We start from the raw sequence: 230,686 nt of genomic DNA on the forward strand, positions 1-230,686 counted from the left end.
CGCCCACAACGGCCACCCCGGCACGCGCGACGCGAACGCCATCGCGGCCGTGCCGATCGAGATCATCAGCGCGCACGCGAGCGCGAGCGGCAGCCACGCGATCAGCCCGACGAACTCACCGGTCCACCGCAGCAGCGGCACCAGGAACCCGAGCCCGAACAGCAGCCCGTACCCGAACCCGGCCCGCGCACGCCTGTCGTAGATCACGTACGCGAGCAACGCGAACCCGACCGGCGCCAGGAACCACAGCGGCCGCGGCGGAAAGCTCAGGTAGACCAGCACGCCGCCGGCGACGGCGAGTGCCATGCGCAACAGCACCGGAGTGCTCACTTTTCGCCTGCGCGCGGGCGATTCCGGCGATTCCGGCGCGATGGGGGGTGCGACCACCCGATCAGACTACGAGGCTCAGGAGTACGCAGGACGTATGACCTACGTCGTCGACCAGGGCTACGGGCTCTGCTGGTCATCAAGATCCGGTCCGGGTGTGAGCCGGCGAAAAAACGCGTCGGCTCACACCCGGAGGAACGAACCCTCGTTGAGCGAAACGGCCGATGGCTGGTTCGACACCGGTGACATGGGCTGTTCGACTCCGACGGTCACCTCGACCTCAACGACTGCGGCAATGGCGTCATCGTCGCTGGTAGAACGTCCGGCAACGTCTGCTCACGCCTGCTTGACGACTTCCTGATCACGCTTCCCGGTGTCCGGCAGGCGGCGGCGGTCGCCCAGCCGGACGCGGCACTCGGCGAGGTCGTCCACCTTTTCCTGATCACCGAAGGACCGGATGTCGATGTCGACAGGATTCGCGGTTCGGTCGTTGCCGAACTGGGTGAGCTTCACCAGCCCAGAGGGGTCACGATCGTGCCTCGACAGCCCTTGACCAAGGTGGGAAAGGTCGACAAGCGCAAGCTTCGTGCCCAGTTTCGGTAAGGTTCTGGCTAAATCAGGAGGTGACGGATGCCCCGTCCAAGCGTGGAAGCCGAACGCAAGGCGCAGATCCTCGCGTCCACCTGCAAGGTGATCGCGGCAGAGGGCTTCCGCCACCTCCGGGTGTCCGACGTGGCCAAGGACGCCGGCGTGTCCGGTGGCACGGTCCACTACTACTTCGAGACCAAGCGCGAACTCACCGACGCGGCGTTCGAACACTGCTTCGAGCTCTCGGTGCGCCGCCGCCGCTGGATCCTCGAGTCCGACGAGCCGCCGCTGTCGCGCCTGCGCATGGTGGTCGAGTCGTACCTGCCCGAGGGCGCCGAGACCGTCGAGGCGTGGAAGGTCTGGGCGGAGCTCTGGGTCGAGGCGATCCGCAGCCCCGATCTCCAGGAGCTCAACGAGCGCTTCTACGGCGAGTGGCGCGACATCGTGGCGAGCATCTTCCGCGACGGCCAGGCCTCCGGCGACATCCACTCGTCCGGCGACCCGCTCGAGCTCGCGAACATGATGGTCAGCATGCTCGACGGCCTCGCGCTTCAGGTGCTCGCGGGCTCGAAGGCCATGACGGTCGACGCCATGCGCACCACGTGCCTGAGGTTCGTCGACCAGCTCTCCACCGCGTCCGTCGGATAGCTCAGCCCGCTCGTCACCACGCACAGCACGAGCAACAGCGCTACCGGCGTGCGCGTGAAACCGAGGAACAGCAACCCTTTCGGCACCGGCACGGTCTCCGCGAACCGCTGCGCCTCACTGAGCAACAGCCCGGCGAACATCAGGAACACCACCGCCAGCGGAAGCGTGCGCCCGATGACGCCCACGGCGACCAAGCTGCCCGCTGACACCACCACAACCGCGGCCGTGAACCGCCAGTGGTGCGGCGAGTGCGACGGCCCCTTGCCACCGCGCGCCATCAACCAGTCCCCGAACAACACCGCCACCACGCACAACACCAGCACCCGCATGGCCGTCAGCGCGTTCTGCCCGTCGTACGCCATCGGCACGTAGGCGATCCCCAGGGTCACCAACGGGGTCACCGCCAGCCCCCGTGCCACCCGCATCACCGCGGGCCGTTGCTCCGCGCTCGGCCTCATCGCCGCTCTGGCCCTGATCTGGTCGGCGTCACCCAGCTTGCACTTCGCGGCGTCGGCGTCCTCCAGTTCCCAGACCACCCACACCAGCCCGAGCAACACCACCAGCCCCAGAACCGTGGCGTACCCGGTCAGCTGCCGCGGCCCGTAGATCCACCCAACGCCCCCGACCAACACACAAAGCCCAAGCCGGATCAGCGCCCCGAGCTCCGGCCGCGCACTGCGCCAGGTCTTCTGCGGCCACGACGTCAGCACGAGCCGCCGCATCACGAACCACACACTCGCGCCCATCGCGACCGCCGCGACGACCATCGCCAGCCCCACCCCGGGCTGCGCGAGCGACCGCGTGTCCCCGAACAACATCAACGCCGAGGCGAGCAGCACCACCGTCGCCTGAACCCTGAGGCGCCCCAACGCCCACAGGTGCTGACGGACCCAGCGATCCCGGTTCCGCCAGGCCGCCTCGACGACCACCGCCACGAGGAACCCGAGCGCGATCAGACCAGCGGGGTTGCCCGCGAGATGCCCCACGGCGAGAACCGTGATCGGCACCGCCCGCGGATACGGACTCCCGGCCAGCGTCAGGCTGCGCAACGGCGACGGCGGCCCATTTCGCTCTTTGGCGCGCAACCACTGCCAGGCATGCCACAGCAGCGGCGCGTAGACCGCGATGAACACCGTGTCGATCAGGAAGTCAACGCGCATCTCGGCTCCCCCAACGTTCGGGACAACCGTGCTGTCGCAGGTCACAGCCCTGGAGTTACGTGATGTAGCTCATCCGGGTGAAATCAGGGTTCATCCCCGATGCAACAGATGGACGAAAGTGGGCATTCTAGGTATATGACCACGACAGTTGCTTTGAGCAGGCCCAGGACCAACCGGATGATCGCGGGTGTCTGCGCGGGGCTCGCCCAGCGCTGGGGAATGAAGGCGGGCACCGTACGCCTGCTGTTCCTGCTGTCCTGCCTTCTGCCCGGACCGCAGTTCGTCGTCTACATCGTGCTTTGGGTGATCATGCCCGACCGCGGTTACTGATCGACCGCAGGAACGCCGTCCACGCTGCCGGGCTCACCGGCAGGTGGGTGGCGGGAGCTTTCGAGTCCCGGATGCCAATTCCGCGGCCGACCGCCACACAGTCCTGACCATTGGGTGTGTAGCTGCTCGTCCGCCACTCGACCATCCGGGTCGCCTCCTCAGGTCAGCATGCTGGTGATCAGCTCCCGTGATTCTTCCTCACCCAGCGCGATCCGATCAAACGCCTTGATGATCTTCCCGTAGAGGTTGAGCGAGACCTTGTCGTCAAGAAACAGGTTGGAGTTCAGGCTTTCCACGTAGACGATGGGCTCGAGTTTCTCGAACGCCATCATCGTGAAGGCGCCATCTCCACCGGGATGGGCGCCGGCCGCGACCGGAACGATCCGGATGGTGATGTACGGCCGCACCGACATCCGCAGAATGTCGTGCAGCTGCTCCTTCCAGACCTCGTGTCCACCGACCGGCAGCCGAAGGGCTTGTTCGTGCACGTAGAAAACGAACGAGCAGCCCCTGCCGACTATGTTTCGCCTGTCCTCTCTCGCCGCAGCGATCTGGCTGACGTCGGTCTGCGCGATGTCGGGATAGGCAGCGATCACTGCGAGCACGTAGGCGCGAATCTGCAGCAGGCCCGGCACGAACATCGGGCTCCAGATCGTGATCCCGGTAGCGAGCTGCTCGTGCTGCATCAGCGTGCGCACCTGTCCCCGCACGCCGTCTTGCCACTGAAGCCAGCCACGTTCCTTCGATTGCAGGAACAGCTTCCTCAGATGCGCGTACTCCTTAGGCGCCGCACCGCACAAGCCAAGCAGGAACGTGAACTCCTCAAGGCTCGTCCCGCCTTTGCCGTTGACGAGATCCGACAACTTGGCATGCTCCCAGCCGACCTGCCGAGCGAGCTGCGCCTCCAGCAACCCGGTTCGCTGAATCACCGCTCGCAGGCTTTCTCCGAACTCGCGACCCAGCACAGTGGACACTCTCTTTGGCATGTCAGGGAAACTAGCGCCGCGACTCCCCTCGACTCCAAACTCTCGGGTCCAAATTGACCTGAAAGAAGCAGGTGTAGAAGGGTTCTACGACTTCACCGGTTCTCCTCCACGGGTATCCCGGCCAGCTCCTCCGACAGGCCCGTGAACGACTCCGGCTCCACCCGCAACACCCCGCTGAACGGCTGCGTCATCCCCACGCACAACACGCACACGAACGCCAGCACGGCCGCCGTCAGGCTCATCTGCAGCACATGCCGCCTGCGTGCCGTGAACCCGATCAACAACGGGAACACGATCATCCCCACGGCCCCGGCGATCGTGCCGGTCAACATCAGCACACCGGTGTTGTCCAGGCCGCCGGCCGAGTCGAGCCGGTCGCGCCGCAGGTCGGTGATCTCCCGCATCCGTTCCAGCGACCGCTCCCGCGCGCTCTTCACCTGGTCCGGTGAGGCGGGCAGCGACAGGATCTCGGAGTGCAGCGAGTTGAGCGTCTCGGTCGTCGTGTCGTCCGACTCGCCCACGGCCAGCCGCGGCCATTCCTTGTCCGCCACCAGTTTCGGGTACTCGGTGAGCAGCGAGCGGATGTGGTCGCGTTGCGGTTGCGGCATCACGGCGGTCTGCCAGTAGACGTCGGCCACGGCGGCGGCCTCGCGGGAGGCGTTGTCCTCCGCGGCGCCGCTCTCCTCCCAGACGATCACCACGTAGAACGCCAGCGCGATGATGAACAGGCCGCTGATCACCGCGCCCAGGAAGCCTCGCGAGTCCGCGTCCCGGTCGTCGGCCTGCTCGTGGGCACGGGAGCGCCCGAACAGGATGCAGGCGACGGCGGTCACGACCACCGACGCGAGAACGATGACTAGCGCGGTCCACATTTGTCCATCTCCCCACAGCGGACACCGTTTGACCACCAACACCACGCTTCCCGGCACTGTTGTGCGCCCGTCAAGAGCAACGAGGCGTTGATCAAGCACACAGCAGGTCCACATCGGATCGCGCGGACACAACCCGTTGACACGAATAGGAGAACCGAAGCGAGCAACCTTTGACGGAGAGTGAGGACGGCGTGATCAACGGGCGGTGACAACCACCGGGAAGCATGCCAACCTGTGCCCCGACCCGACCGGAAGGCGTGGCATGCGTGTACCGATCCTCATCGCCGTCGTGCTGCTGATCCCACTGCTCACGCCGGGGCCGGTCGCCGCGGCCGAGGTGTGGCGCACCCAGTTCGACGAGGCGGTGTACGGAGACGTCACGGTCGTCGGCAACTCCGTCCTGACCTGCCCGACGCCCGAGCAGGCCGGGCCCCATCCGAAACATCCGCCGCAGTCCTGTGTGGACGCGCTGAACCGCAAGGGGCACGGGCCTTCCGCGCTGAACAACACCCATCGCATGTCGTGGACCGACGTCGACGACGACCCGGCGACGGTCAACTCCTCCAGCGCCCAGCTCACCATCCCGGCCGGCGCGGCCGTCGCCTACGCCAAGCTCGGCTGGGCGGGCAGCGCGAGCTGCCGTGACGCGGTCAAACCGCCGGGCACACCACAGGACCCGGTCACCTTCAACGGCGCCAAAGTCGCCCCTGACCGGTTCGTCATCGACGCGCCGGACGGCCTCTCCCACACCGACAACGCCTTCTACAGCGCCGAAGCCGACGTCACCCGCGCGCTGGCGAGCGGCACCGTGACGGTCGGCAACGTCTGGGCGCCACAAGGGTTCGACTGCTTCGGCGGCTGGTCACTGACGGTCGTGTGGAAGTTCGCGAGCGCCACCGCGACGGCACCCGCGAAGCGCCATGTCGCGGTGCACGGCGGACACGTCCGCCTTCCCACCAAGAAGCCCGTGCTGAGCACGCCGATCGCGCCGACGCACCCCGCTGGCGGGGTCATCCGTCTGGGCGTCACCGCGTACGAGGGCGACTGGGCCACGGACGGCGACCAGATGCTGGTCAACGGCACATCTATCGGCGGGCGCAACGCGTTCGTGTCGTCCGCACAGGGTGCCGCGTATCCCAACAACATGAGCGTCGACGCGCGCACGGTGACCATCAGCGAGGACGCCCTCAAGCCCGGCACCAAGAGCGCCGAACTCAGCTTCAAGAGAGCGGACGACGCGTTCCTCGTCCAGAGCATCGCGTGGTCGTTCCCGCTCCCCGAACTCACGCTGACGGTCGCCCCGGAGAAGCCCGCCGCGCACCCCAAGGACACCGTCACCCAGACCGCGACGATCACCAACGTCGGTGACGCCCCCGCCGCCGACGTGACCGTGTGCGGCCAGCAGATCGGCTCGATCGCCCCACGCGCCACCGAGACGCGCACCTGCTCGTCCACGGCGGCCGACGACGACTACGCCGCGACCGTCGCGGTGAGCGGAACCAGCCTCGCGGGCGATCCACTCGCGACGCAGAAGGCGTCGACCGTCGACGTGCTGCATCCGGCGTTGCGCGCGACGACCACGTCCGACGAGATGACCGCGCTCCCCGGCCAGGCCGTCAAGTTCACGACGACGGTCACGAACACCGGCGACACACCGCTCTACGGTCTCGCTGCCCGCTCGACCCAGGGGTGTGGCCCCATGCAGGGGCAACTCGACCCCGGCGCGACGTCCACGGTGGACTGCACGGCCCCCGCCGGCGACGAGAGCGGCGCGCTGACCTCCACCGTCACGGCGGCCGACAAGATCGGCGGCAAGGTCGAGGCGTCGGCGTCCGTGCAGGTCAAGGTGATCTACCCGCGGCTGACGATCAGCGCGGCCTGGTCGAAGGACCGCGCGTTGGACGGCGAGACCGTCACGGTCACCGTCACGGTCGGCAACCCTTCGGACCTGCCAATCGCCGACGTCCGCGTCGAGGGTGAGCCCGCCTCGTGCCGACGGGAGTTCCCGGTGCTGCAACCCCGCGAACGCGTCACCTACACCTGCCTGGCCACCGCCCCGATGAACTCTCGGTTGACGGTGTCCGGCGCGGGCGACGGTGGGGCCATCAGCGAAAGCGCGGTCGTGCGGATCGAGTCGCTGAGCGCCCCGCTGCCACCCGCACCGGAGCCGCGCGTGTCGGCGCCTGACGAACCAGCGCCTCCGCGCCCGGTCGCGCACGTCGAACAGGTGTCGAAACCGGCGGTCGGTGGTGTGGCGGTGGTAATCGGGATGATCGGCATGGTGGTGGTCGCGAGTGCGTTCTCCGGGTTGGGGCGCCGTTGAAAACTGGGAGAATTCGCATTCACGGCACTGACACGGGCGTTTTGCTTCGGAGCGGAATGCGGTAGAAGGGCCTTATGGAGATCACCGCCTTCCTAGCCCGCAAGCTGGCCCGCCGGTTCCGGACGTACGACTCCGACGGCGACGGGTTCATCGAGCGCGCAGACTTCACACAGGCGGGCGAGCGCACCACCAAAGCATTCGGCTTGGCTCACGACGACCCGAAAGCGTTGCGGTTCCACGACATGCTGATCGCGCTGTGGGAGCAGCTCTCGGCGGTCGCCGACCAGGACCGCGACGGGCGGATCAGCGTCGAGGAGTACAAGAAGGCGTTCGCGAACGGGTTGCTGGAGACGCCGGAGTCGTTCGACGAGGGTTATGTTCCTTTCCTCGACGCGCTGATGGCGATCGCGGACGAGGACGGTGACGGCAAACTCACTCTCGAAGAGCACGTGGCGTGGACCGGAGCGTTGATGAACCTCTCGGAGGCGAACGCGCGCGGAATTCACGACCTCCTGTCCGACGAGGACGGACTGCTGTCCACTCAGGCCTTGCTGGAGGCGATCCGGGAGTTCTACTTCTCCGAGGATCCCGCCGAGGCCGGCAACTGGCTGCTCGGGTCGTTGGACTGACGTGCTCCTGAAAACCCTGCAGGAGTACGCGGCCCGTGCCCAGCCCGCCGCGCACGTCGAAGAGGCAGGCGGCTGGTGGCTGCGGCACTCCCCCGGCGACGCCTGGTGGGTGAGCGCGGTCCTGCCGCACGACCGCGAGGACCGGGTGGCGCTCGCGGAGGAGTTCTGCGCCGAACACGGGGACGGGGTGCGGTTCCAGATCACGCCGGGCGTGTGCGCGGACGACCTCGACGTGAGACTGGAGGACAGGGGTTACACGAGGGGTCATGACATGTCCCTGCAGATCGCCTCGACCGCCGAGGTGCTGCGCCAGGCCGACGCCGACGCCGGCGAGGTGACGCCCAGACCCACCGACGAGTGGCTGGCGGCGTGGCAGAAGGTGACCAAGCGGGACGTCAGCGCCGAACGCGACCTGCTCAGCCGCGTCGAGCATCCCAGCGCGTACGCGTACGCCGAGGTGGACGGCCAGGTGGTGGCCATAGGACGCGCGGTGGCCGAGGAGGGGTGGGCCGGGGTGTTCGGCATGGCGACACTCCCGCACGCACGCGGTCAGGGCGCCGCACGGTCCGTGCTGGCCGCACTGGCCTCGTGGGCGGCCGCGCGGGAGGCCAACCACCTGTACCTGCAGATGGAGAAGGCGAACACCACGGCGTTCCGGCTGTACGAACGGACGGGGTTCCGCGAGGTGTGCACCTATCACTACCGGATTCGTGCATAACCAATCAGGAATCAAGAAGGCAGAGCCGAGGTGCGCGAGTTAGTTTTGCGCCATGACCAGGACAGCTCCGACGGCGCATGATGCCGACACCCACGACCTGATCCGCGTGCAGGGCGCGCGGGTCAACAACCTGCGCGACGTCGACGTCGAGATCCCGAAGCGCCGGCTGACGGTCTTCACCGGTGTCTCCGGGTCCGGCAAGAGCTCGCTGGTGTTCGGCACCATCGCCGCGGAGTCGCAGCGACTGATCAACGAGACCTACAGCGCGTTCATCCAGGGCTTCATGCCGACGCTGCCGCGACCCGAGGTGTACCTGCTGGAGGGCATCACCACGGCGATCCTGGTCGACCAGCAGCGGATGGGCGCCGACCCGCGCTCCACCGTCGGCACCGCGACCGACGTGAACGCGATGCTGCGCATCCTGTTCAGCCGCCTCGGCGCGCCGCACATCGGCGGCCCGCAGGCGTTCTCGTTCAACGTCGCCTCGATCTCCGGCGCGGGGGCCGTGACGATCGAGAAGGGCGGCCAGAAGGTCAAGGAGCGCCGCGAGTTCTCCATCACCGGCGGCATGTGCCCGCGCTGCGAGGGCCGCGGGCAGATCTCCGACATCGACCTGACCGAGGTCTACGACGAGTCGAAGTCGATCCTCGAAGGCGCCATCAAGGTGCCCGGCTACAACGTCGACAACCAGTGGACCGTGCAGACGTTCGCGCAGTCCGGTTTCATCGACCCGGCCAAGCCGATTCGCAAGTACACCAAGAAGGAGCTGCACGACTTCCTGTACCGGGACCCGATCAAGATCAAGGTCAACGGCATCAACCTGACCTACGAGGGCCTGATCCCGAAGCTGCAGAAGTCCATGCTGTCCAAGGACCGCGAGGCGCTTCAGCCGCACATCCGCGCGTTCGTGGACCGCGCGGCGACGTTCGGCACCTGCCCGGACTGCTCTGGTACCCGCCTGACCGAGGCTGCGCGGTCGTCCAAGATCAAGGGCGTCTCGATCGCGGACCTGTGCGACATGCAGATCACCGACCTCGCGGACTGGATCCGCGGTGTGAAGGACAAGTCCGTCGCTCCGCTGGTGGACAAGCTCGCGCACACGCTGGACTCGTTCGTGGAGATCGGCCTCGGCTACCTGTCGCTGAACCGGCCCGCGGGCACGCTGTCCGGTGGTGAGGCGCAGCGCGTCAAGATGATCCGGCACCTCGGGTCGGCGCTGACCGACGTGACGTACGTGTTCGACGAGCCGACGATCGGGCTGCACCCGCACGACATCGAGCGGATGAACAACCTGCTGCTTCGCTTGCGGGACAAGGGCAACACCGTTCTCGTCGTGGAGCACAAGCCCGAGACGATCGCGATCGCCGACCACATCGTCGACCTCGGTCCCGGCGCCGGGCGGGGCGGCGGCACGATCTGCTTCGAGGGGTCCCTGGAGGAGTTGCGCAAGAGCGACACCGTGACCGGCCGCCACCTCGACGACCGCGCGTCGCTGAAGCCCGAGGTGCGGGAGAGGACCAGCGTCCTGGAGATCCGCGGCGCGTCCACGAACAACCTGCGCGACGTCGACGTCGACATCCCCCTCGGGGTGCTGACCGTGGTCACCGGCGTGGCGGGCTCGGGCAAGAGCTCGTTGATCCACCGGTCGATGCCCAGGGACTCCGGTGCGATCGTCGTCGACCAGACCCCGATCAAGGGCTCGCGGCGCTCCAACCCCGCGACCTACACCGGCCTGCTGGAGCCGATCCGCAAGGCGTTCGCCAAGGCCAACGGCGTGAAGCCGGCGCTGTTCAGCGCGAACTCCGAGGGTGCCTGCCCGAACTGCAACGGCGCCGGCGTGGTGTTCACCGACCTCGGCATCATGGCGACGATCGAGTCCCCCTGCGACGTCTGCGAGGGCAAGCGGTTCGACCAGGCCGTGCTGGAGTTCAAGCTCGGTGGCCGTGACATCTCCGAGGTTCTCGCGATGCCCGTCGCCGAGGCCGTGGAGTTCTTCGGCTCCGGTGAGGCTCGCACGCCCGCCGCGCACGCGATTCTCGAGCGTCTGAACGACGTGGGCCTCGGCTACCTGTCCCTGGGCCAGCCGCTGACGACCCTGTCCGGCGGCGAGCGCCAGCGCCTGAAGCTGGCCACGCACATGGGGGACAAGGGCGGCATCTACGTCCTGGACGAGCCCACGACCGGCCTGCACCTCGCCGACGTCGAACAGCTCCTCGCGCTGCTGGACCGCCTGGTCGAGGCGGGCAAGTCGGTGATCGTGATCGAGCACCACCAGGCCGTGATGGCGCACGCCGACTGGATCATCGATCTCGGCCCCGGCGCCGGTCACGACGGCGGCAAGGTGGTGTTCGAGGGCACGCCCGCCGACCTCGTGGCCGGCCGCTCCACGCTGACCGGCGAGCACCTGGCGGATTACGTTGGTGCCCCGGCGCGTCGAAAGAAGCGTTAAGCGGGTACCAAGGGGGCATGCACATCACCACGTTCCTGGACCGCAAGCTCAGTCGCAGGTTCGAGACCTACGACAGCGACCAGGACGGGTACGTCAACCGGGCGGACTTCGAGCTGGCGGCGTCACGGACGAGCGCCGCGTTCGGCCTGACCTCGGACGACCGGCGGGCGAGGCGGTTCCAGGAGCACCTGCTGGGTGTCTGGGACCACCTCTCCGCCATGACGGACACCAACGACGACGGCCGGATCAGCGTGGACGAGTACAAGGCGGCGTTCGCGAAGGGCCTGCTGGAGCGGCCGGAGGCGTTCGACGACGTCTACGTGCCGTACCTCGACGCGCTGATGGCCGTCGCCGACCACGACGGCGACGGCCACCTCGGCGTGGACGAGTACATGCGCTGGACGACGGCGTGGATCAACCTGCCCGAGGCCGACGCACGCGAGGTCCACGCGCGGCTCGATCACGACGGTGACGGTCTGATCGGGACGGAGGACCTGCTGGCGGCGATCCGGGCGTACTACTTCTCCGAGGACCTGGACGGGCCGGGAGCGTGGCTCCTGGGGCCGCTCGACTAGTCAGCGGTCTCGGCGACGCTCTTGATAGAAGCGGCCTCGGTCTCGACGTACCGCCTGGTCAGCCCCTTCGTGAACAGCCAGCCGAGCCCGGACAGCGGCCCGGACACGCTCAGTGCGAGGGTGAGCCGGGTCCCGTCCGGGTGCGGCTCGACGACGTGCGAGGCGACACCGAGGACGCCGGGCGACTTCGACTCCCAGGTGTAGGACGTCCCGTCGGTCAGTTCGGTCACCGTCCAGACCGCCTCAGGCAGCTTCGGTTGCCTGAGGCGGGCGCTGGAGCCGACGGCGAGCGGGCCGTCGTCGAGGCGTTCCACTGAGTCGACCGTCGGGATCCGTTCCGGCCAGCGCTCGACGTCGACGAGCACGTCCCAGACGCGCTCCGGCGGGGCCGCGATCGTGATGGTGTGCTCCAGGCCAGGCATCCGCCGAGTCTACGACTGCCGGAACCGTTGCTCGATCTCCTTCACCGCGGCGGCGGCGAGTTCTGCGGCAGCCGCGCGTGGTGAGGGCTTGTCGACGATCTTCGCGACGAGCCGGCGCATGTTCGTGCCGATCTTCGCGAACGCCGACTCGGCCGTGGCGTCGATGTCGCCGAACAGGGTCCACCACCACCAGGAGTTCGTGGCGGAGTTCGCGACGACGTCCGGGATGACCAGCGCGTCGATCTTCGCCTCGGCCTCCGCCGTCACCGGCATGTTGGCGGCTTCGACGATCAGCTTGGCTTTGACGGCGTGCGCGTTGTCCTGGTTGATCGCGTAGCTGGTGGCCGCCGGGACCAGGACGTCCGCCTCGACGTCGAGCCACCTGTCGCGGTCCAGCTCTCGATCTTCGGGGCGCAGTTCGGTCCGGTCGATGGCGCCGTGCGAGTCCCGGGACAGCAAAAGGGTTTCCACATCGAGCCCATCAGGGTTTGCTATGACACCGTGGACGTCCGCGAGCCCGACGATCTTGACGCCGGCCTTGGCGAGGTAGCGGGCCGTGGCGCCGCCCATCGAGCCGAAGCCCTGTACGAACGCGGTGGGGTTGCGCAGGTCGAGATGCTCGATCCCCGCCAGCGCCGCCTCGGCGACGCCGTAGCCGCCGACCAGTTCGTCCAGGCTGACGCCGTCGACGGTGACCGCGAAGGCGGCCGCGAGGCGTTTCCTGGCCTTCTGCTCGTCGTCCAGCAGCGGGTAGACCGCCTGGATGGACGACTGGAGGCCGATCTTCTCGATCGCCGCGTCGATGGCCGACTGCCTCAGCCCGAGGTCCTCCCCCATCGTCCAGAAGCGTTCGATGTAGGGCGACATGGCGTACAGGTACGCCGTGAGGACTTCCTGCGCTCGCGGGTCGTAGGGGTCGAAGTCGATGCCGCCCTTCGCGCCGCCGAGCGGGACGTAGCGCGCGCCGGGGTCGTAGTTGAGGGCCTCCTTGGCGGTCATCCCCTCGGCCAGCCCGCGGACCTCGTCGAGCGTGCAGCCCGCGCGCATGCGCAGACCCCCGCTGCTGACCCCGCGCACCAGCCGGTCGATGACGAGGTAGCCGCGCGCTCCCGTCGCCGGGTCGGCCCAGGTGACCTGGAGAAGACTCATCGAACACACCCCCTTGACTTCAGCGTATGACCGCGGTCACATGAGCCCGAATAACTGACTGATTAATCAGTTAACCATCTGGAGGGTCCTGTGAGCGAGGTACAGCCTCTCAGCGGCAACTGGCTGGGCGAACGCACCCACCTGCGCAAGTCGCTGCGCCGGGTGGACGTGACGTTCTACCTGCTCTGCACCCTCGTCGGCCTGGACACGATCGGCAGCGTCGCCGCCAACGGGCCCCAGGGCCTCGTCTGGATGGTGATCCTGGCGGTGGTGTTCTTCGTGCCGTACGGGTTCCTGACCACCGAGCTCGGCACGGCGTTCCCCGTCGAGGGCGGCCCCTACGTGTGGACCAAGCTCGCGTTCGGACGTCTCGCGGCCGGGGTGAACCAGGTCCTCTACTGGCTGTCCAACCCGCTGTGGATGGGTGGCACGCTGGCGATCATCGCCGTGACGACGTTCGAGACGTTCTTCCTGCCGTTGGGCATGGTGGGCAAGCACATCGCGGGCCTGGCGTTCATCTGGACCGGTGTCCTCGCCGTCGCGGCATCGTTGCGGATCGGCAAGTGGGTGCCCATCGCGGGCGCGTTCGCGCGGATCGTGCTGCTGGGGTTCTTCATGGTCTCGGTCGTCGTCTACGCGGTGAAGAACGGCGTACAACCGTTGTCCGGCGGCGATTTCGTGCCGACCTGGACGGGTTTCGTGGCGCTGGTGCCGGTGCTGATCTTCAACTACGTCGGCTTCGAGCTCCCGTCGACCGCCACCGAGGAGATGACCGATCCGCAGCGCACCGTGCCGTTCGCGATCCTGCGTGCGGGCATGGCGGCGTTTCTTCTTTACGGAGGGCCGATTCTCGGGATTCTGCTGGTGGTGCCGGCCTCACGGATCCAGGGCCTGGGCGGGTTCATCGATGCCGCCAAACAGGTGCTGACCGTCTACGGCGGATCGGTGGCTGCGGACGGAACCGTCACGTTGACCGGTGCGGGCGCGGTGCTGGGAAGCGTTTGCGCGGCGGGTTTGATCATCGGCGTGCTGACTTCCGGTGTCTCGTGGGCGATCGGTGCGCATCGGGCGCAGGCCGTGGCGTGTGCGGACGGCGCCGGGCCCGCCTATCTGGGCCGGTTGTCCCCTCGTCATGGCACTCCGGTGCGCGTGAACGTCCTGTCCGGACTGCTGGCCTCCGTCGTTCTGGTGACGGCACTGAACTTGTCCGGCGGCGACTCCGAGAAGTACTTCACCGCCGGGCTGGCGCTGGTGATCTCGACGACGTTCATCAGCTACCTGCTGACGTTCCCGTCGATGCTGGTGCTGCGCCGCCGGATGCCGGACGTCGAACGCCCGTTCCGCGCGCCTTTCGCCGTGCTGACAACGATTCTGACGACCGGCCTGGTCGCGTTCACCGTCGTCGTGCTGATCTGGCCGCCGGAACTGCCCTCGGCGTTCGAAGGCGAGCGGACGCAGTACACGTTGTCGCAGGTCGTCCCGCTGCTGATCGTGCTCGGCATCGGCTTCTTGTTCTACGCGCTGGGCTCCCCGACCCGCGCTCGCGACGTCACCTCTGCATCTGCATGAGGAACTCCGCGTTGCTCTGGGTCTTGCGCAACCCTTCGAGCAGCACGTCGATGTCGCGTTCGGACATGGCACGGCGCATCGTGTCCGTGATGGCGAGCTCCTGCGGCCCGACCAGCAGTTCCGCCTTGCGGGTGCTGGACTGGTTGAGGTCGATCGCCGGGTAGATCCGCTTCTGCGCGGCCTTGCGGTCGAGCTTCAGCTCGGCGTTGCCGGTGCTCTTGAGCTCCTCGAAGATCGCCGTGTCGGCCAGCGAGCCGGTCTCGACGAGCGAGGTGGCGAAGATCGTGAGGCTGCCACCGTCCTCGATGTTGCGCGCGGCACCGAGGAACTGCTTCGGCGGCGTCAGCGCCCTGGCGTCGATGCCACCGCTGAGAATGCGCCCGCCGTTGGGCTGCGCGAGGTTGTAGGCACGCCCGAGTCGCGTCAGCGAGTCGAGCAGGATCACGACGTCCTGTCCGTCCTCGACGAGCCGCTTGGCCCGCTCGACCGCGAGTTCCGCGACGCGGATGTGCTCGTTCGGGTGCTCGTCGAAGGTCGACGTGAACATCTCGCCCGGAATCGTCTTGCGCATGTCGGTGACCTCTTCCGGCCGTTCGCCGACGAGCGCCACGATCAGGTGGACGTCCGGGTAGTTCTTGGCGATCGCCGCGGCGATCTGTTGCAGGACAATGGTCTTGCCGGCCTTGGGCGGCGCGACGATCAACGCCCGCTGCCCCTTGCCGATCGGCATGACCAGGTCGATCGTGCGGCTGGTGAGCTCGTTGGGGTCGTGCTCCAACCGCAGCCGCTCGTTGGGATAGAGCGGCGTGAGGTCCTCGAACCGTGGCCGCTTGTGCGGCTTGCGCCCGTTGACCGTGTCCACGCTGATGAGCTTGTCGTTCTCGGTCTCACCGCTGATCTGGTCGCCGCGCCGCAGGTCGTGCTGCCGCACGAGACTCTGCGGAACCTGCGGCCCGTCAACGAGAAACGCCTTGTGGTTACGTACGTCGAGTACACCGATGTGCATCGGGTCTGTCCTTTCAGGAGGGTTGGTGAAGACGCGCTTCATCGACTCCGCGCACGGGGTGCGACGGGAGGAGAGCGCTGCAGATGCCGTTGATCCGACTGCATCTGATGTGTGGGTCCGCCAGCGTGAGAAGCCGGGGGTGTCGGCTGCGGCGTTGTGATCGTCCAGCAGCTGGTCGGAGCTTACGTGCGCTTACCTGCGCACTGCCGGTTACAAACGGACTGTAGCAGAGAACGTCAACCGTCCGCTTGTTATTCCGCGCACTTCTTCTTGACCAACGCAATGGCGTCCGCGCGCATGACCTCGCTCCACCGCGCCAAGCATCTGGCCGCACGCAGTCTGATCTGCCACGGAGCGTCGGCGTCGAAGGCGATGTCCTTGGCCACCACCGCGCACCTGTCCCGAAGATCTCTGCGTCTTTCCACCACGCTTCGCGCGCACCACAGCCGGATGCGGGGTGACAGCGCAGGGTCAGCCGCCAGCGCAAGCAACTCGTCCAGGGCTTCCTGCGACGGCGCCCAGCTGATCGACCGCAGCACGTAGATCCGGCCCAGCACCGTCGGTGCCACGAGCTTCCGCTGAATAGCAAGCACCTCGTCCTGGCTGGTACGCAGATAGTTGCGGAGCCAGTTCGCCGCGTTCGACCGAACCCGAACCGGAAGTCCTGCCTCCGCGAGCATCGCTCGCGTGAGCAACTCGGCCTCCGTACGCCCGCGTGCGCCGAGCTTGCCCAGATCCTCCGCCGCCTGCATTCGCCGGGAGGGCCTCACCGCCGGATCTGTGGCGATCTGTCGGTAGAGATCGGCCGCAGACGACCGATCAGACGCCGTGAGTTCGACCAATTTGTTCGCCGCTCGCCACCGTTGGACCAGCAATCCAGCCTGATCATCTCGCAATGCTCGCAGCTCGTCGAACTGCCCGACGTACGCCAGCACGTCGACCCTGTCGCGCCAGGACAGGTGCGGCTGCCGAAGCAACATATCCCGAACCGTTGGATTCGCCGCCATGTTGGGAAGGCGAAGCACTGTGGCCAGTCGCTCGCGCAATGGACGAGCTTCGTCGAGCACGCGATCGAGAACAGGCTGCCATTCGCCAAGCTTGGCCGCAATGGCCAGCGCCTCAGGCGAACCATCCGCTAGTAACATGCCGACGGCCTCCGGCACGTGCTTCTCAGACAACCGGCCGAGTTCTTTCGCGGCGTCCCTGCGTTCCTCTCGGCTACTCGTCGGGCAGGCAAGAATTTCGCGGACCGCCTCCTCGCTCTCCAAGATGAACGACCTGTCACCCCAGGAGTCAGGGGCCGGCAGGCGATCAGCCAATCGTGCTGACCGGTCAACCAGCAACACGCGTTCCATGCCAGTGCGATGAGGACGAGGAAGGAGCGCCGCCAGTCGGACGCGCGATGTGTCGTTCAACGCGGGATCGCGGCACAGACCGACGATGATCTGCACCATCCTCGGTGACACAGGATCATCGAAGCTGGCCAACTGGAGTGCAGCTGACGCCCGTTCCCAAACATGGAGTCGCGGTGATTCAGCAAGTCGCCACAAGAACGAGATGACGGAGGAGGTCGCCGAACGGTCAAGTCTCATCAGTTCCACGGCCATGGCGCATCGGATCCTTACCGGCTGGGCCAGATCGTCCATCACTGATCGATGGAAGGCGACCGCGTCGGCCATGAACGCCGGATCCGCAGCTGCCAAGAAGCTGTAGGATCTGCTCCGCAAATCAAGACCGAGGTACGCGTCGTCCGCCTGGGCGCGAAGCTCTGGGATTCCCTCACGTCCGAGCAGCGCGGCCGCCGCTGCCTTGGCCTGGCAACTCGCGCTCGGATCGCCAGACATCGCGCGCAGCCGTTCACGGATGTCCGCTCCCGCTCGTGTCGCCTTCGACGCGTAGTTCTGCCACATCACGAACGACATCTCCGCAACACCTCGCTCATGCAAGGTGAGTGCGACCGGCAAGAACTTCTCGTCCAGGTCGGACAGCATCAGCGCACTTTCCATCCGCCGCCAGAAGGGCGCAGACTCATCAGCCACAACGGCGCGGAGCACCTCGTCTGGGGCTCGATGGCCGAGGTATACCAGCGACTGCACTGCTGACCACACGCGAGCGGAACTCGTGCGCTCGTTGCGCAGTACTCCGTGCAACGCCTCCGCTAGCACCAAGCGCACTCCGGGCCCAGATTCCGCGAACAGCAGGGTTGCAGTGTTCATGCTGAGGGGAAGACCGGCCTCGACGAGCTCACTCAACAGCCCTGCGGCCCTCCGGTGATACGCCCGCCCCAACCGATTCACTCCACGAGCCGCCGACAAACGAGGACGTGCAGAGCGCCTCTCGTCACGCGCCACCATCGTCAACAGATCTGCGGCCAAAGCGCGATCAGCCGCGCCGAACGAACTGAACGTCCGGCCCAGAACAAGCGGTGCATCTACGCAATCACGCACATGCTCCGTCAATGCGAGGAGGGCAGACTTTGCCTCACGGCACAGGTCGGGCCCGAATGAGACCAGCTCACGCCAAGCGCTCACCAGCACCGAGGGATTGTTGTCTGCCTTGATGATCGCCAACAGGTGCTGAGCGACTTCTGGGTGACGCTCAGGGGCGAACTGAACAAGGTCCGATGCGACCGAACAACGACTGTCAGGATCCGCGTCGGGGTCCGCCAGCAACGCCCACATCAAGTCCAGAGAACGGCTCCGATGCGGTTCCCCGATGTCAGCCAATCGTCGAAGCGCCTGCTGATATTCATAACCCTTCGGCAACATGTGGTCGAGCGCGCTCTCGAACTGAGCGGCGGCTTCCCCGTGAAAAGCAGGTCCGAGGTCCGCGAGGTTCATCGCGGCGAGGTTGGAGTGGTTCCAGTTCGACGTGGGGTCTGCGAGCGTCTCCCGTAGGACCGCGACGGCACGGTCTCGATGCCCCAGATGAGCGAGTTCGGGTGCGCTGATCAGCTTGTCGACCCGCGACACCATCGGATCGTCCTGTTCGGACAGGAGGTAGTCGGCAGCGGCAACGCGGTGCTGTGGCCCTAGAAGAGCGAGCATGCTCGCGACACCGGAGCGGAGCCCGCCCGGAAATGTGGTGCTGGCGAGGCGCGCTGTCAGCGCCTCTGCGGCCTGCTCCCTCCGGCCGAGCGACGCAAGACCGATAGTCGCGTCGTACCATCCAGCCGAACTGTGCGAGTGATCCATGAGCACGGACAGGAAGGTCTCGGCACACTGGTCTTGGAATTCGGGATCAATCTCCAGCAAGCCGGTTGCCGCCTCCACCACGTCCCGCAGCGGTGTGTCTACGTCGGACATCAGTCGCTCCAGCGCCGAGACGGCCAAGGCACGGCTGTCCTGGCCGAAAGCAGACAGGACGACCGCAGCACTGCGATGATCAGCACCCGAGGCGTCCTCGTCCTCCAGCACTGAGCGCAAGCCTCGTTCTGCGACTTCCCTCTCTCTGCTTCCACTGTGTGCCAATGCTTCTGCGGCGACAAGTCGGCCATCAACACCGGCAGACATGTCGTCGACCGCAGCTCGCAGCAATGCGATTGCAGCATCCGTGTACGCGCAACGCAATCGCACACCTAGGGCGACAGCAGCTTCGAGTCGTGACTCCCACGGCGCAACAGGATCACCCATCAGTTGCGCCAGCCACTCAGCCAGACCGGTGTGGCGGGTGGCACGGCTGGTCTCTCGCAGGATCAGTCGTGCCGGATACCGGGTAGTCATCGCCCACGCCCGCGCGGTCACCAGGAACTTCTCCACCACAGGCGTGCTCGCTGGCAGATGGTGAGCGAGCAGGCGAGCGGCGAGGAGGTGCTCTTCCGACCCGCCAGTGTGCAGCCAGCGCAGCGTTCGGTCAGCCTCGCCGTCGTTCAGGTGCGAGTGGTGCAATAGGACGGATCTGGCGAACGTGCCGCTGTCCTCCTGGTAGCCCTCGTGCAGGAGTTCCGCGAAAGAGTCGTGTCGCGGCGTGAACTCAGACGGCAGTTCCCGCGCCTTCGAGGTGGCGGCTACGTGCTCGGCGAAGCTCTGGTGGAGGAACGCGATGTCGTTGCCTCGTTTGACGAACGGTCCCACGTTCAGCAGGTATCGGAGGAGGTCGTCGATCCGCGGAACACCGTTGCAACTCCCCCAGTCCTGCGCGGCAGCTGTCAGCGAGGACTCACTGGTCAACCGGGTGCGGCCGAGGTGCTCGACGAGTGCCACGCGATGGTGTTCGAAGACTTCGACGGTGGGGCGGGACGACAGGATGAAGTTGAGGTAGCTCTCGTACAGCTCGTACTGGTTGCCAGGCAGAGGGCGGTCGCGGTACTGCTCGAAAACGATCGCGGCGATGGTGGCCAGCAGTGGTACTTCAACGAGTTCGGCCAGATGAGCCTCGTGGATCTGCTGCAGGAACCGGTCTGCGTGGTCCTCCCCGATCTCCTCGAACCAGTTGTGCGCGAAGCGGCGTAGGGCTTCCTGGTCAAACGGCTGCAACTCGTAATGCGCGGCTCCGGCCCGCTGCAGGGCGGCCAGCGCACCGCCTTCGGTTGGTCTGGTCGTGAGGAGCACGCGGTGGATGCCACGGGTTGCCCAAGCGGACAGCGTGTGCACGAGCGTTGCTCGCAACGCGCTGTCGGTCACCTCGTCGAGCGCGTCCACCAGCAGCAACCAGCGACAGCCCGCCACCCGGTCAGCGAACAGCGCCGGGTCGAGCGGGCCGTTCAGGTAGCGGCCGTGTTCGACGAACGCGCTATCCGCCAGTGCCTGGGTAAAAGCGCTGCCGAGGTGCTGAGCGAGGGTGCGGGCGGTGACTCGGAGCGGGATCACCGGCTCGGCAAGCGGCGCGTCGTCGGGCGCCCGCCGCGTCCATTCAGCGGCGATGTCGGCCGAGAGCCGAAGGGTCAGCGTCGACTTTCCCTGTCCCGGACCGCCCAGAACGAGCACGTGCCGGTCGGCATCGAGCGCGGCGCGCAGCAGTTTCGAAGGTGGCCGGACGGCGACGCGCACCGACGGCGTCGCGGGGATCTCGACCAGCCTGCCGTGCTCGTCCAGCATCGGCGCGGACCTCGCTTGGGAGGTGGTGCTGTCCTCTACCCCACCGCCCAGGCCCTGACGCACGTAGATTGTGCCCAGGGCCGGAGTTCGGGCCCCGGGAAGCTGGTACGGCAGCAGATCTGCGGTCTGCTGCTGCGCCCACAGCAGGTGCTCGATCTCAGTGGGAAGGCCGACGGCATCCGCCCAGCTCGCAGGCGGTGCGCACGGCAGATTGTCGGTCGGCGACGAACCGTTCAGATAGACATTGCCGTGGACGGTGTGGGCTTGGAACGCGATGCCGTGGACGTCGCCCGTCGAGTTGCTGGTGAGGTCCTCGTCCGCCACCGAGGGATGGTCCCACGACATCGGGGGCCTTGAGTGGACAAATCAAGGACGTCAGGCGCCCGCCAGGCTTCGATCATGGGTCTGGGCGCCCCGTCTTAGCGTCGATGGCGGGGAGGCCGTAGCCGAGGGTGCCGAAGCCGGTGGGTACGGGAAGCTTGCAGGCGTCGACGGGCGGTGGGCCACCAGGACCGGGACCACTCGCTGACCTAGTCGATCAGGTCGAGCACGACCTCCAAGAGGGCTAGGCGGGGACGGCCGGAGGTCATGTGCGCGAAGGCTTGTGGGACGACCGAGCCGCTCGTGGTGAGGCAGAAGCCTTGGCTGGTGGTGACGTGGGCGTAGCCTGCGCCCTGCTCATAGCGGGGGACGTGCTTGGCATCGTGTTCGGCCAGGGCGCGATAGATGCCGAGATGTGTGCCGGACACCAGGTTGGTGCCGTCCGCTTGTTATTCCGCGCACTTCTTCCACGAGAGCCGGAACGTCGTGCTCACGCTCGAGTCGGTCGAGTCCATGGTCATGAAGCTGCCGCTCCCCTTGCCGGTGAGCTTCAGCTCGGTCTCGACGGTCAACGGCTTGCGATCCTTGCACGGCCCGTGCGCGACCCCGCTCGGCGTGTCGGTGACCTGCCAGTTGTCACTCATCGGCGCCTGATACGTACGACTGGTGTGCCGCGTCGGAAGGCCGGGAAACCAGTAGTCGTTGCGCACGACACCCTTCGCCTTGTCGGTGAGGTGTGCGAACCCGCGGTAGTCCGTCGCCGCGATGCCGTAGGTGTATCCGGCGGCGTGGTTGAGTCTGAGGGCGATCGTGCAGCTCCTCTTGGCCTCGTTGCCGTTGCCCTGCACCAGGAAATCGCTGTAGGTGACCGTGAACGCCTCGTTGTCCTGGGACATGGCGACGTTCGTCGTTGCTGCCGGGCAACCGGACCCGCCCACGCTGACCACGTCGATCGTCACCGGGCCGGGTGGCGGCACGAGAACTGCCAGCAGTGCCAGCACGACCAGCATCGAGGCCTCCTCACGTCGCTGCGAAGAACCTATCGAGGCCCGCAATCCGGCGAACGGCGCAGAGGCTCACGCACCTGCCAGGTCTCCGATCACGTGGATCACCGTCGGGCGGTCCGCGCTGAGCGCCTTGCGCAGCGCGGTGGCGAACCTGTCCTCGTCGTCCACGGTGAGGCCGTGGCAGTTGAGGCCCTTGGCCACCTTGACGAAGTCGACGCCCGGCAGGTTCACGCCGTGCACGGGTTCGCTGCGATCCACCATCTCGCGGCGGATCTCGCCGTAGCCGCCGTTGTCGGCGATGATCACGGGCAGCGGCAGGCGTTCCTGGGCGGCGGTGGCCAGTTCGGGGAGGGTGAACATGATGCCGCCGTCGCCGTGCAGGGCGACCACCTGGCGGTTCGGGGCGCCCATCTTGGCGCCGATGGCCGCGGGGAGGCCGTAGCCGAGGGTGCCGAAACCCGTGGGGTACAGGAAGCTTGCCGGGCCTTCGAGCGGCAGGTTGGACAAAGTGCCGTAGTAGCAGACCATTGCGCTGTCGCCGGCGATGATGGCGCCGGGGGCCAGGACCTCCTTCAGCGCTTCTACCAGCGGAAGCCAAGGTGCGCCTTGAGTTCGGGCGTGTTTGGTGAAGAGCCTGTGCCAGCGCTCGGCTCGTTTCGCGGCCTCCGGGCCGGGGTTTCCCTTGCCCAGGCGTTGGTTCAGGGCCGTGACGGTGGCCTCGGCGTCGCCGACCAGACGGTAGTCCGGGAGGGCGTTGGTGATCATCTGAGCCGGGTCGACGTCGATGCGGATGAGGTCGCCGGGGAACTTGAGCGGGCCGTTCCACAGGTCGGTGGAGGCCAGTTCGGTACCGATGGCCAGAACCGCGTCGCACTCGGCGACGAACTCCGCCACCGCCTTGTGGTGCAGGCCCGCGCCGATGGAGAGCGGGTGACGTTCGGAGAAGACGCCCTTGCCGTTGGCGGTGGCCACGACCGGGGCGCCCAGGCGTTCGGCGAGGGTCGTGATCTGCTCTGCCGCGCCCTTCGCTCCGCCGCCGATGATCATGCCTGGTCTCGTGGCCGTGGTGAGGCGGCCGGCGGCTGCGGCGATGGTGACGGCATCGGCCGGCGGGTGTGCCACCAGGACGGGGGCCACCTCGCTGACGTTGTCCAGTGCGTCGATCAGGTCGAGCGGGATCTCCAGGTGGGCCGGGCGGGGGCGGCCGGAGGTCATGTGCGCGAAGGCCTGTGCGACGGCGAGCGGAATTTCGGCGACGCTCTGCACGCGGTTCGAGTAGCCGATCACGGCTTCCATCGCGACGCTCTGGTGCCGCACCTCGTGCAGCGTGCCGTTGCCGCGACCGGGGTGGCGCAGGGGCATGCCCGGGGAGATGAGCAGGACCGGTACGGAGTCCGAGTACGACTGGGTGACCGCGGTCATGGCGTTGAGGACGGCCGGGCCGCTGGTGGTGAGGCAGATGCCTGGTTTGCCGGTGACGCGGGCGTAGCCATCGGCCGCGAAGCCGGCGCCCTGCTCGTGGCGCGGCGTGACGTGCTTGACGTCGTGTTCGGCCAGGGCACGGTAGATGCCGAGGTTGTGGGTGCCGGGGATGCCGAACACCAGGTCGGCGCCGTGCGCTTTGAGGGCGCGCACCAGTGCGTCACCCCCGGTGAGGCGAGGTGGGGTCATGCGCATGCCACGCGTTGTCCGCTCGTGTCGTTCACTGTGTCCCCTGAAGGGATGATCAGCGCGTCGACGGCCAGCACGCCGTCCGGCCCCACGCGCACGGGGTTCAGCTCGATCTCGGCGAGGTCAGGTCTGGCCGCGAGCGTCTCGGAGATCTTCGCGATCACCTCGGCCAACGCTGCCACGTCGACCGGCGGCGCGCCACGGGCGCCTGACAGAAGCGGGGCAGAGACGAGGCGCGCCAGCATGTCCCGCGCTGTGGCGGGAGTCACGGGCGCGAGCTCGATCGCGGTGTCCCTGAACAACTCTGCGTGGATGCCGCCCGCGCCGACGAGGATCACTGGGCCGAACGAGTGGTCTCGCTTCGCGCCGATGATCAGCTCGACGACGTGCTCGCGCGTGTCCATCTCTTCGAGGACGTACGTGCCGGGCCCGAGCCGTGCCCTCATCTCGTCGAACGCCGCCGCGGGGTCGGTGACGTTGATCTTCACGCCGCCGTGCTCGCTCTTGTGGGCCAGCCAGTCGGCCTTGAGCGCGAACGGGCCTTGGAGGCACGTCGCCCTCACGTCGGCCGCTGACGTGACGGCGTGCGCCCTGGGGAACCGGACGAAGCCGAGCAGGTCGCGGGCCGCCAGGTAGCCCGGCTCGAACGGGGCGGGCGGAGCTGCCGAGTGGCCCGGCTCGAACGGGGCGGGCGGAGCTGCCGAGTGGCCCAGGGCGGAAGGCATGACCGGGGCCGTCAGGACCTCTGGCAGGCTCACGCAGGCGTCCCCTCCAGGGGGTCCCCCAGATTCAATTCTTCCAGCCGACACCGACAGTTCTGGAGCGTGCGGCGCGCGAGTGGACCGTTGATCAAGGGCGCCGAGCCGTGCCGCGTCACCGAGTGCGGCCACCGCGCGCTCGATCGTGTGCTGCACAGGCACACCACCTGCTCGCAACGTGCGTACCGCGGCGGAGTCCTCGCGCATGCTGTGCACGACCACGGGCACGCCGGTTTCCCTTGCCAGCGAACAGATCTGGAGAGCGATGGTCACCTCCGCGACCTCCAGGGAAGGCGTGTCCTCTCCGTAGCTGCCGAAGTAGCCGGACAACACGACCGTGTCGACTTCGCCTCCGCGCACCAGCACCTCGACCGCGCGGGAGTAGTTCGCGAGGTCCTGCTCCCCCGCTCCGGCCAGGTCGATCGGGTTGCGTTTCGACGCCCCCACCGGCAGTCCGTCGACAGCGGACAACGTGGGCACCGTCAGCCCGGCCGCCGCCGCGAGGTCCGCCGCGATCGCGCCCTGCCCGCCCGAGTCGGAGATGACCCCGACCCTGCCTCCACGGGGCACCCCGGACGTCAGCACGGCCGCCAGGTCGACCAGAGCCGCGGGCGTCGCCACCCGGACCGCTCCCGCGAGTCGACAAGCCGCGTCCACGACGTCCAAAGAGGACGTCAGCGCACCCGTGTGCGTGAGAGCGGCTTCCTGAGCGGCGACGGAAGATCCGACGGTCAGCAGCACCACGGGTTTGCCGGCCGCGCGCAGTTCCGACATGGCCGCCACGATCCCGGGGCCGAAGCTCTCCAGGTAGACCCCCACGACGGTGGTCAGGTCGTGGGGAACCAGGTCCAGCAACGCTTCCGTCGCCGTCACGTCCGCCTGGTTGCCGACCGAGACGAACCGTGAGATTCCGATGTCCGACGACGCCGCGAGCCCGGCGATCTCCAGCCCGACCTGTCCGCTCTGCGACACCACGCCCAGCGAACCTGCCTGGAACCGGCCCCACGCGAGGTGCAGCGACGTCGCCGCGTCGAACACGCCCAGGCAGTTCGGGCCGAGCAACCGCGCGCCCGCGTCACGGATCCGGCGGATGACGCGATCGTCGATTCCCGAGGTGATGCCGACGAAACCACGTACGCCGACCGCCAGCGCCTCGTCCACCACGGCCGGCACGTGTGCCGCGGGTACGGCGAGCACGACCAGTTCGGGGGCCTCGGCCAGTTCCGAGAGCGAGCGGACGGTGGGTTGCCCCAGAACAGCGCCACCACCATGGTTCACGAGGTGCACGGCGCGGCGGTCGTGGCCGACGAGGGCGCCGCGAGCGAGCCAGTGACCCCACTTGGCGGGGTCGTCGCTCGCACCCACGACGGCGACGGACGCGGGATCGGAGAAGATCATCTGGCACCGAGGCCGCGGGAGATGATCAGGCGCTGGATGTCCGAGGTGCCTTCCTCGATCTCCTCGAGTTTGGCGTCGCGCATCCAGCGCTCGACGGGGTACTCGCGGGAGTATCCGTAGCCTCCCAACGTCTGCACGGCCGCGTGCGTGCACCACATGGCGTTCTCCGACCCGACCAGCTTCGCCATCGCCGACTCCTGCGCCACCGCGTGCCCCTCGTCGTACAACGTTGCCGCGCGCACCGTCAGCAGGTGCGAGGTGTCGACGCGGGTGGCCATGTCCGCGAGCCGGAACGCCACCGCCTGGTGCCGCATGATCGGCACCCCGAACTGCTCGCGCTCGGCCGCATAGGCGGACGCGAAGTCCAGCGCGGCACGAGCGAGTCCCGTCGTGGCCGCGCCGATGAGGATGCGCGACGCGTCGAACGTCCGCATCAGGCCGACGAACGCCTGCCCTTCCTCACCGAGGCGGTTCTCCACGGGCACGCGCACGTCGTCGAGGAACACCTCGGCGTTGACGATCGCGCGCTGCCCCATCTTCTGGAACGGCGGCCCGACCGTCAGCCCCGGCGTGTCGCGCGGCACGACGAAGGCCGTGACACCACGCGACCTCAGCGTCGGATCCACCGTCGCGAAGATCACGAACATCTCGGCGTACGGAGCGTTGGAGATCCAGGTCTTCTGTCCTTTGAGGACGTACACGTCGCCCTCGCGCCGTGCGGAGGTCTGGATGCTCGCCGCGTCCGACCCGCTGCCGGGCTCGGTCACGGCGACGGCGGTGAGCGGCGGCCTCTCGGTCCCGAGTGGACCGAGGAACCGCTCCTGCTGCTCAGGCGTGCCGAGGTGCTCGATCGGCGCGCTGAAGAAGCCGTTGGACGTGATCAGGTTGCCGATGCCGATGTCGCCGTGGCACAGCTCCTGCTGGATCAGCACCTGGGTCAGCAGGTCGGTGACGCCGCCGCCGCCGAACTTCTCGGGGAGCATGAACGAGGTCAGCCCGAGCGCGGACGCCTTCTCCCACACGTCGAGCGGCGACTCGGTGTCGGCCTCGTCGACGGCACGCCCGCGTGGACGGATCTCCTTGGCCGCGAACTCCCTGGCCAGTTCTACGAACTGCTCCTGTTCGGCCGTGAGCCGCAGGCCGTCGCGGACGGTCCGCCCCATCTCGCACCCCTAAGTTGACTGACGAATCAGTTATTCACGATCCATCGGGCAGCCTAGCTCTGTCAAGGCGGGTCAGCAGGGTCGCGAACGGGTGACTACCAGGGCATACAGGCAACGATGGGACTGCCACGCTGACGTACGGTGAGCGCCGCGGAGGCACTGATCACCTGCATGGAGCAGCACAAGATCCAGTGGCGCGCTTTCGCTCGCAGGGCCGCGCCGAGCCACACTGAGAACGGTGACCATTGTGGAACGTCACCGTCTCAGAAACCTTTGCGCGCCCAGGAGAGTGCCCCGGTCAGGCGCTCAGAGCAGCACCGACGATCTCCAGGGCCTCCTGCCGTGACAGGCCCAGTTCCACCGACATCGCCGCGTACTGGGCCGCCGCCGCCCGGACGCGCTCGCGATTGCTGTCGCCGTTCGCGCTGACCACGGTGCCGGCGCGGCCCCGTGTCTCCACGAGGCCGGCTTCCTCCAGTTCACGGTAGGCGCGAGCCACCGTGTTCACGGCCAGGCCCAGGTCTTTCGCCAGGGCACGCACCGTTGGCAGCTTCGCACCCACCGGCAGTTCTCGGTTCGAGATGGCGTGCGCGTAGTGCACGCGCACCTGCTCGTAGGGAGGTGTCTCCCCCTGGTGGTCGATCTTCACTGCGCCCCATCCTCCCCGCATGTAGCTACTTCTGTATTGACCAACGGGAGAAGGAGGCTGAGGTTGCGGTCGATTCAGCGCAGATTGTTCTTCTCGGCTCCCATCTGCACGTAGAGCTTGCGCCAGCCCTGGTCGGCGTCGGTGGCGGATTTGCCGTCGCAGTACGGCTTTGCGCCGTTCGACGTGTAGTAGCGGAGGAGAGATAACGAGACGACGGTGTCCCAGTTGCCCTCGTCGAAGTACTCCTCCCCCGGCGTCTGCTCCTGGTGCTTCATGCAGGAGACGTCGGACTGCCGTTCGTCGTCGAACTGCGCGGTGGGGGTGCTTTCGGTGCTGCACGCGGCCAGGCCGAGGGCCAGGGCGGCCAGCACGATGAGCTTCTTCATGATCCTTCTCCTTGACTAACCGGCCAGCGCACGCGTGGCCAGACCGACTCCGACGAGCATCACCAGCGCCGCGGTGCCCAGCGGCGTGAAGTCCGTGAACCTGCGGAAGCGGGCCAGTCGCGGCCCGAAGCGGTCCCGCAGCGAGACCAGGAGCAGACCGGCGGCGGTGAGCATCGCCGCCATGCCCAGGCCGTAGGCGAGCACCAGCACCACGCCGAACCACGTGCGGCCGAGCGCGATGGCGCCCAGCAGCACCACCAGAGCCGACGGGGACGGCACCAACCCGCCCGCGACCCCCATTCCGACGAGCCCCGCCCGGCGGTGCCCATGCCCATGGCCATGGCCGTGTCCGTGCCCATGTCCATGTCCATGCCCGTGGTCGTGCCGCTTACGACCACGGGACAGCACCGCCGAGCGGAGCAGCACCCCTCCGATCACCGCGACCAGCAGACCGCTCGCCACGCCGAGCCAGCGCAACACCGACTCGCCCGCGATCGCGCTGGACGCACTGATCAGCAGCCCCAGCACCAGGACACCCGCCGTGTGGGTGATGGTGACGGTGGCGCCGACGAGGAGTGCGTCGCGGCGGGTTCCCCTCGAACCCGCCAGGTAGGCGGCCATCACGGTCTTGCCGTGGCCGGGCAGCGCCGCATGCGACGCGCCCAGCACCAGAGACAGCAGGACCGCACCGATTCCGACCACCGGGGTGAGATCACCCACCAGTCCGACGGCCGCCTTCGTGGCTTCACCCAGAACCCCAGGTGGGGTGACGACTGACCCCTCACCTGGTTGTGCGAGGAACCGCACCGCCCGCACGTCCAGCGGCGACGACAGCAGGTCCTCCGGGTACGTGCGCAGTTCGTTGCTGATCGTCTCGGCCGGCGCGCCGGACACCGCGACGTCCACGCCGACGACGGTGATCTCGCGCCAGCCGGGCTTGTCCTTGAGGTACGAGTCGCTGAACGTCACCTCGACCTCGCCCCGCGACGGCAGCAACGCGGTGTACTCGCACGTCAGGCGCATCGTGGGCAGGCCGGCCTCACCGGGCGGGCGCACGACGTCGGCGTCGCGCACCTCGAACCGCAGTTCCTGCTCGTCGGCCATCGCGTTCAACGACTTCGCGCGTTCCGTGCAGCGTTTGCGAGCATCGACGAACTCGCGGTCCTGCAAGGTCGGGATCTCCGCACTGTCCACAACGGACCGAAGCTCGATCCGGTCCGCGAACACCCGCAGCCCGTCGTAGTGGTTCACGCTGAGATTGCTCAGCGGGTGCGCCTGCGCGACCCCGCCCATCAGCAGCATCCCGAACAGCACCAACAGGAACACTCTCATCGCAGGCTCCCCAAAATCGCCTCGCGGTGCCGCAGCACGTCGGGGTCGCGCCAGCCCAGCGCGACCGCCTTGTCCGAGTACGGCAACGCCTCCGCGGACCGCTTGTTGACGTGCAGAGCCCACGCCATCGCGTCCGCCGTGAAGACGCTCTGCCGCTTGGCCCACTCCTTCTCCGCGAACCGCAACGCCTCGGCGGGGTCGCCGTGATCAGCGGAGATCAAAGCCGCCGTCAGGTCGTCACCGCCCAACGCGCGCAACTGCCGCAACGCGAGGTCGTACTGCGCCCGCGCCTCGGCAGGCTTGCCCGCCTTGTCCAGGGCTTCGCCGTACCTCACCAGGTGTTCCGGTGACGGCACCTTCGACGCCAGCTCTCGAGTGGTCTCGAGAGACTCGTCGGTCCGCCCTTCCAGCTTGTCCAGATGGAGCCGGCAGAACGCGACCTCGTCCGGCGAGGAAGCCGACTCCAGGGCCCGTTCCAGCGCCCCGCGCGCCTCGTCGAGACGGCCGCGCAACTCGAAGTGGTAGGCCGCCCGGGTGAACGACGCGACCCCTGGCCTGAGGTCCAGCATGCGTTGCAGTGCAACGGATTCTCCCTCGGAGTCACCGAGCTGGGTCAAAGCGTCGACCAGCACTCCCTGCGCGGCGGCGGAGTCCGGCAACACCGACACAGCGCGCCGGCCCCAGTCGCGGGCGGCAACGAAGTCGTGCCGGGCGTTGGCGAGCGCGCCACGTCCGATGAACGCCTCACCGTTGCCTTCCGGCTTGAGCCGCAACGACTCGGTCAGCGCCTTCTCGGCACGGGGGTGGTGCTGGGGGTCGAAGGTGACTCGGGCGAGCTCCACGTGCGTGGCCCCGAGCTGGGCCCAGGCAGCGGCGTCCTGCGGAGTTCGGCGGAGCTTGGCCTGCAACGACTCGGCGTTGCGCTGCAAAGAAGAGGTCTGCGTGGCGGCGGGTGCCGCCGCCTGCGGGGGAGCGCAGGCGGCGACAGCCAAAAGGGCAGCCAGCAGCGGAAGTGTTTTCCACATTGAGGGCACCCTCGTTCAGCGGGAGTTGACCGCCTGGTTGCTGGGCAGTCCGACGTACGGGAACCGATCTCCGAAGCGAACGTCGTTGCCGTTCACCCGGTCACCCTTCGCGAGCGCCGGCACGAGCTTGCCGGTCAGCGCCGCGCCGACCACCGCCTGGATCTCGATGTCCACGACGTCGTCGGTGAGCCTGCGCCCGTTCGGGAACCCCTGCAGGTCCCCGCCGAGCACGCCGAGCCGGTTGGGGTTGCGCGTCACCGGCGTGGACATGTTGAGCCGCAACATCTCCGAAGGCTGGAACTTCTTCGGGTTCACGTCGGCGTTGTTCAGCTGCGAGTTGAGATCGACCTTGATCGGGCCGCCCGCCTTCGTGGTGATCCCGGTCAGGAAGATCTCCACCAGGTCGGAGCGCGGCGTCTTCGGCGCGGGGATGCCGTAGATCGCCTGGATCAGCCGGGCCAGCTCCGGGTCGTTCACCCGGTCCAGCAACGCCTGGACCTTCGCGTCCCCCACGGGTTCGAGCCCGTTGAACGCGTCCTTCAGCGGCGCGGACGACACCACCTCGTTCACCAGCGGGTTGCCGAGCCTCGACACCTGCACGAAGTTGCCCTGCGGGGTCGCCTTGCCGGGGTCGAGCTTCAACGTGCGGCGCTCGGTGTCGCTCCACACGCCGATCACCGGGTTGCGCTTCGGGTCGCCCTTCAGCGCGAGCATCGTCTTGGGCACCTGGATGGCGATGGTGTTGACGTTGTAGCCCATCAGGGTGTCCTGGTTGACCTCTTTCAGGTTCCCGCCGTACAGCAGGTCGAACACCCGCAGGTCCAGGAAGAACGAGTCCTCGGACGGTCCGATGTAGACCTGGCCGCCACCGGGGATCTTCGCCGTCGCCTGGTCCCTGATCGCGCCGAAGTTCGGGAACGACGCCGGTCCGGTGTTCGACGGCGCCGCACGGCCGTCCTTCACGAGCTGGGTCGACTTGCCCTGCTCGATGAGCTCCAGGTTGTAGTTCTGGCGGAACAACAGGTTGTCGTCGTTGATCGACGTGACCGGCCCGTTGTTGTAGAGGAAGGTGTTCGCCTTGCCCCGCCGGTCGTCCGTGTTGAACGTGACCCGGAACGTCTTGTCCGGCACCGCGTCGCCGTCCGCGTCGACGTTGATGTCGTAGCGGGCGTCGGTGGCCCACGGGTAGAAGTTGGGGCCACCGTTGGGTTCCTGCAACCCGAACCAGTTCGCGATGAGCGTCACCGTGTCGGGCTTGTCGGGACTGGTGAAGGCGTACACGTCGGTGTTGTCGACCGCCGGGTCCGCCGCGATCAGTGGTGCCTCGCGGTGACTGGAGGCCTGTGCCGCCGGAATCGCCGCCGCCACCGCGACCACGGCCGCGGCGATCGCACCCCGGCGTAATCGTTGTTTGTTGCTACTTGGCATTGTCCTGCTCCCTTCCCACGGCGGGGATTCGGAGCAGGACGCCATCCGGTTCGGACTAAATTTTGGAGTTATTCAGCGGCTTTCGGCGCGACGACCGTGCCGCGGGCCCGCGTTACGACGATCGGCTCAACGAGTACGTCGGCTGCCGAAGGTCCGCGTTCGGGCGCCGAACGGCACACCACACGTGCCTCGAACTCGATCTCACGCGACCGCTTCCCGATGCGCACCAACGTCGCCGAGGCCTCGACGACGTCGCCGGCCTGGATCGGCGCCGCGAACTCGACGGAGCTGTACCCCGCGAACAGCCCCTCGTCGGAGTCCGTGTGGATGAGCAACTCGGTGGCGACGTCACCGAACATGCCGAGCCCGTAGGCGCCGTCGACCAGGTTGCCGCCGTAGTGCGCATGCGAGTGCGGCACGTAACGGCGGTGCGTCACCGAGAAACCCTCGACCAAAGCTCCGCTCACGCGGCGACCCCCTTCTTCTCCTGCATCGCGTGCACCAGATAGCTCGCGACCTCACCCGGCGTGGTACCCCGGGAGAAAACCCGATCAACCCCCAGCTCGCCCGCCATCAACGGGTCGAACCGCGGACCGCCGGCCACCAGCAACGGCCGCCGGTCCCCCATCGCCTCGCGGAACGCCGCCGACATCTCCTGCGTGTTCAGGATGTGCGCGTCCCGCTGGGTCACGACCTGGGAGATCAGCACGGCGTCGGCCTTCTCGGTGCGGGCGGACCGCACCAGTTCGGGCACCGAGACCTGGGCACCGAGGTTCACGACCTTCAGCTCCCGGTAGTACTCCAGGCCCTTCTCGCCCGCGAAGCCCTTGATGTTGAGGATCGCGTCGATGCCGACCGTGTGCGCGTCCGTGCCAATGCACCCGCCCACGACGACCAGCTTGCGCCGCAACACCTTCTTCAAGGCCGAGTTCACCTCGGCCGGCGACAGCAGCGGGTACTCGCGCTCGACGACCCTGACCTCGTCCAGGTCCACCAGGTGCTTCACCGAGCCGTAGACGACGAAGAACGTGAAGTCGTCGCCGATGGGGTTCGAGTGGACCACCATCGCGGGATCCATGCCCATCTTGTTCGCGAGCTGCAACGCCGCGCCGTCCGCCTTGGGGCCGAAGGGGATCGGCAGCGTGAACGACGTCTGGATCATGCCGTCACCGGTGGTGTCACCGTACGGCCGCACGTACCTCTTCGCGTCGGTCACTGCGCTGCCTCCAGCATCTCCGAAGCCGGGTTGAAGTACTCGGGGGCCTTCTCGACCACGCCGTCCGCGCCCTTGCCCTTGTCCGCGGGCCGCTTCATCAGGCCGAACGTGCCGTCCGCGATCGCGTTGAGCAGGCCGTCGTCGACGATGCGCTCCAGCAGGTCGACGGCCTCGCCGAGCACCTGGTGCGCGCGCTTGACGATCAGACCGTCCGGGGAGGGCCGGAAGTCCTCGGCGAGGCTGCCCGCCGCGTTCAGCACGTACCGGACGTTCTTCAGAGCCAGGTCGCGGTCCGACAGGAACGGCGTCACCACGGCTTCGGTCATCATGCCGACGAGCAGAATGGACTGTCCTGTCAGGACACCCGCGAGGTTGAAGAACCCGTCCAGCAGATAGCCGTCGAAGACGTCGCCGGTCATGTGCTTGGTCGGCGGCATCCACTTCAACGGCGCGTCCGGGAACAGTTCGCGGGCCAGCAGGGCGTGCGCGAGCTCGAGCCGGAACGAGTCGGGCACCTTCGGGTTGATCTCGAAGGCGTGGCCGAGGCCCAGCAGGTGGTCGGGCAGTCCCGCCTCGTGGGCGAAGTGCTCGTTGAGGAGCTGGGAGACCGTGACGGTGTGCGCGGCGTCGACGGCGTCCGCGGTGGTGAGGTAGTTGTCCTCGCCGGTGTTGATGATGATGCCGGCGCGCGCGTGCACCTGGCGGGAGAAGCGCTGGTCGACGAACGTGCGGATCGGGTTGATGTCGCGGAACAGGATGCCGTACATCGAGTCGTTCAACATCATGTCAAGGCGCTGAAGTCCTGCCAGGACAGCGATCTCCGGCATGCACAGGCCGGACGCGTAGTTGGTCAGCCGCACGTACCGGCCGACCTCCTTCGACACGTCGTCGAGGGCCGCGCGCATGATCCGGAAGTTCTCCTGCGTGGCGTACGTGCCCGCGAAACCGTGGTGCGTGGCGCCTTCCGGGACGTAGTCGAGCAGGCTTTGCCCCGTCGAGCGGATCACCGCGATGATGTCGGCGCCCGCGCGGGCCGCGTTCTGGGCCTGAATCACGTCCTCGTCGATGTCACCGGTCGCGACGATCAGGTAGATCCACGGACGCTGCGCGGGATCACCCCACTTGGTGATCAGCTTGTCGCGCTGGGCCCGGTTGCGGTCGACCGCCCTGAGCCCCTTCGACACCGCGGACGTGGACGCCTTGCGCGCCGCCGTCAGGTCCTTGCCGGTGGGGATCCTGAACTGGATCTGACCGGCCGCCGTGGCCTCGGCGAGTTCGGTGAGAGTCCCGAGGTTGTGTTCGCGCAGCGCGTGGAACGCCGGCAGCACCACGCCGTGCTCCAGCCCGCACTGCTCGCGGACCGTGTCGATCACGCGGTTGACCCACGGGACGTCACCGGCGCGGTGCGTGGAGTCCGCGCCGGTGATGCCTGCCAGGCGAAGTGTGGCGCGCTCGACGGCGACGGTGGTGTGCGCCTTCGCGAGGGACACCACCGGTTCGGCCGCCCGCGCCGCGAGCTTGCGGGCGGTGGCGACCACCTTCGGGTCGAGGTCGAGCAACGCCATGAGTCACTTCCTCTCGTAAATCGTCCGGCCGTTCAGGACGGTCCGCACGCAGACGGGCGCGGGACCGGTGAGATCAGGCAGTCCGGGCACGCCCGAACGCGGGTCGGTCGACCAGCGCTGCACCCGTGCGTCCGAACCGGCCACCACGAGGTCGCCGGTCTCCCACACCGCGTACGTCGCGGGCGCGCCGGGCTGAAGGGTGCCGGTCAGGCCGTCCATCACGCCTGCCGCACGCCAGCCGCCACGGGTGTGGGCGGTGAAGGCGGCACGCGGGGAGATGCCGTGGCCCTCGGTCTTGTGGTGGACGGCGGCTTTCACCGCAGCCCACGGGTCGATGGCGGTCACCGGGGTGTCCGAGCCGAGCGCGAGCGCGACGCCCGCGGCCGCGAGACGGGAAAAGGGGTTCAGCCCCACTCCGCGCTCGTCACCGAGTCGCTGGACGTACATCCCAGTCGGGCCGCCCCATTCGGCGTCGAACAGCGGCTGGACGGAGGCGATGACGCCCCACCCGGCCAGCTGCTGGGCCTGCTCGGCCGACACCATCTCGACGTGTTCGAGGCGGTGGCGGGCGGAGGCGAGGGCCGGGGTGCCGAGTGCCTTCTCCGCGAGGGCGAAGCCTTCGATGACGGCGGCCATGCCCGCGTCGCCGATGACGTGGAACCCCGCCTGCACCCCCAGTTCGGTGCACTTGATCAGGTGGTCGGCGATCTGGCGTCCGTCCAGGTAGAGCGCTCCGGACGTGGCGGCGTCGGCGTAGGGCTCGGTCAACGCCGCGGTGCGGGAGCCGATCGCACCGTCGACGAAGTGGTCGCCGGCGAGTCCGCGCACGGGAACGCCCGGCAGCTCGTGGGCACCCCAGTAGGCCACCACCTCGGGGCCCTCGGTGTGCGCGAGGAGCTCGCGCAGGTCGTCCTCGCCGGAGATGTCCGGGCCGGCGCACTCGTGCACGGACGCGATGCCTTTCGACGCCGCGTGACGCAGGAAGGTCAGTTGGGCGGCTTCGCGCTGTTCGGGCGTGATGGCGGCTTTCGCCGCGCCTCGCACAAGGTGGTGTGCGGCGCGCGAGAGATGGCCGTCCGCAGAGAAGCCATCGGCGGTGCGGGCCTCGTCGGTGATCAGGTCCGAGGAGACCAACGCCGAGTGCACGTCGATGCGCGACAGGTACACCGTCTTGCCCTGGGCGGCCTCGTCGATCTCGGCGCGCGTCGGCGGGCGGTTCTCCGGCCAGCGCGTCTCGTCCCACCCGTGCCCCCACACGAGGGGGCCCTCGGCGGCGCGCACCTTCTCCAGCAGTTCGTCCACGGAGGACGACTTCGTCAGGTCGAGGCCGGTCAGGAGCAGGCCGGCGGACGTGGCGTGCACGTGCGCGTCGACGAACGCGGGCGCGACAAAGGCACCGTCGAGCTCGATGACCTCGGCGTCCGGATGCAGCGCGTGCCCGACCGAGTCCTGTCCGATCCACACGACGACACCGTCCGTGACGGCCATCGCCGTCGCATCCGGTGCGTAGATGCGGCCGCCGACCAAAAGTTGCGTACTCACGTCACGCAGTCTGCCGTTGCTCGAACAGGGCCCGCACACCCGCCCGCGTCCGGACCAGGTCCAACGCGAACTGGGCGTGACCAGGCACATATCCGTTGCCGACGATCATCTCCACGTCCGCCGCCAGCCCCTCCGCACCGAGGGCCGCCGCGCTGAACGAGGTCGCCATCGAGAAGAAGATCACCGTGCCGCCGTCCGCGGTCGCGAGGATGGCACCGTGCTCGCACCCCGGCACGTCCACACACACGACCGTGACGTCGACCTGCTTGCCCACGGCCTCGGCCACCGCCACCGGATTGCGCGCGTCCGCGATCACGACCTCGTCCGCGAGGCCCGACTCACGCACCTGCGCGGCTTCACGCTCAGTCGGCACCAACGCGACGAGGCGCGACGCACCGGCCTGACGTGCGGCCGCGAGAGAGAGCGACCCGGACTTGCCGCCACCGCCGAGCACCAGCACCGACCCACCGGGATGCTTGCGCACCACACGGTCAGTCAGCGCCGGTGCACCGCACACGTCGAGCACGGACAGCGCCAGCTCGTTCGGCATGTCGTCCGGCAGCACGGCCGCGATGGACCGTCCGAACAGCACCGCGGTCCCCCGGCACGGCACCTGCTCGTCCTCGCCGTCCCAGTCCTGCAGCCCGTCGTTGATCCGCAGCGGCGTCAGCGTGAGGCTGACCAGCGTCGCGATCCGGTCGCCGGCCTTGAGCCCGAGCGGCGACTCCGGCCCCACCTCGAGGACGGTGCCGAGCAACATGCCGCCCGACCCGGTGACGGGGTTCTGCATCTTGCCGCGCTCGCCGACGATGTCGAGCACGGCCTGCCGGACCGCCGCACCACTGCCGTGCTGCTCCCTGAGCTGCCGGAACGACGCCGCGTCCAGGTTGAGCCGCTCGACCGCGACGATCACCTCGTCGGGGGCGGGCACGGGTTCCGCGTCCAGCCGCCACGCCTGCTGGGGCAGGACGCCGGCAGGCTCCAGGACGCGGTGCAGTCCGTACGCGCTCACGCGAAAATCCTTCGGTCGACGACGCTGTCTCGAAGATATCTTCACGTGAAGTGTAAAGATTGCGCAAGCATCACCTGACGATTCGGGTGATTACACCGTTGCCGAACTCGACGCTCTGGAAGCGGTCGAACGTGGTCATCGACATCGGGGCGTCAAGGTCGAGCACCAACGTGTGGGTGTGCGGGTCGGACGAATCGTCGGTATGGACGACGCGGGCTCGCCGGGTCTCGTCCCGCAGTGTCACCTCCCCGACGTCCACCGAGGCGTCTTTGCTCATCACCAGCACTTCCAGTTGGGTGTAGTGGCCGATGGGGGTGTTCGGCACCAGCGGCTTCACCTTGTTCAGCAGCTCCAGTGCACCTTCCCAGTCGTCCGCACGGAGGATCTCGGGAAAGCCCGCAAGCTCGGGCGGTGTGCTGCCCACGACAACGGCTGTGCGCACACCTACCTTGCGGGCGATGCTCACCTGATGGCCAAGTGACTGCGACTTGACTTCCGACTCTGCGTAGAAGACACAGTCCGCCCGGAGTGGCGCTGTCACCAGCCGGACCACAAGGTCGGTCACGTCGCGGTGGAGGTAGAGGTGGTCGTTCCAGATGTAGGTGTATGCCGCGCCATCGGCGACACCTTCGAGTTCTGCGCAGATCTTCCGGGGCAGGCTGTAGTCGGTGCCGAGACCGGCGATCACGAGGCACCACGACGACGTGGCCAACTCGATGTTCGACCGCAGTTCGGAGAGACCGCGGCGCAACCCGATCTGGTCGCCGACCGCGAGGGCGGGCAGCAACGCGGCGGCTGAGCCGGCATCGCGGGTGGCCCGCAGGTACGTGCTACCGCGGTGCACGACGTGTTCGGCGAGGGCCGCCATGTCAGAGCGATTGCCGGAGTACTCCACGATCGCTTGTCGCACGATCGGATGCACGGTGACGGCGCGCGTCCCCAGGTCGATCAGGGAGTTCGTGTAGAGCACGGCCAGCGTCCGATCGAGGCTGTCTCGACTGTCGCCGATCAGCGCGAACATCAGGTCGCGTGGGATCTCGGTGGGTCTGAGGAGTCCGAGCACTCCGATGGCCTGCCTCACCCATGGTTCACCGGAGGCGGCCGCGTCCAGTGCTCGGGTGATGCCCAGCCCATGGGTCACCGGGTTCGAAGAGTCCCTGACCAGATCGGTGAGGCGGGACACGCTGGTCTTGGTGTCCCTCAAGTACGACGAGGCGGCCGCGAGAGCGGCGGGCAGGTGCCCGACCGCTGCGGCAAGTTCAGCCGCGCCGACGAAGGATCCGAGCTGTCGCAGCGACTCTTCCGGCGAGAACACGCCGATCTCCACGACGTCGGCCAGGTTCGCCCAGCCGCGGTGCACAGAGGTCACCAGAATCTGGGCGTTGCCCAGTCCGCGCAGCAACTCGGCCGACTCCTCCGGGTCGTTCGCGCCATCGAAGACGAGCAGGCACCGCCCGAACGTCGCGACGCGACTCGACACCTGATCGGCAGGCACGTCCAGGGCTCTGGCGAGTGCGGCCAGATCGGTCTCGAACTGACCGGCCCTGATCCACCAGATCACTTCGTAGCGGCTCGCGTTGGCCTCGGCGTACTGCTGAGCGAGCACCGTCTTTCCACTGCCTGGCATGCCTACCAGCGCGCACAGCCCGGTGAACGCCGGGCGGAAGGACTGGTCGATCCGGCCGATGAGGGCGGGCCGCTCGACCAAGTTGGGTTTGAGAAGCGGGACATTGTTGATGATCGAGCCTCGGCCGGGATAAAGGTGGACGTCCCCATGGATGTCCCTGGCCTGCACAAGGTTTCTGGCTGTGCCCGTGATCTCATTCGTCACCGTGGTCGTCGAACGCAACGCGTTCGAGAGCACATTTCGCGCCTCCGCCTCATCCAGCCCAGCCACCTTCACGACGCGACGGCCGTCCAGCACTTCGGGCAGATCGCAGTCCTCGACCACGACCCCGACGAACTGCGTTCCGCTCGCAATCGCGGCCGCCCACTGCCGCTGAGCGTCCACGGAGGCGACCGAGGCGGACGAGATGACGGCGAGCGTGTGGTCGAACTCCTTCAGTTCGATGCCGGCCGCCGTCTCCAGAGTCGCGGTGAGCGCCTTGCGTCCCAGATCCACCATCTGATCGAGGAGCCACTGACCCCACCGCAGGTCCTCCGACAGGTGCATGACAAGCGCTGAATTACGTGGTGCCGTGACACGGCGCGGCTCGACCGGCTCTGCCGAAACCACGGTGTCCACAAAGGACAGGTACCTGACCAGTTGGACGCGTTGGAAGGAGTCCGCGTCCGACATTCTGTGCCTCAACAGCTCTCCGAGAGCCGGATAGCTCTCGGAGTACTGCTTGACCTGTTCGACGAAGACCAGGTCTTTCTCGTCCTGCAGCGTGTCGGGCTGCCGGTACGCCACCTCCAGCCGCGCGAGCAGAGAGTGGTCATTCACCGCCGCGCGGTACACCCGCCGGAACTGAGCTTGGATCACCACCAGCTTGGCCAGCAGTGAGGGCACCGGGTCAATGCCCGCCGCAAGCCCCTTGACCAGTGTGAAAGCCTGCACGCTCCGCTTGATCCGCCGCGGGTTGTAAGGGCTCGTACCACGCAGGATCGGCAGGCAATCCCGGACGTCATCGTCTTCGGAGATGCTTTGGATGTAGGACTCGACCATGCTCTCTGCCGGCGGCGGCAGCGAATACGGCAGTTGTACGACCTTCTCGAAGTAGGTTTCGCCGACGTCTCCCGCAGCAGGCAGGTCCTTGTACTTCACCCTGATCGCGTGCTCGATGATCTCCCGGTCGACCGCCAGCAGGAACACGCAGCCGGGTTCGTCGAGAAACAGCTTGATGGTCTCGATGATCTGCAGCGTCTGCTCCGGCAGGCAGCGGTCCAGGTCATCGATGATCACGACCAGTGGCTTCTTGTGGTACATCACCTCGAGGAGGCCCTGGAACTCGGCGTTGAAGTCGTCCAGCAACGCCGTTTGATCCCGGTGTGCGCGGCGCCGCCGAAAAGCCGTCAGATCGGCACCGAGCCTGATGTCGAAAACCTTCATCAACGCGTCAGGTTTGCTGCCCAGCGCGGCCACCACGCCGATCAGCACGCGTGCCCAGGTCTCGCCCAACACCGGGTTGCCCGCGAGCGAACCCGCCAAAGGATTGCCTGCCACCGGCACCAGACTCAGCGCCATCAGCACCAGCAACGCCACCATGGTGACGCGGAATCCGAGCACGAACAGCTTGCGGAGGAGCTCCCACGAACCGCTTTTGACGTCGATCGAGCGCCACCAGATCCGCAGACCTACATCGAAGCGCCGATACCACCGCACTGATTTCCGCGCGTCAGTGAGGATCCTCTCGATCAACGCCGCCCAGAGGTTCTCCTCTCGCACGTACTTCCAGGCGTTGAACCAGATCGGGTGCACACCGTTCGTCCGCAGCTCTCGCTCGACCAACTTGAGGAACGTCGTCTTCCCACTCCCCCACTCCCCGTAGACGCCGATGGTCCACGGGGTCGTGAAACGGTCCGTGGCCGCAACGCTCCTGGCGAGCGGTATCGCGAACCGGTTGAAGCCGAGTTCGTCCTTGTCTGCGGGCATGTCGGGCACGGGCATGTTCGTTTGTCGCCCAACGGGCGTGTTTCGCTACGTGACCAAACGGAACCAACGGCAGTCGTACGGTGCGAGATCGACCTTGGCACCGATCTTCGCGGGCTTCACGGCACCGCCGGTGAACAGGTCCGTGAGCACCCCTTCGGCGGGAACCCGCACGGTGACCTCCTGGTCCGTGAAGTTGTGCACGGCGATCACCGAGCCGCCGTCGCAGTCCGCGCGGTGCGCGAACACCGTCGGGTCGCCGACGTCGAGCACCTTCACCTCGCCCCACGCCAGCTCCGGGCACTCCCGGTAGCGCTCGACCAGGAGCCGCATCCACGTCAGCAACGAGTCGGGGTCGTGGCGCTGCTTCCCCGCGGCCTCCCAGTCCATCGGCACGCGCACCGCCAGCCTGCCCTCGAGCGACAGGTCCTCCTCCAGCCCGATCTCCTCGCCGTAGAACAGCACCGGCGTCCCCGGCAGCGTGAAGAGCAGGCTGTAGACCAGGCGGATGCGGCGCTGGTCGCCGTCGAGCATGCCGGGCAGCCGCCGGCGCAGACCGCGTCCGTAGAGCTGCATCTTCGGGTCGGGACCGAAGGCGTCGAAGACCTCCTGGCGTTCGTCCATCGGCAGCTTGTCCAGCGTCAGTTCGTCGTGGTTGCGGACGAACGTCGCCCAGTGGCCGTCGCGCGGTGGTTGCGGCCGTTCCTGCAGGGCCTTGGCCAGCGGGCCGGTCGACTTCCGCGCCAGCGCCAGGTACATCGCCTGCATGCCGACGAAGTCGAAGCACATGGTCAGCTCGTCGCCGACGCCCTGGCCGTAGAAGGCCATCGTGTCCTTGTACGGCAGGTTGACCTCGCCGAGCAGGACGGCCTCGCCGTTGCGGCGGTTGAGGAACGCCCGCAGGTCGGTCAGGTAGTCGTGCGGGTCGGGCAGCGAGACGGCGTCGATCGGGTCGTTGTGCTCCAGCAGGAACGGGACGGCGTCCACGCGGAAGCCGCTCAGGCCCAGTTCCATCCAGAAGCCCATGATCCGGGCGATCTCGTCGCGCACCTCGGGGTTGGAGACGTTGAGGTCGGGCTGGTGCTTGTAGAAGCGGTGCAGGTAGTACTTCCCGACCTCCTCCGAGTACTCCCAGAGGCTGTTCTCCTTGTCGGGGAACGTGACTCCCTGCGGTCCGTCGGCCTGGGGCTCGTCGGCCCACACGTACCAGTCGCGTTTTGAAGGGTCGTGGAACCACGGGTGCTCATCGGACGTGTGGTTCACAACGAGGTCGGCGATCACGCGCATTCCTCGGTCTCGTGCGGCGCGCACGAACTCCACGAAGTCGCCCAGCGAACCCAGGCGCGAGTCGACGCCGTAGAAGTCGGTGATGTCGTAGCCGTCGTCGCGTTCGGGGGTCGGATAGAACGGCATCAGCCACACACACGTGACGCCCAAGGCGTGGAGGTGGTCGATGCGTTCGGTGGCGCCGCGGAAGCCGTCACCGGAGAACGTCTCCACGTCCAGGCAGTACAGAACGGCGTTCTTCCACCAGACGTCGGACGTGCGGATCACGCGGTCACCTCCGGCAACACGTGCTCGCCGAACGCGTCGACGAACGGGATCAGGTCCTGGCCGACGTGGTGCAGGTAGATCTCCTCGAACCCCAGCGAGGCGTACTCGTGCAGCCGCTTGGCGTGCCACGCCAGGTCCGCGGACACGTTGACGACCTCGGCCACCTGCGCCGGCGTGACGTGCTCGGCGACGACGTCGAAGTGCTCGGCGAGTTCGAGGTCCCAGCACACAGGTGGGCGGAACACGTTGCTGCGCCACTGTTCGTGCGCGATCGCGAGAGCGGTGTCGTCGTCATCGGCCCAGCTCAGGTGCACCTGAAGGTGGAGCTTGCCCTTGCCGCCGGCGTCCCGGTAGGCGTCCGCGACCTCGCGCAGCCGCTCCGGGGAGGCGTTGACGGTGATCAGCCCGTCGGCCCAGTCAGCGCACCAGCGGGCGGTCGCCGGGCTCACGGCGGCGCCGATCAGCAGCGGCACCTCGTCCGGCAACGTCCACAGCCGGGCACGGTCGACCGTGACCAGGCCGTCGTGGCTGACCTCCTCGCCGGACAGCAGCGCCCGGATCACGTCGACGCACTCGCGCAGCCGCGCCGTGCGGACGTCCTTGCGGGGCCAGCCGTCGCCGGTGATGTGCTCGTTGCTGGCCTCGCCGGTGCCGAGCGCGGCCCAGAACCGGCCGGGGTTCATCGCGGCGAGGGTGCCGATCGCCTGGGCGGTGATCGCCGGGTGGTAGCGCTGCCCTGGGGCCGTGACCACGCCGAACGGGAGGTCGGTGGCCTGTAGTGCCGCGCCGAGCCAGGACCAGGCGTACCCGGACTGGCCCTGGCGCGCGCTCCAGGGCGAGAAGTGGTCTGAGCACATGGCCGCGCCGAACCCCGCCTCCTCGGCCCTGCGCACGGCGATGAGGAGGTCAGAGGGGTGTATCTGCTCGTGGGACGCGTGGATGCCGTAGACCGTCATGGGCCTGAGGTACCCAGCGAAGAAGTTCTGGAAAAGCTTTGAACCGATCCTGAACGGGGTCCGTGTTGAGTGCAGCACCCTCACCGCGGAGGAGGAACGGCGATGTTCAACGAGACCCGGGTCGGCACGGCGACCGTCGTTGAGTTCGTTCGGCCGGACGGCTCGGTCGAACCGATGAACGTCGACCTCCAATACCGCTCAGACGATCCGCACGCCGTGACCATGCGTTTTCACGCACGGGACCAGGAGTCGGTCTGGCTCGTCGGCCGCGAACTCCTCGCCGACGGGATCCTGTCGCCCGCCGGTCTCGGGGACGTGCGGCTGCGGCCGGGCGACGGGGACGTGCTCTTCCTGGAGCTGTTCACCGAGGACTCGCACGCGGTGTTCCAGCTGTCGGCGACCGAGTTGCAGCGGTTCCTGGACTCCACCTACGCGGCGGTGCCGGCCGGGCGTGAGGTCCTCGACTTCGAACTGCTGGTGAAGGACCTCCTCGGCTGACGTTCCGGCGCGTTCCGCGACGTTCCGGAACAGCCGTTTCTCCCCACCTGCTCGGGCAGGGTTCCGCCCGGTCCCGGAAGTCGCCGGGACCGCGGAACGTAAGGGGAGATGGATGCGGACCACCCTCCGCCGGGGGTTCCCGGCACTCGCGGCGCTGTTCGGAGCGCTCGCGCTGGTTCTCGGCCTGTCCGGCACGGCGTCGGCGGCCTCGGCCGAGTTCTACGCGCCCAGCATTCCGTGGAGCACGTCGACGAGCCCCAGCCAGCCGTGGACGAACTCGACGAACATCTGCTTCGGTGGCGGTCACTGCGGCGGTTCGGGCAGCAACGTCATCGTCCGGACGCCCTCGGCGTACATCAGCTCGGTGCACGTGAACGTGCACGACAACGTCAGCAACAAGCACCAGGGCACGGTCTTCGTGTTCGTCGACAACGTGCTCGTGGGCTCCGCCGACGTCCTCGCCGCCGGCAGCATTCACGCCTTCCCGGTCAACCGGGCCGGCTCGACGATCAAGGTGACGGCGGCGCCGCACCCGTCGGCGTGGTCCGACGAGGTCGTCCTGCTGGGCATGCTGGTTCTCTAGGGCGAACTCTGACCGAGGACGTCCCGTGCCTCCAGGAGGAACGGGGCGGCCTCGGTCGTTCTGCCCTGGTCCAGGTGCAGGTTGCCGAGTTGGAGCAGGGTCCGGCGTAGTGCGGTTTTCTCGTCGATCGACCGGTGCAGGGCCAGGGCCTTGTACGTGATCGCGAGCGCTTCGTCGTGGCGACCCAGGCCTGCGTAGCTGATGCCCAGGCTCGCCATCACGGCGCCGCGGCCCGCGTGGTCCTCGACCTCCGCGTACTGGTCACGCGCCCGTTCAAGCAGGTCAAGGGCCTTGGCGAAGCGTCGGGCGTGGTTGTGGGCGGCGCCCAGTTGAGCGAGGGCCTGGACCTGGATCACGTGGTCGCCCTCCCGTTCCGCTGCCGCCAGGAGGGCTTCGAACACCTCCACGCAGCCGTGCTCGACGTGGGCGGCGTGCGGCCACATCGTCCGGAACGCACGCAGCAGGTCCTCAGGCGCCTTGGTGAGGTTCTTCAACAGTTGCACCACGTCTTCCCACGGCAAGACGTCGAGCACGAACCGTTGCGCGCCGTACTTCACGACCAGGTCGTTCATGGCGTCTCTGCTCGTCACGACGACCGCGGACCTGCCCGCACCCGGTAGCAGCGGCAGGACCTGAGCGGCGTCACGGGCGTTGTCCAGCACCACCAGCACGCGCCTCCGCGCCAACGTGGTGCGCAGCAACGAGACGCGTTCGTCCGGTTCGTCGGGCAGGTTCACGTCCAGGCCGCGCAGGAGTGCCGCAGCCGGTCGTTCCGCGTCCTGAAGTTCGAGGTACAGCACGCCGTCGGGGAACCGGTCGGCCACCCGGTGCGCCCATCGGACGGCGAGCGCGGTCTTGCCGATGCCCGCCGGTCCCGACACCACGACGATCGAACCGCTGATCGCCGCCAGCACGTCCTCCCGGCCGACGAAGCCGTGCACGTCCGGCGGGAGCTGCATGGGCGCCGTGGTCCTGGGCCTGCGCCGGGTCTCCTCGACGCGATCGCGGGCGGTGGCGAGCGCGGCCTGTTCCTTCGCGGTCGCACCCAGGATCCCGATCAGCACGTCGAACCGGTCCGTCGGCGGGAGTGTGACGCCGCTGAGGTACTCGGACACCCTGCCGACCGCGTAGCCCGACTTCGCCGCGATCTCGCGGACCGTGAGCTCCTTGTCGTTCTGCGACCTCGCGTGTCTTCGGCGCAGCGCACGCAGCAGCACCGCGAGTTGCTCGGTCGTCGTCACGTCCTCGACGCCGTCCATCATCTAGAGACGCAGCCCCAGCACGAGCTTGTCCGCGGAGTCGACCACGCGGAAGCCGATGTGCTCCCAGAAGCCGATCGCGTGTGTGTTGTGGTGCCGCACGTGCACATGGACGCCCTTCTCCAGACGTTCGAGCACGCTGCGAACGAGCGTGCCACCGAACCCCTTGCCCTTCGCGCGGGGCAACAGGTTCGCGTGCATGTGCGCCGGATAGTCCCGGATCATCATCAGGTCGGCTCGGGCCGGCTGGTGGATCTGCTCCACGATCCGGTTCGCGTTCGGCCTCAGCGGATAGCGAACGCGCAGGTCAGGCCACCAGTCGCGGTCGCAGCGATCCTCGAAGGCCTCCGTGTCGGACGCCGCGAGCGCATACCCGCAGACCCCTTCGTCGTCCTCGGCCACGAACACCAGGTCGGGCTCGAACGCCACGTACGGGCCGACGTAAGCGTGGCCCATCAGGCGCGGATCGTCGAACAGATGACGCGCGCCCTGGCCACCGTTGCCGGTGTCGAGGCAGATGTCGTACAGCGCGTCCAGGTCCGACGGCCGGTACGCGCGGATCACCTGAGCTCGCGCCGTTCGGTGATGACGACCGGGTCGGTGTCGACGTCGATCACTTCGCCCTCGACGACCTGACCGGCGCCGAAGCGGCGTTCGTGCTCGAACTTGAGCGCCGCCGCCTCCGCCTTGCGCGCGATCCGCCGGCTCACGAGCCTCCGCGTGGGCGGGAAGAGCAGGAACAACGCGGCCACGTCGCTGATGAAGCCCGGCACCATGATCAACGCGCCGGCGGCCGCGATCAGCACGCCGTCCGCCATCTCCTGGTGCGGCTGCTGACGCTTGAACACCGACTCGGAGAACGCCGCCATCGTCTGCGCGCCCTGGCGGCGCACCAGCGACAGTCCGACGAGGGTGCCGACAAGAAGCAGGGCGATCATCCACAGCCCGCCGATGGCGTTGCCGACGGCGACCATGACCGCGATCTCGGCGAACATCCCGAGCAGCAGCAGCGCGAAAAGGGGCATGCCTGGTCAACGCACGACAGCCGTCAAATGCTCCCGACCAGCGCTCCACCAGGTCTTGATCTGAAATATTTACGGCAGCCTAGCGGTATGACAGGATATCTTTACGCGACCTCGACGCTGAGGAGTACGGATGACTGCGCTGCACGACGCCACCACGGCGCTGGAGCGGCTGGACCGCCAGCCGTACACGTACGTCCGCCGAGAGCTGGTCGAACCCGACTGGCGACGCTTCCCCGGCTGGTCGCACGTGACCGAGGCGCAATGGCGCGACGCCCAGTGGCAGCGGGTGAACTGCGTCAAGAACGTGAAGCAGCTCCGCAAGGTCGCGGGCGATCTGCTGACCGACAAGTTCTACGACGACCTGTCCGCGGACATGGGCGCGTTCGCGACGATGTCGATGTTGATCCCGCCGCAGATGTTCAACACGATGGCGGTCGACGCCGACCTGTCTCCGGACGCCTTCACCGAGGCGTTCCTGAACGACCCGGTCCGCCGCTACATGCTGCCGGTCGCCTCCGACCGCGACCCCAACTGGCCGTCACACCCGCACTCGCAGCGCGACTCGCTGCACGAGGCGGAGATGTGGGTCGTCGAAGGCCTCACCCACCGCTACCCCACCAAGGTCCTGGCCGAGATGGTCTCGACCTGCCCGCAGTACTGCGGCCACTGCACCCGCATGGACCTGGTCGGCAACTCCACGCCGTTGATCGACAAGCACAAGCTGTCCCTGAAGCCGGTGGACCGCCAGGACCAGATGATCGAGTACCTGAAGAAGACCCCGGGCGTCCGCGACGTCGTGGTCTCCGGCGGCGACGTGGCGAACGTGCCGTGGCCGCAACTCGAGTCGTTCCTCATGCGCCTGCTGGACATCGAAACGGTCCGCGACGTCCGCCTGGCCACCAAAGCGCTGGCCGGCCTGCCCCAGCACTGGCTCCAGCCACGCGTCGTCGAGGGCCTGGAACGCGTCGCACGCACGGCGTCCCGGCGCGGCGTGAACCTCGCGATCCACACGCACGTGAACCACGCACAGTCCGTGACGCCTCTCGTCGCCGAGGCCGCCCGCACCGCGCTCGAGGTGGGCGTGCGCGATGTCCGCAACCAGGGCGTGCTGATGAAGGGCGTCAACGCCACCTCGGACGATCTGCTGGACCTTTGCTTTGCGCTGCAAGGGGAAGCGAACATCCTGCCGTACTACTTCTACATGTGCGACATGATCCCCAACGCCGAGCACTGGCGGGTGTCGGTGTGGGAGGCGCAGGAGCTGCAGCACGCGATCATGGGCTACCTGCCTGGGTACGCGACGCCTCGCATCGTGTGCGACGTGCCGTACGTGGGCAAGCGGTGGGTGCACCAGCTGGCCGAATATGACCGTGAGCTCGGGATCTCCTACTGGACCAAGAACTACCGCACCGGGATCGAGCTTGAGGACCCGGAGGCGCTCGACCGCCGCTACCCCTACTACGACCCGATCTCCACGCTGGGCGAGGCCGGCCAGAAGTGGTGGACCGACCAGACCTGACGGGTCACGATGGGGCCGTTCTCGGAGCAACTTCCGAGGGCGGCCCCATCGGCGTATTTTGCCTGTTCAGACCCATCGCGACTCGTTGAGTCTCGACGAGAAGGGGCCCAGAAGGGGCCCAGTAAGTCCAAAGTAGACAGTGCTTTACATCCATAGTAGACAGACCTTGTCAACCATTGGTCTAGGGCCAACGCAACGGCTCGTCCTGCGCCCAAAGACGGGGTCATCACCCCTGCTATGACCGGCCCCGTCCGCCGGAGAGGCCAGCCCGGTGTCAGCCACATGGGCCGAGAGGAAGCTCGGACAAAGGCGTGGGTCGCACCGGCTACGTCGGGTCGTCACATTGACGACTCCACGCCCGCAAGTGGACGACCACTCTCGCTGTAATGAGTCAGACGAGGCTGGTCTCAGAACTCCACGCGCGGCCGTTCGCTGATGTCACGGCTGAGCAGAGCCCGGACATCCGCTTCCGGGAGGCCGGACTGCCTGATGAACTCGGCGAACGAGACCCCGGCCGTCTCCATTACTTCGATGGCGCGTTGCAGCAGGACCGGAGCTTCCGGGGCCCCCAGAGGACCTGGCTCCACCTTCCGCCACCCTCGTACCGACAAGGCTTTCCAAGCCTGCGCGTAGGTGTGATCACCCATAACGCCGAGCGTTTTCGCCCTGACCAGGAGAGCGGCCAGCGACACGTGCCATTTGGCTTTTAGACGAAGTAACGTCGGCCAGTCAAGGCGAGCTGGCAACTCATGCGCTATGTCTTCAGCCGGCATGAGAAAAGCGGCGGCAAAGTCGTTAGCCTCTGACTCAGTCGCTTTATCACCTATCTGACCGCTGCTGCCATGCAGAACCAGATGACCTAGTTCATGGGCTGCGTCGAACCGTGAACGATCGCGTAGACCCTTGTCCGCCCCGAGTGCCACTACTGGCCGGTCCGGGAAAGCGACGCAGAAAGCGTCGACTTTTTCGATGCTGACGCGGAATCGGGCGACGACCACGCCGTTCTGCTCCAGCAACCTCACCACGTCCGGAACCGGGCCCCGCGGCACGTTCCAGTAGCTGCGCAGCCGCGCCGCGGCCTGCACGACATCGGCACTGCTGAAAGGCTGATCTTCCGTCGCGGGAAAGCTCGGCACATTGAGCTCCGGCAACCGGACGTACTTCTCGAGTTCGAGCGTCAACTCCCGCGCGAGATGAACGTGAGCCAGCGCTTGCTGACGGTCCTTGGGAGAGGTGGATCTGAGACTGCGGAAGTACCCGTTGATCTCTTCCTGCGCCGGAGGGCGAGCCGGAGCCGCGAAGAAGGCCGGGGGCACCCGCAGCACAACCGCGAGCCGCTGCATGGTCGACGACGCAGGTTTCGTGTGACCGTTCTCGAACTGACTGATCGAGGCCGACGTGACCGAACCGGCCTCCTTGGCCAGCTGTACCTGACTCAGCCCCCGGAGTTCGCGTGCGAGCCGCAGCCTCGCCCTGTCGAACAGGGCCGCGATGTCACCCGAGTCCAGTTGCCGGTCGCTCACATTTGGTCTCCGCGTCAGTGCGCCCTAGTGGGGCGGACGTGCCAGATCTTGATCACTCCGCCGCATCTTAGGCACACCTTGGCTACTGACGAGTCGGTCTGCCGCCGACACGCCCGATGAGGTGCGCCACATCTTCCGAATCAACACATGTGTACGCTACCGGAATTACGGAAGATCGTGTTCGAAACTGAGGTGGACACCCCCACCTGGCGGATGGAGTCGAGGTTGAAGGTTCAGGAGTGCGTGCTGTCGGACGAGGTGGTCGATGCCGACTCGACCGAGGGCGAGTTGTGGGACGCCATCGTGACGCCGGCGAGCGTCAAGGAGCGGCTCCGCAACCAGACCCTGCTGTCGTTGCTGGTCCGCCCTTCGCTCCCGTTCACAGTGACCGCCCTGCACGGGCTGTGCACGCTGTACGGCCCGCCCGGCACCGGCAAGACGACCCTCGCGCGCGGCCTTCCGGCGCAGGTCGCCCGCTACGTTCCAGGACGCAAGGCCCGAAGGATCGAGATCAACCCGCACGGCCTCATGAGCGCGGAGCACGGACAGTCACAGCAGCGGGTCAGCGAACTCCTCGGCGAGTACGTGCCCGGCCTCGCCGAGGACGGCATGCCGACCGTGGTGATCCTGGACGAGGTCGAGTCGATGGCGGTCGCCCGATCCGCGGCATCGCTGTCGGCCAACCCGGCCGACGTCCACCGCGCCACCGATGCCGTGCTCACGGCACTGGATCACAACGCCGTCGCGCACCCGCACCTGTTCTTCGTCGCCACCAGCAACTTCACCTCGGCGCTCGACGACGCGTTCCTCTCGCGGTCCGACGCGGCGATCCTCGTCCCACTGCCCGAGCCGGAGGCGCTGCGGGAAATCCTCGCCGGGACGCTGCTCGCCCTCGTGGACGCCTATCCACGCCTCGGAGAACTGGCGGCCTCCCCCGCAATCGGCCGCATCGCCGAAGCCGCTCGGGGGCTGGACGGCCGACGCGCTCGCAAAGCGGTCTTCGAGGCCATGGCCCAACGGCTGGAAACCGTCCTCGACCCCGAGAGCCTCACCGAACACGACCTGTCACTCGCGGTCCGCAACGCGGTCGCGGAAACCACCAAGTAGGAGGTGGCCAATGCGCCGGACTAGGGAAATCGCGGCAGCTCCGGTACGCAGCGCCAGCGCCACCTGGACCGTGATCACGGACCTCGTGACGGACACCGTTGCGCAGTCCTCGGAACTGTTGCGCGAAGAAGCCTCGCAGGCGATGGCCGCTGCCGAGCAGATCGGCCGCAAGCTCATCGCGGGAGGACACCTGCGGCGGCACCCGGTCACGCTGGTCGCGGGCAAGGTGCACTGCGAGATCACGACAGTGTCGGACACGGCGGCATTGACCCTGCAGGAGAACCTCAACCCCGTTCCGGGTGCGGCAGGTGCCGGCAGCTTCATGATCTACCTGCCCTCGCCGAGCCCACTGCAGGAACAGGTGAAGGCGGCGGCCAACACCCACGCCCGGCTGTCTGACGAGGCCCCGCCGACCGCGGAAACCAAGTCCGCGAGCACCGGACCTCTGATCGATCGCGAAGCCCTGCGACGGGCGGTGCAGCAGCGATGACCTCCGCCCACACCTACAGCCACACCCGCACGCACACCGCGACCCACCTGACCGACGTCATTCTCGGCACGATCTCGGACATCCTCGCGGACCTCGGGATCAGCACCGCCAGCCTGGAGCGCGACTGGGTGATCACCGAGAACGCCATCAAGGCGTGGGTCGTCGAAGAGTCCCTCGCCTCCGTCGTGGTCGAGTGCCACCGGCCGTCAGGCGCGGTGAAACCGGTGATCGAGTTCCCGGTGTCCTACCGCGCCTCCGGGGACGGCGACGGCGAGTTCACCGCCTCCCGAGCACGTCTGGCCCGGTTCCTGGCCAAGATCGACCGCGTTCCGGCAGGCACCACCTTCCAGCTCTTCTGCACCTTCCAAAGGCCCCGCACACCCCAACCGGGCTGGGGTACCGGAGCACTCGCCGGCACCGAGGGGCTGCGCAGTATCGCGTTCGGCACCCTCGGCGCGGCACCGCACGCCTCAGCCGGCATGCGTTACCTCTCCAACTGAGACCAGGACACGGACATGGGATACGTCGACGACGCCTTCGCCAACCTCAAGCACAACCTCGAGATCACCCCGACCGAGCAGGAGCAGGCGGCCTCCCGCCACGTGTCCATCCGCGACTTCGTCAGGTCGCATTGGGACCTCGCCGACGACTTCCTGACCGGCAGCTACCGCCGCGACACGAAGACGAAGAAGCTCAAGGACATCGACATCTTCGTCGTCCTGGACGCAGACGGCGCACAGGCCGGCTACCGAAACCAAAGCCCCAACCAGGTCATCGACGCCCTGGAGAAGCTCCTGCGGGAAAAGTGGGACGCCGCAACGCAGGACGGGATGGCGGTCGTGATCCCCTACGGCCCCAACGACGAGGTCATGTCGGTCGACGTGGTTCCCGCCTTCAAGCGCAAGGACGGTGGCTACTTCATTCCGGACCCCTCCGCCGGGAGCTGGATCGCGACCAACCCCAAGGTCCACCACGAGCTCAGCATTGCCAAGAACGCCGACTGCGACGGCAAGTACGTACCGTTGGTGAAGATGATCAAGGGCATCAACCGCGAGCTCGGCGAGCCGGTGTCGCCCTCGTTCTTGCTCGAGGTCATGGCCATGTCCCTCGTGAAGACGCCGTTCGGCAGGTATCAGGACGAGATCGTGCTTTTCCTGGCCACCGCCGCGGAACGCATCCACGACGAGTGGCCGGATCCGGCCGGGCTGGGCGGCGACGTCAACGGCGTCATGACCACCAGCCAGAAGATCGCCGCGGCCACTGCGCTCGACGGGGCTCGCGCCCTCGCCGAACAAGCGGTCGATCTGGAGGACGACGGTGAGGAACGCGCCGCCTACAACGAGTGGAAGAAGCTGTTCGGGAACAGGATGACCAGGCCGTGAACTTCACCACCAACGCCGGGGGTTTCCGGGGCGTGCCGCCGCGCGCGATCCACGAGCGTCAGCTCGACGACGACATGGTGCTCGTGCAGCGAGCGGCGGCGGCAAGCCACGTTGTAGGACAACGCCTCGAAGCCACCCGAGTCAATGCGCCGATCATCATCGCCCTCGGTGGCGTCCTGGTCACCCTGATCGGTCACGGCCGGGCGATCATGTCCGTCGTCGGGGTGGCCTCGTTCCTCTTGTCCGCGTTGTGGCTCAAAAGCAAAGCCGCGCGCACAGCCAAGGAGGGCGCGATTCTCCAGGAGATGTTCGACACCGCACTGTTCGATCTGCCGTGGCGGTCCACTGTGGCCAGTGACCGCATCCCCGAGCAGGACGTTCGTCTACTCGCACGCAAACTCCCGGTTGGTGGCGAGAAGGACGGCCGTATCACCGGTGGCTGGTACGACCCCACCGCCGGGGTCCATCATCCCTACGACGTCTTCATTTCACAGGAACAGAACCTTGCCTGGGACGCGCGGCTACGTCGGCGCTACAGCCGTTTTGTGGCCGGGGTGTCGGCCGCCTGGATCGTCCTCGGTGTGGTCATCTGTCTCATCGTCCCGAACGTCACCCTCTTGGACACGCTGCTCAGCTTCTTCGTCCCCTCGCTCGCCGCGTTTCAGATCGCGTACGAGATCTGGTCCGGACAGCGCAAGGTAGCCGACGAACGCGAACACCTGGGAAAGGTCGTTCTCGCCGAATTGCGCAACGCGCGCCCCGGCCCCATCCCCGAGGACGAGTGGCACCGCCTGCGCGGCGTTGCCCGCGACGTGCAGGACGGCGTGTTCCGCACACGCCTCGAACCCACCCGAGTACCCGAGTGGTTCTACAAGCGCTTTCGTGACGACGACGAGCGGGACTTCGGCGACACAGCCGAAGGCCACCGTGTCCGACTCGCTGAACATACGACTCCACCTACATAGCACGTAGGGCTGGCGCCCCTAGCGACGCCCACGTCCGACCGCCCCGCCGATCGCCAGTCCGAGGTTGTGCGCCCGCAAGGTGAATCCGACACCCCGTCCCACCGGAGCCAAGGATTTCTCGTCAGGTCGTATGGACCGAGCTCTGGTTGGGCCCGCATCGAGATCATGCAGCTGGGTGGTTTCCGTTGTCGGACGGCGGAAACGGCTCACGACACGCGCAAAAATTGGCGGACGCGAGAGAGGCAGAGGCGTAGCGTTGCCTCCGCTGTTCGGGGCAGCATCGTCGATACCGCATCAGGGAGAACACATCGATGCACCTGTTGTCTGCCCGCGTCGCCACCTTCAAGAGCGCCACGGACTCAACCGAGTTCACGCTGAACGGCGACGTCACCGCTCTTGTTGGTAAGAACGAGTCCGGCAAGACCGCCGTGCTCGAGGCCTTGTACCGCCTCAACCCGTTGTCGAGCGGACACATCACCACGTTCGAGGACCTGCGGGACTACCCTCGGCGCTACCGGTCGCGCGACAAGGACAAGATCGCCACGACCCAGCCCGTCAAGATGACCTTCCAGCTCGACGCGGACGATGTCACGGCAGTCACCAAGGTTCTCGGGCCTGAAGCGCTGACTAGTGACCAAATCACCTTGTACCGCAAGTACAATGACCCCAAGCTGTACCGCATCGCCTTCTTCGACGAACTGGCGGCGGCACGCCACCTAGTCGCCAAAGCGGGCCTCGATCCCAGTCCCTACGCGGCGGCGACCACCATCACGGAACTTGTTGACGCTCTTCGCGCGGACACCGCTGCCGAGGCAGCCGTGACCGTGGCCGATAACCTCGGCGGTCGAACGCTCGAGGAGGAGGCTTGGGGCCTGATCGAAGCACGAATGCCCCAGTTCCAGTACTTCGACGAGTACAACGTGCTGCCGGGCAGCGTCTCGATCAACCGGCTGCAGCAAGTCCCCGAACGCGACCTGCGTCCCGAGGAACGCACTGCGCTCTCACTCCTGCGTCTCGCCGGGGTGGACACCGCCGAGTTCACTGAGGAGTCCTACGAGAGCCGTAAGGCCGCCCTCGAGGCCGCAGCCAATGAGCTTACCGACCAGCTGCTCGAGTACTGGACCCAGAACCCGGACCTGACCGTCGAGCTCGACATCGAGTTCAGGCCAAACCCGCAGAACCCACCGCACCGCGAGCCGTGGCTGCACGTCCGGATCAAGAACCAGCGGCATCGCGTGACCCTGCCGGTCGAAGGGCGGTCGAAGGGCTTCCTGTGGTTCTTCTCGTTCCTCGCGGCCTTCTCCGAGTTCGGCTCGGGCACGGCGCGCAGGATCATCCTGCTCGACGAGCCGGGACTGAATCTCCACGCGAAGGCTCAGGACGACCTGCTGCGCTACATCGAAGACCGGCTGGCGCCCCACCACCAGGTCATCTATACCACCCACTCCTTGTTCATGATCCAAAAGAACAAGCTCGATCGGTGCCGCACCGTCGAGGATGCCGGCGATGAGGGCACGAAGGTGAGTGACAACGTGTGGGCTGCCCGGGCCGACACGGTCTTCCCCCTGCTCGGCGCCATCGGTGTTGACATGACGCAGACGCTCGTCATTAGCCCGCACCAACTGCTCGTCGAGGGCCCGTCAGACGTTGTGTACCTGACCGTGATGAGCGAGGTCGTCCGGCAAGCCGGAGGCACACCCCTCGCCCCGCAGTGGACGATCACGCCCGTCGGCGGGCTCGACAAGGTGCCGGCTTTCGTGTCCCTGCTGGGCGGCAGCAACCTGAACGTGGCTGTGCTGATGGACGTCGCGGCCAACGGCAACCAGCGCATCGCCCAGCTGGCGTCCAAGGGCCTCATTGACACGAAGCGACTGGTCCACCTGACCGAGGTGACCGGCACCGGCGAAGCCGACATCGAGGACCTCTTCGAGGTCGACTGGTACCTGAAGCTGCTGAAGGAGTCCGGGGTGGGCACCTTCACGCCGTCCCAGCTCAGCGGTGGCGGGCGAATCGTCAAGCAGGTGGAGGCCGTCCTCGGTCACCGCTACGACCACTACCAACCGGCAAACCACCTCATACGCTCGCCCGGCACGCTTCCCGACGAGGTTGACGAGCCCTCCCGCCTGAGCTTCCAGGCGCTGTTCGTCCGGCTCAACGGGCTTCTGTAGTGGCCTGCAGGACCGCGCACGAAACGCGAATCCACCGCGTACGCCGATCAGCACCGCCTTGTCCCCGGCACCAGCAGGCCTGCGTGCAGGTAATCCGACCACCAGATGCACGGCCAGGTTCGCTGGTACCTCGTTGTCGATGGCGATCAAGAACTTCTTGAACTCGATCGCGCGGTGTCGCGCGTGCAGCCGGCCGATGACCTTGCCGGTGGTGATGTCCGGCGCGGCACACAGACTCGAAGTGCCGTGCCGGGTGTAGTCGTATGCGGCGTGCCGGGCAGGATCGAGGCGGTGCGGTTCAGTGCCTGGATCTGACTCTTCTCGTCCACGCACAACACCACCGCCCGCTCCGGCGGGGCGAGGTAGAGCCCGACCACGTCCTTGACCTTGTCCACGAACAACGGATCCCTGGACAACTTCCACGCCTCACGGCGATGCGGCTGCAGACCGAACGCGTTCCAGATCCGTGTCACCGCGGTCTGGGTCAACCCGGACTCCGCGGCCATCGACCGCGTCGACCAGTGCGTCGCGTTCGCCGGCGTCGACTCCAGCGTCGCGGTGATCGCCGCGACGACCTGGTCATCGGAGATCGTGCGCGGACGCTCCGGACGCGCCTCGTCGAGCACCCGTCCAGCCGGCCGGCCACGAACCGCGAACGCCAATTCGCCACCGTTGCCCGCTGGATCCCAGCTCCGCGGCGATCTCACTGTTCGAGCGGCCTTTAGCGCACCGCAACACGATCCGCGCCCGCAACGCCAACGCCTGCGCCGTCTTCCGACGCCGCGTCCAGCCCCGCAACACGCCCGCCTCGTCCTCAAACAGCGTCAACTCGGGCAGCCTCGGGTTCGGCATGCCACCGAACCCTACGCCTGCACACGAACTAACGACTCAGGACACTGGACGATCGGGACGCGCACCCTGCCAATACCTTGTGCCGCAACACCAACGACTCGAAGACGAAGAGCAGCAGTCGTGACGCCGCGATCACGAGCGGGCTCTCAAGACGTTGACGCACAAACACAACAGCTCACCGACAAGTGCGGGGTCCTGGGATTCCACAAGGTCGTGGGGTCCCGTGCGTTCCTGACGCGCCGGCGCCGGAACCTCGCTCACACCCCGAGAACGGCCCTCGCCAGCGCCGTGCCCTCGACCCGAGCGGCGATCTTCGCGAACGCGGTGTCCCGCGAGGTCGACGTGTCGTCGGCGAACGGGGAGAAGCCGCAGTCGTCGCACGTGCCGAGCCGGTCGGCGGGGATGAACTCGGCCGCCTCCAGCACGCGGTCACGCACCTCCTCCGGGGTCTCCACGCGGGGGTCGATGGGGTCGATCACGCCGACGAACACCTGCGCGCCGGCGGGCGCGTGCTCGCGGATGATCTGCAGGACCCGCCGCCGGTCCGGTTCGCTGGCTAGTTGGAGGTAGAAGCGGCCCGCGTGCAGGCCGAACAGGTCGGGCAGCAGTTCGGCGTAGTCGACGTCGAGGCTGTGGGTCGAGTCCTGGTCGCCGCCGGGGCAGGTGTGGACGCCGATGCGCTCGCGCTCCTGTGCGGAGAATCGGTCCAGCACCTGGTTGTTGAGGTCGACGAACGACCGCAGCAAGCCGCGGCTCGGGTCGAGCTTGAGCGACAGCCTGCCCTCGGTGAAGTCGAGCTGCACCGAGGCCGCGCCCGCGTCGAGGCACCGGCGGATGTCCGCCTCGCTCTGGTCCACGAGATCGGCGATGAACTGCTCGCGCGGGTAGTCCGCCAGCCCGTCCGAGGGGTACAGCAGGCTCAGCGCGGACGGCGCGATCACGGCCTGCTTGACCGGCAGGGCGGTGTGCCTGCCCGCTTCCTGGAAATACTTCTCGGCGAACGACGCGTACCGGAACGGTCCGCCCGTCAGCACCGGCAACTGGCGGGAATGCCCATCGGCGAACGGAATGACGGCGCCATCGGAACCGAGTGATGTGGCCCCGTCGAGCGGATAGGTGGCGAAACTCGACTTGGTCTGTTCGCCGTCGGTGACAACGGGCGAGCCGGTGTGCTCGAACCGGGTGAGGGTGTCGGCGAGCGCCCTTTCGGTCACCGCGTCCAGTTCCGCCTGGCCGAGCCGGCCGGCGGCGAACTCGGACAACGCCCCGATGAGCTCGGCGGGACGGGGAATGCTTCCGATCGGCTCGGTTGGAATAGTCAAGACTCCCCCTGAGAGAACGACGCGCCGGGCAATTCGGAAATTTCGACCGAAGTTAGCAGCGCGATCATGGAAAAGCATCGGTGCGCGATGGTGTCCACTCGGGTGGAGGAGCAAACTGCCGGTCGGTGACTACTGCCAGCCACCGGCGGAGGCGACTTTCGCGGTGATGGCGACCACCGCCAGCGCGAGCGTTCCGGCCGTCACCCGCAGCGCGATCCTGCCCGGCCGTGACCGCGGCACGCAGAAGGTCAGCCAGGACACGGCGGTCAGTGCGGCGGTGAAAGCGCCGGGCAGGTCGGCCGGTACGCGGAGCAGTCCGGTCACGGTGGAGGCGGCCACGAGCCACGGCGCGACCACTGCCACCCGAACGAGGAGGTGCGGTGCTCGCCACCAGATGACGAACGGCACGATGTCCGCGGCGAGCAGGAGCACGGTCGCCTGCGGCGGCAGCCCGAACGCGGGAACGACCAGCATGGCCACCAGGAACGCCGTGGTGGACGCTCCGGTCACCAGGAGCGCGTCCGCCCGGCGCGGCGGTGGCGTGGTGATCCGCATCAGCGCGAAGCCCGCCACCGCCGGAACCGAGAAGTAGAGCATCAGGTAGAGCAACACCGGCCCGGCGAGCACGGGCACCGTCGAGCCGTGGTCGTGCATCTCAGGCCGGGCCGGCCGCGCAGGTGCAGCGCATCTCGGCCCGGTCCTCCCGCGAGGGACGCAGGTGGAAGTAGACGGCGACCACCATCGGGACGAACACGATCAGGTTGTAGAACAGGTGCAGCTCGACGCGCGGCAGCACCAGTTGCAGGATGCTGACCGGCTGCGGGTACCCGAGCAGGTTACGGCCGGTGATCGCCTGCAGGAGCAGGAGCAGATGCTCGAAGTGGTGCCAGAACTGGATCCACAACGCGATTTTCCACCATTTCTTCGCCCGCCCGGCGAATCCGGGCGCCAGTGCGAAGAAGCCCACGAGCATGATGACGGCGTAGCCGTAGTGCATCCATTCCGACGTCACCAGCCACGGGATCCAGAGACCGAGCACACCACCGGCCTGCGGGCGTGGCCAGCCGAGCACGAATACCTGTATCGCCTGCACGATGTGTTCCGCCCAGTGCGCGAGCACCACGAACATGAAGAGGTTGAGCGCGAGCCGATGCCAGCGTTCGTTGAGTGAACCAGGCGCAGACCACGCCCCGGCATGAGTAGTCATGTGTCAGCTCCGTCCGGGAAGCCAAGAGTGGGCCGGACGTTACCGACAGGGCGGAACTCGCCCCTTCTCCCAGATTGCGCGGATCAGTTCAGCCCCAGCATGAGAATGCAGCGGCGCACCGACTCGGCTTTGCCCTTGATGCGCACGTCTCCGGTCGCGATCGCCTCGAACGGCGACAACATCCGGGCACCGACCCTCACGAACGTGTCGGCGTCGCATTCGACGGTCAGGTCGGGCCGCTCGGCATGACCGCGGCCGAACGCGACGGCGCCGCCGCTCACCTCGATCACGAACGGTTCGTCGCCGACCTGGAACTCGTAGACCTCGTCGACGTCCGGGATCGCGGACTCGACGATCATCGACTGGACCGCGAGGAAACCCCACTCCGCCCTGACCGCACCGGAACGGTCCTCCTCGCGGAGGAAACCCAGCCCCCAGTTCGCCATCGCCAGCACCGGCTCGCGAAGCTCCTCGCCGAGGTCCGTCAGGTGGTACTGCCGCGCCCGTCCGTCGCCCTCCACGGACGACTGCTCGATGACGCCGTGCTCCGCCAGCGTGCGCAGGCGGTCCGACAGGAGGTTCGGCCCGGCGCCGGGCAGGTTGTCGGCCAGCTCGGTGAAGCGGGCGGGGCCGATCAGGAGCTCGCGCAGCACCAGCAGCGTCCAGCGCTCGCCGATGACGTTCAGCGCGGCGGCAAGCCCGCAGAACTGGCCGTAGTCACGTTTCGCCGAAGCCATCCCACCGCCCAACTCGCTATCAATTCTAACACCGAGTTGAACGGTCCACAGCGGACCCGCCGTTCAGGTCATCATGCCGCGCAACACGAACGGCAGCGCCTCCGTCTGGAAGTCGACGTCCGCGCACACCTCCCGCAACGTGCCCTCCAGCACGACGAGCGACAGGATCGGGAACACGAAAGCCGGATCCGCGGCGAGCCCGTGCTCGCGCTGGAGCGCGAAGAGCCGGACGGTGAACGGCACCAGGTCGAAGTCCGCGACCGAGTCGCGCGTCGCGGACTCGACGAGCCGGATCATCTCGGTGCGGAACCCCTCGGGGTCCGACCGCGCGGTGGCGGTGGCCGTGGCCAGCACGACGTCCGCGCAGGCGGCGCCGTCGCCACGGGTCATCCGGTAGAAGAAGCCGACGAACGCCCGTCGGCCTGGCTCGCTCATCCGGCGGCAGAAGCCCGCGTCGACGATCACCGCCGAGCCGTCCGGCATCGGGTACAGGTTGCCGGGATGCAGGTCGCAGTGGACGAGTCCGTCCAGGAAGATCATCTGATAGACGGCGCGCAGTGCGGTGAGCGTCGCGACGCGCTTCGCCTCCGAGGACACCGTCCCGTCACGCAACCCCGGCAGGTGCTCCATGACGAGCACACCCGGCCCGCAGTACTCCTCGATCACCTCCGGCACCCGGACGCCGGGCACGGCGACGAGGTTCGCGCCCAGTTCCCGAAGCGCCGCGGCCTCGGCGTCGAAGTCGAGCTGCTGGCGCACCGCGTCCGCGACCTCGCCGACGACGTCCACCACGGGCATCCCGCCCAGCAGCCGCAACGACTCCGCGAGCCGCGCCACCGAGCCGAGCAGCGCGAGATCGCGCGCGACGACCCGGCCGATGCCCGGCCGGCGGACCTTGATCGCGACGTGGCGGCCGTCCCGCAGCTCGCCCCGGTAGACGCACGCGATGCTGCCGGCCGCAGCGGGCGTCACGCCGACGAGGTCGGCGCGCAACCGGGAGGGAAACCGCTGCCGTGCCTCGGAAACCGGCACCGAGGGCAGGTCGTCGTACACGCGGGCCAGCGCACGGCACACCTCCAGCGGCACGACGTCCACCCGTGTGCCGAGCAGCTGCGCCACCTTGAGGAACGTCGGCCCGAGACGTACGACGGCGTCCGTCAGCAGGTCCGCCCGCCTGCGCGAGAACACCGCCCGGACACCGGTGCCCGCCAACACCACCAGGACCTCGAAGGCCCTCAGGACGACCGCCGCGCGCACAGGATCAGTCCGTCGGAACGTCGATCTCGTGCGTGACGTGGCTGCCGCACACGCTCGTCGACGCCAGCGCGAGCCGTGGCTTCGCGGAGCCGGCCTCGGTGGCGTACAGGCCGCCCTCCAGTTCCGTCACGTCGTAGAACGTCGTCGGCGTGCGGGACAGGAAGGTGTTGCCCACAGGCGGGAACGTGGTGATCGCCTTGGCCTCCATGACCAGCGGGTCGAGGTTCAGGTACAGGTGCCCGCGCAGGCTGATGATCAGGTACTGCTCGAAGACGACGTCCGCTGGCAGCAGCGCCTCCGCTCCCCCCGGACGCAGCCCGGTGAGGATCCCGAGGTTGGGGCGGGCGGGGTTCTGCTGGATCAGCAGCCCCGTCTCGTTGGAGTGAAAGTGCGTCATCAGCCGGGTGACGGCGATCTGCGGCCGTCCGTCGGGCAGGACGGTGAACTCCTGGGCGCTGCGCACCGCGCTCAGGCCCTTGACGTCCGCGCAGTCCAGCGTCTCGCCGTCGGAGAAGAGCACGGTGAGCTGACCTCGGATGCTGAGTCCCACGTGGTGCTGGCTGTTCGGCACGACCAGCGGATCGGAGCGGTCGGGCGCGGCGTCGACGGTCATGGTGTGCTCCTGGAGTTCTGCGCCGTGAAGGCGATCGGGAGCGTCAGCACGCCGCGGAACATCGTGCTGCGCTGGTACTGGAGTTCTTCGGGGTTCCTCGTCAGGGCCCAGCCGGGCAACCTCACCAGGGCGCGGAACACCGCGGCGAGCTCGAGCCGCGCGAGCACCGCGCCGACGCAGTGCCGCATCCCGCTGCCGAACGACAGCGGATGCACCCCGGTCCTGGTGACGTCGAACCGATCCGGTTCGGCGAACCGCTCCGGGTCCCGGTTCGCGGCGCCCATGAGCGCGACCACGAGCTCGCCGCGCCGCAACGTTCTTCCTCGTAGTTCAAGGTCGTCCACGAGCTGCCGGCTGTTGGACTGGACGGACGAGTCGAAGCGCAGCATCTCCTCCACCGCGTCCGGAATCAGGTCCGGCAGTGCGCGCAACAGGCTGAGCTGGGCGGGATGCCGCGCCAGCGCCAGCACCCCGTTGCCGATCTGGTTGGTCACGGTCTCGTGTCCCGCGAAGATCAGCGTGACCACCATGGCGATCACCTCCTCGCGGCTGGCGGAGCCGTCCGCGCACAGGATGCCGAGCAGGTCGCCGGAACTCCGGCTCACCCGGATCAGGTCCGTCAGGTAGTCGGTCAGCTCGGTCATCGCGGCCTGGCCGTCGGCGATCTCTCCCTGCCCGGCCGCGAGGTCGAGGGTGGGTCCGATGCGCAACGACCACGCGCGGATGAGGTCCCTGTCCTTCGCGGGAAGACCGAGCACGGCCGAGATCACGCCCAGTGCCAACGGATACGCGACGTCGTTGATGACGTCGAGCTCCCCCGCGGACGGGTCGACCAGCTCGTCGACGAGCCGGTCGATCCGCGGCACCAGTGACCGGAGCGCGCGGGGCGCGAACGCGGGCATGATGAGCGACCGCAACCGGCTGTGGTCCGGTTCGTCCTGGAAAAGCAGCGTCCTGCTCAGGATGCCGCTCAGCGGACCAGGCCCGACGAGCTGTGACCAGAAGTCCCGGATTCCTTGCCGCACAAGGCGGTCCTCACCGAGAACAGCTCGCACGTCGTCGTAGCGCGACACGAACCAGATGCCGTTCACGCCGCGGTGGACGGGGTCGTTCCGCAGCAGCCAGTGGTAGTAGGGGTACGGATCGCGCTGGACCTCGGGGGCCGAGGGATCGAAGCACGCGACCGGGATCGGATGTCCAGCGAGCTGGGTCATCGCGAACTCCTCTGTCCGGAGGACGCAAGATTACTTATTTTTCATATACTGAGTCAACGAGAGGGCGTTCTCATGGCCAGCTCTTTCCTTGTCTCACTTCAATCAGCGATAGTGATCTTGCGGAACGGAGACCCCGATGTCGCTTCAACGCGGCGCGCTGGCGTGGTTCGAGATCCACGTTCGTGACGTCACCAGAGCAGCGGAGTTCTACGGCACGGTTTTCGGGTGGACGTTCGACCCGCTCGGCGACGCCGACGACAGCCTCGACGGCTACCTCGTCATCAAGACGGCGGACGGTGAGAGCGGCAACGGCGGCATCGCCCGCACGGCCACGCCGGACGAGGCCGTCGGCCGTGAGTCGAGCGTGTTGTACCTGCACGTGGACGACATCCCGAAGACCGTCGAGGTGGCGCTCACGGCCGGCGCCACGCTGCACCGCCCGCTCATGAACATCGGTGGCGCACACGGGTTGTGCGCCGTCATCCGCGATCCGGACGGCAACCACGTGGGCCTCTGGTCGTCGTGACGCGCACGAGAACGAGGGGGTTCTCCGCCGGGTGACCACACCGGCGGGGAACCCCCTCTGGCACGGCGGTCGCTGCCAGGCCCTGGGCGAGGGGGGAACGAGAGCCCGGGCCGGCGTCAGCCGCCGGTGGTGTTGAGCAGCACCGAGACCGTGTCCGCGAGCGAGTCCGCGGTCGCGAAGTCGGCCTTGCCGTCGCCGTTGAAGTCGGTGACCACGATCGCGGGCGCGCCGGCGCCGACCTTGATGCTGACGGGGGCGGCGAACCCGCCCTTGCCGTCACCGTGCAGCAGGCTCACGTCGTCGGAGTCGAAGTTGGGGGCGACGATGTCGGCGAAACCATCGCCGTTGAAGTCGCCGACACCCGTGTCGGACGGGTGCTCACCCGAGCCGAGCACGACCGGGCCGCCGAAGCCGCCCTTGCCGTCGCCGAACAGCACGGCGATCTGGTCCACCTCGTAGAGGGCGCTGACGACGTCGAGCGCGCCGTCGCTGTTGAAGTCGGCGAGCGCGGCACCGGCCGAGGTGTCGCCCGCCGGGAAGGCGGTGGGCGGGCCGAACCGGCCGCCACCGTCGCCCTTGAGCACGGTGACGTCGCCGGAGTTGTAGTTCGACACCGCGAGGTCGAGCTTCCCGTTGCCGTCGAGGTCCGCGACCGACAGTCGCAGCGCGCCGTCTCCCGCCGGGTGGTGGGCCGGTGCGGCGAACGCGCCCTTGCCGTCGCCGAGCATCACGGTCACGTCGTCGCCGTTGAGGTTGGGCGTCACGACGTCGGGGAAGCTGTCGCCGTTGAGGTCCCGTGCCACGGCACGGGCCGGTCCGTCGCCCGCCGGGAAGGTGGCCGGCTGAGCGAACTTGCCGGCGCCGTCGCCGAGGTACAGCGACAGGTCGTCGGACCCGAGGTTCGCGGCGACGAGGTCCTCGTGGCCGTCGGAGTTGAAGTCGCCGGCCGCGAGACCGTTCGGGGTGCGCCCGGCGGGCAGGATCAGCGGCGGCGCGTAGCCGCCCTTGCCGTCGGCGATCAGCACGGCCACGTCGTTGGAGTTGTAGTTGGGCGTCGCCAGGTCCAGGGCGCCGTCGCCGTTGAGGTCGGCCGCCAGGATGTCGGCCGAGGCGTCGCCCGCCTTGAACGCCACAGCCGCCGCGAACGACGCCTGCGGGGCGGGCAGCGGCACCGGGGACGGGGTGCCGGCGGGCGGCACGGTCGCCGTCGGCCGCGCGCCGGACGACGCCGTGCCCGGCGGCGAGTTCGGTTCGGACTTCGTGGTGCAACCGGCGACCAGCAGCACCGCCACCAGAGATCCGGCCACTTTTCGGGAAACGCGCATTGCGGCGCCCATGTGCTTCTCCTCGCACTCGATCGGCTGCGCTTTCCAGTGTCGGCCGCAGCGTCGCCACCAGGCTTTTCATCGCTTGCCCAATCACAGAGTGCGCGAGATGCACATTCAGCACACTGGAAGAAGAAAGAGTTCGCGGGGCGCCGTAGAACGGGTCGTACACCTGCCTGGAAACGGGGAGAGATGAGCGAAATCGAATCATTCGGACGAAAGCTCGGCGATTTTACGCACGGCCTGCTCGCGGGCCGGGACGGAGAAGGCGGCGTGACGAACGAACTCCGCAACGAAGAGACGCTGCGCGCGCTCTACCAGAAGTTCAACGACAACGACCTCGACGCGGCGAGCGCGCTGCTCACCGACGACTACGAGGGCATCGACGTGCCGTCGGGCGAGGTCGTGCGCGGCCCGGCCGGCTGGAAGCGGCGGCAGACGGCGAACCGGATCCCGCTGCCCGACGCGCGGACGACGATCCAGTCCCTGGTGGTCAAGGGGGACTTCGCGGTCGCGGAGGTGGTCAACGAGGGCACGCACACGGCGCCGTTCCCGTTGCCCGGTGGCGGAGAGCACCCGCCGACGGGCAACCGGATCCGCGGACTGAGCTGCGAGCTCTACGAGTTCCGCGACGGCAGGATCGCCAAAGGCACGCTCTACTACGACTTCCTGACCGTGGCGACCCAGCTCGGCCTGAAGTTCTGACCACAGCACACCGCGCGCACGGAACGAATCCGTGCGCGCGGAGGGCTGGAACCGTCAGCGGGCGACGGCCTTGCGGTAACGACTGGTCGCGAACGGCATGAACACCACGAGCATCACCACGATCCACAGGAACGACGCCAGGATCGAGTTCTGCAACGGCCACGCCGCGCCGGGCGGGAAGTCCGGGTTGGTGTTGCCGAACAGCTCCCGGACCGCCTGGGTGACCGCGGAGACCGGGTTCCACTCGGCGATCACCCGCAGCACCGCGGGGAAGCCCTCCGGGCTGACGTAGGTGTTGGCGATGAAGCACAGCGGCATGATGATCATGAAGCTGGCGTTCGTCACCACCTCCGGCGCCCGCACCGACAGTCCGACGACGGCCAGGACCCACGACAGCGCGTACGCGAACAACAGCAGCAGCACGAATCCCGCCGCCGCCTCGCCCACCGAGCTGTCGATGCGCCAGCCCACGAGCAGTCCCGTCGCGACCATCACGACGATCGACAGCACGTTGTTCGCGAGATCGCTGATCGTCCGTCCGATGAGGACGGAGTACGGCGAGATCGGCAGCGACCGGAACCGGTCGACGATGCCCTTCTGGATGTCCTCGGCCAACCCCGAGCCGGTGATCACCGAGTTGAACACCACCGTCTGCACGAACACGCCGACGAGCAGGAACTCGGTGTACGACACGCCCGGCACCTGGATGGCGCTGCCGAAGATGTAGGCGAACAGCAACGTCGACATGATCGGCATGATCAGCGACGACATCATCAGGTCCGGCACGCGCAGCGTCCTGGTGAGGTTGCGCTTCGCCAGCACCACGCCGTCACCGACGGCGAGTCCCACCGCACTCATCGAACAGGCTCCTCGTTCTTCGTCTCCTCGGCCTTCACGCCTTCACCGTTCTGCGCGGCCTTGTCCGTCCGATGCCCCGTGAGGGCGAGGAAGACGTCGTCCAGCGTGGGCCTGCGCACCGAGGCGTCGATCACCTCGATGCCGGCCATGTCGAGCCTGCGCACGCCTTCGACCAGCACTCCCCCGGCGGCCGCGATCGGCACGACCACGCGGCGGTCCTCCTGCGTGGCAACGGGTTCACCGTGCCCGATCGGCGCCAGCACGGCGCGGGCGTGATCGAGGTCGGCCGCGTCGCGCAGCGCCACCTCGAGCCGGTGGCCACCGACCTGGTCCTTGAGCTCGTCGGCCGTGCCGTTCGCGATCAGCTTGCCGTGGTCGATCACCGCGATGCGGTGGGCCAGCCGGTCGGCCTCCTCCAGGTACTGCGTCGTGAGCAGCAGCGTGCTGCCCGACGCGACCAGTTCGCCGATGGCCTCCCACGTCGCCTCACGACTGCGGATGTCGAGGCCTGTCGTCGGTTCGTCGAGGATGAGCACCTTCGGCTTGCGCACCAGCGCGCCCGCGAGGTCGAGACGCCGGCGCATGCCTCCGGAGTACTCCTTGAGCCGCCTGCCCGCGGACTCTGTGAGGTCGAACTGCTCGAGCAGCTCCTCAGCGCGCGCCTTCGCACCCTTCTTGCCCAGGTGGTAGAGCCGGCCGATCAGCTCCAGGTTCTCGTACCCCGTCAGCAGCTCGTCGACCGCGGCGTACTGCCCGGACAGGCCGATCACCTCGCGCACCGCACGCGGATTGGCCACCACGTCGATCCCGGCGACCTCGACGTGGCCGCTGTCGGGCTGGATGAGAGTGGCGAAAACCCTGACCGCCGTGGTCTTGCCCGCTCCGTTCGGGCCCAGCAGGCCCATCACCGTTCCCTCGGCGACCTCCAGGTCGAAGCCGTCCAGCGCCGTCACCGACGCGTACTTCTTCACGACTTCCCGAGCCACGATCGCTGCGGTCATCATCGCCTCTCCGCCGGGCTCGAATGCCGGCACACCCCTCCGGGAACCGCGCGCCACGCTGGGCGGCATATGACTAAACATCATACAATCGGTATGACTGTTTGTCACACAATCAGCACACTCCGGACATGACGGGCAACGGGTGGAGACGACATGGACCTCGTGCAAGGCATCGGCGGTGTCTTCTTTCGCGCGAAGGACCCACGGGCCCAGGCCCGGTGGTACCGCGACAACCTCGGCATCCCGATCAGCCCCGGCGACGGCGAGCAGACCGGCGAGGAGCGGATGTGGGACCAGCAGGCCGGGCCGACGGTGTGGGGCCCGTTCCCGCAGGACACCGAGTACTTCCACAACCCCGCCCAGCAGGTGATGGTCAACTTCCGCGTCGCCGACCTGGACGCCCTGCTCGCCAGGCTTCGGTCCACCGGCACGCCGATCAGGGACGAGATCGAGGAGTACGACTACGGGCGGTTCGCCTGGGCCTGCGACCCGGAGGGGAACTGGTTCGAGCTGTGGGAACCGCGGAAGGGCTAGCTCCGGGTCGTGTTCCGGAGCACCACGACGTTGTCGGCGTGGGAGTTCGCCACCGCCAGGTCCGCCCGTCCATCACGGTCCAGGTCGCCCGCGACGACCTTGATGGGGCCGTCCGCGACGGGCACCGTCAGCGCGGAGGAGAACCCGCCGCGGCCGTCGCCCGCGAAGACCGAGGCGTTGTCGGACTCGAAGTTCGCGGACGCCAGGTCGGCGTCGCCGTCGCCGTCGAGGTCTGCGGCCGCGATCCCGGTCGGGCCGTCGCCCGCCGGCATCACGAGCGGCGCCGCGAACCCGCCCCTGCCGTCACCGAGGAGCACGGAGACCGTGTCGCCCTCGTAGTCGGGCGTGGCGAGATCGGCGTTGCCGTCGGCGTTGAAGTCGGCCGTGACGATCCCGTGTGGACCGTTGCCCGCCTTGGCGGAGACCACGGGGGCGAACGTGCCGTCGCCGTTGCCGAGCAGGATTCCGGCGTCGTCCGAATGATGGTTGCCGGAAGCCAGATCCGTTCGCCCGTCGCCGTTGAAGTCGGCGGCGGTGATGTCGGCCGGGCCGTTTCCGGCGGGCAGGTGCACCGGTGCGGCGAACCCACCGCTGCCGTCGGCGAGCATGACGCTCACGTTGTCGCCGTCGTAGTTGGCGGTCGCGAGGTCCACGCTTCCGTTGCCGTCGAGGTCCGCGGCGACCACACCGGACGGACCGTCTCCCGCGGCGTGGACGGTCGGCGCGGTGAACCCGCCCTTGCCGTCGCCGCGCTGCACGGTGACGGTCTCGTCGCTGACGTTGATCGTGACCACGTCCGCGTTGCCGTCCGCGTCGACGTCGGCGGTGACGTTGCGCAGGGCCGCCGGTCCGGCCGGGATCGTCACGACCTCGCGGAAACCCGCCCTGCCGTCACCGAAGAGCACGGACCCGTCGCCCGGTCCGAGGTTCGCCGTGACGAGGTCCAGCGCGCCGTCGCGGTCGAAGTCCGCGGCCGAGATCGCCCGCGGGTTGTCGCCGACCGGGCTGCTCGCCGAGATCGCGAACGACAGCGCGGGTCCCGCCGGAACAGTGGACGGGGGCGGCTGGCCCGATTTGTCGCTTCCGCCCGTGCAGGCGACGGTGAGAGCCGCGGTGAACACGATCACAGCCGCGGAGCTGCTCCTGGCGTGCCGGACCGTGGTGGGTTGTGCCATCGGGATTCTCCTTGCGGTGGCGTACCTTTTCGCTCACCACGATTGATAGCCCGCGACCGGCGGGTGTCGCTTATCCCGTCTTGCCAAACCCACGCGGCACCGCGGTCCGCTTAGGACACACGACGGGGTGGCAGACTGTCGTGGAGCCGTTCACCGCACGTCAGCACGCAGGAGACACCGTGGCGCAGGAAGAAGTGCCCAGCCAGGACCCGGCGCTGCCCGCGACGGCGTACGCAGTGCTCGGCCTGCTGTCGTTCGGTCAGGAGGTGACCGGATACGACCTGCGCAAGTGGGCGATGAACATGCGCTACTTCTACTGGAGCCCCGCGCAGAGCCAGATCTACCTGGAGCTGCGCAGGTTGCTGCAGCACGGGCTCGTCGAGGTGCACCTGGAAGAGCAGAAGAGCCGCCCGGACAAGCGGTTGTACCGGATCACCGACGCCGGCCTGAAGGTCTTCCGCGACTGGCTGGACCACGCCCCCGTCGGACCTCCGCTGCTCAAGCACTCCGTCGCGCTGCGCCTGTTCTTCGGCCACCAGACCAACCACGGCAGGCTGCGCGAGGTCCTCACCGAGTACCGCGACTGGGCCGTGGAGCAGACGAACGGGCTCACCCTGCTCAGGACCGACCTGGACCAGGCGCTGCCCTACCCCGCGCTGGTCGCCACCTGGGGCTCCGCCTACTTCGCCGCCGAGATCACCGCGATCGACACCGTGCTGGCCGACCTCGACCGCATGGAGACCGGGCAGCGGGAGCAGGACTGACGGGGTGAGCGGTGCGGCGGGGAAGAGTGCCGGACCGGGCGACCGGTGATGCTGCCCGGCGACGAGCCGGGCAGCACCACTAGCGTTTCTGCTCGATGCGCCGGGGCTCGTCGCCGTCGTCGAGCCGTTCGGCGAACTGGGCGCGCAGCTGAGTGACGATGACAGCCGACTCGCGACGCACCCGGTCCACCTCCCAGCGCGCCTGCTGACGCACCCGTTCGATCTCCATGCGGTGGTCCTCTACGAGACGCCGGCGCTCCTCGTGGGCCTCGTCGAGGGTCTGCTGCCAGCGGCCCAGCAACTGGTCCCGCTCGGCCGCCACCGCCGCCCTCGCCTGGTCCACCAGGTTGTCGGCGGCCCGCTGCCGCACCTGTTCCTCCGCACGTTGCTGCTCGGCGTGCCGCAGTTCTTCCTTGGCTCTTTCGTGCCTGATCATCCGCCGTGCCCCGACGAAGCTCAGAAACGCGGTGACGACCGCCGCTATGGGCCCACCCAGCTGCAGAAAATCCATTGCACGCCATTCTCCGGCCAGTGAAGAAACATTGCTGTTTCTCAGTATCGTGATTCGGCGGAGGAGCGTCTCTTCCCGGTTGCGAGATCAGCCGGTGAGCCCCAGCGGCCGGAGAACACGATGTCGGACAACGACATTCGCGCGGCCGGACGGGCGCGGCCGGGCCGCGCCCACCTCAGCCCGACCACCGTGACGAGGTCGTACGTGTCCGGCACGGCGAGTGCGTCGCGCACCGCCGCACGGTCGAACCCTCCGTACTGCCGCACCTGCAGGCCCTCGGCCCGGGCTCTGGCGGTCAGTCCTCCGACCGCCAGGCCGAGCTCGTACTCGGTGCCGCGCATCCGCTTGCCGGTCTCGTCGGTGGTCCGGACGGCAGCCAGGACCAACGCGACGGCGTTGTGCGCCTTGACGCGGTTGTCCTCGGCGAGGGCCTCGGACAGCGTCCGGAAGGTCGGATCCGCGCACCTGCCCAGAACGAACCGCCACGGCTGCCGGTTCCAGGCCGACTCCGACGAACGGGCCGCGTCGAACAGCCGCACGCACGTCTCGACCGGGATGGCGGGGCCGAACGCGCCCGGCATCAGGTCACCTCGGCGCGCGATGCCCTGCGGTGCGACGCAACGCACCCGATGAGGGCGACGAGCGCGACGCCGTGGTGCACCCACCCGGATTCCGCCAGCCACGGCAACGCCACGCCGAGCAGTCCTCGCGCGTGCGCCTCGGGTATGTGCAGCAGGTAGGTCTGCGCGAGTCGCAACAGGAGTTCGGCCCAGTAGACGAACACGACCACCGTGACGATCGTCAGCACCGGGCGGGTGTTCAGCCGCGTCGACATCCTGCCCTCACCATCCGACGGCCGGGTACCAGATGAGCCCGGCCCGCCCGAGGGACCGCAGGTCCCAGTACAGCAGGGTGAACGTGCCGAACACGAGGAACGCGACCGCGGTGATCCGCTCGGTGCGGCCGGGCCTCGCCGCCAGCCAGCGCTGCACGCGGCCGCCGGTGGCGTGTGCCAGCACCAGGAACACGACGGCGGCGATCACCAGGTTTCCCAGTGACTGCAGGACGAACGCGGACATCCCGTAGAACACGTTCCCGCTCTCCGCCGCGTGCCGGAACATGATCCGGAACAGCGGGAACGGCCGGCCGATGAGCAGCGCGCCGATCAGCACGCCCATCACGACGAGCGGCACCGCGGGGTGACGCTGCCGGATGCGGGCGAACGGGTCGGGCACCAGCCGCAGCGCGGCGAGGCCGAGGTAGATGAACGCGACGCCGATGAGGCCGAACACGATCATCGACTGGACCTGGCGCGGGCTGAGCACACCGGCCACGCTCGCCGTGGTCGCGAACTGCGGCATGGAGGTACCCACGATCGCGACCAGCGCGCCGTAGACGGCGGAGATGCCCACCGCTCCCACGCAGATCCACCACAGCGCGCGCAGCGAGTCCCGCCAGCGCGGCTTCGTCGCCCCGCGGTCACCGACGAGTGGCGTCACGACTCCGAACACCGCGATGTTGCACGCGGTGAAGGAGCCGGCCAGCCCGGTGACGAACGCGAAGGCGATGCCCGCCAGCGCACCGTCCAGAGGCGTGGCCTTCGCGTCGTGACCGAGCATCGAGTTCGCGACGCTGTCGCCGATGACCCGGTCTACGAACGGCGCCGACCAGATCACCGTGAGCACGAACCCGGCGAGCGCGCTGAGCACCACCAGCCGTCCGCGTTTCGGGATCGCCGGACTCTGCGCGTGGAGGAAGGTCGGTTGCATGCTCTCTCCTGTCGAGGAGGGGCAGGGCCGTCAGGCCCGTTCCCGGGATCCGGTCTTGAGAAGGCCTGACATGACCGCCCTGGTGAGCACGGGGATCGACTCGGCCTGGAAGTCGACCTCTTCGTCGAGCTCGTTGATCCGGCCCTCCAGCACGAGCAGGGCCAGCAACGGGAAGATGAACTCGGGCGCCGCGAACAGCCCGTTGACGCGCTGCAGGTCGAACAGGCGCGTGGCGAACCGGACCAGGCTGAAGTCACGGGCCGCGCGGCCGCTCGACTCCTCGATCAACGCGATGGTCCCCCGGCGGAACGCGGCGACGTCGGCCCACTCGGCGACGCCCTCCGCGCTCTCCTGGAGGATCTCCGCGCAGTGCGGGCCGTCGCCGCGAGCCATGTGCATGAAGAACTCGGCGAAGAGCCTGCGCACCCTGGGTTCCAACCGCACCACGAACCCCGCGTCGAGCAGGACGATCCGGCCGTCGCGCCCCAGGTAGAGGTTGCCGGGGTGCATGTCGCAGTGGACCAGGCCGTCGAGGAAGAGCATGCGGTAGACGCAGAACAGCACCCGCCGGGCGAGCTCAGCGCGTCGTGCGGCGGGCGTGGTCTCGGTGGCGAGTGGGGCGAGCCCGTCGACGAACTCCATCACCAGCACGCCTTCCGCGCCGCACGAGGGCAGCGGACGGGGGATGTGCAGGTAGTCCACGTCGGCCAGCAACGTGCGCAGTTCGGCAAGGGCACCGGCCTCCGCGTCGAAGTCCGCCTGCGCCGCGACCGCCGCGCCGATCTGGCGCAGTACCGCGACTGCGGGCAGGCCGCGGAACCACGGCAGCCGCTGCATCAGCGAGGCCCCCGCGCGCATGATCGCGAAGTCCTGTTCGATCAGCTCGCGCACACGGGGCCTGCGCACCTTGACCGCCACGGGAAGTCCGTCCAGCTCCGCCCGGTAGACGCACGCGATGCTGCCGCTGCGCACGGAATTCCAGTCGAACGCGAAAGGAGGGTCACCGCCGTACGCCGAGCGCAGCACTTTCCTGGCTTTGCGGAACGACATGGGCGGCACCCGGTCGTGCAGGTCCGCCAGTGCCTCGCACCAACCGGCCGGGAGCACGTCGCGCCGGGTGCTCAGCAACTGCGCGCCCTTCACGAAGGCCGGCCCCAGCGCGACCACCAGCCGGCGGGCGCGGCGACGCAGCACCGCACCCGCCTCCGCTCTGCTCGCGCACGCCCGCACCGCGATCACCGGGAAGGCGAAAGCCGCGTGCCACAAACAGATCGAGACCACGGTGATCGCCCGCAGGACGACCTGAACGCTCTGGAACATGCTTACGGTTATAGGACCCCAGGACATGACAACACTTGTCCCAGCTTGCGCGGATCGCCATTGCGTTAGCCTGCAAGGAGATTCATCGACCGGAGGTGCGCCCCGTGGACGTGACCACCCTCGCCATGACCGTCGAGCTCGAAGTCGACGCCCCCGCCACCGAGGTGTTCGACGCGGTGGCCGATCCGACCCGTGTGCCCGAGTGGAGTCCGGAATGCGTCCACGTCGCGTGGATCGACGGCGCCAGCGGTGCCGAACCGGGCGCGCGGTTCCACGCGCGCAACCGGGCCGGCGAGTGGGAGTGGGACGTGACCTGCGAGGTGGTCGAGGTCAGCAGGCCGGAGAGCTTCTCGTGGGTCGTCGTCGGGTTCGCGGGAGATCCGTCGCTGCCCTCCTCCACCTGGCACTACCGGCTCGCCGAACGTCCGGGTGGCGGAACCGTGATCACGCAGACGTTCCGCCACGGACCGGGCGGCAGCCACCTCGTGAACGCGATGGAGGCGCAGCCGGAGCACGCGGGCGCGCTCTACGAGTTCCGGCGCAACGTGTTGCTGCACAACGTGACCACGACGATGCGGACGATGGCCTCCTCGCTCGGCTGGCTTCCCGCGGACTGAGCGTCATCGGTGCCGCCACTGCGGCGCCTGCCAGCGGTCGCCGATCTCCACCATGCGCTGCAGGTTGATCAGCAGGTTCTGCCAGCCGAGCTGGTAGCCGTCGGACGGCCGTCCGTCGACGAAACCGCTGTGGCGCAGGCTGATCCTCGTCCCTTCCGCGGGCTCCTCGTCCAGCTCCCAGCTCACGAGGGTGTCCGGCCAGCCGTCGTTGTGCCAGGTGTAGGCGAGCCGGTGCGGTGCCTCGATTCCGACCACCGTCATCGGGCCGTGGTCCCAGCCGAACTCGTAACGCCCGCCCTCCCACGGTTCCACGACCGACTCCGACGGCAGCCACTTGTCGATCATGGCCGGATCGAGCAGCACGGAGAACACGTCCTCGGGGCTCGTGTCGACCACGATCGTCGCGAAAGCGGTCTCCTCACAGGGAACCGTGTAGTCGGGACGTGGCGCGAGGGTCCGTCCCTCGGTGAAGTTGGCGAGGTTGCCGACCGCGATCCCCCAGAAGTCGTTCATGCTCGCCCGGTCGAACCCCCAGAACGGCACCGGCTCGTGCCGCACCGACACCGTCGTGTCGCCGCCGGCGGTCTCGCGCACCGACATCTCGACCGCGGTGCTCATCCCCTCCATCTCCCAGTCGAAGCGCAGCCTGCCTCCCGGCTCGGCCGACACGTTCGTCTGCCGCGGCACGTCGCCGAACGGTGTGTGCCTCCCCCAGAACTCGAACCTGCCGTCGTCAAGCCGGACGTCGACGTGCTCGGCGAACCACGTGCTCAGGGACAGCTCGGTCGTCATCGCCCGGTACACCGCGGGCGCGGGGGCGAACACCATCGCCTTCACGAACACCTTGTCTGCCATCGCAGGCACCTCCCGTTGTCAGTTCCATGCTGCGTCGGCGGACGGTGCCTTCTCGACCGCCTCGGTGGATGCGGCAACCTGCGAGAAGGACGACGCGCGTCACCGGCGGTAGACCAGAAGGTGAAAACCGTGCGGCAGACGGGAATCCCGCCATGACAACACCTCAGACCAACGCGCACACCGCGCGGACGATGTACCGGCGCTTCACCGAGAACGACGTGGAGGGCGTGGTCCGGCTCCTCGACGAGGACTACGAGCTCGTCGACATGGCGACCGGTGAGTCGATCCGCGGGCACGACGGGTTCCGCGACTGGATGCGCCGCAGCCGCGCCGGGCTGCCGGACGCCGTGGCCGAGGTCATGGCGCTGCACCAGGACGGCGACGTCGTGGTCGCGGAGGTGCGCAACCACGGCACGCACACGGGCACGCTCACCATGCCGGACGGCACGGTGTACCCCGCCACCGGACGCCGCCTCGACGTCCGCGGCTGCGAGGTGCTGCGGTTCCGTGCCGGTCGGATCGTCACCTGCACGGTGTACTACGACGCACTGAGCATGGCCCACCAGCTGGGCTTCTGACGTAACCGTTGCGCGGCAAGGGGTCCCATGGGACAAAAAGTTTTGTATTGACAGTCAGAATTGTTCGTGCGACCTTGGGTGCAGTGCCGGACACCGCCCCAGGGGGAGCGCCATGACCATCGCGATCGCCACACATTCCTTGCGCGTCACCACCCGCGTCACCGAAGTCACCTCTCGCTGGCTCTCGCGGCACAGCGTCGGGTTGCTGCGCCTGAGCCTGGGTCTCGTGTTCCTCGGCTTCGGCGCGCTGAAGTTCTTCCCCGGGATCAGCCCGGCGGAGCACATCGCGGGGACGACAGTGGAGATGCTCACGTTCGGCCTGGTGCCGGGTCGTGGAGCGGTGGTGCTCGTGGCGCTGATGGAGACCTTCATCGGACTGTCGCTCATCACCGGCAGGCTGCGCAGGACCGGGCTCGCCGTGCTCGGCGTGGCGTTGACGGGCATCCTCTCGCCCCTGGTCCTGATGCCCGGCCAGCTCTTCGAGCACGACACGTTCACACCCAACCTGACCGGCCAGTACGTGTTGAAGGACATCGTGCTGGTGGCCGCCGCGCTCGTCGTGGCCGGCAAGGCGCTCACCCCTCGCAGCGCAGGCTGAGCCCGACGGCAGGGAGCCGCCGTCCTCCCCCCGGACGGCGGCTCCCGTGTTTCCGCAGCCAGGTTCGTATATAAAGGCGAAGTTGTCCGATCACCGGTGGGGAGCCGCACGTGAACGAGATCGAAGTCATCCGCGACGCGGGCACGGCACGCATCGCCCTCGACCCGATCCGCCTGCGGCTGCTGGCCGAACTGGCCACACCGGAGTCGGCCACCACCCTCGAACCCCTGCTCGGCATCCCGCGCCAGAAGATCAACTACCACCTGCGGACGCTCGAGGAGCACGGCCTGATCCAGCTGGTCTCCGAACGCCGGGTCCGCAACACCACCGAGCGCTTCCTGCAGGCGTCCAGCTCGTACGTGATCTCCCCCGACGTCTTCGAGCAGGTCCAGCCCGATCCCCGGCACAGCGAGGACCACCGCTCGCTCGGCTGGCTGCTGGCCGTGACCGCGCAGCTGATGCGCGACCTGGGCGAGCTGCTGATCGGCTCGCGCCGCGCGGGCAGGAAGGTGGCGACGTTCGCACTGGACGGCGAGATCCGCTTCGCCTCGGCGGCCGCGCGCACGCAGTTCGCCACCGAGCTCTCGGCCGCGGTGACGACGCTGGCGGCCAAGTACCACGACGAGAACGCGCCCGGCGGTCGTCCGCACCGCATGGTCGTGGCCGTGCACCCGAGCGTCCGCCCGGCGCGGCGGCGCACCCTGCCGTCCGACTGACCGCTCCCGGTCAGGCGAACCGGTCGTCCAGCCACCGTTGCCAGCACACGGACACGTCCGCGCGCAGCGGCGGACTCCCGTACCGGTACTGGTACACGCTGACGCCGCACAGCTCGACGCCCTCGGCGCTGAACCGGTGCAACCCGCGATCCGACCGAACGCCGAGGTGCCTGCCGGGGTTGAGGAAGTCGACCACGCCCTCGACCGGTTCGGTTCCCGGCGCCGCGACCACGACCCGGTCCCCCACCACGACACCCGCGGGCACGCGCAGCGCGGCGAGCAACCGGTCCCACTCCCCGCCGGACGCCGACCGCGTCATGGCCATCGCGAGCGACGCCGGCAGGCCCGCGAAACACCGCTGCGACACGATCAGGTTGTGCAGGAAGAGGTCCCAGCCCGCGTCCAGCGCGTCGTACTCCTGGTCCCACCTCTCGCCGTCGAGAAAACCGTTCTGCACCAACCGGAACGCGGTGTGGCCGCCCTCGGCGGCCGCGAGCACGAACTCGTAGCAGTACACGGGGTCCTCCGGCGCGCCGAACCCTCCGTACACGAGCCGCTGGGGCGGTTCGGCGTCCAGCACGACACCCTCCCGCACGCCGGCGGGCCCGAAGTCCGTGCGCACCAGGCCACCCGGTGTCGGATCGATCGCGTGCGGCACGTACCAGGTGGCGAAGCCCGGACCGCTCGAGATCGCCTGCCACACCTGCTCCAGCGGCGCCTCGACCTCGACCTCCTTGACGATCCGCCGAGCCATGCAGCCTCCCTAGTATGACTAATAGTCATACTAGCCTGAGTAGGCGGCCAGAGCGGATGCCAGCTCGGCGGGCACCTCCACAGGTGCCACACCGTCTGCCGTCCGCCGCATGCACGCGACGGTCTGCCCGCCTCGCGCGACCACGGCCCCGCCGCGCCGGAACTCGAAGCTCATCACGATCCTGTTGCCCGCGGCGCTGGACAGCGACATCAGAACGTCGATCTCCTCCAGCGCGAAGCACTCCGCGAAGTAGTCCATCCGGCAGGACACGGTGACCATCGCCAGCTCCCCCGCGGTGAGCCGCCGCAGCACACCGGGCGCGTGGTCGGCCAGGAAGTGCTCGCGGCAATGTCCCTGCCAGCGCAGGTAGTGCGCGAAGTAGACGTTGCCCACGAGGTTCGTCTCGTCCAGCGTCACCACGTGCCGGTGGACGTAGTGCTCAGGCATCGTCTCGCTCCTCACCGAACGCCAGCGCCACCGTCACGGGCCCGATGTCCGTCACCTTCCGGGCAACGACGACCCGGTTCCCGCGCGAGACCCCGGACAGGAGTCCGTCCTCGGTGACCTCGTCGAACACCACGGGACCGGACGCGTCCAGACGGGCGAGGGCCTGCGCCGCCGCGGTTGCGGGATCCTCGTCTCCCATAGACCAGTGCAGGGCGGCCGAACGATCGGCGACGAGCAGGTCGCCGGCGCTCCACAACTCGATCCGGTGCGCCCAGCCGCACTCGACCAGCCGGCGGCTCAGCCAGGGGCCGACCTGGTCCCACGGCAGCGGTCCGGTGAAGTCGTTCTCCCCCACCACCTTCAGCCGCAACCCGGTCCACCGCGCGACCGGCAGGCCGTCCGGCTGCACGAGGTCGACGTCGAACAGGAACTCGTCCGCCGAATGCCACGTCTCGACCGCGTGGACCAGAAGCATGCCCGCCGGCCTGCGCCAGACGTCGAGCTCCTGCACCTGAACCGGCAGCGCGCGCTTGTGCGGCACGCACGGGAGCAACGCGTGGATGGTGGCGTCGTGCGCGGCGGGATCACCGAGCAGCAGGCGGGACCCGTGGTACTCGGCGAACCACGTGTCATCCCGCGCGTGCACCCAGGCCGTGACGGCGAACGCGGAGAGCGCGTCGTACCGCACCACCCGCCGAAACCGTCCACTGTGGAACAACACGGACCCGTAGGCGTGGTGGGGAGGACCGGCGGGCACGGCGTCGACCGCGGCCCGCCGCGCAGGCGGTGGCGCCGACGGCACGAGGCTCGCGCTGAGGTGGTCGGCGCCGAAGCGGTCGCCGTCCTGACGCACGGACAGGTCGACCTGCCGGTCGTGCCGCGCCAGCGCCGCCACGCGGATCACCCGGTCGGACCGCTCGCCCACGGTCACCGGCCGGTGCAGCCGGAGATCGCGGAACGTCCACGAGCCGCGTGGCCCGGTCGTGAGCGCGGCGGTCTGGGCCATCGCCTCGGCGCCGATCACCGCGGGCAGCACCAGCACTCCGGACACCCGGTGGTCGGAGAGGTAGGGATCGGTTCCCGTGTTGAGCGTCGCCTCGGCGATCGTCTCCACTCCGGGCACCCAGCTCCGCAGCTCCTCCGCGAACCGCAGCCCTGCGGGCGACGGGTGGTGTTCCGGCTCGACCCGCAGCGTCGCCGACCGCGGGAAGCGGCCGGTGACGAGCAGGGTGACCGGTGCGCTCGGGTCCGTGAGCGCGTCGAGCATCGCCGTCACGCCCCGCTCCGGTTCGATGAGCGCGAGTCCGAGCCTGCTCAGCTGCGTGGTGACGCGCATCCGGTCGGCCATGCCGACGTCGGACCACGCCGACCACTCGAGCAGATGCGTGCGGCAACGGGGGTTGCGCCGCGCCCACTGCTCCAGCTCCACGCGCATCCAGTCGTTCGCCACGCAGTACTCGGACTGACCGGCGAGACCCTGCCGGCCGATGATCGACCCGAAGGCGACCACCAGTCGCAACTCCTCCTCCGGCACGACCTCCTCGACGGCCGAGAGCAGTTCCCGCAGACCGTGCACCTTCGGCGCGACCGTGGCGGCGAGGCCCTCCTCGCTCACCTCGGCGAGCCGGCGCGGCTGGTTGACCCCCGCGCCGTGCAGGAGGCCGCGCACCGGGCCGAACCGGGCGGCCTCGCGCACCGCCGCCCGCACGGCCGCCGGGTCGGTCAGGTCGCAGCTCAGGTAGTCGGCGCCGAGCACCGCCACCTCCGCGGCCACGTCCGGGTCGTCGGCGGGCCGCCTGCCCAGCACGACGAGCTGCGCGCCGGACTGCCCGGCGAGCGCGGCGGCACAGCGCGCGGTGATCCCGGTGGCCCCGCCGCTCACCAGGCACACGTCTCCCGGCCCGAGCGGCAACGCCGCCGATCCGGGCGACCCGATGTGCGGCCGTGTCACCAGCCGTTCGACCACTCCCTCGCGGACGCGGAGTTCCGCGTACCCGGAGGCCGGCGTGACGGAGGCCGCCGCGGCCACGGCCGACGCGTTCTCGCCGGGTGACCCGTCCAGCACCGTCACGGCGCAGCCGGGGAGCTCGGCCGAGACGGCCCTGCCCACCGCCGCCGCGGCCGCGTGTCCGGTGTGCGTCAGGAGCAGGCGGCGCGGCGCGCTCCCGGCGATCTCGCGCAGCAGCCGCGCGATCTCCCCGGTGCCGGCGGTGCCGGGGAGGTCCACCACCAGCTCCGTCGGGTCGTGGGCGGCGGAACGCTCCGGCGAGGGCCCGAGCGGCACCCAGTGGTGACTGAACAGCCCGACCCACGGGCGCACCCCGCTGAGCTCGGCCTGGCCGTCCGGTCCGTCCTCGGGCAGTTCCTCCAGCCGCCGCACCAGCCCGCCCACGGTGACGCCGTCGAGCGACTCGTCCAGCACGAGCCGCCTGCCGTGCCGTGCCGCGATCTCGCTGACCAGGCGCACGACCTGCAGCGAGTTGACGTGCAGGTCGGACAGCAACATCGTGTCGTCGGTGATCGCCGAGACCGGCAGCTCCAGCTCGTCGGCCAGGTACTCGCGCACGGCGGTGAGCAGGTCCCCGCCGGGCGCGGCCGGTGCGGCCGCCACCACCTCCGCGACCTCGACCGGCGTCGTCACCGACGGCCGCAACCCGTTCTTGGGCAACGACTCGCACGGGTTGGCCAGGAACTCGAGCGGGGTGTCCAGATCGACCAGGCGATGCGCGCGGTCACCGAACCACGCCTGCGGCCTGGCGGTCGCGGAGGCGAAGAGGGCCGCCGAGGCGAACGCGGTGCGCCGCGCGGAGCCGCCGCAGTCGAGGCTCACCGCGGGAACTCCCACCGGTGCCGCCAGCGTGGCGAGCATCGTGCCGGGACCGGCCTCCACCAGCAGGTCGCACCGCGCCGCGAGCTCGCGAACGGCCTCCAGGAACCGCACCGGCTCGGTCAGCTGCTCGACCAGCAACGCCGCGATGTCGTCCAACGGGCCGAGCCGCGCGCCGGTCACCGTGGAGAAGACCGGTTTGTCCGGCGCGACCATCGGCACCTCGCCCAGGTACTCGCGCCACGGCCCGGTCACCGCGGACATGGCAGAGCTGTGGAAACCGTGTGACACCGACAACTTCGCCACGTGGACGCCTGCCGCCGCCGCTCGCACGGCCACGACGTCGAGCGCCCCGGCAGGCCCCGCGAGCACCACGGCCCGCGGTCCGTTCTCGGCCGCCAGCACGGCCTCCGTGCTCTCGGCGAGGTCGAGCGCCACCTCCGCCGGTGCCGCGACCGAGATCATCCCGGTGCCGCGGGCACCGTGCTCCGCCATCAACCGGCCACGGTGCGCGGCCAGGTCGAGGACCTGCTCCTCGGTCAGCGCACCGGCCCAGGCCAGCGCGGTCAGCTCACCGAGGCTGTGCCCTAGCGCCGCGACCGGGTGACACCCGAGGTGCCGGAGCCACGCCAGGCCGGCGAGGGACTGCCACACCACGGCCGGCTGGGCGATCGCTGTGTCCGTGGCGCCGTCCACCAGACCGTCCGGAGTGGACGGTGGGTGCGGCAGCAGCGCGCCGGGCAGACCGAGCGCGGCGCGCACGGGCGCGGCCTGTCCTGGCAGCAGGAGGCCGACCCGGACACCGGAACCGCGCCCGATCACGACTCCCGCGGGTTCGTCGAGCAGCAGGTTCGTGTCCCATCCCGGTAGCCGCTTGCACGCGGCCGTGGCGGCCGCGGCGAGCCCGGCGGGATCTGCTGCCACGAGGACGCAGCGCACGGCGGCACGCGGGTCGTGCCGCGAGGTCAGCGTCGCTGCGAGATCGTGCAGTTCGGCCTCGCTCATGGCCGCGCACCGTTCGCTCAGCGTGCTGAGCCGGCCGTCGAGCTCGGCGAGGTCGTTCGCCGTGACGAGGAACGGTTCCCATTCAGGCAGCGGCGCCGACCAGCGGCGCGCCGAGTCCGGCAGGGTCGCGACGGGCTCCGGTGCCGCGGGCACGAGCCTGCGCGGCACCCTCCTCGTCATCGCGGTGCGCACCCCCGCGTCGAGCACGACGTGCGTGTTGATGCCGCCGAACCCCGCCGAGGACACGCCCGCGATCGGGTTGCGGTGCGTCCACGGCTCCGGCTCGTCCGGCAACCGCAGACCGGCCGCCGGTTCGGCGAGCAGGGCGTGCGGTTCACGCACCCCGGTCATCGGCGGGATCACGCGGTGCGACACGGCGAGCGCCGCCTTGATCAGACCCGCGACGCCCGCCGCGGCCTTGGTGTGGCCGATGTTGGCCTTGACGCTGCCCAGCGCGGCGACGGGCGAGCTCGAACCCCGCACCGCCAGCAACGCCTCGAGCTCGACCTGGTCGCCCACCGCGGTGCCCGTGCCGTGGCCCTCGATCAGCCCGGCCGCCGCGGGGAGAAGACCTGCCCGCGCGTAGGCCCGGCGCAACGCCCTCATCTGCCCGCCGACGGCCGGCCGGGTGACGCCACCGGCGCCGTCGGAGGACATGCCCCAGCCGACGAGGTGCGCGTAGATCCGCAGTCCCCGTGTCTCAGCCTCCTCGGCCCGCATCAGCGCCACGATCCCGCAGCCCTCACCCGGCAGGAACCCGGTGGGGTTCGCGTCGTAGACCCGCATCTCACCGGCGGACAGAGCGCCCACCCGCGCGAACCCGATCAGCTCGAACGGGTCCAGCGAGAGGTCGACGCCGCCCGCGAGCGCGAACGAGAGCTCGCCGCGCGCCAGCGCCTCGCACGCGGTGATCACCGCGAGCAGGCTCGACGAGCACGCGCCGTCGACGGTGTAACCGGCCCCGTGGAAGTCGAAGTGGTTGCACACCCGGCCGGCGATCGTGTTGCTGAGCCCGCCCGCGAGCATCTCGTCGTCGGGCACGGGGAACGGTTCCTTCAGCACGCGTTCGGCGGTGGCGAGGACCCTGGCGGCGGTGTCGCCCGCGACCCCGGACTCCTCCAGCGCCGCACCGACGACGTGCCGCAGCGACGGCCAGCGCAGCCGCAGCAACGACGCGCGGCTGAACTCGCCTGTCAGCGAGTTCCCGATGAACACCCCGGCACGGTCGCGGTCGACGCCCTCGCCACCGGGAACACCGGCGTCGTCGAGAGCAGCACGTGCGGTGTCGAGAGCGAGCCAGTGCGTCGGGTCCACCGCGCGGTACAGCGCTCCGGGAACGCGGAACCCCGCCCGGTCGAACGACCAGTTGCGCAGCACGGCGGCCCTGCGCGCGACGGTCTTGTCCACATCGGACGGTTCGCCGCCGTAGTCGGCCAGGTCCAGCCGCTGCGGCGGAATGGCGCGGAACGCGCGCCGCCGGCCGAGGACCGTCTGCCACAGCTCCTCGGGGGACGAGGCGTCCGGGTACCGGCAGGCCATGCCGACGACGGCGATCCTGGGGGTGCTCACCGCCCATCAACGCCCGCGAGCGAGGCCCTTCCCGTCGCGCGTTCCGCCGACGCCGAGCGCAGCTCTGCCGTCAGCAGCACGGCGCCACGCAGGATGCAGACGATCACCAGTGCGAAGAAGAAGCCGAACACCACTCCGTTGAGCACGAGCACGCCGTAGGTGAACGCCGTGGCCAGGCCGAACAGCACCTGGTTCCGCCTGCTCCGCGGAGTGCTGCCGGGGTCGGTGATCATGTAGTTGGTGAAGATCACGAAGGCCAGCCCGGTCATCGGCAGCAGCGCGGCCAGCAGGGCGTGGTCGAAGACCGCCCACCGCAGCACGGCCTGCGCGGCGAAACCTCCGACCCAGCCCAGGATCAGGGGCAGCTTGCCGGTCAGCTTGGCGTTGATCATCGTGCCCGCGCCGAGGATGGCCAGCGGCAGGATCCAGTCGATGGCACCGGTGGGCTCGTTGGTGAAGTGGTAGGGCGGTGCGATGCCCACCCACGGGAACAGCACCAGCGTGAGCGCGATGCCCGCGTTGGAGGGGTTGAGGAAATGCCGTTTCCGCCCGCGCACGCGCAGCCGCAACACGTACTTGGTGCTGATGCCGGCGGTCACCGCGAAGATGTAGGGCCACAGCGACGTGTTGCCGTACAACAGCATCGCCACGGCGAGGCCGCCGATGTGGCTGGGCAGCAGGAAGTTGAGCATCTTGAGCCAGCCGCCCGCGTAGCCCGGCGTGCGGCCGTGGGCGCGCGCGTCCAGCGTCTCGAGCAGCAGGTCGACGGCGTATGCCACGAGCACCGTCGTGATCGGCGTGATCGGCGACTGCTCGAAACCGAGGACCAGGTGACCGATGACGTTGAACGCCGTGATCGACATGGCGAAGCGGCGCAACGCCATGAGCCGCTTGTCCGGCGGCCGGGCCGCGAGCCGGTGGCTCGGCGACGGTCGGGTGGTGTCAGCGGGCGTCGTTGTCATCGGGAGGTCACCGTCCGGGGAGTGGGCTGCAGGGTGGGAAGTGAAGGGCGGCGGCAGGCGCGGCGCGGACGGAAAGTCGCGCCGCGCCTGCCGCCGGGTGGGGCGTCGCGGGATCAGATGGTCACCGTGGTGCCGTCGAACCGGGTGACCGAGAAGCGGTGCCTCTCGTTGAACCACGACTTCTGTTCACGAAGCAGCTCGATCGCCAGACTCTCGCCCAGCTTCGCCGACTGGACGAAGTCGGACCGCCAGTGAACCCCCGCCATGTTGCGGCCGACTCCGACGTTGGCGGCGAGCTTGTTCAGCTCTCCGCCCACGGTCAGCCGGTCCGCGTCCGTGCCGGTGTACGGCACCAGTTCCGTGCCGCTGTCGTTGGCCTGAACCGGGTTCGGCATGATCGCCGTCTCCTCGTGCCAGGCCTTCAGGATCGTCGCGCAGGCCCCGGAGGCGGTGGCGTGCCCGGCGGCGTAGGACGGGTGGGTCGGCGAACCCTCGGGGAACGCCTGGGGCAGCAGGTAGGAACCGAACTTGCTGAACACCCGGTCCACCGCGTCGGAGTCGAGCACCTCGCGGTCGAGGAACTCGTACTCCCGCCTGCCCGTGATCCGGTTGTGCACCCTGGAACAGAACGCCTCCGGGCGCAGCCGCCGGTGCACGTACCACTTCTGGAACCACGCCGCGCGCAGCGCCCGGTTCGCCACCTCGGTCACCAGCGACAGCAGGTGCGGGATGCCGAACGTGCTGAACCCGAGCTGTGTCTTCGAGTCCACGTAGGGGTTTCCCGCGTCCGTCGGCGTGCCCGCGTAGTGCATGATCAGCGCGGCGTTGATGAACGCCTGCGCCGGCGTGGGGCCCGCGTCGTAGTGCACCCAGTGCGCCAGGTCCCTCGGCGTGGCGAGGTACCGGCGGTTCGCCTGGTCGCGCTCGGACGCCGCCAGCGACCGGTTCCAGCCGTTCTGCAACCGCACGTACGTCTCGAACGTCGTGGCGTAGTCCCGGTTGGGCGCCACGGTGTCCTGGCGCTGTTCAGTCCGGTAGGTGCCGAACTGGACGGGCTGGTAGAAGAACTGGGAGATGAAGGGACCCGCGTGGTCCCCCGGCGTGTCGCCGCGGAACACGAAGTCCGGGTCCACCCGGCCGTCGCGCTTGGCCGCGCGGTAGTCCGACATCCTGCTCAGGTCGTCGGCCGCGGCCGCGACCAGCCGGTCGTCCGCGAACCTGGTGAACGGGACGTCCCTGCACAGTGCCATCCAGTACAGCTCGACCGCCTCGGCGGACAGTTCGGGCGAGTCCATCCGCGGCGCGGGTGGAATCGTCATCGCGTTGCTCGGCGGGCCGACGGCGTCGACCGCGAGCCCAGCCTGGGGGTTCGTCAGCGGCCGCCCCTCGGCCAGGGGGATGCGCTCGATCTGATCCGGGTCCTCGCTCGTGATCGCCCGGAGGTACTGCCGGTAGACAGCAGGGTCGACCTCGCCGAACTCGTTGTGCGACAACCCCTTGCTGTAGCTGCCGAGGTAGTTCGGGTAGAGGTTCTCGTCGCCGTTGCTCACGTGCATGACCGGCAGGGCGTCCACGTCGGATCTGGTTGACCGATCGACAGGTGGGCTCATCTTCTCGTCCTATCTGGCCGTTCGCCGCAAACGGTCCTAGTCGCGTGGAGCAGTGCCGCCGCCGTCGGTCTGGCCGTCGACGACGACCCGGCCCAGGCCGTTCTCGATCACGACGCGGGCGCCGGGGATGACGCGGCCGTTGTCGTCGATCGGCTGGCCGCCCAGGTTCACGCGGAAGCGCGGGCCGGCCTCGGACATGTGCCAGTGGCGCCACTTCCAGCCGTCGGCCGTCTTCACCGCGAGCGCGCTGGAGTACAGCGGCTGGTGCTCCTTGTGGTCGGCGCGCGTGATGATCACGTCGCCCTCTTCGTTGACCAGGCCGAGCGTCGGCGTCGCGATCGCCTGCGTCGCGAAGATCGTCTTGATCTGGCTGTCGGTGCTCGTGGGGAACAGCGTCGTCAGGTACGTCCGCATGTTCTCCCGGCCCGTGATCTTCAACGGGCGACCGTTCACCGCCACCAGTTCGTACGTCGTGAACTCGTCCGCGATGGTGTTGAGAATGTAGTCGATGTCGCCTCGCGAATAGGCCACCTGCAGGTCGGCCAGGAATCCGCGAATCTCGAGTTCGGCGTTGGCGTCCGACTCGAAAACTTCACCTTCACCCGAACCACCGGAGGAACCGAGGAGGCCTCGCGCGAATTCGCTCAGCTGCCTGCCGAAATCCTGGATCTCAGTCACAATCAACTCTCCGATCAATAGTGTCGCCAGCCGACCGACCGTAGCGACGGACTGCTCTTCCTCGGTGTCCGTTGTAGTCACCCGCAGACCGCGGCGACTTCTCCTCTGTTGCTCTGAAGTCATTCCAGCAGCCTCGGCACGCAAGTCCATCTTCTGCCTTGCTGGATTTCGCCGGGTTTCCCCGCAAGGGATGAGAAGGAGTCCGGGCTGATCAAACTTACTGTCCCAGTAGTCGGTCGGCGCGCATTCGACAATCGGGGAGAGACGATGGAAGAACACGTGAGCGGATACCTGCCACCCATGCGTTCTCGTGGACCCGAGTTCCGGTTGCGCCGCCTGACCCACGACCCCGCGGGTGCCGGCGACGGCGCGATCTCCCCCGATGGCGCCCGCTTCGTGGCCTCGTCGCGGCGCGCGGGATCGCTGAACCTGTGGTTCTACGAGCTCGCGACCGACCAGTGGCACCAGGGCACGCGCGGCGCCGGCGACGACATCGAGGCGCAGTGGTCCCCGGACTCCAGCTGTCTCGCCTTCACCTCGTCGCGGGGCGGCCACAAGGCGGTCTGGCTGTACCGGGCCCGCGACGGCCGGATCAGCCAGCTCACCTATGCCGACCACGAGGAGGAGTACCCGCAGTGGTCCCCCGACGGCACGCAGATCGCGTACGCCGGCGGCCCGTGGGGACACCGGCACTTCTACGTCGTCCCCGCGAAGGGAGGCAGGCCCCGCGCGGTCACCAGGACTCCCGGCCGCGCGGGCGCCTGCTCCTACCTGCCGGACGGGCTCGCGCTCGTCTGCCACTCCTACGACACCGGAGCCGGCGCCATCTCCGTGTTGCCGCTCAACGGTTCCCCGCCGATCGAGGTCACCGACGGCAGCGCGTGGGACTACAAGCCGTCCGTGTCGAGCGCCCACCCCGTCGTGGCGTTCTCCCGCAGCTTCGAAGGTCGTTCGGTGATCTGGGTGCAACGGCTCGACGGCACCGGCACCGGCCGGGCGCTCGTCACGGAGGCGGCCGACGACCGGTGGCCCAACTGGACCGCCGACGGCCAGAACCTGTTCTTCCACCGCCTCGTCGACCGCGGTGTCGGCATCTGGGTGCTGGACCGCCGCACCGGTGGCGTGCGCCAGATCGTCGGCGCCGACGAGCAGCCCCGGTACGGATCGCTGAGCCCGGACGGCACCCGGCTCGTGTACGCGGCCGAGGACTCCGGGCGTTCGGTGGTGAAGATCCGCGACCTCGCCGGCGGACCGCCACGGCTGCTCCCGCTCGGCGAGGCGGCCTTCCCGGCCTGGTCTCCGGACGGCCGCTCGATCGCCTACCTGTCCCGGCACGCGGCGCGGCCGCGGTGGGAGATCGCGAGCTACGACTTCGCCGAGGGCGTCAGTCGCGTGTGGACACGGGGAATGGACTGGCTCAAAGGGATGCACGGTCCGCTCGACTGGTCTCCGGACGGCACGAGGCTCGTCTTCAAGTCCGACACCGAGCCGTTCGAGGCCGACCTGTGCGTGCTGGACGTGCGCACGGGCGAGGTGCACAAGCTGACCGAGGACCCGTGGTGGGACGAGGCTCCGTCGTGGACGCCGGACGGGCGCGGCGTGGTGTTCATGTCGACCCGGGGTGGCGACTGGACGTGGGGCTTCTACCGCAAGGACCTGGCCACCGGCGAGATCACGACCCTCGCGGGGCCTGACTACGTCGAGCGCAACAACCCGCACCTGCTGCCCGACGGCACCCTGCTGTGTTCGCTCGTGGCCTCAGGAGCCGAGGAGCTGCACGAGCAACAGCCCGACGGCCTGGGCCGCGTGCTCTCCGCCGCCGGTCCCTCGGTCCGCTACCCGGTGCCGTCGCGGGACGGCTCGCTGGTGGTGTTCGCCCGCACGTACCGCACGGTCGAGTACTGGCTCGCCGAGAACGTGTGGGCTCCCGGCTCACCGATCGCCGGCCTGGCAGGCGACTTCGACCGTCCACTTGAGACCGGACCCGGTCCCGCGCCCTGGAGCATGGGACCGGTGCGCAGCCCGGTCGACACCCGGCGCAGATGACGCATGTGAAGCCCATCCGGTCGGGTGGCCCGCATCCTGTCCCGCTCACACGCACGAGGAGATCTCGCATGTCCAGCAACTCCACCGACCCCGGCAGGCTCTCCGCCTCTCTGCCGGCCCAGAACAAGATCTACGACACCGCCGCGGGCGCGCTGTGGCACCTCGCGGTGTACGGACCGGTGCACGAGGGCCGGGAGTTCACCAACATGGCGGGCGCCGCGCTGCTCGACAGCATCGGTACCGAGTTCGGTCTCGGTGCCGGGCACAGCGTGCTGGAGCTCTGTTCCGGCACCGGTGAGGTGTGCCGCTACCTGGCCGGCCGCTTCGACTGCCAGATCACCGGAATCGAGCTGAACCCGTCCCAGCTGGACCATGCCAGGCTCAAGCACCGGCAGCTGCCGACCAGTGTGCAGAAGCGGGTCCGCTACCTGCGCGGTGACGTCAACACGTGGATGCCCGACCGGGCCTACGACCTCGTCGTCGCCGTCGACTCGCTGGCGTTGATGAACGACCCGGGCGACGCGCTCGCGGTCGCGCACGCGGCGCTGCGTCCCGGTGGCCACCTGGTCTTCGCCGACATCCTCACCGGTCGTGAGCTGAGCGACCGGGTGCGCGGCACGGCCTGGGAGTACGACGGCATCCGCCCGTTGCCGCAGCCCTCCGACACCACGGAGTTGCTGAGCCACCTGGGTTTCGTCGACATCGAGCACACCGACATCTCGGCGGCGGCCGTCGACTGCTTCCGGATCATCTCCGGCGCGCTCACGGTGCGGCAGCGCGCGATCCAGGACGTCTGCACGGCCGAGGAGTACCAGCACTGGTGCGAGTCGACGGAGTTCTACCTCGACAGCTTCGTCCGCCGGGAACTGTCCTACGGGCGGTTCACGGCTCGTCGCCCGGCGCAGGACGACTCGTGATCGCGTTCCTGCGCCGCGAACCCGTTCTGCTGCAGGCCGCGTTCCTGGCACTCGTCAACCTCGTGGTCGCGTTCGGGCTCGTCGAGCTCACCGCCGAACAGACCGGCGCGCTGGTCGGGGTCCTCGCCGCACTGCTCGGGCTGTGGGCGCGGCGGCTGGTCACACCGGTCTCGAAACTCGAGGAGGAGCCGTGAGCACACGGGTGCTGCCACCGTTGCCGTCCGGGCTGGTCGACTTCGAGAGCCGCGGTTTCCGCACCGCGAACGCGGCGGCGAGAGCGTTGCTGGAACGCCGCGCCGGCGCGTTCCTCACCGGCTACAACACCCTGCGGCGGCACGGCGTCGACGAGCTCCCGTTCCACCTCGACCCGCTGCCGCTCGACGACCAGGGGTTCGCCTACGAGGGCGCCGCGTTCGCCGCCACCTCACACGACCTGTTGCTGGGCCGCAGGAGGAACTCGACCCTGGACGACCTGTTCGCCCTGGCCGGCGACCGCTATCCGCACCTGATGCACGTCGGCGCCGGCTGGGTCGGTCTGGTCGCTCCGCCGTCGGCGGTGCTCCGCCGCGCGAAGCTCGATCCGTTGCTGCGCTGGCTCACCCTGGACGGCGCGGGCTTCTCCAGGGCCTTCCTGCGGGGCAGGAGGTGGAACGACCGGTTCCGCCGCGCGGCCTGGTCCTCCGCACCCTCGCACACCGTGATGCACCAGGGGGTCGGCCGGGCCATGTGGTTCATGGAATGCGCCGACCCCGCGGCGATCCGAAGGCGGATCGCGACGTTCCCGCCAGAGGCGCACGCCGAGCTCTGGTCGGGTGTCGGGCTGGCCGTCTGCTACGCGGGCGGCGCCGACCACGCCGCGCTGGACGACCTCACGTCGCTGATCGGGCCGAACCGGGTGGCCCTCGCCCAGGGAGCGGCCTTCGCGGCGGGGGCCAGGGGCGCCGCGGGGCACGTGCCCGAGCACACCGCCACCGGGGTGCGCGAGCTGGCCGGGGTGCCGGTCGACGAGGCCGTCGAGTGGACGGTGGCCGCGGCGCACGTGGTGTCCGCGGGCGAGCTCGACATCGCGGCGTACCGCCACTGGCAGCACCTCATCCGCGAACGAGCGGCCCGGCACGTCTGACCAACTCACCTCGGAGACAACGCCATGACTTCACCAACTGTCCCCAAATCACGAGCCGCCGGTCTGCTGCCGGCGGTGGTCGCGGCCGTGCTGATCGTCGCCACCGGTCTCGCCACGGCCCGGCCGGGGCTCTCGGACACCGAGGCGGCGAGCCTCGCCTCCCGGTACGGGTTCACCGTCAAGGCCCTGAACCAGGCCCCGCCGGGGGCGCGCGGCCTGCGCGAGGTCGGCCCGGACGTCGAGCACATCCGATCGTGGATCTCCGCCGTCGGCGCCGCGGTCGCGGTGACGGACCACGACGGAAACGGCCGGTCCGACGACGTCTGCCTGGTCGACCCGCGCGACGACTCGGTGCGGCTCTTCCCCGCGCCGGGCACCGGTGCGCGGTTCGCACCGCGGGTCCTCGTCCCCGAACGCGACTACGACGCCACGATGGCGCCCATGGGCTGTGTGCCGGTCGACCTGGACGTGGACGGGGACACCGACTACGTCGTCCACTACTGGGGCCGCTCCCCCGTGCAGTTCCTCAACACCGGCAACGGCTTCCGCGTCGTGGAGCTGGTCGAACCCCGGCAGGTCTGGAACTCCACGACGCTCAACGTCGGCGACGTCGACGGTGACGGGAACCTGGACCTGCTGGTCGCGAACTACTTCCCGGACAACGCCAAGGTGCTCGACCCGAAGGCGGGCCCGGACAAGCGCATGCAGATGCAGGACAGCATGGCGCGTGCGCTCAACGGCGGCACGAACCGGCTGCTGCTGTCCCGGCCGCGGGGGGCGGACCAGGCGCCCGAGTGGACGGACGCGAGTGCGGCCCTGCCGCCGGAGGCCGCACAGGCGTGGACGCTGGCGATCGGCCTGCAGGACCTCACCGGCGACCACCTGCCGGAGATCTACCAGGCCGAGGACTTCGGCCCCGACCACCTGATGGTCAACCTGTCGACGCCGGGGAACGTGCGACTACGCACGGTGAAGGGCACGCGCGACCTCACCTCTCCCAAGTCGACGGTTCTCGGCCACGACTCGTTCAAGGGCATGGGCGTCACCTTCACCTATCCGGACGGCGCCGAGATGCCGACGATGGTGGTCAGCAACATCACCGCGGAATGGGGTCTGCAGGAGAGCAACTTCGCGTTCACGCCCACCGGCCCCGGGACGGACCTGCTTTCCGGTGACGTTCCGTTCATCGACCGCAGCGAAGAGCTCGGACTCGCCCGCAGCGGCTGGGGATGGGACATCAAAGCCGCCGACTTCGACGGCGACGGAACCGACGAGATCATGCAGGCGACCGGGTTCCTGAAAGGGGAAAAATGGCATTGGGCATTGCTGCAGGAATTGGCTCTCGGAAATGACCAGCTGCTCCAGTACCCGGCCGCGTGGCCACGCTTCGGACCCGAATCGAATCTCTCCGGGGATGACCACAACCCTTTTTGGGCCCGAACGGCGTCCGGGCGCTACGCCGACATGGCGAAACATCTTCATCTTGACGAGTCCGGCAACTCCCGCGGGATAGCGATCGGCGACGTGAACGCGGACGGCAGGCCGGACGCCCTAGTCGCCAATCAGTGGCAGGACTCCCGGCTGCTGCTCAACACGTCCACCTCAGAACCCCGCCAGACCGTGTTGAGCCTGCGCCGGCCCGGCGCGGGGACTTCGACCACCGCGGCGATTGGCGCGCAGGTCGTCGCACAGGCCGACAACCGGCCGACACAACGCGCTCAGCTTTATCCCGCGAATGGGCACACAGGTGTCTCGTCCACCGAGCTCTTCTTTGCAACGGGCGCGAACGAACACGCCGAATACACGATCCACTGGCGGACTCCGGCAGGGCCGCGAACCGGGCGGATCGTGCTCCCTCCCGGCAGTCATTCCGTATTGCTCGGTGACGACGGAAAGATCACCGCAGTGTAGTCAATTCAAGTGGCAACACCCAAAGGGTCCAACGAAACTGCCCAGTGCGTCACTCCGACGGCGCATCTGGGCTTTTTCGTTGCTACGTTGTGTCAGGTCGATCATTCCACAATCGCCCGAAAAGACCAGGCGGCCGGTGCACGACATATCATTCCAGGTGAGGGCGAACCACGATCGCGCAATTGATCAAGCATGAAGCCGTACCGACCGAACGGGCGAGCAGACCTTACTTCTCGATCACCACAATCCCGACAAATAGCAAGATCGCGACTACCCTCCGCGCGGTCACAGACGGTTAGCTCAGGTTGACAAAAAAAGAAGAGGGCCAACCGTCCTCCGGTATCTGTTCCGTCCCGTTCACATAGCCGAGACTCTCGCTCCGCTGCCGGTGCTCCTGACCCAGCAGCCCCAACGCGCAGGACAGGTACCGCACATTCGCCGCGGGTGGGGCCACCCGCGTCGGGGGTTTAGTTCGGGGCTCTGACCAAGGGGTAGGAGACTCACCTTGAAAGGCCATTCATCAATCCAATGGCGAACAGAGGCAAACTGCCTCAAGTGCGACAAGATCGGGCTGTGCTCCACCGTCGGCCGATGTCTGGCCGAGAGCACCGGAGCCGCCAGGATAACGTCGGTCGCCAAAGCGGTCGACTACATGATCGAGCACCTGCCGGAACCAATTCAGCTCAGCGACGTGGCACGTGCGGGCACATTGAGCCCATTTCACTTCCACCGGGTCTTCCGAGATGTCACCACCACGACGCCGGCCCGGTTCCTGACCTCACTCCGAATGGCCGAGGCTCGGCGCCTGCTGCTGGTCACGCAGAAGACCGTGACCGACGTGTGCACCTCGATCGGCTATTCCAGCCTCGGGACCTTCATCAGCCAGTTCGGCAAGCTGACCGGGTTGTCGCCACGCCGGTTCCGGTGTGTGATCGAGCAGATCGGGCACATTCCCGTCGAGGAGCTCGTCGAGGCAGGCCCGGAGCTGGCGGCGGCCTCCGGGCCGATCGGCGCCGTGACCGGCCTGCACGGTGAGCCCTGCAACGCGTTGCTCGGACTCTTCCGGCTGAACCGGCCGCAGGAGCTGCCGACGTTGTTCCACGCCATCGCGACGAACCGGCTGGTCGCCCTTCCCCCGGTCGCGGACGGTGACTACGAGCCGATCGCCGTCGCGGTCGGCCCGGACGCGACCGTGCGCGACGTGCTGGCCACCCCCATCGGCGCGCTCGGCCGGATCGGGTTCGGCTACTCACCCGTGACCGTCACCGGCGGCCGGTGCCGGCACCCGTTCCAGGTCGCGTTGCGCAGGCAACGCCGCTTCGACCCGCCCGTCGAGGTCACCCGGCCGCTGCTGTCTCTCGCGCGCCGGCGCGTTCTGCGCATCTCCCACTCCACCCCGGCCATCGGGTGACCTGACCCCGGTGCCGGACCCGCAAGCCAAAAGCGGGGTGAGCGGCCGAAACCGCTCACCCCGCTTCGCCGTGCTGGGTCAGGAGTGCATCCAGCCGGTGCGGGTGCAGAACTGCACACCCGGCTCGTCCGCGATGTTGTCCTGGTTGGTGTCGACCTCGGCCTCGTGCGTCGAGTAGATGTCGAGGGAGTTGACGTCGATCTTGCCGTCGCCGTCCCAGTCGACCAGCTTGCCCTTGAACGTGCCCGTGATGTAGGCGTTGGCCAGCGGGCCGGTCGGGGTGTCGAGCGTGCCCAGGATGCTGTTGCCCGGGAACAGGATCTCCTCGAGCGAGCTGCCGCGCATCGTCTCGAAGTTGATGTAGCCCCACGTCTGGACCGCACCGCGGACGTAGCGGATCGCGGGCTTGCCCTTGATCTCCATCAGCGGGTCGGTGGTCCACTCGCCGGAACGCTTGGCGGAGACCATCTCGTTGCGGTGGCCGAGCGAGTCGTTGTCCGCCTGGCCGGACATGAAGATCGGCCGCAGGCCACGCGACTCGAAGAAGAAGCTGCCCCGGCCCGCGCTGGCGTGGTTGGTCACGCCGCGGAACAGGAAGTTCTCCACGTGCGGCGTGCCGTCGTCGTGCAGGCCCGCCAGGTTCTTGCTGATCACCAGCTGCTGGTCACGCGTCGCGGAGTTCGGGCAGGCGTGCGCCTGGCCGTAGCTGCGCGCGAGGCCCTGGGGCGCCAGGGAGATCTTGCCCCAGTGCCGGCCGGTGTCGTCGAGCCGCACGTAGACGTCGACGTCGATGTTGAGCAGGATCGTCTCGTCGAACGTGCGGTCCGGGTCCTGCTTCCACGAACGGCTGTCGAACGCGGGCAGGCCCGTGGTGAGCTCCGACGCGAACAGGCGAGCCCACTCGCCGACGTCGGCGTCGTCGTCGTTGACGAAGCCCTGCAGCGCCTTGAGCGCCCTGGGGCCGCCAATCTTCTCCAGCGCCCACAGCGCGTTCCAGCGGACCTCGCGCACGCTGTCGGTCTTCACCGCTTCGGTGAGCAGGTCGACGGCGCCCGGCAGCCCGCGATCCACGTACTGGAACAGCGACTGCTCCCGGATCATCGGGTCCCGGTGGTTCAGCGCCTCCTGCGCGACCTGGTCGTCCGTGCGGACGTCGAGCCGGATCGCGGTCCGCTTGAGGAACTCCCCGAAATCACTGTTGAGACGTGCGGGGTCACCCTGGAGGTAGTGATCCCAGACAGGAGCCTGTGCTTCTACACCGCTTACCTGTCCCAGATCGACAGACTCAAGTGCCATGCCGGTCATCCTTTCCGAACCGATCAGCAACATTGGCTCTAACCGTGGACGCAAGTAAGCCCTGACCAGCTAGAAGAGCGCACTGGCCAGCTACTTGACGATCCATTTCCGCTTCGGATAACCACGTTGAGGACATTAATCCCGGGTGAGCGGATGAATTCCGGGCTGCTCTTCAACGCTGTCTCCACTAAAGCCGGGTTCACGGCCGCAGTCAACGCGGTACGCCAATCGAGCAATCGAGCGTAAAAACACCGAAGAATTCCTATGAGAGCTCTCTCGCGCCGTCCGGTCGCCGTCGGGTGACACCTGCTCCGTCCAGCAGTTCGAGCAGCGGCACGGCGGTGCGGCGGGTCGTGTTCCAGGCCTGGCGCGCCTGACTGACGGTGAAGGGTTCTCCCAGCCCTCGCACCACCTCGGCAGCCAGCCGATCCGCGCCCGGCAGCACCACCACGCCGGGCGCGAGCAGGAGCAGCCGGCCCGCTCGGACCGCGCTGGCCAGTTCCGCCGCCCGCAGGCCCGCCTGCGCGAGGTCGTGCGCTTCGGGAGCGCGGAAGGGGTTCCGCCGCAACGACTCCGCGATCGCCGCGACTCCCTTCTCGACCGCGTCCGGCAGCGCGGCACGTCCCACCACCACACCGTCCTCAACGGACAGACCGGCGGCGCGCACGAGCTCGCGGGTGACCTCAGCCGACGGCACCGAGAACCGATCGGCGAGCACCGGCAACGGCATCCCCCGCACCAGCGGCCGTTCCGCGCACCAGCCGGCCACCTCGCCCGGTGCCCGGCCGACGAGCGACTCCCACGTGGCAGGGTCCACGTGCCAGCCTCCGGCGACCGGCCGTCCGGTGGCGGGCAGACCGGCGGAGCGGAAGTCACCGTCGCGCAGGAACCGCCTGCGGCGCAGCAGATCCACCGCCAGCCCGGGCAGGTCGACCCGTGTCTCGCCGCGGCCGGCCACGTCCGCACGCGGGAGCGCTGCCGCCACACCGGCCGCACGCGGGAGCGCTGCCGCCACACCGTCCGCAGGCGGGAGCGCTGCCGCCACACCGTCCGCACGCGGGAGCGCTGCCGCCACACCGTCCGCACGCGGGAGCGCTGCCGCCACACCGTCCGCACGCGGGAGCGCTGCCGCCACACCGTCCGCGAGCCCGGCCAGGGCCACCAGTTCCGCGCCCCTGCGCGCCCCCGCACCCCGCCGCGTCAGCTCCGCGGGCCACACGTCGGCGACTACCGCCCCCACCGGCGGACCGGCACCTCCCGGATCGCGGAGCAACAGCCGGTCACCGGGCCGCACCGGCACTTCACACGCGGTCCGGAGCCTCGCCGCTCCTGGTCCCAGCGCGCGCACCCGCACGGACACGGCCGCGGTGCCGAAGTGCAGCATCAGCTCCTGAGCGCGCGGCGGACCGCCACGCCACAGGACGTCGAACTCGTCCACCGGACGCCATGCTTGCGGCGGCGCGAGCAGCGCGTCGCCACGGCGCACGTCCACACGGCCGCCCGCCAGGTTCACCGCCACCCTGCGCACCGGGCGCGCGACGACCACCGGTCGCTCGCACACCTGCAGGCCTCGCACGCGGAGCAGCAGGCCCGTGCGCGCACATCGGAGCCGGTCACCGAGGCGCACCGAACCACCCGCCAGGGTGGCGGTGACGACGGTGCCCGCACCGGTCACCGTGAACGAGCGGTCCACCCAGAGCCGCACGTCCGCGCTGTCGTCCGCCGCCCCGTCCTGGCCCGCCACCAACGCGTCCAGGCCCGCACGCAACTCCGGCAGGCCCGCGCCGGTCAACGCGCTCACCGCGAACACGGGGATGCCGGACAGGGAGGTGCCCGCGAGCGCGCGGCGGGCCTCGGCGGCGGCCGGGCGCGGGTCCGCGCGATCGGACTTGGTGATCACCAGCACGCCGCGGCCGGTGCCCAGCGCGTCGAGCGCCGCGAGGTGCTCGGCCGACTGAGCGGACCAGCCCTCGTCCGCGGCCACGGCGAACAGCACCGCCGGCGCGGGCGCGGCTCCCGCCAGCATCGTGGCCACCAGCCTGCGGTGCCCGGGAACGTCCACGAAGGACACTTCCGCGCCGCCGGGCAGCCGCGTCCACACGAAGCCGAGACCGACGCTCATGCCGCGGGCCCGCTCCTGCGCCCAGCGGTCCGGTTCCCTCTCCGTCAAAGCCCTGACCAGCGCGGACTTGCCGTGGTCGACGTGCCCGGCGGTCACGATCACCGGCACGGCGGGTCGCCTGCCGCGAGAACCGCGCGAGCCAGCGCGTCGTCGTCGGCCGGATCGACGGTGCGCAGGTCGAGCAGGCAGCGTCCGCCCTCGACCCGTCCTACGACCCGCTCGGCGCGCAGCGCCGCGGCGAACCGTTCCGGCAGAGCGACGGCGAAACTGGGCAACCGCACTCCCGGCGCCGCGCCACCGCCCACCACCGAGGTGGTCGCGACCACCTCGGCACCGTCCACGGCCGAAGCGAGCGCATGAGCTCTGCGCTGCATCGAGGCGGCATCCGCCGACAGCATCACCGCGACCGGGGACTCCGGCCCGCGCAGCGTCGCCTCCAGCGCGGCCAGCACCAGCTTCCCCGCCCGCAGCGCCCGCGCCGCCGGATGCCTGCGCAACGAGGTCACGATGTCCCGGTCGCCCAGCAGCAGCCCGCCCTGAGGTCCACCCAGCAGCTTGTCCGCGCTCGCGGTCACCAGCGCCGCCCCGCAACGCAGTGCCGTCGTCGCGTCCGGCTCGTCGGGCAGCCGTGGATCGGGCGCGAGCAGCCCTGAGCCGATGTCCACGACCACGGGGACCCCGCAGCCGGCCAGTTCCGCCACGCTCGCGGCCGACGTGAAGCCTTCGACGCGGAAGTTCGACGGATGCACCTTCAGCACGAACCCGGTGTCCGGTCCGATCGCGGCGGCGTAGTCGCGCGCGGTCGTCCGGTTGGTGGTGCCGACCTCGCGCAGCCGCGCTCCCCCGGCGGTCAGCAGTTCGGGGATGCGGAACCCGTCGCCGATCTCGACCAGCTCACCCCTGCTGATCACGATCTCGCGTCCCGGTGCCAGTGCCAAGGCGCACAACAACAATGCGGCGGCGTTGTTGTTCACGACGTGTGCCGCCCCGGCGTCCGGCACGGCGTCGCACAGGGCCACGAGGGCTCCCCGGCCACGTGGGGCACGGTGTCCTGTGACGAGGTCGAACTCGACGTCCGTCCACCCGGCGGCGGCCGCGAGCGCCGCACGGGCGGCGGCGGACAGCGGCGCGCGTCCGAGGTTGGTGTGGATCAACACTCCCGTGGCGTTCAGCACCGGGCGCGCGGCGAGTCCGGCGAGCGAGGCCATCGCCGCCTGGGACACCTCGGCGGAACTCAGCCGGCCTCCACGGGCCTCCTCCTGTGCCGCGTGGATCGCCGACTTGACCGCCGCACGGCCGTGCACCGCCACGGCCTCGCGCAACGGCGAGGAGGCGAGCAGCGCACCCGTGCTCGGGATGGTCCGCCGCGCCATGCAGCCTCCACCGTCGTCTGTGGCGGAGGCGGACGGGAATCGAACCCGCCGGCGGCAGGTCCTGCCGCCCGTCGGTGTTGAAGACCGAGCCGGCCACCAGACCGGATACGCCTCCCTGCGCGTTCCAGGATCGGCAAGCCAGCGGAACATCGACTTCTCCTGGCTTGCCAAGGTCGGGTCATGACCACTCCCAGACTGACCGAGACCGCCGCCGGCGGCGGTTGTGCGTGCAAGATCCCTCCCGGCGAGCTGGAAGACCTCCTCGCCAAGGCCGTCCCCGCGTTCCCCGGTCTGCTGGTGGGCACCGGGGACGACGCGGCGGCGATCCGGATCGACGGCGAGCGCGCCGTTCTGTCCACTGTGGACTTCTTCCCGCCCGTCGTCGACGACGCCCGCGACTGGGGCCGCATCGCCGCCGCCAACGCCCTGTCGGACGTCTACGCCATGGGCGGTGAGCCGGTGCTCGCGGTGAACCTACTGTGCTGGCCGCGCGCGAAGCTGCCGATGGAGCTCGCCGCCGAGGTCCTGGGCGGCGGGGCGGAGATCGCGGCGCAGGCGCGGTGCCCGGTCGCGGGAGGCCACAGCATCGACGACGCCGAACCCAAGTACGGCATGGCCGTCACGGGCATCGCCCACCCGGATCGCCTGCTGCTCAACAGTTCCGGCGTGCCGGGCACGCCGCTGTCGCTGACCAAGCCGCTGGGGATCGGCGTCCTCAACACCCGGCACAAGGCGACAGGCGAGGTGTTCGCCAACGCCGTGGCCGCGATGGTGACCTTGAACGCCATCGCGTCACGGGCCGCGGTGGCCGCCGGCATCCGCTGCGGCACTGACGTCACCGGCTTCGGCCTGCTCGGCCACACCCTCGAACTGGCCAGGGCCAGCGGCCTGACCGCGGTGATCGACAGCACCGCGGTGCCGCTGCTCGACGGTGCGGCCGAGGCGGTGCGCGACGGCTTCGTCAGCGGTGGCACCCGGCGCAACCTGGAGTGGGTTCGCCCGCACACCGACCTCGGCGGCGTGGACGAGGCCACCGCGGTGCTGCTCGCCGACGCACAGACGTCCGGGGGCCTGCTGCTGGCCGGCGAGATCCCCGGAGCACCGGTCGTCGGCGAACTGGTCCCCCGCCGCGAGCACCTCGTCGTGGTGCGCTGATCTGTCCGTTTCGCCCGTTCCTCCAATCGTGTGACCCCATTTGACAAATGGAATTGTCAATTGAACGATGGGTCCATGGGCGGTGGCATCAACTACCTCGGCGAGCCGGACGCGGTGGCGGTCGTACTGGCCCCACTGCGCAGGAAACTGCTGGCCAGGTTGCGTGAGCCGGCGTCGGCGACCCAGCTCGCGGCGGCGCTCGGCCTGCCGCGGCAGAAGGTGAACTACCACCTGCGGGCACTGGAGACCGCGGGCCTGGTCGAGCTGGTCGAGGAGCGCCAGCGCCGCGGGTGCGTGGAGCGCATCATGCGGGCCAGGCCGGGCGCGATCGTCGTGGATCCGACGGTGGTGAGCCACGACGAGGACTCCCCGGAGCAGCTCAGCCTGATCCAGGACCAGTACGCGGCCGAGCACCTCATCGACGTCGCCGCCGCGACCGTCCGCGACCTCGCGCGGATGCAGGTCAAGGCGGACGAGACGGGCAAGCGCCTGCTCACCTTCACCGCCGAGACCGACGTGCGGTTCGCGAGTCCCGCGGACGTGCACAGCTTCACCGACGAGCTGACCGAGGCGCTGCGCGAGATCGCGGCCCGGTACGACACGCGGGACGGCCGCCCCTACCGGGTCGTGGTCGGCGGTCACCCGACCCCCAAGCCGATTGACAAGTCGAACGAACAGGGAGAGAACCGATGAGTGACGTCCAGGCCACCGACACCCCGCGGCTGGAGATCCGGGTTGCGACCACGGTCGACGCCGCCTGGCGGGCACTGCGGGACAAGGACGTGATCAGGCAGTGGCACGCGTGGCAGTCCGGTGAGCTCGAGGCCGAGCTCGACTCGATCTACTTCACCGACGTCGTCGAGGACGCCGAGAACCACACGCTCGTCCCCAACGGGGGCGACCGGTTCGAGATCCGCGAGGACGGCGACGGCGTGCGCATCACGCTGGTCCGCGCCCCGCTGAGCGGCGACGCCGAGTGGGACGCGTACTACGACGACGTCACCGAGGGCTGGACCTCGTTCCTGCACCAGCTGCGGTTCGCCCTGGAGCGCAAGCCGGGCGAGCAGCGGCGCACGCTGTTCCTCGGCAACCGCCACACGTACTCCGGCACCGTCATCGAGCGCCTCGAACTGGACTCCGCGGGTGAGCCGGGCAGCCGCTACACCGCCACCCTCGCCGGCGAGGCGGTCGAGGGCGAGGTGTGGTTCCGCTCGGAGCACCAGCTCGGCGTCACGGTCGACTCCTGGGGCGAGGGCCTGCTGATCATCGCGGGCACCGGCCCCTCCTCGACCGACCCTGCCGGGACGTCGATGGCACTGCTGAGCACCTACGGCCTGGCCGACGACGTGTACTCCCTGCTCGACAAGCGGTGGTCCCAGTGGTGGGCCGAGAACACGGGCAAGTGAGCGAGGAGGGTTCTCATGGCTGACAAGCGCAACCGGGCCGGCACGATCGTGGGCCTCGACCTGACCGTCACCGACGCGCCCGGCGTCCGGGACTTCTACGCCGACGTCGTCGGCTGGAAGCCTGAGCCGCTGAGCATGGGCACGCACGACGACTACATGATGCTGGCGCCGGACGGCACTCCTGTCGCGGGCGTCTGCCGCAAGGCGGGCGGCAACGCCGACCTGCCTCCACAGTGGATCACCTACGTCGCGGTCGACGACCTGTCCGCCAGTCTGGAGAAGGTGACCGCGCGGGGCGGTGAGGTCGTGCGCGCACCGGGCGGCGTGGGGCCGGGTGCCTTCGCGCTGATCAAGGATCCGGCCGGGGCGACGCTCGCGCTCATGCAGAACCCCTACCCAGACGGGGATGACGGCCAGTAGGGCTCGGCGGGTGGTGGCGGACACCGTCACCACCCGCCCCGTTCGGCGAGCTCGCGCACCAGCGCCGCGCTGAGCGAGTCGTCGGCGTCGAGGTTGGCGGCGATCACCTCGCACAGCATCTCGTCGGTGCCGCCGCCGATCCGGGTGAGCCGCACGTCGCGGTACATCCGCGCCAGCGGGAAGTCCTCCGTGTACCCGCGGCCGCCGAACGCCTGCATGGCCGCGTCGACAGCGTCGGCGCAGTCCCTGGCGGCGACCAGTTTCGCGGCCGCCACAGCGGAATGCGACACCTCGTTCCCGTGCACCGGCGTCATCGCGGTGTCGAGCAGCGCGGCGACCGCCGACACGCGAGCCCAGTGCCAGGCCATGCGGTGCCGCAGGGCCTGGTGGTCGAACAGACGTGCCGAGAAGGCGGTGCGGTCACGCATGTGCGCCAGGGCCAGCGTCATGGCCGCCCGTGCGGTGGCGACCAGGCCGGCCGCGGCCGCCAGCCGTTCGAAGTCGAGCACGCGCAACAGCTGCACCAGCCCGGCACGGGGGTTGCCGAGCACGGCGGTGCCGGACACGGTCACGTCGAGGTCGAGCACGGCGGTGTCCGCGGACCGGACCCCCAGCGTCGGCACGAACCGGGTGGGCGTCACACCGGCGAGCGGCACCACGAACAGTCCGAACGACCGCGCGCCGTCCGTTCTGGCCAGCACCAGCACGTGCGTCGCCCGGCCGGCGTTGGTGATGAGGCACTTGGTGCCGTTCAACCGCCACCGATCGCCCTCGCGCCGGGCGGACGTCGTCACCGCGGGCACGTCGGACCCGGCACCGGGCTCCGTGACCGCCGCACACCCGATGACCGACCCGTCGAGCGCGCCTTCGATGATCTCCGCCTGCCCACCGGCGCGGTGCAGGGCGTGCAGGAAGACCTCGCTGTGCAACGACACCGCGAGCGCGGCGCCTCCGTTGTGCGCGGCCAGTTCCTCCACCAGCACGCGCGCCAGAGGTAGCCCTGCCACGGGACCGAGCGCCCACCGTTCACGGAAGGCACCGGCCGCCGCGAGGCTGCGGAACAGCTCACGCGGCAGGTGCCCGTCCTCCTCCCAGGACGGCATGCAGGGCACGAACCCGACGATCGCCCGGCGGACCCGCGCGCGGTAGTCGTCCACGTTCATCCCGCCTCCCGCAACACTTCCAGGTCGGCGCACACCTCGGCCGCGATGCCGGCCACGTCCCGCAGCGCGGTGCGCACGACGTGCCAGCGGCCAGGTACCGCCATCGACAGCAGGTGCCCGCGCACCGCGCTCTGGTAGGTGACGAACGCCGCTTCGGGGGTGGAGGTCTCCGCGTTCTGCGGCCCCAGCTCGCCGGGGTTCACGTCGGCCATCCGGCGCGCGGCCGCGGTCGCCACCGGGGTGTCGAGCAGGAACACGCGGTCCGGCCGCCGCACCGGCGCGAACAGCGGCAGGATCTGCTCCGGCCGGTCGAAGTCCCCGCCGGCCCGCACACCACCCGCGGCGATGCGGGCGACGAACTTGTGGAACCAGCCGTCCGCGACGACGACGTGTCCCCGTTCCAGCGCGGGGGTGATCACACACCGGTCGACGAGCGCGTAGTAGCTCGCCCTGATCAGCACCCAGTGCGGGTCGCCGAGCCGGAAGTACGGACCGCGCAACGACATCTGCTGCAACGCGCGCAGCCCGTGCAGGTACTCGGCGACGAACGGGTCGTCCGGTTCGGCGGCGTTGTGCCTGACGAGCCGGACCGTGTGCCCCCTTTGGCCAAGCCGGGCGGCCACGGCCACGGCGGTGCTGGACTTCCCGGCACCGTCGATTCCCTCCAGCGCGACGAACACCCGCTCACCCACCGCCGCGCCGGTGCGGCTGGGCCCCACCGGACGTGAGGAGGTCGCGGGCCTCCTCGATCGGGAAGTCGGCGTCGAGGTACGCGCCGAGCCGGATCCAGTCGTGCCCGATCCGCAGCGTGGCCTCCCAGGCGGCGGCCGAGTCGAACGAGGCCGGGAACACCTCGGCCCGGACGAGATCGCGCACCCCGCCGACGAGCTTGTCCAGACGCTCCGCCCACAACGTCCAGTCGTCCCCCGCGAGCGCGCGTTCGACCGCCGCGGCCTGCGCGGCCAGCTCCACCGGCACCGCGGTCAGCGCGCTCAGCCAGCCGACGATCGCCGCGTCGGGCGGCAGCGGACTCATCCCACACGCACTCAGCAACGCCCGGCAGGCGTGGTGCAGCAACCGCAGCCCGCTCGTCCGCGCCACCTCCCGCTGCCCGCCGTCGAGCGCCCCGGACAGGTCCTCCCGCGCGTTCTCGATCATGATGTTGGACCACACCTGCGCCATCCCCGCCGCCGCGAACCGCCTGGCAGGCAACGGAACCAGCGAGACGTGCCCGTCAGCGGCACCCCCGGCGAGGCCCAGCACCGGCATCCGGGTGGACGGCGGCGGCGTGACCGGCTCGGCAGGCGCCCACGGCTGCGCCGAGGCGATCGGTCCGCCGTCCCGCCAGTGCAGCTCGACCAGCCCGATCCGGTGGAACTCGGCCAGCGCGCTCGCGGCCGCCCCGGGATCGTCCGCCCTCCTGATCACCTCGGCGACCGGCCGTCCCGGTGCGATCGAACGCCAGGCCCGCCCGGCAGGCGCGGCCAGCACGAAGACGTCGGCGCGGCCTCGCACCACGTGCAGCCGGTCGCCGATCGGCCAGGTGGTGACCCCTGCTCGCAGGCCGAGCAGCACCTGGTCCGCATCGGCTGGGCAGCCGTGGACCCCGAAGTCCGCGACCAGTTCGGCGTGCGCCGCGATCGCCGGTTCGATCCCGCCGACGGAGTCGTGTCCTTTTCGCAGCACGGCGAGGCGGTCCCGCAACCGCGCCGCCTCCCCGTCACCCCCGGCGGCCAGCCGGTCGAACTGCCGGTCGAGCCACTTGGGCTCCAGATAGGTCTCCCCGCGGGCGGCCACCCACGACTTCGCCGCGTTCCGCGCCGCGATTCCGGCCCACGCCACGGCCTCGTGTTCCTCCCCCAGCACGTGCGACGCGACCGCGTGCCGCATGGCCTGCCTGCTGTGGTGCGCGTACCAGTCCGCGACGACCTCGGGCAGCGACAGGGGCCACTCCCGCGCCCGCCGCACGACGTCCTCTCCACGCAGCACCACGGCACCGCGTAGCCGCTGGCACCGGTCGAGCAACGCCGCGGGCAGCGCGCCGATCCCGGCGGCCACGTGCGCGCACGCCTCGTCGGCCTGCGCGCGGACCTGGCGCAACGAGCGGGTGCGCACCTCGACGCGGCGGCCTCGCACGAACACGATCGTGGGCATCGTCGGGTGGTCGTGGTCGTCGTCGGCCAGCAGCAGGAAGTCGATGTCGGAGGCGGAGTTGCCGAACCCCTCGGCGATCGAGCCCTCCAGCACCGCTCCGCACCCCGGTGGCGCGTCCACCAGGTCCAGCGTCTCGTCGAGCAACGAGGTCAGCTCCGCGCGGCCGATGATCACGCTTCCTCCGGCCCTGCCAGCACCCGGATGGTCCCGGTCGCGCCGTCGACGTCGAGGTGCATGCCGTCGCGCACGCGGGTCGTCAGGCCGGGCACCTGCACCACGGTGGGCACGCCCAGCTCACGGGCGACGATGGCGACGTGGGTCAGCGGGCTGCCGCGTTCGACGAGCAGGCCCGACGCGGACGGCAGCCACGCCACCCAGCCGGGATCGGTGCGGTAGGTGACGAGGATGTCGCCCTGAGCCTCGGACGGCAGGTCGACCACCCGCGCGCGGCCCCGCACCCGGCCGGGTGCCGCGGGCACGCCGGTGAGCTCCGCCCCTGCCGCCGCCGCGGTACCGCCCGGAACGGCGCGCGCCCACGCCACCCGGTTCGCCTTGGTGCCGAGCGCGCCGCGGGTGGTGAAGCGGGACGGCGCGGTCAGCAGGCGGTCCGACTCGGCGATCGCCTTGCGCGAGCGGACCAGTGCCCGCAGGTCGACGTCCACAGTGGACGCGTCGAAGCAGCCGCCGATCTCCTCCAGGTAGAGCCAGAAGACGTCCTCAGGTGAGTCGAGCAGGCCCAGCGAGGCGAACCGGCGGCCGATCGCGCGCACCATCACCTTCGCCGTCCCGAACGCGCGGGTGCGGCAGAAACGGATGCGTTCGCGCAGTTCCAACGCCCTGCGCACCTTGCCGCGGACCCGTTCGTACACCTGGCGTCTCGCGGGAGACAAGGACCCGAGTACGCCGTCGGCGTCGGCCCGTCCCGACATGCTCTCCACCGACGCGACGGCAGCGCGCAGCATCGGGAAGAACGTCGACGGGTCGTCACGCAGGCTCGGCGCCTCGAGTTTCAGCTCGTCCAGGCTGCGGTCGCCGTAGCGCGTCACGTAGTCGTCCACTTCGGACACGAACGCGGCGTGCCCGCCGTCCAGCAACGCCGCTCTGGCCTGCTGGGGCTCGGACTCGGTGATGATGCGGCGCAGTTCGTCGTCGGCCCGCACCACATTCGCGAGCTCGGCGATGCGGTGGGCGGGCCCGGCCGACTCGACCGAGTTCGCCGGCCCGGCCACGGCCCACGTGAACCAGAGCGGTGCGTCGGGCAGCCACCGCCGGTTGAGCATCTGCAACGTCCCGAAGGACAGCCCGATGACGGCGTCGAGCACCGCGACCCTGCCCCAGCGCGCGACCAGGGTGCGTTCGAGCGCCTGGTAGCGGCGGTAGACCTGGTCTGCGGTCAGCGCGTCGTAGTCCGTGGCACCGAACTCCTCGTAGGTGCGGTAGAAGTCCGCGATGAACCGCTCGCCGGTGCGTTCGATCAGGGCGAACCGGCTCGCGAACCGCAGGCGTGACCGCGCGGTCACGCGGATCTCCTCCGCCCGCGAGCTGAACGTGAACGGGTGCAGCCCGTCGGCCAGCTCGGGATCGAGCGACTCCTCCACCCCGAGGGTGAGCTCGAGGCTGCGGCGGCCCAGCCGGTACAGCGGCGCGAGGCGCACCAGCCGGTACCAGTTCAGCAGGTTGTAGTAGACGCGCCCGTGGAAGTAGCCCAGCAGCGCGGGCAGCCACTCCTGCGCCTGGCTCAGCTGCGCGTCGGGCACCTTCAGCTCGCGGCAGTACTCCTCGTAGACGCGTTGGTACACCCGGCGCGCGAAGCTGTACGTGAGCGGCGAGGTCATGCCGCGAAAGCTCTCGATGATGTTGGAGTTGTCCCAGACGTGCAGCTCGCCGGGCTCGTCGAGGCCGGCGGTGATCGGCCGGCTCTGCAACACCCACAGCGTGCCGTCCGCCATCGCCCACTCCACGTCCTGCGGGGCGCCGCGGACCTTCTCGATCCGCCCGGCCAGCTCACCGAGCGCGCGCAGCTCGGCGTCGGTCACCGCGAGCTCTTCCCTCACCGCGGCAGGGGTCTCGGTCACCCGGCACCCACCAGAGGCGTCCGGGTCGTACCGCTCCCGCTTCTCCCCCACCGTGACCTGAAGGACGCGGCCGGACGCGTCGAGCACGACGGTGTCGGCGTCCACCGCGCCGCCGACCAGCCCTTCCCCGAGCCCGAACACCGCGCTGACCACACGTTCGGTCCGCTCGCCCGACATCGGGTTCGCGGTGAACAGCACGCCGCTCTTCTCCGCCGCCACCAGCCGCTGGACGATCACCGCCATCCCGGCGCCGGCCGGCGGCAGGCCGTGCGCGAGCCGGTACGCGAGCGCGCGTGCCGAGTACGCACCCGCCCAGCAGCGCCGCACGTGGTCGGCGATCGCGTCGATCCCCTCGACGTTCAGGAACGTGTCGAACTGACCGGCGAAGGAGAACCGCGGGCCGTCCTCGTCCAGTCCGGACGACCGCACCGCGACCGGGCCCTTCCCGACGTCGTGCACGGCGGCCGTGATCTCGGCCAGCACCTCGGGTGCCAGCGGCGTCTCCAGGATCGCGCTCGCCACGGCCTCGGCGGCGGCTTCCGCGCGGTCCGCGGTGAGGTCGCGCAGTTCGGCGTCGATCCGTTCGGTCAGACCGGTCGCGGTCAGGTGTGCGCGCAGGACGTCCGCACCGATCACGCGCCACGGTGGCACCTCGAACCCGGCGTCGGCCAGTTCGCGCAGACCCCGTGCCTTGGCACCGGCCACGTCGGTTTCCCTTGTCACGACAGTCATCCCCACACTCCCCACGCCGCGCACAAGATCAGGACCGTCACGTCGACGGCGAGCACGAAGGTCAGCCCGGACCACCAGGCCGGCCCACGGCGATCCGCCCTCCACCACGAGCGCGTCGCGACCGCACAGGCCACGGCGATCAGCGCCACGACCACCGGAACCGCCCACGGCACCGCGCCGACCGCCGAGATCACTGCCGCCGCCACGACCGCGACCGCCGAAAGCCCTGCCGCGGCGACGAGCCGCGCGCCCAGGCCGAGGCCGAACGGCCGGTAGTCCGGCTCATCGAGTTTCCGGGTGAACTTCCAGTACTCGTAAGCACTCCAGAGCACCACCGCCGCCCCCACCGCCACAGTCGGGGGTGCCCCTGCCGTCACGCCGCCGTATCCCAGCACCAGGAGCGGTGCCACCTCGTAGGCGACGAAGAGCATCACCGGATGTGTGATGCCGTGACGGGGCAGGAGCGGAGCGATGAGGGCGGCGGCGCATGCCCCGCCCGCGAGGGCGAGGGCGAGGAGGTCGTGGAGGTTGAACAGCACCACGGCACCGGCCACGGCGACCATGCCGGTCCGCAGTCCCGCCGGGGTGCCGTCGGTGCCGTCGTCCAGGTCGTCGACCAGGCGCAGGAAGAGGAACAGCAGCACGAACGTCAGCCCGCCGAGCACCAGCGGAACCACGCCGAGCCGGGCTCCCGAGCACAGCGCGACCACCGAGGCGTAGGTCAGCAGCGCGGCGAGCCCGTGCGTCCGCGGCGGGAACCGGAGGCGCACGTACCGGGTCGCAGCGATCACCGCGTTCTCCCGGCGAGCCGGAGCACCTCGCCGATACCGGATTCCGGGCGGCCGAGATAGCCCACCCGCACGCAGTGGTCCAGCAACGTGCGCAGGTACTCCACCCCGGTCGCCGTCGGCCGCCACGGCGCCAGCCGCGCCGCGTTCGTGTCGTCGAACCTCGCGCGCCGGCGGAAGAAGCTCTCGTACATCGCGATGATCCGCCGGTAGTACACGCGTTCGTCCGGCGGGAGCGCGCCCGCGTCGAACGACGACGGCGACACGTAGTGCGGCACCTGGAACATCGGGTACTCCGCCAGCGCGTTGCTCACGTCGAGCAACGTGTGCGGGGACGCGCCGACGGCGTGGAACGTGCGCCCCTCCGCCTCGGGGAAGCGGTTCACCACCTGGCAGATCAACGCCGCAACGTAGTCCACCGGCACGAGGTCGAGCAGCGCGTCGTAGAAGCCGGGCACCGACCGGACCCGCCCCTGCGTGAAGAGCTTGAGGACCACGTACATGTTCTTGAAGTCCCGGATCTCGCCGGACGTCTGCGTGCCGACGATCATGCTCGGCCGCACGACCGCGGCGGGCAGCCCGTTCGCGGCGGCCGCCCTCACCTCCTGCTCGGCGAGGAACTTGCTGCGCTCGTACCCGGTGCCGAACCGTTGCCCCACATCGAGTTCGTCTTCGAGGACCCGGCCGGTGCGCTCCCCGCAGACGTACGCCGTGCTCACGTGCACGAGGGGCACCGAACGCTCCGCGGCGAGCCGGACGACGTTGCGCGTGCCGTCCACGTTGAGAGACTCGTAGGTCTCCCAACGCCGGCCGAAGTCGGTGGTGGCGGCGGCGTGCACGACGCGGTCGAGACCGCCGGCGAGGTCCTCGTAGCGTTCGGTGGTCAGGCCGAGCATCGGCTTGGTCACGTCACCGGCCACACAGGACACGAGTCCCGGCCCGGACCGTCCGATCGGGACCGTGCGCACGACTCGCCCGTCGTTGCGCACGATCTCCGACCGCGTGTGCACCAGCGCGAGGACCGTGTGCCCCTCGTTCGCCAGCCTCACCGCGACCTCGGCACCGACCAACCCGGCCGCACCGGTCACGAGGACGCGCAACCCGCTCACGCCGCCGTCCCCGTGACGCGTTCGGTGACCAGGTCGACGAGCTCTCGCACCGTGGACACGTTGAGCGCCTCGTCGACGTCGACGGCGGCGAGCTCGAACCGTTCCTCGATGACGATCGCCAGTTCGAGCAGCCGCAACGAGTCGAACCCGAGATCCGTGGCGATTCGCGCCTCGTCGGACAGCTCCTCCGCGTCCCCGTACGACATGTGCCGCAGGATTCCGTGCACGGCCTCGCGCACTGCCTCGTTGTTCATCGGTGCCTCCGGGCGCACGTCGGGTCAGCGCTTGAGCTCGGCCCGCATGGTCCACTTCCCGGTCATCAGCGTGTTCTTCGACGTGAGCGTGATCGGGAACCCGTACTTGTGGACGAGGTCGGTGTCACGGCCCGAGACGAGGATCGAGTTCGCGGCCTGTTCCTTCGCGCGGAACTGCATGTCGTAGACGAACTGGATCTCGCCCTTCGTACCGGTGTAGTAGCCGACCGGCGTGTGGAAGTTCTGCACCGGCTCCGACGAGATGTCCTCGACGACGGCGACCCGCTCGTGGTCCACTCTGGACCCGGTGTACTTGTTGTGCACTAACAACATTCCGTTGGCCATGGGTGTGATGCTTCTGGTGGCCTGGACGTGCCGCGCGGGCGCGCCGAGCCGCTGGACGGCGTTCGTCAGCGCGGGCTGGTTGGTACCCCACCACAGCGGCTGCGTCGTGCCCCACGGCTGCTCGACGCCGTCGCGGTGGGAGATCTCCACGGTCGCCATGGTGATCATGGTCGGCTTCGCGCGGCCGCCGTTGACCGAGATGCCGGCGCACGAGTAGTCGCCCATGTAGACGTTCACCTTGCCCGGTGTGCCCTCGGCTTCGCGGACCTTGTACCGCGATGGCACGAGCTCACGGGCCTGGTCCACGGTGATCTGGGCGATCTCGCCGAACTCCAGGCAGTCGCCCTCGGAGGTCACGACGACCGACGGGTTGCCGGCGTGCGCGGACGCCGGCACCAGCGTCGCCGCCAGAGCCAGCAGGACGGACGAGACGGCGAGCGATGACTTCTTCATGGCTTTCTCCTTGTCGGGGAGGAAAAGAACGCGTGCGTCATCGACGCGCGACCGGACGGGCGCGCGGAAGTGGTTGCCGTGCTGCGGGGTCAGCTGTCGGCGGAACGCCTGGCGACGAAGAGCATGTAGCGGGGAACGAGCGACTCGGCGCAGCCCTTGAACGCCTTCACGAACCCGTCGAAGACGGCGTCGCCGTGGTCGGCGCGCAGCTCTTTCTCGGTGTCGTAAAGGGATTGCAGCAACAACGCGTACGTGCGGTGCGTGTTCTCGGTGATGTCGAGGAACTCGACCAGCTCGAACCCGGTCGACCGCAGCAGCGCGGGGTAGTCGTCGAGGCGCGGGATCGGCCCGAGGCTGGCGACGCCCAGGAACGCGTCCACGGCCTCCTTGCGAGCACCGCCCAAGGGCACGTTCTCGAAGAAGTCGGTGGCCACGAGCGTGGCGCCGGGCTTCAGGACCGCGGCGACGTTGCGGAACGCCTTCTCCCGGTCCGGCATGTGCACGAGCGACTCGATCGCCCAGGCGGCGTCGAACTCCGCGGCGCCGAACGGCAGGGGGTCCATCGCGTCCGCGTGCAGGAACTTCACCTGCTCGGCCGCACCGGCCCCTTCCGCCGCCTCGTTGGCGCGCTTGACCTGTGAGGGGTCGTCGGAGATGCCGACGACCCCGCAGCCGATCCGCTCGGCCACACGCCGCGCCGGCTTGCCGAGCCCGCACCCCACGTCGAGCAGCCGCTGTCCCGCCGCGATCCGCGTGCGTTCGATCACGAAGTCGGTGAGCTGGTCCGTCGCCACCTCGACCGCGTTGGTGTCCTCCGGCCCCGACCAGTACCCGACGTGGAGGTTCTCGTCCCACACGTCCGTGCGCATGTCCTCGTCGGCCTTGTAGTCGTACTTCGCCTCGGCGGCCTGGTCGTCGGTAGTCGACATCGGCGCTGCTCGCTTTCCTCGTGAGGTCCGTCAGCGGTGGAAGGTGACCGGAAGGCTCCGCAGGCAGAAGATTCCGGGAGCGTCGTAGAACTTCAGCTCGTCGAGCACCGGGGTGATCTCCGCGGTGCGCCGGGAGAGCACTCGCAGCGCGGCGGTCGTCTCCACCCGAGCGAGCCCTGCGCCGAGGCAGTAGTGGATCCCCATGCCGAAACCGAGGTGCCTGCCGGTCGTGCGGCCGAGCCGGAACTCGTCGGGGTCGGCGAACTGGCGTTCGTCGCGGTTGCCGGAAACGAGCCACACCCGCACCAACTGGTCGGCGGGGATGACCGCGTCGCCGATCTCCACGTCCGTCGTCGTGAAGCGGTAGACCTCGGTGAACGGGCTGCGGTGGCGCAGCACCTCCTCCATCACCGGCGCGGGGTCCACGGTGCCCGCCCGCCAGGCCGCCATCACGTCGGGGTTCTCCCCCAGTGACAGCACGGTGTTGCCCAGCAACGCGGTCGTCGTGATGTGCCCCGCCGTCAGCAGCAGCACGGCGAAGTTGCGGATCTCCCTGTCGCTCAGGCGTTCGCCCTCGATCTCGGCCAGTGCGAGCGCCGTCATCAGGTCGTCGGCGGGCTCGCGCCTGCGCAGGCGGGCGTGGTCGAGCATGTAGGCGTTCAGCTCGTCCAAAGTGGACTGCATGGACTCCATGTACTCGCCGTTGAACGGGTCGTCGTGCTCGACCGCGTAGAACTCGTCCGCGCACCGCACGAGGAAGTCCCGATCGGACGCGGGCAGTCCCAGCAACTCGCCGATGACGATCACCGGTAGCTCGTAGGCGAGGTCGCCCACGAGGTCGAACCGTCCGCTCCGGTCGGCCAGCACCCGGTCGAGCAGGTCGTCGACGATCCCCTCGATCCGCGGGCCCAGCTGTTCCACCAGCCGCGGCGTGAACGCGTGCGACACGAGCCCGCGCAACCTGCCGTGCCGCGGCGGGTCGATCGAGACCATGCTCCCCTCGGCGTTCTCCGACAGCTCCGGCGGCAACGAGCGGGACGGGTCGGAACAGAACGTGTCCGTGTCCCGCAGCGCCCGGACGATGTCGTTGTAGCGGAACAGACTCCACGTGCCGTTCGACTCGTCGAACCAGGCCGGCTGGTCGTCGCGCATCCCTCTGAGCCAGGCGAGAACCGCGGTCCCGCCGTCGGCAAAGGTCAGCCGCGGGGTGCCGCTGTCCCGTGGTGTCCGCTGCGCCGAAACGTCCGACAACTCCGTCATGCTCGCCCCTCACCTCGAGCAGCACACCCGAAGGTGTATGACTAATCGTCATACTAAGCACGCGGGTCAAAGCAAGGCAAGGAAGCCGAAGCGACGATCGGTACCCGAACCAGGCAGACGTGCCGGCGCCGGTGATCGCGGAGAGCTCAGCGCCGGCGATGCGGTGGCCATCGGCCTGGAGGAAGACCTGTCCGGCCGGAGCGGTTTCGACGAGCACCAACTTCAGGACGTCCGTCTACGCGCTGCCGACATCCCGCACGAGCTCGCCGCGGCCTGGGCGATGAGCGTGCCGACCGTCCTGCTTCACCACGTCGGTGAGTGGCTGAAGGGCAGAAAGAAAAGACCGCCGACCGGCAGCCTCCAGGGTGCGATCGTCCGCCACGAGCAGAGCCGAACGGACGATCTCCACCCCCACATGGAATTCCACGCAACAGCGTAAAACTCCTTCACACCGATCGGCGGTCTTCGCAGATGCGCAAGGCGTGGTAATACTCCGTACCCGCGTGGCGACATAGGGGGTTGGAACGAGAGGCGGTGAGCGCCAGGCGATGCGGCGAGACAGCGGGCAGCCACCGGCGATCAACCCGTTCCTCGTGCCGGGCTGGGAGGAGGCGCCGCTGCGTCCGCTCTGCCCGTGGCGGTACGAGGCGCATGACGAGCTGTACGTCGACGTCAACCACACGCTCGCGGCGTTCCAGGAGTACACGCGCCGGATGGCCGCGGCGGAGAACCTCCGCGACGACGGCAGGCTCGTGCTCGTCACCGGTGAGTCCGGGTGCGGGAAGACCGCGTTGATCAACCGGTGCGCGCGGTGGACGCGGGACCGGCTCACCGAACGCGGTCTGCGCGGCGTCGTCGTCGATCTCACGAGGGACGGGTCGCGGCAGTCGGTCGAGGAGCGGATGAGTCTCGTCGCCGCACGGCTGCTGGACGAGCTGGCGCACAGCGCGCTGCTCGCCCCGGAGGCTCTCGCGAGCCTGGACTCGGTGCGCCCCAGCCGGTTGTACGCGGGCCTCGGCAACGCGCTGCCCGACGACGTGGTGCTGGTCGTGTTGCTGCCGCCGGCGGACGACGTCGTCCAGGAGGTCGTGGCGTACGCCGGGCTGGCGCGGCGCAGGCTGCTGTTCTTCGCGGAGTCCTCCTACCTCGGGCACGCGCAGGTGCTGAAGGTGCGGGGCTCCTCGCCGGTGCCACCGATCACGCTGGCCGTGGGGCCGCTCAACCAGGGTGACGTGCGCCGGTTCATCGAGGACCGGCTGACCAGGCACCACGAACGGGGGCACTACCCGCGCATCAGCACCGAGACGATGGACAAGGCCGCCGGGCCGCTGCGGTCGATCGCGATGCTGCAGCGGATTCTCTCGGAGGTGTACGAAGAACGCGGCAAGCAGGACAGCGGTTACACCGATGACGACTGGGTCACCTACGAGGACATCACCCGGCTGTTCTACGAGAAGTTCTTCGACGACCTCAGGATCCGCCGATGACCGTGAACCCGTTCAGCTCCATGGCGGTCACCCACGTGCCCGAGGTCGAGGGGCCGAGCGTCGACACCGACCCGATCCGCGTGGCGAAGGCGCATCTGGACGACTATCTCACCACTCCCCACACCGGCAACGTGATCGTGGTCGTCGGCGACTACGGCACCGGCAAGTCCCGCCTCGCCGCCGAACTGCTCCTGCACGTGAACGCGCGTTGCCGGCGCATCTACCTCGAGGCGACGCCGAACGGGCTCGTCGGGCTGTACCGCACGTTCACCGACGCGCTGCGGCAGGAGGACGTGCTCGAACCGGTCAACGAGGTGTACGCGGAGATCATCGCCGACGAGCTGCACACCACCGGGATCCTGTCGCCGCAACAGGTCCAGCTCCTTCGTGAAGGCGCACTCGACCCGCAGTACGCGGTCCGGAACGTGTCACTGCCGCTGTCCAGCCTGCAGGGGCGGACGGAAACGCGACTGGCCGACATCACGCGGCATCCCATGCTCAGCAAGGCAATGGCGTTGTTGCTGCGGGAGGACGACGGCGAGAACCGGCTCAAGAACGCGGTGTGGAGCTGGCTGCGCGGCGGGCCGCCGGACCAGATGCTGGTGGAACGCACCATCGACCAGCGGCTCGACACCGACGGTGCCGCGCTGGCGGTGATGAGCGCTTTCGTCCGGCTTTACGCGCGTGGTGACCGCCAGTTCCTGATGGTGATCGACGAGCTGCACAAGGTCGTGACCGCGGGTCCGGACGACGCGGGTATGACGGCCTTCAAGTCGTTGCTGCAGCAGTTCGACGCCGCCGGCGCGTTCCTCGTGCTGGCCGGGCTGCCGGAGCTCGAGACCGAGCTGCGGCCGGACGTGCGGCAACGGATCACGCACCGGATCAGGATGTCCGGCTTCGGCACGGATCAGGTGTGCGAGTACATCGAGCAGACGCTCGGCGACTCGCGGGACAACCCGTTCTCGCGGGAGGTCGTCAGCTACCTCGTCGGGCTGGCGGACGGCGTGCCCCGCAAGGTGATCCAGCTGTGCAGCGAGCTGTACCGCAGGTGGTCCACCGAGGGCACGCAGATCACCGACGAGCTGGTCAGAGAGGCCGCCAGGAGCGTCGGGCTGTCCAGCGTGAACGATGTGGAGGCGGCAACGGCCCGGGTGCTCGACGCCGAAGGTCTCACCTACCTGCAACGCCAGTTCGTCGGGCAGTCCGTGGACACACGTGTCGACTTCTGGGTGACGTTCCCGACCGGCACGGCGAGGTGCGCGATCGTGCTGACGGACTCGGTGCTCAACTCCCGCGACGCCGAGCGGCTGACCTCGAAGGTGCTGGCGCTGCGCAAGATCGAGCTCGACTGCCGGGTCCTGCTCGTGGTGAACGGCGCGCTGACACCGGAGCCGGGCGACCGGCTCGCCGGCGTGCTGAGCCGCCCTCCCCTGGTCTACCAGCGGCTGGCGTACGGCGACCACCTGACCGCGTTGCTGCGCGCCATCCGCGACGAGGTCCGCACGGAGGCCAGGTACGAGCCGATCGAGAAGATCCATCAGGCGCTGGAGCAGATCACCCGGCAGCAGGCCAGCATCCACGGTTTCGTCGAACGGCTCGCGGAGCGGCTGGACCAGGTCCGGTCCACCTCGGACGACCGCATGGAGACGATCGCGGCCAGGTTGGAGGAGATCGCCGGCGAACTGCGGCTGGTGCGCGACGGCGGGCAGGCCGCGGGTGAGCTGCCCGTCCGCTTGCCCCCGCGCGTCGACCAGGAGTTCACCAGGGCGATCGACCGGCTGACCGAGGTGTTGGACATCAGCGCCGTCCTGGCCGAGGAGTTCGCCGGTGGCCGGCCGGCCACCCTGCTGCTGTACCTGCGAAAGGGACTCGAACCAGTCGCCGTCGCGATCCTGCTGCACGAGATCGTGGTGCGGTTCCGCGCCGAAGTCGGTGCCTGGTACCAGGAAGCCTCGGCGATCTCCCCGATTCCCGCAGGCGCCTACGACCGGCTGAACGAGATCTGCCACGCGTTCGACCGGGTCACCGAGCAGGTGCCGATCGCCAAGCTGGAGGAGCTGGCCGACGGCAGCAAGCCGGATCTGGTGCGGACCTTCTACAACCTCCCCCTCAACGTCCGCCACGCGTTTCGCTGATCACTCGCGCCCATTCGCCCTCCCGGTCCGGTGGCGCCGGACAGGCTCCGCCGAGTGCGAATCCCGGTGGCCACGCCCGCGTCACGTCGCCCGGCAGATCGGCCCGCGCGGTGATCTCGTCGAACCGCAGATCGGTGCACCGGACGCCGTCGAACGTCACCTCGCCCGCGAAGCACGCGGCGGTGAACCGCACCTGCTGAGCGAAGCCCGCACCGTCGAACGAGGCCATCCGCAGGAAGACCGCGCGCTGGAAGCGGGTGCCGCCGCGGAACACCGCGCCGTCGAAGGAAACGTCACCACCGAACTCCGCGCCGGCGAACACGGCCTGGCCGGTCACCACGGCCCGGTCGAACCTGGTGCGGCCACGCAGCCGTGCCCCGTCGAACCGGGCGGAGCGCCGGAACTCCACCTGCTGCCAAGAGGATTCCCCGGTCACGGTGAGCTCGTCGCACAACGCCTCGCCCTCGATCACCGCGCCGTCGCACGACAGCCGCGCGAACTCCGCGTGCCGCAACGACATCGTGCCGCTCAGCCGACACCCTCCGAAACTGCCGCGCCGGACCTTGCAGCCACTCAGGTCCAGTTCGGACAGCTGGGCGCCGCTCAGGTCGAGATCCGTGTTCTCCCAGAAGGAATCCCCGGCGTCCGGCCGCAGGTGTGCGACGAGGATCGTCTGCGCTCGCGTCCGCACCTGCGCTTCCTGCTGGTCGTCGTCCCCCGGCAACCGCATCTGCAGGTAGGCGCACAGGACGTTCACGATCGTCTGCCGTTGACCGGGAACGTTCTGCGCGAGCCGTTCCAGCGCGAACATGCCGCCCATCCGGACCGGGGCCTTCTCCGAACCCAGCTGTTCCACGGCCTTGCCGTACAGCTCGGTCACGAGCCGTTCCACCGCGTCGGCGCGCGTGTTCGCCGCGGTCTGCTCGTTCAGCGAGTGCGCCTTCTCCGCCTGGACCTGGTCGTGCGCCTTCTGCTGCACCGAGATCTCGGCCGAGCGCTGCCGGCGGGCGGCCAGCCACAGCGCACCGGCTCCCCCTGCGCCAACGACGATCGTGCCCGCCGTCCTGATCGCGTCGAGCTTGTTGCGCTCTGCGTCGGAACCACCGCCGTACGCCCAGATCAGCAGCATGGCGAGGCCGACGCCGAGCACCACCAGGGCGAGGCCCGCCAGCGTGATGGCGCGGTGGGACAGCGCCTGGTGCTGCGGCCGCTCAGCCATAGCGCAGGACCTGGGTCGCGAGGTCTGCCGTGCCCTCGTCTCCGTGGATCACACTGCTTTGGTCCAACGTGATGCTGACGAGATAACGCCCGGCGCCCAGGCGGTAGTAGTAGATGGCACCCTGCTCGACGTCGAGGACGAGCCGGAGCAGCCGGCCGCCCGGAATCGGGGAGAGCAGGCGGTTCAACCTGGTCACCGATTCGGGCAGCTGACGAGCCAGCGCGACGTAGAACCGGCGCCGCAGGTCGACGTGGATCTGGGTGAAGAACGAGCTCAGCTCCGGCTCGCCGAGCGAGTCCGCCGTCACCGCCACCTCACCGTCCACGAAGTAGGTCACGAAGTGGAGGTACTTGTGCCGCAAGGCCTCCGCAGCCAGCTCGGCCACCCGGTCCGCTCCGGGAGCACCCGGCCTGCGCACGGTCACCTTCGGGTCGGTCACCTCGCCGATGATCGGCACGAAGTCCTGGAGCGTCTCGAACCCTCCTGGGTTCTGCGAGCTCAACCGAGTCTGGGCCCGGAGCTCGACCGCCAGCATCGACAGGAGCGCGTCCGCCTGCCGCACCCGCGGTGTCCTCGGCAGGACTTCGGCGTCCATCGGTGCGCGGACGATCCCGACGAGCTGGTCACCTGGCTGCGCGGTCACACAGATCACGGCGCCCTCGGCCGTCTGGGCGACCAGCCGGATCAACGAACCGGTGCGCGCCTCGTGCACCGTGCGATCGAGGACGGTGAACTGGAACGACAACCGGCGACCGAGTGTGACCAGGTCGTCGTGCCGCCACTGGTGTGCCGCATCCGGCCGGTCGACCGAGAAGTTGTGCATCCCCAGGCTGTAGTGCGTCAGGTGCCCGATCGCGTCGTCGCGGGCGATGGCGTCCCGGCACAGCTCGATCGTGTCAGCGAAGGCGTCGCCGACGTGGCCCGCCGTGCTGACGACGACCGGATCCTCGCTGTCCACGCGGCACCGTCCTCAGGTCTGCGGTACGTCTACGTCGATAGGCGCCCAGTCGCCGTTCCGCAGGTTCGCTCCTGTGACGAGCGTGTACGGATGCTCCTTGCCGAGGTAGTCGTCGCACGCCTCATGAACTTCGGCCACGAGCGTTCTGGCGTGGTCGTGTTCACCTCTGGCGTACAGGATCGCGGCATGGTTGTACTTGGCGGCCTGCGTCCACGGGTGCATCTCGGTGAGGTGAGCGGTGAACTCGTTGCGGGCCAGCTGGATCAGCTCGCCGGCGGCGTCGAGGTCGCCCATGTCCAGCAGGGTGCGGGCGAGGGCCATCCGGCACATCGCTACGAACGGGTGGTGTTCGTCGAGTCCGACGTCCTGGGTGAAGCCGGTCAGGCAGGCGGTGGTGTGCGCGGCGGCGGCCTCGAGGTCGCCGAGCCTGCGCAGGTCGTGGCCGAGGCTCAGCCGGCACCCCAGCGTCCACGGGTGTTTCGCACCGAACTGGTCGACGTAGTCGCGCAGGGTCCTCTGGTTGCGGTCGGCCGCGGCGGGCGCCCGCTCGCTGTGGCGTTCGGTGATCGCCTGGTTCCACCGGATCCGCAGCCCCAGCGGGTTCGTCTCCGGCCGGAGCGCCTGCACGTGCTCGCGCGCGGTGCGCAGGGCCTCGAGCGACTCCGTGAAGCGGCCGAGCTCGCGCAGATAGGTGCCGATGCTGCACATGGACCACCAGGTCTGCATGTCGTTCTGCCCGAACAGCCTGGTCCGGCGCTGGTAGTTGTCGCGCTCCACGGCGAGCGCGGCCGCCGCGTCACCGGACAGGTAGTGGGAGAGCGCGAGGTTGTTCGCGGCGATGCGGGTGTGCGGGTGATCGTCGCCGAGTGACTGCCGGAACCCCTCCCAGGTCACCTGGTCCTCGATCAGCGCGTCCGCGAAGCTGCCGAGGCCGCGCAGGTCGGCGGCGAGGCCGCGAGCGGTGATCAGCGTCTGGGGGTGGTTGCGCGGCAGCAACCTGCGCTGGTGACCGAGAACAGCGGTGTCGAGCTCCTTCGCGGAGTGGTTGTCGCCGAGCATCCGGTGCAGGTTCGCCGCCTGTCCGCGCAACCTCAGCAGCAGCCCGTCGTCGTCACCGAACTCGGCCGACCAGCGCTCGATGAGCCGCTCGGACAACGCGAGCGCCACCCGCCACCGGCCGGAACCTCCGTCGAGGTACGCGTGCCGCACCTGGCTGACCAGCCAGCGGCGCACCGGTTCCGCGCTCGACTCCAGCGCACCGGAGAAGCTGACGTGCTTCTGCAGTTCCGCGTAGCGCCGCACCCCTGAGGTGTAGTCGTTGTCCACATCGGACGGTGCGTACGCGGCGAGTGCGGCGAGCAGTTGTTCGCGCCGCACGGAACGGACTTGCGGTGGCATGAGCTCACGCACCACCGACTGCACCACGCGATGCATGCGCACCAACGGGCGGCGGCCCCAGTCCACCTCGAGCAGCCCGGACCGCGCACCCGCCCACAGCAGCAGGTCCAGCTCGTCGGCACCGCCCTGCAGCAGTGCGGCGTCCTCACCGGAAGCCGCCACCAGCGCGTGCCAGACCGCGCTGGCTCGCAACATCCTGATGTCCGCACCCTCCGGCGACAGGAACGCGCACATCTCGGCCAGGAGCACGGTCACCCTGCCGAGCGGCGTGGTCCGCGCGGTCTCCGTCAGCAGGTCGACGACCTGCGCGTCGACCACCGCGTCATCCTGTCCGGTCAGCCTGCCGAGCAGCTCGGCCACGACCATCGACAGCTCCGCCGAGGTGCCGGCGGCCTGCGTCATCTGGCTGAGCCACGCCGCGACCAGCTCGACGGCGAGCGGCTGGTGGCGCACCGCGTCGGCGACCGCCTGGGCGTCCACACCGGACAGTCCGGGGGCGTGTCTGGCCAGCAGCAGCGTGCTTTCCGCCGTCGAGAGCTCGGTGAGCGGCAGCTCCTCACCGGTCAGCGGGTGTGGGCGCGTGGTGGTGACGAGGACGTGCCCCGCGCCGACCGCGGGCGCCAGGTCGTCGACGATCTCGGGATCGTCGGCGTTGTCGTAGACGATCAGCCACCGGTTGGCCGGGTCGGTTGCGAGAGCGCTCAGGACGTCGCCGCCGCGCACGCCGACGACCTCGCGCACGCGTGCGCTCAGCTCGCCCATGGCGTCCGACAGGGCCTGCCGGTCGTGTGCGGCCACCCAGTGGACGAGGTCGTAGTCGTGTGCGAACCGGTGCGCGTACTCGCAGGCGAACTCGCTCTTGCCGATGCCGGGTGGCCCCGTCACCTGCACCTGGGCGCTGCGGCCCGGTGCCAGCCGGTCGCGGAGGCGCTCCAGTTCGCGCTCACGTCCGACGAAGTCCTGGTTGCGAGGTGGCAGCACGCGCACGCGCGGGTTGCTGCCGGGAAAACGACTGCCTTCCGCACCAGCCGGATCGATCGACTCGACGAGACCGAAGTGCGCGAAGAGGCGCTGTCTCGCACGCTCCTTCGTCGTGTCCGCCAGCGACACGGTGGTGGCGACCACCTCCGTGTCGTCCTGGGCACTCGCCACGAGCAGCCTGATGACCTCGACCTCGGCGCCGCGCTCGGTGACGTGCCCGACGAGCCGGTCCAGTACCGAACGCAGGTCCTGTCCCAGGCCGTCTTCCGTTTCCACGAACGCGATCTGCACGGTGCCGGCACCGAGGTCAACGTCCGATGCCTCCCCCAGCACGGGCATGCCGGCGGCCGTGACCTGGTCGCGGATCCAATCAGCCCAGGGGCGGCCCCTCGTGTCGTGCAAGAGCAACAGAGGCGGTAGGTCGGTACCTGCTTCCAGGCCGTACAGGCGGCGATAGCGGGAGATGATGAGTTGTGACAACGCAGGAGTGACCTCGACCGCGCCGTCCGTCACCGCCGCCGCGAGTTGGCCGTAAGCAGTCAGCAGTCGCGACCCAGGATCCGGTTGTTCCACGAGCACAGCGAGCAACGGGTCGAACGCGTCGTACGGCCGGTACGGGATCTCGACCGCGCCGCGTGCCACCAGCCTGCTCCGCTGGTTCTCCAGCAGCGACGCGAACGCCGCGCGGATCGCGCCCAGTGCCCGTTCCGCCCTGGACAGGTACTGCTCGTCGAACATCGTGGCCACGGGGATGAAGTCGATCTGTCTGCGCGCCCGCCGGCTCACCGCGGCGCCCAGTTCGGCCGCCTTGCGGATCGCTCCCTCCCGCGGGGTGAAGCACAACGCCACGGCGTCGCACAACTCCGCCACCACCTCGGGCACCACCGCACGGCGCACGGAGGTCGAGGCGTCCACAAAGATCTCGTCGTAGTCGGTGCCCAGCAACAGGTCCCGAAGCTCAGCCGGGGAGCTGCCATCCGGCGGGGACGTCGTCGTACCGACCGTCAGCACGTCGATGACACCGGTGGAGTCAGGCAGCGCGAACCGTGCGACGTCCGGATCCGGTGCCTGGCCGAGGTTCGCCGCCACTGCGGCCGCGAGACCCGCGCCGAGCACGTCGTCCAGCGCCAGGTGGTCCACCAGGAAGGGAGCGAGGTACTCGGACGTGCGCGGAGGTTCCGTCAGCCAGTCCACGACCAGCACCCGCCTGCCGGAACCGGCGAGCACGACAGCGAGGTTCGCGAGCGTGCTCGTCTGCCCGGCACCGGCGCCAGGAGAGAGAAAGGCGACGACAGAGCGCATCACGTCTCCCCCGCGAGTGCCTGTGGTGGCAGGAAGGGGTGCTCACGCTACTTGGTGATCCAGCGGGGTGGATCTGCTGAACAGGTGAAAGCAACGGCTACAAACGGTTCTGGAACGACGCGTACTGCCCCGGCGTCGACGGGTCCTCGGCGAGCGCGCGCCGCAGCGAGTTCCTGAGCACCGACTCCGGCAGCGCGTCGACCTGCTCCGGGGTGAGCCCCGAGACGTCGATGAGCTCGGACGTGAGTTCAGGATCATCAGCCACGTCGTGCTCCTCGCCCGGCCGGTCGGTTCAGCGGTGCCGCGCAATCATAGTCAGGGCATGCAGGCGGATGACTCCGAATCCCTCTACCGGTGGACATACCGTGCGCGGCGAACGTGTCACCATCCCCGGAGCCGACCGGACTGGAGTACTGATGGAACAACCGCTGCGCCAGTTCGTGGTGAAGATCCACAGCCGGTGCAACCTCGCCTGCGACTACTGCTACGTCTACGAGATGGCCGACCAGCGGTGGCGCTCCAGGCCGATCCGGATGTCCGCCGAGGTATTCGAGCGGACCGCGTTCCGCATCGGGGAACACGTTCGCACGCACGCACTGCCGAGCGTGGACGTCGTGCTGCACGGCGGTGAGCCGCTCCTCGCCGGCATCTCGGCGGTCCGCGACTTCGTGACGTCCGTCCGCGTCGCGACCGGCGGTGTCGCCCAGTTCTCCCTGCAGACCAACGGCCTGCTGTTGTCGACCGGGGTGCTGGAGGTGCTGGCGGAACTGGGAGTACGGGTGGGCGTCAGCATCGACGGCACGGCGGCTGATCACGACCGGCACCGCGTGCACCGGTCCGGTGCCGGCAGTCATGCGGCGGTGGCCCGCGCGCTGGAAACCTTGGCGCAGAGCCGGTTCCGGCCGATCTACGGCGGGCTCTTGTGCACGATCGACCTCGCCAGTGATCCGGTCGCGACCTACGAGGCGCTGATCGCCTTCGCCCCGCCGGTCATCGACTTCCTTCTGCCGCACGGGAACTGGACCTCGCCTCCGCCGGGTGTCGGTTCCTATGCCGACTGGTTGATCGCGGTGTTCGACCGCTGGTACCGCGCGCCCGCGCCGGAGACGTCGGTGCGGATGTTCAGCGAGATCGTGAACGTGCTGCTGGGCGGCAGGTCCGCAGTGGAGGGCATCGGTTCGAGTCCGACGTTGATGGTGGTCGTGGAGACGGACGGCGCCATCGAAGGCCCTGACCAGCTCGCGTCCACGTTCCACGGCGCGGCCGTGACGGGCCTGCACGTGTCGCACGCGTCGTTCGACGAGGCGGCGAAGCTGCTCGTCCCGGACGTGCTCCCGTTGCCCTGCCACGACTGCGAGGTGCGCGCCGTGTGCGGTGGTGGGCTGCCGGCGCACCGCTACCGCGCCGACGCCGGGTTCGGGCACCGCACCGTCTACTGCGCCGACATGTTCCGGCTGATCCAGCACGTCCGGCAGCGCCTGCACGCCGACATCGCCGCCGTCACCAGGAAGCCCTGATGACACATCGCATCTCCAGGTCGCTCTTCCTCGAACTGGCGAGAGGAGGAGGCGGCCCCGAGGCGATCAGGCTGCTGTCGTCGGCCCGCCGCAGCCGAACGCTGATGATGATCTCGCTGATCGCCCGGCACGCGGCGCCGGACGTCCGCGCGGCGTACGAGGCCTGGAAAGCCGTGTCCGCGACCGACGCGGCGGACCTCGTCCTGAGACACCCGATGACGGGAGCAGCCATCAGCGGGGCGAGTCGGGCACCGGAAACCGCGTCACCTTCGCTGTTCGCCGGAATGGCCGTGGCGACAGCCATGCGAGCAGGTGCCGACGTGCAGGTCGACGCACCGTGCACCGAACTGTTCCTCCCCACCGTGGGACGTGCCCGCGGCGGTACGACCTATTCCGTCTCAGGAGGACTGTTGCAGGTGGACGGTCGTCCGCACGTGCCGTCCCCGCCGATCCGGTTGGCCATGGGACAGCTGGAGGTCGAGCTGGACTCCGGCGTGGACGTGCCGCGCTGGCAGGAGGTGCTGGCTGCGGGCTGGGACGAGCTGAGCCACCACCACCCCCAGGTCGCACGGGAGTGCGCGGCCGCCATCACCATGCTGTCGGCCATTCCTTCGCCCGTCCACGACATGGCCAGCGCAACCGCCGCAGACGCCTTCGGCTGCATTTACCTCTCGTTGCCACCAGATCCGCGAACGGCGGCATTGGCGCTGACCCACGAACTACAGCACGGCAAGCTCTCGGTGCTGATCGATCTGTTCCCGCTCACGGCCGCGGACTCGGGCGAGCTGTACTACGCCCCCTGGCGGCCCGACCCCCGCCCGCTGGCCGGTCTGCTCCACGGCATCTACGCCCACATGGGAGTGGCGGCCTTCTGGCGCCGGTACCGCGACGACCAGGCCGAGCAGGAACACGCCCGCTGGCGCACCGCCACCCGTCAGGCCGCAGCCACCGCTCTGGCCTCCGGCAAACTCACCGAACTCGGCACCACCTTCGTCAACGAGATCGTCGAGGTCCTGGACAGCTGGACCGAAACCGTGTCGCCTGCGGCTCAGGCGGTTGCCGAGGCCGCACTGACCCACCACCGAACCCAATGGGAAATCACGAACTCCCGGTAACTGGTCTCAAGGTTCACCCAGGGCGCACATCGGCGAACCCGGAAGGCCACTGGCAGAGGGCGACGAAGAGCGAGAAACCCATTTCCCACTGGCCGGTCGCTACAACGAGGACGCGCCGCACTCCAGTCCGTCCGGGGCGACAGTGGACCAGGGGCCTGACCGGAGCCGCAGTTCCCGAACGTCACGCGCCTCAGGCATAGTGATCGAACTCGCTTTCCAGCACGCCTTCCCCACGGGTCAACGAGGGCAGTCGTCGTTGCAGCTCATGCACTCGCGCCGCCGGAACGTGTCCTTCCAGGACAGTCGCGGTCGTCGTCAGCGGAACGCCGCCGGCCTTGCCCAGCGCGGCGAGCACCGCGGTGAGCACGTCCGCCGGAATCTCCAGACGGAAGCGGTGCATCGGTTCGCACGTCACAGTTCCCGCTCCGCGCAACGCTTCCCGAAGCACGATCGGTGCGAGGCCGCGGAAGTCGCCCGCCACGCTCACCGGTGAGCAGTAACCGGAGTGCGTCATCGTGACCGTGCAGTCGTGAATCCGGTCAGCGCGCAACGTTTCACGCACGGCGTCCTCGGTGGCCCTGAAGAACGCGAGCGGCAACGAGCCCAGCTCCACCTCCAGCCGGAACTCCTCCGGCCCAGGTTCCACCCGGAACCCGATGCCGGCCGCGTACGGGCTCTCACCGAGGAACCGCACCGCCTCGCCCACGCCTCGGAGACGTTCCACGCGCACTGTTCGCGTTTCGCGGAACGTGACGGCGACGCCGTACTCCAGGGCGAGCGTCGCCTCGAGGACCTCCTTCTGCACTTCGCCGTACAACGAGACCACGATGTCGTCGCCGTCGAGCCGCAGGTCGATCAACGGATCCTGCTCGGCGAGTTGCTTCAGCGCGGCGTGCAGAGTCACACGATCGTGCGATTCCACCACGGTTTCCAGCGTCGGTGGCGCGAAGTGGCGGACGCGGTCGTGACGAGCGACGCCGATCGTGTCGCCGATGCGGACGTCGAGGCCCCAGAGCTTCGCGATCTGCCCTGCCCTGGCGGTGGCGCGACGCGGCGCCGAGCCGCCCTCGAACACCGCGATCGCGGTGACCTTTCCTTCGCAGTCACCGATTTTCACCCGCTCACGCACGCGCACAGTCCCCGAGAACAGCCGCACCAACGCGACCTTCTCCCCCGCCCTGCCACGTTCGACCTTGAACACCGTGCCGGACAGCGGACCGTCGACCACGTCGGTCACCGGCAACAACGACGTGACGCCGGCGAGCAGCTCGCGCACCCCGTCCCCGGTGATCGCAGACCCGAAGTAGATCGGCGCCCCGGTCGCCAGCTTCTCGACCACGTCGCGCGCCACTCGCGGCCCGTCGGCGCCACGACGGTCCATCTTGTTCACGAACACGACAGTCGGGATCTCCAGGCGCCGCAACGTGCGCATGAGCACGCGGGTCTGCGCCTGCACGCCCTCCACCGCGGACACCACCAGAACGGCGCCGTCGAGCACGCCGAGCACCCGCTCCACCTCGGCGATGAAGTCCGGGTGGCCCGGTGTGTCGATCAGGTTGACCACGACGTCACCGACGACGAACGACGCGACGGCGGACTTGATCGTGATGCCGCGCTGCCGTTCGAGCGCGAGCGAGTCGGTCTGCGTGTTCCCCGCGTCCACGCTACCGAGTGCGTCGATGACACCGGCGGTGTGCAGCAACCGCTCGGTGAGGCTGGTCTTACCAGCGTCGACGTGAGCCAGAATCCCCAAGTTCAAGGTGCGCGACAAGCGTCATGTCCTCTAGATAGGCAACGAATACCTTCTGGGTGAACACGAACGCCACGCGCATGTGCCTCTCCTTGTCCGGATGACTGGTCACGCGCAGTCGATCAGGCGGCTGCCCTCAGCGCAACCGAGATTGTCATTTGAGGGGGATGCGCACCCGCACGGCGTGAAGGCCGGCGAGAGGCCAGGCCACGATCAGGTCGAGCAGGTCGTCGTGCGGGCGGTTCAGCGTGAACTCCCCGAGGCAGGAGAAGGACTGGTCGCCTCCGGAAGCGGAGCCGTCACTCGACCGGATCCAGAACGCCTCGTGCCCTTGGACGACTGCCACGGAGGCGCCAGGGCCTCGTGCCCGGATCTGGGCCGGGTCGTCCAGCGCGCCTGGGATCGGTCGCGGAGAGTGGAACACCTGGGCGTTGATCGCGTCCGCGGAATCGCCCTTGGCAATGCTGAGCAGTTCCATGGACAGCACCGAGTTCGTGGCGGTCAGTCGAGTGAGCACGACGGCCGCGCTGTGATCGCGGCGGTGCAGTACTCGGGGTGCCGCGACGTTCACGCCTGTTTCGATGGCTGGTGAGTCGTGGCCGCCGTCGGCATGATGGGTCAATCCGTCCGGCACGGCATGAACGGCTAGTGGTGCCTGCCAAATCGACGCTGTGACTCGCTCGACGGTGGCCCGGTCAGGTAGCGGCATGGTGATGACTGTTTCCGGGAAGCCGATCTCCGGCCATGCGAGCACGAGCGACATCTGGTCGAAGGTCGGTGGAAACCGGAACACGGCACGACAGGTGGGGCCGGACGTGCCGAGGAAGTGGTCACCGCTGCTCCCCGAGTAGGACCTGGCGAACTCCCAGTGCGCGTGGCCGGCGTGATCGAGCCAGCCGACGCGCAGGTCGATGCCCTCGTCGTGAGCCGGCAGCAACCGGCGGGACGCGACCGCGGGCTTGCCCGGGAACCCGTCGCGGATGTCCCGCTGCCGTTCGGTCGCACTACGACGATCCAGTGGACGACGTGTCAGCAGTTCGATCTCCAGAGCCGCGAGCCCGGACATCGCACGCACGACCCCCACAGTGAGTTCCGGTCGAGACACCAGCAAGCCGCCCGAATGTGCCACAGCCCCAAGGGTTTCAGTCGTGTCCACCGCTTCACCATCCCACGCCGGCCACACGTGCTGCCGGTCAGTCGCCAGATCGGCCGACGCCGGACCAGGCCGTGATGTCGGACGGCCGGACAAGTGCGCGAACTGTGATGAGCAGCCCGGTCGGTGGTCTGCGACTACATCCACCTTCCGCGCACGTTCTGGAGGTAGCAGTGAAGCTCTAGCTCACGTCAGGCGGCGTCACGAACCCGAGCATCCACTCGGCGTTCGTGCAGCTTCTCGGCAAGCCGATCTCCGAGTGCCACGCCCTCTGCGTCCAGACAGCCCAGTGGGGGAACCCGATGAGCGGTCCGGCCGTCGCCGTGCTGACCGGCCTGGCGTTCCTCGGACCTTTCTTCGGCTGGCCCCTGGGCCTGCCTCCCGAACGCGGGACCGCCGTCCAACTCGGTCTGGTCCTCGCAGCGGGATGCCTGGTCCTCACCAAGCTGAACACCGCGCGGCGGGACGTGCGGGCCGCTCTGCCGGACGTCAGCCGACCCACCTGACGCCGCGCCCGCAGTCCCCACAGCGTTCGACTCGATTCGACAGGCCAGCTTGACCCTCGACAACCCGGACAGCAGTCTGGGAGCGCTCCCAGAATCGTCGACGAGGACGTGATGCGCATGGCAACGCGCCGGCTTCTCCTGGTGGCCGCGCTCGTCGCGGCCGGACTACCGGCCGCGGCGACCACGGCGTCCGGTGCGCCCGACGCCACCGTCGTGGTCAACGCGAGAGCGGGGCTGGCCACCGTGCCGGACACCGCACTCGGCGTGAACCACGCGATCTGGGACAGCCAGCTCGGGACGAACGCGGTGGCCGACCTGCTCGGTGACGCGGGCGTGCGGATGATGCGCTACCCCGGCGGTTCGTACGGCGACATCTACCACTGGAAGGACCACACGGCCCCCGGCGGATACGTGGCACCGAACACCGGCTTCGACACGTTCATGGCCGGTGTGCGCCGGGCACAGGCGCAGCCGATCATCATCGCCAACTACGGGACCGGCACGCCGCAAGAGGCTGCCGACTGGGTGCGCTACGCCAACGTCACCAAGGGGTACGGCGCCAAGTACTGGGAGATCGGCAACGAGCTCTACGGCAACGGCCACTACGGCTCCGCGTGGGAGGCGGACGACCACCCCGACAAGAGTCCCGCCGGATACGCCAGGGAAACCGTGGCCTACGCACAGGCGATGAAGGCGGTCGACCCGACCATCAAGATCGGCGCCGTGCTCACCACGCCGGCGAACTGGCCGGACGCGATCGTCGCCGCCGGGGACGCCGCGAGCTGGAACCAGACGGTGCTCTCGATCGCGGGCCCGTACGTGGACTTCGTCGTCGTGCACTGGTATCCCAGCGGATCCACGGCGGCGGAGACCATGGCGAGCGCGGACCAGGTCGCCGACATGACGTACCTGCTGCGCCGGCAGATCGCTCGCCACGCCGGACCGGACGCGGACCGCATCGGGATCGCCATGACCGAGCTGAACACCACGTACGGCCGCAACACCCAGCCGGGCGCGCTGTTCGCGGCCGAGGCCTACACCTCGTTGCTGGAGAACGGCGTGTTCACCGTCGACTGGTGGAACACCCACAACGGACCCGGCAAAGCGTCCACTGTGGCCGGTCAGCCGGACTACGACGACTTCGGTCTGCTCTCCAGCGGAACCTGCCTGGAGGACGGCGCGTGCGAGCCGCCGTTGAACACTCCGTTCGCGCCGTACCACGCGCTGAAGATGCTCAGTCTCTTCGCCCGCCCCGGTGATCAGCTCGTCCGCGCGGGTTCCGGCGACCCGTCGGTCCGAGCGCACGCGGCACGCCGGCCGAACGGTGATCTCGCGGTGTTGTTGCTCAACTCCGACCCGGACAACGCTCGCACGGTCGCCATCGACTACGCCGGCTACCCGCCTTCCGCTGCCGCGCCGACGGTCCACACGTTCACCAACGGTGCGACCGAGATCTCGACCTCGGCCGACGGCAACGCGTTCAGCCGGACGCTGCCGCCGTTCTCGCTCACGACGCTCGTGCTGCACCCGTCCGCCCCGGCCCAGCTTCCCTCCGCGCCAGGACAGCCGGCCTCGGTCCAGGTCACCGACCGGACCGCGACGATCACCTGGCCGCCGGTTCCCGGCGTCGTGAAGTACGAGGTCCACCGTCAGCTCGGCACGACCGGTGAGCAGTGGGGCGAGACGTCCGGTACCTCGTTCACCGCCGACAACCTCAACCCCGGCAACAGGTACACGGTCAACGTGCTGGCGCGCACCGCCGCGGGTGCCGTGTCCTGGGCCTCTCCCCCGCTCACCATCACCACCGGCAGTCCCGCGCAGAGCACCTGCACGGTGCGACTGTCCACAGTGACCGACTGGAGCAGCGGGTACGTCGGCGGCATCGACATCACCAACACCGGCACCCACCCGCTTTCCGACTGGACGCTGACGTTCGACTGGCCCACGGGGCGCCAGCAGGTGGGTTCGGGCTGGAACGCGACGTGGACCCAGATCGGGAACTCGGTCGCCGTCACGGGATCCACCCGCATCGAACCGAACGCGACCGTCGGTGTCGGGTACGTCGGCAACTACACCGGGCCGAACATCCCGCCGGCGGCGTTCAGGCTGAACGGAACGCTCTGCCGCACGGCGGCATGAACCTCTTGCTCGAAGGAGAGCGGATGAAGCGGCGGAACAAGGTTCTGGGCGCGCTGCTCGCGGCTGTGACGGCCGCGAGCGCGATGGTCGCCATCGGCACGACCGGCCAGGTCACGGCAGTGGCGGCGGGCGGCACGGGCACCGGGTACCTGCACACCAGCGGGAGCAGGATCCTGGACAGCACCGGTGCGACGGTCCGGCTGACCGGCATCAACTGGTTCGGGATGGAGACCGACAACAAGACCTTCCACGGCCTGTGGGCCGGCGTGACGTGGCGCCGGCAGCTCGACCACATGGCGCAGCTGGGCTACAACACCCTGCGCGTCCCGTTCTCCAACGACTCGCTGAAACCCGACGCCAGGGCCACCGGCATCAACGACTACACCAATCCCGACCTGGTGGGGCTGTCACCGTTGCAGATCCTCGACAAGGTGATCGACCACGTGGGCCAGAAGGGGATGCGCGTCATCCTCGACCGGCACCGGCCGACCAGCGCCGGCCAGAGCGCCCTCTGGTACACGGCGGGCGTCCCCGAGAGCACCTGGATCAACGACTGGAAGATGCTCGCCCAGCGCTACGCGGGCAACACCACGGTCATCGGCGCCGACCTGCACAACGAGCCCCACGCCGAGGGCACCAACCCGGCCGCGACCGGTTCGTGCTGGGGCTGCGGCGACACCGCGCGCGACTGGCGGCTGGCCGCCGAACGCGCGGGCAACGCGATCCTGGGCGTGCAGCCGAACTGGCTGATCTTCGTCGAGGGCGTGAGCTGCCCGAGCGGCGGGCTGTCGAACGTGTGGGACGGCGACCCGACCAACGACGAGGACTGCGGCTGGTGGGGCGGCAACCTGTCGAAGGCGGGCCAGTTCCCGGTGCGCCTGTCCGTGCCCGGCCGGTTGGTGTACTCCCCGCACGAGTACGCCACGTCGGTCTACAACCAGCCGTGGTTCAGCGCTCCGGACTACCCGCGGAACATGCCCGCGATCTGGGACAGGTACTGGGGCTACCTGTACAAGCAGAACATCGCGCCGCTGATGATGGGCGAGTTCGGCACCACGCTGGCCAACCCGGTCGACAAGGTGTGGCTGGAGAACCTGATGGCCTACACCGGGACCGGCGTCAACGGCATCTCGTTCACCTACTGGTCGTGGAACCCCAACTCCGGTGACACCGGCGGCATCGTCGGCGACGACTGGACCACGGTGAACCAGGCGAAGCAGAGCATCCTCCAGCCCTACCTCATCCCGCCAGCGGGCGGAGGCCCCGGCCCGACGACGACCACCACTGGTGGCGGAGGCACGGGCGCGTGCAGGTCGGCTTGGAAGCTGGACAGCTCCTGGCAGGGCGGCTTCCAGGGCGCGCTGACCGTCACCAACACGGGGACGAGCGCCGCCAATCCGTGGACCGTCGCCTTCACGCTGCCCAGTGGCGTCAGCATCTCCAACGGCTGGAACGGCACCTTCAGCCAGACCGGTGCCACGGTCACCGTGACCGCGCCGTCGCACAGCCCGTCTCTGGGTGCGGGAGCGATGGTGTCGCTCGGTTTCACCGCCAACGGCACGGCAAGCGCTCCCTCGGCCGTCACGCTCAACCAGGCGGCCTGCACCACCTGACAGCCTCGGCCGCGGTGCTGTGCGGGCACCGCGGCCGAGGTGTTCCACTTTGCTCGTTGAGCACGACCAGGCCGGAATCCGCGCTGTCTCCCGACTCGCTGACCGCGGAACGCTCCGCGCGCACGTCTCCGGCACCTTCCCCCTCGCCGAAGGTGCCCAGGCTCACGCCCTGGGAGACCGGCCACACCACAGGCAAACTGGTCATCATCGTGGGCTGACCCTGTCCCTGCGCTGGTGATCTCCGACAGGCTCGCCGTCTCCTGCGCGGTGGTCAGCGCGGGGAACTCGGCTGCCGGGTCGTCCGACCACAGCCACCAGCCTCGGCGACGGGCGCGGGGCCGCCCCGGTGGGCTTCCTCCGCAACGCGTGGTCGCGCCGGTCGGCCGGTGCGGTGGGTGTGGAACTGGGCTGATCCGAGATCGTCTCGGCGCTCCAGCCTCCGGCCCGCCCGATGGGTGAGTGCCGGAATTGCTCGTGCGCCTGAGGCGGCGCCAACGACATCGCGGTACTCGTTCGCAACGTGTCATTCACACAGCCCGGCGCCCGCATACGCGCAGGTCGACAAGGGGCGCGCGATGATCGAACGTTGTCCGGAGAAGCGGGTACTGTTTGAGGAAAGTGCCCTGGACCCCGGCATGGCGGCATCCGACTGAGGGGCACTTCATGGCGCACATCGATCAGCGTTCCGCTGACGCGCCGGCCGCGGGGATCCGCGCGCTCGTGACCACGTACGCGGCGGGAGTTCACCCGGTCAGTCCTGTTGGGACGGACACGTGACCGCTGTGTCTGCGAAGTTCTGGCAGGGGAACCCTTTTCTCATCAAGGAGATGTCGTCATGACGCCCGTACTCCTACGTGTGTCGACCGGTCCACCCCCACGCGCGGCTGTCGTCCAGCCAGATGTGGAAGTCGCAACCACGTGCGCGGCCCTGCCCGGTGTTGTCGTGCTCGCGGTGCGCGGCGAGGTCGACTCGTGCACGAGCCCGCTGCTGCGTGATCGTCTCCTCGATCACGTGCGGCCCACCTGCCGGCAACTGGTCGTGGATCTCACCGCGGTGACTTTCCTCGCTGCCGCCGGTCTCACCGTCCTGGTCGCTGTCAGGGAAGCGGCGACGGCGGCGGGCGTCAGGCTGTTTCTGGTCGCCGACACACCCGCGGTGCTGCGGCCACTGATGATCACAGGGCTGGACGGCGTGTTCGACGTCTGTCCCGACATCGAACACGTCCGGCTGCGCCTCGGGGCCGTCGCCGAACAGGTCCTCGGTGGATCGCGTGATGATCCCGGCGTCCTGCCGATGCCGCGCGCGGAGCCCAGCACGCCCTGCCTGGCATGACCCGACTGGCGGTGGAAGACGCCACCACCGCCCACCAGCAGCCGAAGCCGGAACGCTACGGCGACACCTGTTCGTGGTGCTGCGCTCGGCCGACTGCCGCACGGTGCGGCACAACGACATCGAGGACCTCGCCGACAACACAGCCCTGGTCACTCAGGCGCGGAACGAGCAGATCAAGCGGACTTCCTCATGGGCCGCGATCCTGTTCGCTCCCACGCTGATCGGCACGATCTACGGGATGCACTTCCGCCACCTGCCCGAGTTGGACCGGGTGTGGGGATTCCCGTTCGCGCTGCTGCTCATGGCGCTGGTCCGCACCGGCCCGTACCTGGTCTTCCGGCGCTGCGGCACGGTGGTTCCAGATGTCGCGCAGGACGACCTGGACGACGCCGGCGATCGGGATGGCGAGCAGTGCGCCGAGTATTCCGGCGAGTTCGGTCGCCAGCAGCAAGGCGACGAGGACGGTCAGCGGGTTGAGTTTGACCGTCCTGGAGAAGATCACCGGTTGCAGCAGGTGGTTTTCCAGCTGCTGGTAGACGATGAAGAAGATGACCACGGTGATGGCCGCGGGCAGCGAGTGGATGAGCGCGGCGACGCCGGCGACCACCGCGCCGAGAGTGGCGCCGATCAGTGGGATCAGGTCGGCGATCGCGACGAAGACCGCGATCAGCTCGGCGAAGGGCACTCCGAAGATCTTCAGCACGACGTAGGTGAGTACGCCGCAGATCGCGCTGATGAGCAGGTTGCCGGAGATGTAGCCGGTGATGGTCTTCGCGCACTCGCGGCCGACCCGGTGGATGCGCTGCGCGCGCTGCGGCGGGAACAGCGCGAGGGTCCCGCCGATCACTTTGGGGCCTTGCAGCACCGCGAGGTAGGACAGGACGAAGATGGAGATCGTGGCGACGATTCCGGTGACCGCGCCGCGGAGCAGGTTCAGGGCCGGGGTGCCGAGGCCGGTGGCGAACTGCCGGATGCGTTCCTCGTTGTCGCGGGCGAACTCGAGCGCGTTGGTGCGTTCCAGCAAGACGCCGACCGGGCCTCTGCCGCCGCGTGCGTCCGCGATCATGTCCGGCAACCGTGCCGCCAGCTGTGTGCCCTGTTCGGCCAGCGGTATGGCGAAGAGTGTGAGCACGCCGCCGAATGCCAGGAACACCACGAGGAACACGACCAACGTCGCCAGCGAGCGGCGGCACCATCTGACGTGCTCCTGCAGCCAGTTGACCGCCGGGTAGAGCGCGACGGCGAAGACGCCGGCGATGAGCATCCACACGAGAACTCGTTGGACGTGCATGACGAACACGACGGCAACGACCGTGGCGAGGGTCAGCCCGATGGTCGCGAGAATGGTTCGCACGGGAACCTTGTAGGTGCGCTGGCCTGACATCGTGCCGTCACTCCCGTCCCGGTCTTCAGATGACCGTTGTCGGGGAACGCCGAGGACGGCGCCGGTTCGGTTTCCGGTGCGCGAAGTGCTCTCGGCACCACCGAACCTACCCCTGTGGGCGGTGCCGCGCCTTTCTGCGGATGTGCTGCGGAGTCATCTCCCGATCAGCCTGCGCCCCACCGCTTTCGACGCGGCGTCGGCCAGCAGGACGGCGGGAATGGCGGCGAGTGCGAGCAGCCAGCCCAGCGGGGACGGCGCGTGGCCGCCCAGCAGGTCCGGCAGTGGTGGCAGGAACAGGAAGATGCCCAGCACGGCGAGCTCGAACGCCACGGCGTAGCCGAGCAGGCGGTTGCCGCGCACTCCGGTCTTGGTCACGGGCCGGGAGACGCTGCGGCAGGCGTAGGCGTTCGCGAGCTGTCCCAGCACTATGGCCGTGAACGCGGTGCCGGAGGCGACGGCCAGCAGGGCCGTGTCCGGTGTCTGGCCGAACCGCCAGCCGCCGAGGTGCAGCACGATCAGGAACGCGGCCATCGACATCACGGCCTCGGCCGGGCCGAGCACGCCGAAAGCTCTGCGCACCACGGTTTTGTCGATGAGCGAGCCGGTGCGCAGTTTGCCGCGCATGGTGTGTTCGTTGGGGCGCTCGGCGCCGAGCGCGAGCGCGGGAAGCAGGTCCGTGCCGATGTCGAGGGCGAGGACCTGGAGGACGCTGATCGCGAGCGGGATGGATCCGCCGGAGAGCGCCCAGATGACGAACGGCGTCAGCTCGGCGACGTTGTCGGTGAGGTGGTAGGTGAGGAAGCGGCGGATGTTCGCGAACGTGGCCCGTCCGAGCTCGATCGCGGCGACGATCGTGCCGAAGTGGTCGTCGAGCAGTACGAGGTCCGCGGCCTCCCGTGCGACGTCGGTGCCGGACGCGCCCATCGCGATGCCGATGTCCGCCGCCCGCAGTGCGGGGCCGTCGTTGACGCCGTCGCCGGTCATCGCGACGACGTGTCCTCTGTGCTGCAACGCGACGGCGATGCGCAGCTTGTCCTCGGGCGTCACGCGGGCGATCACGACGCCGTCGTGGTCGAGCAGCCTTCCGAGTTCGTCGCGATCGGCAGGGAGCTGATCACCTTGCAGCACAAGCTGATCGGGCCCGAGCAGACCGACCTGCTCGGCGATCGCGCGCGCCGTGACGGGGTGGTCGCCGGTGATCATCGCAAGCTTGATGCCCGCGGTCCGGCACGACGCGATCGCTCCGGCGACGTCGTGGCGGGGCGGGTCGTGCAGTCCCACCAGACCGAGCAGTTCAAGATCCCGTTCGGCGTGCTGCCAGCCGCTTTCATCACCGGCCCGCGCCGGTCTGCGTGCCACGGCCAGCACCCGCAGCCCGTCCTTCGCGAGTGCCGCGATCGCCTCGGCGGCACCGGATCGCGCCGCGCACAGCGGCAGGATCGAGTCAGGCGCTCCGGTGACGTGCACGCCGTCCGCGTCCACAACGGATGATCGACGACGACGCGGGTCGAACGGGTAGCGGATCGAGTCCGCCGAGGGACCGTCGACATCGAGCCGGGCCGCCAGGACGTGCAGTGCGACCTCCATCGGGTCGCCGACCGGCTGCCAGCGATCCTCGCTTCTGCGCACGTGTGCCTTCGGGGAACAGAGTTTCGCGCTGACCGCGAGTGCGCGGACCTGGTCGACCGCGGCCGGGGGCCCGTCGACCGTGCCCACCGGGTCGTAGCCGTCGCCGTGCACCGCCACCTCGCCGGCAGGTGTCCACACCTTCACGACCGACATCTCGTTGCGGGTCAGGGTTCCTGTCTTGTCCGTGCAGATGAACGTGGTCGCGCCGAGCGTTTCCACCGCGTCCAGCCGGCGCACGAGCGCGTGCTGGGAGGCCATGTTCTGTGCCGCACGCGCGAGGGACAACGTCACCGTCGGCAGCAACCCCTCCGGGACGAGCGCCACCGTGACGCCGACCGCGAACAGAAAGCCCTGTGTCGCGGGAAGTCCGAGCAACAGCGCGACACCGAAGAACAGCACGCCGACGGCGAGCGCGGTCAGTGCGACCACCATGACCACTTTGTGCAGTTGCAGCGCCAGCGGACTGGGCGGCGGCTTGGCCTCCTGCGTCAGTGCGGCGATGCCGGCCAGCTTCGTGTGCGGGCCGGTGGCGTTGACCAGCACCGCGGCCTCGCCCTCGGCGACGTGGGTCCCGGCGTGCACCAGTTCGCCCGCGACGGGATGCACCGGCACGCTTTCGCCGGTCAGCATCGACTCGTCGACGGCGAACCCGGCCGCGGTCAGCACCTCGCCGTCGGCACACACCCGGTCACCGGCCTCGAGCAGCAGCTCGTCACCGACCACCAGCTCCGAGGCGTCCACGACCTGCGGCGCGCCGTCGCGGCGCACGGTCGCGCGTGCGGGCATCAGGTCCCGCAGCCGTTGCGCCGCACGGTCGGCCCGGTACTCCTGGGCGAACGCGAAGACACCGTTGAGCACAACGACAATGGCGATCGCGACGGAGAGCACGGGCATGCCCGCGATGTACGCGAGCGCCGTCGCCGCCCACAGCATCAGGGCGAAGAAGTGGATCAGCTGCTCCAGCAGTAGCAGCAGCGGATGCCGTCCTTTGGTCTTCGGCAACGTGTTGGCCCCGTCGTCGTGCAGCCGCCTCGCCGCCTCCGCAGAGGTCAAACCCGTCATCGCGACAGTCATTCATCCATCACAGGCGCTGGTCCCGGTACCGCACAGGGCGTGACGTCCCTGCCGAGCCGGGACCAATGCCCGCGTCCGTCCCCGGTTCCCGCTGCGAACACTGGGGTCCGACACACAGGGAGAGCCGGTGAGCGCACACGAGCTGGAGCCACGACAGGCTGTCGAGCGAGCGAGCAGCAACGACGTGATGGAGCTCGTCTGCGACTCGACAGGCACGTCGATGCAGGTGGCCGCTGTCCTGGTGCTCGAGACTCCGTCACCTGCCGACATCGGCGCTGTGCGGGAGGCGATCGCGGCTCGCATCACGGCGGTGCCCCGGCTCCGGCAGCGACTGGTGCGGACCCCGTTCGGACACGGCCGGCCGGTGTGGATCGACGACCCTTCCTTCGCCATCGCCAGTCACGTGAGCTCGGCCGGCTGCCCGGCACCAGGCGACGAGCAGGCGCTGCTCGACGTCGTCGCCGACATCGTCACCAGGCGACTACCGCCGAGCAGGCCGCTCTGGTCGGCCACCCTGGTCACCGGCATCGCGGAAGGCCGCTGTGCTCTCGTGGTCGTGTTCCACCACGTCCTCGCGGACGGGATCGGCGGGCTCGCGGTTCTCACCCACCTGGTCGACGGCGTCCCGATCGCGCCCCACCGGGGGTTTCCGCGCAGAGCGCCGCGACGCCTGGATCTGTTCATCGATGTGTTGCGTTCCCGTGCCCGAGCCGTCCGCCGGCTGCCGGCCGGGGCAGGGCGACTCCGGGCCGCTGTGGCCGAGCTCGGCGTCGGCGGCGGTGCACACCCGCCGGACTGCTCGCTCAACCGTCCTACCGGCAGGAGCCGGGCCCTCGCGGTGGCACGCGCGGACCTCGGCGCCGTCCGCGCCACTGCCCACGCGCAGGGTGGCACGGTCAACGACGTCGTGGTCACCGCGGTGGCCGGTGCCCTCGGGACAGTGCTGGCCGGCCGTGGTGAGGCCGTCGATCGGCTGGTGATCTCCGTACCGGTGTCGGCACGACGTCACGCCACCACGGCCGAGCTGGGCAATCAGGTCGGGGTCATCCCGGTCGAGGTCCCCACAGGCGGCGACCCGATCCAACGGCTCGCCGACGTCGCGCGGATCACCCGGCAACGCAAGACCAGAGCGCCCGGTTCGTCCGCGGCACTGATCACGCCGGTGTTCCGGGCCTTGGCGCAGTTCGGCGCGTACGAGTGGTTCGTCAACCGGCAGCGGCTGGTCAACACCTTCGTCAGCGACCTGCACGGTCCAGAGCAGCGCCTGTCGTTCCTCGGTGCGCCGGTCGTCGACGTGATCCCGGTGTCAGGGATCTCCGGCAACGTCAGCGTCGCCTTCACGGCGCTGTCCTACGCGGGGACGCTGAACATCACCGCCATCGCCGACCCGAACCGTTGTCCCGACCTGCGACTGCTCGCCGAGCAGTTGCGGCGGGAGCTCCGGGTGCTGAGCGGCATCGCCGATGTGTCTCCCCCGCCACATAACATCTGACCTGCGAGAACCCGTTGGCCGTATCGCTTGCGAGGCGTTCGGCGTAGGTTTGCGTTGTAGCCGGGAAGCCTCCCGGCTTCATCGGGTGTTGTCTCGTTGGCCCGGACCCCGCTGACGCGCGCGCAAACGTCGACGGGACGTGAACGCCATGTCGCACACCTTCGCCACCGCGGGTGCGGACGACCCGCCCCGGGACGATTTCCGATTGCCGTTCGCCGATCTGCCCCGCCTGGAGCTGGAGAAACTGCTCGGCGAGGTGTCCGCACGGGCGCAGGACGTGCTCGTGACTCAGGGTCGGCTACGACACCTGTTGCACGCTCACGCGGTCGTCGCCAGCGAACTGAGCCTGCAGGCGGTCCTGCAGCACATCGTGACCGCGGCACAGGATCTGGTCGAGGCCCGCTACGCCGCCTTGGGCGTGATCGGCGACCACGGCGTGCTCGACGAGTTCGTCCACGTCGGCATGGACGGGAACGCGGTCGAGCGGATCGGAGAACTGCCGCACGGCCACGGGATCCTGGGCCTGCTGGTCACCGACCCGGTCCCGGTGCGACTGGCAGACCTGACCACGCATCCGGCCGCCGCGGGATTCCCGCCGCATCACCCCGACATGGACAGCTTCCTCGGTGTGCCGATCCGGATCCGTGGCCGTGTCTTCGGCAACCTCTACCTCACCGGCAGCGCCAACGGACAGTTCAGCAGCGAGGACGAACAGCTCGCGGTCGCGCTGGCCGCGACCGCCGGCGTCGCGATCGACAACGCCCGTCTCTACCAGGAGTCCGAACAACGCCACCGATGGCTGACCGCCTCAGCCGAGGTGACCCGCCTGCTGTTCGCCCAGCAGGACGGGCATCCGCTCGACATGGTGCCGAAGGCCGCACAGCAGGCCGCGGACGCCGACTTCGCGATCCTGGCGCTGCTCACCACGTCGGCACAGTTGAAGATCCAGGCGACCAGCGGAGTTCTGACCGACCAGATGCTCGCGGGCATGGACACCAGTGCGGCCGAGCAGGTCGCCTGCACCGGCGTGCCCACCGTGGTCGCGCCCCCCGCCCCTGCCGACGCGCCGGCCCGGATCGGATCGGTCATCGTGGTGCCGTTGCCGGCGGGTGACCGGACCACGGGAACTCTCAGCGTGGGCAGGCTGAGCGGACGACGGTCGTTCACCGACTCGGACATGCACCACCTCGCCGACTTCGGTGGCCACGCGGCAGTCGCGATGGAACTCGACCGCGCCCACTCCGATCAGCAGATCCAGCGCATCAGCGACGACCACGACCGGATCGGCCTGGCCCTCAACAACCACGTGATCCAACGACTGTTCGCGGTCAGCCTCGGGCTGCAAGGGCTCCTCGCGGCGAACAAGACCCCCACGTTCCAGAGTCGCGTCAACGGGTACATCGACGTACTCGACACCACGATCAGCCACATCCGCACCGACGTCTACGACGTCGACGTCACGCCCGGCCATCACACGCGCAGCCTGCAGAACCAGGTCCTCACCGCCGTCGACGACCACACGACCTCGGCCGGCTTCCCGGCGACGGTCACCTTCAAAGGACAACTCGGCCGCGCCATCCCCGGCACGCTCGCCGACGACGTGGTCGCCGCGGTCAGGGACGCGCTCACGACGATCGCCGGCCACACCGACACCACCCGCGCCGAACTCCGCGTCGACATCGCCGGCGACCTGATCACCGTCGAATGCGTCGACGGCCACACCCAGAGCAGCACCTGGAGCGCCCGCATCCCTTCTGACGGCCTGCTCGTGCCCAGAGGGGAACGCTGACCGCGTCCGGCCCCTGGCGAGCAGGCTGGACGCAGTCACCCCGAGGTCTATCGCGAGGCGGGCACCGGTTCGCCGTTCACCTGTGGTTCCGCCGGCGACGGCGCTCCTGTCTGCCGCGGGACATCGGCCAGTGGAGCGGCCGCAGCCGTCTCCCGCGCGAGGAAGGAGCCGAGTTCGCCGATGGTGCTCATCAGCGGCGCGGGGAACACGACCGTGGTGTTCTTGTCCACGCCCAGTTCGACCAGTGTCTGAAGGTTGCGCAGCTGCAACGCCAGCGGGTGGGCCATCATCGTGTCCGACGCGTCGCCCAGCGCCGCTGCGGCCAGCGATTCGCCCTCGGCGTTGATGATCTTCGCGCGCTTCTCCCGCTCGGCCTCGGCCTGCCTGGCCATCGCGCGCTTCATGCTGTCGGGCAGCTGGATGTCCTTCAGCTCCACCAACGTCACCTCGACGCCCCATTCGACCGTGGTGATGTCGAGGATCTTGCGGATGTCGACGTTGATCTGGTCGGTCTCCGACAAGGTCTGGTCGAGGGTGTGCTGACCGACCACCTTCCGCAGGGTCGTCTGGGCGATCTGGTCGATCGCGGAGTAGACGTTCTCGATCGCGACCACCGACTTCACCGATTCCACGACCCTGAAGTACGCCACCGCCGAGACGTCGACGCTGACGTTGTCCCTGGTGATGATCCCCTGCGACTGAATCGGCAGCGTGACGATCCGCAACGACACCCGGCGCATGACGTCCACCACCGGGATGATCAGCCGCAGACCCGGCATCCGCACGTCGCGCACCTTGCCGAGGCGGAACAACACGCCCTGTTCGTACTGCTTGACCACCCTCACCGACATGCCCAGCAACAGCAGGACCGCTGCTGCGATGACTGCGACGACCAACCCGCTCATGATGACGCTCCGTCCGATTTCGGCTGAGATCGGCTACCGCCACGTCGACCTCGCCCTTCCCCACGATGCGCCTGCGGCGGCACCGGCACGGCTGCCGAAGGTCCCGCCTGAAACGCCGATCGACCCAGCTGTCGTCGTGACCTCGGTCCTTCGCCGTGGGTCAGTGCCCCGCGTGCACGACGCGCTCGCCGACGAACTCGACGTCGGTGACGCCCGCGACGGCGCGCGCGAGCACTTCCGCCACGTGCTGCTCGAACGTGTCACCCGTCTTGTCCACAATGGACACCTTGCCGCCACTGACGTCGACCGCCCACCGGAGGGCGCCGCCGACCATGTCCAGACGATGACGGATCTCCGCTTCGATGATCCAGTCCGCGCGGCTGATCGAGCGGAGCATGTCCCGGCGGGTGACGACGCCGGCGAGGTGCCGCTCGTGCACCACCAGCACGCTGCGCACACCGTGCTCGAGCATCAGGTCCGCGACCTCGGCCAGGTCCGTGTTCGGTGTGACAGTCACCGGCTTCGTCAGCATGACCTGCGCCACCACCTCGGCAGCCGCCTGCCTGGCCTGGGCCGGTTCACCGTGCACGAGCGACCTCGGGTCCTGCGGCAGCCGGTTCCGCAGCAACTCGGCCTCGCCGACGACGCCGACCAGCTCGCCCAGGTCGTCGACCACCGGCAGCGCGGTGAAACCGCGCTCCGCCAGCAGCCGTGCGGCTTCCCGTGCCGGCATGTCCGGTTTCACCGTGACGACGTTCGTCGTCATCACGTCTCTGGTTCTCATCCTGTGTGTCTCCTTCAGCCGACAGTCTCGGTCTCGCGGGCGTGCGGAGTCTTCAGGTCGTCGTCGGGCGTGTTCGCCGGGCCTGGCTCGTCGCCGCCCGCGTCGAAGCGGAACGGCGGGTAGTCGTCGGTCATCAGTGCGGCATAGGCGGCGACGCGCAGTGCCCAGCGATTCATGCCGAGCGTGAAGTCGAAGAGCCCCAACGGATAGCTGCCGGTGAACAGCAGCGCGACGCCTGCGATGAGGACCGTCAGACCGATGAGCCCGCCGCCGGAGTAGCGGCCCGCCTCGTTCATGGCGTAACTGCCGCCGCCGGCGAACACGCCGACGATCAGGTAGTGCGGAATCGCGAGCAGCCACCACTTCACCAGGACCAGACCACGCGAAAGGTGCTCCGGGTAGGCGATGTCGAGGGTCGCCGGGTAGTCCGGCTCGGCGCCGAGGCTGAACGGCGGATAGCGGTCCGTGGCCAGCGCGCCGTAGGAGTAGCAGGTGACGCGCCACGTCCAGCGCAGCACGCCGACGTTGAAATCGAACAACGCTCGCGGATAGCGCTCGGTGAACAGGATCGCGAAGAACGCGATCACGCTCACCACCACGAACCCCAGCCACAGGAACGCGAGCACCAGGTAGTGCGGGATCGCGAGCAACCACTTCACCAGCCACAGCCAGCGACTCAGGCCGGAGTCCAGCCGCGCGTGCACGTGCACTGGATATCCGTTGGTAGCGGTAGTCATCATTGCCTCCTGACACCAACACTCACGCGCGGGAGCAGGTGCCGTCAGTACCTGGCGACCCTGCCCCGGTGAGCACAAGTGCCCTGTCGACGAGCCGGCGGTCGGGATCGGCCAAGGAGATCGCCGCGCTTCGTCCGGGAGAACACCGCTGTCCGCGTTTCGAGTTCGGTCCGGACGGCCGGGTCGCCAGGGTGTCCCCCTGTTCGAACCGGCCCGAGACCCGGCGTTCAGGCGCCCGCGCCGCCGTCGACCGGCACGATCGCGCCGTTCACCATCGACGCCCGGTCGCTCAGCAGCCAGGCCGCCACCTCGGCGACCTCGTGCGGTTCGGCCATCCTGCCGACGGGGCTCGTCGCGTTGAGGTGCGCGATGACGCCGGGGGTGGCCGCCTCCCACTGGTCGATCATCGCCGTCGCGGTGCCGCCGGGGGTGATGCCGTTGACCCGGATGCCCTCCTTGGCCCACGTCACGGCGGCGCTTTCGGTGAGGCTGTTGAGCGCGCGCTTCATGGCGCCGTAGGCGGGCAGGACGGGGTTCGCGCGGCGGCTGCCGATGCTGGAGGTGTTCACGATCGCGCCTCCGCCGTTGCGCCGCATGAGAGCCGCCTCGGCGGTCATGGCGGTCCAGTGGCCGCGGAAGTTCACGGCGAACTGCTCGTCGATCTCGTCGTCGCTGGTCGTGTCCAGCGGGCCGGGCTGCTGGACGATGGCGCCGTTGTTGAAGGCGCCGTCAAGTCGTCCGTGCAGCTTCTCGACCTGGTCGACTGCCGAACGGATGTCCGCGCGGTCGGCGAGGTCCATCGTGATCGCGTCGGCGGTGCCGCCGTCGGCGCGGATCTCGGTGACTACGCGGGTCAGGGCGTCGGTACCGCGGGCGGCCAGCACGACGGCCGCGCCCTCTCGGGTGAAGAGCCTGGCCGCGGCCTCGCCGATGCCTCGGCTGGCGCCGGTGATGAGCACGACCTTGCCGGTGAGAAGTCCGGTGTTGTTGTTCATGACACCAGCGTCGGCCCCGGCCGGAGCCGGAGACAGGCACAGGCTGTACCAGGCTGAGTCACCACCCTGCGCGGATACTCGAGGTATGGACAAGCAGCAGCTCGGCGCGTTCCTGCGGAGCCGGCGCGAGCGTCTCCGGCCGGAGGACGTCGGCCTGCCCACGGGGCCGCGGCGCCGGACTTCCGGTCTGCGTCGCGAAGAAGTGGCGGTCCTCGCGCACATCTCGACCGAGTACTACGTCCGTCTCGAACAGGGCAGGGCGCCGCGTCCGTCGGCCGAGGTGCTCGCCGGGCTGGCAGGTGCGCTGCGGCTCACGGACGCCGAGTCCGACCACCTCCACGTCCTCGCGGGCACGGCACCGAGTCGTACCGGACGGCATCGGCGGGACGTCCGGCCGAGCATCCTCGCGCTGCTCGACCGGCTCCCGCAGACGGCCGGGTTCGTCACGTCGGCGGCGTTCGAGGTGCTGGCGTGCAACGACCTCACGGCCGCGTTGATGGAGGACTTCCGCGTACTCGCCCCGCGGGACCGCAACCTGGCGCGCCGCGCGTTCCTCGGGCCGCAGACGCTGTACGGGGTCTCGGACGCCACCGAGTTCCGGCATCACGTCGTCATGCAGCTCCGGGCGACCCTCGCGCGGTATCCGGCCGATCCCGTGGTGTCCGGGCTGGTGGAGGAACTGCGCGAGGGCAGTCCGGAGTTCGCCCGGCTGTGGGAGCGGCATGACGTGCAGGCGGCGACGGTGCTCACGAAGACGTTCCGGCACCCGCTCGTCGGGGAGATCACCGTCGACTGCGACTCGCTCGCGCTCACGGACCGCGACCAGAACCTGGTGCTCTACAGCGCGCCGCCCGGATCTCGCGACGCCGAGGCACTGGCGTTGCTGAACGTGCTGGGAGGACAGGAGTTCACGCGCTCGAGCTCCTGACCGCTACGCGACGACGACCTCGACTCCCGCCGCCCGCAAGCGGTCCAGTTCCTCGGCGGGCGCGGAGGAGTCGGTGATCAGCACGTGCACGTCGGAGATGGCGGCGATGCGGGAGAAGGCGCGCTTGCCGACCTTCGACCCGTCCGCGAGGACCACCACCCTGTCGGCGGTGCGCAGCAGGCAGTTGTCGGTCTGCGCCTCGACCTCGTCGTGGGTCGCGATGCCGGTGCGGGCGTCGATGCCGTCGACGCCGAGGAAGACCAGGTCAAGGCTGATGCCGGCGAGAGCGCGGTCGGCGAGCGGGCCCACCAGTTCGTAGCTCTCCGGGCGCACGCCGCCGCCGGTGACCACCAGGTCGATCAGGGGACGCGGGCACAGGTCCGACGCGATGTTGAGCGCGTTCGTCACGACCTTCAACGGCCTGCTGACCGCGAGCAGACGCGCGAGTTCGGTGGTCGTCGTGCCGCCGTTGAGGCCGACGGAGTGGACGGACTCGGTCACGAACCGCGCGGCCGCCTCGGCGATCTGGCGCTTCTCCTCGCGACGGCCCACCCGGTAGCGCAGCGGCAGCTCGTAGATGACCTCGACCGCGACCGCACCGCCGTGGGTGCGTTTGAGGAGCTTCTGCTCTTCCAACGACTGGAGGTCCCGGCGGATCGAGGCGACGGACGTGTCCAGGTCCTCCGCGAGCCCGGTCACGCTCACCGAGCCCGCCTCCGCGAGCTTGCCCAGGATCGCAGCAAGACGCTGCTCTTGACGCATCCGATCACTATAACGCATGAATCATGCTCGATTTGGCGTCTATTACGGCCTATTCACGCACTTTGCGTGCTCGTTATCTCCGCGTTCCGCGCGAGCCCCACTGCTTCGGCCAGGGAGGGCTGTGTGGCGACTCCCCCTGCCCCGCGCGTCGACAACGCACCGGCGGCGGCGCCGAGTGCCATGGCGGCACGGAGATCCCGCTCGTGCAACCATCCGGCGAGGAAGCCCGCGTCGAACGAGTCACCGGCGCCGACCGTGTCCACCGGCGCCACAGCGGGCAGACGCGCGGTGATCCGTTCTTCCCCTTGCAGAGCAACACACCCGTCCGCGCCCGCCTTGACGACCGGCACCGGACCGGCGGCCGCGAGCACCGGCAGCGGGTCCACAGCACCGGTCAGCGCCACCGCCTCGGCCTGGTTGGGCAGCACGAAGGTGCACTGCCCCAGCAGATCCGGGTGCAACGCCCACTCGCCCGACGGGTCGTCGTTCGTGTCGAGCGAGGTGGTGGCCCCGGAACCGCGAGCCGTCCGGAACACCTCGGGCAGACCGGCGGCGAGGCGGGGTTGCAGGAAGTACGACGCCGAGTGCACGTGCCGGGCAGCGACCTCGGGGACGTGCTCGGGACCGAACGCCGCCAGACATCCTTGCGCCGTCAGGATCGCCCGGTCCCCGCCCGCCCGGTTGAGGCAGACGGTCAACGCCGTCGGCAGGTCCGGGTGGCGCACGCACCCGCTGATGTCGACGCCCGCGGACTTCAGCTCGTCCAGCACGAAGTCGCCCGCCGCGTCCCGGCCGACCATCGCCGCGAGACCGACGGTCAGCCCCAGCCGGGCGGCACCGTGCGCGACGATGGCCGCCGACCCTCCGAGCGCGAGAACCCCTTGCTCCACCAGGGTTTCCGCCTGGCCGTACGCGGGAGTGCCTGGGGCGCCGAAGACCAGCACGTCCGGGTTCGCGTCACCTACTACCAGCAGGTCCAGCATCACGCGCCTCGCAGAGCAGCAGGCAGCAGGTCGCCGTGCGCGGCAGTCATCGCCGCGACGAGGTCGCTGATCTGGTCGACGGTGAGGGCCGCGGCGGTCGCCGGGTCGCACATCGCGGCGTGCCGGACGTGGTCCGGATCGCCTTCGACGGCTGCGGCCACGGTCAGGTCGACCACGTTGAGAAAGCTCCGGTTCACGGCGGCCAGCTGGCGGGGCAGGTCGCCGACGCGGTGCGGGTGCACGCCGAGCCGGTCGAGGGTGGCGGGCACCTCCACGGCGGCACCCTGCGGCAGGTTCGAGATCAGGCCGTGGTTCGCGACGTTCACCTGGATCGTGCGCTGACGTCCGGTGACCAGGCTGTGGATCACCTGCGGCGCGTACTCGACGGCGTCGTCGGCCAGCGGAGGCAACGACTCCCCTGCAGCCAGCGCGTCCCGGGTCTTCTCATACGTGGCAACGTTCTCGGCGCTGATCGTCGCGTAGTCGCGGACCGGGATCCGCAGTCGCTCCACTTCGGACTGGTGCCGCAGGTACCACGGCACGTACTCGGAGGAGTGCTCGCTGGTCTCGGTCGGGTAGTAGCCGAGCCTGCGGTACAGGTCGACGCGCACCCGGCGGGCCAGCTCCGGATCGGCGGCGATGGCGGCGTCGAGCGCCGGGTAGAGGTCGCGGCCCTGGTGCTGCCACCGCAGGATCCACGCCTGGTGGTTCACGCCCGCGGACAGGAAGTCGACCTCCTCGTGCGGAACGCCGACCAGTGCGCTCAGGTCGTGGATCGTCCAGTACACCGAGTGGCACAGGCCGACCGCCTTCAGCCGTGGGGCGACGGTCGCGAGGTACTGGATGTTCATCGCCATCGGGTTGGTGTAGTTCAGCAACCACGCGTCCGGGCACACCGCGAGCATGTCGGCGGCGAGCCCGTCCAGGAACGGGAAGGTGCGCAGCCCGCGGAAGATCCCGCCGATGCCGAGCGTGTCCCCGATGGTCTGCCGCAGGCCGAACGACTCCGGCACGTCGAAGTCCCGCAACGTCGCCGCGTGGCCGCCGATCGCGACCATGTTGACGACGACGTCCGCGCCCTCCACCGCCTCGCGGCGCGACAGCGAGGTGCGGATGTGCGCTCCGCCGGCCAGCCGCGCCAGTGACGCCGCCACCTCCAGCCGTTCCGGATCGATGTCGTGCAACGAGATCGTGCATCCGGCGAGCTCCGGGAACGTCAGGACGTCGCGGAGGAGCTGGCGGGTGAACTCGACGGAACCCGCGCCCACGAACGCGATGGTGAACATTGATCAGCCTTCCAGTACCCGGATGAGCCGAGCGACCTCGGCGGACATGGCCTCACGACCGGCGCCGAGGTAGCGCCGGGGGTCGACGAGCGTCGGGTGGTCGTCGAGCACGGTCCGCACGCTCGCGGTGAAGTGCTTGTTGAGCTGCGTGGCGATGTTGATCTTCCACATCCCGGACCGCACGGCGGCCGCGAGGCTCTCGTCGGCGACACCGGACGACCCGTGCAGCACCAGCGGCACCGGCACGGTCTTGTGCAGCAACGCGATCAGCTCGAAGTCGAGCTCGGCGTCGCGGGTCAGCATCGCGTGCGACGAGCCGACCGCGACGGCGAGGAAGTCGACGCCCGTCGCCGCCACGTACGCGGCGGCGTCGTCCGGGTCGGTGCGCACGCCCGGTGCGTGCACCCCGTCCTTCCCTCCGATCTCACCGAGTTCGGCCTCGACGCCGACGCCGGCCTCGTGACATCGGCGCACGACTTCGGCGGTGCGGGCGACGTTCTCGTCGTGCGGGCACGCGGAGGCGTCGAACATCACCGACCCGAACCCGATCCGCACGGCCTCGCGCACGAGTTCTTCCGACGTCGCGTGGTCGAGGTGCACCGCGATCGGGGTGGACGCGGAGGCGGCGACGGAGAGCGCGGCGGCACCGATCGGACGCAGGGATCCGTGGTAGCGCACGGCGTTCTCGCTGATCTGCAGCACGACGGAGGCGCCTGTCTCCTGTGCCGCGGCGGCGATCGCCTCGGCGTGCTCGACCTGGATCACGTTGAACGCGGGCACCGGTGCGGGCCCGCCGATCATCTCTCGGAGCTGGACCAACGGCATGTTCTAGTCCTCGTGAACTTCTCTGGGCGTGATGTCCGCCCTGTGCTGGTCGTAGAAGGCGCGGTCGAAGTCGCCGGCGAGCGGGGCACGCACCGCCGCCGCCGACAACGCGACCGCTTCGGCGAGGCGCTTCGGCCACGGCAGGTGCCACGCGGCGACCAGCGCGGCGACGGCGGCGTCACCGGCGCCGGTCGGGTTGCCGGTGATCACCTCGGGCGGAGCCGCCGTCCACACGCCCTCAGAGGTGTACGCGGTCATGCCCCGTGCGCCATCGGACACGAGTGCGGCGGCCGCGCCGAGAGCGAGTGGATCGTCCATTTCGGACGCAGCCGTGAGCTCGCCGCGGTTCGGGGTGATGACGGCGGGTCCGGCGGAGGCTCCTGCCGCCAGCGCGGACCCGTCCGCGTCCAGCACCACCGGCGCGGACGTCGTGCGCACGAGTGTCGCGTAGGCGTCGACAGGCAGTCCTCTCGGCAGTGAGCCCGACAGCACCACGACGTCGGCGACTGCGGCGAGTTCCCGGTAGTGGCCGAGGAACTCCGCCCATTCCCCGGACGTGACCTCCGGGCCGGGTTCGGCGAAGAGCGTCGCCTGCCCCGACTCGGCGACGACGGTGACCGTGCGCCGGGTCTCCCCCTCGATCGGGAACATCGCCTGTGGCACACCGGAAAGCACCAGGTCGTCGCGCAGCGCGATACCCGCGCCGCCACCCGCCAGCCCGGTGGCGAGCACCGGCACACCGAGCGCGTGCAGCACTCGTGCCACGTTGACGCCCTTGCCGCCCGCGCGAACGGCGGCGTCGGTGACGCGGTGGGTGGCGCCCGGCCGCAGCGCGCCGACCCGATAGGTGACGTCGAGTGCCGCGTTGAGCGTGACGGTCAGCGCCCTCATGGCGTGCCGTCGAGGATCACCGACCGGGTCAGGTTGCGCGGGGTGTCGGGGTGCAGTCCCCGCAGCAGCGCCACCTCCACGGCGAGCCGGTGCACCGCGACGAGCTCGGCGAGCGGGTCGCGGTCGCGGGCGATCCACCGGCCGCCGGCCCCGGCGACGTCGAGTTCGAGGCCCTCCGGTGCCGTGCCGAACACCCAGACCAGCGAGCCCTCGTCGGTGATCGCGATCGGCCCGTGCCGGTACTCGGCGGCCGGGTAGGACTCGGCCCAGCTCAGCGATGCCTCGCGCATCTTCAGCGCGGCCTCGGCGGCCAGTCCGGTGGTCCAGGGCGCACCACCGAGGAACGTGAACTGGTTGCGTTCCACCAGGTCCGGGGTCAGCGGGTCGGCGAGGGCCTGTTCCGCGTCGAGGACCGCGCGGTCCAGTCGTTCGCCGAGGTGGGCGCGCAGCAGCACGAGCGCGGTCGTCGCGAACCGCGTCTGGACGACGGAGCGTTCGTCGGCGAACTCCAGCGCGACCACCTGGTCGGCCAGTTCGGTCACCGGGGTGCCGGGGGTGCCGACGATGGCCGTCGTGGGCACCCGCAGCCGCCGCAGCACGTCGATCACCTCGGTCGTCGTGCCGGAGCGGCTCAGTGCCACGACGCGGTCGTAGTCGCGGCTGAACGGGAACTCCGAGGCGGCGAACGCGTCCGTCTCGCCCAGTCCCTCGTCCTCCCGCAGCCGGGCGTAGGCCTGGGCCATGAAGAACGACGTGCCGCAGCCGACCACCGCGACGCGTTCGCCCCGTGCGGGCAGGGCGGCGACGACGGCGGGGTCGGTGGCCAGTGCGATCGCCCGCCGCCAGCAGGCGGGTTGGGACGCGATCTCGGCGGTGGTGTGCAGCTGCGCGGCGGAACTGGTGTGCATGGCGGATTCCTTTGGTTGTTCAGTCACTTGATGCCCGCTGCGGCCACCGACCGCACGAAGAACCGCTGGGCGAAGAAGAAGACGAGCAGGACGGGCAGCTGGCTCAGCACCGTGCCGGCCATGAGCTTCGGCCAGTTGGTGGTGTGCGCGCCCTGGAAGCTCTGCAGTCCCAGTTGGACGGTCATGACCTCCGGGCTCTGCACCGCGATGAGCGGCCACAGGAAGTCGTTCCAGGTCTGCAGGAACGTGAGCACGGCGAGGGTCGCGAGGGTGGGTCGCATCAGCGGCAGCAGCACCTGGAGCAACGTCCGCAGCCTGCTCGCGCCGTCGATCCGCGCGGCCTCCTCCAGTTCCCTGGGCAGGGTCGTGAAGAACTGCCGCATCAGGAACACCCCGAACGCGGTGGCCAGGTTGGGCGCGATCAGCGCGCCGAGGGTGTCGATGAGTCCCAGTGACCGCATCATGATCAGCAGCGGCAGCATGACGATCTGGAACGGCACCATCAGCGTCGCGAGCATGAGGACGAACGCGACCTTGTTGCCGAAGAACGGGATGCGCGCGAACGCGTAGCCCGCCAGCGAGCAGAGCAGCAGGTTGCCGGCCACGCAGACGACGGACACGACGAAGCTGTTGACCAGCCACGATCCCAGCGGCGCGTCCCGCATCGCCGCGAGGTAGTTCTCCCACTCGATCCCGCTCGGCAGGCCGGGCGGGAAGCGCCGCGACTCCGCCTGGGTGGACACCGACACCAGCAGCATCCACGCCAGCGGCGTCACCATGACGACGGAGAGCGGAAAGAGGATCAGGTGCAGCGCGCTCGGCCTTCTCATCGGACCTCGTAGTGCGACGTGCGGCGGTTGAACCGCAGCTGGGCCAGGGTGAACACGCCGATGATCAGGAACACCGCGCAGCCGATCGCCGCCGCGTACCCGCCGTCGAAGCTCACGAACGCCTCGTTGTAGAGGTGGTAGACGAGCACGGTGGTCGCGCGCAGCGGCCCGCCCTTGGTCGTCACGTAGACCGCGTCGAAGAGCTGCAGGCCGTTGATCGTGAGCCACACCAGGAGAAAGCCCGTGGCGGGGGCCACCAGCGGCAGTTCGACGTGCCAGAACGACCGGGCCCGCCCGCAGCCGTCCAGGGCGGACGCCTCGATCAGGTCCTTCGGCACGTTCTGGAGCGCCGCCAGGTAGATGATGACCGCGAACCCGAGCCAGCCCCACACCGTCATCGCCACCACGGCGAACAGCGCCTGACCGGGATCGGAGAAGAACCCCTGCTTCGGCAGGCCCACCGCGTCCAGCGCGGCGTTGACCAGGCCGAACTGCGGGTTCGCCAGCCAGCTGAACATGATGCCGGTCGCGACCGTCGAGGTCACCAGCGGCACGGACACGGCGAGCCGGTAGAACACGACGCCGCGGATCTTCTGGTTGAGCATCACCGCGATCGGCAACGCGAACACGAGCGTGATCGGCACGAACAGCACGACGTAGACGAGCGTGCGCCGGGCCGCGTCCCAGAACAGCGGGTCGGCGACGAGCTTGGCGTAGTTGTCGCCGCCCGCGAACGTTCCCGGTGAGGTGAGATCGGTGTGCTGGAAGGACAGCACGAACGACCACATCACCGGGACGAGACCGAACACCCCGATCAGGATCACGGCGGGTGCGGCGAACCCCCAGCCGGCGGTGTGGTCGGCGAGCCTGCGCCGGTCGAGCGTCATGAGCCCGCCAGCACCTGGTCGACCTCGGTCCGCGCCTGGTCGAGCGCGGCCTGGGGTTCGGCCTGGCCGAGCAGGACCGACTGCACGGCGGTGCCGAGGACCTGCGAGATCTTCGGGTACTGCGGGATGTTGGGCCGCGACTTCGTCACGTTCTTCGCGAGGTTGTCGACGAACACCTTAGTGCCGGGGTACTTCGCCTCGAACTCGGCGTAGCCGGCGAGGTCCACTTCGGACTGGCGGATCGGCAGGTGGCCGGTCTCCATGGCGAACTCCAGGTGGACCTCCGCCGAGAGCAGCCACTTCAGGAACGGCAACGCGTTGGTGCGGCCGTTCTCACCGAACACGACGAACGTGTCCGGTCCCGCGATCGTCGCGTGGGTGACCTTGCCGGGCAGGATCTGCACGCCGTAGGAGACGTCCTCGTTGATGGAGCCGAGGTCCCACGGACCCGTCCACAGCATGCCGATGCGGCCGGAGTTGAAGAGGTTGAGGTACTGCTGATCGCCCGCGTCCAGGTACACCGACTTGTCCGTGACGGCCATGTCGCGCAACAACTGCATGGCCTGCCGGCCGGCGTCGGAGGAGAACGCGGCCTTCCTGCCGTCCGGGGAGAGCAGGTCGCCGCCTGCCTGCCAGAGCAGGGCGAGGAACCGCCAGACCGTGTCCTCGGTGCCGTCGTTGACGTACGCCCAGCCGAACTTGCCGTCGGAGGTGAGCTTCTGCGCGGCGGAGCGGAAGTCGTCCCACGTCCAGGACTCGGTCGGGTGCGCGATCTTGGCTTCGTCGAACAGCTTCTTGTTGTAGACGAGCGAGAGGTTGTCGACGAGCGCGGGGACGCCGTAGATCTTCCCGTCCACCGTCGCGGCCTCCCGGCCCGCCGGGAACAGGTCGTCCCAGCGGAACTCCGTGTCCCCGCGCAGCGCGTCGGTCAGGTCCTGCGTCTGCGGGCGGCCGGTGAGCCCGGTGATCGAGGAGCCGTACTGGTAGGCGACCTCCGGCGGGTTGCCGGACGCGAAGGACGCCAGCGTCTTCTGCAGCGCGTTGTCGTTGCCACCGTTGAACACCAGCTCGACCTGCCGGTCGGGATGCGTGGTGTTCCAGCGCGCCGCGAGCTTGTCGAACGCGGAGGCCTCCTTGTCGGTGTAGCCGTGCCACACCTTCACCTTGCCGTTCCCGCCGGAGCCCGTTCCGCAGGCGGCCGTCATGACGAGCGCGGCACCCATCGTGAGCACCGTGCGGCGACTGAGCCCTCTGCCGTCCGCCATGTCGACTCCCTCGCTTCGTGGATGCGGCTGTGTTGGTCGCGAACACTAAGCGCGAATCGCTCAAACAAGCAAGAGTGGTGACCGATTGAGATTGCTTACTAGCCCGTTGCGCCGGATCTCGCTAGAGTCGCTCACACTCAATCACCACTTGTGAGCGATCAAGGAGTTTGGCGCCTATGACCTCCCCTGCCCGCGCCCTCACCGGAACCGCGTTAGCAGCAGTCGCACTGGCTGCCTGCGTGGCCGGACCCCTGACCTCGTCCAGCCAGGCGGCCGCGGTCCAGCTGCCCCCTGCCGGCGCGGTCCTCGACTACCAGCTCGGCGCCGCGTACACGCCGCCCCAGGGCGTGAACCTCGTGACCCGCGACAGCACGGCCACACCCGCGCCCGGCATCTACAACATCTGCTACGTCAACGGTTTCCAGACGCAGCCCGCGGACCGCAACGTCTGGCTGAACCAGCGCGGTCACCTGATCCTCAAGGACTCGTCGGGCAAGCCGATCATCGACCCGAACTGGCCGGACGAGTTCCTGCTCGACACGTCGACGTCGGCCAAGCGCACCGAGCTCGCCGGAATCATCGGCGGCACCATCGACCAGTGCGCGACCAAGGGCTTCAAGGCCGTCGAGGTGGACAACCTCGACTCCTACCTGCGCTCCAAGGGCAAGCTGAGCGTGAACAACAACCTCGCCTACGCGAAGTTGCTCGCCGACCGGTCACACAGCCGCAACCTCGCCATCGGCCAGAAGAACTCTGCCGAGCAGGCGGCGCGTGGACGTTCCGAGGTCGGCTTCGACTTCGCGGTCTCCGAGGAATGCCACCGCTGGGAAGAGTGCGCGTCCTACTCCGACGTGTACGGCTCGCACGTGATGGACATCGAGTACACCGACGACCTGCGCGGCACGTTCGAGGACGTGTGCAACGACCCGGACACTCCAGCCACCACGACGTTGCGTGACCGCTACCTCGTCGGGCCCGGCCAGTCGGACTACGCGTTCGACCACTGCTGACGGGACCGGGGTGGCGGTGCGCGCCGCCACCCCGGAGCTCACCCGGTCAGCACTTCACCCAGTGGTTCGGCGCGGTCTGCCGGATCGTGCTGGTGGTGAAGGTGTTCCACAGCCCCAGAGGCTGGTTGGAGCCCAGCGCGTAGGTCTGGCCCAGACTGACGTAGGCGCGACCGGCGACGGTGTGGGCGTAGTTGCTCGCGGTGACGCACTGCGAGGTCGGCGGCGTGATGGTCGTCGTCGTGGTCGTCGTGGTGGTGGTCGTGGGCGGTGGCCCGGTGGTGCTCAACGCCTTGACCATGTTCACCACGGCGGTCATCTGCGGGCCGGTCTTGAGCGCGTACTGGGCCGACTGGTAGCCCCACCAGTCCCAGCACCCGCGCGGGTTCCCGGTCATCGTGGTGGCCTGCGGGTAGAGCACGATCATGTTGTTGGTGTCGGCGTACTCGTTGAGATAAGCCTTGTCCATCAACGCGTTGCCGATCAGGCCGTAGTACTGGTAGCAGCCGTGCAGCGTCACCATGAGCTTGCAGGGGCCGGTGTCGCACGCCCTTGGCACGTAAGCGAATCCCTCGCGTCCCATGCTGATCGACGCCGCGTTGCCGCCGGGCGCGTACGCGTTCTGGTCGAACTGGACGAGCTTGCCGGACAACGTCGAGGCGGCCGCGTTCACCGGACCGGACAGGTGTCCCAGCATCTCCTTGACCGGGTCGGTCGTCCCGCACTTGTTGATGTAAGGCGAAGTCGTGACGCCGCAGGCGTTCGGGCCGATCGGGCTGACCCACGCGTGCCCGGCCGCGGTGGTGTTGTTGTAGGCGACTCGCGCGCCGAAGTCGCGGTAGTAGGTGGCCAGATCGTCGTTCACCACGCGGTCGACCGTGTCGTCGGCGCTGCCGTGGAACAGCCACACCGGGTCGCCGGAGAGGTTCCCCGGAGGATCGACCGTGCCCGCCGACGCGCGGGTGCGGGTCAGCTGTTCCAGTTCGGCGGGCGTCTTGCGCGGCTGGAAGGTGTCCATGCACGCGAGAAGCGCGGTGTTCACGTTGTTCTGCGCGCAGTCGTAGGCGCCGGCGGAGAAGATGCCCGCGCCCTGGAACACGCTGGAATACGCGACGTGCAGCTGGTTGGCCAGGTAGCCGCCGGACGACACGCCGCTGACGTAGATGGCGGTGATGTCGTACTTGGTGAGGCTGCCGGACTGCGGTGGCGGGACCGCCGCGAGCGAGATCGACAGGGAAGCCGCGGCCAGGCCGGTGGCCGCCGCCAGTGCCACGAGAGCGTTCCTCAATCGCATGTGTTCGCCTCCGTCATTGCAGGCAGGACATGGGTTTGAGGTTAAGAGCCGATAAATGGACGGCACCACGTGTGACGTCGCCACCTCGCGGAGCGGTCAGACGTCGAACGGCACCATTGACAGCAGGGCCTGTGTCGAAGTCGGGCCCGACTTCGACACAGGCCCTAAGTTTGGCCGTATGCGGACGTTCAGCCAGGTCGACGTGTTCACCGACGAGTTCATGAAGGGCAACGCGCTCGCGGTCGTGCACGACGCGGAGGGCCTGTCCACGGAGGAGATGGCGGCGTTCGCGAACTGGACGAACCTCGCGGAGACCACGTTCCTCCTCCCGCCAGAGGATCCCGCCGCCGACTACCGGGTGCGCATCTTCACGGTGAGCCGCGAGCTGCCGTTCGCGGGCCATCCGACGCTCGGATCCGCGCATGCGTGGCTGGCCGCCGGGAACACCCCGCGCGACCCGGATCGGCTGGTGCAGGAGTGCGGTGCCGGGCTGGTGGAGGTGCGCCGCGACGGTGCGCGGCTGGCGTTCGCCGCTCCCCCGCTCCTGCGCGGCGGTCCGGTAGGCGAGCACGACGCGCTGGCGGCGGCGCTGGCGATCACGCCGGACGAGATCGTGGACGCGCAGTGGGCCGACAACGGGCCGGGCTGGGTCGCGGTGCTGCTGCGCTCCGCCGAGGCCGTGCTGGCGGTGCGGCCCGACTACCAGCGGTTCGGTGCTTTCACGGACATCGGCGTGGTCGGGCCGCACCCCGGCGGGGGTGAGGTCGCGTTCGAGGTGCGGGCGTTCGTCGACGAGGACGGCAAGTTCGCGGAGGATCCGGTGACGGGCAGCCTCAACGCGTCGATCGCGCAGTGGCTGATTCCGGCGGGAATCGCGCCGGAGCGGTACGTCGCGGCCCAGGGCACCGCTCTCGGACGACGTGGGCGAATCCACCTCTCGCAGGCCGGCGGCCAGATCTGGGTCGGCGGGAACACGGTGGTCGGCGTCACCGGACAGGTGGCGTTGTGATCGTCCTTTGAGGACGCCATACCCACTCCGGGGGCGTGTCAAACGTTGTTCTTGATCGGCTTCGGATGAGACCATTGCGTCGTGGTCACGGTTTCCAACTGGTTGCGTTCGCCGTGCCCCGCGCTCGTCGTCGACGCCGTCGGTGCGGTGCACGGCATGAACGACGCTGCCAGGTCGCTCTTCCCCGAACAGGTCGTACCGCCTCAGTGGCGGCACGGCGAGTCCGTGCACGTCGCGGAACGCAGCTATGCCGCGCACCGGGTCGACAACGAGGACGGCTCGGTCACCTGGTGGTTGCTCGACGAGACGGACCTGCTGCTGGAACGGGAGCGGGCCGCGCTGCTGGCACGGATGTCCGGTGCCCTGATGACGTCGCTCAACCCCGAGCGGTGCATGACCGTCGTCGCCGAGCTAGCCGCCGCGCACCTCGCGGACGAGGCGCTGGTGATCGCTCCCCAGTCCGACCACGGCCATCCCGTCACGCGGTGCCTGCGCGGCGAGACGCCGACGTACGAGCTCCAGCACGTCGACGTCGAGGAGGTCGTCGGGCTCAGCGAGGCGCTGCGCGGCTTCCCGCCGGTGCCGTCGCGCTGGATCGACCCGGCCGCGGCGCCGGGCTGGCTGGCCCAGGACGTCGTCTCGATCGTCGTCACTCCCCTGCCTGGCCACGGCGTGCCGGCGGGTGCGTTGATCCTCATCCGGCGGGACAAGCGGTTCACCGAGGACGAGGAGGCGTTCGCGCGGCTGTTCGCCTCGCGGGCGGGAGTGGCCATCTCGGCCGCGAGCCTGTTCACCCAGCAGGCCGTGATCACCGATCGGCTGACCCACGACCTGCTGCCGCCTGCGCTGCGCCGCTACGAGCACGTCGAACTGGCCGGGCGCTACCGGGCGTCGGGCGACACCGAACGCGTCGGCGGCGACTTCTACGACGTGCACGAACTGCCTGACGACGAACTGTTCGTCGTGCTCGGCGACGTGTGCGGCAAGGGACTCGACGCGGCGGCGCAGACCGGCAAGGTCCGCACGGCCCTGCACGCGCTCCTGCAGGTCGTGACCGACCACGACAAGATGCTGCAGGCCCTCAACCAGGCGCTGCTCACCACGGACAAGTCCCGCTTCATCACGACGGTCGTCGGCACCGTGCGGCCCGTCGACGACGGTCTGCACGTAACGCTGACCTCAGGCGGGCACCTGCCGCCGTTGATCGTGCGGGCGAACGGCGCGGTCGAGGCGGCCAGGACCAAGGGCACGCTCGTCGGCATCCTGCCGCGGATCATGACGACCACCGACGAGGTGCTGCTCGCGCCCGGTGACTCGTGCCTGCTCTACACCGACGGCATCACCGAGGCCCACGGCGGCCCGCTGGGCGACGAGGAGTTCGGCGAGGACCGCCTGCGCCGCGCTCTCACGGACTGCGGCGGGATGCCGGCCGAGGCGCTCGTCGAACACGTGCACATGCTCGCCGCGCAATGGGTCGGTAGCGGCGTGCACGACGACATGGCGGTTCTCGCGATCACCGCGCCGCGCAGGAGGTCCTCGTGAAAGCGGTCGAAGCCCTGTGGGAGGCCGCGCTCGACGGGAACGAGTACCGCGCGACCGACGTGGTGCTCGAGGCGGCCGGTGAACACGGCCACGAGGCCGTGCTGCTCGACGTGGTCGGCGCGGTGCAGCAGCGGGTCGGCCGGGAGTGGGCCGCGAACCGGATCAGCGTGGCGCAGGAGCACGCGATCACCGCGATCAACGACCGCGCGGTCACCGCGTTGTCGATCACCAGGCCACGCCGGGAAGCGGTGCACGGGCGCGTGACGGTGGCGTGCGTGGACGGCGAATGGCACGCGTTGCCCGCACGGTTGCTGGCGGAAGTGTTGTCGTTGCGCGGTTTCGCCGTCGACTACCTGGGCGCGCAGGTGCCGGCACCGCACCTCATCACGTACCTGCACCGCACCAGCCCGGACGTGGTGGCGCTGTCCAGTTCGATCGCCACCCGGCTGCCGGTGGCGCACGCCACGATGACGGCCTGCCAGGCGACGGGCGTGCCGGTGATGGTGGGCGGCGCCGCGTTCGGCGTGGACGGTGTGTACGCGCGGCGGTTCGGCGCGAACGCGTGGGCCGCCGACGCCCGGGCCGCCGCGGACATGCTGCTGTCCCAAACGATTCAGCCGCCGAGCGCGCCACACCAGCCCGTCGACGACCTGCCGCACCTCGCGGACCAGGAGTACACGCTGGTGACCCGCAGCGCGCGCGACCTCGTGCGGTCCGTGTACCGCGGGCTCGAGGAACGCGTGCCCGCCATGCGGTCCTACAGCGACGAGCAGCGGCAGCACACGGCCGAGGATCTGGCGCACATCGTGGAGTACCTCGCGACCGCGCTGTACGTGGACGACGACTCGTTGTTCCGCGACTTCCTCTCCTGGACCGGCGAGGTGCTCAACGCCCGCGGGGTGCCGGCGCAGGTGCTGGAACCCGCCCTGGACCTACTCTCAGTACAACTTCGGGACTTTCCGCGCGCCCAGCGGATGCTCGCCGCACCTGATCGGTCACTGCCCGTGTAAGTCCTTTGTGGACGGACAGCGCACACGCGGTGTGCCCGCCCGATCGCACAACGTTTTCCCTGGTACCAGTGTGCACACTGGTCTTGTGTCGCATAGATTCGAAATGTTTTCATCTCGACCATGGACATGGGGACGCTCACTCCGATCGCTGCCTACGTCGTCGCGGTCCTCGGCTCGGTGCTCGGTCTCCTGTCCGCTGAGCGCGCGCGAAACGCGAACAGGACGACACGGAACTGGTGGATCGCCGTGGCGGCCGTGTCGATCGGCGGGCTCGGCATCTGGGGCATGCACTTCACCGCGATGCTCGGCACGTGGATGGGGGCGAACGTCTCCTACGACATCCCGATCACGTTGCTGAGCATGGTGGTCGCCATCGTGGTGGTCGCCGCCGGCCTGTTCCTGGTGCGGCGCTACGGCGTGAACGGCGACACGCGCTTCTGGCCGCTCGCCGCCGGCGGTCTCGTCACCGGACTCGGCGTCGCCGCGATGCACTACACCGGCATGGCCGCGATCGTGATCAACGCCGACGTCTCCTACAACATCGGCCTGGTGGCGGTCTCCATCGTGATCGCCGTGGTCGCCTCGACCGTCGCGCTGTGGTTCACCCGGAAGGTCAGTGGCTTCGCCGCCGTCATCGGGGCCGCGCTGGTGATGGGCGTGGCCGTCACGGGCATGCACTACACCGGCATGTACGCGATGAGCATGGCGCACGACCACAGCGCGTCGGTCGTCATCGGCAACTCGCAGGAGCTGATCACGTCGTTGATCATCGGCGGCGCCGGCGTCAGCGTCATCATCATCTTCCTGCTCGCCCTCACGTCCGATGACGACGAAGGCAGCGAGGAGGCCGAGCTGCTCGCCCGCGTCATGCGACGGACCAGCGAACGCTGACCTACCTGAGGTGCACGAGCACCATTCCGTCGTTGCCGGGAGCGACCTCGACCCGCCGGTAGAGCTTCTTGACGTGCGGCTGCTTCAGCATCGCGAGTACACGGGCCTTGAGCTTGCCCGACCCCTTGCCCGTGATGATCTCGACCAGCGGCACCTGCTGCCCGGCCGCGCGGAACAACGCGGCGCGCACGGCCTGGGCGATGTCCTGGTCGCTGCGGAAGATCGGGTGCAGGTCGACGGTCAGCTTGTCCGGCACGCCGCTCATTCTGCCCGAGCGAGGACGTCGGGGGTGGCGGTGCGGTCCCACGGCACCAGACCCGCCAAAGCGCCGCCCGCGGTGACGACGCAGGCGACCACCACCGCGGCGGACAACGACAGCGTTTGCGCGAGCAGAGGTCCGGCCAGCGCGCCGATCAACGTCGCCAACGCTTCCGCTGACAGGAAGACAGCGCTGATCCTGCCGAGCGCCTCGTTCGGCACCACCCGCTGCAACGCCGTCTGCGGGGTCACGAGGGTCATCGAGCCGAACATTCCGATCGCAACGGCGGCGGGCAAGGCAACGACCAACGACGTCGAGTTGAAGAGCACGAAGAACGCCACGGCGGTCGCCAGCTGGCTGGCCGCGAGCAGGTAACGGGGCTGAACCCGGTCGACCAGCCTGCGGATGGCCACGGCACCGAGGAGGAACCCGACGCCGAGCGCGGACACGACGAGCCCGATCTGTTCGGTGCCACCCAGTTCCTGGATCCCGAACGGCACGAGCAGCGCGCTCAGCGAGGCGTTGGCCGCCAGGAAGATCGCGGTCAACGGCAACAGGGCCACCGCGATCGGCAAGCTCCGCAGCACTTTCCACCCACCTGCGAGATCGACCGGTGCCCGCTTCCCCGCCGAACCCTGGCGGCGGGTCGTCAGCGCGATGGCGGCCGCCGAGACGAGGTAGCTCGCGACGTCGATCCAGATGAGTGCCTGGAAGCTCGTGAGCGTCATGATCGCGGCGCCCAGCGGCGGTGCGACGAGGCGGACCGTGCCGTCGGTGAACGCGTTGAGCGAGTTCGCGCTGCTCAGTCCGCTGCCCGTGCCGACGACGACCGGGATGTGGGCCTGCGCGGCGGGCCGGAACAGCACGGCGCCGGTGCTCTCGGCGATCAACGCGGCGTAGACCAGCCAGAGCGAGTGCCCGGCCGTGGCGAACAACATAAGCGTGACCGCGAAAGCGCGGAACAGGTCGGCAGCGATCATCACCCGCCTGCGGTCCCACCGGTCGGTCAGCACGCCCGCGATCGGGCCGAGCAGCAACGGCGGCAGGTACTCGGCGACGAGCGTGAGGCCGGTCGCGAGCAGCGAACCGGTGAGCGCGTAGACGTGCGCCGGGATCGCGATCACCAGCAGCCACGAGCCCAGCAGGCTCACCGTTCGACCGGTCCACAGCAGCCGGAAATCTCTGATCTTGAATGCTTCGAGCACCGCCACCCCCAGGTAGTAGTCTTGACAGAATAAGATCGCCACTCAAAGTGTTCTGTCAAGATAGGAGCGGTCGTGCCGAACGAGCCCATCGGGCCGAGGCTGCGCGCACTGCGGCAGGCCTCGGGCCGCACCGTCGCCTCGGTCGCCGCCGACGCCGGGCTGTCCGTGCCCTACATCGCGAACCTGGAGAACGGCAGGGGAAACCCGACGACGAACGTGCTGAGCAGGCTCGCCTCCGCGCTCGGCACCGACCTGTCGATCGAGTTCGGCTCAGGCGCTCCGGCACCGAGCGGTCCGGCACCGCAGAGCGTGGTGAAGCTGAGCAGGAGCCGGCGTTTCCGGGCAACGGTCGCCGCTCTCGCCGAGAAGTCCGGTCAGGACCCGCAGGACGTGACCGCGCGGTTGATCAGCGCGTGCGCCCTGCTCACCGAGGCGCTCGGGCACGAGGCGAGCGAGCACGACTGGTGGCGGGTGCTCGACGCGCTGGTTCTCATCGCGGAGCATCCGGCGTGATCACTGGCTGCTGATGCTCGCGACCAGGTTGATCGTCGTGGCCAGCACACCGGTGCCGAACAGGTACGACAGCAAGGCGTGCTTCAGGGCCGTGCGGCGCATCTCGCGGCCGGACAGGCTCGTGTCGGACACCTGGAACGTCATGCCGATGCTGAACGCGACGTACGCGAAGTCGCCGTAGTCCGGCGGTTCGGGCTGGTTGAAGTCGATGCCGCCGTCCGCGCCGTAGTAGTAGAGACGGGCATAGCGCAGCGTCAACTTCTCGCCCCTGAAAGGGCCGAGCTTTCGCCCGATTCCTTCAAGCCGAGTCGCGTTCCTCGTCCACCACTGGTTGTGGTGTGCGGGCCGCATCTACCGACAACTGCTCAGGCAGGCATCGGTAAGGGCACGTTGACAAGTACCCACGCGCGCCGTGCCCGATCACGGATGTTCACAGCGGCGACGACGTCGGCGGGTCCAGCAAGACCGCACCGGCGACACGAAAACCGGTCCCTGGTGGGACGGTTGGAGCGGGACGTGTGCTTGCACCTCGGGCACATTTGCGAGGTGTAGCGGGCGTCCACCAGCAGTACCGGCACACCGGCCCGGCGTGCTTTGTAGGTGATGTGTTGTTCGAGCTGGTGGAATGGCCAGGAGGACTGAGTGGCTCGCTGGTGCCGGTGGAGCCGTACCCGGTCGCGGATGCCGTGGAGTTCCTCCAGGGCGATGCCGCGGCCGGTGCGTTCGGCAACAGCCACGATGTCTTTGGCGATCTTGTGGTTGATGTGTGTCGCGTGCCGCGCTTCCCTGCGAGCCCGGCGCTTCACCCGGCGCGTGGCGGACTTGGTGCGCCTGGCCTGCAACTCGGCACGTTTGCGGACGTGCCAGCGGCGGTACCTCCGCAGGCGGCGGCCCTGGAAGTTGTCCAGGTCCGAGGTGGTGGCCAGGTTGGTGATACCCCGGTCGACACCGATCCAGTCGACAGGCTCGAACACCTCCGGCTCAGGCACCTCGCAGGTGGCGACCAGAAACCACATGCCGTCACAGAACAGCAGGTCCGACTCGCCCTGACGGTGAGCACGCAGTGTCGTCAACTGGTCCGGCGAGCAGACGAACCGGAGGTCCTTCACCCTGCCCACGGTCGTCCAGATGCTGACCGTCCGCGCGTCCAGCTGCCACGAAAGGCAGCGGTCGTCGAACGGCTGCGCCGCCCACCGGCGAAACGAGATCGGCTTCGACTGGGCCTTGACGCGGCGCTGGCACTTCTCTCCGCCGAGGTTTCCAGCCCTGATCGCGGCCCGCAGGGTGGCGTAGGCATCGACGACTTTCTTCACCACCCGCACCGCGGGCTGCGCCGACAGACCGAACCGATCCTTGACGTCGTGGTAGCAGAGCTTCTGCAACTCGTTACGGGACTTCACGTTCCGCTCGAACGCCACGCTCGACGCGTACTCCGCAGCCTCGTTGCAGGCATGCAGGGTCGCCGCCAGCGCCGTCGCCTGGACGGGCGTCGGCAGCAGCTTCACCCGCACCGCCAGCTTCACACAGACGATCCTATCGAACGTGTGTTCGGTCGACGTCGGCGCATCGACTTCCCCCGGCCGTGAACGGCCGGGCTTCCGCCGACAAACCATTAGGTGAAGATCGTGTGCACGACAGCCCATGACAGCACCACGGACAGCACGCCGAGCCCGACGTGCAGCAGTTCGGACGCGCCGCTGGTGTGTGCCGCACGGGCCAGCACGAAGCCCACGGACACGAGGCTCGCCAACGCGGCCACGAGCAGCAGCACCTCGGCGACGCGGCGGGTCGGGTCGTTGCGGACGGCGTGCCGGGCGGTCTCCTCGGCGTCCATCGGCCAGATGACCATCCACGCCCGCACGAGGTACACGAGGGTCGCGACGTCCCAGCCGACCAGCAGGCCGAACTCGCCGTGACCGGTGACCGTGACGACGAGGCCGCTGACGAGGCCCGCGGCGATGGCGACCACGATCTTGGTGCGGTCCAGCACGAAACCGTCCGGCATCGGGCGGTACGGCAGGTCAGCCATGCAACGCCGCGTCCAGGTCGAGGTAGAGCTCCAGCGTCTGGTTCAGCGTGGTGGCTTTGAGCGCCCGCAGCACGCTTCCCCTGGGCGACACCAGGCGCAACGGGATGCCGCTGTCTTCGCCGCGCAGGTGGAACTCGACGAGCACGGAGAGACCGACGGACGCGAAGAACTCGACGTCGCTGAGGTCCAGCACGACGGGAAGCCCGGCGCCGAACGCCTCGGACAGCTTGTCGCGCAACAGGTCCGCGGTGTACGAGTCGACCTCGCCCTCGGCACGCAGCACGACGGCGTTCGAGCGCTGCTCCGACTCGACCTTCAACAGTGCCTCGTCCATCTCACGCCTCCCAGGCTTGCGTCAGCGCGCGTCCGAACAGCTCGACGGGCTGGGCGCCGGACACGGCCAGACGCTCACCGACGACCACGAACGGCACGCCGGAGACGCCGATGTCGCGAGCGCGCTGCTCGTCGGCGCGCACCTCGTCGGCATAGGCGGCGGGGTCTTCGAGAACGGTCTTGACGTCGGCGGCGTCGAGCCCGGCCTCGGTGGCGATCTCCGTCAGCGACTCGGGCGTGAACAGCGAACGCGCCTGCGCGAAGTTGGCGCGCAGCACGGCGTCGAGGACTTCGTGCTGAATGCCCTTCTCCCCCGCCAGGTGCAGCAGCCGGTGCACGTCGAACGTGTTGCCGACCTCGCGGTCGAGCCGGTAGCCGAGGCCCTCGTCACGCGCGAGCTGGGCGACGGACTCCTCCATCTCGGCGGCGCGCGGGCCGAACTTGGCGGCGAGCATGTCCTGCACGGACTCGACGCCGCTCTTGGTGGGATCCAGCTCGAACGCGCGGTGCACCACGGTGATCTCCGCACGGTGCTCGAAACCGGCCAGCGCCTTCTCGAAGCGCGCCTTGCCGATGTAGCACCACGGACAAATGACGTCAGCCCAGAACTCGACCTGCATCGTTCGATCATGTCATGCCACGCCCGCGCCGTCCGTTCAGAAACGATAATCGTTGTCATGTAGGCTGCGGACCATGGCAGCACGGGTCGTATTGGTAGCCGGGTTCACCCACCACGACGTGGCCGACGAACTCTGGCGGGCGTCACCGGAGTCGTCGCTGGTCAGGCACGATCTGAGCAGCCTGGCCGAGGGGGTGGTGCGGCGGTGGGCGGACGGCCGTCTCACCGTCCTGGAGCTCGCGCACGGGTGCGTCTCGTGCACCTTGCGGCTGGACCTCGTTCCGTTGCTCGAAGGGCTGGACGGGCGCGTGATCGTGCAGCTGGACCCGATGCTCGAACCGGAGGCCGTCTGCTTCGCGCTGAGCGGGACCGAGGTGGAGATCGAGGCCGTGGTGACGGTGATCGACACCGCCACCTGGCTCGACGACGCGACCGGCGCCGACTCGCTCGCCGACCGGGGCATGCGCGCGGCCGAGGGTGACGAGCGGATGGTCGCGCAGGTCGTGGTCGGGCAGGCGGAGTTCGCGGACGCCCTGGTGCTGACCGGTCCGGGCGACCCGGTGCTCGCCGCCGTGCTCGACCGGCTCTCCCCCGGCGCGCCGCGTCAGCAGCTGTCCGAGCTCGACGTCGTCGCGTTGCTCGCCGCGGTTCCCGTCGACGCGCGGCGCGGCGAGATCGACGACGGCTTCGGGTCGCTGCTGTACGGGCTGCACTCGCTGGAACCGGCGCACGGCGTGTCCGTCGTCCACTTCACCGACCGGCGCCCCTTCCACCCCATGCGGCTGCACGACTGCATCGACGTGCTGCTCGACGGCGTGGTGCGGGTGCGCGGCCGGGTGTGGGTGGCGAGCCAGCCCGACGCGGCGCTGTGGCTGGAGTCCGCTGGCGGCGGGTTGCGCGTGGGCAACCTGGGGCCCTGGGAAGGCGATCGCGACCAGGAGCTCGTCGTGATCACCCGGTCCGCCGACGCGGACGAGATCGCCGCGGCACTGCGGTCGGCCCTGGTCACCGACGAGGAGCTCGCCCTGGTCACCGAGCTCGACTTCGCCGACCCGTTCTCCGACTGGCACGAGGAGCTGGAACTCTGATGCGCACCCCCGTGACGGTGCTGTCCGGTTTTCTGGGCGCCGGCAAGACGACGCTGCTCAACCACGTGCTCACCAACCGCGAGGGCAGGCGGGTGGCGGTGATCGTGAACGACATGAGCGAGGTCAACATCGACGCGGCGCTGGTCGACCGCACGGTCGAACGCCTCGTCGAACTCACGAACGGCTGCATCTGCTGCACGTTGCGGGAGGACCTGCTCGACAGCGTCGGCGAACTGGCGCGCTCGGGCCGGTTCGACACGATCCTGGTCGAGTCGACGGGCGTCTCCGAGCCGATGCCGGTGGCGGCGACGTTCGACTGGACGTTCGAGGACGGCACGAGCCTGTCCGATCACGCGCGGCTCGACACGATGGTGTCGCTGGTGGACGCGGAGGGTTTCCTGCGCGGACTGGCCGCCGGTGAGGTCTCGGACCTGCTGGTGGACCAGGTGGAGTTCGCGAACGTGCTGGTGGTGAACAAGATCGACCTCGTCACGTCCGATCAGCTGGCGACGCTCGACGCCGTTCTGCGACGCCTGAACCCGTCTGCCCGCCTGCTGCACACGCGCGATGGCGTCGTGGAGCTGGCCGACGTGCTCGACACCGGCCGGTACGACCCGATCACCGCCGCGCAGGCACCGGGCTGGGCCCAGGAGCTGGCCGGCGGGCACACCCCGGAGACCGAGGAGTACGGAATCAGGTCGGTCACCTACCGCGCGTCACGGCCGTTCCACCCCGCCCGGCTCGTGGAGGCGCTGGCGGACTGGGAAGGTGTGTTGCGCAGCAAGGGTTTCTGCTACATCGCGTCTCGGCCGGACGTGCTGGCCGTCTGGTCGCAGGCCGGCCCCAACCTGGTCATCGAACCCGGTCAGCTGCTCGACTCGCCCGACGCCCGCCAGGAGCTGGTGTTCATCGGGGTGGATCTCGACGTGACGGAGCCGGCTCAGCGACTGGATCCCGCGCTGCTCACCGACTCCGAGCTCGCGGCCGGGCCGGAGGTGTGGCGGACGTTCTCGGATCCGTTGCCGGAGTGGGACTTCAGCGACCTGCACGACCACGCGACGACGACCAGCGTGACCAACGCGAACGCCGGGTAGGTCCAGCCGACCAGCGACAGCCAGCCGGGCCGGCTGATCGTCCAGATCGTCGGCTGCCGGTCCAGCTGGAACGCGATCACGTCCAGGAACATCACCGGAACCCACAGCGCCAGCAGGGTGTTGCGCACCCACGGCGCGATCTTCTTGTGCACCAGCCAGATCAGCAGCGGCGCCACCCACACCCAGTGGTGGTCCCAGGAGATCGGCGAGAGCAGCAACCCCAGGAACTGCACCGACAGCACGCCGATCAGCGCGTCGCTCGCCCGGACCGCCGCCCTCAGCGCGAACAACGCGATCACGGTCGACACCAGGGCGGCGATGATCCACGGCCAGGACATGCCGACGTCGTAACCGAGGCTGCGGGACAACGCCCCGCGCAACGACTGGTTGTGCGCGGTGGCGATCGGCCCGACCCGGTCCGGATCGCCGAACAGCACGAACCAGTACTGCCTGGCCTGCTCGAAGTTCACCAGGAACCCGAGGCCGACGCTCGCCGCGAACGCCGCCACCGACCACAACGCGGCCTTCCACCGGCGGGTGGCGAGGAAGTACAGGCCGGAGATCGCGGGCACGAGCTTCACCCCGGCGGTCAGGCCGATCCCCGCTCCCGCGACGCGCGAGTCGCGGGCCACCAGCGCGGCCAGCACGACCGCGGCCAGCAGCAGGTTGATCTGGCCGAACTCGAAGGTGTGGAAGATCGGCATCATCCACAGCAGCACGGCGGTCCACAGGATCGCCCGCTGCCGCCACATCCGGGCGTCGACCGTCCACGACTGTCCCGCGACGAGCCGCAGCGCCACGCGCACCAGCCAGTACAGGCACAGCACGGTCAGCAGGCGGAAGCTCCACTGCGCGGCGCCCCAGAACAGCCACGTCATCGGCAGGAACACCAGCGCCCCGAACGGCGGATAGGTGAACGGCAGCGGGAAGTCGGGCGGCGAGTGCGGCGAGACCACCTGGTTCAGGTCGCCTTCGAGCACGTGCGGGGCCAGCGACCAGTACACGTACAGGTCGATCGACTCGTTGCCGAAGCCGGTGACGATGATCCACGTGCGTGCGAGCATCGAGATCGCCAGCAGCCACGGGGCGACGGCGAGCAGCCGCCGTTCCAGCTTCGCGAGGGGCTTAGGTCGCAACACGTTCTGCCTTCGGGATCGGGTCGAGCAGCTTCGGCGTCAACGCCAGGGTGAGCAGTGCGAGCGCCGGGTAGATCCAGCCGAGCGCCGCGAGTGGCCAGGGTCTCGGGATCTCCCAGATGGACGGCTGCAGGTTGATCAGAATCGTGATGACGTCCGAGGCCACCGCGACCACCCACACGCCGGCGAGCAGCAGGTTCCGTCGCCCGTGCACGAGCCAGAGAACCAGCGGGATCACCCACAACCAGTGGTGGCTCCACGAGATCGGCGAGACCAACAGCCCGAAGAGCTGCACGATGATCACGGCCGCCAGGGTGTCCCCGGCCTTCACCGCGGCCCGCAACGCGAACCAGGTGAGCGCGACGGACACCGCCACCGCGAGCAGCCACGGCCAGGACATCTCGACGTCGTAGCCGAGCGAACGCGACAACGCGCCGCGCAACGACTGGTTGATCACCGAGCCCACCGGCCCGACCCGGTTCGCCGCGCCGAGCAGTTCGAACCAGTAGCGCCACGAGTCCGAGGCGGACACCAGGAAGCCCAGCGCGACGGTGACCACGAAGCCCGCCACCGACCACAGCGCGGCCTTCCACCGGCGCGTGACCAGGAAGTACAGCCCCGAGATCGCCGGCGTCAGCTTCATCCCGGCGGCGACACCGACGCCGAGTCCCGCGACGGCCTGCCGGGCCGCGACCATCGCCGCGAACGTCCCGGCGATCAGGACGAGGTTGATCTGTCCGAAGTCGAGGGTCTTGCGCACCGGCTCGAACCACAGCGCGATCGCCGTCCACAACAGAGCGCGGCGCTGCCACGTCCCGTCGAACGGCTGCACGGCCTTGTCCGCCAGCAGCTTCAACGCCGTCCGCACCAGCCACCACAGGCAGACCAGCGACAGCACCTGCCAGACGACCTTCGCGGCGATCCACGGCAACGCCGACAGCGGCAGGAACACCATCGCCGCGAAGGGCGGATACGTGAACGGCAGCGGGAAGTCCGCCGTGAACGGCATGTCGATCGAGTAGAGCTCGTCGGTGAGCACGTTCGGAGCGAGGCTCCAGTAGACCTTGAGGTCGATCATCCCCCAGTTCGCCGTCGCGGCGTAGATGCCCAACGACAGGCACAACACCAACGGCGCGAACCTCAGCACACGCTGCTCACTCACCGGTTCCTCCAGCCACCGGGGCCGGTTGACGCACGGGGTGCAACAGCGCCCGCCCGACCCACATCCCTGCCACAACAGTGGCAGCCAGGTACGGCCACCACACCCAGGGGTTCATGGAGTCGTACGTCCAGCGCGCGACGATCGTGCCGTCCGGCAGGGTGACCAGCACCATCCACACCGAAACGCCCGCCAGCACGGCGATCCAGCGGTCCTTCCACGCGAACGCCGCTCCTAACGCGAGCGCCCACGTGAAGTACCACGGCAGCACCGAAGGCGCGAGCAGTGACGCGGCGAGCAACGCGATCGTGGCGCGTCTCACCGCTTCCACACCGCCCTCCCGCGCCAGCCACCACTGCCGCACGAGCACTCCGGCGAGCACGACCACGCCGGCCGCGCGGAAGAAGCTGAGGAAGCCGAGGTGCGTGAAGCCCGGCACGTAACGGCCGATCGAGAAGTAGAGAAGCTCCGCCGCGGCGCACGGCAACGACATCCACGTGAGCAACGGCCCTTGCGACCGCAACACGCTGATCCAGCCGAGGTCGACGCCCGCGACCACCGTCGCCGCCGCGAAGACCACGACGAACACCGCTCCCCCTGCGGCGGCCGCGGTCAGAAAGCGTTGCCGTGCCGTGCCTTCCAGCCGTGCCGCCCACACCCAGACGAGGAACGGCGCGACGAGCAGCGCGGTCGCCTTCACCGCCGTCGCCAACGCGATCAGCGCGAACCCTCTCCAATGCCTGCGGTCCAGCACCATCAACACGCCCGCCGCCATCAACCCGACCATCAGCACGTCGTTGTGCGCGCCACCGATGCCCAGCGCCACCACCAGCGGGTTTGCGACCGTCAGCCACAACGCCGTCGAGGGCCGTCCACCCAGGTGCCTCGTGAGACCGGGGATCGCCCACGCCAGCAACACCAGCCCGCCGAGCACGGCGACGCGCATGACGATCGCGCCGAGGATGACGTTGTCGCCGGTCAGCCACACAGTTCCCTTGCCCAGCAGCAGGAACAGCGGCCCGTACGGCGACGGCGTCTCCTGCCACAGCCCCGCGACGTTGCCCCGCAACGGCAGGTCGAGCACGGCGGCGCCACGCGAGTAGGGGTCGAAGCCGCGCAGCGCCACCGCACCCTGCGCCAGGTAGCTGTAGACGTCACGGCTGTAGAGCGGCGGCGCGATGATCAGCGGCGCGGTCCACGCGGCAGCCGTCACCGCCACCGTCCGGCCGCCCACCTCACGTGCGAGCACCAGCCGGCCGAGCCGGACCCAGGACAGCACCATGAGCGCCAGGCCCGCGAACAGGACGATGAACGCGAGGTCGTGGCCGTGGCCGTACCTCATCGCGTTCAGGACCGTCCCGCTCAGCAACGGGTCCCTGCGGACGATCGCGCCGGCTCCCAGCCCACCGATGGCGAGCATGACGGCACCGAACACACCGGGCCACAGCACGTTGCGCGGAACTCGCCGGAACAGCTCCGCAACAGCGGTCACAGCCGAATCCACCCTCTTGACGTCTCTTGACCAGAGGTAACCGCAAGGGCGGAGCGGGAGCCAGGAGGAAGTGGCGGAAGATCAGGTTCTTCGGGTGGTTCTTCTAGCCTGTGTGCGTGTCCATCACGACGTGGGCTCCGAGTTCACCGAGCAGTCTGATCAGGTCGGGGCCGAGGCAGACCGAGTCCTGCCCCTCCTTCGGCGACCAGGAGACGAACAGGTCCACGTCACATCTGGCCGCGACCTGGACCAGCGCTTCCCGGTGCTCGGCGAGCACCGCCTCGACGGCCTTCAGCCGGTCGTCCAGGTGCATGTCTCCCTCGCCGGGTTCGACGCACCAGAGCCTGTCGCTCCGCTCAGCACCGTCGATCTGCAGGGCGGCGCCGATCTCCGCGACGGTCATCTCACCCGCCCACACCCGGAGCGTGGCTCTGGACCAGGGTTCTTCTTCCACGGGCTGAATCCTCGCAGCCCACGCAACTCAGATCCGGTGTGGAACGTCACTTGATCATGGGCTGGAAGACGCGGTCGCGCGGTCGCACCGGCGAACGTGTCGCCTGCCTGACAGCCAGTGCTCCCAGCGCCACAACGGTCAGCCACACGTAGGTGTCGAACTCGTGCAGCCTCGTCACGAACACCAGGAACACGGAGGTGAAGGCGAGCCAGTTGCCGCGCAGGCCCAGGTACACCAGCACCGGCACGCACCACACCCAGTGGTGCAGCCAGGAGACCGGCGAGGCCAGCAGCCCGGCGGCCGCGATGACGAACAGTGCGACGAGGTCGTCGCGGGTCCGCCGGGCCACGAAGACCGCGGTGGCCACCACGGCGGCGGCGAGCACCACCCACAGCAGTGTCTCCACGCCGGACGCGAGGCCGAAACCGCGCAACAGACCACGGATCGACTGGTTCGTGGACAACGACATGTCGCCGATGCGGTCGGGGTTCAGCAGCGAGTGCAGCCAGTACTGGAGCGAATCCGCCGGCGCGATCAGGAATCCCGCGACGACCAGTCCGGCGAACGTGACCATCGACGTGATCGCGGCGCGCCAGTCGCGCCTGACGATGAAGTACAGCACGAAGATCGCGGGCGTCAGCTTGATCGCGGCGGCGACGCCGATCAGCACGCCACGCCGGCGCCTGCCGGTCACCAGCAGGACGTCGATCACGACCAGCGCCAGCAGGAACAGGTTGATCTGGCCGTAGCCGTAGGTCATCCACACCGGGTCCAGCGCCAGCGCGCCGATCGCGGCCGGCGGGCCGACCGTCCACCTGAGATCAGGACGGACCTTGCCCGCCACCGCCACGCACACCGCGGTCAGCGCGACGAACCCGGCCGCGACCACCAGCAGGTTGTGCCACCCGCCCGGCACGAAGCTCAGGCCGCTGAACAACGCCGCCGCGATCGGCGGGTAGGTGAAGGGCAGCTGGGGGTCGAGCGGCGGGCCGGTGAACCCGACGTACAGCGGCCTGCCGTCGAGCCAGGCCAGGCCGCCGAGCCGGTACACGTCGAGGTCGATCGGGTAGTGACCGGACCAGGTGAACAGCAGCCACGCCAGAGCGGCCGGCCAGAGCGCAGCCGAGAGCCGCACTGGGTACGCGATGGACACACCTCGAAGCTAATTTCGGCCGGAACCGCTCACCTTGCTGAACAACCGGCAGAAGTTCCGGCAGAAATGAGGTTCGGAAGCAGCGTTACCCCGGTGTCAGACGTCTACCGGTCAGCACCATGCGCTGAAGACGTCTGGGGGTAGCGCAGTGAGCACGACCGCGTTCGGGGACTTTCTCCGCTTTTATCGATCGCGTGTTCCGTTGACGCAGGAAGAGCTGTCAGAACGCACAGGCCTGAGCACGCGCGCGATCAGCGACATGGAACGCGGCCGCACGCTCAGTCCGCAGTTCCGCACCGTGCAGCTGCTGGTGGGCGGGCTCGGTCTCAGGGGCGAGGAGGCGGCGGAGTTCACCGCGCTCGCCCGCGTCAGCCGGGTGGCCGGAGCTGAGGAACGCCCGGACGCGCCGTTCGCCGTGACGTCCTGCTCGCTGCCACCGGTGCTGATCGAGCTCACCGGCAGGGAGAGCGAGAAGAAGCTCCTGGACGGGTTCGCCGCGGACGCCTCGTCGTCGTCACGGCTGCAGATCGCCGTCGTGCACGGCGCGCCCGGCGCGGGCAAGACCGCGCTGGCCGTCGACGCGGGACACCGGCTGGGCGCGCGGTTCGCCGACGGCTGCGTGTTCCTCGACCTGCGCGGCACCGACGCCGAGCCGCTGACCCCGGACAAGGCCGCGCACCGGCTGCTGCGCTCGTTCGGAGTGGACGAGCGCCAGATCCCCGCCGACCCGGACGACAAGCTGTCGCTGTACCGCTCGCAGCTGCGCGACCGGACGGTGTTGCTGGTGCTGGACAACGCGGAGAACGAGGCGCAGGTGCGGCCGTTGCTCGCGTCCAGTCCCGGCACGCTGGTGCTGCTGACCAGCCGCCGGACCATGACCGGCCTCGACGCCCGGCACCGGCTCCCGCTGGAGTTGTTGCCGCTGAACCGTTCCGTCGAACTGCTGCGCGCCGTGACGGGCCCGGACCGGCTCGATGCCGAACCGGACGCGGCCGAGCGGGTCGCCGAGCTGTGCGGGGGCCTGCCGCTGGCGTTGCTCATCGCGGGGAACCGGCTGACGAGCAGACCACAGTGGACGATCGGCCACCTCGCCGAGCAGCTGGAGGACGAACGGCGCCGCCTGTCCGTGCTGCGGGCGGGCGACCTGCAGGTGCGGGCGGCGTTCGAGATCTCCTACCACCAGCTCAGTTCCGCCGCCGCCACCCTGTTCCGCAGGCTGGCCCTGGTCACGAGCCCCGAGGTGAGCGTGGCCCTGGCCGCCGTTCTGGTCGACGACGCCGAGGAGTCGTTGGAGGAACTGGCCGACGCGAGCCTGCTCGGCATCAGCGAGACGCCCGGCCGGTACACGCGCCACGACCTGCTGCACGTCTTCGCCGCCGAACGGCTCGAACTCGACGACGACCCGGCCGCCGTGCTGAAGGCGCGCACACGTTTGCGGCACTGGCTCCTCGACACCGCCACCGGTGCGGCCCTCTTCTTCGACCACGACATGCCCGCCGAGCGTGCGGGTCCGGTGCACGACAAGGAGTCCGCGGCCCGGTGGCTCGAACTGGAACTGGAGAACTGGCGCGGGGCACTGCGATCGGCGGTGGCGGAAGGCGAGCACGACCGCGTTCTCGCGCTGGCACAGGCGATGCACTGGTACTCGGACATGCACGGCGTCGGCGAACTGTGGCGTGAGGTCTTCTCCGCCGGCGCTCACGCGGCCCGGCGACTGGGCAACGCCAAAGGCGCCGCCGAGCAGCTGAACTACCTGTCGTGGGCGCTGTACGCGTTGTGCGGGCGGCCTCACGAGGCCCTCGCCGTGCACGAGGAGGCGGCGGCGGAGCCGATCGACGACACCCTCACCGAGGCGTGGAACTGCTACTACGGCTCGGCGATCAGGCGACGGCTGGGCGAACTGGAGAAGGCGGTGTCGCTGGGCCGCCGGTCCGTCGAGGAGTTCCAGCGGGCCGGCTACCTGATCGGCGAGAACCTCGCGCTCTCCCTGCTCGGCCTGATGCTGCACACCGCCGGCGATCTCGGCGAGGCCGCCGAGGTGCAACAACTCAGCGTGGACCAGCACCGCAAGGCCGGCGGTGACGACGAGCTGCTCTCGATGCTGCTCATCCGCCTGGCGACGACCCTGGCGGCCGCGGGCCAGGTGATCGCCGCGATGGACCTGCTCGACGAGGCGGAGTCGTTGTTCCACAGGCACTCCAACACCGCGGGAACGGCTCGGGTGCAACACGGTCGCGGCGTGGTGCTGATGGACGCGGGACGGTTCGGCGAGGCGCGGGAGCAACTGCTGGCGGCGCTGGGCGAGGCGAGGCTCTCCGATCACCGGGTCGAGATCATGGCCAGGCTCGCCGAACTCGCCGACGCCGCGGGTGATTCGGCGCAGGCCCGCGAGTACCGGGTGCGGGCGCTCGCCGAGTGCGACCGCTACGACACCCCGGCGGTCCGTGTCACGGCGGCGAAACTGGTGGCAGCGCTGAAATAACGGAACCGGTGCCGATCCCGCCCTGGGGCAGGATCGGCACCGTCAGGTCAGCAGGCCGAGGCCACCGGTTCGTTCGAGCCGGTGTCGACGAAACCGTCGCTGATCCACTTGCCGTCCTCGAGCCGGTTCCACAGATCCGTGCGGCCCCAGACCCCCTCGACGGCCTCGCCGCGGCTGGTGCACGCGATGGACACCACCGCGCCGTCCGCGACCGTGCCCGCGACCGAGTAGCTCAGGCCGGGGCCGGAACGCAGGTTCACCGTGGTGTTCGGACCCGCGTCGACCGTGCCGGTGGGCAGTGTCGTGCCGCCACCGCCGTAGTTCGTGATCCGGCCGCCGACGGACACCCGCGTGCTGCCGCGCTGCGCGTAGCCGCCGTACGCCTGCGAACCCTCGTAGAAGGTCCAGCCGCCGATCGTCATCCCGTTGACGCTCACGTGGGTGTTGCCGCGCAGCAACGAGAAGTGCACGTGTGCCCCGGTACTCGAACCACCGCACGGCAGCTCGTTGCCGATGTTGCCGAGATACGTGCCGGTGCGCACGGCGCTGCCGTCGGCGAGCGTCGTCAGGTTGTACATGTGGTAGTAGGTGGTGCTGTAACCGTTGTCGTGCACGACCTTCACCAATGCGCTGCGACCCACAACGCAGCTCTTGTAGACACGGCCGTTGCCCGCGGACAAGACGCGGCCGTCACCGCCGTTGAAGTCGATGGAGCTGAACGGCCGGCTGTTGCCGCTGTTGCCGTGCGGGCCGCCGCCCATCCACCACGCCACGTTCACCGGCCACGGCAGGCCGAGTCCGGTGGGAGCGAGCGCCTGGTTGCTCTGGTTGGCCGCGAACGTCCGCTTCTCGCCGTCACTGAGCACGCCGGACGGCGCCTGTGCGGCCAGAGCGGCGAACCCGGCGGTGCCGTCGAGCTCGACCCGCCACGTGGACCGTTCCTTGCGTGCCAGGAACAACGCCATGTGCGGCGCCCCGTGCTCCTGACCGTGAGCCATGGGAATGGTGGTGCTGCCGAACACCCACGCACCAGACGTGCGAGTCGGCTCGAACAGCGGTTCACGCAACGTCTGCGTGTCCCACTGCCTCTTCACCGCGTCGCCGTGCTGCTGGAGCATGGTGGCGCGCACGGTCGCGGCGAGGTCGGGTGCGGCGGCCGTCGCGGACGGCGCGGCCAGCACCGCGGCACCGGCCGCGAGTGCGGAGAACAGCGCGGCGAATCGCCGCGCGGACAACGGACGGGACATGTGCCCTCCAGGGGGAAATCGGCACAGGGCAGGGATTCGGCGGCTCTTGCAGGGGCCGCCGCGCCGATGACATACCGGTGGGCCGATGCGGTCAAGGACACCTCCGGCAGAGGACCCACCACTGTGGAACGCCCTCCAAAACTGTGGAGGGATACCTACGTTTGTCGGTCATATCGGGCGCGATCGGCCTTCTAAACTGTTTTCTCCACAGTCGAGGGGGTGTGCGGTGGCCGTTCCTCCCGACGTCGGCGACGAGGTCGACGTGTTGCTGCGCGCCGGTCCGTTCCACGCCGCGTTGCGGGCCGCCGTCGAGCGCAGCGGCCTCACCCTGGAACGCCTGCGCGACCGTCTCGACCGCCGGGGCATCCACGTCAGCCTGTCCACGCTGAGCTACTGGCGACTGGGCCGCAGCCGTCCTGAACGCGCCGACTCGCTGCGCGCGGTGCAGGCCATCGAGACCATCCTCGGCCTGCCCAGGCACTCCCTCGAAGCCCTGCTCGGGCCGCCGCGCCCTCGTGGCCGATGGGCGTCGAAGCAGCAGCAGACCCGTGACTACGGGCGGATGCTGGAACCCGCGCAGTCGCTGGCGGAAATCGTGCAGGCGCTGGTCGGCCCGTCCGACGGCGACCTGCGCCTGTGGTCGCAGGACGACGCGGCCACAGTGGACGAGCACGGCGTGCTTCGCACGATCCACACCAGACAGGTGCTGCGTGCGGTCGCCGGCCACCCCGACCGCTACCTGGCCGTGTACTGCGCGGACGCCGGCACGCCACCGGACGCGTTGGGCGTGGAGGCCGTGCGCGACTGCCGGTTGGGACGCGTGCGGCGGCATCCCGGAGCGCCGGTGATCGCCGTGGAGCTGCTGTTCGACCAAAGCCTGCGCGCGGGCCAGACGCACCTGCTGGAGTACCGCTTCACCATCGCGGAGAACGGCGCGCGGTCACACGACTACCGGCGCGCGTTCCGTTACCCCGTGGGCACGTACGTGGCGAGCGTGCAGTTCACCGAACCGCGCCTCCCGGTCCGCTGCTACGCCCTCGCACAGCCCGGCGTGGACGCGACGCAGGTGCACGGCGACGAACTCGCGCTCACGCCGGGGCGGGTGCTGCACCTGACGGCGAAGGACGTGCGGCCGGGCGTGCTCGGCATGGGCTGGGACTGGTCCTAGACCGCAGGCCGGGCCGGCAACGCCACGCCGCAGACGACCGCCCACAGCAGCACCGGGAATGCCGCGATGCGTTCCCACATACCGAACAGCGCCGGACCGCCGACCTGGGCCACCAACAGCGCGAGGGCCACCGCCGCCACGATCGCGCCACCGGCTCCGATGCGGCCCAGAAGGCGCCACCGGGCGGTGCGCGCCAGGGCGAGGCCGGTCAGCAGCATCGCGACCTCACCGACCGGGATGGCGACGACCGCGCCGGCGATGTGCAGCGCACGCCGGGTGTCCTCGGGGTTCAGGCCGACGACGGCCAGGGCAAGACCGGTGACGACGAGGAGCAGAAGACCGGCGCGGGCCGTCCGCACGTCCGGGAACAGCGGCCGGACCAGCAGAGCTCCCGCGGCCAGGCACAGACCCGCGAGCGTCCAGGACACACCGGAGACGACGTGCCAGGGCGAACACACCCAGCGGCCGACCTCGGCCGACTGGAAGCAGGTGGCCGCGCCCAGGTCGCTGATCGCGTTGCGCAGCCAGCTGTACGGGACCTCCCACCGCGACTCCACCACGAACAGCAGCACGAAGTACTGCGCGACCAGCACCCACAGCACCGCGCCCAGCCGGGTTCGCCCGTCCACGTCGATCACCCTGGGGACCTTAGGTCATCCGGCGCGTCGACCTGAGCTACCGCGAGTGCTCACCGGCGAAAGCGAGAACCGCGTCCGCGAAGGCACCTGCCGGTCGTCGATGATCTCGGGAACGAGGTTCTCGTCGAGGCTGGAGGTGCGTGCCGGTGACGGCCGTCCGAAGTGGAGCGAACTCCGTCTCCCTGCCCCAGCGGTCGGCGAGATAGGCGGGCAGCAGCCCGCGCACGAGCGTTATCCGGTGGGGCCGATGAGGTTGTCCACCAGATATGCCAACGCCTCGGGGTCGCCGACGATCTCCGGCAGAGCGTCGGGCGTTGCGCGTCGCAGCTGTATCCAGCCGACGTAGGCGGAGTACGCGACGAGGGCCTGTCGCCGGGCGCGCGTCGCAGGCAGCCCGAGTTCCGCGTAGGCCTCGGTCAGGAACGCGACCCTGCGTTCGGTGACCCGCCGCAGGATCGGCGCGACCACCGGGTCGTCGGCATGTGCCACCAGGGCGGGTTCCAGTCCGCTCACCGGATCCTCGGTGATCGCGATTCGGAAGAGCTCGCGCAGTTTGTCCCGCGGGTCGGCGATGGACGCCACCTGATCGATCACCGCGATGGTGCCCTGCTGCTCCCACCACTGCAGGGCGTCGCGCAGCAGCGCCGTGCGATCGGTGAAGTGCCAGTAGAAGCTGCCTCGCGTCACGCCGAGCTGCTGGGCGAGCGGCACCACGGCCACCGCGCTCACGCCGCCTTGGGCCAGGGCGCCGAGCGCCGCGGTGAGCCAGTCCTGCTTCGACAACCGAGCCACGTCCATACAGTACTGTACGGTTGACCATACAGAGGTGTACGGAACACTGGAGGCGCGCGATGACGGCGTTGGGTTTGGGCACGGCTGTGGTGTTGACGCTGGTCGGCGCCCTGCACGTGGTGTGGATGTTCTCGCCGTGGCCTCTGCGCACCCGCGAGGAGTTCGCCAGCCGAGTGGTGGGCGTTCCCGTGGAGAAGCTGCCGACGGGGCCGGCGACCGGTGCGGTCGCGGTACTGCTCGCGGTGGCCGCCTACATCGTCGCGGGCCGCGCGGGCGTGGTGCCGGTGCCCGGCCCCGGCTGGCTGGCGACCGTGGGGACGGCCGGCGTGGCCGCGGTGTTCCTGCTGCGCGGCGCGGGCGGCCTGGTGGTGTCGTCACGGCAGGACACCGAATTCGCCCGGCTCGACCGGCGGATCTACTCGCCGCTGTGCCTTGTTCTGGCGGCATGCTGCGCAACAGTCGCCGCGCTGGGATGAACCTTTCCCGCGCCGCTGTCGCGACCAGGGGCAGATGCCCACTCCCGTCACCGGAATAGCATCACCGCCACCCTCGACCTACGCATTACTTGATTTCCTCGCTGGCGACGTCGTTCTCTGCGCTATCGCCTTCCAAAGCGTTCTTCGACGTGGAGGCACGCATCAAGAGCGGAATGGCCGCCAGGCCCACCAGAAGCGTTCCGGCGCCGGCAAGCTGCAATGCGTGCCCGCCACCGACCGCGGAGCTCAGCGGCCCGCCCAACCCTGTACCCACGATATGCGCGCTGTTGAGCATCGCACCGGAAGACGCGAACGCCCGCCCACGCATGTGCGCCGGCACGTGCGCGTGAACCAAGTTGCGGATCGCCAGTCCCTGCACCGTGTTGCAGACTCCGGTCAGAAGGAAGCTCGCGAAAGCAAGAGCATATGAGTCGAACGACCCCGCAACGACGAGCGCCACTCCCATCGCCACGCTTGCACTGACCAGCGCGGTCGTCTGCTTCGCGATCGGGACGCGCGGCGCGATGAATGCGGCGGCGATGGTCATTCCAGCCAGATGGGCGGCGACGAGCACGCCGTACCCGAGGTCGCCGGACTTCAATTGGTCTTGGCTGAAGTAGACTCTCGCAACCGTCAGCACGGCCGTGAAAACGATCGCGGTGGCGAGCGTCGGTACCGCCACCCGAAGAACAGCGTTCTTGCGAATGAGGCCACTGCCCTGTCGCACCTGTTCGCGCCATTTCATCTTCGCCTGCGACGGGTCCGGGTGCCGACGGATCTTCAGCGTTCCGATGACCACGGCCATCACCAGAAACGAGAAGGCGTCACACAGCAGAACGGCCCGCTCCCCCACGAATGCGATCAGCACGCCGGCGAGCGCGGGGCCACCGATCGTGCCAGTGGTGCGAAACAGTTCCAGCCGCGCGTAGCCAGTCGGCACCTTGTCCTCACCGACCACGGCGGGAACCAGCAAGGCCAACGCCGGCGACACCAGTGCCAACCCGATCCCGATCAGCGCGACCAGCAGAAGCGTCATCCCGAAGCCGTCGACGAAGGCCAGCGCCGCGACAAGCACCGCTTGCACGCTCAAAACGACGGATATCAGCCTGGTGCTCTCGAACCGGTCCACCACTGCCCCGGCCACCGGCGCCAGCAACACCATCGGCAACACCCCTGCGATGACCAGCGCAGAGATCGCTCCACCCGATCTGCCTTCTCCGTAGAAGCGCAGTGTGAGGACGACGAGAAGCATCTCGTCGCCCATCGCCGACAAGCCGTATCCAGAGGCGATCAACGCCAGAGTCGTACGAGAGCTCATATTGGCCACGATCAGACATCGTGGCAGACGCCGAGCAATTCCACGCCACTGGACTTGGCCTGCTCGCGCGGACGCGGGACCATACCAATTCGCAGATCATCGCGCTACGGCCGACCGAGTGCCGCAACGCAATTGACGTCTCCATAAATCCGTGGCAGGGTCGTCTGTGTCAAGAGCTGGGGGAGCACCTTGATCTGTCTAATTGCTTGCCATGGGCCCGCCAGCTTCCGTTGCACGGATGAGGGGGTCTTGAATGACTGTCACCCTTGACTCGCAGAATGTCGTCCGCGAACTCATTCTCTGGGGCGAAGAAGCTCCTGGGCGCCGGGGCGACCGCACCGTCGTCGCCGAGTCTCACTGCGACTTCACGCTGGCGACCGACGACGCGGTCGAACGCTGCATCGCTGCACTTCAGGCGTCCGACGAGAAGCTCGCCCAGAACCCGGGCACGATGTACAACTGGCAGCGCACCTGGCTCCAGCGGCACGAGAACGGGGGCGGCACGGTCAGTTTCGGCGTCGCCTGGTACGACGAGCAGTACTTCGACGACAAGAAGACCGTCTTCATGGAGCGGATGCATGACGCGATCTTCAAGAAGATCGGCATCTCCGCCGACTCGGTGCAGGTCTCGCATTGGCGAGCTGTTCCGTAACTCGCCACACCGGTGAAGATGTGAGCTGCGATCGGTACGTGACCTGTCAGGTCACGTACCGATCGTGCTTTATAGAGCACAATTCTTGCGTTCATATCGCTCGCGATGAGAACTCCACGCCAGCCGCATCGAGGGTGTGCAACTGCAACCCGAATTCGCGAACAACTGAGCGACTGAAGGGCCCGGCGCGAGCTCGGCCACTACCCCGATCGCTGGGCGATGCGGTCGGCCGCGTGGTGGAGGTTCTGCCCGCGGTAGAGCTCGATGGCCTCCCGCCAGCACTGCTTCGCCTGATCGACCTCGCCGAGTTCGCGATGCGTGTCGCCCAGCGCGGCGAGGGTTCCGGCCTGCCGATAGGTGTTGTCGAGCCCTCGCCACAGCGCCAAGGCCCGCTCGTAGTGGTGCAGGGCCTGGCGGTGGTCACCGGTGTTGCCCGTGATCGCGCCGAGACTGTCGAGGGTGTCCGCCTGGCCGTACAAGTCGTTGTGCCGCAAGCACAACGCCAGCGCGGACTCGCAGAGGGCGCGAGCCCGGACGTGGTGGCCGAGCCTGGTGTACGCGGCGCCCATCATGCTCAGGACGCGGACCTCCCACTGCGTGTTCCCGCTGCGCCGGTACAGGTTCCTCGCCTCGGTGAGGTGGGCCAGCACGCCGTGGTCGTCCTTCTTCCACGTCAGCGCCAGCGCGAGCACGACGTGCGCGCCTGCCTGGCCGAGCGTGTCGCCGACCTGGCCGGACAGCGCCAGTGATTGTCTCAAGTGGAGCAACGCCTCCTCGTCCCTGCCCAGCGGCGCGTACACCAGGCCGAGTCGCCGGTGGGCGCGGGCCTGCACGGCGAGGTCGCCCAGCCGTTCGGCGGCGACGAGGCCCACCTGCCAGGAGGCGATGTTGTCGTGCAGGTGCCCTCGGCGGTAGTGGAAGTTGTCCAAGGACCAGGCGAGTTGCCACACCACCGTGTCCCAGCCCGCGTCCTCGGCCGCGGTCCGCGCCGCCAGGACGTTGCGGTGGTTGGCGTCGAACCACGCCATCGCGGCCGCGCTGTCCAGCATCGGGTGCGGGACGCAGTCGGCCGCCTCGACGGCGATCGGCGGGTGTTGCCGGTCGAGCAACCTGCTGCCGTTGTGCGCGGTGTGCAGGTAGTAGTCGACGACCCGACGCAGTGCCTTGTGCCGCAACGGTTCCGGTTCGTCCGTCACCGCTACGGCGTGTGCGTGCTGACGGACGAGGTCGTGGAAGCGGTAACGACCGGGCGCGGGCTCCTGGAGCAGGTGGTCGTCGACGAGGCCTTCCAGCAGTCGTTCGGCTTCGGGGAGGTCGACGGCCGCGAGCGCGGCGGCGGCGTAGGCGTCGAAGTCCGGGCCGGGGTGGATGCCGAGCAGCCGGAACAGGCGTCGCTGCGGCGCGTGGAGGTGCTCGTAGGACAGGGCGAACGCGGCGGCGACACTGCGGTCCCCCGCCTCGAACTCGGTGAGCGGGGAATGGGCCTGGCGCAACCGCTTCGCGAGGTAGCCCACTGTCCACGCGGGACGGGCGCGCAGCCGTGCGGCGGCGATGCGGATCGCCAGCGGCAAATGGCCGCACAACGCGACGACCTCGTGCACCGAGCCCTCGGTGCGGTCACCCGCGACGCTGACGAACAGGGCGACGGCGTCCGCCTCCGGCAGCACGTCCAGCGACACGACCTGGGTGGCGTCGAGGTCGACCAGGCGGCGACGGCTCGTGATCAACGTGAGGCTGCGGGACGTGCCGGGCAGCAGCGGACGCACCTGCGCGGCGTCGGCGGCGTTGTCCAGCACGACGAGCACCGAGCGGGTGGCCAGTTCGGCACGCCACAGCGCCGCCCGCGCGTCCGGATCCTGCGGAATGCGGTCGGGTGGCACGCCCAGTGCCCGCAACAGCGAGTCCAGCGCCGTCATCGCCGTGACGGGCCGATGGCTGGACGCGTGGCCGTGCAGGTCGATGAACAGCCGGTCGCGGTAGTGCTCCGCGAACCGATGTGCCGCGTGGACGACCAGCGTCGTCTTGCCGACCCCGGCCATGCCGTCGATCGCCTGGATCACCACGGCATGGCGGCCCGCGGCACGAGCGGTCGCCAGCGTGGCGAGTTCGGCATCGCGGCCGGCGAAGTCCGCGATGTCGCCGGGGAGGTCGTCACGGGCCGGTTCGCTCGGCTCGGCGGCGGGCACGCCGAACAGCCGCGCGTCGTTGTCCAGCACCTGCTGGTGGATCTCGGACAGTCGCGGTGAGGGCTCGAGACCGAACCGCTCGATGAGCGCGGTGCGGGCGCGCAGGTACGCGTCGAGGGCCTCGGCCTGCCTGCCCGCCCGGTACAACGCGGTCATCAGCTGCCCCCACAGGCGTTCCCGGCCGGGGTGCTGGCCGGTCAGCGCGGTGAGCTCCTCGACCAGCGTCACCCCCGCGCCGGTCGCGAGGTCGGCGTCGACGCGGTCCTCGACGGCGCCGAGTCGCAGGCCTTCCAGTCGTGCGGCCTCGGCGCGCAGCACCGGCGTCACGCTGAACTCGCCGTACGCCTCACCCCGCCACAGCCTCAACGCCAGCGTCAGCCGTTCGGCGGCGTCCGCCGGCCGGCCCGCGGCCAGGGCGTCCCGTCCCGTCTCGACGAGCCGTTCGAACCGGCGGGCGTCGACGACGTGTGGTTCGAGGCGCAGCACGTATCCCGCCGGGTGCGTGACGATCAGCTGGTCGACGGCGAGCGCGCGACGCAACCTCGATACGTAGCTGCGCACGGTGCGATGGGCGTCAGGCGGCGATTCCGGTCCCCACAACGCTTCCACCATCGTGCCGACGGTCGTCACCCTGCCCGCGTTCGCCGTCAGCAACGCGAGCAGCGTCCGAATCCGCGGACCACCCAGGTCGAGTACCTCGTCGTGCACGCGCACCTCGAACGGCCCCAGCACCTGGAACTGCGGCTGCGGTGCGACGGAGTCCGCTCCCACTCAAGACAAGGAGGTGGTCGCACCGGCCGGGATACCGTCGTGGACGAGGCAGACCACCGGCATCCGTCGCGAGGGGAAAATACTGCCCATCAACCAGAAATCCGTCAGGCACGGGGCAAACGGTCGTATCCGCCGTCGTAGTGGACCAGCGGCGGCTTCGCGGGCGACAGTCCGCCGACGAACGGCCGGCAAAAAAGATCCGGGGAGGTTTTCGTTATCGGCGGGCACGCAGGGCATCTCCTGGTCAGAAGCCCCCTGCACCCGAAAGGACCTTCAATGCCCCACGTCCTCACTTCACGACTGCGGCGGCGCGTGTGGATCGCCGCTCTCGCCGTGGCGGGCGTCGCGGCGTCCGCGGTGACCGCGAACGCGATGTTCTTCACCCCGCCCGCGCAGCCCGTGGCGAGCCCGACTTCGACGACCACGGCCGTCACCACGTCACCTCAGGTCGCGGGCACCACGACGCCGTCCCGCACGCCCACGCAGACGGCCGAGACGACGAAGGCCGCCGTGGTCGCTCCGGTGAAGCCGCAGGAGCCGATCCCGCCGAACGCGGTGCGCGTCGCGGAGTTCGTCGCCGAGTGCCCGTTCACGCACCGGCTCCCGGACGACCCGATCGTCCTGCCGAACCTGCCCGGTGCCTCGCACCTGCACAGCTTCTTCGGCAACACCTCGACCAACGGCAACTCCGACGTCACGAGCCTCGGCAAGGCCGCCAGCACGTGCAGTCCGAAGGTCGACCTCTCGTCGTACTGGGTGCCGACGCTGCTGGTCGACGGCCAGCCCGTCGAGCCGACCGGCACGACGTTCTACTACCTCGGCGAGGGCGTGCGCGACGACGTGACCGCGCGCATCCAGCCGTTGCCGTACGGCCTGCGCATCGTCGCGGGCAACGCCAAGGCCACCGCTCCGGACAACACGACGATGTCGCGCTGGTCGTGCCTGCACGCCGGGCACGTCGGGGCGTCCAAGGACTTCGTGAACTGCCCGGCCGGCACGATGATCGAGTCCTATTTGGACTTCCCGCAGTGCTGGAACGGCAAGGACCTCGACTCCGCGGACCACAAGAGCCACATGTCCTACCCGGTCGCCGGCGACTGCCCGGCCACGCACCCCGTGCCGGTGCCGAAGCTGCGCCAGGTCCTGCGCTACCCGGTGAGCGGCGACCCGGCTCGGTTCAAGCTGTCGTCCGGTCCGGGGTTCACGATGCACGGCGACTTCTTCAACGTCTGGCCCGAGGCCGAGATGGCGCAGCGCGTGCGCGACTGCATCAACCGGATCGTCAAGTGCGGACCGGACGGCCGCCCCTAGTGCGGGTCCTCCTCCTCATCGCGGCGGTGCTGTTGGCGACGGGCTGTGGCACGGCGGCGGGCCACACCCCGCCGCCCTCCGCGCCGACCGACCTCACCGCCACCGACCTGGCGTTCCTGGATCTGGTGATTCCCCAGAACGAGTCCGCGCTCGCCGTGCTCACCCTGACGGCGAACCGGCCCGGCTCCGCGCTGCGCCCGATGGCCGCTCAGGTGGAGGACCGCTACCGGGCCGAACTGGCGCAGGTCCGGGAGTTGCTGGCCCGGACCGGCCGGCAGGAGAGCGACCAGCACGACGGCCACGACATGCCCGGCATGATCACGGCCGCTGAACTGACCGCCGTCGGGTTCGCCGAGGGAACCGCCTTCGACCAGCAGTTGAAGGCGTTGCTGCGGACCCAGTTCGAGGAGGCGCGCACCGTCGCCCGCGCGGAACTGTCGTCGGGCACGAGCAAGCCGGTCCTGGAACTGGGTGCTCGGGTCGACAGCACGCGAGCGGAGTTCCTGGCGCTTCTGGGAGACGCCCCGCGGTCCCCGTGACCTGGATTTGATCTGCTGAACGCCCCGGCCGTGAACTCGGTCGGGGCGTTCTGCTGATAACAGGGCGAAGACCCTTCGCTCGAAAGGCCACCATGACAGCAACCGACGCGGAGCTCATCGAGGCGTCGCTGCGCGTGACGGAGAAGTTCGCGGTCATCTTCGACCGGCACGCACCGCACATCCAGCGCTATCTCGCCCGGCGCCTCGGTCAGCAGGTCGCCGACGACCTGCTCGCCGAGACGTTCCTCGTGGCGTTCTCGAAACGGCAGCGCTACGACTCCTCCCGCCCGGACGCCCGGCCGTGGTTGTACGGCATCGCCACCAACCTGGTCGGGCAGCACCGGCGCGAGGAGGTGCGCCGGTACCGGATGCCCTCGGCCGTGCCGGACGTGGACGACCACGCCGACCGGGTGGCGGCGGACGTCACCGCGCAGGCCATGCGGTCGATGCTCACCGGCGCGCTGGGGGCGTTGTCCGTCGAGGACAGGGACGTGCTGCTGCTGGTCGCGTGGGAACAGCTCAGCTATCTCGAAGTCGCCGACGCGCTGGCGATTCCGGTGGGCACGGTGCGGTCCAGGCTGAACCGCGCGCGCCGCAAGGTCCGGGAAGCGCTGGGAACCGACAACCACACCGAGGTCGAGGAGTTGCTCAACAATGGATGACCTTCAGCTCGTCCGGGAACTGGACGAGACCCCGCTCAAGTCCGCCGACCAGCTGGCGGCGGCCCGTGCCCAGCTCGTGGCGGGCATGAAAGCGCCCAGGCGCGGTCGTGCCGGGATCATCGCCGTCGCCACGCTCTCCGTGGCGGCAGCGGCCGTCGGCGTCACGATGGTGCTGCCGTCCGGCTCCCCGGACCCGGCCCGCCAGGACACCGCGGTGCAGTTGCTGAACCACGCCGCCGCGGCGGCCCGTTCGAAGCCCGACGTCGTGCCGCGGCCTGACCAGTTCTACTACGTGCGCACCGGCGAGCGGGAGGACTGGCGCTCCGTCGACGGCACCCATGACGGCCAGATCATCCCCGTCAAGGACGCCCCGCCGATCCCCATGCCCGGCTGCGTCGACGGCCGCAGGAAGGTGCTCGACAAGTACGACCAGCCGACGGGCGGGACCGAGGAGTGCACGCCGGGCCGCGCGTACCGGGACGACCTGCCCACTACGGCCGACGACATGCTGAAGTTCCTCCAGGGCGACGACAAGGACCGTCCGGTCAACTCGTACGGCAAGGACGTGCTGGCCATGGTCGGCGACGCGTACCTGCCGGGCCCGCAGCGGGCCGCGTTGTTCGAGGCGGCGACCCGCGTGCCGGGGCTGACGGTCGTGGAGAACGTCTCGTCCGGCCGTCCCGGGATCGGGATCAGCTGGCCGGTGCCGGAGGGATCGTTGCCGTCGGCCCAGCCGGTGGTTCTGGTGTTCGACAAGGACACCTACGAGTACCTCGGCACGAAGAACAGGCCGCAGGACGCGTCCGGGTTCGTCGACCAGGTGGGTGATCGCGTCTGACCCTGGCCTACAACGGGCTCAGCAGTTGCCGGATGCGGGCGGCGTCCTCGGCTCGATGTTGTGCCAGGCACAGGTCGAGGGCCTGCCGCCACGCCGCTTCAGCCCTGTCGTGGTGACCGAGCGCGCGATGGGTGTGGCCGATGCGTTCCAGCGTCGCGACCTCGTGGTGGTCGTACCCGAGGTCGCGAAGCAGGCCCAGCGCCAGTCCGTAGAGGTCGAGCGCCTCGGCGTGGTGGCCGGTGTGGTGGGCGATGTAGCCGAGACTGTCCAATGTGGTCGCTTCCAGCTCACGCTCGCGGTGGCGGCGAGCCATGACCAGGGCGGCCTCGCAGTGGGTGCGGGCCTGCTCGTAGAGCCCCAGCCTGGCCTGGTGCCAGCCCACCTGGGTGTATCCCCAGGCCTCCCAGACCGTCATGCCGAGGTCCTGGAACAGGCGCAGCGCGGGGGTCGCGTGCTCCAGCGCTCGCCGGTCGTCCTCCAGGTCCTCCCAGATGGAGGCCATGAGGTGATGGGCGTGGGCCTGGCCGGGGACGTCGCCCACCTGTTCGCTGATCCGGAGCGCGTCGCCGAGGTGCCGCAGGGCTTCGGACTGGAGTCCCAGTCCGCTGCACGCGTCGCCGAGGAGTCTTCTGGTCTGGGCCTGGGCGATCCTGTCGCCGGTGTGGTCCGCGGCGGCCACACCGGCCCGCCACACGGCGACGGCGTCGTGGTAGTTGCCCCTTCTTCGGAAGAACGTGTTCAAGGTCCAGCCCAGGTGCCACACCTGGTCGTGCAGGCCCTGCCCGGCGGCGAGTTCCTGCACGGCCAGGAGGTTCGTGAACTCGGCGGTCAACCAGTCCGTGGCCGCCGTCTCGTCCTCGAACCCGAGCGGGACGCAACCCGGTGCGGGCACCCCGATCGCGAGCGGCTCGCGCAACGGGTCCAGCACTCGCTCGGCGGCGAACGCGGTGTGCACGTAGAAGTCGACCACTCGGCGCACCGCGGCGGGGTCGTGGTGGGCGCGTTCGCCCGCGTACAACCGGACGAGGTCGTGCATCCGATAGCGGCCAGGGGCGTGCTGACCGACCAGGTTCGCCTGCTCCAGTTCACGCAGACGGGCACGAACGCGGGCGGCGGGCAGCGCGGTGAGGCTCGCGGCGGCGGGCAGGGCGATGTCCGTGCCGGGAGCGAGACCGAGGGCGGCGAACACGGTGGCCGCTTCGGCGGGTAAAGCGTTGTAGGACCAGGAGAACACGGCGCGGAGGCTCACCAGGTCCTCGCCGGCGTCCAGGGCGTCCAGCAGGTCGTTCTGCTCGCGCAGTTCGTCCACCAGCGCGGACAGAGGGAAGGCGGGGTGCGTGCCGGCACGCGCGGCCACGATGCTGATGGCCAGCGGCAGGCCCGCGCAGCAGGTCAGGAGTTCTTCTGTCACTTCGGGTTCGGCGGCGAGCCGGTCCTCGCCCAGGTGTGTCGCCAGCAGCCGGTGTGCTTCGTCGTCGTTCAGCCGCTCCAGGTTCAGCGCACGCGCGCCGTGCGCGGCGACAAGTCCGTTGAGCTGACGGCGGCTGGTGACCAGGACGCAGGCCGGGCCGCCGGGCAGCAGCGGTACCACCTGCGCGCTGTCGGCCGCGTTGTCCAGGAACACCAGCATCTTCCTGCCCGCGACCAGGCTGCGGTACAGCCCGGCCTGCGCGTCCACGTCGACGGGAACGGCGGACGGGGCGACACCGAGAGCGTCGAGGAAGCCGCGAATCGCGGTCGCCGCGGACATCGGCTGCCCGCCGGGATCGAAGCCTCGCAGGTTGACGTACAGCTGGCCGTCGGGGAACCGGTCGAGGTGCCGGTGCGCCCACTGCGCTGCCAGCCAGGTCTTGCCCATGCCGCCGAGCCCGCCGACGGCCGAGATCACCACGGCGTCGTCGTCGCCGAGAGCGGTGTCGAGATCAGCGAGTTCACGGCTTCGACCGGTGAACAGGCGTGGCCGGGCCGGAAGCTGTTGCGGCACCACGGTTGCGTGCGGCCTGACCACCGCCGTCAGCGCGGGATCGGTGGCGAGGATCCGCTCGTGCAACTGCCGCAACGGCGGGCTGGGATCGGTGCCGAGCTCGTCGGCCAACCGCTTGCGCACCTCCTGGTAGTGCTCGAGTGCGTCGGCGGGGCGACCGCAGTTGTACAGCGCGAACATGAGCTGGCCGGCCAGACGTTCGTCCAACGGGTTGCCCGCCGCCCACGCCGCCAGGTCGGGCAGCAGCGCCGCGTGCAGACCGAGACGGAGCTGGATGTCGACGAGCTCGAGCCGGACGGCGTGCCGGTGCTGGATCAGCGTGGCACGCAGGGAGTCGAGCCAGGCGGTGTCCAATCCCGCGAACGGTTCTCCTCCCCACAACTTCAGCGCCTCCTCGAGCAGAGCGGCGGCCCGGCCGTCGTCGCCGGCGGCACGACCGTCTTCGACGAGACGGCGAAACCGGTGCAGGTCAACGTCTTCCGGGTCCACGGCGAGCTGGTAGCCGGTCGACCTGCGGGTGATCGTCACCCCCGCGGGCGTCAACACACCGCGCAACATGGTCATGCTGTGCTGAACGGCCGCGCGCGGTTTGCGGGGAAGGGGCCGATCGCTCCAGACCCGGTCCACCAACTGGTCGACCGACACCACCTGGTTCGCCTCGACCAGAAGTACTGCCAGCACAGAACGAAGTTGCGCGTAGCCGATCGCGATCGGACTACCGTGAACCTGCGCCTCGACGTCACCGAGCAGCCGGAACCGCACAGTCATCCGGCGTGCCCTCCCCGAGCCCCCAGCACCATGTTCCATGCATACCGGGGAATCGGGGAGGAAGTCACGTCACGGCCAGATCTGCCACCACTGGTCGTTGTAGCCGAGGATGCAGTTGTAGCTCACGGCGTTTCCACCGTTCTGCCCCTGGTTCGACGGAACGGCAAGGCAACGGCCGCTCTTGTAGTTGCGCAGCCGGTAGTGGACGTTGTCCGGCATGAGCTCGGGCAACCACCACTGGTCGTAGTAGCCGTCAACGCAGTCGTACTGCACGACCTTCGCCCCGTTGCTGGGGTTGGCCGCCGCGACGCAACGACCGGTGTTCTGGTTGCGGAGCCGGTAGTACCCCGGCGCGGCCGCGATGGGTTCGAAGAGCCAGTACTGGTCGGTGAACGACGAGTAGCAGTCGTAGTGGATCAGCGGCTTGCCGTTGCGGTTGTCCGCCGAGTTCACCGCGAGACACTTGCGGTGGTAGTTGTTGATCAGGTTCTGGTAAGTGCCCGGATTGATGCCCTGCACCGCCGGTTGCTGCTGCTCCACCGCAACCGCCGCGGCCGGCGTCAGGAACAGCGCCGCCGCCGCGGTCATCGCGAGCGCCAACGCCTTCCGTAACCCGATTCTCATCCGTCCTCCAAGAGGCAAGGGCTGTGTGACGGGCACAGCCTTGCCACCGGTGCACGGGCAGTTCGTTGGCAGCGCATGAGCGCGCTGGTCAGGCCGCGTGACTAGAGCAGGTCGTCCCAGAACGCGATGGGCTTGGGACGACGCCACGGCCGTTGCGGATCGCGGATGTAGAACTCCGCGGCGACGTAGTCGAGGAGGTCGAACCCGTAGTAGATGATGTCGGTCTGGTGCATGGACAGCACGGGGTTGCCGAACGTGCCACGTCCAGCAGGCAGGCAACGATGCGAGAACACGGGAATCATCCGCGGCACGGTCGCGAGGTGTTCCTTCGCGCACTCGATCGCCTCACCGTCGTCAGACGGTCGCACACCCCAGCTCTCGTGCCAGAAGTCGTTCTCCTCCACGTCGAACAGGACGCCCTCGACCGCCCGGTCGCACCGCCCGCGCAGGGTGCCGAGAGACTCCGAGCGCCAGTTCGGCCAGGAACCTCCGGTCGGCAGCACCTCGGCGAGCAGTGCGCGGTGGTCGTCGGCGAACTCGAACCCGAGGCCCTCCTCCACCGCCGCGAACTCCGCGTCGGTCAGACCGCGCTTCAACGCGACGCCGTCGCGCACGCCGGGCCTGATCAGGTGCCGTCTGAGGAAGTCCGCCGCGGCCGCACCCAGCGCCGCCCCGTTGTCGAAGTTCACGACGCGATGATCACACCGGTGCGGGCGGCACGCAGCACGCCCCAGTCGTAGAGCGCCTGAAGAGCGGGTCCCAGACTCCGGCCCTCCTCGGTGAGCGAGTACTCGACGTGCGGAAGCCGCTCGACCCGCGCCACCAGACCCGCGTCCTGCAGCTCGCGGAGCCGTTGGACGAACATCTTCTCGCTGATGCCGATCACCTTGCGACGCAGTTCGCCGTAGTGGTGCGGGCCTTCCTTGAGGTGGGCGAGGATGACCGCGCGCCACTTGCCGCCGATGACGTCGAGGGCCAGTTCGACAGGACAGTGGTACATGGGCGCTCCTCACCAAAAGGTGCGTACTTGCCGGGCTTCTCGCCTGATGCTGGAGTGGTGCGGTGATCAACGAACAGTCAACACCTTCTCTCTACACCTGGGCCGGTGGTTCAGCGGCGTTGCTGAAGCTGACCGAGGCGTTCTACCGCCGCGTCGCCGACGACGCGGTGCTCGCGCCCGTGTTCGCCGGGATGGATCCCGGCCATGCCCGTTACGTGGCTCTGTGGCTGGGTGAGGTGTTCGGCGGGCCCGCCGCCTACACCGCCGAGCGGGGCGGCTACGAGTTCATGCTGGCCAAGCACCTCGGGCGGGCCATCACCGAGGAGCAACGCCGGCGCTGGCTGAACCTGATCATGGACGCGGCGGACGAGGTGGCGCTGCCGGACGACCCCGAGTTCCGGGCCGCCTTCGTGTCCTATCTGGAGTGGGGCACGCGGCTGGCGGTGCAGAACTCCGCGCCGGACGCCAAGCCGTTTCACGGGGCACCCGTGCCGAAGTGGGGCTGGGGCGAGGCGCCGCCGTACGTCGAGAAGTGATTCTTCGGCCGACGCACCTACGACCTGTTCGCCGGCTCGTGGGGGTCGCTGGCCCCTGATCTGGACGTGGCGCCGAGGCGTTCGCGATCGCCCGCGGTCGCCGAGCTCGAAGGCCCGGACGTGGCGCTGGCGGGCAACACCGCCGAGATCGCCTACCTGACCCGGCGCCGCGACCAGCTGCTCACGTGATGCGGCGCAGGACGTCCGCGACCCGTTGCGCACCAAGGCGATACCCGGACCTCGCGTGCAACGTCCCCGCTTCCTCCGCCCGGCGCCGCGCGTCGTCCACCCGGCCCAGCGCGAGATCGACCTCGGCGAGCACGCGCAGGCTCTCCCCCTCGATCAGCCGGTGCCCGGTGCCACGGCTGATCTCCAGCGCCTCCTGCGCCGACGCGCGGGCGGAGTCGTGCTCCTCGTGCCGCAAGTGCAGTGCCGCCAACGAGATCAGGGCGTCACATCGTCCGCGCTGATGGGACGTGGCCACCGCCAGATCCAGCGCGGTGCGCAGTTCGGTCCGCGCGGCGTCGTCGTAGCCGAGCAGGAGGTGGGTGCTGCCGAGCACGTGCCACGCGCTGATCTGCGTGCGCCGCATGCCCAGGCGCGTCGCGATCTCCAGCGCCTCCCGTGCCGTGTCGAGGGCGAGGTCGTACTTCTCCAGGTCGCGGTAGGCGCCGGAGAGGTTCGCGAGGTTGCCGGCTTCCTCCGCCGGTTCGGCGAACTCGCGGCACAACGCCAGACCGGCCTCGTAGTGCTCGATCGCCCGCTCCAGCCGGCCGAGTGCCTGGCAGGAACGGCCCGCGTGCGTCTCGCCGAGCAGCACGCCGTAACGGACTCCCTTGTCCCGCGAGACGGCGATCGTCTCGGTGTGCAGTTCGTAGGCGCTGTCCAGCTCGCCCAGTTCCCAGTACGCGTCGCCGAGGACCAGGGCGCCGTCGGTCGGCCGGCCGTCCTGCCGCCACAGCTCGCGCGCCCGCCGGTAGTAGTCGGCGCAGTCGCGCGGCCGTCCCATCGAGATCGACGTCCTGCCCAACGCGCAGAGCACGACGCGGTAGAACTCCTTGTGCCCCAGCTCTTCGGCAGCGGTGAGGGCTTTGCCCAGGAAGATCAGCGACTGTTCGTAGTCGCAGCCGCACCACTGCGCGTCGCCGATGATCCGCAGCGCGTGCGCCTCGGCGAGGAGGTCGCCGCTGCGCCGGGCGGCCTCCAGGACCGCCGTGCCGGTGCCGAGCCAGACCACCTCCATGCGGTGACGCTCGAACTGCGGGTGCAGCGCGATCAGCAGTTGCACCGCGAGCCGGGTGTGGCCTGCTTTCGCGGCGGCGTGCGTGGTGGCGACGAGGTTCTCGGTCTCCACGTCGATCCACGTGTTCGCGATGATGTCGTCGATGAACGTGGTGTGGCGGTAGTCCTCGGCCAGCACGTGCCGGTACGTGCGCGGGTCGACCCGTTCACCGGCGTTCAGCAACGTCAGCGCGAAGTGGCCCCAGAGGCGTTCGGTCGCGGCTTCTCGTTCGGTGTCGACGAGGTGGGCGGCGTGCAGGCGCAGCAGGTCGTGGAACGTGTACCGGCCTGGCCGGTGTTCGTCGACCAGGTGTGCGGCGGTGAGCAGGCGCAGGCAGCGCTCGGTCTCGGCCGGGTCCAGCGCGGTCAGCGCCGCGATGGCGTCCGCGGTCAGGTCGCGGCCCGGCATGTGGCCCATCAGCCGGAACACGCGGCGCGCGGCGGGTTCGAGCGCCTGGTACGACAGGTCGAACGCCGCGCCGACCGCGGTGTCGGGGTCGCCGGGCGCCGCCAGCGAGGCGAGCCGGTCGCCGGAGCGCAACGCGGCCACGTACCCGCCGATCGTCCGGCCGCCGAGCAGGTGGGCGGCGGCGATGCGCAACGCCAGGGGCAACCCCGCGCACAACCCCACCAGGTCCGTGACGGCGTCGGGCTCGGCCGCGATCCGTTGCTCCCCCAGCACGTGGACGAGCAGGGACCGCGCCGCGTCCGGGCTGAGCTGCTCCAGCTGGATCCGCCGCGCCCCGTCGCGCGCGACCAGGCCGTCGAGGCGGTACCTGCTGGTGACGAGGACCAGACAGCCCGGCGAACCCGGCAGCAGCGGCCGGACCTGGCGGGCGTCGACCGCGTCGTCCAGCACGACCAGCACGCGCCGGTCGGCGAGCAGCGTCCGGTAGGTGGCGGCGGCGGTCTCGGCATCGGCGGGGACCTTGGCTCGTTCCAGCCCGAGGCCGACCAGCAGGTGGGTCAGCGCTTCGAGCGGCGTCACCGGGGCGCCGCCGCCGTGCCCGCGCAGGTTCAGGAACAGCTGTCCGTCCGGGAACCGCGACCGCGCGCGATGGGCCCAGTGGACGGCCAGCGTCGTCTTGCCGATGCCGGCCATACCCGCGATCGCGGACACGACCACGGCGTTCGACTCGTGCGCGAGCAACGCGTCCATGGTGAGCAGAACGCCCTCACGGCCCGTGAAGCCCTGCACGCTCGCGGGCAACTGCGCGGCCACGACCTGGCCGGACGGTTCGAGATCGGCACGAGGCACGGACGGGCGCGACGCGGCGGTGACCAGGCCCGACTGCTGCTCCGGGTTCAGGCGCAACGCTCTGGCCAGCCGCGTGACGGTCTCGCGGTGGGGGTACCGGCGGGCTCCGCGTTCGAGCGCGCCGATGGCCTGAGCACTGATTCCGGCCTGTTCGGCGAGCGCTTCCTGGGTCAGCGCCGCGGCCAGCCGGTGGTGACGCAGCAACGCGCCGAAAGACCCGTCCACACAGCCCTCCCCTACACCGACTGTATCGGTGGGTTGTGCGGGTTGTCGCTGTTGCCACCGCCGTTCGGGCTAAAGAATGGGTGTCAGTTCAGGTGGCCGGTACGGGTTCGGGGGGACCGGTCACCCTCGCAGAGGACCGGTTGCCGCGACGGGGGCGGCAACCGGTCTTCGTTTCTCACGGCACGTCGAGCTTGAAGGGGTCGTGCTCGGTCAGCAGCTTGTCGAGCCGGGCTCTGTCCACTCTGCTGGTGATGTAGGTGTCCTCCTGCCGATCCCTGAGGACCTTGGCCAGGGTGAACGCCGAGGTGACCGTGTAGAGCATCGCGATCCCCAGGAACGCGCGGACCCATCCGCCGACGGGCAGGAACACGACTCCGATGCCGACTGCGGTCAGCGAGAGCCCGAACGAGAGGACCGCCTGCACGTAGAAGGCAGCGGTCGTCGGGGTGTGCGAGGGCGCGGAAGACGTCATGTTCCGAGATTCCTGCGTCACACCCGGACTGTCATGAGTACGGCTACTCAAGTCGAGATCATCCGCATGGATGTGCGTGCTTTTGCCCTAACGAAAGCTGCTCCTTTTGCGAATCGCCGGAGAAATGACCTTCGTCACCGATTAGTTTTGCGAACAAAGCGGTGAGCCCTCACAGCGAAGTTGCCACCGCTAGGGCCTTCTGACCTGTGTTCGCCCGGACCGCCACGGTCGGAAACCTCTTTTATTGCATCAGTTTCGTATGCGTGGATTGTTCGTGTTGAGACATCTCGATAGGGTCCGCGTATCAGCACAGGGCATCACGTTAAGGGCGGCTTTCTTTGATCGGGCAGCGTGGACGACCGCCGTCGGATGCCGACCTCATCGATGCAGTCAGAGATGGCAGGGTCGAGGAGTACGGCAAGCTCTACGAACGTCACGTGCGCTCGGCGAACATCCTTGCGATGCAACTGTCCTCGTCGTCCTCGGATGCCGATGACCTTGTGGCGGAAGCGTTCGCGAAGGTTCTCGCCGCACTGCGCGGCGGTGGCGGCCCCGGCGCCTCGTTCCGGCCGTACCTGCTGACGGCCGTGCGGCACGCGGCGTATGACCGCACCCGCAAGGAAAAGCGGGTCGAACTGGCCGGTGACATCGAAGAGGTTCCCGGCGCCACCAAGGCGACCAGCGTGCCGTTCCGCGACAAGGCGGTCGAGGATCTCGATCAGGCCATGGCGGCGACGGCGTTCGCGACGCTGCCCGAGCGGTGGCAGACAGTCCTGTGGCACACGGCGATCGAGGGTCAGTCGCCCGGCGAGATCGCGCCGTTGCTCGGCTTGACCGCCAACGGCGTGTCCGCGATGGCGTTCCGTGCGCGCGAAGGCCTGCGCAAGGCGTTCCTGCAGGCGCACGTCAACCAGGAGCCCGCGGAGAAGTGCCGGGCCACGGTGACGAAGCTCGGCGCCTGGACGCGCGGCGGGCTCAAGGGCCGCGACGCCGTCCACCTCGACGAGCACATGGACAACTGCGCGGAATGCCGCAAGCTCGCGAGAGAACTGTCCGACGTCAACGGCGCGTTGCGCGGTCTGATCGCCCCCATCGTGCTCGGCACGGGCACCACCGGGTACCTCGCCGCCGCCGCGACGGCGACCAAGGGCGCCGTGGTGACCCTGAGCGCCTCCACGTGGCTGGGTGTCGCCGCCTCGGCCGCGGCGGTCGTCGTGGTCAGCGCCAGCGGCGTCGTCACCTCCGACAATCCCGGCACCACGATCGGTGCCGCCCCGACGACCAGCACGAGCGCCTCGGCGGGAGTCACGCAGTCCGATCAACCCGGCTCCACGCAGAGCGCGGGCAGCACCCCGACGAAGGGCTCGTCCGCCGGTTCCGTGCCAGGCACCGCGACGAGTGGAGCCGGCGAACCGGTGGAGCCCGTGGGTGAGAACACGGTCACCCCCTCGGCGGCCAACCTGTCGGCGTCCGCGCCCGGCGGCGTCTCCATGACCACCGACGGCCCGCCGAACGAGATGAACATCAGCATCACCAACAAGGGCGACTCCCCGACGACGTTGCCAACGTTGACGTTGACCATGCCGGACAAGGTCAAGACGGTCGGGCCGGGCAAGACCTCGGTGGGGCTGGTCGGGTGCCCGGCCGGCAAGGGCACCGTGACGTGCGAGGGCGGGCAGACGCTGGCTCCCGGCGAGACGATCACGTTCCGCGCCCGGCTGCAGGCAGGCCCGAAGGCCGGGGACGGGGTCATCATCGGGGTGGCGGGACCGGTGCAGGTGAGCATTCCCGTCACGATCGCCCAGACCCAGGGCTGAGTCCACTTCGGACGGCGCGATCGGCGTGAGCACCGCACCATGAACGGGTGGAGGAGCTCACAGCGGCGTTGGAGGAGCTGGAAGCGCCGTTCCGCACGCTCGTCGACGACTCGCAGTGGGCGCACGCGAGCGTCGAGGGTCTGGTGCTCGACGTCGGCGGGTGGTGGTCCGCCGACGACCGGACCCGCCTGCAGCCCCAGGTGACGTTCAGCGACGCCTTCAGCGAGGCGGGCCGTCACCACGGTGGGGTGTACGTCGAGGGGTACCTCTGGGCGGACGGCCAGGCGGTCGCGGCCGCGTGGTGCGGGCTGGGGAACGCGGTCGTCTACGGGCCACGGGCGGAGGCCTATCTGGGAGTGGGGCTGTCCTCCCACTTCTGCCGCAGGATCCAGTTGCGCAACGGCACAGCCGCGGTGCTCATGAGCAAGCACCACAGGCTGTTGCCGTTGCTGCGGGACGGGCTGCCGCGTGGCGCGGTGCTGCCCGGCGGGAGGCCGGGTCCCCGCTCAGTCGGTGCCTAGCGCGGCGAACCTCTCGTCCGCCTCCTTCTGGTGCCGGGCCGCTTCGGCGGGGTCCGCGACCGCGCGCGCGAGGTGCTTGTGCGCGTTCGCGGCCTCCCGCCGGTCGTCGATCCGTTCCGCCAGTTCCAGCGCTTCACGCAACGGCGCCAAGGCATCAGCGGGACGCCCGGCCGCGGTCAGCACTTCGCCGAGGTAGTTGAGCACCACGGTCTCCGTTGTGACGTCACCGATCGCGCGCACGGCCGCCAACGCCGACTCCAACGCCTCCAACGCCTCGGAGTGCCGGCCCATCGCGTGCAGGATCATGCCCAGCGCGCTCTGGGTGTCGGCCTCGTCGCGGCGGCTGCCCATCTCGCGCATCAACGCGAGCGCGGACGTGCACGCCTGCAGCGCCTCGTCGTAACGGCCGAGCGCGCTGTAGATGTTGCTGACGTTGCTCATCGCCTGCGACTCGAGGTGCCGGTCGCCGAGCTGCCGCGCCACCGTGATGGCCTGCTCCAGCAGTTCGGCGGCCTCGGCGTGCCGGCCGAGGGTCCGGTAGACCAGCGACAGGTTGTTCAGCGTGCCCGCCACGCCCTGAAGGTCGCCCAGCTCGCGGAGCATCTCGATCGCGCGCTCGTTGTAGTGGATGGCCCTCGGGTACTGCGCGGTCTGCCAGAACACCATCGCGTAGTTCTTGGTCGTGATCGCGAGGGCGACCGGCTCGTCCTTCGCCGCCTCCAGCGCCAGTTCGTTGATCGTGGCCCAGTCACGCGTGTGGCCGCGCACCATGCAGAAGAACGTCAACGCGCGCGCGAGCTGCCACGTGTGCGTGCGCCAGTCACCGTCGAGCGACAACGCCACGGCGGCGACGAGCGTCTGGCGTTCGGTCTCCAGCCACTCGACCGCGTGGTCGTAGTCGCGCAGCACGAGCCGCGACTCCGGCCGGTAGGTGATGTCGACCTCGTACTTGCGCGCGGCGGGCGACATCAGCCTCGTCGCCTGGTTCGCCGTGTCCAGGAAGTGGTCCAGCAGCCTGGTCAGCGGCTCACGGGTGGCGTGCACTTTGGACTGTGCGTACTGCCGGAGCAGGTCGTGCATCCGGTACCGGCCGAGCGTGGTCGCTTCCAGGAGATGGACGTCGACGAGATCTTCGAGCATCCCGTCGCACTCCAGCAGGTCGAGCTCGCCCAGCGCCGCGGCCTGGTCGACGTCGAAGTCCGTGCCGTGGTGCAGGCCCAGCAGGCAGAAGAGTCGCTGGTGACCGGTGGGGAGCTGGCCGAACGACAACGCGAAGACCGCGTCCAGCTCGGATAATCGTCCCTCGCGCAGCCGCGTCGCGAGGTGGGCGGTGTTCCAGGTCGGACGGCTGCGGAGCCGTCCGGCGGCCAGCCGCACGGCCAGCGGCAGCCTGCCGCACAGCTCGACGACCTCGCGGGCCGCCGGGTCCGTGCCGCGTTCGTCGCCGACGATCGTGGCGAACAGCTGCAGCGCCTCCGCCTCGGACAGCACGTCCAGCGTGAGCGTCGACGTGCCTTCCAGCTCGACCAGCCGCGCACGAGACGTGACCAGCACCAACGAGCCCGGCACGCCCGGCAGCAGCGGCCGCACCTGCTCGGCGCTCACCGCGTTGTCGAGCACGACCAGCAACCTGCGCTTCGACAGCTCGCCCCGCCACATCGCGGCCCGTTCGTCCAGGCCGACCGGGATCTCGTCCAGGCCGAGCGCGCGCAACAGCACGTCGAGCGCGTCTGTCGGTTCCACGGGCGCACGGCCCGCGGTGTGCGCGTGCAGGTCGATGAACAGCTGACCGTCCGGGTACTCCAGACGGTGTGCCAAGTGGACGGCGAGCGTCGTCTTGCCGACGCCCGGCATGCCGTCGATCGCGGAGATCACGACGGCTGACTTTCCGGTGACGGCCCTGGTCAGCCTCTCCATCTCGGACGCGCGGCCGGTGAAGTCGGCGACGTCGCGCGGCAGCGTGTTCAGGGCGGGCCGGGGCTCGTCCCCGCGCAGCAGCCGCGCGTGCAGTTCCCGCAGGTCGTTGCCGGGATCGACGCCCAGTTCGGCGGCGAGCAGCACCCGCACGTCCTCGAACGCCTGCAACGCCTCGGCAGGCCGGTTGGCCCGCTGGAGCGCGTGCATGAGCTGCAACCAGAGCTGTTCCCTGAGCGGGAACTGCTTGGTCAGGCGCCGCAGTTCGGGGATCAGCCGCTCGCCCTGGCCCAGCTCGATCGACAGCCGCGCGTGCTGCTCGGCGACCGTGAGCCGCCGTTCCTGCAACAGCGTGAGCTCGGCTTCGAGCCGTGGCCCCACGGTGAGGCCGTCCAGCGCCGGGCCACGCCACAACGCGAGCGCTTGCTCGTACTCGGACACCGCCGCCCGGTGATCGCCCTGCTTCAACGCCTCGTCGCCGGCCGCGCACAACCGCTCGAAGACGGCGACGTCGACCTCTCCGTCCGGCACCTTGAGCCGGTATCCGCCGGGGACGGTGACGAGGTCGTCCAGCACGAGCTTGCGCAAGGCGGCGACATAGGTTCGGATGTTCGATTCAGGAGCCGCGGGTGGAGATTCCCACACCGCTTCGCTCAGATGTTCAAAACTGACCGTCTCGTTGGCGTGCAGTGCCAACGCTGCCAGCAGCGCCCGTTGCCGGGGCCCGCCCAGCCGCAGTTCCACGCCCCCACGCCAGATCTGCAGCGGCCCAAGAAGCCGATACCGCACTGACCCTCCTCGGGGGGCATGGTGCCAGAACTCGGGGGTGCTGTGCGGAATTTGTGCGGACGATCTTGGAAACTTGGCCGACGCCGCTGTGAAGAGGGGGAACGAAGATGGACCTGAGCAGATCATGGTCCGGCCAAGCAGCCTAGGATGGCCGCATGACCGAGACGGCGAAGCGACGTCCCGGCCCCCGGATCGAAGAAGTCGCGCGGGTGGCCGGAGTGTCCAAGTCGACCGTCTCGCGCGTGATCAACGACGAGCAGTACGTCAGCGCCAAGGCCCGCGAGGCCGTGCACGCCGCCATCGCGGAGCTGGGCTACTCCCCCAACCAGGCCGCGCGGTCGCTCGCCGGCAACCGGGCCAACGCCATCGCCCTGGTGGTCTCGGAGCCGACCGGCCGCGTCCTGTCCGACCCGTTCTTCGCGGGTGTGCTGCGGGGCGTGCACGCCGAACTCGCCGGCCGCCACATGCAGTTGCTGCTGATGATGAGCCAGCCGTCCGACACCAGCGATCTCGTGACGTACCTGAGCAGCGGCCACGTCGACGGGGCGTTGCTGGTCAGCCTGCACGGCGAGGACCCGCTGGTGCCGATGCTGGCCGAGATCGGCCTGCCGGTCGTCTCCGGCGGCCGTCCACTCGGCACCCCCGTCCCGTTCGTGGACGCCGACAACTTCACCGGCGCCCTGGAAGCCGCGCGCTACCTGGCGTCGTTGGGACGCAAGCGGATCGGCACCGTCGCCGGCCCGAAGGACATGGCCGTGGGCGCGGACCGGCTCAGCGGCTTCAAGCGCGGACTGAGCGAGGCCAAGCTCTCCTCCGACCTGGTCGCGCACGGCGACTTCACGCCGGAGAGCGGCGCACGGGCCATGGAAGTGTTGCTGCGCAAGGCACCCGACCTCGACGCGGTGTTCGTCGCCGCGGACATCATGGCCCTCGGCGCGTTGCAGGTGCTGCACGCGCAGGGCAAGCGCGTTCCCGAGGACGTCGCCGTCGTCGGGTTCGACGACTCGGTGTTCGCCGCGACCGCGACACCGCCGCTGACGACGATCCGGCAGGACGTCGAGGAACTGGGCCGCACCATGACGTGGCGGCTGCTCGCGGAGCTCGCGGGCGAGGACGGTCTGCCGCCGTCGTTGCTGCTGCCGACCACCCTGATCAAGCGGTCCAGCGCCTGACCAGTTCGATCACCTCGTCCACGTGCTCGCGGTGGGTGCGGTGGCTGAGCACGCAGATCCGCAGCGTGAACCTCCCGCCGAGCCTGGTGCTGGACAGGAAGAACCTGCCGGACTCGTTGAGGCGCTTGAGAAGTTGCTCGCTGTCGGCGCTGCGGAACACGACGACGGTGAGGTCGGACGGGAGCACCTCGACGCCGTCGATCTTCTTCAGCTCGGCGCGGAGGTGGTCGGCGAGGTCGTGCTTCTCGTCGATCGCCTCGCGGAACGCCGCGACGCCGTGCAGGTGCAGCGGCAGCCAGACGCGCAGGCCGCGGAACTCGCGGGTGAGCTCGGGGCCGAGGTCGGCGTAGTCGGGCAGGCCGGTGCCGTGGTCGAGGTCCTGCAGGTAGTCGCCGTCGGCCACGTGCGCGGCGCGGAGTTTCGCTTCTGACCGCACGAGGAGCACGCCCGTGCCGTACGGGAGGAAGAGGCTCTTGTGCGGGTCCCACGCGATCGAGTCCGCCCGGTCGATGCCGGTGAGGATCGCGCGGCCGCGTTCGGTCAGCTGGAAGGCGCCGCCGTACGCGCCGTCCACGTGGAACCACAGGGATTCCCGCTCGGCCAGCGCGGCGACGTCGTCGAGCGGGTCGACGATGCCGGTGCTGGTCGCGCCCGCGGTGCCGATGATCAGGAACGGGTGCAGGCCGTTCGCGCGGTCTTCGGCGATCATGGCTTGTGCTCGTGCGACGTCCATTCGGAGAGCGGCGTCAGTGGGAACGACGCGGATCCGTTCGGGTGGGAAGCCCGTGATGTGTGCGGCCTTCGCGACGCAGTGGTGCGTGTGCGGCGTTACGTAGATGGTGCCGTTGGGGTCGTGGGCGCCGAGGCGGTCCTGTCGTGCCGTGTGCACGGCCGAGAGAGTGGCCAGTGACGCGCCGGTCGTGAAGATGCCGCCGGAGCCTGCCGGGAGGCCGAACTCGGCGCACAGCCAGCGGATCACGCTGTGTTCCAGCGCGACCAGGGCGGGGGCTGTGGAGGCGACGCCGGTGTAGCGGTTGGTGGCCTGGGCCAGGAACTCGGCGAGCACCGAACTGTAGAGGCCGCCGGCCGGGAAGTAGGCGAGGTAGCGCGGGCCCGCGGTCTCCACCGCCTGGCTGGCCGCGTCGCCGAACCGGGCGAGCAGGTCGGCGAGTTCGCCGGGGGTTTCCGCCGGCGGTGGGGGCAGGAGTGCCGTGCCCGGCGATGACGCGGGCGCGGCCTCCAGTCCCTCGATGAAATCCTCGACGAAGGCCGTTACGGTCTTCGTCCACTCGGCCCTGGTCTCACGGTCCGGTTGCAGCATGAGCACACCGTACGAAGCTCGCCCCGCCGTGTGCTCGCGGGAATCCGTCGCGCAGTTCGCACTACGCCCGCCACGGCGTGTCCAGCGCCATTCGCCCTCCTGTGGGTGAAGGTGTTGCGCCCTTTGGCTCAACGTAGCGCGGAAACGCTCTCCCGGAAGTCCCGTGTCTCAGCCGGACGTCGTGGAAAGGATTTACATCGGTGATCATCGACCGTCCGTGACGAACGGGGCCGATTTTCACCCGTTCGGCACAACTTTGCGGCACGGTCAGTAACACCTGGAGTGGGTCCTCGATGGTCTGGCCGTACGAACCCACCCGAGGGAGTGCGACAGTGATCGAGAACTCGGCCGCCGGTCTGGTGATGGTCCCCGGCGAGGTGACGGTGACCGTCACCGGCGAGCAGCACCACCAGGACGTGCTCTCCCGCTATGCCGTTCCGGACGGTGTGACGCGGCACGTCGCCGTCAACCTGACGTGGTGCATGATCGCCGCCGGGAAGCACCGGGGGCAACGCGGCATCGAGGTGCGCCTCGACGGGTACCGCGTGGGCGAGCTGACTTTCCTGATGTCGCAACGGTACGCGCCCGTGCTGATGCACGTGGAGTCCGGCGGCGGGGCGACCGGAAGCACCGCGTACGTCCAGCGCGGCGACAACGGACTGCTCCAGATCTTCCTTCGGATGCCGCGCGAGATTCCCCGTGGCGCGGTCGTTCCGGTCGCCACCGCACGCAAGTCCTGGGTGGCGCCGGTGGCCATCGGCGCGGCCAGCCTGCTCGCGTTCTTCTTCGCGATCGGCATCGTGGGAGCGGTCGTCAACGGCCCGACCGACGTCGACAAGTCGGCGGCGGGAGTGTCCACGACCGCGGCTCCCACTACGACGACCACGACGGTGGCACCGCCCACCAGCACGACGACGTCGACCACGACCACCACCACGACTACTACGACCACAGTTCCCGCGGCCGTCGCGCAGCCGAAGCCGCAACCCCAGCCCAATCCGCAACCGAACCCGCAGCCGAATCCCCAGCCGCAGCCCCAACCCGCGCCGCAACCCGCGTGCGACAAGAACTACAGTGGCTGCGTGCCGATCGCATCCGATGTGGACTGCGCAGGCGGCACCGGAAACGGTCCCGCGTACGCGCGAGGCCCGATCCAGGTCATCGGCACGGACATCTACGGACTGGACAGCGACAAGGACGGCACGGCCTGCGAGTGAAGATCCCCGAGGACGTCCTGCACGCGGTCGGCCCGGACGCCGTCTGGTCCGATGACCACGAAGGTCTGTCCGGTGACGTCTGGCAGGTCGGGTCCAGCTACGTGAAGCGCTCGGGCGTCGACGAGTACGACCGACTGCTGTGGCTGGGCAAGCACTTCGAGGTACCGGAGATCCGGGCGTTCGCCGAGGACTGGCTGGTCCTGGCCGATGTCGGCGCACCCTCGCTGGCGTCCGCCGACCCCGTGCTCGCGGGGACCGTGATGGGCACGGTGCTGCGGTCGTTGCACGCGTTGCCGGTGGCCTCATGTCCTTACGACGCCACGATTCCCGTCGTGCTGGAGAGGGCCCGGCACAACGTCGAGGCGGGTCTGGTGGATCCGGACGACTTCGACGACGACAATCTCGGCGTCACACCCGAGGAGTTGCTGCGACGGCTGGTCGCCACTGCTCCGCCGTCCGAGGATCTCGTGGTGGCGCACGGGGACTTCTGCCCGCCGAACGTGTTGCTGCGCCCGGACGGCTCGACCGTGCTGATCGACGTGGCGCGGCTGGGCGTGTCCGATCGGCATCGCGACATCGCGCTGGCGCACCGGGAACTGGGCGAAGAGGCCGTAGCCGCGTTCGACCGCGCCTACGGCCTCACCCCCCGCCCGGAGATGCTCGCCTGGTACCGGTTGCTCGACGAGTTCTTCTAACCCCGCTCGTACGGCGTCTTCTCCCCCGCCTCGACGCCGAACGACAGGTGGTTGCCCGCGGGCGGCAGCGGGCAGGTGGCGAAGTCGGTGAACGCGCACGGCAGGTTCGTCGCGCGGTTGAAGTCGAGCACGACCTTGCCATCGTGAGGTGTGGCGGCGATCTGCCGGTTCGCCGCATAGGTCGTGACGCCGCTCGTCTCGTCGGTGAACAGGATGCTCAGTCCGCCATTACGGCCGTTGAACGCCGTCAGCGTGTGCTCGGTGCCGTTGAAGCTGAACCGCACACGGCCCGGTGCCTCGTAGACGTGACTAAGGCCCTCTACGACGGCGCCGACGGTCGTGGGAACGGGCGCGTCGAACGGCTCGTACTCGCCCTCCAGCACCCACTTCTCGTGCGGTTCGTACGACGGCACACCCTTGAAGTCGTTCAGCACCGGCGCTTTCGGGTCGTGCACGCGGATCAGGTATCCGCCGCGCCGGGCGATCTCGATCTCGACGTTGCCCGCCACGACGCGCTCGCCACCACCGCTCTGGACGAGTTCGAACCGCCTGGTCTCCCCGTCGTTGCGCCAGTAGGCCGCGTCGTCGTCTTGCCACCACTCCCCCGGTAGCCCGTCATAGGCGCGTGGGGCCGTCTCCAACCAATCGAGCGAGACCAGCGCCAGCCACCCGTACGGGTCGGCCAGGTTGGTCTCGCGCTCCGTCTTCCAGGTCTGCCAGTCCTCAGCGAAGCTCATGTCCTGGGCAACGACTGACTCGCGGCGTCGCTTCCCTGTTCCACTGAGTGGGAAACGAGAGCGTCGCCGAGCTCCGTACGGGCGTAGACGACGCTGCGGCCGTGGCGCTGCGAGGCCAGCAGACCGGCGTCGCGCAACGCTCGCAGGTGCTGGTTCACCGCCGAGACCGTGACGCCCGTGCGTCGCGCGATGTCCGTGGACGAGCACGGCTGCGCCAGCTCGGCCAGCAGATCCGCCCGCACCTGACCGAGGACACCGGCCAGCGCTCGAGGCCCGCGGACCAGCCCCGTCTCCCACACCGTGCCGGCGCCGCGAGCGGCGTAGATCAGCAGCGGCGGGGCACCGGGGTCGACGGGCACCGCCGTGCGCCGCGCGAACACGCTGGGGATCAGGGTGAGCCCCTGTCCCCCGGCCTCGACCCGCCGCGGTTCGGCACCCACGATCCGCACCTGCACCACGGGGCTGGTGAAGGTGATCCGGTCGGAGATCCCCGCGAACATCGCCGCCAGACCGTGCTGGGCCATCTCCCGGCCCCGGTGGCCGATGTCGGCCTCGAGCACCGCGCGCAGCCTGTCCCACTGGCGGGCCAGGGCCGCGTGCCAGTAGTTCTCCAGCGCGTCGAGCATCCGGCCGCGGTCGCGCAGAACGGCCGGCACCTCCCCGAACACCGCCCGAAGGTCGCGCCGCAGGGTGCGGGTGGGGGTCTCGCGCAGCGCCGCGAACTCGTCCTCGATCCGGGTGAATGGCGTCAGCGGGCGAGGACTCAGGAAGTCCGGCGTCCAGCCCCGGCCGGTGGACAGGGCCAGCAGCACCTCCGTGTCGACGTCACGGATCCGGCGCGCCCACGGCACGTGCAACGGGTACTTGGCCGGGTCTTTCAGCACGCGCAGACTGAGCGTGAGCTCGCTGAGCGGCGAGACGGCGAACCGCACGTCCACCAGGTCGGACTCGCCGAGCACGAACTCGATCATGTAGCACAACGCTACATCAGTTACGTCCGCCCAAGACCTCGCGCCAGGCTTCGCGACCATGTGGAACGACATGCGGCTCGCGTTGCGGATCGCTTACCAGGCGGCGGAAGTGGCGGAACGGGCGTACACCGCGGGCGACCTCGACGTACGGCTCAAGGAGGACGGCAGCGAGGTCACCTCGACTGATCTGGAGGTCGAGGACCTGGTGCGCCGGCTGTTGGCGGAAGCGGTGCCCGACGACGGTGTCGTGGGCGAGGAGCGTCCTGAGCGCGAAGGAACTTCCGGGCGGCGGTGGCTGGTCGACCCGATCAGCGGCACCGCCGACTTCGTGGCCGGACGGCCGACGTACTCGGTGGACCTGGCGTTGGAAGGCTCCCTGGCGGTGTCCGCGATGCCGTCGCTGGGCATCACGATGGCGGCGGGGCGTGGCATCGGCTGCCGAGTCTTTCGGGGCAAGCACGAGGAAACCGCCCGTGTGTCCTCACGCGACACTGTCGATGGCGCGCGGGTGTGCCTGCACGGCAAGAGGAAACCGACGCTGGAGCAGTGTGTCGTCGTGGACGGCTCCACGTCCGTGCTGGACCTGATCACCGGCCGGGTGGACGCGGTGATCGCGGCAGATGCCGGCCTGGACGAGTTCGACCTGGCGTGCCTGCCGGTGCTCGTGGAGGAGGCGGGCGGACGGGTGACGGTGATCGAGGAGGACGTCGTGCTGGTCACCAACGGTGTCCTGCACGACGCCTTCCTCGCCCTGCTGGTCGCGCGTCCTGGTGTCGAACCAGGCACCCCAGGCTTATGAGGCCTGGGTGATCGCCGGATCCCGCGCGCTGGAGTGACCGACCGGACTCGCACCGGCTTCGACCAGGACCACAACCTGGTGCCTCGACTGCTTCGGCTTCGGTCACGGCTGCCCGTCGAGGACTCGAACCTCGATCTCCGCGTTCAGAGCGCGGTGTCCGTGCCAATTGGACCAACGGGCATCAAAAAAGCCGCCTCGTCGCGACGGCGACGGGACGGCTCCCCGGAGACATGAGGGTCAGCTCATGCCGAGGAGCACCAGTCGTGCTGATGGTTCAGGTGTTGCTGCATCACGGCTGGCTCCTTCCTCCGGTCTGTTGGGATCCACTCTGACGGATGGCGTGGCGGGCTTGCAACGCAATATTCCGGGCTGCAAAAGTTTGCAGATCATGGCCAACATGTTTAGTAATCCTCAAGCCGACTTGCGGAAAACTTTTGCAACGTCTTTCCTGGACCGCTGACACACCCCATCGGAAGGCATGGACATGTCCCAGGACTGGTGGCGCCACGCCGTCATCTACCAGGTCTACGTGCGCAGCTTCGCCGACTCGGACGGCGACGGCGTCGGTGACCTGCCCGGCATCCGCTCACGCCTGCCCTACCTGCGCGACCTGGGCGTCGACGCGGTCTGGATCACGCCGTTCTACGCGTCGCCGATGGCCGACGGCGGCTACGACGTGGCGGACTACCGCGCGGTCGACCCGCAGTTCGGTGGACTCGACGACGTGCGCGCGTTGGTGGACGACGCACACACGCTCGGTATCCGGGTGATCGTCGACATCGTGCCGAACCACAGTTCCGACCAGCACGCGTGGTTCCAGGAGGCGCTGGCCGGACGTGGCCGCGAGCGCTACATGTTCCGCGAGGGCGTCGGGGACCAGCCGCCGAACGACTGGGAGTCCGTCTTCGGCGGGCCGGCGTGGACGCGGGTGGCCGACGGGTCCTGGTACCTGCACCTGTTCGCGCCGGAGCAGCCGGACCTGAACTGGGAGCTGCCCGAGGTGCGTGCGGAGTTCCGCGACGTGCTGCGGTTCTGGCTGGACCTGGGCGTCGACGGGTTCCGGGTGGACGTGGCGCACGGGATGATCAAGGCACCGGGGCTGCCCGACATCGGTCACGCCGACCAGCTCAAGCTGCTGGGCACGGAGCCGTTGCCGTTCTTCGACCAGGACGGTGTGCACGAGATCCACCGTGAGTGGCGTGAGGTAGTCGACTCGTACGAGGGCGAGCGTGTGCTCGTGGCGGAGGCGTGGACGCCTTCTGCCGAGCGGACGGCGATGTACCTGCGTGCCGACGAGATGCACCAGGCGTTCAACTTCCACTACCTGACCGCGGAATGGACGTCCGAGGCGTTGCGGTCGGTCATCGACTCGTCGCTGGCCGCTGTCGAACCTGTTGGGGCGCCTACTACGTGGGTGCTGTCGAACCACGACGTGCAACGGCACGTGACGCGGTACGGCGGCGGCGAGACCGGTGTGCGGCGTGCGCGCGCCGCGTTGGCGTTGATGCTGGCGTTGCCGGGATCGGTTTACCTCTACCAGGGCGAGGAACTGGGCCTTCCCGAGGTGCTGGACCTGCCGGACGAGGTGCTTCAGGACCCGATGTGGGAGCGGTCCGGCCACACCGAACGCGGTCGTGACGGGTGTCGCGTGCCGTTGCCGTGGGCGTCCTCCGGGCCGTCGCTCGGGTTCGGCACCGGCGGGTCGTGGCTGCCGCAGCCCGCGGAGTGGGCGAAGCTGTCGGTGGAGGCGCAGGCGGGCGACCAGGACTCGATGTTGTCCTTCTACCGCACCGCTTTGCGCGTGCGTCGTGAGAACCCGGCACTGGGCGCCGGCCTCACCTGGGTCGACGGTCCGGCCGGCGTGCTTCAGTTCGAACGCGACGGGGTCGCCTGCGCGGTGAACCTGTCCGGAGCGGTCGTGGAACTGCCGGATCCCGGCTCGGTGCTGCTTGCTTCGTCGTACTACGGAGTGCGCGACGGGCTGCTGCTCCTGCCACCCGACACCGCGGTGTGGTGGAAGCTCTGACCAGCGATTTCATCTGATCAACAAAAACTGTCAGACCCCCTGAGTACGGTCCGTGGACATCAGCTCCAGGTCGGATTCAGGGGGTCTTGTGGTGCGCAGGTGGGAGCTCGTCTCCGGCGGCTCGGCGAAGTTCTGGGAGGTCGGCCAGGCCGGTGCCGTGGTGACCGTCCGGTTCGGACGGCTGGGCACCGCCGGGCAGTCCCAGACCAAGGAGCTGACCTCGAAGGCGGCCGCGACGGCGCACGTCGCGAAGCTGGTGGCGGAGAAGGAGAAGAAGGGCTACCGGGCCGTCACCGACACTGCTCCTGCTGCTCCCGCGCCGGTCGTGGAGGCGCCTCCTCGCGACGAGGAGACGTGGGTGATGCCCGCGGAGTGGCTGGCGCAGGCGATGCGCAGACGCGACGCCAGACCGTTGCCGCGGTTCACCATCGACTCCGCGATGGCGCAGCGGTTCCGCGACCACGTGGCCGCGCACGCCGAGAAGATCGACGAGGCGCTGACGGCACCGGAGCACGAGCAGGATCTGGTGCGGGCGTTGCGGAATCACCACGAGGGCCGGCCTGATCCGCTGGGCGTCGCGGTGCTCCTGACTCTGATCAAGTACGAGTACGGCATCTCTCCGGTGCACTGGTGGATCGAGGACTACGGGCTGCCGTTCGCCGCCGTGGCGGCCGTGCACATGGCGACCGTGATCGACGGCTACGGCACGTTGAAGACGCACCTGCCGCACCACAGCACGAACCGCGACGCGGACGCCCTTGCGCTGATCGACGTCCGCACCGCGCTGGCGGCGGCGGACGACGCGACCTACGCCGCGACAGTGGCAGAGCTGGAGAAGGCCGGCACCACGTGGTTCGGTGTGGCCGCGCGCGCCTTCCTGGCGCCGACGCGGCAGGACTGGTTCGAGGAGGCGAACGAGTCAGGGGCTCCTACCTGGATGATCCACTGCTCGGCGACCACAGTCGAGCAGTTCGGCGCCCTGAAGCACGGGCATCTGATCTGGGCGCCGATGAGCGTGTTCACCGCGTTGCACGTCCTGGGCCCGGGCATAGCGCCGGTGCTCGACGCCGAACTGCGGGCGAAGGTCGAGTGGGGTGCGGAGTGCCGCAAGCTCGCGCTCGAGGTGCTGTCGGTGCTGCCGACCGACGAGACGTTCCTGATGCTGCTCAACCGCTTGCACGAGCGGTACGTGCGACCCGCGCTGCTGTCCGCGATGGCGGCGTTCCCGGCTCGGGCGCTGCGGCTGATGGCGCCCCGCGCGATCACCGACGTGGACGTCCGCAACCTCTTGCGTACCCACCTGCTGACGCATCCCGAGCTGGAACTGCCGTCCGGCATCGCCGATCTCCTGCCCGAGCCCACGCCTGAGGCACCGGCGGACGCGCTGCCGCGAGTGCTGGCCGAACCGCCGTGGAAGCACCGCCGCCCGCAACCGAAACCCTTGGTGCTGAAGGATCTCCCGGTCCCCGCCGCCCACCTCACATGGCTGCCGGGTGAGCGTGAGGAGTGGGAGGAGCTCACCGGCTGGTGGACGGGGCGCGGCGAGCGCTGGGAGGCGTTGGCCGCGGCGATCCGCGCCGGCCAGGGCCGTCACCACCACGATCACCGGCTGTTCGAGAGCGGCCCGGAGAAGCTCGCCCTCCCGCTGCTCGCTGACTGGACGCCCGCCGACACCTGGGGCAGCGAGGGCTGGGGCAGGCGCATCACGGCCCGGTTCGGCATGGACGCCCTGCCCGCGATGCTGCGCCTGGCGGCGAGCAACCCGCACGTGTCCGGCGTCGTGCTGCTCCCCTACGCCACCACCGAGGTCGCCGGGCTGATGGCGGACTGGTTGGTGCGCCTCAAGACCGCCCGCGCGTTCGCCCTGTCCTGGCTGTCCCGCCACCGCGAGGCCGCCGCCCGCCTCCTGCTGCCGGCCGCGCTCGGCGCGCCGGGTCCGGCACGGCGCAACGCCGAGTTCGCCCTGCGCCACCTCCACCTCGAAACCGGTGTGGACGTCATCGCCCTCGCCACCTCGTACAGCGCCGAGGCGGGCGCGGCGATCCGCACGCTGATCGAGATCGACCCGCTCGACGTCCTTCCCGCGAAGCTGCCGGTGATCGGCGAGTGGGTCGATCACCGGCTGCTGCCCCAGGTGCTGCTGGCCGACGGGGCCGGCGCGTTGTCCGCCGAAGCCGCGAAGAGCCTCCTGATGACGGCCGCACTGTCCAAACAGGACGCCGTCTATCCCGGCCTGCCGCTCGCTGTCGAGGTGTGTGACCGCGCGTCGCTGGCGGAGTTCGCCTGGGCGGTGTTCGGCCGCTGGCAGGACGTGAGCGCCCCGGCCAAGGACGGCTGGGTGCTGGCCGCGCTCGGCTGGTTCGGCGACGACGAGACGGTGCGCCGCCTGGCACCGCTGATCCGTTCCTGGCCGGGCGAGAGCCAGCACGCCCGCGCCGTGGCGGGCCTCGACGTGCTCGCCCAGATCGGCAGCGAGGTGGCGCTGACCCACCTGAACAGCATCGCGGAGAGGGTGAAGTTCAAGGGCCTCAAGGCGAAGGCCCAGGAGAAGGTGTCCGACATCGCCGCCGCGCTGGGCCTGAGCCGCGACCAGCTGTCCGACCGTCTCGTGCCCAGGCTGGGCCTGGATGACGCGGCGACGCTGGTGATCGACTACGGCCCGCGCCAGTTCACCGTGGGTTTCGACGAGCAGCTCAAGCCCTACGTCCTGGACGCGGAGGGCAAGCGCCGCAAGGACCTTCCCAAGCCCGGCGCGCGCGACGACCAGGAGCTCGCACTGGCGGAGCACAAGCGTTTCGCGACGTTGAAGAAGGACGTCCGCACCATCGCGTCCGACCAGATCCACCGCCTGGAACGCTCGATGGTCGACCAGCGCACCTGGACCACCGAGGAGTTCCACACGGTCCTCGCCGGCCATCCGCTGCTGTGGCACCTGGTCCGCCGACTGGTGTGGATCACCGACAGCGGCCTGACGTTCCGGCTGGCCGAGGACCGCACCCTGGCGGACTCCTCCGACGACGAGGTGACCCTGCCCGCGGAGGCCGTCGTGCGGGTGGCCCACCCGGTCGACCTGGCCGGCACTCTGCCGGCCTGGGGCGAGGTGTTCGCGGACTACGAGATCCTGCAACCGTTCCCGCAGCTCGGCCGTCCCGTCCACGCGTTCACGCCGGGCGACACGGTCGCCCAGTTGCACAAGTACCTGGGCAAGGACGTGCCGGTGGGCAAGTTCCTCGGCCTCACCAAACGGGGCTGGGTGCGCGCCGAGCCCCAGGACAACGGCCACGAGCCGTGGCTGCTCCGCCCGCTGCCGTCCGGCGGCGCGCTGGTGGCGAATCTGGATCCCGGCATCTCGGTGGGCGCGATCGACCTGTTCCCCGAGATGAGGGTCGCCGAACTCTGGTTCTCCACCAGCGGAGAGGGCGACTGGGTCGCACCCCGCGACGGTGGCCCGTCCACTTTCGACGTGGACGCGGTCACCGCCTCCGAGCTCCTCTCGGAACTGGAATCACTGCACGCGTGAACGCGGGAACGGTTGGTCGTCGATCAACGTCAGACCGGCTCGGCACGGTCACCGGCAACACACTTCGGATCGGAAGCAGGGAGCAGTCAGTGCGCAGGTGGGAGCTCGTCTCGGGCGGCGCGGCGAAGTTCTGGGAGATCGGTCAGGACGGTGCCGCGGTCACCGTCCGGTTCGGACGACTGGACACGCACGGCCAGACCCAGACCAAGGAGCTGGCGTCCGCGGAGGCGGCACAGGCGCACGTCGCGAAGCTGGTGGCGGAGAAGGAGAAGAAGGGCTACCGCGCGGTCGGCTCCGCCGAGGTGGCCGCGCCCCGGCCAGGCGACGGGCCGGCCTCCACCTCCGACGCCGCACAGCCCGCTGACGCCCTACCGGTGACCACCTCGCCCGCCCCACAGCCCGCTGACGCTCCCCCTGCGACCACCTCCCCAGCCGAGAAGCCCGTAGCCGTCGACGAGGACACCTGGGTGATGCCCAAGGCCTGGCTGCGCGACGCGGTGCGGCAGCGGGGTTTCCACCCCGCTCCCGAGTTCTCCGTCGACCCCGAACTGGCGGAGGAGGCCCGGCGGCGCGTCGGCCAGCAGACGGACACCACGGTCGAGCGGATCCTGTCCGAACCGGCCTCCGACCCCGATCTCGTTCAGGCGGCGCGCGAGCACCTCGCCGGACGGCCGAATCCCACCGGGGCGGCGGCGATCGCGGCGATCATCTCCAGCGGCGAGCAGTCCGTGCACGCCTGGATCGCCGACCACGGCCTGGTGTTCGCGACGGAGGCCACCGTCGAGTTCATGAGGCTGATGTGCACACGCGAGTGGCTTTCGCAGCAGCGCGCGTACGGCAACGAACGGCTGGCGTCCCGTGATGGGTACTACCACATCACGATCGGCAGCGCCGACTGCAAGATGCTGCTGGCGATCCGGTACGCGCTCGCGATCGCGGACGACGCCGAGCGGGACGCCGCGGAGACCGCGCTGGGCAGGCTCGACGAGATCGACGAGCCCAACGTCAAGCTGGTGCGGGCGTTCCTGATGCCAGGACGGCCCGGCTGGTTCCAGGAGGCATGCCAGACGCCGCACACGGGCACCCGCTGGTGGCTCCTTCATTGCAGTGCCGGCACCTTCGAGGAGTTCGAGAGCGCGCCGTCCTCGGTGGCCGGCAACTCGACCGTCCTCCACACGGCGCTGTACGTGCTGGGTCCGGCTATCGCGCCGTTGCTCGCAGACGCGCTCGACCACCAGTACCAGCGCGCGGACACCCGCAAGCAGGTGCTGAAGACGCTCGTCGCGCTGCCCATCGACGAGGCGTTCACGATTCTGCTCGACCGGATCGACACGAAGTACGTGCGCCCGGCCGTGCTGTCGATGATGACGGCGTACCCGGCGCGGGCAGCCAGGCTGCTCGGCGAACGCTCCGCCCGCAACGAGGAGTTCCGCCGGCTGCTCAGCGTGCACCTGCGGTCGTATCCGCACCTGGACGCGCCCACCGGTTTCGTGGAGGTCGAGTCCTCGGCGGTGCCGGAGGCATCGGCGGAGGAGCTGCCCGCGTTGCTGGCGTCGCCGCCGTGGCTGCACCGCAAGCCGGCGGTGAAGCCGGTGGTGGTGCCGGATCTCCCGGTGCCCGGACCGTCGCTCACGTGGCAGCCGGGTGAGCGGGAGGAGTGGCTGAAGGACGGCCACTGGGACACCCACGCCTACAAGACCTGGCAGCACTGGCTGGCGGAGTACAAGGCCGGCCGGATCGGCTACCGCATGGCCGACCTGCTCGTCGGGGCACCCGAGGACGAGGTGCGTCACCTGCTCGCGGACTGGCAGCCCAACCTGGGCTGGAGTGCTGAATCCGCGGGCAAGCGACTCGCCGCGAAGTTCGGCTTCGACGCGTTGCCTCCGCTGCTGCGCATCGTGGAGAGGAACTCCGCCACGGCCGTGATCGTGCTGCCGTTCGCGACGCCCGAGGTCGCCGCGCTGATGGCGGACTGGCTGGTGCGGCTCAAGCAGGTCCGCAAGACGGCACTGAGCTGGCTCGCCCGGCACCGCGAGATGGCCGCGCGTCTCCTGATTCCCGCTGCCCTGGGCAAGCCCGGTACCGAACGGCGCAACGCCGAGACCGCGATCCGCCACCTGCACGGCCTCGGGGTGGACGTCGTGGCGCTGGCTCCCACCCCGGAGGCGGCCGAGGGCCTGCGGACCTTCCTGTCCGTCGACCCCGTCGACGTGCTGCCCGCCAAGCTGCCGGTGATCGGCGAGTGGGCGGACACCCGCCTGTTGCCCCAGGTCCTGTTGCGCGATCGCAAGCAGGCTCTGTCCCCTGAGGCCGCACGTCATCTGCTGATGACGGCGGCGCTGTCCAAGCCGGGCGACATCTACGCCGGACTGCCGATCGCCCGCGAGGCGCTCGACCCCGGCTCGCTGGCGGAGTTCGCGTGGGCGGTCTTCGGGCGCTGGCAGGAGGTCGGCGCGCCGCCGAAGGAGGGCTGGGCGCTGACCGCGCTCGGCTGGTTCGGCGACGACTCGACGGTCCGCGCGCTGTCGCCGCTGATCCGGGTGTGGCCGGGCGAGAGCCAGCACACCAGGGCGGTGGCGGGTCTCGACGTGCTCGCCGACATCGGCACCGAGGTCGCCCTGTCGCACCTGAACAGCATCGCGGAGAAGGTGAAGTTCAAGGGCCTCAAGACCAAGGCCCAGGAGAAGGTCGCCCAGATCGCCGACGAGCTGGGCCTGTCCCGCGACCAGCTGGCGGACCGCCTCGTGCCGCGCCTGGGCCTCGACGACGCCGCGAGCCTGGTGATCGACTACGGCCCGCGCCAGTTCACGGTCGGCTTCGACGAGCAGCTCAAGCCCTACGTCCTCGACCCGGACGGCAAGCGCCGCAAGGACCTCCCGAAGCCCGGCGCGAAGGACGACCAGGACCAGGCCCCGCTGGAGCACAAGCGGTTCGCGGCACTGAAGAAGGACGTCCGCGCCGTCGCGTCCGACCAGATCCACCGGCTGGAACGGGCGATGGTCGACCAGCGCACGTGGACCGCCGAGGAGTTCCACGCCGTCCTCGCCGGCCACCCGCTGCTCTGGCACATCGTCCGCCGGCTCGTGTGGATCACCTCTGACGGCCTCTCGTTCCGCCTGGCGGAGGACCGCACGCTCGCCGACTCCAGCGACGACGAGTTCACGCTCCCCGAGGACGCCACCGTCCGCGTGGCGCACCCGGTGGACCTCCAGGCCGAGCTGGAGGCGTGGGGCGAGGTCTTCGCCGACTACGAGATCCTCCAGCCGTTCCCGCAACTGGGCCGCCCCCTGCACCTGGTACCCGCGGGCGAGAACCTCCTGCCCCAGCTGAAGAAGTACTGCGACGTCGACCTCCCGATCGGCAAGATCCTCAGCCTCACCAAGAAGGGCTGGATCCGCGGCGAGCCCCAGGACGGCGGGGTGGAGTGCTGGATCACCCGTCCGCTACCGTCCGGCGGCGCCCTGGTCGCGTCGCTCGACCCCGGCATCGCGGTGGGCGCGATCGACGTCTTCCCCGAGGTCAAGTTCACCGAACTGTGGTTCTCGGCCGACGGGCACGGCTACTGGTCGTCCCAGCGCAACGGGTCGGGCACGTTGGAGGCAGACGCCATCACGGCCTCCGAGCTGCTGTCCGAACTGGAGTCACTGCAGTCGTAACACCGTAAACAGGGGGTCTGATCAGCTCTTTAAGATCACCGTAAAGAATTGTCAGACCCCCTGAGTAACGTCCGTGCACATCAACTCCCTTGTGTGGCCCCAGGAGGTACAGCAGTGCGCAGGTGGGAACTCGTCGCGGACGGCTCCGCGAAGTTCTGGGAGATCGGACAGGACGGCGCGACGGTGACCGTCCGGTTCGGACGGCTGGGAACCGCCGGCCAGACCCAGACCAAGGAGCTGGCCTCCGCCGAGGCGGCCGACGCGCACGTCACGAAGCTGGTGGCGGAGAAGGAGAAGAAGGGCTACAGACCGGAAGGCGCCGCCGCCGAACCACAGCAGCCCGCGGCCACCGAGCCCACCGCCGCACAGCTCGCCACCACCACGCCCGGCGCGCCGCAGCCCTCCGCCCGGCAGCACGCCACCACCACGCCCGGTGCCCAGCCCTCCGCCCAGCAACCTGCTGCCCAACCACTCGCCGCCGCACCTCCAACGCCCCCCAAACCCGCCACCCAACGCCCCGCCACCGAGCCCGCCGCCACCACTCCCACAGCCCCCCTCGACGAAGACACCTGGGTAATCCCCAAGGCATGGCTGCGCGACGCGGTGCGCCAGCGCGAGTTCGACCCGGCGCCGGAGTTCGCCATCGACCCGGCGAAGGCCGAGCAGGCCCGGCAGCAGATCACCGAACAGGCGGAGGCGATCGAGAACGGCCTCACTGCCAAGGGCTCGAAGGCAGAACTGGTCAGCGCGGCCCGCGAACACCTGGCCGGGCAACCGACCCCTATCGGCGCGGCGGCGATCGCGGCCATCACGAAGCCGGGCGTGCCCGCCGTGCACGCCTGGATCGCCGATCACGGCCTCGCGTTCGCCACCAAGGCGGTCGTCGAGCTCATGGGTCTGACCTTCTCGGACGAGTGGGACGACAAGCGCGGCAAGTGGACCGGCATCTGCCTCCAGTACAACCACCGCAGCGGCTTCCAGACGTCGATCGGCGAACCGGAAGGTCTGATGCTGACCGCCCTCCGGTACGCGATCGCCACCGCTGGCCCCGAGGAACGCGCGGCCGCCGAGGGCGAACTGGAGCAGTTCGGCAAGTCGAAGACCGAGAAGGAACTCCGGTCCTTCCTGATGCCCGAGCGGGCGGAGTGGTTCACCGAGGTCCGCAAGCAGAACTACACGCGGAGCCGGTGGTGGATGCTGCCGTGCTGCGCCCGGAGCCTCGAGGACTTCAAGACGGCCGAGCAGTCCGTCACGGCGTCGGCGTTCCTGCTCTACACGGCGGTGTACGTGCTGGGGCCGGCCGTCGCGCCGTTGCTCGCGGAGGAGCTCGACTCCGACAGCTACCACCAGCGAACGGGCGGCCGCAAGCAGGCTTTGACCGTGCTCGCGGCCTTACCGACGGACGAGGCGTTCACGATCCTGCTCGACCGGCTGGACGGCAAGTACGTGCGGCCCGCCGTGGTGTCGGCGATGAGGGCGTTCCCCGTGAGGGCCGCGCGGCTGCTGGCCGAGCGCGCGTCGTCGAGTGATCACGCACGCCGGCTGCTGCACATCCACCTGCGGAGCAACCCGCACCTGACCGTGCCCGACGAGGTCGTCGCGCTGCTCGCCGAGTCCGCCGAGGCGATCATGCCGGAGGCGACCGCGGACCAGCTTCCGGCGCTGCTGGCCTCACCGCCGTGGCTCAGCCGCAAGAAGCCGGTGAAGCCCGTCGTGCTGGCGGATCTGCCGGTGCCCGAGGCGGCGGTGATCTGGGAGCCGGGCGAGCACGAGCAGTGGCTCGCGTCCGGCGCGGAGTGGGTGCAGGACCACCACGACTGGCGCAACCTGCTCAAGGAGTACCAGGCCGGCCTGATCGGCTACTACGACAACGACCTGTTCCTCCTCGCTCCCGAGGAGGAGGTGCGGCACCTTCTCGCGGACTGGAAGCCGGTCTACAGCCACGGCGTCGAGGAGTGGGGCAAGAACATCGCCGCCCGGTTCGGTGTCGACGCCGCACCGGCGCTCATCCGGCACGTCCAGTCCGCGGCGGCGGGGACCGGGATGGTGCTGCTGCCCTTCGCCACCGTCGAGGTGGCCACGCAGATGGCCGACTGGTTCGCCCGTACCAAGGCGGCCCGGCGCTGGGGCCTCGACTGGCTCGCCCGGCACCGCGAGCAGGCCGTCCGTCTCCTCATCCCGGCGGCGGCCGGGAAGGCGGGCGTCCCTCGCCGCAACGCCGAGGCGGCGCTGCGGCACCTGAACAACAACCTCGGTGTCGACGTGGCGGCCATCGCCAAGGAATGCGGTGCCGAGGCCGCGATCGACGTCGTGCTCTCGGTCGACCCGGTCGACGTGCTGCCCGCGAAGCTGCCGGCGATCGGCGAGTGGGCGGACACCCGGCTGCTGCCGCAGGTGCTGCTGGCGGACCGCAGGCACGCCCTGTCCGCCGAGGTCGCCGGTCATCTGCAGATGACGGCCGCGCTGTCCAAGCCGGGCGAGCTCTACGCGGGCCTGCCGATCGCCCGTGAGGCACTCGACCCCGACTCGCTGGCGGAGTTCGCGTGGGCCGTCTTCCAGGCGTGGGAGCAGGCGGGCGCGCCGCCGAAGGAGAGCTGGGCGCTGAGCGCACTCGGCTGGTTCGGCGACGACGACACCGTGCGCAGGCTGTCGCCGCTGATCCGCAACTGGCCCGGTGAGAGCCAGCACGCCAGGGCGGTCAGCGGACTCGACGTGCTGGCCGACATCGGCACCGAGGTGGCGCTGTCGCACCTGAACAGCATCGCGGAGAAGGTGTCGTTCAAGGGCCTCAAGACCAGGGCGCAGGAGAAGGTCGCCCAGATCGCGGCCGAGCTCGGCCTGTCCCGCGACCAGCTGTCGGACCGGCTGGTCCCGCGCCTGGGCCTGGACGAGGCGGCGACCCTGGTGATCGACTACGGCTCCCGCCGGTTCACCGTGGGCTTCGACGAACAGCTCAAGCCGTTCGTGCTGGACCCGGACGGCAAGCGCCGCAAGGATCTGCCGAAGCCCAGTGCGAAGGACGACGAGGACCTCGCACCGCTGGAGCACAAGCGGTTCATGGCGCTGAAGAAGGACGTCCGCACCATCGCGTCCGACCAGATCCAACGGCTCGAACGCGCCATGGTCGACCAGCGCGAGTGGAGCGCCGAGGAGTTCCTCACGGTCCTCGCCGCGCATCCGCTGCTGTGGCACCTGGTCCGCCGCCTGGTCTGGATCACCGACGAGGGCACCTCGTTCCGCCTGGCCGAGGACCGCACGCTCGCCGACGAGCACGACGACGAGTTCACGTTGTCCGAGACCGCCACGGTCCGTGTGGCGCACGCGGTCGAGCTGCGGGAGGCGTCGGCGGCCTGGGGCGAGGTCTTCGCGGACTACGAGATCCTCCAGCCGTTCCCGCAGCTGGGCCGTCCGGTCCACCTGCTGACCTCCGCCGACGACCTGCTCCCCCGGCTGAAGAAGTACTGCGACACCCCCTACCCGATCGGCAAGATCCTGGGTCTGACCAAGAAGGGCTGGGTGCGCGGGACACCGCAGGACGCGGGCGTCGAGTGCTGGATCACCCGGCCGTTCCCGGACGGCGGCGCGCTCGTCGCCAGGCTCGAGCCCGGCATCGCGGTGGGCGCCATGGACGTCTTCCCCGAGGTCGGTTTCAGCGACATGTGGTTCTCGCGCAACGGTCACGGCGCGTGGTCCGCGCCGTCGGACGCGCCCACCACCTACGAGATCGCCCCGATCACCCTCTCCGAGCTCTTCTCCGAACTGGAGTCCCTGCTGCCATGACCAGCACCCAGACGATGCAGCGTCCTCCCGCCGAGGTCCGCTACGCCGACGAGCTCGCCCGGCTGCGGGACACCGACACCGCGCCCAGGCCGCCGGGCTGGGCGCTGAGCCTCGAAGCCGCGCGCCGGTTCGTGGTGGGCGACGAGAACCGGGGCATCAGCAGGAAGTTCGTGGGCGATCCGTCCCTTGTGGACAGAGCGCTGGTCACGCTGGCCACGAGCCGCGGCCTGATGCTGGTCGGTGAGCCGGGCACGGCGAAGTCACTGCTGTCCGAGCTGATCGCGGCGGCGGTGTGCGGCGAGTCGACGCTGACGATCCAGGGTGGCGCGGCCACCACCGAGGACCAGATCAAGTACTCGTGGAACTACGCGCTGCTGGTCGCGGAGGGTCCGTCGCCGCGCTCGCTCGTGCCGGCGCCGATGCTGCGGGGCATGGCCGAGGGCAAGATCGTGCGGTTCGAGGAGATCACCCGCTGCCCGCTCGAGGTCCAGGACTGCATGCTGTCGATGCTGTCCGACCGCGTGATGGCGATCGGTGAGCTGAACGGCCCGGACGGCATGGTGTTCGCACAGGACGGGTTCAACGTGATCGCCACAGCGAACACGCGTGACCGGGGCGTCAACGAGATGAGCGCCGCGCTAAAGCGGCGGTTCAACTTCGAGACGGTGTTCCCGATCGCGGACTTCGACACCGAGCTCGCGCTGGTCGAGCAGGAGGCGGCGAAGCTGCTGGAGAAGTCGGGCGTCGAGCTCGCGCCGAGGCGTGACGTGCTGGAGGTCCTGGTCCGCACGTTCCGCGATCTGCGCGAGGGCGGCGACCGGCTCACCACGGTGATGAGCACGGCCGAGGCGGTGTCGGTGGCGCACGCGGTCGGACTGCGGGGGTGGTTCCTGCGCGGCGAGGTCGGGTCGGCCGCAGACGTCGTGGAGTGCCTGGCGGGCACGGCGGCGAAGGACAACGCGGAGGACCTGGCGCGGTTGCGGCGGTACCTGGAGCAGCACGCGTCGCGGCGCAAGGGCAAGCAGTGGCAGGAGCTGCACCGCGCCCGGCACCTGCTGCCCGGCTGATGGGGGCCGTGTTCGTCGGCGTCCGGCACCACAGTCCCGCCTGTGCCCGGCTGGTCGCCGCCACGATCTCCGAACAGCAGCCCGCGTACGTGCTCATCGAAGGTCCGGCCGACTTCAACGAGCGCATCGACGAGCTGCTGCTCGGCCACGAGCTGCCCGTCGCGTTGTTCAGCTACTCCGACCAGCACGCGTCGTGGTCGCCGTTCTGCGACTACTCGCCGGAGTGGGTGGCGATCACCGAGGCACGCCGGTGCGGGGCCGAGGTCAGGTTCATCGACCTGCCCGCGTGGCACGAGGCGTTCCGCGACGTCAGCAACAGGTACGCGGACGCGGAGCTGCGCTACACCGAGGTCGTCGAGCGGTTGTGCCGGGAGTTCGCGGTCGACAACGTCGACGCGCTCTGGGATCACCTCTTCGAGTGCGAGACCGAGCCGAAGGGCATGGCCGAGTACTTCGACCTGCTGCGCGGCACGGCGACCGCGGACGAGGGCGACTCGGCCCGTGAGGAGTACATGGCGCGCTGGGTGCGGGCGGCGGTGAAGGACGCGGGCGACCGGCCCGTCGTCGTGATCACCGGCGGCTTCCACACGGCTGCGCTCAAGGCGAAGCTCGACGGCACCACCGAGTGGCCCGAGGTTCCGGAACGTGAGAGAGGCGCGAGCTATCTCGTGCCGTACTCGCACGCACGGCTGGACGCGTTCACCGGCTACCAGTCGGGAATGCCGTCTCCCGGCTACTACCAGCAGGTCTGGGAGGCGGGGTCGCAGCGCGCGGCGGACTGGCTGGTCGAGTCGGTGGCGACGCGGCTGCGCAGGCGCCGGCAGCCGGTGTCGACGGCCGACCTCATCGCGGCGCGCACCCAGGCCGGGGCGCTGGCCCGGTTGCGCGGTCACGAGAACCTGGCGCGCACGGACGTGCTCGACGGGCTGACCAGCGCGTTGATCTCGGAGGACCTGACGCAGCCGCCGCCGTGGACGCGGCGCGGCACCTTGCAGCCCGGCGCGCACCCGGCGTTGATCGAGATGATCGGGGCGTTGCGGGGCGGCAAGGTCGGCAGGCTGCACCCGGACACGCCGGCACCGCCGCTGGTCAACGCCGTGCAGGAGCTGTTGCGGACGCACGGGCTCGACCAGGAGGGCAAGGTCGCGCTCGACCTCACGGACGCGGAGGCGTTGGAGCGCAGCAGGATCCTGCATCGCCTGCGGGTGCTGCGGATTCCCGGCTTCGAACGCACGAGCGGGCCGTCCGAGGGCGCCGCGCCGCAGCTGGACGAGCAGTGGACGCTGCGGCCGATCGAGGAACGGCTGGCCGCGCTGATCGAGGCCGCCGAGAACGGTGCCACGCTGGAGGAGGCGGCAGGGGCGGTCCTGGAACGCCGCTCCCGGGACGCCCAGCTGGACCAACTGGCCACCATCCTGTTCGACGCGGTGCTGTGCGGGATCTCGGCGCTACCCGGCAAGGTCCAGCAGACCCTCAACGAAGGCGTCCAGGCGACGGGCGATCTCACGGCGCTCGGGGCCGTGCTGAGCGGGGTGCTCGGACTGTGGCGGCACGACAGGTTGTTCGGCACCAGGAAGGATCCGCTGCTGGGCTCGGTGATCGACGTGGGCACGGCGCGGGTGCTGTGGCTGGTCGAGGGCCTGCACGGCGGCCCGGCTCCGGCAGATCCACACCGCCTCAAGGCCATGGCGGCGACCAGGGACGCGGTGCTGCACGCGAAGTCCGCGCTGTCGCTGGACATCGCGGACGTCACGGGCGTCGCGACCAGAGTGAGCGCCGACGTGGAGGCGCCACCGGATCTGCGCGGCGCGGCACTCGGCCTCGCCTGGACTCTCGGCAGTCAGCCGGACGTGCGCAAGGTGCGGAGCATCGAGGCGCTCGGCGACTGGCTCGCCGGGTTGTTCGCGGTCGCGCGGGAAGAGGTGCTGGCGAGCCCTGACCTGGTCGGGGTGCTCGACGAACTGGTCAGCGCGATGACCGAGGACGAGTTCCTGGTGGCGCTGCCCGCGTTGCGGCTCGCCTTCAGCTACTTCCCGCCCAGGGAGAGGGAGACCATCGCGGCCACCGTCCTCGCCCATCGCGGTGTCGAGGGCAGCGCGAAGGGCGTCACCCGTCTCACCGTCGACCCGATGGTCGTGGCGGAGGCGATGGCGATCGAGAAGCGCGTGGACGCGTTGCTGGTGAAGGGCGGGCTGGCATGACGGACCTGGAACGCTGGCGGCTGATCCTCGGGGAACCCGCGTCGCGCTGCACCGGAGGGTTGCAGGGCGACGCGGCCCGCCGGGACACGGCGCTGGAGTGGCTCTACGGGCGTGACCCCGAGCTGGCCGAACGCGGCGTGCGCAAGGGCGGCAGCGAGGACTCGGTGCTGCAGACCGTCGACTGGCTGGACGAGGTGCACACCCTCTTCCCGCGCGAGACGATCGAACGGCTGGAACGCGACGCGGTCGAGCGGTACGAGATCACCGACATCGTCACCGATCCCGAAGTGCTGCAACGGATCGAACCCAACCCGGCACTGCTGCGCGCGGTGCTGCGGACCAAGCACCTGATGAACCCGGCCGTGCTCGCGATGGCGCGCAAGATCGTCGAAGCGGTCGTGAAGCAGTTGATGGAGAAGCTGAAGACGGAGGTGCGCACGGCGTTCAGCGGCACCAGGTCGCGGCGTCCGAGCATTCACAAGAACTCGCGCAACTTCGACTTCCGCTCCACGATCAGGGCGAACCTCCAGCGCTACCAACCGGAAGAGCGCAAGCTCGCGATCGAGCACCCGAAGTTCGTCTCCCGCACCAAACGGCACCTGGAGCAGTGGCAGGTGATCCTGCTGGTGGACCAGTCGGGGTCGATGACCAGCTCGGTGATCCACTCGGCCGTCACGGCGGCGTGCCTGTGGGGCCTGCCGGGGCTGCGGACGCACCTGATCGCCTTCGACACCAACGTGGTCGACCTGACCTCGGACGTGACCGACCCGGTCGAGCTGCTGATGAAGGTGCAGCTCGGCGGCGGCACGGACATCGCCAAGGCCGTGGCGTACGGCGCCGATCTCGTGGACAGCCCGCGCCGGTCGATCGTGGCGATCATCAGCGACTTCTACGAGGGCGGCAACGCGGAGCACCTCGTCCGCACGGTGAAGGGCCTGTGCGAGCAGGGCACCCACGTGCTGTGCCTGGCGGCGCTGGACGAGGAGGCGAACCCGGACTACGACCAGGCGCTGGGCCAGCGCCTCGCGAACGTCGGCGCGCACGTCGGCGCGATGACCCCAGGACAGCTAGCGGAATTCGTTGCGGAGAAACTCAGGTGACCAGACCCGACCTGATGGCGCTGACCCCGGACGCGCTCGCGGCGCTGGCCAACCGCGGTCTGGTGAAACGTGCCGTCAAGGAGCTCGACGCGGGTGTCGTCCCGGCGCTCGACACCGATCCGTCCGGAACCGTCCAGGGCAAGTTCCCGGACGGCACCGAGACGACACTCCCGCCGAGCATCGCGCTCGACGCGGCGCGGTGCAGCTGCGGCGCGGCGGGCGTCTGCCGGCACCGCATCGCCGTCGTCCTGGCGTACCAACGCACTCAGGAGACGACCGCACCGGCCGAGCTGTGGTCGCCGGGCGCGGTGACGGACACCGACCTGGTGGCGTTGATGGGCGAACGCACACTGCGCCGCGCCCGCAGGGCCTTCCAGGCCGGCTACCGCGCCAAGCTCCGCCGCCCGACCGCGGCAGACCAGACCGCACAGGCCGAACTTCCCACCTGCACCGTCACGTTCCTGGTCCCCGGCGACCTGTCCTACGTCCACACCGACGCGGTCAACAAGGACGAGGCGACGGCGCTCGCGGTGTGGGCGTTCCGCGAGGCGGACGCGCAGGGCACCGACACGGTCGACGTAGGTGGATCTCCCACCACGGCAACGGATCTGACGGCTGTCACCGATCTGCTCGACCAGCTGCTGCTCGACGGCGCCACGAACGCGAGCGAGGTGCTCGACGTCGCGTGGCAACGCCTGCACCGCGACCTGACCGCGCAACGCCTGCACTGGCCCGCCGCCGTGATCACAGACCTGCTCGCGCAACTAGCCGCGTACCGCAGGCGCAGCGCCGACTACGAGGCCGAACAGTTCGCCGCGTTGCTCACCGAACTGCACGCGCGAACCACTGCCACAGGCCCACGCGCCGAGATCCTGGGCCCGGACGAGCCCGCCGAAACACCGCTCAAGCGAGTCCGGCTGACCGCGCTGGGCGGCCGCCTGCGCGCGGAGAACGCGGTCGACGTCTACTTCGCCTCGGGCGACGTGGTCCTGGTGCAACGCGACACTCCCCTGCGCACCGGTGTGCGGCTGGCGGCGTCGAACGTGGTGTCCGAGTCGGCGACGCGCAGCGCGAGCCGCGCGGTGACGTTGAAGACGAGCAGGGTGGCCAAGACCTCGCTCACGCCGGTCGGCACGGCCTGGGAGCACCTGCCCCAGGCTCTGGTGATCGACGACTACGACGCAGCCGCCGCACACCTCGCCGAACTACCGCCGCGCCAGGTCCGCGCGAGGGTGGAGGCCGAACTGGTCCGCGCGATCCGGGTGACCGAGGTGTCCGACCTCGCCTACGACCCGGCCGCGCAACGCCTCACCGCGACCCTGCACGCTCCCACCGGCACGACATGTCTCCTGGAAGCCACACACCGGGCCGTCGCACCGCATTCGCTGGACGCGCTGACGGCGGCTCTGCGCGCCAACCCGACGACGATCACCGGTAGCGTCCGGCGACACCGCGGCACCCTGGTGGTCGACCCGCTGGCCGTCCACACCCCGGCAGGAGTAGTCGTCCTGGACCTGGCCACGGACACGACGCCGCAACCCCTGTCGCCGGGAGCCACGACGTCCGATCCGCTGAGCGCGGCGGTGGACAGCGCGCTGACGGTGCTGGCCGAGGCCTCCCACCGAGGCCTGGACCACCTGACGGACAGCCTGCTGGCCCGCGCACGCGAGGTAGGCGCTCACCTGCACCGGACAGGCCTGCGCACGGCAGCAGCCAGTGTCACGGCGTTCGCCGACGCCCCGGCCTCGGCCACGTGGCTCAACGCGCACCTGCGATTACTGGTGACGGCCGACGCCCGCTGACGACCACCTCTCGCCGACGTGACCGGGCTCGCCCTGCCCGGTCGCAGCCGCCGAACACGACCACACCCGCGAAGCGGACCTGACCTGACCTGACCTGGCTCAGCGAACCACCCGCGACCAGCGGCCACCGTCGCCCACGCACGTGGGCCGAATCCGGCTCAGCGAACCACCCGCGACCAGCGCCCACGGTCGCCCACGCACGTGGGTCGGATCCGGCTCAGCGCGCCTGCACGGCACGAACCCGTTCAGCACCACGACGTCCAACGCCCCGCCCGCGGCCACCCGGCTCCGCGGGCGGCTTCCGGTCGCCACCGCCCGCCGGCACGACCGGCCCTGCCACGACCGACGAGGTCGGGTCGATGCGTTGGGACAGCACGTAGTCCTCGGCGGCCTCGGCCACCCGCCCGAGCCGTTCCAGCACGAAGCCACGGAGGTATGCGGCACGAGCCGCGCCCCAGCCGCCGAGCGCGATCCCCCGGCCGTAGGCCTCCAACGAAGCCTCCAGCTGACCGGACGCGGCCAGTGCGTCGCCCTGCAACGCCCACGTCCTGTGGTCGCCGGGACTGAGCTCGGCCAGTTCGCCGGCGTATCCGACGGCGCGCTGTCCGAGGCCGACGGTGACGTGCGTCTGCACGAGGAAGGAGTAGAGGGCATAGGCCTCGTCCGCCCACGCGAGCCGGTCCATCTCGGCCGTGCCCGGCAGCGCCGAGGTCAGCGATTCCAGCGCGCGTCCGAGGAGTCGGTGTGTCTCGACGATGTCGTGCCGCACGAACGGAACCGCGGCGATCGCCCGGTGCAGCCGCGCGCGGTGCAGGGCGGCGGCGAAGCCGTTCTGCGGCAGCTCGGACGAGGCCTTCGTCGCCAAAGCGGCGGCGGCCTGCAGGGACGTGGAGTCGGCGCCGCGGGCGGCGCTGCGGAACGCCACGAACAACGCCAGGTCGCGGCGTGTCTCGGAAGGGAGCCCGGACCTGGCGCCACGTAACGCCATCGCCTCCACGGCGGAGGACGGGAGGTGGCAGCGCAGCACGGCGAGCTGTTCCATCGCGAGCTCGGGCGAGAACACGTGTTTGCGCGGGTCGATCACGCTCAGGCCGATCGCCGAGGCCGCGCGCTGCGGATATCCCAGGCGCAGCAACAGATCGCAGGCCACGCGGCGTTCGGCCGTGCGCAGCGAGCCGAGCGCTCGTTCGTGCACCCGCCACCACAGTTCGGAGGCCAGGTCGACCGGGAACTCGGTCATGTCCGGGCCTACGCCGTCGAGCCGGCCCCAGCTCGCGGCCGTCAGCAGCCTCAGTTGGGCGGACGGCGGTTGTTCGAAGCGCGGAACGCCTGCCGAGGCGCCCACGACGAACGCGCTCGCCATGGCGTGGGTGATGCGGGCGTGCAGTGCGGAGGTCTTGCCTGGAGCGGACAGTCCGGCGTAGACGCCGCAGGCGACGGGAACCTGGGCGGTGCGCAGGGCGCGCAGCCGGACCGCCAGCGCGCGGGGACTCGGGTCGGTGCGGTACCGCGGCATCGCGGTCATGCCGGCCTCCTCAGTTCAGCAGTTCCCAGCCGCGCCTGGTCAGGCGGTGGCGGACAGACCTGCCGTTGCGGTGGGTGGACACGAAACCCGCCGTGCGCAGGGCAGTGGCGTGTTGCGACGCCGTGGGCAGGCTGATGCCCACGTGCTTGGCGAGTTCGGTAGTGGTGCGTTCGGAGGTGAGCGCCCGCAGCACCAGCGTCCGGGTGCGTCCCAGCGCCAGTTCGAGGCTGGCGCCGCTCGGCTGAGGTGCCGTGACCGGGTAGAACAGCAGCGGCTGTGGTTCGGCGAACATCGACACCGCCGGGCGGGTCAGTCCGTTGAGCACCGGCACGATGAGCATCCCCGTGCCGCGCAACGAGATCTCGGTGTCCCAGCCCAGTTCGACGTGCAGTGCGGGCGAGGTCCACGAGATCGACGGGTGGAGGTGGCCGAGCAGGTCCCCCAGTCCGCGCGTGACGGCCTGCGACGACCGCAGGCGCACCTCGGCGTCGAACCCCTGGCGCGTCTGCGGCCAGTTCGGGCCGAGCAGGTCACGGAAACCGGAGTTGAAGGCGGACTTCAGGTCCTGACGCGAGGTCGGCGTGCCGGCCGCGAACGAGCGCAGCCACGGCGACGTCGTGCCGAGCATGCTCGCGATCTGGTCGCGGACCCGCGTCGACGGCACTTCGAGAACCTGGCGCACGGCGTCGTCGAAGTCGGGCCGCGCGGAGTTGAAGAAGTCGGGGATGAACCGACCGGGTCTGATCAGTTCGGCGAGCGGGCGGATGTGCGGAAGCAGCAGCCGGTCCCAGTTACCGCTGTGCATCATGAACACCAGTTCGTACATCGGCAGCGGAGCCGACGCGAACCGCGTGCGCGCCAAATCTTCCAGCTCGAACAGAATTGTCAGTCCGCGACCCTTGGGCGCGGATTCGGACATCACGATTGGCATGTGCTTCCCCCCGGAGTGCCACCCACTTCCGAAGGTACGCAGACTTCGTTGTCCGGTGTCAGCGTTGTTCCACTGGACAACGTTCTGTGGACAAACTCAGACGAGCGGTCCCGTCTGCTCCGTGAGCTTCAGCAGCAGGTCACGGGTGTGCTCGCGTTCTTCGTCCGACTCCTGGCCGCGCCACAGCAGGTCCGCCAGCGTCACTCCATCGAGTGCACGGGAAATGAGGTCAGCCCGTTGTGGGTGCAGGCCGTCCGAATCGGTCTGCTGCCGCCAGCGGGTCGCCGCGACGTCCATGCGCTGCTGGAGTTCCGGAACGCCGAGCAACGCCGTTACGACAGACGGGTGAGACCACAGGTCGTCCGGCACGAAGGTCGCCCTGATGTGCGCACGGGTCCAGCGGCCGGGTGTGTCCTCCGGT

Annotated in this window: 198 protein-coding genes, 3 tRNA genes and 4 pseudogenes (2 of these 205 running past the window's edge); 82 read left to right on the forward strand and 123 right to left on the reverse strand. The window is 69.3% G+C overall.

The features are described 5' to 3' along the window. Positions 1-387 carry the beginning of an apolipoprotein N-acyltransferase gene (gene lnt, locus BM417_RS00295; RefSeq protein WP_245821582.1) on the reverse strand. Its footprint begins 1,161 nt before the window's first position, so 387 of the gene's 1,548 nt are visible here — the first part of the coding sequence; its start codon is at positions 385-387; the stop codon falls past the left edge of the window. A 300-nt stretch (positions 388-687) separates the two neighbouring features. On the opposite strand from lnt, the gene BM417_RS50175 reads away from it, so the two are divergent. Continuing rightward, complete coding sequence (locus BM417_RS50175; RefSeq protein WP_407656074.1) at positions 688-930, forward strand: AMP-binding enzyme; 243 nt, start codon at positions 688-690, stop codon at positions 928-930. A gap of 27 nt (positions 931-957) precedes the next feature. Continuing rightward, positions 958-1,563, forward strand: coding sequence for a TetR/AcrR family transcriptional regulator (locus BM417_RS00305; protein ID WP_093587702.1), 606 nt, complete (start codon positions 958-960; stop codon positions 1,561-1,563). Here the strand turns inward: BM417_RS00305 and BM417_RS46545 are convergent. Continuing rightward, entirely contained in the window at positions 1,467-2,723 is a 1,257-nt protein-coding gene (locus BM417_RS46545) for a hypothetical protein (protein ID WP_143138446.1), read from the reverse strand. The two genes, BM417_RS00305 and BM417_RS46545, sit on opposite strands and share 97 nt — an antisense overlap. Positions 2,724-2,858: 135 nt before the next feature. Between BM417_RS46545 and BM417_RS00315 the strand changes: the two genes are divergently transcribed. Continuing rightward, positions 2,859-3,053: a PspC domain-containing protein gene (locus tag BM417_RS00315; RefSeq protein ID WP_093588499.1), complete on the forward strand. Its 195-nt coding sequence runs from the start codon at positions 2,859-2,861 to the stop codon at positions 3,051-3,053. Here the strand turns inward: BM417_RS00315 and BM417_RS00320 are convergent. From BM417_RS00320 to BM417_RS00330, 3 genes are all read right to left on the reverse strand, one after another. Beyond that, positions 3,031-3,198: a DUF397 domain-containing protein gene (locus BM417_RS00320; RefSeq protein WP_093587704.1), complete on the reverse strand. Its 168-nt coding sequence runs from the start codon at positions 3,196-3,198 to the stop codon at positions 3,031-3,033. The two genes, BM417_RS00315 and BM417_RS00320, sit on opposite strands and share 23 nt — an antisense overlap. A gap of 13 nt (positions 3,199-3,211) precedes the next feature. Then, positions 3,212-4,027 carry a helix-turn-helix domain-containing protein gene (locus tag BM417_RS00325; protein WP_143138447.1) on the reverse strand — a complete coding sequence of 272 codons (816 nt, stop codon included), beginning with the start codon at positions 4,025-4,027 and terminating at the stop codon, positions 3,212-3,214. Positions 4,028-4,131: 104 nt separating this feature from the next. Further along, complete coding sequence (locus BM417_RS00330) at positions 4,132-4,911, reverse strand: bestrophin-like domain (RefSeq protein WP_177320207.1); 780 nt, start codon at positions 4,909-4,911, stop codon at positions 4,132-4,134. A 262-nt stretch (positions 4,912-5,173) separates the two neighbouring features. On the opposite strand from BM417_RS00330, the gene BM417_RS00335 reads away from it, so the two are divergent. The 5 genes from BM417_RS00335 to BM417_RS00355 all read left to right on the forward strand — a co-directional run bounded on the left by BM417_RS00335 (position 5,174) and on the right by BM417_RS00355 (position 11,605). Next, the gene (locus BM417_RS00335; protein ID WP_093587707.1) at positions 5,174-7,234 is read left to right on the forward strand and encodes a hypothetical protein; all 2,061 of its coding nucleotides are present in this window, start codon (positions 5,174-5,176) and stop codon (positions 7,232-7,234) included. A 74-nt stretch (positions 7,235-7,308) separates the two neighbouring features. Then, positions 7,309-7,863 (forward strand): EF-hand domain-containing protein, encoded by a 555-nt coding sequence (locus tag BM417_RS00340; protein ID WP_093587708.1) that lies wholly within the window; start codon positions 7,309-7,311, stop codon positions 7,861-7,863. A gap of 1 nt (position 7,864) precedes the next feature. Next, positions 7,865-8,581, forward strand: a complete 717-nt coding sequence (locus BM417_RS00345; protein WP_093587709.1) for a GNAT family N-acetyltransferase — start codon at positions 7,865-7,867, stop codon at positions 8,579-8,581. A gap of 52 nt (positions 8,582-8,633) precedes the next feature. Continuing rightward, positions 8,634-11,030 (forward strand): ATP-binding cassette domain-containing protein, encoded by a 2,397-nt coding sequence (locus BM417_RS00350; RefSeq protein ID WP_093587710.1) that lies wholly within the window; start codon positions 8,634-8,636, stop codon positions 11,028-11,030. Positions 11,031-11,047: 17 nt separating this feature from the next. Beyond that, complete coding sequence (locus BM417_RS00355; protein ID WP_093587711.1) at positions 11,048-11,605, forward strand: EF-hand domain-containing protein; 558 nt, start codon at positions 11,048-11,050, stop codon at positions 11,603-11,605. Here BM417_RS00355 and BM417_RS00360 read toward each other — a convergent pair. Further along, positions 11,602-12,027, reverse strand: coding sequence for an SRPBCC family protein (locus tag BM417_RS00360; protein WP_093587712.1), 426 nt, complete (start codon positions 12,025-12,027; stop codon positions 11,602-11,604). The genes BM417_RS00355 and BM417_RS00360 overlap by 4 nt on opposite strands. Positions 12,028-12,036: 9 nt before the next feature. Further along, complete coding sequence (locus tag BM417_RS00365) at positions 12,037-13,176, reverse strand: Glu/Leu/Phe/Val dehydrogenase dimerization domain-containing protein (protein WP_093587713.1); 1,140 nt, start codon at positions 13,174-13,176, stop codon at positions 12,037-12,039. Between the two features lie 90 nt (positions 13,177-13,266). Between BM417_RS00365 and BM417_RS00370 the strand changes: the two genes are divergently transcribed. Next, complete coding sequence (locus BM417_RS00370) at positions 13,267-14,745, forward strand: APC family permease (RefSeq protein ID WP_218164276.1); 1,479 nt, start codon at positions 13,267-13,269, stop codon at positions 14,743-14,745. Here the strand turns inward: BM417_RS00370 and rho are convergent. From rho to BM417_RS00470, 20 genes are all read right to left on the reverse strand, one after another. Then, positions 14,726-15,751, reverse strand: coding sequence for a transcription termination factor Rho (gene rho, locus BM417_RS00375; RefSeq protein ID WP_322788928.1), 1,026 nt, complete (start codon positions 15,749-15,751; stop codon positions 14,726-14,728). The genes BM417_RS00370 and rho overlap by 20 nt on opposite strands. 251 nt (positions 15,752-16,002) lie before the next feature. After that, positions 16,003-21,111: an NACHT domain-containing protein gene (locus BM417_RS00380; RefSeq protein WP_177320208.1), complete on the reverse strand. Its 5,109-nt coding sequence runs from the start codon at positions 21,109-21,111 to the stop codon at positions 16,003-16,005. A 206-nt stretch (positions 21,112-21,317) separates the two neighbouring features. After that, positions 21,318-21,536, reverse strand: coding sequence for a hypothetical protein (locus BM417_RS00385; RefSeq protein ID WP_093587716.1), 219 nt, complete (start codon positions 21,534-21,536; stop codon positions 21,318-21,320). Positions 21,537-21,557: 21 nt separating this feature from the next. Further along, positions 21,558-22,118: a DUF4360 domain-containing protein gene (locus BM417_RS00390; RefSeq protein WP_093587717.1), complete on the reverse strand. Its 561-nt coding sequence runs from the start codon at positions 22,116-22,118 to the stop codon at positions 21,558-21,560. 66 nt (positions 22,119-22,184) lie between these two features. Next, a complete protein-coding gene (locus tag BM417_RS00395; RefSeq protein WP_093588501.1) occupies positions 22,185-23,786 on the reverse strand; it encodes a thiamine pyrophosphate-binding protein in 1,602 nt (533 codons plus the stop codon). Further along, positions 23,783-25,942 (reverse strand): acetate--CoA ligase family protein, encoded by a 2,160-nt coding sequence (locus BM417_RS00400; protein ID WP_093587718.1) that lies wholly within the window; start codon positions 25,940-25,942, stop codon positions 23,783-23,785. Before BM417_RS00400 ends, BM417_RS00395 begins: the two co-directional genes overlap by 4 nt. Further along, the gene (locus BM417_RS00405) at positions 25,939-27,105 is read right to left on the reverse strand and encodes an acyl-CoA dehydrogenase family protein (protein WP_093587719.1); all 1,167 of its coding nucleotides are present in this window, start codon (positions 27,103-27,105) and stop codon (positions 25,939-25,941) included. Before BM417_RS00405 ends, BM417_RS00400 begins: the two co-directional genes overlap by 4 nt. A gap of 298 nt (positions 27,106-27,403) precedes the next feature. Beyond that, entirely contained in the window at positions 27,404-27,754 is a 351-nt protein-coding gene (locus BM417_RS00410; protein ID WP_245821585.1) for a GntR family transcriptional regulator, read from the reverse strand. Between the two features lie 74 nt (positions 27,755-27,828). Next, positions 27,829-28,140, reverse strand: a complete 312-nt coding sequence (locus tag BM417_RS00415) for a hypothetical protein (RefSeq protein WP_093587721.1) — start codon at positions 28,138-28,140, stop codon at positions 27,829-27,831. Positions 28,141-28,155: 15 nt separating this feature from the next. Further along, the gene (locus BM417_RS00420) at positions 28,156-29,472 is read right to left on the reverse strand and encodes a nickel/cobalt transporter (protein ID WP_177320209.1); all 1,317 of its coding nucleotides are present in this window, start codon (positions 29,470-29,472) and stop codon (positions 28,156-28,158) included. Then, entirely contained in the window at positions 29,469-30,497 is a 1,029-nt protein-coding gene (locus BM417_RS00425; protein WP_143138448.1) for a tetratricopeptide repeat protein, read from the reverse strand. The genes BM417_RS00420 and BM417_RS00425 overlap by 4 nt, the downstream gene beginning before the upstream one ends. A 15-nt stretch (positions 30,498-30,512) precedes the next feature. Next, entirely contained in the window at positions 30,513-31,925 is a 1,413-nt protein-coding gene (locus BM417_RS00430; RefSeq protein ID WP_177320210.1) for a DUF4331 domain-containing protein, read from the reverse strand. A gap of 68 nt (positions 31,926-31,993) precedes the next feature. Further along, positions 31,994-32,392, reverse strand: a complete 399-nt coding sequence (kal, locus tag BM417_RS00435; RefSeq protein WP_093587724.1) for a 3-aminobutyryl-CoA ammonia lyase — start codon at positions 32,390-32,392, stop codon at positions 31,994-31,996. Then, complete coding sequence (gene kamE, locus BM417_RS00440) at positions 32,389-33,141, reverse strand: lysine 5,6-aminomutase subunit beta (RefSeq protein WP_093587725.1); 753 nt, start codon at positions 33,139-33,141, stop codon at positions 32,389-32,391. Before kamE ends, kal begins: the two co-directional genes overlap by 4 nt. Next, entirely contained in the window at positions 33,138-34,706 is a 1,569-nt protein-coding gene (gene kamD, locus BM417_RS00445) for a lysine 5,6-aminomutase subunit alpha (RefSeq protein WP_093587726.1), read from the reverse strand. The genes kamE and kamD overlap by 4 nt, the downstream gene beginning before the upstream one ends. A 3-nt stretch (positions 34,707-34,709) precedes the next feature. Beyond that, complete coding sequence (locus tag BM417_RS00450) at positions 34,710-36,257, reverse strand: amidohydrolase (protein WP_218164325.1); 1,548 nt, start codon at positions 36,255-36,257, stop codon at positions 34,710-34,712. Then, positions 36,250-37,260: an L-erythro-3,5-diaminohexanoate dehydrogenase gene (gene kdd / locus BM417_RS00455; protein ID WP_093587728.1), complete on the reverse strand. Its 1,011-nt coding sequence runs from the start codon at positions 37,258-37,260 to the stop codon at positions 36,250-36,252. The genes BM417_RS00450 and kdd overlap by 8 nt, the downstream gene beginning before the upstream one ends. 70 nt (positions 37,261-37,330) lie before the next feature. Next, entirely contained in the window at positions 37,331-40,855 is a 3,525-nt protein-coding gene (locus tag BM417_RS00460; RefSeq protein ID WP_177320211.1) for a P-loop NTPase fold protein, read from the reverse strand. Positions 40,856-40,900: 45 nt separating this feature from the next. Next, the gene (locus BM417_RS00465) at positions 40,901-42,406 is read right to left on the reverse strand and encodes an alpha-amylase family protein (protein ID WP_093587730.1); all 1,506 of its coding nucleotides are present in this window, start codon (positions 42,404-42,406) and stop codon (positions 40,901-40,903) included. Beyond that, positions 42,403-43,362, reverse strand: a complete 960-nt coding sequence (locus BM417_RS00470; protein WP_093588503.1) for a TIGR03885 family FMN-dependent LLM class oxidoreductase — start codon at positions 43,360-43,362, stop codon at positions 42,403-42,405. The genes BM417_RS00465 and BM417_RS00470 overlap by 4 nt, the downstream gene beginning before the upstream one ends. A 102-nt stretch (positions 43,363-43,464) precedes the next feature. On the opposite strand from BM417_RS00470, the gene BM417_RS00475 reads away from it, so the two are divergent. Both BM417_RS00475 and BM417_RS00480 read left to right on the forward strand, forming a co-directional pair. After that, positions 43,465-43,860, forward strand: coding sequence for an SsgA family sporulation/cell division regulator (locus BM417_RS00475; RefSeq protein ID WP_093587731.1), 396 nt, complete (start codon positions 43,465-43,467; stop codon positions 43,858-43,860). A 112-nt stretch (positions 43,861-43,972) separates the two neighbouring features. Beyond that, positions 43,973-44,443, forward strand: a complete 471-nt coding sequence (locus BM417_RS00480) for a hypothetical protein (protein WP_093587732.1) — start codon at positions 43,973-43,975, stop codon at positions 44,441-44,443. On the opposite strand, the gene BM417_RS00485 is transcribed toward BM417_RS00480, so the two are convergent. The 3 genes from BM417_RS00485 to BM417_RS00495 are packed head-to-tail and all read right to left on the reverse strand — an operon-like array spanning position 44,440 to position 46,727. Next, on the reverse strand, positions 44,440-45,705 hold the full coding sequence (locus BM417_RS00485) for a tetratricopeptide repeat protein (RefSeq protein ID WP_093587733.1): 1,266 nt from the start codon (positions 45,703-45,705) through the stop codon (positions 44,440-44,442). The genes BM417_RS00480 and BM417_RS00485 overlap by 4 nt on opposite strands. Further along, the gene (locus BM417_RS00490; RefSeq protein WP_093587734.1) at positions 45,706-46,266 is read right to left on the reverse strand and encodes a GNAT family N-acetyltransferase; all 561 of its coding nucleotides are present in this window, start codon (positions 46,264-46,266) and stop codon (positions 45,706-45,708) included. Then, positions 46,263-46,727, reverse strand: coding sequence for an FxsA family protein (locus BM417_RS00495; protein ID WP_093587735.1), 465 nt, complete (start codon positions 46,725-46,727; stop codon positions 46,263-46,265). Before BM417_RS00495 ends, BM417_RS00490 begins: the two co-directional genes overlap by 4 nt. 130 nt (positions 46,728-46,857) lie before the next feature. Between BM417_RS00495 and BM417_RS00500 the strand changes: the two genes are divergently transcribed. Further along, on the forward strand, positions 46,858-48,246 hold the full coding sequence (locus BM417_RS00500; protein WP_093587736.1) for a KamA family radical SAM protein: 1,389 nt from the start codon (positions 46,858-46,860) through the stop codon (positions 48,244-48,246). 407 nt (positions 48,247-48,653) lie between these two features. On the opposite strand, the gene BM417_RS00505 is transcribed toward BM417_RS00500, so the two are convergent. Next, positions 48,654-49,769, reverse strand: coding sequence for a helix-turn-helix domain-containing protein (locus tag BM417_RS00505; protein ID WP_093587737.1), 1,116 nt, complete (start codon positions 49,767-49,769; stop codon positions 48,654-48,656). 177 nt (positions 49,770-49,946) lie between these two features. On the opposite strand from BM417_RS00505, the gene BM417_RS00510 reads away from it, so the two are divergent. The 6 genes from BM417_RS00510 to BM417_RS00535 all read left to right on the forward strand — a co-directional run bounded on the left by BM417_RS00510 (position 49,947) and on the right by BM417_RS00535 (position 55,881). Next, entirely contained in the window at positions 49,947-50,876 is a 930-nt protein-coding gene (locus tag BM417_RS00510; protein WP_245821587.1) for an AAA family ATPase, read from the forward strand. Positions 50,877-50,886: 10 nt separating this feature from the next. Beyond that, positions 50,887-51,366 (forward strand): hypothetical protein, encoded by a 480-nt coding sequence (locus BM417_RS00515; RefSeq protein ID WP_093587738.1) that lies wholly within the window; start codon positions 50,887-50,889, stop codon positions 51,364-51,366. Then, positions 51,363-51,866 carry a hypothetical protein gene (locus BM417_RS00520; RefSeq protein ID WP_093587739.1) on the forward strand — a complete coding sequence of 168 codons (504 nt, stop codon included), beginning with the start codon at positions 51,363-51,365 and terminating at the stop codon, positions 51,864-51,866. The genes BM417_RS00515 and BM417_RS00520 overlap by 4 nt, the downstream gene beginning before the upstream one ends. 15 nt (positions 51,867-51,881) lie before the next feature. After that, positions 51,882-52,748, forward strand: coding sequence for a CBASS oligonucleotide cyclase (locus BM417_RS00525; protein ID WP_093587740.1), 867 nt, complete (start codon positions 51,882-51,884; stop codon positions 52,746-52,748). Beyond that, positions 52,745-53,713 (forward strand): S-4TM family putative pore-forming effector, encoded by a 969-nt coding sequence (locus BM417_RS00530; RefSeq protein ID WP_093587741.1) that lies wholly within the window; start codon positions 52,745-52,747, stop codon positions 53,711-53,713. The genes BM417_RS00525 and BM417_RS00530 overlap by 4 nt, the downstream gene beginning before the upstream one ends. Before the next feature lie 311 nt (positions 53,714-54,024). After that, on the forward strand, positions 54,025-55,881 hold the full coding sequence (locus BM417_RS00535; protein ID WP_093587742.1) for an AAA family ATPase: 1,857 nt from the start codon (positions 54,025-54,027) through the stop codon (positions 55,879-55,881). A gap of 96 nt (positions 55,882-55,977) precedes the next feature. Here BM417_RS00535 and BM417_RS00540 read toward each other — a convergent pair. The 8 genes and pseudogenes from BM417_RS00540 to BM417_RS00575 form a co-directional block, all read right to left on the reverse strand. Further along, positions 55,978-56,733, reverse strand: a pseudogene (locus tag BM417_RS00540) (IS630 family transposase); the annotation flags it as partial. Positions 56,734-56,990: 257 nt separating this feature from the next. Next, on the reverse strand, positions 56,991-58,055 hold the full coding sequence (locus BM417_RS00545; RefSeq protein WP_093587744.1) for a cobalamin-independent methionine synthase II family protein: 1,065 nt from the start codon (positions 58,053-58,055) through the stop codon (positions 56,991-56,993). Positions 58,056-58,184: 129 nt separating this feature from the next. Beyond that, positions 58,185-58,709, reverse strand: a complete 525-nt coding sequence (locus BM417_RS00550; RefSeq protein ID WP_093587745.1) for a DUF6239 family natural product biosynthesis protein — start codon at positions 58,707-58,709, stop codon at positions 58,185-58,187. A gap of 1 nt (position 58,710) precedes the next feature. Beyond that, on the reverse strand, positions 58,711-59,262 hold the full coding sequence (locus BM417_RS00555; protein ID WP_093587746.1) for a hypothetical protein: 552 nt from the start codon (positions 59,260-59,262) through the stop codon (positions 58,711-58,713). An 83-nt stretch (positions 59,263-59,345) separates the two neighbouring features. Continuing rightward, on the reverse strand, positions 59,346-59,999 hold the full coding sequence (locus BM417_RS00560) for a winged helix-turn-helix transcriptional regulator (RefSeq protein WP_093587747.1): 654 nt from the start codon (positions 59,997-59,999) through the stop codon (positions 59,346-59,348). Positions 60,000-60,062: 63 nt separating this feature from the next. Further along, a complete protein-coding gene (locus BM417_RS00565) occupies positions 60,063-61,256 on the reverse strand; it encodes an ABC1 kinase family protein (RefSeq protein ID WP_093587748.1) in 1,194 nt (397 codons plus the stop codon). 4 nt (positions 61,257-61,260) lie between these two features. Continuing rightward, the gene (locus BM417_RS00570; RefSeq protein ID WP_093587749.1) at positions 61,261-61,869 is read right to left on the reverse strand and encodes a hypothetical protein; all 609 of its coding nucleotides are present in this window, start codon (positions 61,867-61,869) and stop codon (positions 61,261-61,263) included. Beyond that, on the reverse strand, positions 61,866-63,083 hold the full coding sequence (locus tag BM417_RS00575; RefSeq protein ID WP_093587750.1) for a cytochrome P450: 1,218 nt from the start codon (positions 63,081-63,083) through the stop codon (positions 61,866-61,868). Before BM417_RS00575 ends, BM417_RS00570 begins: the two co-directional genes overlap by 4 nt. A gap of 136 nt (positions 63,084-63,219) precedes the next feature. On the opposite strand from BM417_RS00575, the gene BM417_RS00580 reads away from it, so the two are divergent. Beyond that, positions 63,220-63,609 carry a VOC family protein gene (locus tag BM417_RS00580; protein WP_093587751.1) on the forward strand — a complete coding sequence of 130 codons (390 nt, stop codon included), beginning with the start codon at positions 63,220-63,222 and terminating at the stop codon, positions 63,607-63,609. 116 nt (positions 63,610-63,725) lie between these two features. On the opposite strand, the gene BM417_RS00585 is transcribed toward BM417_RS00580, so the two are convergent. Continuing rightward, the gene (locus BM417_RS00585; RefSeq protein WP_218164277.1) at positions 63,726-64,946 is read right to left on the reverse strand and encodes an FG-GAP repeat domain-containing protein; all 1,221 of its coding nucleotides are present in this window, start codon (positions 64,944-64,946) and stop codon (positions 63,726-63,728) included. 180 nt (positions 64,947-65,126) lie between these two features. Between BM417_RS00585 and BM417_RS00590 the strand changes: the two genes are divergently transcribed. After that, complete coding sequence (locus BM417_RS00590) at positions 65,127-65,639, forward strand: ester cyclase (protein WP_218164278.1); 513 nt, start codon at positions 65,127-65,129, stop codon at positions 65,637-65,639. Positions 65,640-65,693: 54 nt separating this feature from the next. Here BM417_RS00590 and BM417_RS00595 read toward each other — a convergent pair whose 3' ends face one another. Together BM417_RS00595 and BM417_RS00600 are read right to left on the reverse strand one after the other, a co-directional pair. Beyond that, positions 65,694-66,497 carry an ABC transporter permease gene (locus BM417_RS00595; RefSeq protein ID WP_093587754.1) on the reverse strand — a complete coding sequence of 268 codons (804 nt, stop codon included), beginning with the start codon at positions 66,495-66,497 and terminating at the stop codon, positions 65,694-65,696. After that, complete coding sequence (locus tag BM417_RS00600) at positions 66,494-67,498, reverse strand: ATP-binding cassette domain-containing protein (RefSeq protein WP_093588505.1); 1,005 nt, start codon at positions 67,496-67,498, stop codon at positions 66,494-66,496. Before BM417_RS00600 ends, BM417_RS00595 begins: the two co-directional genes overlap by 4 nt. A 153-nt stretch (positions 67,499-67,651) precedes the next feature. Here BM417_RS00600 and BM417_RS00605 point away from each other — a divergent pair, with 153 nt between their 5' ends. After that, the gene (locus BM417_RS00605; RefSeq protein ID WP_093587755.1) at positions 67,652-68,032 is read left to right on the forward strand and encodes a VOC family protein; all 381 of its coding nucleotides are present in this window, start codon (positions 67,652-67,654) and stop codon (positions 68,030-68,032) included. On the opposite strand, the gene BM417_RS00610 is transcribed toward BM417_RS00605, so the two are convergent. Further along, the gene (locus BM417_RS00610) at positions 68,029-69,207 is read right to left on the reverse strand and encodes an FG-GAP repeat domain-containing protein (protein ID WP_093587756.1); all 1,179 of its coding nucleotides are present in this window, start codon (positions 69,205-69,207) and stop codon (positions 68,029-68,031) included. The genes BM417_RS00605 and BM417_RS00610 overlap by 4 nt on opposite strands. A gap of 179 nt (positions 69,208-69,386) precedes the next feature. Between BM417_RS00610 and BM417_RS00615 the strand changes: the two genes are divergently transcribed. Beyond that, positions 69,387-69,971 (forward strand): PadR family transcriptional regulator, encoded by a 585-nt coding sequence (locus BM417_RS00615; RefSeq protein ID WP_218164279.1) that lies wholly within the window; start codon positions 69,387-69,389, stop codon positions 69,969-69,971. Positions 69,972-70,050: 79 nt separating this feature from the next. Here BM417_RS00615 and BM417_RS00620 read toward each other — a convergent pair whose 3' ends face one another. From BM417_RS00620 to BM417_RS00640, 5 genes are read right to left on the reverse strand one after another with little or no spacing between them, the layout of a single operon-like run. Beyond that, positions 70,051-70,482: a hypothetical protein gene (locus BM417_RS00620; RefSeq protein ID WP_093587758.1), complete on the reverse strand. Its 432-nt coding sequence runs from the start codon at positions 70,480-70,482 to the stop codon at positions 70,051-70,053. A gap of 41 nt (positions 70,483-70,523) precedes the next feature. Beyond that, the gene (locus BM417_RS00625) at positions 70,524-71,063 is read right to left on the reverse strand and encodes a nitroreductase family protein (protein WP_093587759.1); all 540 of its coding nucleotides are present in this window, start codon (positions 71,061-71,063) and stop codon (positions 70,524-70,526) included. Then, complete coding sequence (locus BM417_RS00630; protein ID WP_093587760.1) at positions 71,063-71,317, reverse strand: hypothetical protein; 255 nt, start codon at positions 71,315-71,317, stop codon at positions 71,063-71,065. Before BM417_RS00630 ends, BM417_RS00625 begins: the two co-directional genes overlap by 1 nt. A gap of 7 nt (positions 71,318-71,324) precedes the next feature. Beyond that, complete coding sequence (locus BM417_RS00635; protein WP_093587761.1) at positions 71,325-72,251, reverse strand: hypothetical protein; 927 nt, start codon at positions 72,249-72,251, stop codon at positions 71,325-71,327. Between the two features lie 30 nt (positions 72,252-72,281). Further along, positions 72,282-73,571: an ABC1 kinase family protein gene (locus tag BM417_RS00640; RefSeq protein WP_177320212.1), complete on the reverse strand. Its 1,290-nt coding sequence runs from the start codon at positions 73,569-73,571 to the stop codon at positions 72,282-72,284. Positions 73,572-73,675: 104 nt separating this feature from the next. Here BM417_RS00640 and BM417_RS00645 point away from each other — a divergent pair, with 104 nt between their 5' ends. Then, on the forward strand, positions 73,676-74,188 hold the full coding sequence (locus BM417_RS00645; RefSeq protein WP_093587763.1) for an SRPBCC family protein: 513 nt from the start codon (positions 73,676-73,678) through the stop codon (positions 74,186-74,188). Between the two features lie 3 nt (positions 74,189-74,191). Here the strand turns inward: BM417_RS00645 and BM417_RS00650 are convergent, their stop codons facing one another. Continuing rightward, positions 74,192-75,043, reverse strand: a complete 852-nt coding sequence (locus BM417_RS00650) for an SRPBCC family protein (protein ID WP_093587764.1) — start codon at positions 75,041-75,043, stop codon at positions 74,192-74,194. A 152-nt stretch (positions 75,044-75,195) separates the two neighbouring features. On the opposite strand from BM417_RS00650, the gene BM417_RS00655 reads away from it, so the two are divergent. From BM417_RS00655 to BM417_RS00665, 3 genes are all read left to right on the forward strand, one after another. Then, on the forward strand, positions 75,196-75,621 hold the full coding sequence (locus tag BM417_RS00655; protein WP_177320213.1) for an ester cyclase: 426 nt from the start codon (positions 75,196-75,198) through the stop codon (positions 75,619-75,621). A 112-nt stretch (positions 75,622-75,733) separates the two neighbouring features. Continuing rightward, positions 75,734-76,219, forward strand: coding sequence for a DoxX family protein (locus BM417_RS00660; protein WP_093587766.1), 486 nt, complete (start codon positions 75,734-75,736; stop codon positions 76,217-76,219). 110 nt (positions 76,220-76,329) lie between these two features. Next, the gene (locus tag BM417_RS00665) at positions 76,330-76,935 is read left to right on the forward strand and encodes a winged helix-turn-helix domain-containing protein (protein ID WP_093587767.1); all 606 of its coding nucleotides are present in this window, start codon (positions 76,330-76,332) and stop codon (positions 76,933-76,935) included. 10 nt (positions 76,936-76,945) lie between these two features. On the opposite strand, the gene BM417_RS00670 is transcribed toward BM417_RS00665, so the two are convergent. The 6 genes from BM417_RS00670 to BM417_RS00695 all read right to left on the reverse strand — a co-directional run bounded on the left by BM417_RS00670 (position 76,946) and on the right by BM417_RS00695 (position 86,937). Continuing rightward, complete coding sequence (locus BM417_RS00670) at positions 76,946-77,689, reverse strand: SRPBCC family protein (protein ID WP_093587768.1); 744 nt, start codon at positions 77,687-77,689, stop codon at positions 76,946-76,948. Positions 77,690-77,719: 30 nt separating this feature from the next. After that, a complete protein-coding gene (locus tag BM417_RS00675) occupies positions 77,720-78,136 on the reverse strand; it encodes an acyl-CoA thioesterase (RefSeq protein ID WP_093587769.1) in 417 nt (138 codons plus the stop codon). After that, entirely contained in the window at positions 78,129-83,537 is a 5,409-nt protein-coding gene (locus tag BM417_RS00680) for a type I polyketide synthase (protein WP_093587770.1), read from the reverse strand. The genes BM417_RS00675 and BM417_RS00680 overlap by 8 nt, the downstream gene beginning before the upstream one ends. Next, the gene (locus BM417_RS00685; protein WP_093587771.1) at positions 83,534-84,499 is read right to left on the reverse strand and encodes a hypothetical protein; all 966 of its coding nucleotides are present in this window, start codon (positions 84,497-84,499) and stop codon (positions 83,534-83,536) included. The genes BM417_RS00680 and BM417_RS00685 overlap by 4 nt, the downstream gene beginning before the upstream one ends. 113 nt (positions 84,500-84,612) lie before the next feature. After that, positions 84,613-86,073 (reverse strand): vanadium-dependent haloperoxidase, encoded by a 1,461-nt coding sequence (locus BM417_RS00690; protein WP_245821589.1) that lies wholly within the window; start codon positions 86,071-86,073, stop codon positions 84,613-84,615. Between the two features lie 72 nt (positions 86,074-86,145). After that, the gene (locus BM417_RS00695) at positions 86,146-86,937 is read right to left on the reverse strand and encodes a nuclear transport factor 2 family protein (RefSeq protein WP_218164280.1); all 792 of its coding nucleotides are present in this window, start codon (positions 86,935-86,937) and stop codon (positions 86,146-86,148) included. Between the two features lie 117 nt (positions 86,938-87,054). Here BM417_RS00695 and BM417_RS00700 point away from each other — a divergent pair, with 117 nt between their 5' ends. The 6 genes from BM417_RS00700 (at position 87,055) to BM417_RS00725 (ending at position 94,195) form a co-directional block, all read left to right on the forward strand. Then, positions 87,055-88,833: a PD40 domain-containing protein gene (locus BM417_RS00700; RefSeq protein ID WP_093587774.1), complete on the forward strand. Its 1,779-nt coding sequence runs from the start codon at positions 87,055-87,057 to the stop codon at positions 88,831-88,833. A gap of 68 nt (positions 88,834-88,901) precedes the next feature. Beyond that, positions 88,902-89,750: a class I SAM-dependent methyltransferase gene (locus BM417_RS00705; RefSeq protein ID WP_177320214.1), complete on the forward strand. Its 849-nt coding sequence runs from the start codon at positions 88,902-88,904 to the stop codon at positions 89,748-89,750. Then, complete coding sequence (locus BM417_RS00710; protein ID WP_218164281.1) at positions 89,747-89,944, forward strand: hypothetical protein; 198 nt, start codon at positions 89,747-89,749, stop codon at positions 89,942-89,944. The genes BM417_RS00705 and BM417_RS00710 overlap by 4 nt, the downstream gene beginning before the upstream one ends. Then, the gene (locus BM417_RS00715) at positions 89,941-90,873 is read left to right on the forward strand and encodes a DUF1702 family protein (RefSeq protein ID WP_177320215.1); all 933 of its coding nucleotides are present in this window, start codon (positions 89,941-89,943) and stop codon (positions 90,871-90,873) included. Before BM417_RS00710 ends, BM417_RS00715 begins: the two co-directional genes overlap by 4 nt. A gap of 24 nt (positions 90,874-90,897) precedes the next feature. After that, positions 90,898-92,784, forward strand: coding sequence for an FG-GAP repeat domain-containing protein (locus tag BM417_RS00720; protein ID WP_093587777.1), 1,887 nt, complete (start codon positions 90,898-90,900; stop codon positions 92,782-92,784). A 652-nt stretch (positions 92,785-93,436) separates the two neighbouring features. Beyond that, entirely contained in the window at positions 93,437-94,195 is a 759-nt protein-coding gene (locus BM417_RS00725) for a helix-turn-helix transcriptional regulator (RefSeq protein WP_218164282.1), read from the forward strand. A gap of 78 nt (positions 94,196-94,273) precedes the next feature. Here the strand turns inward: BM417_RS00725 and BM417_RS00730 are convergent, their stop codons facing one another. The 4 genes from BM417_RS00730 to BM417_RS00745 form a co-directional block, all read right to left on the reverse strand. Continuing rightward, positions 94,274-95,491: a HEAT repeat domain-containing protein gene (locus BM417_RS00730; protein ID WP_093588507.1), complete on the reverse strand. Its 1,218-nt coding sequence runs from the start codon at positions 95,489-95,491 to the stop codon at positions 94,274-94,276. Between the two features lie 262 nt (positions 95,492-95,753). After that, positions 95,754-97,721, reverse strand: a complete 1,968-nt coding sequence (locus tag BM417_RS00735; RefSeq protein ID WP_093587779.1) for a selenocysteine-specific translation elongation factor — start codon at positions 97,719-97,721, stop codon at positions 95,754-95,756. After that, complete coding sequence (gene selA, locus BM417_RS00740) at positions 97,712-98,986, reverse strand: L-seryl-tRNA(Sec) selenium transferase (protein ID WP_093587780.1); 1,275 nt, start codon at positions 98,984-98,986, stop codon at positions 97,712-97,714. The genes BM417_RS00735 and selA overlap by 10 nt, the downstream gene beginning before the upstream one ends. 20 nt (positions 98,987-99,006) lie before the next feature. After that, positions 99,007-99,101: transfer RNA gene (locus BM417_RS00745), tRNA-Sec, on the reverse strand. Between the two features lie 65 nt (positions 99,102-99,166). Between BM417_RS00745 and selD the strand changes: the two genes are divergently transcribed. The 4 genes from selD (at position 99,167) to BM417_RS00765 (ending at position 101,967) form a co-directional block, all read left to right on the forward strand. Continuing rightward, positions 99,167-100,141 (forward strand): selenide, water dikinase SelD, encoded by a 975-nt coding sequence (gene selD / locus BM417_RS00750; RefSeq protein ID WP_093587781.1) that lies wholly within the window; start codon positions 99,167-99,169, stop codon positions 100,139-100,141. Between the two features lie 75 nt (positions 100,142-100,216). After that, positions 100,217-100,834: a winged helix-turn-helix domain-containing protein gene (locus tag BM417_RS00755; RefSeq protein ID WP_093587782.1), complete on the forward strand. Its 618-nt coding sequence runs from the start codon at positions 100,217-100,219 to the stop codon at positions 100,832-100,834. Beyond that, entirely contained in the window at positions 100,831-101,547 is a 717-nt protein-coding gene (locus BM417_RS00760) for an SRPBCC family protein (RefSeq protein ID WP_093587783.1), read from the forward strand. Before BM417_RS00755 ends, BM417_RS00760 begins: the two co-directional genes overlap by 4 nt. A 15-nt stretch (positions 101,548-101,562) precedes the next feature. After that, positions 101,563-101,967, forward strand: coding sequence for a VOC family protein (locus tag BM417_RS00765; RefSeq protein WP_093587784.1), 405 nt, complete (start codon positions 101,563-101,565; stop codon positions 101,965-101,967). Between the two features lie 26 nt (positions 101,968-101,993). Here BM417_RS00765 and BM417_RS00770 read toward each other — a convergent pair whose 3' ends face one another. From BM417_RS00770 to BM417_RS00815, 10 genes are all read right to left on the reverse strand, one after another. After that, the gene (locus tag BM417_RS00770) at positions 101,994-103,130 is read right to left on the reverse strand and encodes an acyl-CoA dehydrogenase family protein (RefSeq protein WP_093587785.1); all 1,137 of its coding nucleotides are present in this window, start codon (positions 103,128-103,130) and stop codon (positions 101,994-101,996) included. Then, the gene (locus BM417_RS00775; RefSeq protein WP_093587786.1) at positions 103,127-103,849 is read right to left on the reverse strand and encodes a dTMP kinase; all 723 of its coding nucleotides are present in this window, start codon (positions 103,847-103,849) and stop codon (positions 103,127-103,129) included. Before BM417_RS00775 ends, BM417_RS00770 begins: the two co-directional genes overlap by 4 nt. Continuing rightward, the gene (locus tag BM417_RS00780; protein ID WP_093587787.1) at positions 103,815-105,458 is read right to left on the reverse strand and encodes a hypothetical protein; all 1,644 of its coding nucleotides are present in this window, start codon (positions 105,456-105,458) and stop codon (positions 103,815-103,817) included. The genes BM417_RS00775 and BM417_RS00780 overlap by 35 nt, the downstream gene beginning before the upstream one ends. Further along, entirely contained in the window at positions 105,455-108,091 is a 2,637-nt protein-coding gene (locus BM417_RS00785; RefSeq protein ID WP_093587788.1) for a phosphoenolpyruvate synthase, read from the reverse strand. The genes BM417_RS00780 and BM417_RS00785 overlap by 4 nt, the downstream gene beginning before the upstream one ends. Next, positions 108,088-108,882 carry a hypothetical protein gene (locus BM417_RS00790; protein WP_093587789.1) on the reverse strand — a complete coding sequence of 265 codons (795 nt, stop codon included), beginning with the start codon at positions 108,880-108,882 and terminating at the stop codon, positions 108,088-108,090. The genes BM417_RS00785 and BM417_RS00790 overlap by 4 nt, the downstream gene beginning before the upstream one ends. Further along, positions 108,879-109,988: an SDR family oxidoreductase gene (locus BM417_RS00795; protein ID WP_093587790.1), complete on the reverse strand. Its 1,110-nt coding sequence runs from the start codon at positions 109,986-109,988 to the stop codon at positions 108,879-108,881. The genes BM417_RS00790 and BM417_RS00795 overlap by 4 nt, the downstream gene beginning before the upstream one ends. Next, positions 109,985-110,242: an acyl carrier protein gene (locus BM417_RS00800; RefSeq protein WP_143138450.1), complete on the reverse strand. Its 258-nt coding sequence runs from the start codon at positions 110,240-110,242 to the stop codon at positions 109,985-109,987. The genes BM417_RS00795 and BM417_RS00800 overlap by 4 nt, the downstream gene beginning before the upstream one ends. A gap of 24 nt (positions 110,243-110,266) precedes the next feature. Next, positions 110,267-111,040: a hypothetical protein gene (locus tag BM417_RS00805; protein WP_093587792.1), complete on the reverse strand. Its 774-nt coding sequence runs from the start codon at positions 111,038-111,040 to the stop codon at positions 110,267-110,269. A gap of 89 nt (positions 111,041-111,129) precedes the next feature. Beyond that, entirely contained in the window at positions 111,130-111,969 is an 840-nt protein-coding gene (locus BM417_RS00810) for a methyltransferase domain-containing protein (protein WP_093587793.1), read from the reverse strand. Positions 111,970-111,999: 30 nt separating this feature from the next. After that, positions 112,000-113,229 carry a cytochrome P450 gene (locus BM417_RS00815; RefSeq protein WP_093587794.1) on the reverse strand — a complete coding sequence of 410 codons (1,230 nt, stop codon included), beginning with the start codon at positions 113,227-113,229 and terminating at the stop codon, positions 112,000-112,002. Positions 113,230-113,392: 163 nt separating this feature from the next. Here BM417_RS00815 and BM417_RS00820 point away from each other — a divergent pair, with 163 nt between their 5' ends. From BM417_RS00820 to BM417_RS00830, 3 genes are all read left to right on the forward strand, one after another. After that, a complete protein-coding gene (locus BM417_RS00820) occupies positions 113,393-113,668 on the forward strand; it encodes a hypothetical protein (protein ID WP_093587795.1) in 276 nt (91 codons plus the stop codon). Between the two features lie 109 nt (positions 113,669-113,777). Next, positions 113,778-114,716 carry a P-loop NTPase family protein gene (locus BM417_RS00825; protein WP_093587796.1) on the forward strand — a complete coding sequence of 313 codons (939 nt, stop codon included), beginning with the start codon at positions 113,778-113,780 and terminating at the stop codon, positions 114,714-114,716. Beyond that, positions 114,713-116,851 (forward strand): AAA family ATPase, encoded by a 2,139-nt coding sequence (locus BM417_RS00830; protein WP_093587797.1) that lies wholly within the window; start codon positions 114,713-114,715, stop codon positions 116,849-116,851. Before BM417_RS00825 ends, BM417_RS00830 begins: the two co-directional genes overlap by 4 nt. Here BM417_RS00830 and BM417_RS00835 read toward each other — a convergent pair. The 4 genes from BM417_RS00835 to fxsA form a co-directional block, all read right to left on the reverse strand. Then, positions 116,826-118,070 (reverse strand): pentapeptide repeat-containing protein, encoded by a 1,245-nt coding sequence (locus BM417_RS00835; RefSeq protein ID WP_093587798.1) that lies wholly within the window; start codon positions 118,068-118,070, stop codon positions 116,826-116,828. The two genes, BM417_RS00830 and BM417_RS00835, sit on opposite strands and share 26 nt — an antisense overlap. Further along, entirely contained in the window at positions 118,063-119,028 is a 966-nt protein-coding gene (locus BM417_RS00840) for a hypothetical protein (protein ID WP_093587799.1), read from the reverse strand. Before BM417_RS00840 ends, BM417_RS00835 begins: the two co-directional genes overlap by 8 nt. Positions 119,029-119,040: 12 nt before the next feature. Next, positions 119,041-122,709 carry an FxSxx-COOH system tetratricopeptide repeat protein gene (gene fxsT, locus BM417_RS00845; protein ID WP_093587800.1) on the reverse strand — a complete coding sequence of 1,223 codons (3,669 nt, stop codon included), beginning with the start codon at positions 122,707-122,709 and terminating at the stop codon, positions 119,041-119,043. 97 nt (positions 122,710-122,806) lie between these two features. Further along, a complete protein-coding gene (gene fxsA, locus BM417_RS00850; protein ID WP_093587801.1) occupies positions 122,807-122,974 on the reverse strand; it encodes an FxSxx-COOH cyclophane-containing RiPP peptide in 168 nt (55 codons plus the stop codon). A gap of 151 nt (positions 122,975-123,125) precedes the next feature. Between fxsA and BM417_RS00855 the strand changes: the two genes are divergently transcribed. Together BM417_RS00855 and BM417_RS00860 are read left to right on the forward strand one after the other, a co-directional pair. Beyond that, positions 123,126-124,226, forward strand: a complete 1,101-nt coding sequence (locus BM417_RS00855; protein WP_093587802.1) for an FxsB family cyclophane-forming radical SAM/SPASM peptide maturase — start codon at positions 123,126-123,128, stop codon at positions 124,224-124,226. Beyond that, the gene (locus BM417_RS00860; RefSeq protein WP_093587803.1) at positions 124,226-125,341 is read left to right on the forward strand and encodes an aKG-HExxH-type peptide beta-hydroxylase; all 1,116 of its coding nucleotides are present in this window, start codon (positions 124,226-124,228) and stop codon (positions 125,339-125,341) included. The genes BM417_RS00855 and BM417_RS00860 overlap by 1 nt, the downstream gene beginning before the upstream one ends. 190 nt (positions 125,342-125,531) lie before the next feature. Here the strand turns inward: BM417_RS00860 and BM417_RS00865 are convergent, their stop codons facing one another. Beyond that, positions 125,532-127,112, reverse strand: a complete 1,581-nt coding sequence (locus tag BM417_RS00865; protein ID WP_093587804.1) for an elongation factor G — start codon at positions 127,110-127,112, stop codon at positions 125,532-125,534. 133 nt (positions 127,113-127,245) lie between these two features. Next, a complete protein-coding gene (locus tag BM417_RS00870) occupies positions 127,246-128,166 on the reverse strand; it encodes a hypothetical protein (RefSeq protein ID WP_143138451.1) in 921 nt (306 codons plus the stop codon). 308 nt (positions 128,167-128,474) lie between these two features. Between BM417_RS00870 and BM417_RS00875 the strand changes: the two genes are divergently transcribed. From BM417_RS00875 to BM417_RS48410, 6 genes and pseudogenes are all read left to right on the forward strand, one after another. Beyond that, positions 128,475-128,750 carry a hypothetical protein gene (locus tag BM417_RS00875; RefSeq protein WP_093587806.1) on the forward strand — a complete coding sequence of 92 codons (276 nt, stop codon included), beginning with the start codon at positions 128,475-128,477 and terminating at the stop codon, positions 128,748-128,750. Between the two features lie 117 nt (positions 128,751-128,867). Then, positions 128,868-130,889 (forward strand): cellulose binding domain-containing protein, encoded by a 2,022-nt coding sequence (locus BM417_RS00880; RefSeq protein ID WP_245821590.1) that lies wholly within the window; start codon positions 128,868-128,870, stop codon positions 130,887-130,889. A gap of 23 nt (positions 130,890-130,912) precedes the next feature. Next, positions 130,913-132,502, forward strand: a complete 1,590-nt coding sequence (locus tag BM417_RS00885; protein ID WP_093588508.1) for a cellulase family glycosylhydrolase — start codon at positions 130,913-130,915, stop codon at positions 132,500-132,502. Positions 132,503-132,521: 19 nt separating this feature from the next. Further along, positions 132,522-132,740, forward strand: a complete 219-nt coding sequence (locus tag BM417_RS00890; protein ID WP_407656067.1) for a zinc-binding dehydrogenase — start codon at positions 132,522-132,524, stop codon at positions 132,738-132,740. A 597-nt stretch (positions 132,741-133,337) separates the two neighbouring features. After that, a complete protein-coding gene (locus tag BM417_RS00895) occupies positions 133,338-133,835 on the forward strand; it encodes an STAS domain-containing protein (RefSeq protein ID WP_093587808.1) in 498 nt (165 codons plus the stop codon). Beyond that, positions 133,777-134,118: pseudogene (locus BM417_RS48410) on the forward strand (CorA family divalent cation transporter); the annotation flags it as partial. The gene BM417_RS00895 and the pseudogene BM417_RS48410, both read left to right, overlap by 59 nt. Here BM417_RS48410 and BM417_RS48910 read toward each other — a convergent pair. Together BM417_RS48910 and BM417_RS00905 are read right to left on the reverse strand one after the other, a co-directional pair. Beyond that, positions 134,023-135,219: an AI-2E family transporter gene (locus BM417_RS48910; RefSeq protein WP_281251277.1), complete on the reverse strand. Its 1,197-nt coding sequence runs from the start codon at positions 135,217-135,219 to the stop codon at positions 134,023-134,025. The pseudogene BM417_RS48410 and the gene BM417_RS48910 overlap by 96 nt on opposite strands. A 153-nt stretch (positions 135,220-135,372) precedes the next feature. Beyond that, positions 135,373-137,922, reverse strand: a complete 2,550-nt coding sequence (locus tag BM417_RS00905) for a cation-translocating P-type ATPase (RefSeq protein WP_093587809.1) — start codon at positions 137,920-137,922, stop codon at positions 135,373-135,375. A 127-nt stretch (positions 137,923-138,049) separates the two neighbouring features. Between BM417_RS00905 and BM417_RS00910 the strand changes: the two genes are divergently transcribed. Next, positions 138,050-139,414 carry a wax ester/triacylglycerol synthase domain-containing protein gene (locus BM417_RS00910; protein ID WP_093587810.1) on the forward strand — a complete coding sequence of 455 codons (1,365 nt, stop codon included), beginning with the start codon at positions 138,050-138,052 and terminating at the stop codon, positions 139,412-139,414. Positions 139,415-139,562: 148 nt separating this feature from the next. After that, positions 139,563-141,203 carry a GAF domain-containing protein gene (locus BM417_RS00915; RefSeq protein WP_093587811.1) on the forward strand — a complete coding sequence of 547 codons (1,641 nt, stop codon included), beginning with the start codon at positions 139,563-139,565 and terminating at the stop codon, positions 141,201-141,203. 47 nt (positions 141,204-141,250) lie between these two features. Here BM417_RS00915 and BM417_RS00920 read toward each other — a convergent pair whose 3' ends face one another. The 4 genes and pseudogenes from BM417_RS00920 to BM417_RS00935 form a co-directional block, all read right to left on the reverse strand. Further along, the gene (locus BM417_RS00920) at positions 141,251-142,108 is read right to left on the reverse strand and encodes a slipin family protein (protein ID WP_093587812.1); all 858 of its coding nucleotides are present in this window, start codon (positions 142,106-142,108) and stop codon (positions 141,251-141,253) included. Positions 142,109-142,268: 160 nt separating this feature from the next. Next, on the reverse strand, positions 142,269-142,892 hold the full coding sequence (locus BM417_RS00925) for a CBS domain-containing protein (RefSeq protein WP_093587813.1): 624 nt from the start codon (positions 142,890-142,892) through the stop codon (positions 142,269-142,271). Between the two features lie 65 nt (positions 142,893-142,957). Beyond that, positions 142,958-143,632, reverse strand: a pseudogene (locus BM417_RS00930) (DUF4389 domain-containing protein); the annotation flags it as partial. Positions 143,633-143,856: 224 nt separating this feature from the next. Next, positions 143,857-144,624 carry an SDR family NAD(P)-dependent oxidoreductase gene (locus BM417_RS00935; RefSeq protein WP_093587814.1) on the reverse strand — a complete coding sequence of 256 codons (768 nt, stop codon included), beginning with the start codon at positions 144,622-144,624 and terminating at the stop codon, positions 143,857-143,859. Between the two features lie 85 nt (positions 144,625-144,709). Here BM417_RS00935 and BM417_RS00940 point away from each other — a divergent pair, with 85 nt between their 5' ends. Continuing rightward, entirely contained in the window at positions 144,710-145,552 is an 843-nt protein-coding gene (locus BM417_RS00940; protein ID WP_093587815.1) for a helix-turn-helix transcriptional regulator, read from the forward strand. A gap of 3 nt (positions 145,553-145,555) precedes the next feature. Here the strand turns inward: BM417_RS00940 and BM417_RS00945 are convergent, their stop codons facing one another. The 9 genes from BM417_RS00945 to BM417_RS00985 are packed head-to-tail and all read right to left on the reverse strand — an operon-like array spanning position 145,556 to position 154,189. Continuing rightward, the gene (locus tag BM417_RS00945; RefSeq protein ID WP_093587816.1) at positions 145,556-146,314 is read right to left on the reverse strand and encodes a DeoR/GlpR family DNA-binding transcription regulator; all 759 of its coding nucleotides are present in this window, start codon (positions 146,312-146,314) and stop codon (positions 145,556-145,558) included. Positions 146,315-146,367: 53 nt separating this feature from the next. Next, positions 146,368-147,297, reverse strand: coding sequence for a carbohydrate kinase family protein (locus BM417_RS00950; protein WP_093588511.1), 930 nt, complete (start codon positions 147,295-147,297; stop codon positions 146,368-146,370). Continuing rightward, positions 147,297-148,583, reverse strand: coding sequence for an alpha-glucosidase/alpha-galactosidase (gene melA / locus BM417_RS00955; RefSeq protein ID WP_093587817.1), 1,287 nt, complete (start codon positions 148,581-148,583; stop codon positions 147,297-147,299). Before melA ends, BM417_RS00950 begins: the two co-directional genes overlap by 1 nt. A 3-nt stretch (positions 148,584-148,586) precedes the next feature. Further along, positions 148,587-149,408 (reverse strand): class II fructose-bisphosphate aldolase, encoded by an 822-nt coding sequence (locus tag BM417_RS00960; protein WP_093587818.1) that lies wholly within the window; start codon positions 149,406-149,408, stop codon positions 148,587-148,589. Positions 149,409-149,411: 3 nt separating this feature from the next. Then, complete coding sequence (locus BM417_RS00965; protein WP_093587819.1) at positions 149,412-150,299, reverse strand: 1-phosphofructokinase family hexose kinase; 888 nt, start codon at positions 150,297-150,299, stop codon at positions 149,412-149,414. Further along, positions 150,296-151,207, reverse strand: a complete 912-nt coding sequence (locus tag BM417_RS00970; protein WP_093587820.1) for an SIS domain-containing protein — start codon at positions 151,205-151,207, stop codon at positions 150,296-150,298. The genes BM417_RS00965 and BM417_RS00970 overlap by 4 nt, the downstream gene beginning before the upstream one ends. Before the next feature lie 23 nt (positions 151,208-151,230). Next, complete coding sequence (locus tag BM417_RS00975; RefSeq protein ID WP_093587821.1) at positions 151,231-152,037, reverse strand: carbohydrate ABC transporter permease; 807 nt, start codon at positions 152,035-152,037, stop codon at positions 151,231-151,233. Beyond that, positions 152,034-152,924: a carbohydrate ABC transporter permease gene (locus BM417_RS00980; protein WP_093587822.1), complete on the reverse strand. Its 891-nt coding sequence runs from the start codon at positions 152,922-152,924 to the stop codon at positions 152,034-152,036. The genes BM417_RS00975 and BM417_RS00980 overlap by 4 nt, the downstream gene beginning before the upstream one ends. Further along, the gene (locus BM417_RS00985) at positions 152,921-154,189 is read right to left on the reverse strand and encodes an ABC transporter substrate-binding protein (protein WP_093587823.1); all 1,269 of its coding nucleotides are present in this window, start codon (positions 154,187-154,189) and stop codon (positions 152,921-152,923) included. The genes BM417_RS00980 and BM417_RS00985 overlap by 4 nt, the downstream gene beginning before the upstream one ends. 176 nt (positions 154,190-154,365) lie before the next feature. On the opposite strand from BM417_RS00985, the gene BM417_RS00990 reads away from it, so the two are divergent. After that, positions 154,366-155,199, forward strand: coding sequence for an endo alpha-1,4 polygalactosaminidase (locus BM417_RS00990; RefSeq protein ID WP_093587824.1), 834 nt, complete (start codon positions 154,366-154,368; stop codon positions 155,197-155,199). A gap of 46 nt (positions 155,200-155,245) precedes the next feature. On the opposite strand, the gene BM417_RS00995 is transcribed toward BM417_RS00990, so the two are convergent. Further along, positions 155,246-156,490: an extracellular catalytic domain type 2 short-chain-length polyhydroxyalkanoate depolymerase gene (locus BM417_RS00995; protein ID WP_093587825.1), complete on the reverse strand. Its 1,245-nt coding sequence runs from the start codon at positions 156,488-156,490 to the stop codon at positions 155,246-155,248. A 178-nt stretch (positions 156,491-156,668) separates the two neighbouring features. Between BM417_RS00995 and BM417_RS01000 the strand changes: the two genes are divergently transcribed. The 4 genes from BM417_RS01000 (at position 156,669) to BM417_RS01015 (ending at position 160,942) form a co-directional block, all read left to right on the forward strand. Then, positions 156,669-157,499 (forward strand): PhzF family phenazine biosynthesis protein, encoded by an 831-nt coding sequence (locus BM417_RS01000; RefSeq protein ID WP_093587826.1) that lies wholly within the window; start codon positions 156,669-156,671, stop codon positions 157,497-157,499. Positions 157,500-157,580: 81 nt separating this feature from the next. After that, the gene (locus tag BM417_RS01005) at positions 157,581-159,041 is read left to right on the forward strand and encodes a PP2C family protein-serine/threonine phosphatase (protein WP_245821592.1); all 1,461 of its coding nucleotides are present in this window, start codon (positions 157,581-157,583) and stop codon (positions 159,039-159,041) included. Next, positions 159,038-160,051 carry a cobalamin B12-binding domain-containing protein gene (locus BM417_RS01010; protein ID WP_093587827.1) on the forward strand — a complete coding sequence of 338 codons (1,014 nt, stop codon included), beginning with the start codon at positions 159,038-159,040 and terminating at the stop codon, positions 160,049-160,051. The genes BM417_RS01005 and BM417_RS01010 overlap by 4 nt, the downstream gene beginning before the upstream one ends. A gap of 120 nt (positions 160,052-160,171) precedes the next feature. After that, the gene (locus tag BM417_RS01015; RefSeq protein WP_093587828.1) at positions 160,172-160,942 is read left to right on the forward strand and encodes an MHYT domain-containing protein; all 771 of its coding nucleotides are present in this window, start codon (positions 160,172-160,174) and stop codon (positions 160,940-160,942) included. Position 160,943: 1 nt separating this feature from the next. Here the strand turns inward: BM417_RS01015 and BM417_RS01020 are convergent, their stop codons facing one another. Beyond that, a complete protein-coding gene (locus tag BM417_RS01020; protein WP_093587829.1) occupies positions 160,944-161,207 on the reverse strand; it encodes a Smr/MutS family protein in 264 nt (87 codons plus the stop codon). Further along, on the reverse strand, positions 161,204-162,406 hold the full coding sequence (locus BM417_RS01025) for an MFS transporter (RefSeq protein WP_177320216.1): 1,203 nt from the start codon (positions 162,404-162,406) through the stop codon (positions 161,204-161,206). The genes BM417_RS01020 and BM417_RS01025 overlap by 4 nt, the downstream gene beginning before the upstream one ends. A gap of 72 nt (positions 162,407-162,478) precedes the next feature. On the opposite strand from BM417_RS01025, the gene BM417_RS01030 reads away from it, so the two are divergent. Further along, on the forward strand, positions 162,479-162,919 hold the full coding sequence (locus BM417_RS01030) for a helix-turn-helix domain-containing protein (protein WP_177320217.1): 441 nt from the start codon (positions 162,479-162,481) through the stop codon (positions 162,917-162,919). On the opposite strand, the gene BM417_RS01035 is transcribed toward BM417_RS01030, so the two are convergent. The 5 genes from BM417_RS01035 to BM417_RS01055 form a co-directional block, all read right to left on the reverse strand. Continuing rightward, entirely contained in the window at positions 162,920-163,177 is a 258-nt protein-coding gene (locus BM417_RS01035) for a DUF1345 domain-containing protein (RefSeq protein ID WP_218164284.1), read from the reverse strand. A 107-nt stretch (positions 163,178-163,284) separates the two neighbouring features. Then, entirely contained in the window at positions 163,285-164,442 is a 1,158-nt protein-coding gene (locus tag BM417_RS01040) for an RNA-guided endonuclease InsQ/TnpB family protein (RefSeq protein WP_177320218.1), read from the reverse strand. Between the two features lie 89 nt (positions 164,443-164,531). Then, the gene (locus BM417_RS01045) at positions 164,532-164,948 is read right to left on the reverse strand and encodes a DUF1345 domain-containing protein (RefSeq protein WP_093587833.1); all 417 of its coding nucleotides are present in this window, start codon (positions 164,946-164,948) and stop codon (positions 164,532-164,534) included. Next, positions 164,941-165,282 carry an STAS domain-containing protein gene (locus BM417_RS01050; RefSeq protein ID WP_093587834.1) on the reverse strand — a complete coding sequence of 114 codons (342 nt, stop codon included), beginning with the start codon at positions 165,280-165,282 and terminating at the stop codon, positions 164,941-164,943. Before BM417_RS01050 ends, BM417_RS01045 begins: the two co-directional genes overlap by 8 nt. A 1-nt stretch (position 165,283) precedes the next feature. Then, positions 165,284-165,901: a DsbA family oxidoreductase gene (locus BM417_RS01055; RefSeq protein WP_093587835.1), complete on the reverse strand. Its 618-nt coding sequence runs from the start codon at positions 165,899-165,901 to the stop codon at positions 165,284-165,286. Positions 165,902-165,974: 73 nt separating this feature from the next. Here BM417_RS01055 and BM417_RS01060 point away from each other — a divergent pair, with 73 nt between their 5' ends. Both BM417_RS01060 and BM417_RS01065 read left to right on the forward strand, forming a co-directional pair. Continuing rightward, positions 165,975-166,988, forward strand: a complete 1,014-nt coding sequence (locus BM417_RS01060; protein WP_093587836.1) for a GTP-binding protein — start codon at positions 165,975-165,977, stop codon at positions 166,986-166,988. Further along, entirely contained in the window at positions 166,988-168,082 is a 1,095-nt protein-coding gene (locus BM417_RS01065; protein WP_093587837.1) for a GTP-binding protein, read from the forward strand. The genes BM417_RS01060 and BM417_RS01065 overlap by 1 nt, the downstream gene beginning before the upstream one ends. A 215-nt stretch (positions 168,083-168,297) precedes the next feature. Here BM417_RS01065 and BM417_RS48915 read toward each other — a convergent pair. From BM417_RS48915 to BM417_RS01090, 5 genes and pseudogenes are all read right to left on the reverse strand, one after another. Continuing rightward, positions 168,298-169,146, reverse strand: a pseudogene (locus BM417_RS48915) (glycosyltransferase 87 family protein); the annotation flags it as partial. A gap of 61 nt (positions 169,147-169,207) precedes the next feature. Then, positions 169,208-170,380 (reverse strand): glycosyltransferase 87 family protein, encoded by a 1,173-nt coding sequence (locus tag BM417_RS01075; RefSeq protein WP_245821593.1) that lies wholly within the window; start codon positions 170,378-170,380, stop codon positions 169,208-169,210. After that, the gene (gene mptB / locus BM417_RS01080; protein WP_093587839.1) at positions 170,373-171,869 is read right to left on the reverse strand and encodes a polyprenol phosphomannose-dependent alpha 1,6 mannosyltransferase MptB; all 1,497 of its coding nucleotides are present in this window, start codon (positions 171,867-171,869) and stop codon (positions 170,373-170,375) included. Before mptB ends, BM417_RS01075 begins: the two co-directional genes overlap by 8 nt. Before the next feature lie 103 nt (positions 171,870-171,972). Further along, positions 171,973-172,323 carry a hypothetical protein gene (locus tag BM417_RS01085; protein WP_143138453.1) on the reverse strand — a complete coding sequence of 117 codons (351 nt, stop codon included), beginning with the start codon at positions 172,321-172,323 and terminating at the stop codon, positions 171,973-171,975. Between the two features lie 46 nt (positions 172,324-172,369). After that, a complete protein-coding gene (locus BM417_RS01090; RefSeq protein WP_093587841.1) occupies positions 172,370-173,476 on the reverse strand; it encodes a glycosyltransferase 87 family protein in 1,107 nt (368 codons plus the stop codon). A 202-nt stretch (positions 173,477-173,678) separates the two neighbouring features. On the opposite strand from BM417_RS01090, the gene BM417_RS01095 reads away from it, so the two are divergent. Continuing rightward, entirely contained in the window at positions 173,679-175,958 is a 2,280-nt protein-coding gene (locus BM417_RS01095; RefSeq protein ID WP_245821595.1) for an ATP-binding protein, read from the forward strand. A gap of 47 nt (positions 175,959-176,005) precedes the next feature. On the opposite strand, the gene BM417_RS01100 is transcribed toward BM417_RS01095, so the two are convergent. Beyond that, positions 176,006-177,205 (reverse strand): M23 family metallopeptidase, encoded by a 1,200-nt coding sequence (locus tag BM417_RS01100; RefSeq protein ID WP_093587843.1) that lies wholly within the window; start codon positions 177,203-177,205, stop codon positions 176,006-176,008. Between the two features lie 226 nt (positions 177,206-177,431). Here BM417_RS01100 and BM417_RS01105 point away from each other — a divergent pair, with 226 nt between their 5' ends. Further along, entirely contained in the window at positions 177,432-178,373 is a 942-nt protein-coding gene (locus tag BM417_RS01105; protein ID WP_218164285.1) for a hypothetical protein, read from the forward strand. Here BM417_RS01105 and BM417_RS01110 read toward each other — a convergent pair. Both BM417_RS01110 and BM417_RS01115 read right to left on the reverse strand, forming a co-directional pair. Then, on the reverse strand, positions 178,370-179,011 hold the full coding sequence (locus BM417_RS01110; protein WP_093587844.1) for a DUF998 domain-containing protein: 642 nt from the start codon (positions 179,009-179,011) through the stop codon (positions 178,370-178,372). The two genes, BM417_RS01105 and BM417_RS01110, sit on opposite strands and share 4 nt — an antisense overlap. 231 nt (positions 179,012-179,242) lie before the next feature. Beyond that, positions 179,243-179,809 carry a TetR/AcrR family transcriptional regulator gene (locus BM417_RS01115; RefSeq protein WP_093587845.1) on the reverse strand — a complete coding sequence of 189 codons (567 nt, stop codon included), beginning with the start codon at positions 179,807-179,809 and terminating at the stop codon, positions 179,243-179,245. Positions 179,810-179,862: 53 nt separating this feature from the next. Between BM417_RS01115 and BM417_RS01120 the strand changes: the two genes are divergently transcribed. Next, entirely contained in the window at positions 179,863-180,279 is a 417-nt protein-coding gene (locus BM417_RS01120) for a DUF3995 domain-containing protein (RefSeq protein ID WP_093587846.1), read from the forward strand. Between the two features lie 85 nt (positions 180,280-180,364). Here BM417_RS01120 and BM417_RS01125 read toward each other — a convergent pair whose 3' ends face one another. Continuing rightward, the gene (locus tag BM417_RS01125; RefSeq protein WP_093587847.1) at positions 180,365-181,597 is read right to left on the reverse strand and encodes an MFS transporter; all 1,233 of its coding nucleotides are present in this window, start codon (positions 181,595-181,597) and stop codon (positions 180,365-180,367) included. 253 nt (positions 181,598-181,850) lie between these two features. Between BM417_RS01125 and BM417_RS01130 the strand changes: the two genes are divergently transcribed. Beyond that, positions 181,851-182,249, forward strand: coding sequence for a hypothetical protein (locus BM417_RS01130; RefSeq protein WP_093587848.1), 399 nt, complete (start codon positions 181,851-181,853; stop codon positions 182,247-182,249). Positions 182,250-182,449: 200 nt separating this feature from the next. Here the strand turns inward: BM417_RS01130 and BM417_RS01135 are convergent, their stop codons facing one another. After that, entirely contained in the window at positions 182,450-185,206 is a 2,757-nt protein-coding gene (locus BM417_RS01135) for an AfsR/SARP family transcriptional regulator (protein ID WP_245821597.1), read from the reverse strand. 276 nt (positions 185,207-185,482) lie between these two features. On the opposite strand from BM417_RS01135, the gene BM417_RS01140 reads away from it, so the two are divergent. The 4 genes from BM417_RS01140 (at position 185,483) to BM417_RS01155 (ending at position 188,556) form a co-directional block, all read left to right on the forward strand. Further along, a complete protein-coding gene (locus BM417_RS01140) occupies positions 185,483-186,517 on the forward strand; it encodes a DUF1996 domain-containing protein (RefSeq protein ID WP_218164286.1) in 1,035 nt (344 codons plus the stop codon). Between the two features lie 26 nt (positions 186,518-186,543). Next, positions 186,544-187,056, forward strand: a complete 513-nt coding sequence (locus BM417_RS47470; RefSeq protein ID WP_177320219.1) for a DUF305 domain-containing protein — start codon at positions 186,544-186,546, stop codon at positions 187,054-187,056. A gap of 92 nt (positions 187,057-187,148) precedes the next feature. After that, positions 187,149-187,718 (forward strand): RNA polymerase sigma factor, encoded by a 570-nt coding sequence (locus BM417_RS01150; RefSeq protein ID WP_093587850.1) that lies wholly within the window; start codon positions 187,149-187,151, stop codon positions 187,716-187,718. Continuing rightward, positions 187,711-188,556, forward strand: a complete 846-nt coding sequence (locus BM417_RS01155; protein ID WP_093587851.1) for a CU044_5270 family protein — start codon at positions 187,711-187,713, stop codon at positions 188,554-188,556. Before BM417_RS01150 ends, BM417_RS01155 begins: the two co-directional genes overlap by 8 nt. 7 nt (positions 188,557-188,563) lie before the next feature. On the opposite strand, the gene BM417_RS01160 is transcribed toward BM417_RS01155, so the two are convergent. The 4 genes from BM417_RS01160 to BM417_RS01175 form a co-directional block, all read right to left on the reverse strand. Then, a complete protein-coding gene (locus BM417_RS01160) occupies positions 188,564-191,308 on the reverse strand; it encodes an AfsR/SARP family transcriptional regulator (RefSeq protein WP_093587852.1) in 2,745 nt (914 codons plus the stop codon). A gap of 69 nt (positions 191,309-191,377) precedes the next feature. Next, the gene (locus BM417_RS01165; RefSeq protein ID WP_093587853.1) at positions 191,378-191,932 is read right to left on the reverse strand and encodes an RICIN domain-containing protein; all 555 of its coding nucleotides are present in this window, start codon (positions 191,930-191,932) and stop codon (positions 191,378-191,380) included. Positions 191,933-192,033: 101 nt separating this feature from the next. Then, positions 192,034-192,621 (reverse strand): hypothetical protein, encoded by a 588-nt coding sequence (locus tag BM417_RS01170; RefSeq protein WP_218164287.1) that lies wholly within the window; start codon positions 192,619-192,621, stop codon positions 192,034-192,036. Then, a complete protein-coding gene (locus BM417_RS01175; protein ID WP_093587854.1) occupies positions 192,618-192,932 on the reverse strand; it encodes a winged helix-turn-helix transcriptional regulator in 315 nt (104 codons plus the stop codon). Before BM417_RS01175 ends, BM417_RS01170 begins: the two co-directional genes overlap by 4 nt. Positions 192,933-192,994: 62 nt before the next feature. Here BM417_RS01175 and BM417_RS01180 point away from each other — a divergent pair, with 62 nt between their 5' ends. Both BM417_RS01180 and BM417_RS49770 read left to right on the forward strand, forming a co-directional pair. After that, a complete protein-coding gene (locus tag BM417_RS01180) occupies positions 192,995-193,468 on the forward strand; it encodes a group II truncated hemoglobin (RefSeq protein WP_218164288.1) in 474 nt (157 codons plus the stop codon). A 66-nt stretch (positions 193,469-193,534) separates the two neighbouring features. After that, positions 193,535-193,657 carry a hypothetical protein gene (locus BM417_RS49770; protein ID WP_281251278.1) on the forward strand — a complete coding sequence of 41 codons (123 nt, stop codon included), beginning with the start codon at positions 193,535-193,537 and terminating at the stop codon, positions 193,655-193,657. Here the strand turns inward: BM417_RS49770 and BM417_RS01185 are convergent. Both BM417_RS01185 and BM417_RS01190 read right to left on the reverse strand, forming a co-directional pair. Next, positions 193,650-196,232 carry an ATP-binding protein gene (locus tag BM417_RS01185; protein WP_093587855.1) on the reverse strand — a complete coding sequence of 861 codons (2,583 nt, stop codon included), beginning with the start codon at positions 196,230-196,232 and terminating at the stop codon, positions 193,650-193,652. The genes BM417_RS49770 and BM417_RS01185 overlap by 8 nt on opposite strands. Before the next feature lie 175 nt (positions 196,233-196,407). Next, the gene (locus BM417_RS01190; RefSeq protein ID WP_093587856.1) at positions 196,408-196,704 is read right to left on the reverse strand and encodes a YiaA/YiaB family inner membrane protein; all 297 of its coding nucleotides are present in this window, start codon (positions 196,702-196,704) and stop codon (positions 196,408-196,410) included. 338 nt (positions 196,705-197,042) lie between these two features. Here BM417_RS01190 and BM417_RS01195 point away from each other — a divergent pair, with 338 nt between their 5' ends. Beyond that, positions 197,043-198,521, forward strand: coding sequence for a sigma-70 family RNA polymerase sigma factor (locus BM417_RS01195; protein ID WP_093587857.1), 1,479 nt, complete (start codon positions 197,043-197,045; stop codon positions 198,519-198,521). A 47-nt stretch (positions 198,522-198,568) separates the two neighbouring features. After that, on the forward strand, positions 198,569-199,042 hold the full coding sequence (locus BM417_RS01200; protein ID WP_093587858.1) for a hypothetical protein: 474 nt from the start codon (positions 198,569-198,571) through the stop codon (positions 199,040-199,042). Here BM417_RS01200 and BM417_RS01205 read toward each other — a convergent pair. Beyond that, a complete protein-coding gene (locus tag BM417_RS01205; RefSeq protein ID WP_177320221.1) occupies positions 199,028-201,745 on the reverse strand; it encodes an AfsR/SARP family transcriptional regulator in 2,718 nt (905 codons plus the stop codon). The genes BM417_RS01200 and BM417_RS01205 overlap by 15 nt on opposite strands. Before the next feature lie 155 nt (positions 201,746-201,900). On the opposite strand from BM417_RS01205, the gene BM417_RS01210 reads away from it, so the two are divergent. Next, entirely contained in the window at positions 201,901-202,917 is a 1,017-nt protein-coding gene (locus tag BM417_RS01210; protein ID WP_093587860.1) for a LacI family DNA-binding transcriptional regulator, read from the forward strand. Here the strand turns inward: BM417_RS01210 and BM417_RS01215 are convergent. Next, positions 202,898-204,238, reverse strand: a complete 1,341-nt coding sequence (locus tag BM417_RS01215) for a pyridoxal phosphate-dependent decarboxylase family protein (RefSeq protein ID WP_093588520.1) — start codon at positions 204,236-204,238, stop codon at positions 202,898-202,900. The two genes, BM417_RS01210 and BM417_RS01215, sit on opposite strands and share 20 nt — an antisense overlap. Positions 204,239-204,570: 332 nt before the next feature. Here BM417_RS01215 and BM417_RS47475 point away from each other — a divergent pair, with 332 nt between their 5' ends. After that, positions 204,571-205,455 carry a hypothetical protein gene (locus BM417_RS47475; protein WP_177320222.1) on the forward strand — a complete coding sequence of 295 codons (885 nt, stop codon included), beginning with the start codon at positions 204,571-204,573 and terminating at the stop codon, positions 205,453-205,455. Further along, positions 205,452-206,150 (forward strand): aminoglycoside 3'-phosphotransferase, encoded by a 699-nt coding sequence (locus BM417_RS01225; RefSeq protein ID WP_177320223.1) that lies wholly within the window; start codon positions 205,452-205,454, stop codon positions 206,148-206,150. Before BM417_RS47475 ends, BM417_RS01225 begins: the two co-directional genes overlap by 4 nt. Here BM417_RS01225 and BM417_RS01230 read toward each other — a convergent pair. Further along, positions 206,147-206,887 carry a DUF1684 domain-containing protein gene (locus BM417_RS01230; protein WP_093587862.1) on the reverse strand — a complete coding sequence of 247 codons (741 nt, stop codon included), beginning with the start codon at positions 206,885-206,887 and terminating at the stop codon, positions 206,147-206,149. The two genes, BM417_RS01225 and BM417_RS01230, sit on opposite strands and share 4 nt — an antisense overlap. Then, complete coding sequence (locus BM417_RS01235) at positions 206,884-207,858, reverse strand: ArsR/SmtB family transcription factor (protein ID WP_093587863.1); 975 nt, start codon at positions 207,856-207,858, stop codon at positions 206,884-206,886. Before BM417_RS01235 ends, BM417_RS01230 begins: the two co-directional genes overlap by 4 nt. Positions 207,859-207,928: 70 nt before the next feature. On the opposite strand from BM417_RS01235, the gene BM417_RS50180 reads away from it, so the two are divergent. Next, entirely contained in the window at positions 207,929-208,657 is a 729-nt protein-coding gene (locus BM417_RS50180) for an inositol monophosphatase family protein (RefSeq protein WP_407656075.1), read from the forward strand. On the opposite strand, the gene BM417_RS47480 is transcribed toward BM417_RS50180, so the two are convergent. Continuing rightward, positions 208,614-208,685: transfer RNA gene (locus BM417_RS47480), tRNA-Ile, on the reverse strand. The two genes, BM417_RS50180 and BM417_RS47480, sit on opposite strands and share 44 nt — an antisense overlap. A gap of 80 nt (positions 208,686-208,765) precedes the next feature. After that, a tRNA-Gln gene (locus BM417_RS01245) sits at positions 208,766-208,838 on the reverse strand. Positions 208,839-209,141: 303 nt separating this feature from the next. Here BM417_RS01245 and BM417_RS01250 point away from each other — a divergent pair. The 8 genes from BM417_RS01250 to BM417_RS01285 all read left to right on the forward strand — a co-directional run bounded on the left by BM417_RS01250 (position 209,142) and on the right by BM417_RS01285 (position 227,809). Further along, positions 209,142-210,683: a glycoside hydrolase family 13 protein gene (locus tag BM417_RS01250; protein WP_093588521.1), complete on the forward strand. Its 1,542-nt coding sequence runs from the start codon at positions 209,142-209,144 to the stop codon at positions 210,681-210,683. A 91-nt stretch (positions 210,684-210,774) separates the two neighbouring features. Then, complete coding sequence (locus BM417_RS01255; protein ID WP_177320224.1) at positions 210,775-214,203, forward strand: WGR and DUF4132 domain-containing protein; 3,429 nt, start codon at positions 210,775-210,777, stop codon at positions 214,201-214,203. 89 nt (positions 214,204-214,292) lie between these two features. Beyond that, positions 214,293-217,859: a WGR and DUF4132 domain-containing protein gene (locus BM417_RS01260; RefSeq protein ID WP_177320225.1), complete on the forward strand. Its 3,567-nt coding sequence runs from the start codon at positions 214,293-214,295 to the stop codon at positions 217,857-217,859. Positions 217,860-217,973: 114 nt separating this feature from the next. Then, complete coding sequence (locus BM417_RS49775) at positions 217,974-221,639, forward strand: DUF4132 domain-containing protein (RefSeq protein WP_177320226.1); 3,666 nt, start codon at positions 217,974-217,976, stop codon at positions 221,637-221,639. Further along, positions 221,636-222,706, forward strand: a complete 1,071-nt coding sequence (locus BM417_RS01270; RefSeq protein WP_218164289.1) for an ATP-binding protein — start codon at positions 221,636-221,638, stop codon at positions 222,704-222,706. Before BM417_RS49775 ends, BM417_RS01270 begins: the two co-directional genes overlap by 4 nt. Continuing rightward, the gene (locus tag BM417_RS01275; protein WP_093587868.1) at positions 222,706-224,907 is read left to right on the forward strand and encodes a DUF5682 family protein; all 2,202 of its coding nucleotides are present in this window, start codon (positions 222,706-222,708) and stop codon (positions 224,905-224,907) included. The genes BM417_RS01270 and BM417_RS01275 overlap by 1 nt, the downstream gene beginning before the upstream one ends. Beyond that, entirely contained in the window at positions 224,904-226,007 is a 1,104-nt protein-coding gene (locus tag BM417_RS01280; RefSeq protein ID WP_093587869.1) for a VWA domain-containing protein, read from the forward strand. Before BM417_RS01275 ends, BM417_RS01280 begins: the two co-directional genes overlap by 4 nt. Further along, on the forward strand, positions 226,004-227,809 hold the full coding sequence (locus BM417_RS01285) for an SWIM zinc finger family protein (protein ID WP_093587870.1): 1,806 nt from the start codon (positions 226,004-226,006) through the stop codon (positions 227,807-227,809). Before BM417_RS01280 ends, BM417_RS01285 begins: the two co-directional genes overlap by 4 nt. A 217-nt stretch (positions 227,810-228,026) precedes the next feature. Here the strand turns inward: BM417_RS01285 and BM417_RS01290 are convergent, their stop codons facing one another. The 3 genes from BM417_RS01290 to BM417_RS01300 all read right to left on the reverse strand — a co-directional run. Next, the gene (locus BM417_RS01290; protein WP_093587871.1) at positions 228,027-229,334 is read right to left on the reverse strand and encodes a tetratricopeptide repeat protein; all 1,308 of its coding nucleotides are present in this window, start codon (positions 229,332-229,334) and stop codon (positions 228,027-228,029) included. A gap of 10 nt (positions 229,335-229,344) precedes the next feature. Beyond that, on the reverse strand, positions 229,345-230,265 hold the full coding sequence (locus tag BM417_RS01295; RefSeq protein ID WP_093587872.1) for an ArsR/SmtB family transcription factor: 921 nt from the start codon (positions 230,263-230,265) through the stop codon (positions 229,345-229,347). Between the two features lie 96 nt (positions 230,266-230,361). Continuing rightward, positions 230,362-230,686, reverse strand: the 3' portion of a protein-coding gene (locus BM417_RS01300) for a TetR/AcrR family transcriptional regulator (protein WP_093587873.1). 230 nt of this gene lie beyond the right edge of the window; 325 of the gene's 555 nt are visible here — the last part of the coding sequence; its start codon lies beyond the right edge, outside the window; its stop codon occupies positions 230,362-230,364.

It is taken from the genome of Lentzea waywayandensis (assembly GCF_900115955.1).
Lineage (GTDB): Bacteria > Actinomycetota > Actinomycetes > Mycobacteriales > Pseudonocardiaceae > Lentzea > Lentzea waywayandensis.

Coding starts and splice junctions, on each gene's coding strand:
- BM417_RS00305 (WP_093587702.1), top strand. CDS start 958: ATGCCCCGTCCAAGCGTGGAAGCCGAACGCAAGGCGCAGATCCTCGCG.
- BM417_RS46545 (WP_143138446.1), bottom strand. CDS start 2,723: ATGCGCGTTGACTTCCTGATCGACACGGTGTTCATCGCGGTCTACGCG.
- BM417_RS00315 (WP_093588499.1), top strand. CDS start 2,859: ATGACCACGACAGTTGCTTTGAGCAGGCCCAGGACCAACCGGATGATC.
- BM417_RS00320 (WP_093587704.1), bottom strand. CDS start 3,198: ATGGTCGAGTGGCGGACGAGCAGCTACACACCCAATGGTCAGGACTGT.
- BM417_RS00330 (WP_177320207.1), bottom strand. CDS start 4,911: ATGTGGACCGCGCTAGTCATCGTTCTCGCGTCGGTGGTCGTGACCGCC.
- BM417_RS00335 (WP_093587707.1), top strand. CDS start 5,174: ATGCGTGTACCGATCCTCATCGCCGTCGTGCTGCTGATCCCACTGCTC.
- BM417_RS00340 (WP_093587708.1), top strand. CDS start 7,309: ATGGAGATCACCGCCTTCCTAGCCCGCAAGCTGGCCCGCCGGTTCCGG.
- BM417_RS00350 (WP_093587710.1), top strand. CDS start 8,634: ATGACCAGGACAGCTCCGACGGCGCATGATGCCGACACCCACGACCTG.
- BM417_RS00355 (WP_093587711.1), top strand. CDS start 11,048: ATGCACATCACCACGTTCCTGGACCGCAAGCTCAGTCGCAGGTTCGAG.
- BM417_RS00360 (WP_093587712.1), bottom strand. CDS start 12,027: ATGCCTGGCCTGGAGCACACCATCACGATCGCGGCCCCGCCGGAGCGC.
- BM417_RS00365 (WP_093587713.1), bottom strand. CDS start 13,176: ATGAGTCTTCTCCAGGTCACCTGGGCCGACCCGGCGACGGGAGCGCGC.
- rho (WP_322788928.1), bottom strand. CDS start 15,751: ATGCACATCGGTGTACTCGACGTACGTAACCACAAGGCGTTTCTCGTT.
- BM417_RS00390 (WP_093587717.1), bottom strand. CDS start 22,118: ATGCTGGTCGTGCTGGCACTGCTGGCAGTTCTCGTGCCGCCACCCGGC.
- BM417_RS00395 (WP_093588501.1), bottom strand. CDS start 23,786: ATGACCCCACCTCGCCTCACCGGGGGTGACGCACTGGTGCGCGCCCTC.
- BM417_RS00400 (WP_093587718.1), bottom strand. CDS start 25,942: ATGATCTTCTCCGATCCCGCGTCCGTCGCCGTCGTGGGTGCGAGCGAC.
- BM417_RS00405 (WP_093587719.1), bottom strand. CDS start 27,105: ATGGGGCGGACCGTCCGCGACGGCCTGCGGCTCACGGCCGAACAGGAG.
- BM417_RS00415 (WP_093587721.1), bottom strand. CDS start 28,140: ATGAAGAAGCTCATCGTGCTGGCCGCCCTGGCCCTCGGCCTGGCCGCG.
- BM417_RS00420 (WP_177320209.1), bottom strand. CDS start 29,472: ATGAGAGTGTTCCTGTTGGTGCTGTTCGGGATGCTGCTGATGGGCGGG.
- BM417_RS00425 (WP_143138448.1), bottom strand. CDS start 30,497: ATGTGGAAAACACTTCCGCTGCTGGCTGCCCTTTTGGCTGTCGCCGCC.
- BM417_RS00430 (WP_177320210.1), bottom strand. CDS start 31,925: ATGCCAAGTAGCAACAAACAACGATTACGCCGGGGTGCGATCGCCGCG.
- kamD (WP_093587726.1), bottom strand. CDS start 34,706: ATGGCGTTGCTCGACCTCGACCCGAAGGTGGTCGCCACCGCCCGCAAG.
- BM417_RS00460 (WP_177320211.1), bottom strand. CDS start 40,855: ATGCCCGCAGACAAGGACGAACTCGGCTTCAACCGGTTCGCGATACCG.
- BM417_RS00470 (WP_093588503.1), bottom strand. CDS start 43,362: ATGACGGTCTACGGCATCCACGCGTCCCACGAGCAGATACACCCCTCT.
- BM417_RS00475 (WP_093587731.1), top strand. CDS start 43,465: ATGTTCAACGAGACCCGGGTCGGCACGGCGACCGTCGTTGAGTTCGTT.
- BM417_RS00480 (WP_093587732.1), top strand. CDS start 43,973: ATGCGGACCACCCTCCGCCGGGGGTTCCCGGCACTCGCGGCGCTGTTC.
- BM417_RS00485 (WP_093587733.1), bottom strand. CDS start 45,705: ATGATGGACGGCGTCGAGGACGTGACGACGACCGAGCAACTCGCGGTG.
- BM417_RS00495 (WP_093587735.1), bottom strand. CDS start 46,727: ATGCCCCTTTTCGCGCTGCTGCTGCTCGGGATGTTCGCCGAGATCGCG.
- BM417_RS00500 (WP_093587736.1), top strand. CDS start 46,858: ATGACTGCGCTGCACGACGCCACCACGGCGCTGGAGCGGCTGGACCGC.
- BM417_RS00515 (WP_093587738.1), top strand. CDS start 50,887: ATGCGCCGGACTAGGGAAATCGCGGCAGCTCCGGTACGCAGCGCCAGC.
- BM417_RS00520 (WP_093587739.1), top strand. CDS start 51,363: ATGACCTCCGCCCACACCTACAGCCACACCCGCACGCACACCGCGACC.
- BM417_RS00525 (WP_093587740.1), top strand. CDS start 51,882: ATGGGATACGTCGACGACGCCTTCGCCAACCTCAAGCACAACCTCGAG.
- BM417_RS00535 (WP_093587742.1), top strand. CDS start 54,025: ATGCACCTGTTGTCTGCCCGCGTCGCCACCTTCAAGAGCGCCACGGAC.
- BM417_RS00550 (WP_093587745.1), bottom strand. CDS start 58,709: ATGCACGACCACGGCTCGACGGTGCCCGTGCTCGCCGGGCCGGTGTTG.
- BM417_RS00555 (WP_093587746.1), bottom strand. CDS start 59,262: ATGACTACTCATGCCGGGGCGTGGTCTGCGCCTGGTTCACTCAACGAA.
- BM417_RS00560 (WP_093587747.1), bottom strand. CDS start 59,999: ATGGCTTCGGCGAAACGTGACTACGGCCAGTTCTGCGGGCTTGCCGCC.
- BM417_RS00570 (WP_093587749.1), bottom strand. CDS start 61,869: ATGACCGTCGACGCCGCGCCCGACCGCTCCGATCCGCTGGTCGTGCCG.
- BM417_RS00575 (WP_093587750.1), bottom strand. CDS start 63,083: ATGACCCAGCTCGCTGGACATCCGATCCCGGTCGCGTGCTTCGATCCC.
- BM417_RS00580 (WP_093587751.1), top strand. CDS start 63,220: ATGTCGCTTCAACGCGGCGCGCTGGCGTGGTTCGAGATCCACGTTCGT.
- BM417_RS00585 (WP_218164277.1), bottom strand. CDS start 64,946: ATGGGCGCCGCAATGCGCGTTTCCCGAAAAGTGGCCGGATCTCTGGTG.
- BM417_RS00590 (WP_218164278.1), top strand. CDS start 65,127: ATGAGCGAAATCGAATCATTCGGACGAAAGCTCGGCGATTTTACGCAC.
- BM417_RS00595 (WP_093587754.1), bottom strand. CDS start 66,497: ATGAGTGCGGTGGGACTCGCCGTCGGTGACGGCGTGGTGCTGGCGAAG.
- BM417_RS00600 (WP_093588505.1), bottom strand. CDS start 67,498: ATGACCGCAGCGATCGTGGCTCGGGAAGTCGTGAAGAAGTACGCGTCG.
- BM417_RS00605 (WP_093587755.1), top strand. CDS start 67,652: ATGGACCTCGTGCAAGGCATCGGCGGTGTCTTCTTTCGCGCGAAGGAC.
- BM417_RS00610 (WP_093587756.1), bottom strand. CDS start 69,207: ATGGCACAACCCACCACGGTCCGGCACGCCAGGAGCAGCTCCGCGGCT.
- BM417_RS00620 (WP_093587758.1), bottom strand. CDS start 70,482: ATGGATTTTCTGCAGCTGGGTGGGCCCATAGCGGCGGTCGTCACCGCG.
- BM417_RS00625 (WP_093587759.1), bottom strand. CDS start 71,063: ATGCCGGGCGCGTTCGGCCCCGCCATCCCGGTCGAGACGTGCGTGCGG.
- BM417_RS00630 (WP_093587760.1), bottom strand. CDS start 71,317: ATGTCGACGCGGCTGAACACCCGCCCGGTGCTGACGATCGTCACGGTG.
- BM417_RS00635 (WP_093587761.1), bottom strand. CDS start 72,251: ATGCAACCGACCTTCCTCCACGCGCAGAGTCCGGCGATCCCGAAACGC.
- BM417_RS00640 (WP_177320212.1), bottom strand. CDS start 73,571: ATGTTCCAGAGCGTTCAGGTCGTCCTGCGGGCGATCACCGTGGTCTCG.
- BM417_RS00650 (WP_093587764.1), bottom strand. CDS start 75,043: ATGGCAGACAAGGTGTTCGTGAAGGCGATGGTGTTCGCCCCCGCGCCC.
- BM417_RS00655 (WP_177320213.1), top strand. CDS start 75,196: ATGACAACACCTCAGACCAACGCGCACACCGCGCGGACGATGTACCGG.
- BM417_RS00660 (WP_093587766.1), top strand. CDS start 75,734: ATGACCATCGCGATCGCCACACATTCCTTGCGCGTCACCACCCGCGTC.
- BM417_RS00670 (WP_093587768.1), bottom strand. CDS start 77,689: ATGGCTCGGCGGATCGTCAAGGAGGTCGAGGTCGAGGCGCCGCTGGAG.
- BM417_RS00675 (WP_093587769.1), bottom strand. CDS start 78,136: ATGCCTGAGCACTACGTCCACCGGCACGTGGTGACGCTGGACGAGACG.
- BM417_RS00685 (WP_093587771.1), bottom strand. CDS start 84,499: ATGACAACGACGCCCGCTGACACCACCCGACCGTCGCCGAGCCACCGG.
- BM417_RS00695 (WP_218164280.1), bottom strand. CDS start 86,937: ATGGACTTGCGTGCCGAGGCTGCTGGAATGACTTCAGAGCAACAGAGG.
- BM417_RS00700 (WP_093587774.1), top strand. CDS start 87,055: ATGGAAGAACACGTGAGCGGATACCTGCCACCCATGCGTTCTCGTGGA.
- BM417_RS00705 (WP_177320214.1), top strand. CDS start 88,902: ATGTCCAGCAACTCCACCGACCCCGGCAGGCTCTCCGCCTCTCTGCCG.
- BM417_RS00720 (WP_093587777.1), top strand. CDS start 90,898: ATGACTTCACCAACTGTCCCCAAATCACGAGCCGCCGGTCTGCTGCCG.
- BM417_RS00725 (WP_218164282.1), top strand. CDS start 93,437: ATGATCGAGCACCTGCCGGAACCAATTCAGCTCAGCGACGTGGCACGT.
- BM417_RS00730 (WP_093588507.1), bottom strand. CDS start 95,491: ATGGCACTTGAGTCTGTCGATCTGGGACAGGTAAGCGGTGTAGAAGCA.
- selA (WP_093587780.1), bottom strand. CDS start 98,986: ATGGCGCGGCGGACCATCCCGAGCACGGGTGCGCTGCTCGCCTCCTCG.
- selD (WP_093587781.1), top strand. CDS start 99,167: ATGACCACTCCCAGACTGACCGAGACCGCCGCCGGCGGCGGTTGTGCG.
- BM417_RS00755 (WP_093587782.1), top strand. CDS start 100,217: ATGGGCGGTGGCATCAACTACCTCGGCGAGCCGGACGCGGTGGCGGTC.
- BM417_RS00760 (WP_093587783.1), top strand. CDS start 100,831: ATGAGTGACGTCCAGGCCACCGACACCCCGCGGCTGGAGATCCGGGTT.
- BM417_RS00765 (WP_093587784.1), top strand. CDS start 101,563: ATGGCTGACAAGCGCAACCGGGCCGGCACGATCGTGGGCCTCGACCTG.
- BM417_RS00770 (WP_093587785.1), bottom strand. CDS start 103,130: ATGAACGTGGACGACTACCGCGCGCGGGTCCGCCGGGCGATCGTCGGG.
- BM417_RS00785 (WP_093587788.1), bottom strand. CDS start 108,091: ATGACTGTCGTGACAAGGGAAACCGACGTGGCCGGTGCCAAGGCACGG.
- BM417_RS00800 (WP_143138450.1), bottom strand. CDS start 110,242: ATGAACAACGAGGCAGTGCGCGAGGCCGTGCACGGAATCCTGCGGCAC.
- BM417_RS00805 (WP_093587792.1), bottom strand. CDS start 111,040: ATGAAGAAGTCATCGCTCGCCGTCTCGTCCGTCCTGCTGGCTCTGGCG.
- BM417_RS00810 (WP_093587793.1), bottom strand. CDS start 111,969: ATGTCGACTACCGACGACCAGGCCGCCGAGGCGAAGTACGACTACAAG.
- BM417_RS00815 (WP_093587794.1), bottom strand. CDS start 113,229: ATGACGGAGTTGTCGGACGTTTCGGCGCAGCGGACACCACGGGACAGC.
- BM417_RS00825 (WP_093587796.1), top strand. CDS start 113,778: ATGCGGCGAGACAGCGGGCAGCCACCGGCGATCAACCCGTTCCTCGTG.
- BM417_RS00830 (WP_093587797.1), top strand. CDS start 114,713: ATGACCGTGAACCCGTTCAGCTCCATGGCGGTCACCCACGTGCCCGAG.
- BM417_RS00835 (WP_093587798.1), bottom strand. CDS start 118,070: ATGGCTGAGCGGCCGCAGCACCAGGCGCTGTCCCACCGCGCCATCACG.
- fxsT (WP_093587800.1), bottom strand. CDS start 122,709: ATGCGCTCTGTCGTCGCCTTTCTCTCTCCTGGCGCCGGTGCCGGGCAG.
- BM417_RS00855 (WP_093587802.1), top strand. CDS start 123,126: ATGGAACAACCGCTGCGCCAGTTCGTGGTGAAGATCCACAGCCGGTGC.
- BM417_RS00860 (WP_093587803.1), top strand. CDS start 124,226: ATGACACATCGCATCTCCAGGTCGCTCTTCCTCGAACTGGCGAGAGGA.
- BM417_RS00880 (WP_245821590.1), top strand. CDS start 128,868: ATGGCAACGCGCCGGCTTCTCCTGGTGGCCGCGCTCGTCGCGGCCGGA.
- BM417_RS00885 (WP_093588508.1), top strand. CDS start 130,913: ATGAAGCGGCGGAACAAGGTTCTGGGCGCGCTGCTCGCGGCTGTGACG.
- BM417_RS00895 (WP_093587808.1), top strand. CDS start 133,338: ATGACGCCCGTACTCCTACGTGTGTCGACCGGTCCACCCCCACGCGCG.
- BM417_RS48910 (WP_281251277.1), bottom strand. CDS start 135,219: ATGTCAGGCCAGCGCACCTACAAGGTTCCCGTGCGAACCATTCTCGCG.
- BM417_RS00905 (WP_093587809.1), bottom strand. CDS start 137,922: ATGACTGTCGCGATGACGGGTTTGACCTCTGCGGAGGCGGCGAGGCGG.
- BM417_RS00915 (WP_093587811.1), top strand. CDS start 139,563: ATGTCGCACACCTTCGCCACCGCGGGTGCGGACGACCCGCCCCGGGAC.
- BM417_RS00920 (WP_093587812.1), bottom strand. CDS start 142,108: ATGAGCGGGTTGGTCGTCGCAGTCATCGCAGCAGCGGTCCTGCTGTTG.
- BM417_RS00925 (WP_093587813.1), bottom strand. CDS start 142,892: ATGAGAACCAGAGACGTGATGACGACGAACGTCGTCACGGTGAAACCG.
- BM417_RS00935 (WP_093587814.1), bottom strand. CDS start 144,624: ATGAACAACAACACCGGACTTCTCACCGGCAAGGTCGTGCTCATCACC.
- BM417_RS00940 (WP_093587815.1), top strand. CDS start 144,710: ATGGACAAGCAGCAGCTCGGCGCGTTCCTGCGGAGCCGGCGCGAGCGT.
- BM417_RS00945 (WP_093587816.1), bottom strand. CDS start 146,314: ATGCGTCAAGAGCAGCGTCTTGCTGCGATCCTGGGCAAGCTCGCGGAG.
- BM417_RS00950 (WP_093588511.1), bottom strand. CDS start 147,297: ATGCTGGACCTGCTGGTAGTAGGTGACGCGAACCCGGACGTGCTGGTC.
- melA (WP_093587817.1), bottom strand. CDS start 148,583: ATGTTCACCATCGCGTTCGTGGGCGCGGGTTCCGTCGAGTTCACCCGC.
- BM417_RS00960 (WP_093587818.1), bottom strand. CDS start 149,408: ATGCCGTTGGTCCAGCTCCGAGAGATGATCGGCGGGCCCGCACCGGTG.
- BM417_RS00965 (WP_093587819.1), bottom strand. CDS start 150,299: ATGAGGGCGCTGACCGTCACGCTCAACGCGGCACTCGACGTCACCTAT.
- BM417_RS00970 (WP_093587820.1), bottom strand. CDS start 151,207: ATGCACACCAGTTCCGCCGCGCAGCTGCACACCACCGCCGAGATCGCG.
- BM417_RS00975 (WP_093587821.1), bottom strand. CDS start 152,037: ATGAGAAGGCCGAGCGCGCTGCACCTGATCCTCTTTCCGCTCTCCGTC.
- BM417_RS00980 (WP_093587822.1), bottom strand. CDS start 152,924: ATGACGCTCGACCGGCGCAGGCTCGCCGACCACACCGCCGGCTGGGGG.
- BM417_RS00985 (WP_093587823.1), bottom strand. CDS start 154,189: ATGGCGGACGGCAGAGGGCTCAGTCGCCGCACGGTGCTCACGATGGGT.
- BM417_RS00990 (WP_093587824.1), top strand. CDS start 154,366: ATGACCTCCCCTGCCCGCGCCCTCACCGGAACCGCGTTAGCAGCAGTC.
- BM417_RS00995 (WP_093587825.1), bottom strand. CDS start 156,490: ATGCGATTGAGGAACGCTCTCGTGGCACTGGCGGCGGCCACCGGCCTG.
- BM417_RS01000 (WP_093587826.1), top strand. CDS start 156,669: ATGCGGACGTTCAGCCAGGTCGACGTGTTCACCGACGAGTTCATGAAG.
- BM417_RS01015 (WP_093587828.1), top strand. CDS start 160,172: ATGGACATGGGGACGCTCACTCCGATCGCTGCCTACGTCGTCGCGGTC.
- BM417_RS01020 (WP_093587829.1), bottom strand. CDS start 161,207: ATGAGCGGCGTGCCGGACAAGCTGACCGTCGACCTGCACCCGATCTTC.
- BM417_RS01045 (WP_093587833.1), bottom strand. CDS start 164,948: ATGGCTGACCTGCCGTACCGCCCGATGCCGGACGGTTTCGTGCTGGAC.
- BM417_RS01050 (WP_093587834.1), bottom strand. CDS start 165,282: ATGGACGAGGCACTGTTGAAGGTCGAGTCGGAGCAGCGCTCGAACGCC.
- BM417_RS01055 (WP_093587835.1), bottom strand. CDS start 165,901: ATGCAGGTCGAGTTCTGGGCTGACGTCATTTGTCCGTGGTGCTACATC.
- BM417_RS01060 (WP_093587836.1), top strand. CDS start 165,975: ATGGCAGCACGGGTCGTATTGGTAGCCGGGTTCACCCACCACGACGTG.
- BM417_RS01065 (WP_093587837.1), top strand. CDS start 166,988: ATGCGCACCCCCGTGACGGTGCTGTCCGGTTTTCTGGGCGCCGGCAAG.
- BM417_RS01100 (WP_093587843.1), bottom strand. CDS start 177,205: ATGTCCCGTCCGTTGTCCGCGCGGCGATTCGCCGCGCTGTTCTCCGCA.
- BM417_RS01115 (WP_093587845.1), bottom strand. CDS start 179,809: ATGGACGTGGCTCGGTTGTCGAAGCAGGACTGGCTCACCGCGGCGCTC.
- BM417_RS01120 (WP_093587846.1), top strand. CDS start 179,863: ATGACGGCGTTGGGTTTGGGCACGGCTGTGGTGTTGACGCTGGTCGGC.
- BM417_RS01125 (WP_093587847.1), bottom strand. CDS start 181,597: ATGAGCTCTCGTACGACTCTGGCGTTGATCGCCTCTGGATACGGCTTG.
- BM417_RS01130 (WP_093587848.1), top strand. CDS start 181,851: ATGACTGTCACCCTTGACTCGCAGAATGTCGTCCGCGAACTCATTCTC.
- BM417_RS01140 (WP_218164286.1), top strand. CDS start 185,483: ATGCCCCACGTCCTCACTTCACGACTGCGGCGGCGCGTGTGGATCGCC.
- BM417_RS01150 (WP_093587850.1), top strand. CDS start 187,149: ATGACAGCAACCGACGCGGAGCTCATCGAGGCGTCGCTGCGCGTGACG.
- BM417_RS01155 (WP_093587851.1), top strand. CDS start 187,711: ATGGATGACCTTCAGCTCGTCCGGGAACTGGACGAGACCCCGCTCAAG.
- BM417_RS01160 (WP_093587852.1), bottom strand. CDS start 191,308: ATGACTGTGCGGTTCCGGCTGCTCGGTGACGTCGAGGCGCAGGTTCAC.
- BM417_RS01165 (WP_093587853.1), bottom strand. CDS start 191,932: ATGAGAATCGGGTTACGGAAGGCGTTGGCGCTCGCGATGACCGCGGCG.
- BM417_RS01175 (WP_093587854.1), bottom strand. CDS start 192,932: ATGTACCACTGTCCTGTCGAACTGGCCCTCGACGTCATCGGCGGCAAG.
- BM417_RS01190 (WP_093587856.1), bottom strand. CDS start 196,704: ATGACGTCTTCCGCGCCCTCGCACACCCCGACGACCGCTGCCTTCTAC.
- BM417_RS01210 (WP_093587860.1), top strand. CDS start 201,901: ATGACCGAGACGGCGAAGCGACGTCCCGGCCCCCGGATCGAAGAAGTC.
- BM417_RS01215 (WP_093588520.1), bottom strand. CDS start 204,238: ATGCTGCAACCGGACCGTGAGACCAGGGCCGAGTGGACGAAGACCGTA.
- BM417_RS01230 (WP_093587862.1), bottom strand. CDS start 206,887: ATGAGCTTCGCTGAGGACTGGCAGACCTGGAAGACGGAGCGCGAGACC.
- BM417_RS01235 (WP_093587863.1), bottom strand. CDS start 207,858: ATGATCGAGTTCGTGCTCGGCGAGTCCGACCTGGTGGACGTGCGGTTC.
- BM417_RS50180 (WP_407656075.1), top strand. CDS start 207,929: ATGCGGCTCGCGTTGCGGATCGCTTACCAGGCGGCGGAAGTGGCGGAA.
- BM417_RS01250 (WP_093588521.1), top strand. CDS start 209,142: ATGTCCCAGGACTGGTGGCGCCACGCCGTCATCTACCAGGTCTACGTG.
- BM417_RS01270 (WP_218164289.1), top strand. CDS start 221,636: ATGACCAGCACCCAGACGATGCAGCGTCCTCCCGCCGAGGTCCGCTAC.
- BM417_RS01275 (WP_093587868.1), top strand. CDS start 222,706: ATGGGGGCCGTGTTCGTCGGCGTCCGGCACCACAGTCCCGCCTGTGCC.
- BM417_RS01280 (WP_093587869.1), top strand. CDS start 224,904: ATGACGGACCTGGAACGCTGGCGGCTGATCCTCGGGGAACCCGCGTCG.
- BM417_RS01290 (WP_093587871.1), bottom strand. CDS start 229,334: ATGACCGCGATGCCGCGGTACCGCACCGACCCGAGTCCCCGCGCGCTG.
- BM417_RS01295 (WP_093587872.1), bottom strand. CDS start 230,265: ATGCCAATCGTGATGTCCGAATCCGCGCCCAAGGGTCGCGGACTGACA.